This is a genomic window from Microbacterium deminutum (assembly GCF_039530205.1).
In the GTDB taxonomy this organism is placed as follows: Bacteria; Actinomycetota; Actinomycetes; order Actinomycetales; family Microbacteriaceae; genus Microbacterium; species Microbacterium deminutum.
This window is the reverse complement of sequence record NZ_BAAAOG010000004.1, coordinates 1-225429: the sequence shown is the minus strand read 5'-3', so window position 1 is coordinate 225429 and position 225429 is coordinate 1. Positions and strand designations below refer to the sequence as shown.

The following is a 225429-nucleotide window of genomic DNA, read 5'->3' as shown; positions in this document are numbered from 1 at the left end:
AGTCGCACCTCGAAGTTCCGCGACTTCTACGTGTGGGCCGACAAGCCACCGAAGACGCAGCAGAAGACGGTCTTTCCAGGCGAGGAGTCCAGCGTCTGGCAGCTCGACGAGGAGAGCGGGCAGTACTACCTGCACAGCTTCTACCGCTATCAGCCCGACTTGAACATCGCGAACCCCCATGTGCACGACGAGATCGCGAAGATGATCGGGTTCTGGCTCGAACTCGGGGTCGACGGATTCCGCGTGGATGCGGTGCCGTTCCTGATCGAAGCCCCGCCCGGGGTCGTCATCAAGGATCCGCACGAGTTCCTGCGCGACCTGCACCGGTTCCTGCAGCGACGGCGCAGCGCCGCGGTGCTGCTGGGCGAGGTGAATCTGCCTTTCGATCAGCAGCTGCAGTTCTTCGGCGGTGCCGGCGCCGAAGAACTCACGCTGCAGTTCGACTTCATCTCCATGCAGGCGCTCTATCTCTCCCTCGCGCGGTCCGACCCGGCGCCGCTCGTCCGTGCCCTCGCGGGGCGACCCGTGATCGCCTCCGAGTCGCAGTGGGCGAATTTCGTGCGCAACCACGACGAGCTCACGCTCGACAAGCTCACGGATGCCGAGCGCCAGGAGGTCTTCGACGCGTTCGCCCCCGATGAGCGCCAGCGGGTCTACGGCCGCGGCATCACGCGGCGCATCCCCCCGATGCTGAGCGGCGATCCACGCCGCATCCGCATGGTCTACAGCCTGCTGTTCACGCTGCCGGGCACGCCCGTCCTCTTCTACGGCGAGGAGATCGGGATGGGCGAGAACACCGAGATCGAGGGAAGGCGGTCGGTGCGGACGCCGATGCAGTGGACCGCCGGCAAGAACGGCGGGTTCTCGTCCGCCGCACCCTCGCGGCTGGTGGCGCCGCCGCCGGCGGACGGGTACGCGCCGCAGCATGTCAACGTGGAGGCACAGCTCGCCGACGACGGATCCCTGCACCATTTCATCCGGCGGCTCGCCGCAAGGTATCGCTCGTCGGCCGAGCTCGGCTGGGGGCGCTTCGACGTGCTCGACCAGGACCACTCCGCCGTGCTCGCCCACTCGCTGACGGCGGATGTGGGACGATCCATAGCGCTGCACAACTTCTCGGATGTGCCGGTGCAGTCGACGTTGACATTGGGCGACGAACCCGAGGCCGAGGCACTGATCGACCTGCTCGGACCCGAGCGGATCGCACTCGATGATCGCAAGCGCGCCACGATCGAGCTGCCTGCGTACGGATACCGCTGGCTGCGCGTGGTTCGACCGGGCCAAGGCCGATTGTCCTGACACGGCATGATGGAGCTGTGAGCAACGACGCCGCGGCATCCCCTCCCCCGCTCGACGACCTCCTCGCTTCCGCGCGCGTCGTGGTCCTTCCGCTCGCCACCCCATTCCGCGGCATCGACGTCCGCGAGGCCGTCCTGTTCCAGGGGCCCGAGGGGTGGACCGAGTTCTCGCCGTTCGTCGAATACGGCGACGACGAAGCGTCGACGTGGCTCGCCGCGGCGATCGACTTCGGGTGGATGCCGCAGCCCGCCCCCTTGCGGAATGAGGTCCCGGTGAACGCCACCGTGCCGGCCGTGGCTGCGGCATCCGTCCCCGAATTGCTGGCGCGCTTCGACGGCTGCCGCACCGCGAAGGTCAAGGTCGCCGAGCCCGGACAGCGGCTCACCGACGACATCGCGCGCGTTGCGGCGGTGCGGGAAGCGCTCGGCGTGGAGGGCCGGATCCGCGTCGACGCCAACGGCACCTGGAACGTCGACGAGGCCGAGCGAGCGCTTCACGCCTTCGCCGAGTACGACCTCGAGTACGCCGAGCAGCCGTGCGAGACGGTCGAGGAGCTCGCCGAGCTGCGACGGCGCGTGAAGTACATGGGCATCCCGATCGCCGCGGACGAAAGCGTGCGCAAGGCCGCCGATCCGACGGCGGTCGCGCGGGCCGGTGCCGCCGATCTGCTCGTGATCAAGGCCCAGCCGCTCGGCGGGGTGCGGCGAGCGCTCGCGATCGTGGCCGAAGCCGGCCTGCCGGCGGTCGTCTCGAGCGCACTCGACACATCGGTGGGGCTGTCGATGGGACTCGCCCTCGCCGCCGCTCTCCCCGCGCTGGACTACGACTGCGGCCTGGGGACGGCATCGCTGTTCACGGCGGATGTCGCGAGCCCGGCGCTTGCGCCGCGCGGCGGGGTCCTGCCGGTGGGGCGGGTGGCGCCCGACCCTTCCCGGCTCGACGAGCTGACTGCGTCCATGGATCGCCAGGAGTGGTGGCGCGCCCGGATCGCGCGCTGCCATGCGCTGCTCGGCGGCTGAGGCGCGGTATCGCCTCCGGGCGGCGGCTGCCGGCGACGTCAGTGCTCGGGCACGTCGATGATGAGCTGTGCGACGCGGGCGAGCTCGGCGTTGGTGTGGGCGCACATCTGCTCGTGGTCGAGACCCGCCATCACCGCGCGCACCGATGCGCCATCCCACACCGTGAGCATCAGTCGCGCCGCCTCGTCCGAGGTCATCCGGAACCGCAGCGACTTCGCCCGCGCGATGTCGTCGATGATCTGCGAGACACTCCGGCGCATCTCGTCCTCCTGTGCCAGGTACGCCGTGGCCAGCCGAGGAGTGCGCAGCGCGTGGATGCGGATCTCGTTCCTGAGCAGAACGCCCAGCCGGTCGTCCGCTGAGACGTCGAGCACCTGCTGGACGATGTCGAGGGCGAGGGTCGGCAGCTCACTGAGCGCCCCGGCGCTCTCGAGCTCGAGCACCCGGGTGCGAACGGCTCGAACCCGCTCGCGAGCGACGTTCCCCGCGAGCTCCAGGAACAGCTCGTCCTTGGTCTCGAAGTTCGAGTAGAAGGCGCCGCGCGTGAAGCCGGCACGCTCGCAGATGGCTTCGACGGAAGCGGCGTCCAGCCCCACCTCGGCGAACACCTGTGCGGCGGCGTCCAGCAGCTTCTGGCGGGTGGCTTCGCGGCGGCGCGTGGTCGCGACGACGTCGGTCATCGATCCTCCTCACGCCTCGCCTGCCGAGTTTATCGAAACACACACGGAGTACTCAGGTTCGGGCCTCCCGTTCGCTCTACGATACACTCATGTATCCGATACAGCGCCGTATCGATTCTGAAGAATACTTCTGATCCCGACCACGGAGGCGCTGTTGTCCACCCTGCTCTACGCACTCGGCCGCTGGTCCTACCGTCACCCGTGGCGCGTTCTCGTTGCGTGGCTCCTCCTGCTCGGCATCGCCGGCGGAAGCGCCGCCCTCTTCATGAAGGGCACCGACAACGCCTTCTCGATCCCAGGCACCGAGGCGCAGGCGGGCATCGAGCAGCTGAGCCGCTCCTTCCCACAGGCGAGCGGCACGAGCGCGCAGATGGTCGTCGTCGCGGCCGACGGCCACAAGGTCACCGATGAGTCCTATTCGTCCGCGATCGAGCACACGGTGTCGTCGATCGAAAACCTCGACGGAGTCCTGGCGGTCACCGATCCATTCGACAAGATGGTGACGGGCCTCGTCTCGGATGACGGTTCGGCAGCGATCGTGCGCCTGCAGTTCGACGGGCAGGCGACCGCTGTCTCCCCCGAGACGAAGACCGCGCTGAAGGATTTCGGCGCAGAGCTGCAGCAGTCGCTGCCCGAAGGATCGCAGGTCGCGGTCGGTGGCGACCTGTTCTCGCAGTCGCTCCCGAAGATCTCGATCATCGAGGCCGTAGGCGTCATGATCGCGCTGTTCGTCCTCATCGTGACCTTCCGGTCCTTCCGGATGGCATGGTTCCCCCTCGCGAGCGCCATCATCGGGGTGGCGCTGGCCGTGTCGCTCATCTTCGTCGCCACCGCATTCGCGAGCATCTCGTCAACCACGCCGCTCCTCGCGATCATGCTCGGACTCGCCGTCGGCATCGACTACGCGCTGTTCATCGCCGCGCGACATCAGGACCAGGTCCGAGCCGGGGTCGGGCCCGAGGAGTCCGCCGCCCGCGCCACCGGCACGGCCGGTTCGGCTGTCGTGTTCGCCGGAGTGACGGTGCTCATCGCGCTGATCGGCCTCTCGTTCGCCAACATCCCCTTCCTGACCACGATGGGCATCGCGGCGTCCGTCGCCGTCGCGATCGCCGTACTGGTCGCGATCACGCTCACCCCCGCGTTCCTCGGGTTCGTCAAGGGCCAGGTCGTGGGTTGGAAGCGGCGCTCGCGCAGCTCCCGGTCGTCGAGCGGACTGGCACGCCCCGAGCCCACGAATGACGCGGCGACGGAGGAGAGCGTCCCCGCCAGAAGGTCGGCCCCGGCCAAGGCGAAGCGGGGATTCGCCGACCGCTGGGTGACCGGGGTCACGCGGCATCCGGTCGTCACGACGGTCGCCGTCATCGTCGGCCTCGGCGTCCTCGCCATCCCGGCCGCCAGCCTGCGTCTCGCCCTGCCCAATGCCGGCATGCAGCCGACCTCGAGCGAGGCGCGACAGGCGTACGACCTCACGTCGGAGCATTTCGGCCCCGGATTCAACGGTCCGCTCATCATGACCGGCACGATCGTCACCTCGAACGACCCGCTCAAGCTGATGAAGGACCTCGCGACCGAGATCGAGAAGATCCCCGGCGTGAAGACCGTCGCACTGGCCACGCCTAACCAGACCGCCGACACCGGCATCATCCAGATCGTGCCCGAGACGGCGCCCGACGACCCTGCGACCGCGGATCTGGTGCGCGAGCTGCGCGCCCAGCACGACCGGCTCCTCGACAAGTACGGCGTCGACTTGAAGGTCACCGGCTTCACGGCGGTCGCGATCGACATCTCGGACCGCCTCGGCGGGGCACTGCTCCCCTTCGGCGTGTTCGTCGTCGGGCTCTCACTGATCCTCCTCACGATCGTCTTCCGCTCGATCTGGGTGCCGATCAAGGCCGCCCTGGGCTATCTGCTGTCGGTGGCCGCCGCATTCGGTGTCGTGGCCGCGGTGTTCGACTGGGGCTGGCTCGCAGGGCCGCTCAACGTCGACAAGATCGGCCCTGTGATCAGCTTCATGCCGATCATCCTGATGGGCGTGCTGTTCGGCCTGGCGATGGACTACGAGGTGTTCCTCGTGTCGCGCATGCGGGAAGACTTCGTCCACGCCCGTGCTCGCGCCGGGGGTGCCGATCGCGCGCTCGCCGTCAATGCGGTGCGCTCCGGGTTCACGGCATCCGCACGCGTGGTCACGGCGGCCGCCGTCATCATGTTCGCGGTCTTCGCGGCCTTCGTCCCCGAGGGCGACGCCTCGCTCAAGCCCATTGCGCTGGGTCTCGCCGTCGGCATCGTGATCGACGCCTTCGTGGTCCGGATGACGCTGGTCCCCGCCGTGATGGCGCTCCTCGGTGAGAAGGCCTGGTGGATGCCGCGCTGGCTCGACCGCGCACTCCCCCACTTCGACATCGAAGGCGAGGCCGTGGAGCGGGAACTCGCCCTGCACGACTGGCCCGAGCCCGACACGCGGGCGGCCGTCGTCGCCGAGGACCTCGTCCTCGCGGAGGGCGACATCGAGCTCTACAGCGCGGCGAGCGTGCGCGTGGAGCCCGGCGATTCGCTCATCGTGACGTCGGCCGATCCGCGCGCGGCGCGAGCTCTGCTGCTCACGGTCGCTGGCCGTGTCGCCCCCACCGGCGGCCGGCTGCGCGTGGCAGGTCATCTGCTGCCGGAGCGCGCCGCGTGGGTGCGCTCGCACGTCGGCGTCGCGCTGCTGGACGGCGCCGACGACCCGGTGGCGGAACTGCGCCGCGCGGTCCGCGGCGGTGCGCCCATCGTCGTCGTCGACGGCGCCGACGCGCTCACGTCGACGGCTGTGCGCGACCGCGCCGCCGCCGTGCTGCGCGACGCCGGCTCGCCGACGGTCCTCGTCTCGGCGACCGACCCCGACCTGGCCCGCGCCCTGCTCGCCGAGGCCCGTCGCTCCGGCACGGCCGTCCTCGATCTCTCCGCTTCCGCCCTGCCCTCCGAGGTGCTCTCATGACCGCGAACCGCCTGTCCCTGGCCCTCGAACGGGCGCGCACGCGTCGTCCCGTGACGTGGCTGACCCTGATCGGGGTGCTGCTGCTGCCCGTCGTGATCGGCGGCATCCTCGTCGCCGCGCTCTACAACCCCGTCGAGCGACTCGACGGGCTGAACGCCGCCATCGTGAACGATGACAAGCCGGTCACGATCAAGGGGCAGTACGTGCCGCTCGGACGGCAGCTCACCGCAGGGCTCGTCAAGGGCTCGGACTCCGAGCCCAGCAACCTCACGTGGACGCTCTCGAATGCGGATGACGCGGCGAAGGGTCTCGCCGACGGCACCTACTCCGCCGTGGTCACCATCCCCGAGAACTTCTCGGCGGCAGCGACGTCGACCCAGCCCGGCGAGACTCCGACCCAGGCGACCATCAACGTGCAGACGCCGCCCGACAGCCTGATCGTCGACGACGCCATCACCTCGCAGGTGACGACGGCGGCGGCATCCCTGATGGGCGACCAGCTCTCGAAGGTCTATCTCGAGAACGTGTTCCTCGGGTTCACGACTCTCGGCGACCAGCTCGGAAAGGCCGCCGACGGCGCCCACAAGCTCGCATCCGGCGCGCAGACGGCCGCCGACGGCGCCGCCGCGCTGCCCGGCGGGGCGACGAAGCTCGCCGACGGGGCGCGGGGGATCGCATCGGGCGCCTCGAGCCTCGGCGGCGGCCTCACCACGATCGCCGGCAAGACACGCGATGCCGCAGCAGGGACGAACCAGCTGGCCGCGGGACTGGATGGAGCCGCCGCGAACGTGAAGAGCCCCGAGCTGGTCGCCGCGGCGGCCGCGTCCGCAACGTATGCGAAGCAGGCGGCCGACCAGACCGCTGCGCTGGCCCAGACCTCGGGCGGAGTCGCGCAGTCGGCCCAGACCCATGCCCAGACGATGGGCGGCCTCGCAGCCGACTGCGTCGCTGGGGGCGGGTCTGCCGCGTTCTGCGCGCGCGTCGCCGATGCCGCCGCGGCTTCGGTCGCACTCGCCCAGTCCGCCGGGGGCGCCGCCCAGGGTGCAGTCGCGGCCGCCACGAGCGCCGGCACCGCGAACGGATACGCCGCCCCGACATCGTCCGGGATCAGCCAGCTGACGACGCAGACCAGTGCCGGGCTGACGGATGCCGCGAACCAGACCCGCGTTCTAGCGGGCGGCCTCACCCAGCTGGCGGGCGGCATCGACCAGTCCGCTTCGGGAGCGGTGGCGCTCTCGAGCGGCGCATCGCAGCTCGGAACCGGCGGCGACCAGCTCGCATCGGGAGCGCGGTCCCTCGCTGCCGGCGTCCAGTCCATCGCCGCCGGCACCGGCGACCTCGCCGGCGGACTCCACAAGGCGGCATCGTCGCTGCCGAAGTACACGGATGCCGAGGCCACGAGCCTCGCGGATGTCGTGGCCGATCCGGTCGCGGCGAAGGGTGCCGGAACCTCGCTCTTCGGCGCATCGGCCATTCCGCTGCTCGCGATGCTCGCGCTGTGGTTCGGCGGACTCGCGACCTTCGTGGCGCTCCAGGCCGTATCGCGCCGCGCCCTGACCTCCCGCGCCCCGTCCGCGGTCCTGGCGCTGCGCGGCTTCGCGCCTGCGGCCGCGCTCGGCGCGGCGCAGGGTCTGCTCGTCGCCGGAGTGGTGCAGTTCGCGGCATCCTACGACTGGGCCTCGTGGTCGGTGTTCGCCGGCATCTCGATCGCCGCGGGCATCGCGTTCGCCGCCGTCAACCAGGCACTCGTCGCGGTGTTCGGCGGGGCCGGCCGGTGGATCTCGGCTCTCGTCGGCGTCCTCGCCGTCGCGACGGGCGTCGTCTCCACGGTGCCGGGAGTGCTGTCGAGCGTCGCGGCCCTCATGCCGACCGCGCCGGCCTACAACGGCATGGTCGCGGCGCTCACCTCGGCATCCGGGGTCGGTGCGGCACTGGCCGGCCTCGCGATCTGGTCGCTGCTCGCATTCCTGGCGACCGTCATCGCGGTCGCCCGCAAGCGGACGACATCCGCGCGCGAGCTGCTCGCGGCATCCCCCGCCCCTGCCTGACCTCGCGACCTCGGGCCTCGAGAAACCACGAGCCCGCTGACAAACCGGAATCCCGCCCAGAAACCACGCAGCACGTGGATTCTCGGCGGGATTCCGGTTTCTCAGGCTCGCGGAGCCCGGTGGGCCTCGCCGAGGTCAGTGCAGGCCGGAGTAGGCGTGCAGGCCCTTGAAGAACATGTTCACGATCGTGAAGCTGAAGAGCACAGCCGCGAACCCGATGATCGAGAGCCATGCGGACCGCGATCCGCGCCAGCCCCGCGTCGCGCGAGCGTGGATGTATCCGGCGTAGAGGACCCAGATGACGAAGGTCCACACCTCTTTGGTGTCGAAGCCCCAGTAGCGTCCCCACGCGTCGTTGGCCCAGATCGAGCCGGCGATGAGGGTGAAGGTCCAGAAGATGAACCCGAGGATCGCGAACCGGTACGCGAGCGACTCCAGCGCCTCGGCGCTGGGAAGAGTCCGAAGGAATCCGGGCCCGGCCTTCACCGGGGAACCGGCTTCCGCCGCGAGCGCCTTGCGTTCTCGACGCGCCTGCATCAGCTGGACGACCGACAGCCCGAACGCGAGTGCGAACAGCGCCGTCGCAAGCGAGGCCACGAACACGTGGATGACGAGCCAGACGCTCTTGAGCGGATCCATGAGCGGCACGATCTCGACGTAGAACGCGAGCGTCGCGCCGCCGAGCAGCAGCACGACCAGCCCGGTGATGAACGAGCCGAGGAACCGCAGGTCGTACCGGAAGAGCACCCCGAGATACACGGCGACGACGAGCATCGTGCCCGTCAGGGCGAACTCGTACATGTTCGACCACGGCACGCGCCCGGCCGCGATCCCCCGCGTCACGTCGCCGCCGACATGGAAGAGGAACGCGAGCACAGTGAGGGAGGTGCCGATCCGTGCCCACAGCAGCCTGCGACGTTCGGCCGGACGGGCGTTCAGGGCCTCGTCGGCGATGCGCACCTCGTCCCGCACGCGGCTGATCGCGGTCGCGCCGACCGCTCCCGCAGCGGCGCCGACGAGTTCGCGCTCGCGCGCGTCTTTGGTGTCTACGACCTGCGCCGACCGGCGCGCCAGGTCCACGGCATACGCGATGAACGCCAGTGCATAGATCGTGATGGCGGTCCAGACCAGAAGAACCGAGACCGAATCGAGGGTGAGCGGGGCGGTTTCCGGCATAGGGATATCCTACGTCCGCGTCGGGCGCGGCTTCGAAGCCGGGTCGGTCGCATCCGCCGCCCGCGTGCGCAGCACGGACTCGAGGGCGTCGCCGTGGCGCTGCGCGAGCTGGCCGACGGCGCCGTCGAGCGGCGGATCCTCGCCGCGTGCGAGTCCTGCGTACTCGATCCGAAGGGTGCGGCCCTGCGCTACGACCTTCACCCAGACCCGGCGGCGCGGCACGAACAGCGCCACGAGCAGCCCCGCCGTGGCGAGCACGGCGAACGCGAGGATCCACGGGGCAACGACATCCCGATGTATCGAGAGGGAGACGAATCGCTTGACCGAGCCGTCATAGCCCTGAGCACCGGTTGGTGCTTCGTTCTCGAAGGTGATCGTGCCGTAGCCTTTCGGCAGCTTCTGCGTCTGGCCAGGCGCCAGCTCGATCGAGTCGACCCCGGTCTTGCCGCCGGTGAGCTGGGTCATGCCGGTCGGGTCGAGCGTGTAGACCGAGCGGGGCGTGCCGTCGTCGATGCCGAGATCGCCGGCATACACGTTGAGCGAGACGACCGGGTTGACCAGCGCGGGGTACGCGGAAGAGAACGCTCCCGAGGCCAGCGGCGCCTGCGTCGGATAGAAGAACCCGACGAGACCGAGCTGCTTCGGAAGCCCGTCCGGCACCTTGATGACCCCGAGCGAGGTCATGTTCTTGTCCTGCGGCAGGAACGGCACCGACTCCGAGTACACGATGTCGCCGGCGGCGTTGCGGATCGTGATGGTCGGCGCGTAGCCATTGCCCATCAGGTAGATCCGGTCGCCCGCCAGGGTGAGCGGATGGTTCACCCGCACCTCGCCGGTTTGCGCCGGCTGGCCTGCGATCTCGGTGGTGAGGTGCGCCGCGAAGTCCCCCGCGTTGCCGGCTCCGGTCGTGCCGGCCGGCTGGTACGTCACCGAGAAGTGGTCGAGCGTCAGCGAATACGGCGTCAGCCTGTCTTCGTCGACGAAACGGCCCGGATTGAACGACGCGTAGTCGAGCATGGTGTTGACGAAGGTGCGGCCCTCGATGATGATGCTCTGGCCGGTGTAGGTGAACCCGCCGCCGAGGCCGACTGCGACGAGCACGCCGACCAGCGCCGCGTGGAACACGAGGTTGCCGGTCTCGCGGAGATAGCCCCGTTCAGCTGAGACCGAGAGGGTCGCGCCGCTGTCGTAGCGCTCGACGCGGTAGCCGGCCTTGCGCAGCTGGTCGTGGGCGAGCTGGATCGCGCGCTCGGCGTCGGCCGCACTGGTGCTGGGCTCGGTCGAGGCATCCATCCCGGAATCCAGTTCGACGATCGACTCGCGGTGCGCGTCGAGCCGTTCGAGCCGCGCGGGCGTGCGCGGCGGCCGCGCGCGAAGGGCCTTCCAATGGTGCCGCGTGCGCGGTATCACGCAGCCGATCAGCGACACGAACAGCAGGATGTAGATCGCCGAGAACCACGGCGACGAGTAGACGTCGAACAGGCTCAGCTTGTCGAGCACCGGCGCGAGGTCCGGATTGTCGGCGAAGTACTGCGTGACCCCGTTCGGGTCGGCGCCGCGCTGGGGCACGAGAGAGCCGGGCACCGCGGCGATCGCCAGCAGCAGCAGCAGCACCAGCGCGGTGCGCATCGAAGTGAGCTGGCGCCACGCCCAGCGGAGCCAGCCGACGACGCCCAGGGGTGGCTGGGTGATACCGGATGCCTCGTCCGCGGCGTCTAGGGCGGCGTCGGCGTGATCGGCAGGGCGGAGCGTCCCCTCGACGGGAGCGCCGATCTCGGAGGCGGTCGAAGCGTCAGAGCGGGAGCGGGACACCGAGGAACACCCCCTGCAGCTGAGTCATGAACGTCGTCCACACACCCGTCACCATGAGTATGCCGAGCACGATGAGGATCGCGCCGCCGATGAGGTTCACCGCGCGGATGTGCCGGCGCAGAAACGCGACCGACCGTGTCGCCCAGCCGAACCCCAGCGTGAGCAGGATGAACGGGATGCCGAGGCCCAGCGAGTACGCGAGGCCCAGGATCGCGCCCCGCGCGGCGGACCCGCCGTCGAACGACATCCCGAGGATCACCGCGAGGGTGGGGCCGATGCAGGGCGTCCAGCCGATGCCGAGCGCGATGCCGAGCAGCGGGGCCCCGATCAGTCCGAGATTGCTGCGGACCTGCGGCCGGATGGTGCGCTGAGCCATGCCGAAGATCCCGATGAAGACCAGGCCGAGGGCGATGATGACGACCCCGAGCACGCGCGTGATGATGTCCGCATACTCGACGAGGAACCGGCCGAGGGTGCCGCCGAGCATGGCGACGCTCATGAAGACGAGCGTGAACCCCGCGATGAACAGCACGACCCCGAGCAGCAGCCGGCCGCGCGGAGGCGCGTCGACGGTGACGGCGGTCGTCGCTCGGGCCACGGCGGTGGCTGATCCATCACGCGACACGGCCGAACCGTCGGCCGAGGAAGCCGTGTCTGTCGCTGGGCGCGGTGTCACCGCCCCGCCGATGAAGCCGAGGTATCCGGGCACGAGCGGCAGCACGCACGGCGACAGGAACGAGATCAGCCCCGCGAGCACCGCGATCGGGATCGCGAGCAGCAGCGATCCGTCGGCGACGATGCCCGCCGGGTTCACAGCTCCCCCAGCGTGTCCCGCACGAGGGCTGTCAGCACGGACGCGTCAGGCAGCTGGCCGATGATCCGCGCCGCGACGCGACCCTCGCCATCCAGCACCAGCGTCGTCGGGGTCGCATTGATCGGCGTCCGCTCGGCGAACGCGAGCTTGACCGCGCCGTCATCCGCAGCCATGACGCTCGGGTAGCCGACGCCGTACTTGTCGGCGAAGGCGGTCGCCGACTGCGGGGCGTCGGCGGTGTTGATGCCGAGGAACGCGACCTTCTGCCCCTGGAGCTCGGAGTACGCCTTCTCGAGATCCTTCGCCTCGGCACGGCACGGACCGCACCCCGCGTACCAGAAGTTCACCACGAGCACCTTGCCGCTGTAGTCGGCGCTCGACACGGCAGCACCGGTCTCGGTGGTGCCGTGGAAGTCCACAGGCTCAGCCCGGTCGGCGGCCGGGATCTCGACGACGCGGAAGTCGCCCGAGATGTACCCCTTGTTGTCTCCGGAGCGGTATTGAGCGGCGAGCGGATCGTCGGCGCAGCCGGCGAGTCCGGCGGCGAGCACGACGGCGATGAGGACGGATGCCGCGGCCCGGCCGCGACGCCTGATCACACCGCCCCCACATCTATGGCGCCGGCGGTCGAGGCCGGCTCGGCGTATGCGACCTCGGTCCACTTGCTGTCGACGATCTGGAAGCTCGTGATGCTCGATAGCGCGCAGCGCCGATCACGAGGGTCGTGACGCGTAGTGATTCCGGCCACGGCGAGATGCGTCACCCAGATCGGCAGCTGGTGGGAGACGATGACGACATCCCCGCCATCGACGGCCTCCCAGGCCTCGGTCATCGCCTTGTTCATCCGGGCGATGACGTCGAGGTAGGGCTCACCCCAGCTGGGGATCGATGGGCGCCGCAGATGACGCCAGTTCCACGGGTTGAGCAGGGCCCGCGTCATATGGCGCCCCTCGAAGACGTTCGTGGGCTCGATGACCCGCTCGTCGAGGACGGGCTCGAGCCCGAAGATCTCGGTGAACGGCTCCGCCGACTCCTTTGTGCGCTGCAACGGGGAGCAGACGAGCGAGGTGACGGGGCGATCGAGGCTTTGCACGTACTCGGCGGCCTGGCGCGCCATCCGTCGTCCGTCATCGCTCAGCCCGTACCCCGGAAGACGGCCATACAGCACGCGGCGGGGGTTGTGGACCTCCCCGTGGCGCACGAGATGAAGGCGGTCGGCGGGCACTCGAACAGTCTACGTGGGGCTGTTCTGTGGGGTTGCCGAGCGGCCGGCGCGGCATTGCGTGTGGGATGCCGTCGCTCGCGATGCCGACTCCGACGCCGACGCCGATGAACCACACCGCCAGGACGATCAGGCCTCCGCAACCCGCGCTGATGATGACTCACGCGAATCCGGGTGCCCTTGCGGGTCCCCGGTCGACTCCTCCCCAGGGGGTGAGCACGGCTGGGCCCATGCCGAAGGGATCGAGCAGCCAGGGGGGCCCGACGCACAGCGACAACGGCGTGATGCTGTGTTGGCACCAACATCGTTTCATCGACACCGGGCCGCGGCGGATCCGGATCAGTCGGGAAGTCCCTGAGGTTCAGGCACCCTCCTGGGTCGACCCCTCGATGCGGTGGCGACCTGCCACGAAGTCCCGAACGCGGCTGCTCGACGTGATCGGCCGATAGACGCGGTCCCCGCTTCGTCGAGCCCCCGGTAAGCGGAAGACCCCTCGAGCCAGTCGAGATGAATCCGCTTGCGACCCGCGCAAACCACCGCACCGACTGCGTCCGCCCCCCATGCCCCCCGGGCTGAGCGCCGGCATCTCGCCAACGTAGACTGGTCGCTCGTGAGTGAACGCGTCCTCGTCCAGCAGCTGCAGTCCCGTCCCGACGGACCCGTCTCGGTGTCCGGGTGGGTCGAGACCGTCCGCGATCAGAAGCGGGTCCAGTTCGTCATCCTGCGCGATGAGACGGGCGCGATCCAGCTGGTGAACCCCGCAACTCGCCCCGAGCCGGAGGCGACGGACCAGGATGCCGCCACGCTCGCCCTGACCGACACCATCTCGGCCCTCACCACCGGAACATTCCTCACCGTCCACGGCGAACTGAAGCACGACGAGCGCGTCAAGCTCGGCGGGGTCGAGATCAAGATCGTCTCGCTCGACATCGCCGCGGCAGCGCTGCCCGAGACGCCGATCGCCGCCGACAGCGCCCAGGACAAGCGCATGGACTGGCGATTCCTCGATCTGCGCCAGCGCCGCAACAACCTCATCTTCCGTGTGCAGACGACCCTCGAGCATGCCATGCGCACCTACTGGATCGAGCGCGACTACATCGAGGTGCACTCGCCGAAGCTCATGGCCTCGGCATCCGAGTCGAACGCCGAGCTGTTCTCGCTCGACTACTTCGGCGACGACACCGCCTATCTCGCTCAGTCGCCCCAGTTCTTCAAGCAGATGGCCCAGGTCGCCGGCTTCGGGAAGATCTTCGAGATCGCCCCCGCGTTCCGCGCCGATCCCTCGTTCACGTCGCGCCACGCGACGGAATTCACCTCGATCGACGCCGAGATCAGCTGGATCGATTCGCACGAGGATGTCGCGAAGATGCAGGAGGAACTGCTGGCCACGGCGATCGCAGCCGTGAAGGAGAAGCACGGCGCCGAGATCGAGGAGCTGTTCGGCCTCGAGGTCGTTGTGCCTGCCATCCCGTTCCCGCGCATCCCGCTCGCCGAAGCGCGCGAGATCGTCAAGGCGCGCGGTTACGACATCCCCCGCACCGACGGTGACCTCGACCCCGAGGGCGAGCGCCAGATCTCCGCCCACGTGGAGGAGACGTTCGGACACCAGTACGTGTTCATCACCGACTACCACCCCGAGATCCGCGCCTTCTACCACATGCGCGACGAGCAGACCGGGCTCACCAAGAGCTACGACCTGCTCTTCAAGGGGGTCGAGATCACGACGGGCGCGCAGCGCGAGCACCGGGTCGACGTGCTCATCGAGCAGGCGAAGGAGAAGGGTCTCGGGGCCGAGCACCTCGACTTCTACTTCGACTTCTTCCGCTACGGCGCCCCGCCCCACGGCGGGTTCGGCATGGGGCTCGCGCGCGTGCTGATGCTGCTGCTCGGCGAGTCCTCGATCCGCGAGGTCACGTACCTGTTCCGCGGGCCCACGCGTCTCGCTCCCTGACCCACCCGCGCCGGGGCGAGGACCTCTTCCTCGGCGTGCCCACCACGGCTAGCGTGGGCACGAGCGCCCGGCTCATTCCGGGAACGCGGATCCGAGGGGAGTCATGATGGCTGGCACGTTCGAACTCTGGGTCGACAAGGGCGGCGACTGGCGTTTCAACCTCAAGGCGTCCAACGGTCAGGTGATCGCCACCAGCCAGGGCTACGCCTCGAAGGCGAACGCCCTGAAGGGAATCGAGTCCGTGAAGACGAACGCCCCGGATGCCGCCGTCGTCGAACTGTGACGACGGCCGTCAGCCTGCGGCCACGAGCGCTGCGCGGAGCCGCTCTGGCGAGACGCGCCAGTGCCCGTGCAGACTCCCGTCGATGAGCACGACCGGGATCTTCTCCCGCCAGAGCTCGTAGAGGGCGGGATCCTCGAGGATCGACACCTCGTCGATCGTCACCGCCTCGTCCGGAAGTTCGGCCACGACGGTCTCGACGACCTCGCGCGCGACATCGCAGAGGTGGCAGTCGGGCTTGCCGATCAGGGTGAGCGTCGTCACCGTCACATCCTAGAGTCGGTGCGTGCCGGCGTCGGCCGTGCTGTCAGGGCTCGTTTCCGTTCCACCGGTCGAGCGCTCAGCGCTCGATGCCGTTCCACCCATCGAGCGCTCAGCGCTCGACGGGAAACCCCGCGGCCACCCACTCGGAGATGCCGCCGTCGACGTTCGTCGCATCGAAGCCGCGCGCGGCGAGCGCCTCCACAACGCGCGCCGACCGGCCCCCGACCTGGCAGATGACGTCGAACGGCTCGGCCGGGAGTTCGTCCAGGTGAGCGCCGAGCGTCGACATCGGCAGATTCACGGATCCGGGAACATGACCGGCCTCGAACTCGTACACCTCGCGCACATCGATGAGCGGGGCGCCGGCCCGGTCGTGGAGCTGCTGGACGGTGATCGACTGCATCAATCGCCTCTCGTGTTCAGGATGCGCTTCGACGGGAACACGAAGCGCCCCCGTCTTCCGGCCGCTGAGCTTGTCTAAGCACAGAGACCGCATGGGGGCGCTTGGTGTCGGATGCCGCTTACTTCTTGTTGCGGCGCTGGTGGCGAGTCTTGCGAAGCAGCTTGCGGTGCTTCTTCTTCGCCATGCGCTTGCGGCGCTTCTTGATGACTGAACCCACGGAAAACCTCACTAAGTCGGGGTTTGGACGCGTGTCGTCGCGCCCGGCAAGGGCAGATTGCGGAAAATGCCTCTCGACAGTCTAGCCGACGTCCGCGATCGGCCGTTGCAGGGCCTCGGTCACGGCCGATTCCGGAACCCGGTAACTGCGCCCGAAGCGCACGGCGGGGAGCTCGCCGGAATGGACGAGGCGGTACACGGTCATCTTGGAGACCCGCATGAGTTCGGCGACTTCGGCGACGGTCAGGAAGCGGACATCGGGCAGCTCCGCCATGGTTCCTCCTACGAAATCCCCAAATGCACCTCTGGCTCGCGCCGTCGCGAGAGAAGTGCTGCGCTCACTTTAGAGCCTTCGAGCGACGCATGTAAACCGGTGTGGCTGATGTGATTCGTGGGGCGCGAGGTGCCGGGTCACGCACCCCGTGCCCGACGCGCACGTTCCCGCGCGTCACGAGCGGCGATGCGCTCCAGCTTGCGGGCCTCGCGCAGCGCCTTCTCGGCCTCTCGCACGCCACGACGCGCCTCGCGGAAACGCTTGTCGAAGGCGATGTCGGCGTCATCCACGCCGCTCGAGGGCTGCGGCAGGTCGTGGATGCCGGCGGCTGCCGCGGGCAGGTACGCCTCGATGCCGTCGAGCCCGCGCGCGAGGCCGAACGCGAACGGATCGCTCGCGGTGAGGAAGACCCCGTCATCGATCGCGGCCCGGAGGGCCGGGTAGGCCTCTGCCGTGATCAGGCGGCGGAACAGCGCATCTTCACGACGCCTGATCTCGGCGTCGTCGATGTGGTCCTCGCGGGCGATGCGCGCATACGAGGCGAGGATCGACCCGCACCACCGTGCCTGGCCCGTGATGAAGAGCATGATCGAGAGGCGCTCGCTGTGGGACAGCGGCGTCTCGGACAGGGCGGCGAGCCCGGCATCCATCCACGCGGCGCTGTTGGGCGTCGTCGGCGATCCGCTGATCTGGATGTCGAGCATCCACGGATGCGTCAGATAGAGCTGCACCGTCGCCCGGTAGAGGGCCTCGAGCCGCCCGCGCCACCCCTCGACCTCGCCGATGTTCTCGGGCGGCAGCCCGGTCGCCTCCTCCTCCATCAGCAGGATGAGGTCGTCCTTCGCCGTGACATACCTGTACAGCGACATCGGCGTGTAACCCAGCCGTGCGGCGACGGCGGCCATGGAGACGGCGCCGAGCCCCTCGGCATCCGCGAGTTCGACCGCCGCCTCGACGATCGACTCGACGCTCATCTCACGCTTGGGCCCCCGCTGCGGGCTGGCCGCCACACCCCATGCCAGCGCGATGCCGCGCGGAAGGTCGGCGTCTTCTTCGTCGGTCTCCACCATTTCTCCATCCTAGGACTGTTTAGAGCGTAAACAGTGTGTTACCGTCATAAACAGTTTCCGTAGTACACAGAGGAAAGGATGCCCACGATGCCATCACCGACCGCCGCCGCCATCCAGGTCCGGGGACTGCACAAGTCCTTCGGCCGCCAGGTCGTCCTCGACGGCCTCGATCTCGACGTCGACAGCGGAGAGGTCTTCGCTCTCCTCGGTCCGAACGGCTCGGGCAAGACCACCACGATCAATGTGCTCGCGACACTCGTGCGACCCGACGAAGGCAGCGCCCTCGTGGCCGGAATCGATGTCGTCGCCCATCCCGAGCAGGTCAAGCAGCGGATCAGCCTGACCGGGCAGTCGGCGGCCGTCGACGACGTCCTCACGGGTCTCGAGAACCTGATCATGCTCGGCCGGCTCTCTGGGCTGTCCCGCTCGGCCGCCCGCAGACGCGCGCTCGAGCTGCTCGATCGCTTCGATCTCGCGGATGCCGCCACCAAACGCGTCGCCGCATACTCCGGTGGCATGCGGCGACGTCTCGACCTGGCACTCAGTTTCGTCGTCGCACCCGAGATCCTCTTCCTCGACGAGCCGACCACGGGGCTCGACACCCGCAGCCGGCGGGAGCTGTGGGAGGTCATCCGCTCGCTGGCGGACGCGGGGACGACCGTCTTCCTCACGACGCAGTACCTCGAGGAGGCTGACCAGCTCGCCGACCGGATCGCCGTCCTCGACGGCGGCCGCATCGTCGCGACCGGGACAGCGGCCCAGCTCAAGGCACGCGTCGGCGGCGACGCAATCGAGTTGCGCGATGAGCATGGCGGGCTGCTGCGAGAGGTGGCGACCGACGGATCGGTCTCAGACCTGCGCCGCGCACTCGACGTCCTGGACCAGTCCGGCGCCGAGGGGGTCGTCACGCTGCGGCGGCCCAGCCTCGACGACGTGTTCCTCACCTTCACCTCGACCGAGGCGCGCCGCGCCGAGGCCCTCACCGTCAAGGAACTCGCATGACCGTTCTCGCTCCGGCACTGCCCGGCATCCGTCCCCGAATCTCGGGACTCACGGCCGAAGGCGTGTTCGTCGCCCGAAGCCTTCGGCACTCGCTGCGCGACGGCGAGTCGCTGCTGATGTCGATCATGCTGCCCGTGATGCTCATGCTGCTGTTCACGTTCGTGTTCGGCGGCGCGATCGATCCCTCCGGGGGCTACGTGGACTACGTCGTGCCGGGAATCATCCTGCTCTGCGCCGGATTCGGGGCGGCGACGACGGCCGTCTACGTCGCCCGCGACATGCAGGCGGGCATCATCGACAGGTTCCGCACGATGCCGCTGCGCCCGAGCGCGGTGCTGACCGGCCACGTCGTGGCGAGCCTGCTGCGAAACCTCGTCGCGACCGGCGTCGTGATCACGGTCGCGCTGCTGCTCGGCTTCCGCCCCACGGCGGGCGTCTCGGGGTGGCTCGGGGCCATCGGGCTCATTGCGCTGTACATCCTCGCGATCACCTACCTGTTCGGGGCGATCGGCCTGGCGGCGCGGAGTCCCGAGGGCGCCAGCGGCTACGGGTTCATCATCCTGTTCATCCCCTACCTGTCGAGTGCGTTCGTACCGGTCGAATCGATGCCGTCGTGGCTGCAGTGGATCGCCGACAACCAGCCCGTGACGCCGATCATCGAAGCCATACGGGCGCTGCTGATGGGCACCCCGATGGACGGAGCGGGCTGGTGGGCCATCGGATGGTGCCTCGCGATCCTCGCAATCGCCTTCGCCTGGGGCGCGTGGCTCTTCGGGAGGAAGGCGGGGCGCCGCTGAGCGCAGCGCCGGATTTCCCAGCGGATCCATAGCTGCGGCTGGTCGGACTGACAGCAGACAGGCGCTTAATGCACACATGTCGACCGACCAGCCGCAGCAGCCTGGGCCGGCACAGCCGGTGCAGCCCGCCCCCACCGCCTACATCGTTCCGCCGCCGTCCGCGGCCGCTGCCCCCGGGTATCCGGTCTACTCCGGCGCCGCGCCGAGTCCCGCACCTCCCGCCCGCGGATCGAGCAGTCACATCGGCGTGATCGTCGCTGCCATCATCGGGGGCCTGGTGCTTCTCGGCCTCGCGTTCGGCGCCGGCGGTGTGGTCGGCTGGGTGATCGGCAGCCATAACGCCGGCAGGGAGATCGCACAGGTGCACATCTGGCAGGGTCCGGACGGATTCGGACAGCAGCAGGGCGGCGGCCAGGGGCGAGGGAAGCACGACGGTCGGGAACAGCAGATCCCACCCGAGGAACCCGGCCAGGAGCAGCCGACACCCGTGCCGACCCCCGCGCCGACCACGCCCTAGCCCTCGCCGGCCCTCGCCGCTCAGCGGCCGGGAAGCTTCTTCAGCGCGCTCGCGACGGCGTACCTCGCGGATGCCGCGGCTCGGCCGACCACCTCTGCGGCATGTGCCGCCGACTCGGTCAACGGCGGCGCAGCCGCGTAGTCCCCGCTCGAGTCGTCGTCGAGGAACGGCACCAGCCAGTCGTCGACCTCGTCCAGTGGCGCCGCCAGGAGGCTGTAATAGCGGTGCTGACCATCCTCTCGGACGGAGACCAGGTGCGCGTCGCGCAGCACCTTCAGGTGCTTCGAAACCGTCGGCTGACTCGCCCCCAGTTCCTGCACGATATGCGACACGCTCGTGCCCCGTTCGCCGGCGGACGCGCGATCGAGCAGAAGCCGAAGGATGTCGCGACGCGTGCCGTCCGCGATCACGTCGAAGATGTCCGCCATGTGCTCAGATTAGCCGCGCGCCCCGCGGAGTACCATGAGGGCGTTCCCGCCGACAGGCGGCCACAGGGAGGACGTGCATGTCGGAGGGCAGACGCGTCAGCGGCACCCGAACCCGGCAGAAGGCATACGAGGGCCAGGCGAGCGGGCCGCTCGTCGCCCGAACAGGACTGCGTCGCATGTTCGACGAGTTCCGCAATCTGACCACATCGTCCCCCGCCCGATTCGCCGTGCTCGTCTTCTCGACACTGGTCCTGGTTTTCACCGCGCTGCTGTCGCTTCCCGCCGCGACGGCATCCGGAAAGTCCGCTCCGCTCGCCGACGCCGTCTTCACCGCCGTGTCGACGATCTGCGTGACAGGCCTGTCGACCGTGGACGTCGCGAGCTTCTTCTCGCCGTTCGGCAAGGTCATCATCTACATCGGCGTCAACATCGGCGGCATGGGCGTGCTCACGCTCGCATCGATCCTCGGGCTCGTGATCTCCAAGCGCCTCGGCCTGCGCGCCAAACTCATCGCGGCGAGCGACACAAATCCGCTGCGCAGCCACGCCGGACCGGTCAACGAGGGCCAGACCGTGCGCCTGGGTGAGGTCGGCCAGCTGCTGCGCACCGTCGCGATGTCGACACTGGTCATCGAAGTCGCTGTCGCCTTGGCGCTGTTCCCAGCGTTCATCCTGGCCGGCATCCAGCCGCTCGATGCCCTCTGGTATGCGCCGTTCTATGCGGCCATGGCGTTCACCAACACCGGCTTCACGCCCAATCCCGGAGGACTCGCGCCGTTCGCCGACGATTTCATCCTGCTGACGATCCTGATGACCGGGGTGTTCCTCGGCAGCATCGGCTTCCCGGTCATATACACGCTGTGGAAGCACGTGTGGCATGTGCGACGCTGGTCGCTCCACGCGAAGCTCACCCTCATCACGACGGTGGCGCTGTTCGTCGCCGGTGCAGTCGCGTTCTTCGCGCTCGAGTTCGACAACCCGAAGACGTTCGGCTCGATGCCCGCGTGGGACACGACCTTCCAGGCGTTCTTCCTGTCGGCGATGACCCGCTCGGGCGGGTTCTCGGTCATCGACATCGGCAACCTCAACGGATCCTCGCTCATCGTCGGCTGCATGCTGATGTTCGTCGGCGGCGGCTCGGCCTCGACAGCGGGCGGCATCAAGGTGACGACACTGGCGATCCTCGCCCTCGCGGTGTGGTCCGAGGCCAGAGGGCGTCGTTCGGTCGAGGTGTTCGGGCGCCGCATCCCCAGCGACGTGCAGCGCGTCGGCCTCTCGGTCGTGGCGTGGGGCGCGACCGTCGTCGCCCTCTCGACCATCGTGGTCACGCAGATCAGCAGGCAGGATGTCGGCGACGTGCTGTTCGACGTCATCTCGGCCTTCGGCACCGTGGGACTTTCGACGGGCGTCACCTCCGAGCTGCCGGATCCCGCCGTGTACGTCATGGCCCTGACGATCTTCATGGGCCGCGTTGGTACAGTGACACTCGCCGCGGCCGTGGCCGCGACATCCCGTTCGCAGCTGTATTCGCTGCCTGTGGAAAGGCCCATCGTTGGTTGAGCGCATCAGGGGCGACGCGCCCGTCCTCGTGATCGGTCTCGGACGCTTCGGCGCCGCGTGCGCAGGCGAGCTCGATCGGCTCGAACGGGAGGTCCTGGCCATCGACGACAGCCTGGACCTCGTGCAGAAGTGGTCGGAGCGCGTCACGCACGCCGTGCAGGCCGATGCCCGCGATATCTCGGCCCTGCAGCAGGTCGGTGCGCAGGACTTCCAGGTCGCGGTCGTCGCGGTGGGCTCGTCGATCGAGGCATCCGTGCTCATCACCGCGAACCTCGTCGACCTGAAGGTGCCCCAGATCTGGGCGAAGGCCGTGTCGCAGTCGCACGGCAAGATCCTGTCCCGCGTCGGCGCCAACCACGTGATCTACCCGGAGCGCGAGGCCGGCGAGCGCGTCGCGCATCTGGTGAGCGGCCGGATGCTGGACTTCATCCGCTTCGACGACGACTTCGTGCTCGCCAAGATGTACCCGCCGAAGTTCATCCGAGGCGTCGGGCTGAACGAATCGGGGGTCCGCTCCAAGTACAACGTGACCGTGGTCGGCGTGAAGAGCCCGGGCAAGCCGTTCCGGTACGCCGAAGCGGTGACGATCGTGACGAACCACGACCTCATCATCGTGTCGGGCACGAACTCCGACATCGAACGGTTCGCGGCGCTCGAGCGGTAGGACGGCGGGTACCGGCTCCTGGTTCGCGGGCCGGGCCGGATGACACCGCTGCGCGGTGGGTGTCCTCGTGGGAGACATTCCCCCGCCGCGCCTGCGGCGCGGCTCCCGCCAGACCCGATGCCAGCTCCCACGAGAACACCCACCGCTCCACTGAGCCTGCGGAGGTCGCCGCTCGGCTGAGCGCTGGTGGGTCCGAGACGCCGCTGCTACGCGCCGGCGGCGAGCTCCCGCGCGCGGGCGAGCGCGGCATCCGTCGCCTCGGCGAACACGCCGTCCAGATGCGCGGCCTGCAGCACGGCGATCGCACGCTCGGTGGTGCCCTTCGGGCTGGTGACGCGTCGACGCAGCTCGGCAGGATCCTCGCCGGATGCCTCGAGCAGCGCGGTCGCGCCGATGAAGGTCTGCTCCGCCATCAGTCTCGCCTCGGCCTCGGCGAAGCCCTTGCCGACGGCGGCCTCGGTGAGCGCCTCGATGAGGAGGAAGACGTACGCGGGCCCGGAGCCGGAGATGGTCGAGAGCGCGTCGATCTGCGATTCCGGAACCTCGATGACCCTGCCGACCGTCTCGAACAGGCGCCTGACCAGGGCGACGTCGGCCTGGGAGGCGTGATTGCCGGCCGCGAGACCCGTGACGGCCCTGCCGACGAGGGCCGGGGTGTTGGGCATCGACCGCAGCACCGCGACATCGTCACCGAGGATCGATTCGAATCGCTCGAGGGTGACGCCTGCGGCGAGGCTCACCACGATCGCCCCCGGCCTCAGATGCGGAGCGATCTCGCGGAGCAGATCCGGCACCATGGCGGGCTTGACGCCGATGAGCACGATCGTGGCGGATGCCACGGCTTCGGCGTTGCCCTCAGGTCGCTGCTCGAGCGCCACACTTTCCACGCCGTCGAGCGACGCGAGCTCGGCGGCCTTGGCTGCGGTGCGGTTCGTCGCGGTGACTCCTGCACCGGCCAGACCCGAGCGGACCAGACCGTGGAGGATCGCTCCACCCATCGAACCGGCGCCCAGGATCGCGATGGCGGGCAGGGATGTCGCGTCGGAAGCCATGCCGCCATCCTACGGAAACTTGATCAGTGCGTATTGACTTATATAAGCGAGCAGGCAAGAATATCGCCATGCATGCGCTGGACGTCCTCGGCGATCCGGTCCGCCGCCGGATCCTCGAACTGCTCGCAGACGGGGAGCTGAGCGCCGGCGCCATCGGCGCGGTCGTCGAGCGGGAGTTCGGCATCTCGCAGCCTGCCGTCTCACAGCAACTGCGGGTGCTCCGCGAGTCGGGATTCGCGACGGTGCGACCCGAGGGCGTCCGCCGTCTGTACGCCGTCGACCCCGCTCCCCTCCAGGCGGCGGACGCGTGGTTCGACCCGTTCCGGCGGTTCTGGCTGCCGCACCTCGACGCCCTCGGCACCGAATTGGCACGCGGCCGCCGCGCACGACGACTGGTCCCGCAGCCGGAGCCAGTAGCCGACGAGGAGGGGCCGGCATCCGCCTCCGCGGACAGGCCGGAGGCCGAAGCCGAACCCGAACCCACCCCCGAAGACGAGGAGAACTGACATGGTTGATGTGAATGCCCAGATCGACGCGGTGACGCGCGGCGTGCAGACGATGGATGTCGACGGCGAACCAGCCCGTGTGCAGACGGTCGCGCAGACCTTTCCGGCGCCGATCGACGACGTGTGGGATGCCATCACCTCCGCCGAGCGGATACCCCGGTGGTTCCTGCCGATCTCCGGAGAACTGCGCCTCGGCGGGCACTACCAGCTCGAGGGCAACGCAGGCGGCGAAGTGCAGGAGTGCGCACCCCCCACCGGCGGCGCCGCGCACTACCGCATCACGTGGGCGTACGGCGGGGGCGCGGACACGTGGGTCACCGTGCGGCTCGAGGCCGTCTCGGCCGAAGCGACGCTGCTGGAGCTCGAGCACATCGCAAAGGTCGCGGACGTCCCCGACGCGATGTGGGCTCAGTTCGGGCCGTCGGGCACCGGGATCGGCTGGGACTCCGGCTTCCTCGGGCTCGCCCTGCACCTGGGCGGCGCCGGCGATGGGCCCACCCCGGAAGAGGGCATGGCCTGGATGATGAGCGATGAAGGCCGTCGTTTCGCGCGAGGCGCAGCAGACGGCTGGGCGGCGGCGCACGTCGAGGACGGAGCGGATGCCGACACCGCCGCGCGGGCCGCCGAAGCCACCTATCACATGTACACCGGACAGTCTGTCGAGGGGATGCCGGATGCCTGAGCCGAGCGGGTCGCAGAGACCTGCCGGCCGGTCGTGACGCGGCGATATAGTCGTGGAACAGGGGGCCGGAGCAGTCCCCCGCGCCGACAGCGAAGGACCCGCCATGACCCTCTTCGACGGCATCGCCGCCCGTGTCATCGAGACGCCGCGACTGGCCGTGAATGTGCTCGAAAGAAAGGGCGACGACGCCTCGACACCGGTGGAGCGCACGGTCGTGCTGGTGCACGGAAACGTGTCGTCGTCGCTCTTCTGGATGGAGCTGATGCAGGATCTGCCCCACGACCTCCGAGTCCTCGCGGTCGACCTGCGCGGGTATGGCGGCACCGAGCACGCGCCGGTCGACGCCACCCGCGGCGTCCGCGACTTCAGTGACGACCTGTACGCGACGCTCGAGCAGCTCGGCATCCCGACCGCGCATCTCGTCGGCTGGTCGATGGGCGCCGGCGTGATCATGCAGTACGCCCTCGACCACCCGGTGCTGAGCCTCACGCTCGAGTCGCCGCTTTCGCCGTACGGCTTCGGCGGCACGCGACGCGACGGCTCGCGTCTCACCGACGACGATGCGGGCTGTGGCGCCGGCACGGCCAACCCCGAGTTCGTCGAGCGCCTCAACGACCGCGACACGACCGACGAGGCGCAGACATCGCCTCGCACCGTGTTCCGCGCGCACTACGTGGCATCCACCTACACCACGACCCATGAGGACCTCTGGGTGGAGTCCATGCTGACCACCTCCACCGCCACAGGCAACTACCCCGGCGATTCGGTCGCCAGCGAGCATTGGCCGGGCATGGCGCCGGGCGCGATCGGCGTGGTCAACTCGATGGCACCGCGGTATTTCGACGTCTCGGGTATCGTCCACCTCGACGTGAAGCCGCCCATCCTGTGGATCCACGGCGTCCTCGACGCGATCGTCTCGGACACCTCCTTCTACGACTTCAACTATCTCGGTCAGCTCGGGATCGTCCCCGGCTGGCCGGGAGCGGACGTCGCACCACCGCAGGAGATGGTGTCGCAGACCCGTGACGTGCTCGACGCCTACACCGCGGCGGGCGGCGAGGTGACCGAGCTCGCCCTCGATGACACCGGCCACAGTCCGCACCTCGAGCGCCCGGCCGAGTTCCGCCACGCTCTGCTCGAAGTGATCGGCTATGTCGGACACCCCCATGACCCCGCTCCCCCGACCGAGACGATCATCCTCCCATCGGCGGACTGACCCGAGCCGGTCGTTCGAACGGATGCCGCGGCACTCGTGCTGAGCGAGCGTGAGCGAGTCGAAGCATCCATAGGATCGATGTCATGAGTGCATCCGGCGGCAACAGGGCGATCATCGCGGCGTTCTTGGCGAACATGGGCATCGCCCTCGCCAAGTTCATCGCGTGGGCGCTGTCGGGTTCCGCATCGATGCTCGCCGAGGCGATCCACTCCGTCGCCGACAGCGGCAACCAGCTGCTGCTGCTGGTCGGGGGGCGCCAGGCCAAGCGGAAGGCCGACAGCCAGCATCCGTTCGGCTACGGCCGTGAGCGCTACATCTACGCGTTCCTCGTGTCGATCATCCTGTTCTCGGTCGGCGGCCTGTTCTCGATCTACGAGGGGGTCGAGAAGATCACCCACCCGCACCAGCTCGAGAACCTCTGGATCCCGCTGACCGTCCTCGGCATCGCGATCGTGCTCGAATCGTTCTCGCTGCGCACAGCCGTCAAAGAGAGCAACCACATCCGCGAGAAGGACCAGTCGTGGGTCTCCTTCGTGCGCCACGCGAAGGCGCCCGAGCTGCCCGTCGTGCTGCTCGAAGACGTCGGCGCGCTCATCGGCCTGGTCTTCGCGCTGTTCGGAGTCGGCCTCTCGGCGATCACGGGCAACCCGATCTTCGACGCGATCGGCACCCTCATGATCGGCTCGCTGCTGATCATCATCGCCATCGTGCTCGGCATCGAGACGAAGAGCCTCCTCGTCGGCGAGGGGGCGACGGATGCCGACCATCGCAGGATCGTGGATGTCATCGAATCAGCGCCGACCGTCGAGAAGCTCATCCACATCAAGACGCTCTATCTCGGACCCGACGAGCTCCTCGTCGCCGCCAAGCTCGGCTTCGCGAGCGATCGGCCACTGGCGGCGGTGGCCGCCGACATCGACACCCTCGAGAGCCGCATCCGCGAGGCGATTCCGACCGCCCGCGTGATCTACCTCGAGCCCGACGTCTATCGCGCGAGCGACTCGAATCCGCCGACCGAGGAGTTCGTGATCCGCTCGGTCGACTGACCCGGAGGGTCCGCGATGCAGTACTGCCTGTTCACCGAGCCGCAGCAGGGCGCGAGCTACGACGATCAGCTCGCCTTCGCGAAGGCCGGTGAGCGTCTGGGCTTCGACGGATTCTTCCGCTCCGACCACTATCTGCGGGGTTCGGACGGCGACGCGCTGCCGGGCCCGACGGACGCGTGGACGACCCTCGCCGGGCTGGCGCGCGAGACGTCGCGGATACGGCTCGGCACGCTGGTCTCGTCCGTGACGTTCCGGATGCCGGGAATCCTCGCGATCCAGGTGGCCCAGGTCGACGCCATGTCGGGGGGACGCGTCGAGCTCGGCCTCGGTGCCGGGTGGTTCGAGCGAGAGCATCTGGCGTACGGCATCCCGTTCCCGGCCAAGCGGTTCGATCTGCTCGAGGAGCAGCTCGAGCTCATCACCGGCCTGTGGTCCACACCCGTCGGCGAGACCTACAGTTTCGCGGGTGCGCACTACTCGCTCGCGGATGCGCCTGCCCTCCCGAAGCCCGTGCAGGCGCGGGTCCCGGTGATCGTGGGCGGGAACGGCCCGCACCGCACGCCGCAGCTCGCCGCGCGCTTCGCGACCGAGTTCAACCTGGGCTTTCCGTCGCCGGCGGAGATCCCCGAGCGCGTCGCCCGCGCGCAAGCCGCGTGCGAGCGGATCGGGCGGGATCCCGCGACCCTGTCGCTCTCGCTCGCGATGTCGACGTTCGCGGGCGCCGACGACGCCGAGGTGGCTCGCCGGGCGGTCCGCGCCGGGAGGACGCTCGATCAGGTCCGCGACGGCGTGAACATCGTCGGCGGCCCAGGCGAGATCGCAGAGCGGATGGCGCGTTACGACGCCCTGGGCATCCACCGCGTGTACCTGCAGCTGCTCGACCTGCAGGATGTCGACCACGTCGAGTACCTCGGAGCCGAGGTCCTTCCCTACCTGCCGCGCTGAAGGGCGGCACTCCGGGCAGCGGCGCCGCGGCAGGTCAGCGGCGCGACTCGAAGAAGTCCCGCAGCAGGGCGGACGCGGCATCCGCCCGCACGCCGGCGACGACCTCGGCACGGTACGGCAGCCGCCGATCCCGGACCACGTCGTACACCGACCCGGCCGCCCCCGCCTTGTCGTCCCACGCGCCGAACACGAGCCGCGAGACGCGGGCCTGAAGCAGCGCCCCCGCGCACATCAGGCACGGTTCCAGCGTGACGACGAGGCTGCACCCCTCGAGATTCCACGAGCCGATGGATGCCGCGGCCTCGCGCATCGCGACGACCTCGGCGTGCGCGAGGGGATCCTGGGTGAGCTCTCGGATGTTGCGCCCTTCGCCGAGGACGGTGCCCGCGGCATCCGTCACCACCGCGCCGACGGGCACATCGCCGGCCGCGCCGGCTTCGGCGGCGAGCGCAAGTGCGCGGTCCATCGCGGCGAGGTGGGCGGCGTCCGTCAGCACACCATGAGACTACGACCCGGCTAACCTGTGCGTATGCGCCTGCACGTCGCCGATCATCCGCTCATCACCCACAAGCTCACGGTCCTGCGCGACGAGCGCACGTCGTCGCCGGTGTTCCGCCAGCTGGCCGAGGAGCTCGTGACCCTGCTGGCGTACGAGGCGACCCGCGCGGTGCGCACCGAGACGGTCGAGATCCGCACGCCGGTCACAACCACGACCGGCCTTCGCATCAGCGAGCCGCGCCCGCTGGTGGTGCCGATCCTCCGCGCCGGGCTCGGAATGCTCGAAGGCATGGTCAAGCTGATCCCGACCGCCGAGGTCGGGTTCCTCGGCATGGTGCGCAACGAAGAGACACTCGAGCCGTCGACCTACGCCGAGCGCCTGCCCGACGACCTGAGCGACCGCCAGTGTTTCGTCCTGGACCCCATGCTCGCGACCGGCGGGTCGCTCGGTGCCGCGATCGAGTTCCTGTTCAAGCGCGGCGCGCAGGACGTCACCGCGATCTGCCTGCTCGCGGCCCCCGAGGGTGTCGCTGCCATCGAGAAGCAGGTGGCCGGCCGCGATGTGACTCTCGTGCTCGGGGCGCTGGACGAGCGGCTCAACGAGCGCGGCTACATCGTGCCCGGTCTCGGAGACGCCGGCGATCGTCTCTACGGCACGGTCTGACGCACGGCGCCCACCGGGACGGCCGCGACCTCACCCGTCGGCATGCCCTGCCCGACGACCGCGATCGGCGTGAGCGGACGTCCGTTGAATCGAGTGGCGGTCACGGTCGTGTACGCGCCCATGACCGGGCTCGCGAGCAGGTCGCCGACCGCGAGCTCCGGAAGCGTCACCTCCCGCGCGATCACATCGGATGAGTCGCACGTCGGGCCGGCGAGGGTCGCCCACCGGCGGGAGCCGGCATCCGTCCCCGCGCGGCGAAGGTCGCGCTCGGCGAAGATCAGCGGGTGCACGTCCTCGGTCATGACGTTCGAGTACGATCCGTACACTCCGTCGTCGAGGTGGTACCAGCGGCCGTCCGCGCGCTCCGCGATGCCCACGACACTCGTGACGAGGGTCATCGCCTCGGCGACCATCACGCGCCCGGGCTCGGCGAGGATGTCGAGTCGCCGCAGGTGCGGCTCGAGCACAGGCCGCAGGAGCGCGGCGATCTGCTCGACCGAGGCCACCGGCGAGTCGTAGGCGATCGGGAACCCGCCGCCGATATCGAGCGTGTCGAATCGCACGCGGAATCTCTTCTCGAGGTCGGCCATCAGCTGCAGGGTCTCGGTCGCGGCATCCGCGAATCGCTGCGGATCGTCGAGCTGACTGCCGACGTGGAAGCTGAATCCAGAGATCCGGATGCCGAGCCGCTTCGCCCGCTCCACCAGGTGCGCCGCCTCGAACGCGCCGACGCCGAACTTGGCTGACAGATCGCTCTTGGCGTGCGGGCTCCGATAGGCCAGTCGCACCAGGATCCGCACGTCGGCAGGAGCATCGGCGAACTTCTCGAGTTCGGTGTCGTTGTCGACCACGAATGTGCGCACGCCGGCAGTGATCGCGTCCGCGATCTCGGATGCCTTCTTCACCGGGTGCGTGTGGATGACGCGCCCCGCGCTGACGCCGTGGCGTCCCAGCAGGGCGAGCTCGTCACCCGTCGCCACATCGAACCCGCAGCCCGCTTCAGCGAGGGCGTCGATGACGGCGTCGTGGGCGAGCGCCTTCACGGCGTAGTGGAACCGGACGAAGGGCAGCGCGTTGCGCAGCCGCCGGTACTGGCGGCGCACCCGCTCGAGATCCAGCAGCATCACCGGCGTGCCGTGGACGGCGATGGCGGCGCGGGCGGCATCCGTCGCGAGCAGGGCGGATGTCTCGGCCCGGCGAAGATCGGTGAGGGTCCGCGTCGCTCGCGCGTCGAGCGCCCTCGGTTCGGCGCTCATCCGACCCGCTCCTCGCTGCGGTGGCCGTCACGCAGACCTGCCTTGACGGTGAGTGTGAACGCGCCGGCCGCGATGGAGTAGAAGACGATGTCGGCGGCGACCTTGCCGGCGAGCAGCCCCCACACCGGGTCGGGCAGCAGCCAGATGCCGAGCATGAGCGCGGCCGGACGGATGAGCACCGTGTCGAGCACCTCGGCGACGCCGAATTCGGCCAACAGGAGCAGTCCGGTGCGAGCGATCGCCGTTCGCCAGGCGGGCGTCACCTGAAGCTGCTCGGCGTAGATGGTCACGGCGAGCACGGTGTAGAACCCGACGATCTCGCCGAGAAGGGCTGCCAGGGCGATGACGGCCGGGCTGTCGGTCCAGATGGTGACGGCGATGCCGGCGAGGATCATCGCGGCCGTGCCGACGATCTCGGCAGGCAGGTACCGGACGATCCAGAACACGATCCCGCGCGTGCGCGACTGCACGGCATCCGCCTCGGTCACGTCACCTGCGGATGCGCCCTGCTCGATCGCGGTCATGTCGCACTTCCCTTCCCCCACTCAGAGGAAGGCGTGCGTGCGCTGATACAGCGCGGACAGGCGAGAAGGGGCGGCGCTCGCCCCTCGCCGAACGAGCACCGCCCCGCGCCTGGAAGACGCAGGGAAAGGCTACGTCGACGCGCAGACCTGTCCAAAGGGGTTGACAGGGCAGACCGCTCCGTCTAGTCGGCGATGATCAGTCGGGCAGGATGGGGTCGCCGGGCGCGCGGCGACCGGTCTCCTGTTCCCAGAACTCGAGCTGCTGGGTCAGTGCTTTGGCCAATTCGAACACCTGCTCGGGCGGGATCCGGATTCGGCCCACGACCCGGGCCGGCACGACCGTGTGCAGATCGCCGGTCTCGGCATCCACCTGCTCACGCGGTGGCTGCGCGAGGGTCAGGAAGTCCATCACGAAGACAGTGGGGGTATGCCACACGTTCGCGAAGTCGGCATAGGCCCCGCCGATCAGCTCGGGAGGCAGATCGATCTCGAATTGCCGGGGCGGCTCGTCTGGCATGGTGCGCCTCCTCCCTCGACCGTGTCGCGAGTCTACGCGGGCGGCGCGCGGCCGGGCGAGATGGCCGGTGTCACGTCCGTCAGTCCCGACCGACCAGACGGGCGAATCCGCTCAGACGGGCGACTCCCTCGGGCGTGCGGGGAAGATCATCGAGCAGACCCGGCGAGTGGATCAGGTACGCCGTGTGCATCGCACGCGAGATGGCGACGTTCAGCCGGTTGCGCAGGAGCAGGAACTCCAGTCCCCGAGGAGCGTCGCGACCCGACGACGCCGCGAGCGAGACGATCGCCACCGCGGCCTCCTGTCCCTGGAACTTGTCGACGGTGCCTACCGGCACCGCCCCGAATCCTGCGGCCGTGAGCGCCTCCTCGACAGTGACCTGCTGGGCGTTGTACGGGGTCACCACGATCACGTCGGTCTGCGTGAGCGGGCGCGGCGGAAGCCGGGTGGCCTCACCGAGTTCGCCGATCCGGATGTCGGACCACGCCCGCCCGACGAGATCGCGCACGATGTCGACGACGAGCGCGGCCTCTTCGGGCGACTGCGTCGCATTGCCGTGGTGGCGCACCTCGATCGGGTGCACGCCGGGCGCCACGCCTTCGAGTTCGCGCAGCGCCGTCGCCGGATGCGCGGCGAGCTCGCCGCTGTACGACAGCCGCGACACCGGCCCGGCGACGGCCGGATGCATGCGCCAGGTGCGAGCGAGGAAGTAGCCGTACTCCGGCGAGATGACGTCTTCGCCATCCATCACCCAGCCGAGTGCGGACGTATCGACGGGCTCGGGATGCGTGCCTTGACTCACCTGCGGCAGCTGCTGCGGGTCGCCCAGCAGCAGCAGCCGCGGCGATGCGAGCGACACCGCGATCGTCGACGCGAGCGAGAACTGGCCGGCCTCGTCGATGACGAGCAGATCGAGGCTGCCCCGAGGGATGCGGCCCTCGTGGCTGAAGTCCCACGCGGTGCCGCCGACGACGAACCCCGACGCATGCTCAGCCGTGAACCCCGCCATGCCGTTCTTGGCGATCGAGGTGAACGAGACATGGGCCGCCGGATCCTTCGGCGCCTTGGCCACCTGCTCACGAGGGATGCCGGCGTCGACGACCCGGTCGAGCATGTTCTCGACGACCGCATGCGACTGGGCGACGACCCCCACCTTGTAGCCGCGTTCGCGGACGAGCCGGGCGATCACGTGCGATCCGACGTACGTCTTGCCCGTGCCAGGAGGGCCCTGCACCGCGAGGTAGCTGTGGTCGAGGTCGGCGACCGCCCGCACGATGGCGTCGACGTCGTCGCCGGTGGATGCCGGCAGAGCGCCCGCGCGCGTGCGCGGCGGCATGCGGCGCAGGATGTCGGTCGCGGGGTCTTCGGGCAGCTGCGGGGCCGCCGCGATGACGGCATCCGCCCATGCGTCTATGGCTACCTGCTGATTGAGAGCGCGGGGCGGCGATGCGGGGGTGAGTGCGACGGGAAGCTCCTGCCAGGTCTCGCCATCGGCGGCGAGCTCCTCGACGATCGCGCCGTCGTCGAGGACTTCCACCACGGAGACCCGATGATCGGCGTGGATCCACCGAGGCGATGCCTCGAAAGGGAACGAGACCGGCAGCTCGTAGAGAGCGAACGGGTCCGCCCCCTCGCTGAGGCGGGTGCCCGGTGCGAGCTCACCGCGCAGCTCGAGCGTCCGGCGCTCGGTGCGCTGACCCTCGGCGCGGTGCCAGTCCTCGACGATCCGGCACCGCTGCGAGTCGAGCACCACCACATCCCGCGTGTCCTCCCACAGCGAGACGGGTTCGCGCAGCCGCAGGAAGTGCGCCGCCCAGAAGCTCTTGGCCTCTCGCGGGTAGTAGTCGATCGCGGCCGCTCCGAGCCGCAGCGACTGGGCCTCGTCGGAATCGTCCGGGTGCTGGTGGGAGAGCGACACGAGCGTGAGCGCGCGCACCGAGGGCTGGTACGCCGACTCGCCCGGTTCGGGGTTGGCGGCCGGCCGCAGCCCCGAATCGCGCGCGCGATCGACCAGCCAGTCACGCAGTCTGCGAGTCGAGACGCAGTCATAGCGGTTGTAGTCCGCGAGGTCGTCGAGGATCGCCCGCGCCTCGTCGTGCCGACCGTCGTCGGCGAGCGCGCGAGCCTGGACATACTGGACGATCGAGTCGTCTCCCTTCTGCACATCGCTCGTGCGAGTCTGTTCGCCCATGTACAGCGGCTCGAGCTTCTTGATCGAGTACGACCGCGAGCCCACCCGCAGGGCTCGCCGCACGATCGGGTACAGATCGACGAACACGCCGTCGCTGAGCAGCCGATCGACATCCGACTCACGCACGCCATGGCGGGCGGCCATCGCGAGAAGGTGGGAGGGCTCGTACGGGGCGTAGTGATAGATGTGCATCTCGGGATGCTGCAGCCGGCGTAGGTTCACGATGTCGAGGAAGCTCTCGAGCGCTCGCTTCTCGTGGGCGAACGAGTGCGCCCACAGTGCCGTGTACCGTTCCCGGTCGTCGACCCAGCCGAACAGGTAGTCGATGCCCCACAATGCCGGAGCGTCGAGCCCGTGGGGAGCCGGCTCGGTGTGCAGCGGATCGCCTTCGAAGTCGAAGAACAGGTCTCCCCGATCGGGGCGGGGGAGACCGATCAGCGTCTTCGGAGCGACGACTTCGTAGGTCGGGATGGGCGGAAGTCCTTCGACCGTCGCGTCGGCAGTCGTCGTCGACATACGCGGCGGATTGAGGGCGGGCGTGCCGGCCGGGCTCTCGAGCTGCAACCGGGCCTGGATCCGCAGCATCTCGAACGTGTCGGGGTTCATGCCGTGGGGCGGCGTCGGGGCCGTGGCGAGCGAGTCGATCGTGTCGATCCCTGCGGCGCGCAGGCGTTCGCGCTGCACCGGACGCATGCCCGCGACGAGCAGCAGGTCGCGCTGGGCGACGACCTCGGCGTCGCACGTCGTGCAGCGCCCGCACGCGACGACAGCGAGCGGTCCGCGCGGGTCGCCCCAGGCGATCGCCGGGCCGTCGGCCCCGAGATCGAGGCGGCGGTCGGAGATGAGCGCCCCGAGGCGCTCCCGCCGGAGCCGGAACACCGGGAGCAGATCGTCGACGGCGTGCACGCTGACGCTGCCGTCCCCGAGGAGCAGTTCCACGCGGTCGGAGCGCGGGATGCCGAGACGATCGAGCTGATCTACGTATGCCGCGAGCTGCATGAGAGCGGTCACTCGAGCATGGCGTGCGAGCTTGGTGTCCTGCACGATCCAGCGCCGCTCGGTCGCGGGGCCGGTCGACGGCTCGCGAACGAGGAAGTCGGCGAAGCCGACGAAGTCGCGGGTCGAGAACGCGGCCTGATAGATCACGTCGGCATCGGACTCGAGCGCCCTCTCCGTAAGCGCCACCGCATCGGCGAGGGCTGCGGCATCCGTCGACCTCGCCTCGGGGATCTCGACGACGCCGCCGCCGAACTCGTCGATGTAGGCGGCGAGGACGCGCCTCTCGTGCGCCATGCCGAGGCGTCCGGCGCGCTCGAGCGTGAGATCGATCGGCTCCTCGACAGGAGGCACGCGGCCTAGTCGCGCGTCGATCGCGCGCAGCCACGCGAACTCGCACTCCGCCGCAGCTTTGAGGTCGCTCGCGCTCCACACGATCCGGCCGTCTTCAGGTATGTAGCGCATGCCTCCCCTTCAGGGGCGACTCTACCGACGGCGTACGACACCAAGGTGCTCCACGGCGTGCCCGGCGACGCCATTCGCCCGGATCATCGTCCACCTGACAGACTGAGTGCGTGAGCACAGCCCTCCCGTTCGAGAGCGCCTACCGGCATGGCTTCGCACGCATCGCGGCGTGCACGATTCCGATCTCGATCGCCGATCCGGCCACCAATGCCGAGGTCGTTCTCGCGACCGTGCGCGAGTGCTCGGCGGACGCCGTCGCCGTCGCCGTCTTCCCCGAGCTGTGCCTGAGCGGCTACTCGATCGACGACCTCGTGATGCAGGATGCCGTGCTCGAGGCCGTCGAGGCCGCGATCGGACGGCTGGTCGAGGCATCCGCCGATCTCTTCTCCATGCTCGTGCTCGGCGCCCCGCTGCGCCATCGGAACCGCCTCTACAACTGCGCCGTCGTCATCCATCGCGGTGAACTGCTCGGGGTCGCCCCGAAGTCGTACCTGCCCACGTATCGCGAGTTCTACGAGCGCCGCTGGTACGCCCCCGGCGACGACCAGGCGCTCGAGGACATCCGCGTGGGCGACCTCGAGGCACCGTTCGGGCCGGATCTGCTCTTCGAATCCCTCGATGTGACCGGTCTCGTAGTCCACGCCGAGGTGTGCGAAGACGTCTGGGTGCCGATCCCCCCGTCGTCGCAGGCCGCGCTGGCCGGGGCGACCGTGCTGCTCAATCTGAGCGGCAGTCCCATCACGATCGCGCGCGCCGAGGACCGGAAGGATCTCTGCCAGTCCCAGTCGCTTCGCTGCCTGGCGGCCTACGCGTATGCCGCGGCCGGCATGGGCGAATCGACAACCGACCTGTCGTGGGACGGGCAGACCATGATCTACGAGGGAGGGGCGCTCCTCGCAGAGACGAAGCGCTTCCCGGACGGCCCGCGCCGGTCTGTGGCGGATGTCGACCTCGACCGCCTGCGCCAGGACCGGCTTCGCCAGGGGACGTTCGACGACAACCGCCGTACGATCCAATCGGTCCCCGGAGCGCAGGAGTTCCGGACGATCCACTTCGAGCTCGACCCGCCGGCGCGCGACGTCGGACTGCGTCGCACTCTCGACCGGTTCCCGTTCGTGCCCGACGACGAGGACCGCCTCGCCCAGGACTGCTACGAGGCCTTCAACATCCAGGTCTCCGGACTCGTCCAGCGCATGAACGCCATCGGCGCGCCGAAGCCCGTCATCGGCGTCAGCGGGGGCCTGGACTCCACTCACGCGCTGCTCGTCGTCGCGCGGGCCATGGACCGACTCGGCCGGCCGCGCAGCGACATCCTCGCCTATACGATGCCCGGGTTCGCGACCTCGGAGCGCACCAAGGCGAACGCGCTGGCACTCGCCGAGTCGGTGGGTGCGACGATCGAGACGATCGACATCCGTCCCGTCGCGACGCAGCTGCTCGAGGCCATCGACCATCCGTACAGCGACGGTCATCCGGTGTACGACATCACGTTCGAGAATGTGCAGGCCGGTGCCCGCACCGACCTGCTGTTCCGCCTCGCCAATCAGCACGGCGGGATGGTGATCGGCACGTCCGACCTGTCGGAACTGGCCCTCGGCTGGTCTACCTACGGGGTCGGCGACCACATGAGCCACTACGCCGTCAACACGGGAGTGCCGAAGACCCTCATCCAGCACCTCATCCGCTGGGTGATCTCGCACCGTGAGGGTGTCGACGACGCCGAGGCGACCGTGCTGCAGTCGGTGCTCGACACCGAGATAACGCCCGAGCTCGTGCCGATGGGGCAGGACGGCAGCGCAGCGGAGTCGACCGAGGACCGGGTCGGCCCGTACGCACTGCACGACTTCGCGCTCTTCCATGTGCTGCGCTGCGGGTTCCGACCGTCGAAGATCGCGTATCTCGCGTGGCACGCGTGGGCCGAGAAGGACGTCGGAGCCTGGCCTCCCGGCTTCCCCGACCACGACCGCTACGCCTACGACCTGCCGACCGTCGTGAAATGGCTGCAGGTGTTCCTGCGGCGCTACTTCGCCTTCGCGCAGTTCAAGCGCTCGGCGATCCCGAACGGTCCGAAGGTCTCGGCCGCCGGGTCGCTGTCGCCGCGGGGGGACTGGCGTGCGCCATCCGACGGCAATGCGCGCGTCTGGCTCGCCGAGCTGAAGGCCGCGCTGCCCGAGCTCGTCGACGACTGACCCCCGCGGAGGCGACCGGGCCCGGCGGCCGTACCCCGCAGGCGGTGGGCGACCCTGCGGTGGCAGGATGGGGCCATGGCGAGGCAGGCGACGGTCGTCGGCAGCGGACCCAATGGACTCTCGGCCGCTGTCGCCCTCGCCCGTGCCGGATTCGCCGTTCGGATCCTCGAGGCGTCCGACACGCTCGGCGGCGGGGCGCGGACGGCCGAGCTCACGCTTCCCGGGTTCCACCACGACGTGGGATCGGCGGTGCATCCCGCTGCGCTCTCATCGCCGTTCTTCCGCGCGTTCGGACTGCGTGAGCGCATCGAGTGGATCTCGCCCGACGTCAGCTATGCCCATCCCCTCGACGGCGGACGGGCCGCGATCGCATGGCGAGACCTCGAGCGGACCGCCGCGGGTCTGGGCCGCGACGGCAGAGCGTGGCGCGCGGTGATCCGCCCGCTCAGCGCGCACCTCGACAACGTCGTGGACTTCACCGGATCACAGCTGCTGCGCGTGCCGCGGCATCCCGTCACGACCATCCGGTTCGGATTGCGTGCGCTCCAGCTGGGGACGCGCCTGGGCGGCGGCACGTTCTCGACGGATGAGGCTTCGGCCCTGCTCACCGGCGTGTTCGCGCATGCCAACACGAGCCTCCCGTCGGTCGGTGGCGCGGCATCCGGTCTCTTCCTCGCCGCCCACGCACACGCCGGAGACGGCTGGGCCTACCCGCGCGGCGGCGCCCAGCGCATCTCCGACGCGCTCCTCGACGACCTGCGGGCGCACGGGGCAGAGGTCCGGACGGATCGCGAGGTGACGTCGCTCGCCGAGCTCGACTGGGGCGACCCGGATGCCGGTGACCTGCTGCTGCTGGACACCTCGCCTCGCCTCGTGCTCACCCACCCCGCCCTCCCGGCGGCGTACGCACGAGCCATCCGCCGGTACGCATACGGCCCGGCGGCCGCGAAGGTGGACTTCGCGCTGCATGGACCCATCCCCTGGGCGAATCCGGATGTCGCACTCTCTCCGACCGTGCACCTGGGCGGCACGCGCGCGGAGATCGAGGCGAGTGAGAACGCGGTCGCACGTGGCACGTTGACGGATCGCCCCTACGTCCTGGCCGTCCAGCCGTCCGTGCTCGACGACACCCGCGCCCCTGCGGGACATCACGTGCTGTGGGCCTACATGCACGTGCCCGCGTACTCCACGCTCGATCCGACAGACCTGGTCACGCGCCAGGTCGAACGGTTCGCCCCGGGCTTCCGCGACCGCATCCTCGCCTCGCGCGCGATGACCGCCGCAGAGCGACCCGCTTTCAACCCCGCCGACGTCGGCGGGGACATCCTGGGCGGAGCCTTCAGCTTCGCGCAGGCATTCCGCCGGCCCGTCGTCTCGCGGACCCCGTGGCGCACTCCCCTGCGCGGCGTGTACCTCGCGTCCGCGGCGACTCCGCCCGGCCCGGGCGTCACGGGCATGCCGGGGTGGTATGCCGCGCGGCAGGCGCTGCGCGATACGGCGAACGTGCGCGTCGAGCCCTCGGATCTGTTCGAGACGTGACGCCATGCACGGCTTCGCTGCGGTCGACTTCGAGTTCGCTCGGCAGGTGCTTCAGCGCGGCATCGCGGCGCTGTACATCGTCGCGTTCACCTCGTCGCTGAACCAGTTCCCGGCGCTGCTGGGCGAACGCGGGCTGCTGCCCGTGCCGGAGCTCCTGAGCTGGGCGCGGTCGTCGAAGCGCGCGCGCCGGATGCTGCATCCGACCGTGTTCCGCTTCGCGACTTACTCCGATCGGCGCCTGGTCGCTCTGTGCATCGCCGGCATCGCGATCGCGGCGGCGCTCGTGGCCGGCATCCCTCAACTCGCCCCGCCGTGGGTGCCGATGCTCTGCTTCCTGCTGCTCTGGGTCGGCTACATGTCGATCGTCAGCGTCGGGCAGACGTTCTACTCGTTCGGGTGGGAGATCCTGCTGCTCGAGGCGGGATTCCTCGCGGCGTTCCTCGGATCGGACGATCAGCCGCCGTCGACCGTCGTGATCGTGCCGTTCTGGTGGCTGGTGTTCCGCCTCGAGTTCGGCGCCGGGATGATCAAGATCCGCGGCGGACGCGAATGGCGCGATCTCACCGCGCTCACCTTCCACCACGAGACGCAGCCGATGCCGGGACCGCTGAGCCGGCAGGCGCATCTGCTGCCTCGCTGGTTCCACAAGCTCGAAGTCGTCGGCAACCATTTCGCGCAGCTGGTGGTGCCCTGGTTCCTGTTCGCGCCGCTGCTCGGACTCGGGGTGCCCGGGCCCGTGCCGGCGATCATCGGGGCGTTCGCCGCCGCGATCGTGATCGGCACCCAGCTGTGGCTCGTCGCGACCGGCAACTTCGCGTGGCTCAACTGGGCGACGATCGTGCTCGCCTTCTCGGCGATCGGGCTCCCCGGCCTGCGACTGGGCGAGAGGCCGATCGCGGAACCCGTCGATGCCCCGCCATGGCTGATCGACGGCATCCCGCTCCCGTGGCTCATCGCCACCACGGTGCTCGGCGCGCTCTACGTCGTGCTGAGCTGGCAGCCCATCCGGAATCTCTTCGCCCACCGGCAGCTCATGAACGCGAGCTTCAACCGGTGGCAGCTCGCGAACGCCTACGGCGCCTTCGGCACCGTCACCAAGGAGCGCATAGAGATCGTCGTCGAGGGAACGACGGACGAGGATCCGGATGCCGGGACCTGGCATGAGTACGGGTTCAAGGGCAAGCCCGGCGATGTGAACCGCATCCCCCGCCAGTTCGCGCCCTACCATCTGAGACTCGATTGGCTGATGTGGTTCCTGCCGCTCGGGCATTCGCTCGACGACTGGTTCACGGCCTTCCTCGTGAAGCTGCTCGAGGCGGACTCCGCGACGCTGCGGCTGCTCGCCGACGATCCGTTCGGTGGGGCACCGCCGGTGTGGATTCGTGCGGTCGCGTACCGCTATCGGTTCACGACCCGCGCGCAGCTGCGCGAGAGCGGCGCCCGATGGACGCGCGACGGGCGGCGTCCCGTCCTCGGGCCGCTCCGCCTCCGAGGCTGAGCGCGAACCCGCCCTGGGAGAATAGGACCGTGAAGCTCCTAGTCGCCGCCCTCGAGGCCGAACTCGTCGCCTTCCCGACCGACCTCGCCGGCTTCGACCGGCTGGTGACCGGACCCGGCAAGCTTCAGGCCGCCCACGCTCTCACTCGCGCCCTCGACGCCACGGAATACGACGAGATCGTCGTGGTCGGCACGGCGGGCGCGATCGATCCCCGGCTCGACGCTCTCGTGTACGAGGTCACCGCGGCGATCCAGCACGACGTCACCGACATCGACGGCATCGTGGGTCAGCACGTGTCCCTCCCGCCGCGTGTCGAGTTCGGGCGCGGCGGTGTCACGATCGCCACGGGCGATCACTTCGTCGACGACTCCGATGCGGTAGCGGTCATCCGTCCTCTCGGCGCCGGCCTCGTCGACATGGAGACCTTCGCGTACGCGTGGGTCGCCGAGCAGTTCCGGGTTCCGATCCGCGTGCTCAAGTCCGTGTCGGACCGCGCTCAGGACGACGCGCTCACCGACTGGCGCGCGACCGTCGCCGCGTGCAGCGCGCAGCTGCGCGAGCGCTTCCTTGCGGACTACGGGGTCTGACGGCGGATCACTCGTCGCCGGCGTCGCTGCGCGAGAACACGTTGCGCAGCACGACGAAGACGACGGCTGCGACGATCGCGACGACGACCAGCTTGGCGATGAACCACAGCACCGAGAACAGCACGCTCACGAGCACCCAGGCGATGGCGATCGCCGCGATGACGCCGATGACGGTCCAGACAGTGCTCTTATTCACGAGACAAGCCTAAATGCGGCAGATGCCGCGACGCGCGGTCGCGGATCCCCGCTCTCAGCGGCTCAAGAGCCCCACTGCGTCTTCGGCCAGGTCACCGCTGCGATGTTGGCCTGCCCGCTGAGGGATGGGTGGAAGTAGTCACGCGTCGAGATGTCCGACCTCGCGAAGGCGTAGTTCGCGATTGCCCCACCGTCGTAGAGGCAGTTCATCGCCGGGGTGCACACATCGGAGAGAGCCTGGTTGTACTCGTTCACGCGCTGCTGCACCGCGGCTCGACGCTGGACGTCGGCCGCGCGCGTGCTCGTGGGGTTCGCCAGCATCGACTGGCAGATACCGAGCAGACTCCACGTGAACCGGGCGCTCAGACTCGACTTGTTGACGTCGTAGAGCCGCTGCAGGCTGGGCACGCTGGCCACGAACACCTGCGGAGGGTTCTTCACGGAATTGAGCGTGGTGAGCGCGGCTTGCACGTTCGCCTTGAACGTCGCCGTGGGAGTCATCGCGGCGACCGTTCTGGTGCACGCGTCGTTGGCGCCGATCTCGATCGTCACGTACTGCGCGGCCTGCGTCGACGACACAGCATTCCGAGCCTGCCCGTCCAGCGCACTGGACTGCGAGCCGGTCACCGCATCGTTGTAGCCGACGATCGACGTCGCGCCCGCCGCCTTGAGCCGCAGCAGATGCGAGTTGACGGATGCCGTCGACCCGGTCGACCAGCTGTTGACAGGACAGCCCGAGAGGCTGCTGCAGGTCATCAGTGCCTGGGAGATCGAATCACCGAGGGCAGCCATGCGTGTGATGGATGCCGGCGCCGGCAGAGGGGCGGCGTTGGCCGCAGCGGCTCCGGAGACGCTGCCGATGGCGACGAGGGCAGCCGCGGCGAGGGCGGCAAGGGTGCGCCGCACCCTGTTGGACATGCGCATGCGAGGACTCCTGACGACGTTGTGATGGAGCGGTCGCGGCACGGGACCGCGGCAGGGTCGCCCGAGTGGGTGAGCGGGTCAGCCTCCCCGGAGCGACCTGGGGCGAACGATACACCCGTGTATCGTGCCCGGCAATGGTGCCCTCGGCGTCGCACGTACGTCGATCAGGCGGGCACCCCGGCATCCTGGCGAATGACGCTCGGACCCTGCGAAGTCGGCTCGACCACCAGCTGCGCGGGCAGCTGCTCCTTCATCGCCGCGACGTGGCTGATCAGGCCGACGGTGCGCCCGCCCTGACGCAATTCGTCGAGGGTGCGCATCGCCAGGTCGAGGCTCTGCTCGTCGAGGGAGCCGAATCCTTCGTCGATGAACAGCGTGTCCAGGCGGACGCCGCCGGCCCGGGCCGTCACCACTTCGGCCAAGCCCAGCGCCAGCGCGAGCGAGGCGAGGAAGGTCTCACCGCCCGAGAGCGACTGCGCGGGTCGCGCCTGGCCGGTGTAGGCGTCGAAGACGGCGATGCCGAGCCCCGACGCCACCTTTCGTGCCCCGACGGCGTCTGTGTGCTGCAGCAGATACCGGCCCGAGGACATCGCCTCGAGCCGCAGGTTCGCGGCCTGGACGATCTCTTCGAGCTCGGCGGCAAGGACGAAGGTCTCGAGGTCCATGCGGCTGTCGTTGCGGCCGGCCACGGCGTCGGCGAGGCCGACGATGAGTCGGCATTCGGCTTGGCGGTCCTGGGCGGCGACGTGTGCGGTCGCCGCGCGGGAGGCGGCATCCGCCAGCTGGGCCGCCACCTCCGCGTCTCGGGCGGCGGTCGCGACCGCAGCATTCCACGTTTCGCGGGCGAGGGATGCCGTCGCCGCGGCCTCGTCCAGGTCCACCAGCTCGTCGGGCGCCCCGGCGAGCTCGGTCTCGAGCGCGAGCAGCCGCTCGCGCTCTGTCGTGAGCGCGACCTCGTGCGTGCGAACGCGCTCTGCGAGCAGCTGCTGGGCGGCGGGGTCGAGCATCGCCTCCACGGCGGCCGCGGCATCCGCGAAGTCGGACCCGGTGAGCCGCTCGTCTCGATCGATCTCGGCCTCCGCGGCGGCTGCCTCGCCGCGTGCCCGATCGTCCGCGGCATCCGCAAGAGTCCGCGCCATGTCGCGGCGATGCTTCGCCGAGGCGATCCGATCCGCGACTGCGGCGAAGGATCCGCGTGCCGCGTCGACGGCCTCATGCGCGGCGTTCAGCCGCTGGATCGTCTCGGCGCGGGCTTCGCGCTCGTCCGACAGGCGTGAGGCGAGGATCTCGCGTTCTCGGCCTGCGGAGGCATCGGTCTCGCGCAGATCGCGCAGCTCGCGTTTGTGTCGCGCGATCGCGTCCGCCGCAGCTACGGCCCTCTTCAGCCGCTCCTCGGCTTCGGAGTGCGCCGCTTCGAGCCGTGGCAGTGTCTGACCACCGGCGCGCGCCGCGGCGTCCGCGTGCGCTGCTCGCGCCGTGCGCGCCTTCGCCGAGGCCACGGATGCGGCGCGATTCGCGGCGTCCAGGGCGGCTTCGGCCAGGGCGATCGCGTCATCCGTGATGGGCTCCGCGGCCGCCGCTGCCAGGTGCGGGTGCTCGACCGAACCGCACACCGGACACGGCTCGCCGTCGGTGAGTCCGTCCGCGAGTTCGCCCGCGAACCCGTCGAGGCGGCGCTCCAGAAGGTTCCGCACCGCGGCGGATGCCAGCTCGAGGTCGGCGACAGCGGAGAGGTGCGCGACCTCTGCGGTGCGGGCGACCTGCGAGAGGCGCTCGGCGTCCTGCCCCGCGGCGAGGCGCGTGACCGCACTTTCGAGAAGCTCGCGCGCCGGATCGAGCGCGGGTGCCGCGGCCTCCGCATCGGCGAGTTCGGGTTCGATCACGGCGATCCGCGCCGCTCTCGCTGCACGACCTGCGCCGAGCGCGGAGAGCGCGGTCTCGAGCGCAGCAACGCTCTCGTCGGCGCGAGCGCGGGCCGATTCGAGGGCCGGCAGCGTCCTCTCGGTGGCGGCGGCGTTCGCCCAGACGGCGAGATCGCCCGCGATCGCGTCGACGAGGGTCCGGAGGGCGGAGGAGTCGGCATCCGCCCCGCCGGCGGCGATCCATGCAGCGCGCGCCGCCCCTTCGATCTCGGCCGCGCGCGCCGCGACCGTGCGGGCGTGGGCGGCCGACTCGACGGGTGCGCGCAGCGCCTCTGCGGAGCGCGCACGATCGAGCCGCATGCGATCAGCGGCCGTATCGAGCCCCCGGGCCTCGAGGGCGGAGAGCGCGAGCCGCGACGCGAGCCGTTCCTCCTGGCGCTTGCGCAGGACGCTTCGTGCGCCGAATGCCGCGAGCGCCGCGTCGTGCTCGTCTTCGGCCTCACCCCGCCGCCGCGCGGATTCGTCGGCGCGGTATCGCGCACGGGGAACGGCCCGCTGCACCGCGCTCAGCCGATCTGCGTCGCTGTCGACGAGCGCGGGCGGGTCGCTGTCTTCGGCGGCCGCGCTATCACCGGACGCGCCGGCGAGGTTGTTGTCGGCGACGATCGACTCGGCGTTGTCGAGCTGTGAGTGCAGCAGCGCACGGTCGGCGTCGAGCACCAGCTGCGCCGTGCGGCGACGCTGTTCGAACGCCTTCTCGTACTCTTCGTATCGCCGCGTGCCGAAGAGCGTCCGCAGCAGCGCCTGCCGGTCGTCGTTGCGCGCCAGGAGGAACTCGGCGAACCGGTTCTGGGCTAGCAGGATGACCTGCTGGAACTGGTCGCGATTCAACCCCAGGATCTCGTCGAGCAGGTCGCCGGCCTCACGGTGCCTCGTGGTGCGGCCGGTCCACTCGCCACCCGCCAGCTGCTCGACGAGAACAGCCGACTTCTGGGTCGTCATGCCGTCGCCGCGCGCCTTGGGGCGGTCGTATTCGGGTGAACGGGTCACTCGCCAGCGATGTCCGCCGGCCGTGAACTCGAGCCGCACCTCGGTGGGCTCGTCGGGGTCGCAGTGGTCGCTTCGCAGGCCGCGGTCGCCGCCGTCGTAACGCGGCGCCGTGCCGTACAGCGCGTAGCAGACGCCGTCCAGGATGCTCGACTTGCCTGCGCCGGTGCGGCCCGAGATGAGGAACAGCCCGTGCGCATCGAAGAGGTCGAAGTCGATCGTCTGCCGCTCGCGGAACGGCCCGAATCCCTCGAGCTCCAGGCGGTGCAGCTTCACGCGGACGCCTCGGCTTTCTCGACGACTCCTGCTGAGCCTGCGGGCACCGCAGCGGCGTGCTCGGCGATGACCTCTCGGACGATCTCGCTCTCAGCCCGCGTGGCGCCGACCCCATTGCGCACATGGGCGAGGAAGCCGTCGACCAGGTCATGATCATCGCCTTTCGCCTGTCGCACGCGCGAGGCGTAGCTGAGCCCGTCGTGTTCGCGCACGACGCCCGGCGTGTGCGCGACCGTCGCGCAGAACGCGAAGCGCTGCTGCAGTCGGCGCATCGGATCGCGCTGCGGCGAAGCATCCGTGTACTGAGCACTCACCCAGGCGTCTTCGAATCCGGCGAAATCCGGCGAGGTCAGCAGTTCTTCCAGGGATGCGGTCAGCTTCACCAGACGGCGCGGGATCGGCAGGTCGAGCCATTGCGCCCCGGCGAAGCCGTCGGCATCCATCTCGACGAGCCACGACCCGCGGGGCTTCGCGCCCTCGCCGAACGAATAGTGCAGCGGCGCGCCGGAGTACCGGACGTTGTCGGAGAGCTTCTGCCCGCCGTGGATGTGGCCCAGCGCCACATAGTCGAGGCCGTCGAATGTCGACAGCGGGACGATGTCGAGTCCACCCTGCTGGATGTCGCGCTCTACGCCGGGCGTGGGCACGACGGCGCCGGCGAAGCAGTGCGCGACCCCGACCGCCCGGCCACCGCGCACCGCGAGGTCGGAGCGGATGAGCCCCGTCGCGTGGGAGACGCACTGCTGCTGGGTTCGCAGGTCGGCGCCCGCCCACAGCGGACGCACCATCGCCGGCTCGAGGTACGGGATGCCGTAGAAGTGCACCGGCCCGTGCTCGTCGGTGATCGTGATGGGGGTGCCGATGCTGAGCGGGTCGGTCACGACATGGATGCCGTCGCGCAGGAGCGCGGACTGGAAGCCGAGGCGCGCCGAGGAGTCGTGGTTGCCGCTCGTCACGATCACGTGCGCGCCGGTGTCGGCCAGCCCGCGAAGAGTCTCGGAGAGGAGCGTGTAGCAGCCCGCCGCCGGAACGGCCGAGTCGAAGACGTCGCCCGCGACGATCACGACGTCGACTCCGCGGTCGCGGACCTGCTGAGTCATCGCCTCGAGGACACCGCGCAGCGCATCGAGCGTGGAGTGTCCGTGGAAGGACCGGCCGATGTGCCAGTCCGAGGTATGCAGGATCCGCATGCCCCTCACGGTATGCGCGACCTCCGACATCGTCGGCGAGGCCTGCGGAGGTTCGCGCATCGGACCGCAGGCCTCGGTGGTGGGTTTGCGGATGCCGCGGCACGGCCCGCACCGTTCGATTCAACGCGCAGGGGTCGTCGCACTGATGCCCCTCGCCGAGCTGGTGCTGCGCGGCGAGCAGGACTGCGTGGCCTCGCGCGAGTGGTGTGCGTTCGTGACCGCGACGATCCCCGGAGCCCGGTCGGTGGAGATCGCGGGGCACGGTCACGAGACGATGATCCGGGATGCCGCGCCCGCCGCGCGGGAGATCGAAGCCTTCCTGCGCGAGACCTGACGCGGCGCCCGCGAGAGCGAGCGCACGCCCGCGAAGAACCGCATCGCCGGCGAATCTCGCCCCGAGCCGGCCCGTGGGGAAGTATCGTCGAATATGGCGTCATCCCACGACACCGCACCACGGTCGACGGTAGTAGCCCTCGTCGGCGAGGACAGCGACGCCCTCCTCTCGGGTCTGAGCGATGTCCCCGCCCTTGTCGCCCTCTCGCTTCGGCAGGCCGAACCGGCCGCCGCGGCCCGCAGGCTGACGGCTGTCTCGACCCCTTATGTGGTGCACGACGCCGACCCGCTGGAACATGTCGCGGCGGCGTGGGTCGAGCTTTACGAGGAGCGGGCAACCCTCGGCACCCTCGAGCTCGAGGTCGAGAACCTGCTCGGGCTCTTCGACGCTCACGCTGCGGTGATGCCGGACTACTACCTCGTCGCGGGCCCGGAGAACATCGAGGGCACGTGGCGCCACTGGTGGCTGGGGGTTCTCGCCCACCGTGCCCCGTCTCGCGTCCTTCCGGTCGAGGCGTCGGGCGCCGCGCTGCGCGCCCGGCTGCGCGCACTCCCCACGTCGCGACCATGGCCGGATCTGGCGTGGCTGCGACAGGTGCAGTTCGAGATCCCCGACCGCGTGGGGCTGCGCGATCAGCCCGGCGCTGCGTGACGCGGACCCGCACGGCGCAAGCCACCCACGATCCTGCTGAACGACGGAAAACGGTCTCGCCGGCGATGATTCCTGCCAGATCGGAGCCGGGCGGCAATGTCGGAGCCCCGGCGTACGTTCTGACCATCGGAACCTACGGAGGAATCATGCTCTCTACCGTCACGGCCGCTGAAACGCTGTTCCGTCATGACACAGAGACACGAGCGCGTGAGCTCGCGATCTCCAGGTCGATCCGGGACCGCCGAGAAGCCGTCGCCCCGTCGATGCACCAGGTTCGAACCCCTCGCCCCGTGGCCGCGTGGCCTCGTCCGATCGGAGTCAATCTCGAGCTTGCGGGCGCCGCCGCCGTCTGCACCTGACCTACGCGAGGCCGATCAAGACTCCTCAGGACTGCGCGCGTCCCCCGTCGAGACCTGCCGCGCGAGTTCCTCCACGTCGGCGTCGGGAAGGTCGATGCCCGATTGCGTCAGTCGCTGACGGAGCACGTCCGCGATGCGATCGAGCGATTCCGTCCCGACGTCAGCCCGGGTCTGAGCGACGATCCCCGCCACCTTGTCGATCGCCGATGCGTCGTTCTGCGCCATCCCGGGCAGTCGCTGCTCCTGCTCGGTGCCGAGGCCACCCGGCAACCGCTGCGCTTCGCCGACCGAGAGTGTGTCGCGACCCTCATCCTGACCGTGATGATCAGTGCCTTCGGATGAGTCCACCACCCCGAGGCCCACGGCTTCGTGACTCGGTTCCGCAGCCGCGGGTGAGGGCGTGTCGTCTCGCCTCGACTCCGCAGCCACGGATGCCGGAGGCGCTCCGTCGGCATCACCGCGGTCGGGCAGATTCCCGCCGGGGTTCTCGTATTCGTTGCTCGTGCCCGACATCAGACTCCGCCTACCTGTCGTACGTGCTCGGCGGCATCGACCGCGGGATCCGGCGCCCGGCCCTGCTCGAGATCCGCATCGGCGACCAGGTCGGGATCCGCGTCGGTCATCGAGCCTTCCACCGGCGGGACCTCGATCGGACCGGGCACACCGTATCCCGCCGCAGCGGCGCCTGACTCCTCGGTCGTCGAATCGGCCGTGCGACCGTCCTCCCACCCGCCGATCGGGTTCGCGTTGACCTCGCCCTGCGGTCGTTCTCGATCGTCCGACATGGTCGACCCCTTCCATCCTGTACAGGGTCGGACAGACGCGCGGGATCCGCAGGGGGGTTGACGAAGCCGGATGCCGCGACTACTGGCCGGCGGGCGTCTGCGGCGTGCCGGCCGCGGCGGCGCCGGCCGCGCGATCCTTTCCGATGGCCTGGCCGAGAAGCTGACCGCCGCTCGTGAGCATCGCACGCCGCCACGGCAGGACGCCCTCGATCTCGACCTGGATCGACATCGACAGGATCGTCCGGATCAGCACGATGAGCCCCAGGATCGCGGCGTCCTCGAGCGACGGCTTCGATGTGATCGTTCGGATGAGGTCGGCTGCGACGAGGACTTCCAACCCGAGCAGGATGGCGCCCCCGAGCGTCGTGCGGAGCACTGTGAACGCGGCCCGGCCGCCGTCGCCCCGCTGCAGCGACCGGAAGCCCAGCCAGAGCGCGATGAGGAAGCCGACGATCATCGCGGCCGCGCCGATCACCTCGAACCCGACAGCGACCGCTGTGAAGACGTCTTCCATCTGCATCAGGCGCTGCGCCGTTCGTGGAGGATGCCGCGACGGCCCGGGTTCGCCTCGAACCAGTCCGCCACGTACCAGCACATCGGCACGACCGTGCGCCCGCCGCGGCGTTCGAGGTGCGCGACGGCACGGTCCACGAGTTCGCCGGCGTACCCGTTGCCTCGGAAGGTGGGCACCGTGTAAGCCCGCGTCAGCACGACCGTGCGGCCGTCATCCCGGTAGTCGAGCACGCTTACGAGATCGTCGCCGCGATGCAGGGTGTACCGCGAGGCGTCGGGCTCATGGGTGAAGCGCAGGTCGGTCACCCCGAAAGGGTACGCCCGCACCGCGACCCCGGGGCCGCTGCCCCGCCGTGGCGCGTCATTCGGTCAGCACGCGGCTGCGAGCGAGGTCGCCGAACCACGGACCGCCGTCTTTCACCGTCCGAATCCGTTCGACACCGATCATCGCGCCAGCACCGCCCGGCCGCCCTCCGCAGCCGCCGATGAGGCTCCGGCTCCCCAGGCCAGTGCCCAGCCCGCATCCCGCTCGGAGCGCGCCTCGGGCCCACTCGGCACCGACGTCGACCGTGAATGCCGTCGCTCGTCCGTCAGGGGTCGTGACGACCATATCGCGCGCACCTCCGCCGCCGGGGAAGACCCGCAGCTCGAGCCCGTCGAGGTAGTCGTAGTCGGGCTGGTCGGTACGGGCGCCCCACGCAGCACCGCGCCGGGCCGGAGGTACAGCGGAAGGCTGTCGAAACCGTGGGTCTCGCGCCGCCACGCACCGCCCGCCACGGACTCCCCCGTCAGCAGGTTCGTCCACTCGCCGGCCGGAAGGTAGAACTCGACCACTCCGTCTGCCGTGAACACGGGCGCCACGAGGATGTCGGAGCCGAGCAGGTACTGCCGGTCGAGGTGCAGCATCGCCGGGTCGTCCGGGAACTCGAGCAGGAGCGGCCGGAGCACCGGCACGCCGGTGGCGGCGGCATCCGCCCCCCGGGTCTGGGGCACGATCCGTCCGTTGGGGCGGATGGTCTTCGCCCCGATGGAGGAAGCGCGCCCCAAACACAGGACAGCGCCGGGACTGAGCAATGTGACACATTTCGTCACGTTCGGGATGCCGCATCCGGGCGATTTGACTCATTGGGACGCAGTCCGTCATAATCGGGCACATGACTGACAACGCGCGTTCTCTGTCCGCCTGGGAGGCGAACGGGACTGCCGGCATGATGATGGCCGGCCGTGTTGCTCTGTGTTGTCGAATGTGCCACTAGCACGGTGACCCCGGCCGGACTCCTGCACCGCATCTGAATCGCGGTACGAGGAGTTCCCCGAAGCATCGGTCCATGCGTCGATCACGCACATCCGGATGCCTCGCACCCAGCCCGCATCGCCGGGCAGTCAGCAGCACACCCGAACCCTTTCCGGGCCGCACAGCGGCCGGGGTTCACTTCCGCAAGGACCATCATCATGTCGAACACCGCTCTCCTCGAACGACCGTCCGCTCCCAATGGGGCTACGCCCCAAACCCCCGGCTCGCTGGCGCACGCCCCCAATGGGGCTACGCCCCAAACCCCCGGCTCGCTGGCGCACGCCCCCAATGGGGCTACGCCCCAAACCCCCGGCTCGCTGGCGCACGCCCCCTCCCGTCACCTCCGCGCCGTCACGGGCCCGGTCCGCACGGTCGAAGCCGCAGAACAGCCGGCGTCGGCCCCCGCCCAGCCCGAGCGGCACCTGCCCGCCGGCACGGCACCGCGCGGCTTCGCGCTCTACGTCGGAATCGACGAGGAGAAGGCCGCGGCATCCGGTGTCAATCTCGGCGTCCTCGTCGACGCCCTCCGCCGCACCCTGGCCGAACTCGCACCCGACGCCGAGACCTACGCCACCGTCGCACTCGCGCCGGTCGGCTCGGGCGGCCGCGATGTGGATGTCGTGCGCCTCGCGCTGCACGAACCGTCGGCCATCGCCCGCACCAAGCAGGAGGAGCCCGAAGACGAGGACCGCGCCGCCGGCGGAGTCGTCGTCGACATCTCGCGCAAGCGCGTGCTCATCGACGGCGACTCGGCCGCATTCACGTTCAAGGAGTTCGAGCTGCTGCAGTACCTGGTGCTGCGCGAAGGCCGCACCATCGAGCGCACCGAGCTCGTGAACTCGCTGTGGCAGGGAGCGACCGAGGAAGAGGCACCCGGCGAGCGCACGATCGACGTGCACGTCCGGCGCCTGCGCGCCAAGCTCGGCCGCTACGAGGACATCGTGCGCACCGTGCGCGGAGTCGGCTACCGCTTCGACCGTCACGCGGATGTCGCGATCCGCTACGGCCACGGCACGCCTTCACCGGACCGCTTCTGAGACAGCCCGTCGACATCCGGACGTCGACGGCACCGGATGTCGGAGCACGGCGCGTAGGGTGAGCGCATGACGACCTCGCTCACGCGTATCGCGCCGCTCCGGGGCGCGGATGTCGCGGCGAGGCCGGCGGCACGGGACCCTCGCCCGGACCCCGGCCGTCCACGCGAGACCGAGTACCGGCCGCGGCATCCGCTCGACCTGGGCCGGACGGTGCTGTATCAGCGCCGCGGCGGCGGGGACCCCTCGATGACGGTCGCGGGGCGGGTCATCTGGCGGGCCAGCCGCACGCCCGAAGGAGTCGCGACGCTCGCTCTGCGCGAGACGCATCCCGGCGTGATCCGCGGCGCGGCCTGGGGTCCGGGCGCCGGCTGGGCGCTGGCGCAGCTTCCGGCGCTGTGCGGCGAGCACGACGACCCGCGCGAATTCGACGCGTCCCGCCATCCGCTCATCGCCGAGGCCCACCGACGCAGCCCCGGCTTGCGGCTGAGCCGCACCGACCTCGTCTTCGATGCGCTCACCAGCTCGATCTTCGAGCAGAAGGTGACCGGGATGCAGGCCTTCGGCGCGTGGCGGCGCATCGTGACGTGGTTCGGCGAGCGCGCACCGGGACCGACGCCGCGTCCGCTGTTCGCCCCACCGTCGATCGACGGCTGGCGCGGCATCCCGTCGTGGGCGTGGCATCGTGCGGGCCTGGAGCCGCCGCAGGCGCGGACCGTCGTCGAATCCGCCCGGCGGGGCGCGTCGATCGTCCGCGCGGTGGAGGCCGAGCCGAACGGAGCCGGCCGGGACCGCGTGCTCACGAGCGTCCGCGGCGTCGGCCTGTGGACGGCGGCTGAAACGCGCATCCGCGCTTTCGGCGACCCCGACGCGGTCAGCGTCGGCGACTACCATCTGGCCCACGAGGTCGGCTACGCCCTCATCGGTCGCCGGGTCGACGATGACGGAATGCTCGAGCTCCTCGCGCCCTGGGCAGGGCACCGCCAGCGCGTCATCCGCCTCCTCGGCACGAGCGGCGCACCGCGGGAGCCCCGTCGTGGACCGCGGGTGCATCCACAGGATCACCGCGATCGGTGATCGTTCGCATGCCCGACATCCGCATGTCCTTGCGGATGTCGGAGGACCGCGCGACACTTGACGCGCCACGCGGCCGGGCGTGGCATCCACCCTGAATCAATCGATCTCTGGAGTATGGAAATGCCCAGCCTCAACCCTTACCTCTCCTTCAAGAACCAGGCGCGCGAAGCGATGGAGTTCTATCGCGGCGTGTTCGGCGGCGACCTCACGGTCAGCACGTTCGCCGAGTACCCGGGCATGACCGACGACCCCGCCGAGCAGGACCTCGTCATGCACGCCCAGCTGGAGACGCCCGACGGCTTCGTGCTCATGGGCGCCGACACCCCCAGTCGCATGGAGTACGAGAAGCCGGCCGGAATCTCGGTGTCGGTCAGCGGCGATGACGAATCCTCGCTGGAGGGCTACTGGCAGAAGCTCTCCGACGGCGGCTCGGTCACGATGCCGTTCGACACCCCGCCGTGGGGCGGCAAGTTCGGCATGCTGACCGACCGCTACGGAATCGACTGGATGGTGGCCGTCAACGCCGCGCAGGAGTGACCTCGCCGCGGCGCAGGCCCTAGTCTGAACGACATGGCGTCGACGTCGAAGCGATGGACCCGAGGACACTCGGGCTGGGCCTTCGGCACGGCCGTGATGTTCGCCGCGGGCATCGTGTTCGGGATGATCTGGGGCAACGTGTGGCTCGGAGTCGTGCTCGCCGGAGCGGTGTCGATCGGCTGGCTGATGGCATACGAGTCGTGGCGCGGCCGCAACGTAGGGCTCGAGAACCGGGACGACGACGGCGCGCAACTATAGCGCACCAGGCCTGGCACGTCCTCGCACGGCGTCGTATCGTATGCCCAGGAGGTGATCGAGATGCGAGTCAGCGTAGGCGATCGCGTCACCATCCACGGTCGATCGGTCGGGATGCCGGACCACTCCGGCGAAGTCATCGAGGTCCGCGGCGAGGGGGATGACCCGCTCCTCGTGGTGCGGTACGACGACGGCCATCAGTCGATCCTGTCGCGCGGAAGCGACTGCGAGATCCATCACGTGGCCTGACCGCCGAGGTCGAGCGTGCCGTCCACTGCGAGCCCGCGGTCGCGGACGAGGGCGCGGCCGCCTGGTCGCCTAGACTGGTCGACCGTGTCCCATCGCTGGCTTCCGCTCGCCGCGATCGGCGTGTCGGTCGTCCTCTGGTCGGCGGCGTACGTCGTGTCGGGCTGGGCGCTCGAGACGACATCTCCCGCGGTGCTCTCGGTCGGCCGGTTCGCGATCGCGCTGCTCGTGCTGATCCCGCTCGCGGCACGCCGACCGGGACTCGTTCGGACGCTGCGTCAGCCGCGGACGATCCTGCTCGGGCTCACCGGAGTCACGCTGTACTACTCCTTCGCCAACATCGGACTGCTCTTCACAACGCCGGGCACCGCAGCCCTCACGGCCGCGTTCCTTCCGGTGCTGACCGCCGGCGCGGCGGTGCTTCTGATCCATGAGCGGCCCACCCGACGCACCTGGTGGGGACTCGCCCTCGCAACGCTCGGGGTCGGCCTGGTCGCGGCATCCGGATTCCGTGTCGATGTCGGCGTGCTCCTGAACATCGTCGCACTGGCGTCGTACGCCTTGTACACGGTGCTGCTGCGCAAGGACGCCGGGTCGGCGGATGCGCCGGACGCCATCGTGCTGGCCACAGCGACGGGGGTGTGGGGCACGATCATCATGCTCCCCTGGCTGGCGTGGGAGGCCTTCAGCGGCACGATCGCGGTGCCGGGCGATGTGCGCGGACTCGTGAGCATCCTGATCCTCGCGCTCGTCGTCACGGCGCCGACGCTCGTCCTGTTCAACTACGGCGCCGAGCGGCTGCCCGCCGCCGTGTCGGGCGTCGCCACCGCAGCGATCCCTGCGCTCGGGTACGGATTCGCCCTGCTGCTGGGCGAGCCGCTCGATCCGATCAAGGCGATCGGCGGTGCCATCGCGCTGACGGGCGTCGTCATCGCGACGCTCGCCGCCCCCGACATCGAGCCGAGCCCACCCGGTTCCGCGCTGCCGGAGCCCGCCGAACTCGCCACCGAAACCCTGGCGCGGGCGCGCGAGAAGACCCCGGGACCCGACCGATGACGTCTCGCACCAGAACGGGAGTGGTCGCGTGAGGATCGCGGTAGCGGGCGGCACCGGCCTCACCGGCAGGCACGTCGTCGAGATCGCACGGCGTCGCGGCCATGATGCCGTGCCGCTGTCGCGGTACGGCGGTGTCGATCTCGTGAGCGGAGCTGGGCTGCCTCAGGCCCTTGTGGGTGCTGACACGGTGATCGACGTGTCGAACATCGGCAGCATCAAGACCGATGTGGCCGTGTCGTTCTTCGCCGGCGCGACCCGCAACCTGCTGGCGACGGAGCGCAAAGTCGGTGTCACGCACCACATCGCCCTCTCGATCGTCGGAGTCGACGCGGCGCCCGAGGGCTACTACGCAGGCAAGCTCAGCCAGGAGCGGATCATCGAGGCCGGCGACATCCCCTGGACGATCCAGCGCGCGACGCAGTTCCACGAGTTCGCGGCGCTCATGTTCGACACCGCGAAGGCCGGGCCGATGCATCTCGCGCCGCGGGCGCGGACGCAGCCGATCGCGGTGCGCGAGGTCGCCGAGCATCTCGTCACCCTCGCCGAGGACGGCCCCGGGGGTCGCGTCCGCGAGCTCGCGGGGCCGCGGGAAGAGAGCCTCGCGGACATGGTGCGCTCCTATGCCCGGGCGATCGGGCATCGTGGCTGGATCCCGGAGGTCTCGCTGCCGGGTGCGCTCGGCCGGGCGCAGCGCAACGGATCGCTGCTGCCCCAGAACGACCCGATCCTCGGGCGCCAGACCTTCGCGGAATGGCTCGCCGCCCTGCCGGACGGCTGAGCCGCGGCATCCACCCTCCTGCCGTCTTCCGCCGTCGGGGTGCCAGGCCGAGACTGGACGTATGAGCATGGCGCAGATTCTCGACGCTGCCCGTTCCCTCGAGGGAATCCTGGTCCTCGTGCCCGACGAGGACAGCGGAGCGCCCGAGATCGCCTGGGGGGACTGCTTCTTCTACTACGCGCCCGACGGGCAGGTGCCGCAGAACGTGCAGCCGTTCGCGACCCTGGTCACGAAGGACTACCCCGACGACACGCGGTCGCAGCTCGACGCCGAGGGCCGCTACCGGGTCAACATCCACGTCGGGCGGGCGGCGTTCCAAGAGCTGACCGGCGAGGACCCGCGCTCCTTCACGTGGAGCGACTACGCGGCTGAGGATGTCGTGATGCCGCATCCTGTGTACGGCGCTCTCGGCTGGGTCTCGGTGGTCGTCCCTGCCGACAAGACCATGGCGACGGTGCTGAGACTGCTGCAGGACGCCTATGACGACGCCCGCGCGCGAGCGGATCGGCGGGCGTCGGGAGCGCAGGGCGGAGCGTCGTCGGGCGGCGCCGACGCTCCCGACGAATAGTCCCGGCTATCCCAGAAGCTCGGGTCGGTGCCACTCCCCGCCGTGCAGCTGCTCGTCGAGGAACGCGAACACGGTCTGGTACCAGACGACCGCGTGCTGGGGCTTGAGCACCCAGTGGTTCTCGTCCGGGTAGTAGAGGAAGCGGTGCACGGTCGAGCCGTCCGCTGCGGCATGGTGCTCGGCCAGCTCCGACCACAGCCGAAGGCTCTCGCCGATCGGCACGCGATAGTCTCGATCACCGTGGATCACCAGCAGCGGGGTGCGGATGTCGCGCACGAATCGGTGCGGCGAGTGCTCGGTCATCGCCTCCGGCGTGAAGATCCGCTGCCAGTACACCGAGCTGTCGGTCGTGCCTGCGAACTGGTCGAGGGCCCACAGGCTCGCGTGGGTGACGATCGCGCGGAACCGGTCGGTGTGCCCGGCGACCCAGTTCGCCATGTAGCCGCCGAATGATCCACCCATCGCCGCGGTGCGGGTCTCGTCGATGTCCGGCCGCGCGACGGCCGCGTCCGTGATCGCCATGAGGTCGGTGTAGGGCTTGCCGCCCCAGCTGTTCCATCCCCGCGCGATGAACTCGAGGCCGTAGCCCGTCGACAGCGCAGGATCGGGCAGCAGCACGGCGTAGCCGCGCGCCACGGCGAGGAGCGGGTTCCATCGCCAGCTCCACGCGTTCCAGCTGCTGAGCGGTCCGCCGTGGATCCACAGCAGCAGCGGCGCGGGCGCGGCATCCGACGCCCCCTCGGGAAGCAGCAGCCACGCGCGCACCGGGGCGCCGTCCTCGGCGGTGGCCTCGACCTCGCCGATCGTTGCGGGCGCGGCCGGCAGCGGCGCCGGGCTAGCGAGCGGGGCCACGGCGCCGTCACGGCCGATGCGCACCGGATGCGGCGGCGCGATCCACGACGAACGCAGGGCCACGAGGTCGCCCGTGAAGCGATCCACCGCGACGTGCGTGTAGGTGAAGTCGTCGCTCGTCAGCTGCAGCGGAGCCGACCCGTCGAGCGGGATGCGGTAGACGGGTCCGCGCCCATCCGAATCGGCCGTCGCGATGAGGGCGCCGTCGTCACGGTCGAAAGTGAGCGAGGTGGGCCACCGGTCCCATCCGGCAGCAAGGCGCCGGGGGGATGAGCCGTCGATGCCGGCCGTCCACACTTCGACGTCGGCGGGTCCTTCCGGGGTGCTCCGCGGCGAGCGCAGGTACGCGATGCGCGTTCCGTCGTGGCTCATGGCGGGCGCTTCATGGTCGACATCCCCTTCGTCGAACAGGGTCGTCCGCTCACCGCTGTCGACATCGATGGAGACGAGCGCGAACCGGCCGCCCCGCTGCTCGCTGATCTGCAGGGATGCGACGACGGTCGCGCCGTCCGGCGAGACGGCCACCTGGTCGGGATCGACCGTCCGATGGGCAGCGGGCGTGAGGTCGCGCGGTCGCGGGAGGGTGACAGGGTAGGGGGTTCCGGCATCCGCGGGCGCGTCCGTGGCGCCATCCGTTTCCGTGTCGGCCGCCGCGGCAGCGGTCGCCAAAGCGTCGGACTCGGCGACCACCGCGGCGACGGTGTCTTCGAGCGTGTCGAGGTCGATCGCGAGCAGGTGCGGCTCAGCCGGACCGAGGTCATGGTCCCAGAACCGCACGGGGTAGGCGTCGTGCAGGATCGCTGAGACCTTCTTCTCCTTGCGCAGGGCGCGCAGCTTCGCATCGGCCTCGAGCGAGTCCGCTCCGGGCAGCAGCTCCGCGCCGATCACCAGGCGATCCGCGGCCTCGGCCACGGCGGCGATCTGCGAGGCGCCTCCAGCGAGGCGGGTCACGGCGCGGGCTTCGCCGCCCCCCGCAGGGAGCAGCCACAGCTGTCCGGACTCGTCATCCGCTTCGCCGTCGGCATCGGGGCGCGCCGAGACGAACAGGATGTCGCCGCGCGCCGTGAAGGCCGCGCCGGCCTCGCCTTTCGCCGACCGGGTGAGCCGCCTCGGGGCGCCCGAGCCGTCGGACGGCACCGTCCACAGCGAGCGCTCGTACGCGGTGGCATCCTTCTTGAGCACGGCCACGGTCAGCACGGCCTGCGTGCCGTCGGGCGAGAGCGCCAGCGCCTCGATCCGGGGCAGCGAGATGTAGTCGTCGAGGGATTCGAACGGGGTCGGTGCCATCAGCGCCTACATCTCCTCGTGGGTGTCGGGATCCGCACCCCAGAGCCGACCCCGCTCGAGCGCCGAGACGGCGGCGACCTGCTCGTCGGTGAGCGAGAACCCGAACACGTCGGCGTTCTCACGCTGCCGCTCGGGGTCCGCGGACTTCGGGATCGGCGTGCTGCCGAGCTCGACGTGCCAGCGCAGCACGACCTGGGTCGGCGTCACGGCGTGGATCTCGGCGAGCTCGATCAGCACCTGCTCGGTCAGCAGCTCGCTGCGGCGGGCCAGCGGACTCCAGCTCTCGGTGCGGATGCCGTGCTCGGCGTGGAACGCGCGCAGGGCCCCCTGCGGGAAGTACGGATGCAGCTCGACCTGGTTGACCGCCGGCGTGACGCCCGTCTCGTCGATGAGCTCGGTCAGCATGGCCTCGGTGAAGTTCGAGACGCCGATGGAGCGCACGAGGCCACGCTCGCGCGCTTCGATCATGCCGCGCCAGGTGTCGACGTACTTGCCCACGCTGGGGTTAGGCCAGTGGATCAGCTGCAGATCGATCCGCTCGAGGTCGAGCGTGCGCAGCGACGCCTCGATGCTGGCGACGGCCTCTTCGCGTCCGTGGTGACGCCCCGGTATCTTCGAGGTGACCAGCAGCTCGTCGCGCGCCAAACCGCTGCGCCGCACCGCCTCGCCGATCTCGCGCTCGTTCTCATAGTTCACCGCGGTGTCGAGCAGGCGATAGCCCGTCTCGATGGCGGCCACCGTGGCGGCTATCCCCTCCTCTCCCCGCAGGTTGTAGGTGCCGAGTCCGAGCTCGGGGAACCAGGTGCCGTCGTTGAGCGTCAGGGTGGGGATCTGGGGCATGATTCCATCTTGGCCTGTCCCGCGCCGGGCCGCGGGCGCATCCATATCGACGTCTCGGTCCCGGCCGAGATCGAGCGCAAGCGGGTCGACGCGGCGCTCGCCGCGGGTGGCCGGATCGCCGACGATTCGCACGCTCCGGAGTGGTGAACGCTCGCCTCCCCCGAGAATCACGGCGTCGACATCGCGGCCTGGCCCGACGAAGAGGACTTCGAGGACTGACGCAGGCCGTCATCTGCGCCATGATCGGTGTCGGGGCCGACAGTAGACCCGGCACAGGGCGGTGCGTCGGCCGCCAGAGAGCGGATGACGATGACCTGGACGATGCCGCCCGAATGGGCACCGCAGGACCGTGTGTGGATGGCTTTCCCCCGTGTCGGCAACACCCTCGGCGATGACGCCCCCTCGGCCGACGAGGCACGCGACGCCTGGGCGGCTGTCGCGAACGCCGTCTCGGGCTTCGAGCCGGTCACGATGGTCGTCGACCCGTCGGCGCTCGGCGAGGCGCGCCGTCGGCTCACGGGCGAGATCGAGGTGGTCGAGGCGCCGCTCGACGACTTCTGGATGCGCGACATCGGGCCGACGTTCGTCATCGGCGACGACGGCGCGCTCGGCGCGATCGACTGGACGTTCAACGGCTGGGGAGCAGGCGCCTGGGCGACCTGGGAGCGCGACGACAGGATCGCCGGGTTCGTCGCCGAGCGGTCCGGCGCCGTGCATCTGCCTTCGACGCTCGTCAACGAAGGCGGTGCGATCCACGTCGACGGCGAGGGCACGGTGCTGCTCACCGAGACCGTGCAGCTCGACCCGCGCCGCAACCCCTATGCGACGAAAGAGCGCGTGGAATGGGAGATGTGGCGCACCCTCCACGCCACCAAGGTCATCTGGCTGCCGCGCGGGCTCACGCGCGATTACGAATCCGCCGGCACGCGCGGCCATGTCGACATGGTCGCCTCTTTCGCGCGGCCGGGCGTCGTGCTGCAGCACTGGCAGGACAACGCCTCGCACCCCGACTACGCGGTGGTGCGCCAGGTGCGCGACGTCCTGCAGGAGGCGACGGATGCCGCGGGCCGCAGCCTCGAGTTCATCGAGCTGCCCGCCCCCGAAACGCTTCGCGATCATGACGGCTTCGTCGACTGGAACTATGCCAACCACCTCGTCGTGAACGGCGGCGTGATCGCGTGCGGATACGGCGAGCCGGCCGGCGACGGCCGCGCGGCCGGCATCCTGGCCGATGCCTACGACCGCGAGGTCGTCACGATCGACGCGCGCCCGATCCTGGCGCGGGGCGGCGGCATCCACTGCATCACGCAGCAGCAGCCATCGACGCCTCCCCCCTTCGCCCTGCCCGTGATCGAGCGGGCGATGCGACAGGACCAGACGACCGACCGGTACGCCTGATGTCTGCGCAGTTCCCCGTGGTGGAGGCCACGATCGCGCAGCTTCGCGAAGCACTCGAAGGCGGCCGGACCACGAGCGTCGAGCTCGTCGACGCGTACCTCGCCCGCATCGACGCATACGATCGTGGCGGCATCCGCCTGAACGCCGTGATCGAGCTCGATCCGAGCGCGAAGTCCGACGCCGCGGCGTCCGATCTGCGCCGACGCGAGGGCCGGACGCTCGGGCCGCTCGACGGCATCCCGTACACCGCCAAGGACAGCTTCATGGTGCGCGGGATGACGGTCGCCGCCGGGTCGCCCGCCTTCGCCCACCTGGTCGCGACCCGTGACGCGTTCTCGATCGAGCGCCTGCGCGCGGCCGGCTGCGTGCTCATCGGGCTGACGAACATGCCGCCGATGGCCAACGGCGGCATGCAGCGTGGCCTGTACGGGCGCGCGGAGAGTCCGTACAGCGCCGATTTCCTGACATCGGCGTTCGGCTCCGGCTCGTCGAACGGGTCGGGCACCGCGACTGCGGCGAGCTTCGCGGCGTTCGGACTCGGCGAAGAGACCTGGTCCAGCGGCCGCGCGCCGGCGTCGAACAACGCGCTGTGCGCGTACACGCCGTCGCGCGGCATCATCTCGGTGCGGGGCAACTGGCCGCTCGTGCCGACCATGGACGTCGTCGTCCCGCACACCCGGACGATGGCCGACCTGCTCGAGGTGCTCGACGTGCTCGTCGCCGACGACTCCCAGTCCCGGGGCGATTTCTGGCGTGCGCAGCCGTGGATCGCGGTTCCCGCCTCGAGCGCGGCACGGCCCGAGCCCTTCGCGGCCCGGGCGGCGAAAGGGCCGAGATCGGCATCCGGAACGCTTCGAGGAAAGCGCTTCGGCGTCCCCGCGATGTATCTCGGAGAGGATCCGGATGCCGGCACCGGCCGCGGCATCGGCGGCCCGACCGGCGAGCGCATCGAGCCGCGCCCCTCGGTGCTCGACCTCTGGCGCGCGGCGCGCGCGGACCTCGAGGCCGCAGGTGCCGAGGTCGTCGTCATCGACTTCCCGGTGGTGAGCAACTACGAGGCGGACCGCGCCGGCGCGCCGTCGATCATGGACCGCGGCATCGTGCCGGCGGAGTATTTCGACGCCGAGATCTGGGACCTCTCGATGTGGTCGTGGCACGACTTCCTCGCCGCGAACGGGCAGCCCGGACTCTCCTCCCTCGCCGAGGTGGACGGCCCGCGGATCTTCCCGCACCCCGAGGGCGCACTCCCCGACCGATACGGCGACTTCGACATCGACATCGCGGAGTACGTCACCCGTGCCCGCGCTGACGGCATCATCGACCCATTCGACGGCCCGCTGTCCGGGCTCATCCGCGCCGGGCTCGAGGGGCTCGAGCAGACGCGCCGCGTTGATCTCGAGGAGTGGATGGCGGGGCTCGGTCTCGACGCCGTGATCTTCCCCGCCGTCGCCGATGTCGGACCTGCGGATGCCGACATCGACGAGGGATCCGCCGAGCTCGCCTGGCGCAACGGCGTGTGGGTCGCGAACGGCAACCTCGCGATCCGGCATCTCGGCATCCCGACCGTCACGGTCCCGATGGGAACGATGGCCGACATCGGCATGCCGGTGGGCCTGACCTTCGTAGGTGGGGCGTATCGCGACCGCGACCTGTTGGCGTGGGCCGCCGCCTTCGAGTCGCTTCGTCCGCGCCGGACGGCGCCCCCGCGGACGCCCGAACTGGAGTGAGTGCCCGGCCTCTTGCGCGCGACACGCTTCCAGCGAAGACTCGCGTCAGCGAGTGAGGGAGGAACGCCATGGCGGGCAGCGGGACCAAGGACGATCCGTGGCGGTTGAAGACGCCGCCGGGGACCAGTGAGTACACGATGTACCGCGACGAGGCCGCGGACCCTCCTGCGCTCGTGTGCCAGGTCGGCTCGACGCAGCTTCGCTATCACCTGAGCGCCATCGACGACCTGGCGACGTGGCTGCGGTCGCAGCCGGACTGGGTTCCGCTCGGAGCGGCGGACGAGCAGAAGCCCGCGGCCGACGGCACCGTCGAGGCGTGGGGCCGTGACGAGTCGAACCCGGTCGGCGGCTGGTACGGGCTGCGCAAGGGCTACCGCGGCCGTTTCGGGATGTACCTTCCGCCGCTGCTCGAAGAGCTCGGCCTGGTCGAGTTGACCCACGACGCCAGGAACAACAGCGTCCGCGCGAAGGAAGCCGCATCGGCCTGATCCGCGCCCGGGCACAGCCTCGTAGACTGCGGCCATGACCGCATCCGGAACGCGGCCCGCCGATGCGGACGACGCCGCGAAGCCGTCGCGGCTCACACGAGGCCTGTGGTGGGCGTCCGACTACCTCTACGCCGCCCGGCGACAGCTGGCGATCCTGCAGGCGCCCTGGTCGATCGGTCGTCACCGGCCCGCACCGCCTTCGTGGCGCACCGGCTCCGACACTCTTCCCGAAGTCATCCTGCTTCCCGGTGTGTACGAGCACTGGACGTTCCTTCGGCCGCTCGGGGATGCACTCAGCGCCGCCGGCCACCGGGTCAGCGTCGTTCACGGACTCGGCATCAACCGCCGCGACATCGCCGCGATCTCGCAGGCGCTCGGTCGCGCCCTGGAAACAGCCCCCACCCCCGCGGGGGGGCGGGTGCTCGTCGCCCACAGCAAGGGCGGCCTGATCGGCAAGCATCTGCTCGTCTCATCCGGCGCGGCCGCAGCGGCGGTGATCGAAGCCCGCTCCGGCGGCGATCCCGGGGACGCCGCGGCCGGCGCCGCTGCTCCGGATGCCGACTCCCCGGGCTCCCGCCCGTTGGGAGTGCGGGGACTCGTCGCCGTCTGCACGCCCTTCGCGGGATCCCGCCGCGCACGGTTCATGGTCCTCGACCCCAGCATCCGGGCATTCCTTCCCGACAACGAGACGATCGTCATGCTGGGTCGCGAGTCCTCGGTGAACGGCCGCATCGTCTCGGTCTTCGGACGGTACGACCCGCACATCCCAGACGGCAGCGCGCTCGAGGGCGCCACGAACGTGCGCGTGCCGGCATTCGGGCACTTCCACCTGCTCGGCTCGCCGCGGACGCACGCGGCGGTGCTCGACGGGATCGCGCTCCTCGGAACCACCTGAGGCCGACTGGTTCCTGGCACGTCAGGTCGCAGAGGCCCCGGTCAGCTCAGCGAGAGCGTGTTCCACTGGCCGGGGTGCTCGAACTCGCCGTAGTGCACCTCGAGTCCGCTGCTCGACAGCGACGCGACGCAGATGAGGGTCGACAGCGTCGGGTACCCCAGCGGCCGATTGTCCCGGACGATCGCGCGGTCGTCGGTCGGAGGCAGCTCCGCACTCCGGGCGAGGATCGACATCCACGGCTGCCACCACGGCGATGACGCCGAGGCGCCCAGCGGTGTGCGGCGGAACTCGTCGAGCCAGTACGCGATGCGTGGGGTCGACTGGTCGTCGACGTCGTCGTGGGCGATCATGTGCGTTCCCGGGGCGAGCGCCTCGACCCGCGGCTGGATGCCGTCCCACATCGTCACCCGGACGGAACCGGGCACGACCTCGACCAGGTTGAAGCCGTGCGTGCGCGGGGCCTCGCCGGGCGAGTCGCCCGCGACCGACGCGAGCACGATCGATCCGCGCGAGACGACCTCGCTCTCGGGCCGGTCGGCGAGGTCCTTCCGGTTGAGCAGCACCGCAAGGCGGTGGGTCGCCGGATCGGCGGCGAGCCAGGCCCCGCCTGCCCGGACGTCGCGGACGCCGATCACGCCCTCGTGCGTGTCGGGCCACCAGGGACCGAGCGGATTCCACGGCCGCGCCGGATCCTCGTCGCGGATCGCGAGCAGCCGGATCGGGTCGGACGCCGACTCTCCGACGTGGATGATGACGGTGCACATGCGGGGGTGATGCTCCTCGATCACCGGCCGCGCATGCCGTGCGCCCGGTCGTGTCAAGCCTACTGACCGCCGCTGACCCCGGCTCCGGCCTCGGCGCGCCGAAACGCCGCGACCGCGTGGAAGAATCAGGGCGTGTTCGTCGTCGTCGGTGTCACGGGCGGGATCGCCGCCTACAAGTCGGTGCACCTCGTGCGGCTGCTCGTGCTCGCTGGTCACGATGTGCACGTCGTGCCGACGGATGCCGCGCTCCGCTTCGTCGGACGGCCGACCTGGGAGGCGATAAGCCGCAACCCCGTCAGCACCTCCGTCTTCGACGATGTCGCCGAGGTCAGACATGTCGCGCTCGGGCGCGCGGCTGATCTCGTGATCGTGGCTCCGGCGACCGCCGACTTCCTCGCGAAGATGACCGCCGGACTGGCCGGCGACCTCCTCGGAACCACGCTCCTCGCGACGTCCGCGCCGGTCGTGGTCGCCCCCGCGATGCATACCGAGATGTGGCGGCATCCGGCCACGACTCACAGCATCGAGACTCTTCGACGTCGTGGTGTCCACGTGGTCGGACCGGCCGACGGTCCGCTCACCGGCGGCGACAGCGGACCGGGCCGCATGAGCGAACCCGAGGCGATCGTCGAACACGCGCTCGCGCTGGTGGGTGGCCGCGACGACCTGCGCGGCATCCGTGCCGTCGTGACCGCCGGTGGCACGCGCGAGCCGATCGATCCGGTGCGGTTCATCGGCAACCGGTCGAGCGGTCGTCAGGGCGTGGCCGTCGCGCTCGCCGCCGCCGATCGTGGGGCTCAGGTGACCCTCCTCGTCGCGCACGTCGACGACGGGGTGCTCGCCGGCGCCGCAGGACACTCGGCCATTGCGATCGAGCGAGTGGCCACTGCTGCCGAGCTCGCCGACGCGACCCGGATGGCGGCGTCCGGCGCGGACGTCGTCGTGATGGCGGCCGCCGTGGCCGACTACCGGGTGGCCGAGGTCGCCGACCTCAAGCGCAGCAAGGAAGACGCCCCCGGGCCGCATGTCTCGCTCGACCTCGTCGAGACCGAGGACATCTTGGCGGGCCTCGTCGCCGCCCGTGCCGACGGCCAGACCATCGTCGGCTTCGCCGCCGAGACGGCGACGGATGCCGGCGAGCTCCGCGACCGCGGACGCCGCAAACGCCGCCGCAAAGGCGTGGACCTGCTCGCGGTGAACGAGGTCGGCTGGGCGAAGGGCTTCGAGAGCGCCGACAACGCGGTGCTGATCATCGATGCCGGGGACCAGGTGATCGCCGAGACGACCGGATCGAAGCGCGAGGTCGCCGATGCCCTCTGGGACGCCGTCCTGGCCGTGCGGGCGCAACGATGAGAATCGGCCGATGACGGTCGACTCGAACCTGCGTCATCGCCGGATCCGCGGTCGGAGAGGGGAACCGCTAGATCGCAGGCGGGATCACGAGGGTGCTGAATGAATCCGCCGGCAGCGTCGGCGAGATCATCCGGTCGCCGATCGCGAGGTTGACGGTCAGCTCGATGTCCATGTCGTTGTGGATGACGAGAACGACCTCGCCGTCCGGGTTGACGAAGGCGAGCTGGTTGTCGTAGCCGGAGTAGCTCAGCGTGTCGACGAAGCGCGCGCCGGGCCGGACGAATGCGCTCACGTGCTTGAGCAGCTGGTACTCGTGCGTGTAGGCGAAGGAGGCGGTGTCTGGGTCGACGACGACGAGCGAGTTCTGCGTCCAGCCCCATCGACTGCGGCCGCCCTCGAGCAGCGAGAAGTTCCAGTACATGTACGCGTTCGCGCCATTGGTCAGGAACTGCTTCATGAGCCGCCATGCGTAGCGCGCGTGACGCCAGTCGTTCCGGCCATCGCCGCACTCCTGCTCGGTCTGGTAGATCCGCAGCTCTGGGTGCAGGCGATGCAGCGCCGCGATGGCGCGCTTGCCCTCCCACTGGACGCCCAACCCCGCCACGAATCCCACGACCTCGGGGTCGTCGAGCACGTCGCCCAGCAGCCGGTCATCGCCGCGTTCGAGCGTGCCGAGGAAGATCTCGACGTCGCGCTGCGCCATCTCGGGTCCGAGGTGGCGCAGGAGCCGCGCGAATCCGTCCGGGGTCCACGTGCAGCTGGGGAAGATCTGCGGCGAGTTGAACTCGTTCTGCGGCATCACCATGCCGATCGGGATGCCGAGCTCACGGTAGGCGTCGATGAAGCGTCCGAAATACCGGGCGTAGGCGCGGAGGTAGGGCTCTTCGAGGATGAACATGTCCGTGCCCTCCTCGCCGACCTGGTCGGGCCGAAGGCCGTTCTCGACGCCGCCCATGAAGGGGTTCGGCAGCGCACCCGCGTAGTGGGCGTTGCGCTTCATCCACGTCGGCGGGCTCCACGGCGAGGCCCAGAGCCGCAGGTCGGGCTGCTCGGCCTGCGCCGCGCGGATGAAGGGCACGAGCGTCCCGAGGTCGTTCGCGATGTCGAAGTGCTCGACTTCGAAGTCGCCCGGCACCTCGTCGTACGAGTACCAGTCGCGCGAGAAGTCGTTCGCGCCGACCGGCATCCGGCAGAGCGAAAGTCCTGCCCCCACGCCCGGGGCGAACAGCTCGCGAAGGATCCCGGCGCGCTGCTGTTCATCGAGGAGCGCGAGCGAGGTCCAGCCGAGCTCGTTGAAGCTCGCGCCGAATCCTTCGATGACCTGCTTCGGGTCATCCACGTTCACGAAGACGTCGGGCATCACCGCGATGCCGGTCACCTCCGGCTCATCCCCGGGCCGCCACGCGGACTCCTCCGTCGTGACGACCCAGCGGATGTTGCTCATGGTGTGACTGTAACGCGCGCCCGCACCACGTTCTGCACGCGCGCATGCGGATCCGATGCCCGGCCCTCGGTCTGGGCGGCCACCCGCAGCGCGAGGAAGCGGGTGCCAGGCTCTGTGAACGTCCGCTGCGCTTCCACGACGACGCGAGAGGCCGGCTCGAACACGAAGGGCGCTGCCAGATGTTCAGAGCCATCGGCATCCGTCTCGATCTCGAGGATCTCGACGATCACGCCGTCGCCCGCGGCTTCGGCGTCGACGCGCACGGCGACGGGTTCCCCGGCGCGAACGATCGCGCTCGACGTGCCGTTCACGGTGAGCGTCGCGACGGGCTGCACTCCGCGCCGCGCTGCGGCTCTCGCGGGCACGACCACCTGGCCCTCGACGACCTCGTACGCCGTGGTCGGCGACGGCTCGATGCCGTCCTCGACCCACGCCGCGAGCTGACGGAGCGCCGTCTCGAGCGCGCCGACGTAGGCGACGCTGCGCGCGGGGAACTCCTGCGGGTCGTCGTCGCCGTGCAGCGCATTGTCGACGTACCAGAGCCGGAAGCGCTCGTCCGCGGCGTCGCCGAGGTGAGCGCCGACCTGCGAGCGATACCAATCCGCCTGCCACGGGAAGGCCTCACGATCGAGCAGGCACGCGACCACGATCATCTTGCCCGTGATCCGGCCGGACGGCACCGTGCCGGACGCGCCCTGGGTCATGAGCGGCCCGACGAGCATAGGCCGCTGCGGCAGACCCGGGCTGCCGTCGGCGGCCCGGAACTGGTCCCACACGGTGTACTCGGCGCCGGGGACCTGGTGGCGGTGGTAGGTCTGCGCGGCGAGGAAGCTTGAGTTGTCGAGGACGACCTCGTCGCCGGTCCTGAGGCCGGCGATGATCTCGTCCTGACCGGGTTCGACGATCGCGGTGTCGCCCTCGACACCCGAGAGCCGGATGACGGCACCGGCCGCCGCGCCCGAATGCACGGCGAGCTGCGCTCCGAGGATCCATCCGTTCGGGGCCTCGGCGAGACGCACCCCCGACACCACCTGCGACGCGGATGCCGTGTGCAGGAACGACTCGTCGACGCCGCCGGCGACGAGGTCGTCGCCGCGTGTGGCGGTCTCGGCGACCAGTTCGGCGATCGTCGTGGTCAGCCGGACCCGGTCGCGGTGGACGGATGCCGAGGGGTCTGCGCCGAGGTAGCCCTCGACGTTCCAGAAGTCGTCGGCGTATGTGGGATCCATGAACATGACGCCGGGGTACAGCACGCTGAACGCGTGCATGCCCATGGTGCGCCATCCGAACCACGACCGGGGCGGGAAGCCCATGCGCGTGACCTCGTCGAGCGCCGCCGCCTGCTCTGCCGTGAGCTCGAGGGATGCCGGGTCGCCGTCGACGTCGTACGCGTCGACGATCGCGGGGAACACGTCGCGCAGGATGCGCTGCGCGTGCATCCGGACGCTGAACACGTTCGGCATCGCCATCGGGCTGCCCGGAACGTAGGGGACGAATCCGTCCCACACGCCCTCGGTGTTCTCGGACGAGCCGATCGTGCGGTAGGCGCCGCCGCTCCCGCCGTAGAGGTATCCGTAGGGCCGGGTGTCTCCATACAGCTCCGCGGCCACGACGCGCGAGAAGCGGGCGGCGGCGGCGCTCGCACGGAACGCGCCGATCGTCGGGTCGATCCCCGACATCGGGTTCGCGGCATCCGGACCCCCGCCGTTCGTCTCGACGAAGTACGCACCGCTGTCGACCGAGAAGGCGATCTTGCTGTACTCGCCGCGGTCCTGCTGCGCGAGGTTCTCGCTCTGCGGCACCGGGGTCACGTGCTGGAAGAAGCGTCCCCCGAACACCTTCGGCTCGGGGAAGTAGAACGAGAACAGCGTGTCGGCGCCGTGGAATCCGCCGTGCACGTAGCGGTGCCGCACCGGCGCATCGCGCCACTCGTCGATGTCGACGTAGGGCTCGCGGAAGAGCTCGTCCGACTCATCCCCCACCCACTCGACCTCGGTGAGGGTCGTCAGAGTTCGCTCGATGCTCATTTCACGCCTTTCAGCGGCAGGATGGCGACCGCGCCGAGGATCACGAGGATGCCGGCGGCGATCCAGATGCCGACATAGCCGCCGGTCACGGCGACAACGGTGCTGGCGAGGATCGGCCCGAGCGCCTGGCCGAAGTTCGAGCCGAGCCCGGCGACGCCCAGGTCGCGGCCCGCGGCGCGCTTGTCGGGCAGCACATCGATGAACAGCGCCTGGTCGACCGGCAGGTAGATGCCGAATGCGATGCCTCCGACGATGGCCTGGACGAACAGACCCGGCACGGTCGGCATGACGATCGGGATGAGCATCGAGAGCCCCATGAGCACCGAGGCCACGATCACGAAGATCCGGCGCTTGCCGAGCTTGTCGGAGAGCCTGCCCGCGACGAGGACGGCGAGGATCGTGACCGGCACACCGGCCAGCAGCAGCAGCGGCGCCGTCGCGGTCGCCTCGGCCTGGCTCAGTGCGGGCTTCACATAGCTCTGGAGCATGTACAGGCTGAGCGCGGTCGAGACCGTGTACCCGAAGGTCAGCAGGATGCGCGCGACCCATACCCAGCGGAAGTTGCGTGAGCGCAGTGCGATGGTGAAGCCGACGAAGAACTGCTTCCAGTTGAAGGTCGTCACCTCGAGGTCCTTCGACGAGCGGTCCCGTGCGAACAGGACGAACATCACGCCCGAGAAGGCGACGAACGCGGCGACGATGAAGTAGAAGTCGAGCCCGATCGTCGCGAAGAACGCGCCGGCGAGCAGGCCGCCGAGCAGCCCGCCGAAGAAGTTGCCGAAGCCGCCGAGTGCGGACGCGGTGCCACGCCGGTTCTCCGGCATCCGATCCGCCACTGTCGTCGCGAGCGGGCCGCTCGCCGTGTTCAGCACGGCCTGCGCGAGCATGAAGACGACGGCGAGGACTGCGATCGACGGTGCGAATCGCATGAGCACGAGCAGCAGCGAGCCGACGACCGTGCCGAACAGGATCCACGGTGCGCGCCGGCCCCAGCGGGTGCGGGTGCGGTCGGCGAACACGCCGACGATCGGCTGGATCAGCATCGTGAGGATGACGCCGATCGTGCTGATCATCGCGAGCGACTGTGCACGAGCCGCGTTGAAGCCGCTCAGCAGCTCGAGCTGGCGCGCCTGCTCGGCGGTCGCCGTGGCGGTTCCGGCATCGATGCTCTGCTGCAGGATGGTCAGCTGCTGCAGGTCGATGCCGGCATCCGCGCCGGTGAACCAGTTGCCCATCTCGAGGATCTGCACGTGGTTCGGCAGCAGGATGCCGGTGACCGCGCCCCACACCGAGGTGATCGCGATCGTCAGGATCGTGAACCATGTCAGGTAGGCGCGCGACCTGGCGCCGCGGATGTAGATCGGAGAGGTGCCGGGCTCGGCCGGTTCGAGGACGACGTCGCCCCTCGTCTTCGGCCTCGCCTCTGCGGCCAGTGTTTCGCTCATGTGGTTTCCCATCGTCGGTGATGTCCGTCCTCGAGCCACCGGTCGTGGTGCGCCTGCGTGAGTCGGTGAAACCAGCATGCCATGCGGGATTCAATGCGCGCAAGACCAAAACCGCATAACATGCTGTTTCATGGCAGCACGCGGTCCGTACGCGAAGGGCAAGGCGAAGCGCGCCGAGATCCTCGACGTGGCGCTCGACGTCATCGCACGCGACGGCTACACCAGCGCCACGGTGAAGCATCTGGCGGATGCCGTCGGCCTCAGCCAGAACGGACTGCTCCACTACTTCGGCTCGAAGGATGCGCTGTTCCTCGAGATCCTGCGGCACCGCGACGAGCTCATCGCCGTCGAGGTGGACGCCGGGAACCGGGACTTCGCGGAGGACCTCGTCGACAGCATCCTGAATGCGGTGGACGAAGAGGTCTCCTCACCGGGCATGACGCAGCTGGCCCTTCGGGTGACCGGTGAGGCGATCGAGCCCGACCATGTCGCCCACGAGTTCCTTCGAACCCGGTACGCGGCGATCCGCGCGGTGGTGCGCGACGTCCTGACCAGGCTTCAGGCCGAGGGGCGGATCGCGGCGGATGTCGATCCGCTCGCGGTGTCGTCCCTGCTGTTCGCCAGCTGGGACGGGCTGCAGCTGCAGCGGATGTACGACAGCTCGATCGACGTGCGGGCGCACATGATGTACCTCGTGCGGGCACTGGGCATCGAGCCGGCCACCTCCGGCGCCGACGCCCGGAGGGGACGGCGGCCGTGATCGGCGACGGCTCGTTGGGCCTCACGCTCAGCGGCGGCGGTGCGTACGGAGCTGCTCATGTCGGCGTCCTCCAGGAGCTCAGGGAGCGCGGCATCCGTCCCCGCGTAGTCTCCGGCACCAGCTCGGGAGCCCTGGTGGCCGCCGCCTACGCGGCCGATGTCGCGCTGGAGTCGATCGAACGGGCCGCGCGGGCGTTCCGGTGGAGTTCGATCGCCCGGATGTCGCTCGCTCCCCGGCTGGGACTGCTGGACACGGGCGCTCTGACCGACGCCATCCATCGCACCCTGGGCGAAGACCCGCTCATCGAGGACCTGCCCCTGCGGTTCGCGGCGGTGGCGACCGACCTGAGGACCCGTCGGGCGGTGGTCATCGACCGGGGTCCGCTCAATGTCGCCCTGCGGGCGACGATCGCCGTCCCGGGACTGCTCCCCCCTGTTCGCCGCGGCAGCCAGGTGCTGATGGATGGCGGCATGGTCGACAACGTGCCGGTCGGCGCCGCCCGCCATCTCGGCGCAACGAGGGTGATCGTGGTGCGCCTGCACGCGAAGTGGGAGAACGTCCGCATGATGCGCGTGGTCTCGAGCACTGCCGAGCTCGAGGACGACCCGTCGATCGTCCTCATCCAGCCCGAGATGGAGGGCCTCGCCCAGTGGTCCATGGCCGATGTGCCGCGTCTGATCGAAGAGGGACGTCGGGCGGCACGCGCGGCTCTGGACGCGACCGAGTGGCCCCGCTCGACCTTCACTCCTCCCGCGCATCCTGTGCGCGAGCGATGAAACAGCAAAGAATCACGAAAAGATAACGCGACGCCTCTTCCCTTCCGTTACCTGGTCGTTATAGAGTGCAAGCACGGTAGTTGTTTTGCTGTGGCAACCACCGCATGTGATTGCAGGACACTCTTGGTGCAAGGGACAAGGGCCGGTCGGGAGCCTCTCCGACCGGCCCTTACTCTTGCCGCGACTCCTCCCCCATTTCGAAATCCGCGCCTCTGATCGGCCGTTTTCGCAATCACGGCTCCCATGGTCCTGCCAGGCAAGCCCGGGGTTTCGTCCAGGAAGGACCTGACAGACTCGGGACTTCGTGCCCCACCCGAGGGCGCACGCCGATGCACGTCGTCGGTGCAGCAGATACGAAGGACCTCTCCTCCGCATGCGTTCCACACGCCCGCTTCGCCCTGCCCACCCCGTTCGCCGCCACACTCTTGCAACCGCCTCCGTCGCCGCCGGCGCCGTTCTCGGCATCATCACCATGACCGGGCTGACCACCGCGTCGGCCTCGGCGGATGTCGGCTCCTCGACATCCGATTCCCTCATCTCGACGACGGTCACCATCCCCTCGGCCGACGCTCCGGCGCGAGCCGAGACGCTCCGCGAGATCACCGCGCAAGCGAAGGCGACCCTCGCCGAGGCGCAGAGCGCACTCGTGGCCGCGCACTCCGTCAGCGCGGACATCGCCGCATCCCGGCTTGACATCGGCACCCCGGCCACGACCGTCGACACGACCGCGCTCCGCGCGCAGATCGACCGCCTTTCGAATCTGGATGTGCTGCCCCTGCTGTTCCTTCCGGGCGTGACGGATGGCGCGGCCACCGAGACGAAGAGCGTGGCGGCGCAGACCGCCACGCTGCGCACTCACCTCGACGCCGCGAAGGCGAAGAAGGCCGCGGCCGACGCCGCCGCGAAGGCGAAGAAGGCGGCCGCCGACGCCGCCGCGAAGGCGAAGCGCGACGCCGAGGCCGCCGCCGCTGCCGTCGCCGCCGCCAACACCCCCGCGGGCGCCCAGGCCGTCGCGCGCCAGATCGCATCCGCCGACTACGGCTGGGGAGATGGCCAGTTCTCATGCCTGCAGTCGCTCTGGAACCGCGAGTCGGGCTGGAACTACCAGGCCTACAACGGGTCCAGTGGCGCCGCCGGCATCCCGCAGGCGCTGCCCGGCAGCAAGATGGCGAGCGTCGGCTCCGACTGGCAGACGAACGCAGTGACGCAGATCCGCTGGGGTCTGAAGTACATCGCCGGCGCATACGGCTCGCCGTGCGGCGCATGGTCGCACTCGCAGGCGACCAACTGGTATTGATTCGCGGTCGGCGCCTCGGCCTCGAGGGTCGCTGAGCATGTCGAGGGCCGGCGGAACTTCGACAAGCTCGGCGCCCCGGGGCTAGCGTGGGGAGCGTGAGTGCTCCCATCGATGCCACAGCCACCTCCGCCTGGGCCCAGCTCGACGCGCACCGAGCGTCGTTCACCCCCGATCTGCGCGGCTGGTTCGCACAGGATCCCGATCGAGCCAGGCGGCTCAGCCTCGCCGTCGCCGACCTCCATGTCGATCTTTCGAAGAACCTCGTCACGGACGAGATCCTGGCCTCACTCGTGCTGCTCGCCGAGCAGACCGGAGTCGCCGAGCGCTACGCCGCCATGCTCGCCGGCGAGCACATCAACACGACCGAGGACCGCGCCGTGCTTCACACGGCGCTTCGGAGGCTTTCCGATGCGACGCCTGCCCTGACGGTCGATGGACAGGATGTCGATCATGACGTCCAGGCGGTGCTCGACGCGATGGGCGCCTTCGCCGACCGCGTCCGCTCCGGCCAGTGGGAGGGCATCACCGGAAAGACCGTGACGCACGTCGTCAACATCGGGATCGGCGGGTCGGACCTGGGCCCGGCGATGATCTTCGAAGCCCTCAAGCCGTACGCGGATGCCGGCATCCAGGCGCGCTTCGTCTCGAACATCGATCCCGCCGACATCGCGCTCAAGACCGCGGACCTCGACCCCGAGACGACACTTTTCGTCGTGGCGTCCAAGACGTTCACGACCCTCGAGACCCTGACCAACGCCCGCCTCGCCCGCGACTGGCTCTGGAGCGGGCTCGAGCACGCCGGCGCGATCGGCGAGGACGAGTCATCCCGAACGGATGCCGTCGCCCACCACTTCGTCGCGGTGTCGACCGCCCTCGACAAGGTCGCGGCGTTCGGGATCGATCCCGCGAACGCGTTCGGATTCTGGGACTGGGTGGGCGGCCGGTACTCGGTCGACTCGGCAATCGGCCTGTCGCTCGCGATCACGCTCGGGCCCGACGCCTTCCGTGAGCTGCTCGCCGGATTCCATGCCGTCGACGAGCACGTGCGGATGACCCCCCTCGCCGAGAACGTGCCCGTCATCATGGGGCTGCTGAACATCTGGTACACGAACTTCCTGGGAGCGCAGACGCACGCGGTGCTGCCGTACGCGCAGCAGCTGCACCGCTTCGCCGCGTACCTGCAGCAGCTCACCATGGAGTCCAACGGCAAGTCGGTGCGATGGGACGGCAGCCCCGTCACCACCGGGACGGGCGAGATCTTCTGGGGCGAGCCGGGCACCAACGGCCAGCACGCGTTCTACCAGCTGATCCACCAGGGCACGCGGCTGATCCCGGCCGACTTCATCGCGTTCGCGAATCCCGCCTATCCGCTCGCCACGGACGGGCGCGATGTGCACGGACTGTTCCTGGCCAACTTCCTCGCCCAGACGAAGGCCCTCGCATTCGGCAAGACCGCCGCCGAAGTCGAAGCCGAGGGCACGACCGGCCCGCTCGTCGCGGCGCGCACGTTCGCGGGCAACCGGCCGACCACGTCGATCTTCGCCCCCGCGCTCACCCCGCGCGTGCTCGGAGAGCTCGTCGCACTCTACGAGCACATCACGTTCACGCAGGGGGTGGTGTGGGGCATCAACTCGTTCGACCAGTGGGGCGTCGAGCTCGGCAAGCAGCTCGCGCTGCAGATCGCGCCCGCGCTGGAGGGTGACGAATCGGCGTTCGCAGAGCAGGATGCCTCGACCCGCGCGCTTCTCGAGTACTACCGAGAGCACCGCAGCCACTGACCGAACGCCCGCACCGGTCATACCTTCCGGGCGACCGGCGGGCGCGCTACACGCCTCCGCCGCCGCCGCCCCCGCCTCCACCGCCGGCCGAGCCGCCGCCGCCGGATCCGCCCGAGGTCGACGAGGATGCCGACGTGCTCGCGGACATCGTGGCGATGCCCGACGAGAAGGAGCTCGCGTTGAAGCCGCCGCTGCCGACATACCATGTCGGCGAGTTGTCCGGCCCATAGAGGTCGGCGAGCTCCTTCGCCCACTGCTTCTCCTGGCCGAACACGACGGCGTACGGCAGCAGCTGCTCGTAGAGCCACAGGACCTGACGCACGTCGGTCGTGTCGACATGCACTCGCTCCGCGCCCTGCGGCGACTGCAGCATGCGGATGCGGTCGGCCTCCGCCCACTCGATGAACTCCTTGAGTCCTCGCAGATGATCCCGGACTTCGGCGCCTGCGGCGGTCAGCGGCTTGCGCGCCATCATCCCGATGATCACGAACGCCGCGACGATCGCGCCGATGACGAGCGCGATCGGCAGCAACGGGTCGACCGCGTTGTCGAGCGCCGCGAATCCGAACACGATCACTCCGGCGGCGAAGAAGGCCGCGAGCAGGATCGGCAGCGCCCTCACCCCCGCCGGCACCCTGCGCCGCAGGCCGCGGGTGACGAGCTCCTGGTTCGCCCACTTCAGGATCTTCTGCGCGGCCGACGAGAAGCGGGTGTCGCTGCGGCCGAACTCGAACTCCTCACCCGGCGCCCCTGACGGGAAGAGCCCGTCGAGCAGCATCCGCCCATCGCCGTCGGCTTTGGTCGGATCCACGAGCACGGCAGAGAGGCGCAGCCCTCCGAGCAGTCTGTGCTTGCCCTCGACGATCCGGATGCTGCCTGCCACGGCCTGTTCGAGCACTTCGGCGGGAATGGCCTTGCTCGAAAGACCCAGCAGCACGGCACTCTGCAGGGCGTCCACGCCGGGCGGGGGCGTGTACTCGGCGATGATCGTCGGGCGTCCCGGCTCGTCCCTGAGCCTGCGCGCCCTGGTGATGCCCGCGAACACGAGCACCCCGGCGAGCGCCAGGCCGGCGGCGACCTGGAGCCATCCCCACGGCGAGGCGAGGTACGACGGATCGAAGGGCGTGAAGGTGCCGCTCTCGAATCCGATCGCGATCGTCATGGTCTGGTTCGGCTGGACGGCAGCCGCGGTCGCGACGATGGCGCCGGCATCCGTCCCGATCTCGCAGGTCGCCGTCGAACCCTGCGCTCCGACGTAGCAGGCCTGCGCCCCCGTGAGTGCGGCCGTGAGATCGTCGGGCACGGTGACGTGCGCCGTCACCCGGCCGAAGGGCTGCTGCCACTGGGTGCCGTTCACATCCCAGTAGAACTCGTCCGAATGGGTGTCGGCGAAGTGCCGCACCACGTTCTCGAGCGTGTAGGTGAAGACGTACGTCTGCCTGCCGTGCACGAAGTCATCGGCGCGCGAGGTGATGACGTAGGTGTCGTCGACCGACTCGACCTTGGATTCACGGGGATTGCCGTCGCCATCGGTCACCGAGACCAGGTGCGGATGAAGCGGCACGCCCAGGTAGGAGGTGTCGAGGCGCCGCGCCATCCCGTGGTTCTGGTCGGACTCGGGAAAGTCCGCGACGAAGGTCTCGACCACCCGCAGCCGGCTCGTGCCGTCCTCCGCCCGACCGAGTGTGTACTGCACGTCCATGGACTCGAAACGGAAGTCGTTGACGTCGGCGAAGACGCTGAGCCCGGCGGGGGTCGCGGACGCGGCGGTGCCGCCCGCCGCCAGAAGTCCGATCGGGATTGCCAGTGCTGCGAGAGCCAACAGCACGGCGCGCCACCATCGGGCCACGCGGATGCGGCCGGGCTCTGCCATCCCCATTAGCTCAGCCTACGACGCCCGCGTTCGCCGTACTCTTGTGCGTATGACCGACCGTCGCCTGGCCATCGATGCCTGGGAGAGTCTCTTCCGGGCGCAGCACGAGGTGTTCGACGAGATCAGCGGCGATTTCGGGGAAGGGCTCTCGCAGGCCGAGTACGACGTGCTGCTCACCGTCACCCGGGGCGCCGACATGACCGCGCGCCTGCGTGACGTCACCGCGAACATGCTCATCAGCCAGCCGAGCGTCTCGCGGCTCGTGGAGCGCATGGCTGCACGGGGGCTCATCGCGAAGTGTCCTGACCCCGAAGACGGGCGGGGTGCACTCGTGCGCGCGACCGATGAGGGCGCTGCGGCATTCCGCAAGGTGGCGTCGGTGCACGGACGTGCGATCGCGGACCGGATGTCGCTGCTCAGTGACGACGAACTGGCGCAGCTGCGCGACCTGACTGCGAAGCTGCGCACCAAGCGTCCCGAGTGCTGACTCCCTCGGAGGGATCCCCCGGCGCGCGGCGCTACGGTGTGCGCCGCCGCAGGGTCAGCGAGGCCAGGATCAGCGCCCCCACGGCGAACGCCACCACGACCAGGAGGGGACCCCAGACCTCCCAGCCGTCGTCGCCCGCCGTGACGGCGTTGATCGTGTCGATCGCGTAGCTGAGGGGCAGGAACTTCGAGATGGTGTACAGCGCCTCGGGCATCTGGTCTCGCGGCATGAAGAGGCCGCCCAGCAGGATCTGCGGGAACACGATGAGCGGCATGAACTGGACTGCCTGGAACTCGGTGCGTGCGAATGCGCTGGCGAGCAGTCCCAGGGCGGTTCCCAGAATCGCATCGACGATCGCCACCAGTCCCAGCTGCCATACCTCGCCCTTGACGTCGAGACCGCAGACCCACACCGCGAACGTGACGGTGATGGTCGCCTGCAAGGTGGCCATGAGCCCGAACGCCAGCCCGTAGCCGACGATGAAGTCGGCCTTGCCGATCGGAGTGGTCATCAGCCGCTCGAGGGTGCCCGAGCGACGCTCGCGCAGCGTCGTGATCGAGGTGATGAGGAACATGACGATGAACGGGAAGAGCCCGAGGATCGGCCCGCCGTAGATGTTGAACACGCCCTCCTGCTCGCTGAACAGCCACGCGAAGAGCCCGACGAGGAGGCTCGGCGCAACCAGCATCAGCACGATCGAGCGCGGGTCGTGGCTCAGCTGCCGGAGAACGCGGCCGGCCGTGGCGAACGTGAGGGTGGCGTTCATCGTCCGCCCTCCTCTTCGTCCGATGCGGGTGACGACTCGCCGTGCGTCTGCTGCGCCTCGCGCAGCTCGCGTCGCGTGAGCGGATGCTCGGGAGGCTCGGCGGGTTCGACCGGCGCTTCCGACTCGGACGGCTCGGGCGTTATCGCCGGGGACTCCGCGGCACCCGGGAGCGGAAGCTTCGCCGGTTCCTCTGGAGTGCGGTCCGTCACGGCGAGGCGTTCCGCGTCGTCTGCGGCGGTCGCTTCGTCGCGCTCGACGAGGGCGAGGAACGCGGCATCCGGATCACTCGTCGCCGTGTCGGCGAGGAGCCCGTCGGGTGTGGTGTCCGCGATGATGCGGCCGGCCCGCATGAGCACGAGCCGATCGCACCGCACGGCTTCGTCCATGACGTGGCTCGAGACGATGAGCGTCGCGCCGCCGTCTGCGAGGGCGCGGAACAGCGTCCACAGCTCGGCGCGCAGCACCGGGTCGAGCCCGACGGTGGGCTCGTCGAGCACCAGCAGCTCCGGCGAGCCGAGCATGGCGACCGCGAGCGAGACACGGGTCTCCTCGCCGCCGCTCAGCGAGGCGATGGTCTGGTCCGCATGGCCGACGAGGCCCACCTGTTCGATGACCCGATCCACATCGGATCGCGGTGCGCCGATCAGCCGGGCGAAGTAATGCAGATTCTGGCTCACGGTGAGGTCGCCGTAGACCGACGCCGCCTGCGTGTCGTATGCCACGCGCCGCCGCTGCGGGTGCGTGCCGGCGGGTTCGCCGAGGACCGTCACCGTGCCGCCCTCGACCTTCTGTACGCCGACGATCGAACGCATGAGGGTGGTCTTTCCGCATCCGGACGGGCCGAGAAGCCCGGTGATCTGCCCGCGCGGGATGTCGAGCTGCAAGCCCGAGAAGACCTGGGTCCTGCCGCGACGGACCCGCAGATCCCGCACTTCGACCGCCAGCGCGGATGCATTATTCATCACACGACGAATTATGGGGCCGCTCGGAACGCCGGGTCAACGCGGCGCGGCGGCGCGACTCACCCCGAACGCGCCGACGCCGCCCACGCGGCATCCGTCAGCACTCGATGACGTTCACCGCGAGGCCGCCCTCGCTCGTCTCCTTGTACTTCGTCGACATGTCGATGCCGGTCTGCCGCATCGTCTCCACGACGGTGTCGAGCGACACGTAGTGCGATCCGTCGCCGCGAAGCGCCAGACGTGCCGCGGTGACCGCTGTGGAGGCGGCGATGGCGTTGCGCTCGATGCACGGGATCTGCACCAGCCCGCCCACCGGGTCGCACGTCAGGCCCAGGTGGTGCTCCATCGCGATCTCGGCGGCGTTCTCGATCTGCCGGTTCGTCCCGCCCATCACAGCGGTGAGACCGCCCGCGGCCATCGCGCACGCCGAGCCGACTTCGGCCTGGCAGCCGCCTTCCGCGCCCGAGATCGAGGCGTTCGCCTTGAAGAGCGAGCCGAGCGCGGTCGCGGTGAGCAGAATGCGCCGGATGCCGCGCAGCCGGTTCGCCTCCGAGATGAGCTCCTCGTCGAGGGTGTCGGGGATGATCGGCCCGAGCTGCTGGCGCGCGGCGAAGCCGAGAAGCGCGCTGCCGACGAGTTCGCCGTACGGCGTGACGGCGTTGCCCGCGCCCAGTCCGGAATCAGCGAGGAAGCGCCACCAGTACATCGCCACGGCGGGGAGGATGCCGGCGGCCCCGTTGGTCGGCGCGGTCACGACGCGTCCACCCGCGGCGTTCTCCTCGTTCACCGCGAGCGCGAAAGCACCCAGCCACTCGCCCGGCAGCTCACGGTGGCCGCCGGCCTCCGCCTCTTCGAGCTGCGCGCGGATCGCGGACGCCCGGCGCTTGACCTTGAGCATCCCGGGCAGCACCCCGTCGGCGTGCAGGCCTGCCTCGACGCAGGTCGACATCGCGCGCCAGATCGCGTCGAGGCCCGACGCGATCTCCTCGTCGCTGCGCAGCGCCTGCTCGTTGATGCGGGCGGCCTCGGCGATCGTGATGCCACGCTCGTCGCAGAGTGCGAGCAGCTCGTCGGCGTTCGCGAAATCCAGCGGGTAGGCGTGCGCCTGCACGCGCGGCGGCTCCCCATCACGCCGGATGAATCCGCCTCCGACCGAGTAGTACGTCTCGCGCGAAACGGGCTCGAGGGCATCCTCGGTCCACGCCTCGAGAGTCATCGCATTGGGATGCCCGGGCAGACGGGTGCGGGGCTCGAAGCCGATGTCCGACTTCTCGAATCGGATCGGATGGATGCCGTCGACCTCGAGAGCGCGGCCCTCGGGCCGATCGCGCCACGCGGCGCGCACAGCATCCGGGTCCACCGTCTCGGGCGCGAGTCCCTGCAGCCCGGCGACCACCGCGTCGGGCGTGCCATGCCCCAGCCCCGTTGCGCCGAGCGAGCCGTAGAGCGTGCAGGTCACGCGAACGACCTGGTCGAGCCGCCCCGACTCGCGAAGCCGGGTCGCGAAATCGCGGGCCGCCCGCATGGGACCGACCGTGTGGGAGCTCGAGGGTCCTACCCCGATGGAGAACAGCTCGAACGCCGAGACGTACGCGCTCACTGTTTCAGGCTACGCGACCAGCCGCGTCGGCGGTTCGTTCTCCCTCGCTGCCCGCCCGGCATCACGGTCGCTGGAACGAGATCAATCCCACGGTGTTGCCCTCGGAGTCCTTGATGAACGCGTGCCACTCGTCGTGATCGACCGGGCCCAGCGTGTCGTCGTCGTGGTGGAAGATCACATGCGGGTGCGACACGACATCGGCGAGGGCCCCCAGCCGCTCGAGCGTCTCATGGACGTTCTCGACCTCGAGGTAGATCAGCGATGACGGCGCATTGCGGTCGAGCAGCAGCCGCACGCCCTCGAGATCGAAGAACAGGAGTCCCGGCGGGTCGAAGCGCGCCGTCGGGAGCGACTCGAGCAGCACGGTGTAGAAATCGGCCGCTCGATCCAGGTCGTCCGCGTGCTGGGCGATCTGCTGGAGTCTCATGATCCTCCTCGGAAGTCGTCGTTGCGATTGTTTCAGGTTGCGCCGACGCTGTCATCGTGCCCCGTCGCGCCGTTAGCCTGGGGTCACCGTCCGAGGTCGCCCTTGAGGCGACGGAGCAGAGGCCTGCCATGTCACGATTGAGCGCCGAGTGGACGGCCGACATCCGCGATGTCCTGGCGCATGCCGGCGCGGATGTCGTGATCGGCGACCCGGCTTTCGCCACGCGATTCCACGCCCACTTCGCGACCCTCCACGGACTCTTCCGCGCGCTGTACGGCGAGCGCGACGACTCGCTCGAGCAGCTCGCGGCCGTCATCGCTGCGGCCTCCACATCGTGGCGAGCGCGCCCCGCCAGGCTCAAGGCGCTCGACGACGAGCGCGACGCGGACCCGGACTGGTTCGAGTCGTCCCGCATGCTCGGCGGGGTCTGCTATGTGGACCGCTATGCGGGCTCGCTCGCCGGCATCCGCGAGAAGATCCCGTACTTCCAGGAGCTGGGGCTGACCTACCTGCACCTCATGCCCATCTTCGCGAGCCCCGAGGGCAATTCCGACGGCGGGTACGCGGTGTCGAGCTACCGCCGCGTGGATCCGCGCGTAGGCACGATGGATGAGCTCGCCGAGCTCGCAGCCGATCTGCGGGAGGCCGGCATCTCGCTCGTGGTGGACTTCATCTTCAACCACACCAGCAACGAGCACGAGTGGGCCCGCAAGGCCGTCGCCGGTGTACCCGGCTTCGAGGACTTCTATCTGATCTTCCCCGACCGCACGATGCCGGATGCCTACGAGCGAACGGTGCGGGAGATCTTCCCCGACGACCACCCCGGCGCGTTCGTGCAGCTCGACGACGGCCGCTGGGTCTGGGCGACGTTCTACCACTTCCAGTGGGATCTCAACTATGCGAACCCTGCCGTGTTCCGGGCGATGGCGGGCGAGATGCTCTTCCTCGCGAACCAGGGTGTCGAGGTGCTCCGGATGGATGCCGTCGCATTCATCTGGAAGCGGCTCGGCACCCCGTGCGAGTCCCTCCCCGAGGCGCACCTGCTGCTGCGCGCGTTCAATGCGGTGCTGCGGATGGCGGCGCCCTCGCTGCTCTTCAAGTCCGAGGCGATCGTCCACCCCGACGAGGTCGTGGCGTACATCTCCCCCGAGGAGTGCCAGCTCTCGTACAACCCGCTGCAGATGGCCCTCACGTGGGAGGCGCTCGCCACGCGGGATGCGCGGCTGCTGCAGCAGGCGATCGAGCGTCGTCACGCGCTCCCGCCCGGCACGGCGTGGGTGAACTACGTGCGCAGCCACGACGACATCGGATGGACCTTCGCCGACGAGGATGCCTCGGAGCTCGGCATCCACGGCTACACGCACCGTCGGTTCCTCAACGACTTCTTCGTCGGCCGGTTCCCCGGGGCGTTCGCCCGTGGCGTGCCCTTCCAGGAGAACCCGAAGACCGGCGATGCACGGGTCGCCGGCACGACGGCGTCGCTCGCGGGCATCGAGGCGGACGACGAAGGAGGCGTGGAGCGCGTGGTCCTCGCCCACGCGATCGCGCTGTCGACAGGCGGCATCCCGCTCATCTATCTCGGCGACGAAGTCGCGCAGCTTAACGACTACGGGTATCTGACGGACCCCGCCATGGCGGACGACAGCCGCTGGGTGCACCGGCCGCCCCATCCCACCGATCGCTACCGGCAGCGGGACGACCCGGCGACGGCGGCGGGCCAGGTGTATGCGCAGCTCACGGCGCTGATCCGGGCGCGGCGGGACACCCCGGAGTTCGCCGGCAACGCGCTCATCGGGTTCGACGCACGACACGCCGCCGTGCTGGCCTACCAGCGGCCGGGGACGGATGCCGCATCCCCACGGATCCTCGTCCTCGCCAATGTCGGGGACCACGCGGCGACGGTCGCCCCACCGACGCTGAGCGGCTTCGGTCCGCACGCGACGGACATCGTGTCGGGCACCGCGCTCGACCTGAGCGAGGGGATCACGCTGGCGCCGCATGCGTGCAAGTGGGTTCGCGTGACACCGGTGGCGTGACGGGATTCCCGGTCGGGGCAGCCGTTCGTGTGGTCAGCGTCCGCGTCTTCCGGGGCTCAGAGCCGGTTGTTCAGTCCGTCCCCGGGCTTCTCGACCGTCGTGGAGTTCGCGGTGATCGCCTCGTTCACCAGGTTCTCGGCGATCGAGGGGTCGACGTCTTCGCTGATCGACGAGAGAGCGTCGGCGAGCGCCTGTGGGTTGATCACGACGTCCGGCGGCGGATTGATCGCGGTGAGATAGCCGCGCACGATGCTGAGCTCAGCCAGCAGCATGGCGTCGTTGAACTCGTTCTTCTGCACTCGATTGAGCAGCATCAGGTGATGCGGATTCAGGATGTGGGCCTGCATGCCGGTGATGAGGGACACGACGAAGATCTTTTCACTGTGCGCCTGCGGCACGAGCGAGTATGACATGTGCTTCTCCTTCGGTCGCTGCGGAAGCAGCGCTTCGGCGATCCCGTCGATGGGCACGCCGAGGATGGTCTCGGTCCAGCCGAGATAGGTGCGGCGGACCTGATTCTGACGCTCGGCGATCGTGGCCGTGCCGATCCGTCCGAAAGTCGGGAAGTCGGTCGCCACCACTCTGCCGCCCCCGAGGCTGATGACGACATCTCCGGCATTCGAACCCGGACGCTCGCCCCACCACACCGGCACCCCTGCCGGTGGATCGAGGTCGCCCTCGTGCTTGCCCGACGAGCCCTTCCAGCCGTCGAGCGCAGTCGCCCACCAGCCGTCGACCGAGGCGCCGTTCTTCTTGTACGCCAGCCACACGAACTCGAGGCAGTGGCTCGGCGTGTTCGTGCCGAACCCCAGCATGGTCTGCGCCGCCGCATTCCCGTCGACCACGATGCACCTCCCACCAGGCGGATTCCATCGCTGTCGCCTAGGGTAACCGACCCGCCCGGAAAAGCGATACGGCCCGCGATCGGGCCTCGACGTGATCGCGTCAGTCTTCGGGATCGGCTCGCACCTCGTCCTCGTCGCACATGCGCGCGAGCACCTCGACCACGCCGAGCAGGATGCCGGCCACGACGACGACCCCTGCGGCGATCGTGGCGGGTCTTCAGATGGTTCCTCCGGGGCGATGGGTGTCGTCCTCGCAACGAAGGCGTCCCGGTGCGCCGCTGCGTCCGGTCATCGGGCGCCCGCGGCGATCGAGCCGTCGATCAGCGTGTCGAGCTCGCCGGCGACCTCGCGCATGTAGTCCGAGATGTCGAGCGTGCTGGCAGGCACGTCCCCGCGCAGGAACGCGAGCATGCCTTCACTCAGCGCATCGTCATCCTGGTCGACGATGTGGATTGTCGCGGCGGGCAGTGCGTCGTCCACCGAGGCGAACGACGTCGACACGATCGGCATCCCGCACAGCGCGGCCTCCAGCAGCACCATCGGCTGGCCCTCGTATTCGCTCGACAGTACGAAGCAGTCCGCCGCGGCCATGATGGCGAACGGATTGCGCCGCTCGCCTGCGAGGAAGACGGCATGTTCGAGGCCCGCTCCGCGGATCTGCGAACGCAGGTCGTCCTCCAGCGGGCCGCCGCCGACGATGATCAGCCGCACGTCGGGGTCGTGCGCATGCACCCGCGCGAAGGCGCGGATCAGCCGGGCATGGTTCTTCTCCGGTGACAGGCGGCCGACGCTGACGAACCATCTGTGGCCGGGATGCCGCCTCCCGAGCAAGACCAGCCATGGCGGAGTCGCCTCGTCGGGAGTGAGCAGATCGGCCAGCGGCTCGCGCACCCCGTCGATGACCCGGTCGACGTTCGGAAGGTTGCGGACAGTGACGAAGCGCTCTTCCGGTGCGTAACCGCCGAGCTCGTCGCGATTGAGCTCGGTGAGTCGTGGCGATACCGACACCAGGCTGCCGAACGACCCGTAAAGCGAGAACACCTGCCCGAGGGCGCGCCTGAACCGCTTCCGGCCTCCGACCGTGCGCTCTCTGTCTGCGACCATCTCGTTGTGCAGCCAGATCGCGTGCGGCACCCCCGGCGCGTGCAGCATCAGGTTCGCCCAGAACGGGCTGTAGCCGCTGAAGTCCGCGGCCCAGTCGAACTGCGCCGACCCGAATACGCGCGCCCACTCGTCCACCCAGAGCGATTCGTGCCAGCCTGCGATGCCCGGTTCCAGGGGAGACCCCACCAGGCCGTCCAGCCGACGGCGCAGGTGGAGGGCCTTCGAGCCGTTCATCCCGCCGATTCGGAACACCTGTCGCACCGCGGGATGGATGAGCGCCTGATTCGCCCGAGCAGCCTCCGACCTCAGCAGCGGCATGAGCGCAGTCACGTCGTATCGGTCGTGGTCGATCGCGCTCAGCAGATTCAGTCCGGAGGTCGTGATCCCGTTCGACCGCATCCCGCCGAGGTAGAACAGCACGCGCCTGCGCCCGTCGCGCAACGCGGCCCTGCCGCGGCGGTCGCGGTCATCTCCGCGGAAGACGATGTCGACGACCCGCGCGGTCGCACCGCCGTCGTCGAAGGGGACGAACCTGCTCGCCCATTCGTGGTACCGAGCGTGCGGCACGGCGGAATCCATCGCTGCGCGCAACTGCATTCCCGCCTCGCGGGGATCCGGTGTGACCGGCCCCGGCAGCTCGTCGAGAGGCAGGTAGGTCCCCCGGACACCCTGGTAGGCGTCGGCATCCGGGGTGAGGAACGCCACGGGACGACCGGTCGCCAGGAAGTCGAAGAAGACCGACGAATAGTCGGTCACGAGGCCGTCGGCGATTCCGAGCAGGACGTTCGTGGGAATGGTGTTCGGCACGAGGATCCGCGTGAGGGCCGGACGTGCGGCCGCTCGGGCGTGGACGACCTGGTGCGTCTTGAGCAGCACGACGAAATCCCCGCCCACACTGGACTGGAGCTCGGCGACCTGCACCGCAAGACCGTCGAGATCGTCCTCGGGGTTGCTGAACGACGAACCGCGCCAGGTCGGAGCGAACAGCACGATCCTGCGGTCGCCGATCTGCATGCCGGCATCGACCAGCTCGCGGCGCGCCTCGTCCGCTGCGTCGGCACCGAGGAACTGCCTGTCGATGCGCGGGTATCCCGCCTCGATGATGCGGCCGGGGTAGATGTTGCGCAGGCGATAGGCGCTCTCGTACATCGCCTCGCTCATGAACGGGTTGGCCGCGAGCAGATAGTCCGCGGCGAGGAAGTTGCGCAAGGTGTTCGCCGATTCGTATGCCCCGTCGGGCATGTCGAACCCCATCAGCTTCAGCGGGGTGCCGTGCCAGGTGTTGAGGTAGACCTGCCCCGGCCGCTTGCCGAACTCGGGAGCGAAGGTGGCGTTGTTGATGAGGTATCCGGCAGTCGCCAGTTCGCGCCAGTACGCGCTCGAACCGCGCCGGACGAACCGGACCCGAGGGTCACCGCCGAACTCCGAACGGAACCTGCGAATGGCCGCGGGATCCGAGATGGACCACACGTGCTCCAGGCGAGTGAAATCGGGGTGCTGCAGCAGGTATCGGAAGATCGCCTCCGGATTGCACAGAACCCCGTTGCCCGCGAAGGATTCGTACAGCACGACATCGGGACGGAGGGGGCGGGAACGGAAGAACGCGTGCCGTTCGAAATCAAGTGCCCGTTGGGCGCGATCGACGTAGCGACTGAGGGCGTGCGAGCGGTTGAGTCTCACTCGGCGATCATAGACCGGACGCTCCAGGTCATTGCTGGGACGGATGGGGCGGGGGCGGGAGCCGTCCGTTACGGGCGGGCCCGCGATCCTGAGTCGTTTCTCAGGGGACGGGCCGGATCTTATACCGGTGTCGCCCGCCAGAAAGCCCGCCCTGATCGCGCCGCTGCTGATCGCGCTCGTCGTATACGGCGCTGTGCTCGTCATCGGCCTGTGGATCGTCGCGCACCCGGCCTGGTCGGCGTGGGAGCTGACGATCGTGGATGCCGTCCACAGCGCACAATTCCCGGGACTCGACGCCGTGGCCCTGACGATCAACGCGGTCTTCGGATCGAGCGGCGCGATCCTGGTGGTGCTGATCGCGTTGGCGTGGGCGCTGCTGCTCACCAGGGCATGGCGGCCGACGGTCAGGATCGGAGTGGTGATCGCGGTCTCGTGGGCGCTCGCCGAGCTGATGAAGGTCCTGGTGCACCGACCCCGACCCGACTCGGCATCCCTCGTTCCGATGTCGGTGCCGCACCCGCTCACGTTCAGCTATCCGAGCGGCCATACCGCGTTCGCCGCAGCACTGTGCTGCGCGATCGTCCTCGTCATGCCCGCCGGGAGGGCACGACGTGTGTGCATCGCCGCCGCCGTTCTCATCGTCGTCGTGACAGGGTGGTCGCGGGTCTATCTCGGCGTGCACTATCCGACGGACGTCCTCGCGTCGATGGTCGTCGTGGCGGTCGTGGCCGTCGCCGTCGACCGGACCCTGAGCCGTCCGCAGATCCTTCGGGCGAGTCCGGATGTCGTCGCGGCACGCTGACGACGTCAGGCACTCAGCGTGACATCGGTCGATTCTTGGAGAGATCTCAGACAAATAGGCAGACTGTGAACTCGGAGAGGACGACGATGCACGAGAACCGGCCGCGTCTCATGCTGGCCGAAGACGATCCCCAGCTGGGTCCGATCATGGCCAGAGTGCTCGACGAGGTGTACGAGGTCACCCTGATCGCCGACGGCAGGGTCGCGCTGGACTCCGCGCGCGGAGGGGCCTTCGACGTGCTCATCGTCGATCGACGCCTCCCGACGCTCGACGGCGTCTCGATCGTGGAGGCGCTCCGCCGGGATGGGGTGAACACTCCGACCCTCATCCTCACGGCGCTCGGCACCGTGCAGGACAAGGTGCGGGGCCTCGACGCAGGCGCCAACGACTACCTGGTCAAACCATTCGAGTTCGAAGAGCTGTTCGCCCGGCTCCGCGCGATCCGGCGGGTGTCGGAGGGCGAGGGCCCGTTCGTCCGCATCGGGCCATGGGAGTTCTATCCCGATTCCCGGGCGGTCTACTCGCCGTACGACGGCCGCATGATCCTGACAGCGCGCGAGTCCGACCTGCTCAAACTGCTCGCCACCCACCCGCAGAAGACGTTCAGCCGCGACGAGATCCTGCACACCGTCTTCGAGGCGACCGACACTCCCGGCACCGTCGACACCTACGTCCACTATCTGCGCCGCAAGACCGATCCCGATATCGTCACGACTGTGCGAGGACGTGGCTATCGCGTGGGGATGCTGTGAGTCGAGGGCACGACCCGATCGACCCCGACGCGCGCCTCGTGCGACGGACCGCCTTCCGCGTCGGCCTGTGGATCACGATCGCGGTCTCGATCCTGGTGATCGCCGTGCTCGTCGCCGCTTTCACATTCGTCTTCAATCAGGTCCCGTTCGTCGACCTGCTCGACCGGCAGCACCACGAGGAGATGGTCGACATCGGCGGACTCGACATCCTCGTCGGCGGTGTGGTCATCGGCATCCTGGCGATCGTGCTCGCCGGAACGCTCGGACTGCTCGCCACGCAGCGCGCCATCGCTCCGCTGGTCGACGCGCTCAGTCGCCAACGACGATTCGTCGCGGATGCCTCGCACGAGCTGCGCACGCCGTTGGCGATTCTCGACGCGCGGCTGCAGGCGCTGCAGCGCTCGCTGGCGGCGGACGACCCGCACCGCGAGGTCGTCGCCGAGCTGCGGGCCGACAGCCGCAGTCTGATCGCCGTCGTGGACGATCTGCTGAGCTCGATGGATGTCGCACCCGGCAGTCCGGACACCGCGGTGTCGGTCAGAGAGGCGGTCGAGGCGGCGAGGTCGTCGATGCAGATGCTCGCTGCCGAGCACGCTGTGCACCTCGCGGCGATGTATGACGCGGACGACGCCTGGGTCGCCGTTCCCGAGACGAGTCTGCATCGGGCGCTGGTCGCTCTCATCGACAATGCGATCAAGCACTCGCCCGCGAACGATGTCGTGACGATCTCGACGACGACGACGCGGACGCATGTGAAGTTCGCGGTCGTCGATCACGGCGCCGGAATCCGTGGCATCGCGCCGGATCGCGTCTTCGACCGGTTCGCCCGATCCTCCGAGGCCTTGGACGGCGGTGGGAGCGGTCGGACCGGCTTCGGGATCGGCCTCTCGCTGGTGCAGGACACCGCAGGGCGATTCGGCGGCACCGTCGAGGTGACCGAGACGTCCGCACAGGGGACGACGCTCACGATCTCGCTCCCCCGCGCGAAAGCGTGACCGCAACCGGCTACCTGGTGTACAGGTACACGACACTGCGGTGGAGTTCGATCCGGTCCGCCCGGTGATAGCCGAGCGCCTCGAGATCGCTCAGGCCGGATGTGTCGGCCGCGACTCCGGTGGAGTATTCCACGACCCACAGTCGGCGGACGCCATCGAACCGGCCGAGCCGTGCGGCTTCGGGGATCGTGAATGCGACGCCATGCCACGTGTCGCTCGCCGCGAAGGGAGTCTCGAGGGCCACGTCGCGGACGGCGGCGAAGGCCGCAGGATTCGTGTCGAGAGCCAGGTGCGGCCTTCGAGACGGCCGCACCGCCTCGTCGAACACGATCCCATCGCCCATGACGGCACGGGAGTGGATCGTCGCAGCGATCTCGTTCCAGTCCGATTGGTTCTTCGCGTACGGCTGCCGCTGGTCGACCCAGATCGGAGCGGCCGATGCGAGCACCGCGGCGATGGCGACGGCGGCGAGCCACCGCATGCGCGCGATCCGCCGCACGCCGATGGCCATGAGCACCGCCGCGGCTGGCGCCGCGAACGTGCCGTAACGCGCCGTGTAGCCGGCCACGAAGGGACTCGCCACGAGCAGGATCGCGACCGGGATGACGAGCCATGCCAGGGCGATCACTTCGAGCCGCGCACCCATGGCGACGCCGGCTCGGCGGGAGCGCACGGCATCCATCGCGAATCCGCCCACCGCAACCGCGACCAGCGCCCAGGCGAGCACAGCGAACGGCGTATCGCCGAACCACATCTTCACAAGGACGGCGTCGGGATTGACGACATTGCGGTGGGCGAGGAACGCGATCTGGCTGCGCTCGATGAATGCGAGGACGAACACCGGGGCGGCGATCGCCCCGGCCGCCGCGGACGAGACGACCCAGCGCCGCCACTCCTGCCGCAGATGCGGGGTGCACAGCACCACGACACCCGCCGCGAGGATCATGAGGCTGACATAGAGGAAGGCATAGATGCCGATCGCAAGCGTCGCTGCGTAGGCCATCCACAGCATCCGCGTCGAGCGTGGTTCGCGTCGCAGCATGAGCTCCGCGAGGATGACGCACAGTACCGCCGTGATCGCCGCATCGAATGCGTAGGCGCGCGCCTCTTCGCCCGCGTACGTCAGTCGCGGCAGGATCGCGGCGAAGACGCCGGCCAGGATGGCGAACCGTCGGGACCCGAAACGACCGCAGAGCCAGGTGACCGCGGCAGCGCACACCCCGATGGCGATCGCCGAGGGGAGGCGCACCGAGAAGGGAGATGATCCGAAGACATCGGTCCAGGCGTGGAGCCCCAGGTAGTACGCGCCGTGGACCGCGTCCACGTGCGTCAGCATCGCGAGCAGGCTTCCGACCGGCCTGGTCGCTGACAGCACGCTCGCCGCCTCGTCGCCCCACAGCGAGGGGATCCACGATCCCGCCAGGCTGATGAGCGCCGCCAGGACTCCCACCGCGGCCGCAGCCCGGCCCAGACTCGCCGACCCGGTGAACTGCCGGGCCGAGACGGTGTCTGCGATGCGAACGGGAGCGGTGAGGGCCATCAGCACCATTAGGCGACGCCGCGTCCAAGAACCCTCTAAGGATGCGGGCCGCAGGTCGGTGTGGTCGGAGCGGATTCGATCAGTCGTTTCTTAGCGGCGGCACCCGACGCTCGCAGACATGGATATCATCGGCACGCTGGCCGGCTTCGGCCCGCTCGCCCTTCTCGTGGTCTTCGCGATCGTGTTCATCGAGAACGGCCTGCTGTTCCCCTTTCTTCCGGGCGACAGTCTGGTGTTCGCGGCGGCGATCCTGGCCGGGGCATTGAACGTGCCGTGGCCCGCCGTCGTCGTTATCACGGCCGTCGCCGCGATCGCCGGCGGCGAGTTGGGGTTCGTCCTCGGGCGCCGCTACGGGCGCCGCCTCTTCCGCCCCGGCTCGCGCGCCTTCAAGCCCGAGTACCTGGCCGAGACGGAATCGTTCTTCGAGAAGTGGGGCAAGGCCGCGCTCGTGCTGGCGCGCTTCGTACCGATCGTGCGGACCTACATCGCACCCGCGGCGGGCGCCTCGGCGATGCGGCATCCCGTCTTCAGCGTCTGGAATGCCGCGAGCGGAGTGATCTGGGCGACGGTTCTCGGAGTCGCCGGATACCTGCTCGGCTCGATCCCGTGGGTGGCGTCCAACATCGAGTGGATCATGCTCGGGATCATCGCCGTGACCGTCGCGCCGGTCGTCATCACCGCACTGGCCAAGCGCCGCCGCAGCGCCGCCGTGCGCAAGGCGGCCGCCGAACTCCCGTAGCCGCCGCCTCGATGAGAAGGGATCACATGGCACCGCCTCAGCCGACCCGCACCGAAACCCCCGCTCAGCGCGTCCCCGATCCTTCGCGCCTGTTCTGGGCGACCAAAGCCGCCTCCACCGCTCTCGGTGAAGCCGTGTCGGACTTCTCGATACATGTCCTGCCCCCCGTGGTGGCGGTGCTCCTCGGTTTCGCGCTCTTCGTCGGCGCGGTCGTGTTCCAGCTCACCCGCCGGCGGTACGTGCCGGAGGTCTACTGGCTCGCGGTCGCGATGGTGGGCGTCTTCGGCACGATGGCCGCCGACGTGGTGCATGTGGTCGTCGGCCTTCCCTATGCGGCATCCGCGACGATGTACGCGATCATCCTCGCCGGCGTCTTCATCACCTGGCGACGCGTGGAGGGGACGCTCTCGGTGCACGCGGTCACCACCACCCGTCGTGAGCTCTTCTACTGGGCCGCCGTGGTGGGGACATTCGCGCTCGGCACGGCGGCCGGCGACTTCGCCGCGGTCGGGCTCGGCCTCGGATACCTCGCCTCGATCGGGGTCTTCGCGACGCTCATCCTCATTCCCGCGCTCGGCTACCGGTACCTGGGCTGGAACGCCGTCTTCGCGTTCTGGTTCGCCTACGTGCTGACCCGCCCGCTCGGAGCCTCGGTGGCGGACTGGCTCGGAAAGCCCGTCGCAGAGGGCGGCATGGGGATCGGGTCTGGGTGGGTGTCCCTCGGCTTCGCCCTGGTCATGGTGGTGCTGGTGGTGGTCATGCGCCGCACGGGCAGCGGCGCTCCGTTCGGGATCCGAACGTCGAGTGCAGCGGATGCCGAGCGGCAGCGTCTGCCTTAATCGGTCGGCATCCGGATCGGTCAGCGCTGCCGCTTGTCGAAGTTGATCCGCGCCGCCCGGAAGACGATGTTGCCGACGAAGTCGGGCATCCGGAAGAACGGCTTGTTCCGGTCCAGCTCCGCGATCGACCCCATCTCCTCGGGTGTGAGCGTGAAGTCGAAGATCTCGATGTTGGACCTGATGTGGGCGGGATCGGTCGATCGTGGTATCGCGATGTGACCCTGCTGCATGTGCCACCGCAGGATGACCTGAACGGGCGATCTGCCGTGGGCGGCCGCAAGCCGTGCGAAGAGCGGCTCGCCGAGCAGCCCGCGATGCGCGTGCCCGAGCGGGTACCAGGCCTCGAGCACCGTGCCGAATCGAGTGAGGAATTCCTTGAGGTCACGCTGCTGAAAGTACGGATGGCACTCCACCTGCGCCACCGCCGGCATGATCTTCGCACTGTCGGTGAGGTCGGTGAACCGCTGCTGGTTGAAGTTGCTGAGGCCGATCGCGCGGACTCTGCCTGCCGCCACCGCCTCCTCCATCGCCCGCCACGCCCCCTTGTAGTCTCCGTACTGCTGGTGCAGGAGCAGGAGGTCGATGTAGTCGGCTCCGAGCCGCTCGAGGGTGCCGTCGATCGCGGCGACCGCCTTGTCGTACCGGTAATCCGGCGGCCAGAGCTTCGTCGTCAGGAAGATCTCGTCGCGCGGCAGTCCGCTGCCGCGGATCGCGGCGCCCACCGCACGTTCGTTCAAGTAGGCGTTCGCGGTATCGACCGAGCGGTAGCCGGCTTCGAACGCAGCGGCCAGCGCAGGGCCGCAATCGGCCGACGAGACCTGGTAGACGCCGATGCCCAGCTGGGGAATCCGCACGTCGCTGTTGAGGGTGATGATGTCCACAAGGGCATTCTCCTGCGCTCGCGGCGATCCGGGCCAGATCGCGCGCGGGCGGTCTCCTCGCGCACGAGAATGTTCTCGTACGGCGCATTCACCGCCACTCCATGCCGTTCGCATAGCCGGCGTCTGCAGGCTGACACCATGCCTGCATCCAGCGAGGTTTCACACGGTGACGAGCCGCGCCTGCTGTATGTCGAGGACGAGCCCGACATCGCCGAGATCGTGATGGAGATGCTCGCGGGGCATTACCGTGTGGAGCACGCGCCCAGCGGCGAGAAGGCGCTGTCGGTCGCGCTCGCGCGCCGCTTCGATGTCATGGTGGTGGACCGCCGGCTGCCGGGGATGTCTGGTGCGGACTTCGTCCGCGCGATCCGCACGGCGCATCTGGCGACCCCGCTGCTGATGCTGACCGCGCTCGGCACCGTCGAGGATCGCGTCAGCGGGCTCGACATCGGCGCCGACGACTACCTGGTCAAACCGTTCGACTTCGCGGAACTGCTCGCGCGGCTGCGCGCCCTTCGCCGGGGCACTCGTGCGGTCGGCGAGCGCAGGGAGATCGGCGACTGGCTGTTCACGCCCCGCGCGCAAGCGCTCTACTCGCCGGCCGACCGCAGGATCGCGCTGACCCTCACGGAGAACGAACTGCTGGAGCTGCTGACCTCGAGCCCGGAGCACGTGTTCTCACGCGAAGAGATCATCGCTGCTGTCTTCCCGGACGGCGGCTCGCCCGCGACCGTCGACACGTATGTGCACTACATCCGCCGCAAGTCGACCACCGAGATCATCGAGACGGTCCGGTTCCGCGGGTACCGGAGCGGGGACCCTCGATGACCTCTTCGCGCTCATCGCCGTCCGTCGTGGTCTCCGACCGGATGAGGGTCCAGCGTTCGGCGCTCCGCGTCGCGCTCTCTGTGGCCCTCGCCTCGGTCGCGATCGTCGTGCTGATCACCGTGATCGCGGTCGCGGTGATCTTCACAGGCTCACGCCCGGACGACCGCCCCGGTCACCACGGCGCCCTGTGGAGCGACCGGGTCGTCGACCTCGGTGACGTCGTGCCGCTGATCATCGTGCTCGGCACGGTCGGCCTGGTCGCACTGTCCCTGGTCGCGTGGTACGTCGCGCGCCGCAGCGCACTCCCGCTCGCTGAAGCGCTGCGCGTGCAGCGCGCCTTCGTCGCCGACGCGAGCCACGAGCTTCGAACCCCGCTGACGACGCTCACGAGCCGGATCCAGCTCGCCCGGCACAGAGCGGAGCGCGGCGGCGACGTGCTGGCCGCGCTGGGGGATCTGCGGCGGGATGCCGCCGTGATGGATGACGTGCTGACCGACCTGCTCCTCGCCGCCGACACGGCAGGGACCCGCGCCGAGGACTCCGAAGCCGTCGCCGCCGTCGCCTCGGTCGTCGCAGCGTCGGCCGACGCGCTGCAGTTCCGCGCCGCCGACGCCGGCGTCGCCATCGTCACCGACGCGCCCAGGAACGTGGATGCGGCGGCCGAGCCGACCGCGCTCGGCAGAGCCCTGGTCGCGCTCCTCGACAACGCCGTCAGACATTCGCCGCCCGGAGGTGCCGTGACGGTCTCGGGGCGAGCGACGGCCCGGATGGTCGAACTCAGAGTGACCGATGAGGGCACGGGCATCACAGGAGTCGACCCGGATCGGCTGTTCGAGCGATTCGTGCGCTCCGAGACCGAGGCTCCTCGTCGCGGCTTCGGTCTCGGGCTGGCGCTCGTGCGCGACATCGCCGCACGATTCGGCGGCCATGTGAGCGTGGAGCGGACCTCGCCGCAGGGAACGACCTTCCTTCTCGTCCTGCCCGTGGCGCGGCATCCCAACCCGACTGCCCGACCGGCATCATCCGCCGTCTTATGAGGTTGCTGAACGCGGCCGAATCTTGGACTGGCCTTTGACCCGGCGGCGGACAGTGAGGTGATGGAGAACGAGAACCAGTACGAGACAGGGCCTGACGGCCTCCGCGCAGACTCGCCGGCCCAGACTTCGCAAGGCGCGATCCCACTGGCACCCACCACGCCGACGGCCGGACCCGCTCAGGCCATCCCGGACACGCCGACGAGGAGGCCCGGCTTCTTCCGGCGGACCTGGGTGCGGGTGAGCGCCGCCGTCGCCGTCGCCGTCATCCTGCTCGGCGGCGGCATCGGGATCGGGTGGGCTGCGGCCCACCTCGGCGAGGAGTCGGACCGGTCCTCGGTCGGGCGCGAGTCCGGCTCGCGCGGCGGCGGCTCCGACCAGGCCGACGGCTCGGGCGGGCAACCGGCCCGTCACGGGGGGCGATCCGAAACCCAGCGCGGGCGCGGAGGCACAGGCGACGACAGCACTCCCACGCCCTCGCCCACCCCGACCCCCTGACCGCGGCCGGGCCGCGGCGAGTGGCACCAAGCCGCACCGGAGCATGATCCCGGTGCTGGCGGCGGAGATTCGGCGCCGCCCATCGCAACTGGAAGGGAGCAGACCAATGGCGCACGAACTGGCCGCATCGCTGCAGACGTACGATACGGCCGGCGGCGTGAGGCCCTCGCGGTCAGCCGCGAAGGGCATGTGGAAGGCCGTCTCGTCCGCGACATCCCTCTCTCTCCTCGTCGGAGCGGTGATCTACGGCGTCGCCCTCGGCAGCAGCGGGCCGCTCGTGTCGCCTGTCGCGGTGGCCGCGGCCCCGGCCGCGAACGCGGTCGCGCCGGTGACCGCGGACGCGCCGGGGGCGGGCGTCGTCGCGCGCGACGCCGGCGGCCGTATCGATGCGCGTAACGCGAGAGACGGAAGAGGACGAGGCCGTGGCGGCGACTGAGGCTCTGCCGAGTGGTCGCCGGGTTCGCTCGCGCCCGGACAGCGCCATCCTCCCGCACGTGCTCACCGCCCGCGTCGCCGTGGCGCTCTTCGGACTCGGGGCGGCGGGGGTTGTGGCTCTGGCGATCACCCTCGCACCGAGCCCCATCGTGGTGAACCTGCCTCTGGTGGCGCACACCGCAGGCCTCCTCGCCGGGTACGCCGTGACCGGGATGATCCTGATGATGGCGCGCGCCCCGCTGCTGGAGCACAACATCGGCGCGGACCGGATGTCGAGATGGCACGGCCTGCTCGGACCTTGGGTGATCGTCCTGATCGTGGTGCATGGGGTCGCCGCGGTGCTGGCGTGGGCAGAAGCGCAGCGGCTGTCCATCGGGACCTCGACCGATCAGGTGCTCATGATGCCGGGACTCGTCGCGGCCAGTGCCTCGACGGCCCTCTTCCTCGCGATCGGGGCGGCCTCCGCGCGCGCCGCCCGCAGGCGGCTGAGGTATGAGACGTGGCACGCGATCCATCTGCTGACATATCTGGCGATCGCCCTCGCGTTCGCGCACGAACTCGCCGGGCCCGACCTCGCCGGCCACCCTGTCGTGCAGATCGTCTGGAGTCTCCTTTACACGCTGAGCTTCGCCATCCTGGTTCGATACCGGCTGATCGCACCGGTTCTGCAGGCGGCACGACATCGGCTGCGTGTCGTCGCCGTCGTCGAAGAAGGACCCGGCGTCGTCAGCATCGTGGTGTCGGGGCGCGCGCTGAAAGAGCTCGCGGCGAAGCCCGGCCAGTTCTTCCGCTGGCGGTTCCTCACGGGGGGAAGCTGGTACATGGCCCACCCCTTCTCGCTCTCGGCGCCTCCCACCGACCATCACCTGCGCCTGACCGTGAAGGCTGTCGGCGACGGCACCCGACTCATCCACGAGATGACGCCCGGCACGATCGTCCTCGCCGAGGGTCCTTATGGGGCGATGACGGAGCGACGCCGCACCCGCAGTGGCGTGCTCCTCATCGCCGGAGGAGTCGGCATCACGCCGATGCGGACGCTCTTCGAGACGATGTCGCGGGGCGGCGGACCACTCACGCTGCTGTACCGGGCGTCGACCCGCGACGACATCCTGTTCCGCGACGAGCTCGAAGAGATCGCCGGCCGTCGCGGTGCGGAGCTCGTCTACTGGACGGGCCGATCATCCGATCCTCGAAGTGCCGTCACGAGCGCCAACCTGCTCTCCCGGGTGCCCGACCTCGCTCAGCGAGACGTCTACCTCTGTGCCGGCCCGGCGCTGAGCAAGGCGACCACGATCGCACTGCTCGCCGCCGGCCTGCCGAAACGACACCTGCACTCGGAGGAGTTCAGCTTCTGAGCGACAGCGCTCTCGCCGAGTCGTGCGGCTCGACGATCTCGTCGATCGTGCCGACCAGGCGTAAGCCCGGATGTGTGGGATTCTCGGATCCGCTTGTGGTTGCATTAGGTTAGGTACGCCTAGCCTAAGGAGGATACGAGTGTCGTTCGGAGCTGTGTTGCTGCTCGGAGTCGTCGCGGGTGCGACGATCCTCCTGGGGATGCCTTTCGGTCGGTTGCGCTCGCCGTCGCAGGGTCTGCGGGTGATGCTGAGTGCCGGGGCCGTCGGGGTTCTGCTGTTCCTGCTGTGGGATGTGCTCTCGGCAGCGTGGGAGCCGATCGACGCGTTGCTCGCGGATGGATCGGACCCTTCGCTGCTGCTGCTGAATGGATTCCTGTTCGCTGCCGGAATCGCGGTCGGGCTCCTGTCGATTCCGCTGTTCCAGCGACTCGCGCAGCGGTCGCAGGACGTGAGCGATCCGGCGCCGCGACGGCTTGCCCTGCTCATCGCGATCGGCATCGGGCTGCACAACATGGCGGAGGGCCTCGCGATCGGGCAGTCGGCGGCCACCGGTCAGATCGCCCTCGCGACGGTGCTGGTCGTGGGATTCGCGCTGCACAACGCGACGGAGGGATTCGGCATCGTGGCTCCGCTGGCAGGGACTGCGCCTCGTCCGTCGTGGAGCTTCCTGCTCCTTCTCGCGTTGATCGGGGGCGGACCCACGTTCGTGGGCACTCTCATCGGATGGACGTTCGTCAGCGAACAGCTGAGCATCCTTTTCCTGTCCCTGGCCGCCGGTTCGATCATCTACGTCGTGATCCAGCTCCTCGGCGTCGTGGCCCGCGCCCGCCGCGCTCAGCTCGTCGGGTACGGCGTCTTCATCGGACTCCTGGCCGGCTTCGTCACGGACGGGATCCTCGTCGCAGCCGGAGCGTGACAGCACATCAACCTGGGTGCCGTGTGAGCGGGAAGGTGGCATCGACTCGCAGTCCGACACCGGGCGCGTTGTTCAGGGTGACGGCTCCGCCGGAGACCGTGACGATCCCGGCGACGATCGCGAGCCCCAATCCCGCACCCCCGCGCGTGCGGGATTCGCTCGCTCGCGAAAAGCGGTTGAACGCGAGGGGTACGTACGCCTCATCCATTCCCCCGCCGTCATCCGTCACGGTCAGGCGGATGCACGCGGGTTCCCGGGTCAGCGCCAACTCGATCACTCCCGATTCGCCGATCGCCTCGACCGCGTTGCTGACGAGGTTGTCGCACACCCGTCCGAAGTCGGCTTCGCTGACGCGGACCTGATCCCCCTCGCCGAACGTGTCGTCCGAATAGTCGATGCGGATGTCGCGATCCGCGACGTGGAAGCGACCGCGGTCGGCGGCATCCGCAAGCTCCGTCGCAAGCTCCGCGATGGATGCGACGCCCGGTCCGGCCTGCGCATCGATGCGCGAGAGCTCGAGCATCGATGTCGCGAGCGACGACAGCCGAGCGAGCGTCTTCTGCGCGGCCGCGACATCCGCCTGCATCTCCGCAACACTGCTGGCCTCCCGCTGCGTGAGTTCGAGGCGAGTCTGGAGGATGGCGAGAGGGGTGCGGAACTCGTGGCTGGCGTCTGAGACGATCTGCCGCTCGCGGTCGGCGGAGGCGCGAAGGTGGCGGATCAATTCGTTGAGGGTCGAAGCCAGCTCCGAGATCTCGTCTTTGGCCGGTCCGACCGGAAGCAGGTCGCTGCCTGGTGCCGAAACCAGTTCTTCCGCGCTTCGCCGGAGATGGGCCACGGGACGGAGCGCGGCGGAGCCGATCAGCCACGCCGCCGCCCCGAACGCGATGTTGATGACGGCGAGGCTGACGATCAGGAGGAGCGCCATCTGGTTGAGGACTTCGTCATCCTTGCCGCTCGCGGTGATGACGTGCCACGTGCCGTCGACGGTGCTCACCGACGTGGACCGGACCAGGTAGTCCCCGACCGGTTGGACGCCGTCGGGTTGGGCGGCGATGGCAGTCGCGTCGGCTGCCAGCGTGGCGGGAAGCGTGTCGAGGACGACGGCTCCTGCCGGATCGACCACCGCGACGAACTGACCGGGGCCGGGGAGATCGAACTCCTGCGTGTCGCCGTCGTTGATCGCGGTGATGTAGGGCCCCTCGATGCCCTCGAGCAGGCGCACCTGGCCCTCGCTGACGATGCGCTGCACCTGGCTGAAGATGACGACGCCGGCGGCGATCGAGATGAGGATCGCGATCAGCAGGCTGCCGCCGGTGATGCGGGCGCGGATGGTGAGCCGCGAGAGATTCACGGATCGGCCGGGATCAGCTCATAGCCCACACCGCGGCTCGTGGCGATGCGAACCGGCGCGCCGACGGCGTCGAGCTTGCGGCGGACATAGCTGACGTACTGGTCGACGATGTTCGCATCGATGTATGACGCAGATCCCCAGATCGAGTCGAGGATGTCGGCGCGGGGCATGACCCGCCCGAGGTTGACCGCGAGCAGCCTCAGCAGATCGAACTCCGTTCTGCTGAGCCGCAGTTCCCTTCCCCCGGCGGAGATCTCATGCCGGAGCATGTCGATCTGCAGTCCGCTGATGTCGAGGCGTGATGCGCCGATCGCATCCCGGCGACGCAAGGCCCGCAGTCGCGCGGCGAGCTCGGCGAACTCGAACGGCTTCGTGAGGTAGTCGTCTGCGCCGGCGTCCAGTCCCGTGACGCGGTCATCGACCGCGTCACGGGCGGTGAGGAGAATGATCGCCAGCCCGTCGCTCTGGCGGCGCAGCCACCGGCACACTTCGATGCCCGACATCCCCGGCAGCATGACGTCGAGGATGGCGATGTCGTATCCGCCGTCCTTCGCGAGCGTCAGTGCATCGATGCCGTTCTCCGCGATGTCCACCACGTAGCCCTCGCCGCGCAGGCCGCGGGCCAGGAGGTCGGCCATCTCGGGCTCATCTTCCACAGTCAAGATGCGCAATGCCACGGGCCGACCTCCTTCCGTGCTGTGATCCTACGGCGCGCGAAGGGGCTGCGAACGACCGAGGGATACGTGCCTCAGACGGCCACCTCGACGGAATCGGCGTCCAGAACAGACGCCCGGTAGGCCGTGACGGCCTCTGCACGCTGCCGACGCACCTTGATCCCCAGGTAGGCGGCGATCGCGACGATGGCCAGGAGGAACGCCACGCTGGTCACCGTCGTGCCGAGGCCCAGTCCACCGTCCGCTGGGTTCTGCGAGAGCAGGTCGCCGATCGAGGCGCCGAGGGGACGCGTCAGTATGTAAGCGGCCCAGAAGCAGAACACGACGTTGGCCTTGAACGCGAAACGCGCGACCACGATCATCCCGATGAGCGACGAGAACAGGATGGTTCCGAAAAGATACCCGAGGCCGAACCCCTCCGAGATGAGGTCGCCCGCCGCAGTGCCGAGCGCGAACGTGAACAGGATCGCGATCCAGTAGAAGGACTCCCGACGGCGCGTGAAGATCGTGTGGATCGAGAGGGTGCGCTCGCGGTAGAACCAGATTCCGAACGTCACGGCGAGCACGACGCTGAAGATGACGGTGCTCACCCACAGCTCGATGCCGAGGACATCGGTCAGGTTGTCGGTGAGCAGTGTGCCGACGATGCTGATCAGCACGACGACCGTCCAGTAGATCCCCGAGTTGTAGCGTCTCGTCGCGAACTGGGCGACCAGAGCGATGGCGAGCAGCGCGCTCATGATCCACGTCGTGATGCTGAGGCCCATGCCCAGATCGACGTTGAGGTAGTCGGCGAACGTCTCGCCGGTGGTGGTGGAGAGGACCTTGATGAGCCAGAAGGCGAAGGTCACCTCCGGGACCCGGTTGAAGAGAATGGTGCGGACATGTTCGGGCATGGTGTTCGTCATCCCGCCACCCTCTCGACGTCGGCTTGGTGTTCCCAATGTTCCGGCGCGCGCTGGCGTGAGCGTTCTCTCAGGTGACTCAGCGAGAACCCCGACACTCGATTGCGGCGGTGCCCACCGGGCTCCTGAGCGTTCTCTCAGACAGCTCCACGCCCATCACTGCGAATCGCCGGGCCACGCCTCTAGCGTCGGAGGTCGAGATCACCACAGCGGTGACGGCACGGCGACGGAGGGTGGCATGCCCGCACGATTCGCACCGTCGTCGTCCGCGACACTTGTCGTCGGGACGGCAGGCGTTCTCGCCGTCGTCCTGCTCGGGTTGGTCATCCATGCTCTCGGAAACGGGCCGCTGGCGGTCGACACGTGGTGGCATGACGTGATGCTCGCGTGGCGGACGGATGCCGGACTCGCGGTCGCCTGGGCACTCGATCTGATCGGCGGCGTGGCCTCGATGATCGCGATCGGCATCGCCATCGTCATCGGCTTCCTGACGGCTCGGCGTCCGCGGGACGCCATCGCAGTCGTCGCAGCGATGCTGGTGTCCGAGACGATCACGGGCGTACTGAAGCTCTCGTTTGCTCGTCCGCGACCCGCCGACTCACTGGCCAACGACGCGATGACGTCCTTTCCGTCGGGTCACACTTCGTTGGCCGCGACGGTGACGGTCGTGGTCGCACTCCTGATCCGCGCGCGGGTCGCGTGGGTGTTCGCCGTGATCTGGGTTGCGGCGATGGCATGGAGTCGCACCTACCTCGAGGCGCACTGGCTCACCGACGTCATTGCAGGTGCCGTTCTCGGCGCGTCTGTGGCGGTGCTGACGTGGGCGTTCGCCGCAGGGCTGCGGCGGACGGAGGATCATCCCGTCTTCGTCGAGTGGCCGGCGAACAGGTAGTCAGCGGCAGGCATCCGGCAGGAGGGATCACCGGCATACTCGAGCTCGAGTTCGAGCTCGAGCTCAGCGATCCGCGATTGTTCCGCGCCGCAGCATCCTCCTCACGCCTGCCCCGAGCTCCGAGCACACGAGCCCACCGACTGCGGCCGCGAGCCCCAGGGCGGCGAACGCGGGCAGCACCGCGACGAGCGGGGCAGCCCCCGCGTACCCGCCGATCATGAACGCGACTCCGAGCACGAAGCCATACACTGCGCCGACTAAGGCGGCGAAGCCGAAGCTGCGCGCGAGCCATCCCAGTGCGACGCCCGCCACGGCCCACGGAATCAGCGCCAGCGGGCTGCTCACGAGAATCACCGTCGAGCACAGCCAGCCCAGCAGACCGCCCGCGACAGCAGCCGAGGCCAGGACCAGCACAGCACGCGTGCGCCGCGATGATGGCGCGGTGGATGTCGACATCCCTCACCTCATACCTTGTGGTTCCATGTAAATAGAACTACAAGGTATGCGCCGGGCGAAAGGGGATCGCAGCTGAGCGAACCCGTTCTCCGCGATTCTCGGGGCTTACGCCCCATCCGTCGGCGCCCGGGGGCGCGATGCCAGGGACTGCCGCGGGGTGCGGGGTCCCGGTCGCCGCAAAGCCCCGAATGCGACCGCCGTCAGCGCCGCGAGCACTGCGACGGCGAGCCAGTCCTGAGCCTCACCACTCGCGAGGAAGATTCGGCCATACGCCGGGTCGGCGTGCAGGACGACGACTTGCACGAGCGTGAGCGCGGAGGCGACCACGAGCATCCAGGGTCCGACGGGCGAGCCCAAGATGGCCAGAGCGCCGCCCATCAGAAGGAGTGCGGTTGCTGCGATCATGATGCCGACTACCCAGCCGGGCGTGCCCCGCAGAAGCGGCAGGAAAGTGTGCCAGTCGTCGCCCGCGGTGGCGTTGCCGAGGAAGATGAGCACCGGCATCCACTCGCTTCGGTACGCCACGATCATCAGCCAGGGCAGGACAGTCGTGAACGCGTACGCGCAGATTGCGACCGCGAGAGCGATGCGGACGACGACTCGTGGCGTGATCATGCACCTGGCCTTCCGTCGCCATTCTCCTCTCCGATGCGGAAGCGGTGAACTCTGCATGGCGCGGTGGTGAATTCCGGATGCCGCCGCGTACCGGCCGCGCGACATCCTCACTACGCTGACGACCAACCCCCACCCGCACCGGTGCAAGCCTGGCAAAGGAGTCGTCATGTACACGCGCGTCCTGGGCGGTCTGGTCGCCGCCATCGCATTCCTCTCGCCCGCGGTGCTCCCGGCGGTGCATTCGGCCGATTCGACACGCCCCGGCGATGCCGGCCACAGCAAGCACGCTCCGTTCACCTATGCCGTCTATGGCGACGCGCCATATGGCACATCTCCGACCGACACCAGCGAGACCGACGCGACACCGGCGTTCATCGCGGCGGTGAACGCCGACCCCCTGGTGTCGGGCGTGTTGCATGTAGGCGACATCCACTCCGGCTCCCAGTACTGCACGCAGTCCTACGACCAGCAGATCTACGACCTGTGGACCGCCTTCGCGGATCCGATGGTCTACACCCCCGGTGACAACGAATGGGCGGACTGCCACAAGAAGAAGGAGGGCGGCGGCGCGTACAACGCGACGACCGGCGCCATCGACTATGTGCTCGGCGCCGACGGCCAGCCGGTCGACTATGCCAAGGGCGACCCCGCCGCGAACCTCGGCCTGGTGCGATCGATCTTCTTCGCTCAGCCCGGACACACCCTCGGCTCGGACTCCCTCCGGGTCACGTCGCAGGCGACGGCCTACGACCGCAGGCATCCCGAAGACAGGGCGTTCATCGAGAACGTCCGCTGGACCAGGAACGACGTCGTGTTCGTCACGATCAATGTGCCCGGCGGCTCGAACCTCATCGGCGATCCCTGGTATGGCGTGCCCGCGGAGACAGCTCAGCAGGCGCAGCTGCGCGCGGCGCTGACGGGCGCGGCGACGCGTTGGATCACGGCGGCATTCGAAGAGGCGCGCCATTCCCGTGCGGCGGGCGTGGTGATCGTCGATCAGGCAGACATGTGGGATGTCGACGGCAACCCCGCAGGCACGGCGCACCTGTCGAACTTCGAGCCGATCATCAAGACGATCGCAGATCAGACGAAGGCGTTCCGGCGCCCCGTGCTGATGCTCAACGGCGACTCTCACGTGTACCGCTCCGACAACCCGCTGCTGCAGGGGGCGCCGTGCACGGGGGATGACGAGAACGGCGGGAGCATCTGCACCTCGGACGTTCACAACGCGATCCTCGGCTCGACGCGAGAGGCCTGGAACAGCCACCCCTCCTACCATGTACCGAACTTCCACCGCATCGTCGTCCACGGCAGCACCACTCCGCTGGAGTATCTGCGGCTGACGGTCGACCCGAAAGCGCACAACGCGTCCACCGACACGACCTTCGGCATTTTCAGCTGGGCACGCGTCACCGACTGACGATCGATCCTGACTCAGGGCCCTGTGCGCCAACAGCCGCACCACTCGCCATCCCGTGCTCCGTCCGGATTTGTTTCCTTCGCGGACAATACCGGAATCGGATGAACGCGGGCGATGATCCCCACGTGGCGCGATCACCGCAGCGGTGTCGAACCGGCCGCCTGTTGCGGTGGCGGAGCGCGGCTCGTAGTTTCGGGGGTGATCGGCCAGCGATGCGCCGAGCGACGGGTGGTGTGTAATGCTGTTCGGTCGGGATGCCGAGCTCGCTCTGATCACGGAGTTCATGCAGGGTGGATCCGCGTCGTCGTCCCCGGTTCTGCTGTTCAGCGGCGAGCCCGGCGTGGGGAAGACGGCCCTTCTCGACGCAGCATCGGAGATCGCCGAGCAGGCCGGGCGCACTGCGGTGCGGACCACTGCGCTCGAATATGAAGCCGACCTGACGTTTGGGGCGCTCAACCAGCTGATCCATCCGCTGCTCGGCGCACTCCCCGCGCTGGACGAGATCCATCGGCATGCGATCGCGGTGATCAGCGGCCTCGAGCTGGGGCCCCCGCCCACTCAGCTGATCGCCGGCGCAGCATTGCTCGCGCTCACCACCGAAGTCGCTCGGACGATGCCGCTGCTCATCGTGATCGACGATGTGCCGTGGCTCGATCTCGCGAGTGGAATGGCGCTGGCGTACCTCGCGCGAAGGCTTCGGGGCACGACCGTGCTGCTCCTCGTCGCCGCGCGGTCAGAACTCGAGAATCTGTTCGTTCGGAGCGGGTTCGACGCGCACATCCTCTCGCCCATCGACGATGCGAGCGCCGATTCACTGCTTGTGAGTCGATTCCCGGCACTTTCGGCCAATGTCCGAAGGCGGATCCGCGACGAAGCCCTGGGGAACCCTCTCGCGCTGCTGGACCTGCCCGCCGCGCTCGAAGGTGAACCAGGACCGCTCCATGAGACGCTCCCGCTCACCGAGCGGCTCACTGAACTGTATGCCCGACGCCTCGGTGACTTGCCCGCAGGTACCCGCGAACTGCTGCTGTTCGTCGTCCTCGCCGGGGCCGAGACCAGCATGGCGATCGACGACTGCATCCCGACGCCCGAAGGGCGTGCCGACCTGCCGCCCGCCGAACGCGCGGGCATCCTCCGCCTGAACCCGCGCACGGGTCGCAGAGAGTTCCGCCATCCGCTGATCCGCTCCGCCGTGTTCGAACTGTCGACCAGCGAAGAGCGCCGACACGCGCACGCGCTTCTCGCGCGCGCATTCGCGGACGACCCGCAACGACGCGCATGGCATCTCGGGCAGTCCGCGTCGATCCCGGACGAAGAGATCGCCGGACTGCTCGAGGCGGTGTCGGGCGATTTGCTCCATGCCGGAAACAGCACCCGTGCCACGGCCGCGATGCTTCGAGCCGCGGAGCTGAGCCCGGCGCCGGAGGATCGCGCCCGACGGGTTGCCCGTGCCGCCTACCTCGGGTCGCTCGTCACCGGTGAACTCCAATCCAGCCCGGAGCTGCTCGTCGGAACACAGCAGAACCGGACCGGTGCAGCGTCGATCGCGGCCGCGACGGCCGCCGCGTACCACCTGCTCAATGGAGAGGGCGACGCCGCCAGCGCCCAGCGGCTGCTGATCGCGGCGCTCACCGCGCATCCAGGTCCGCTCGACCCAGCAGACGAGGCCACAATGGAGGCCTTGCAGACGCTGGTTTTCGTGTGCTTCTACGCCGGCCGAGCTGAGTTCTGGGTTGACGCTCGACGACAGTTCGCTCGGGTCTCCACAGTCGTTCCCGAGACTCTCGCACTGCTCGACGACGCCTTCGGCGATCCCGCGCGGGCAGACGCGTCGGTGATCAGCCGACTCGAGGCCGCGCTCGACAGCCTGCAGTTCACGTCGGACCCGGTGCGGATCACAAGGATCGCAACCGCCGGCGCGTATCTCGATCGCGTCGGCCGGGCGCGCGACGCGCTGTGGCGGGTCGTCGACGATGGTCGCCGCGGCGGCGCGGTGACCAAGGAGATCGAAGCGCTGCTCCTCCTCGCGAACGACGATTACTTCTCGGGCGACTGGGACGAGCTGGAACGTGCCACAACCGATGGGCTGCGGCTCTGCGACGAACTCGGCTACGTGCTGACGTCGGCGCCCGGACGATTCATGCGCGGTCTCGTGGATGCGGCGCGGGGGCGGGATGCCGCGGCCGACAGTGCCGCCGAGCAGCTGCTCATCTGGGCGGCCCCGCGGCGCCTGTACACGCTGGCGGCGTACGCCTCGCACATCCGCTGCATGCTCCAGCTCCCCCACGGACGGTTCGAATCCGCGTACCGGCATGCCGCATCCATCAGCCCGGCGGGCACTCTCGAGCCGTTCCTGGGTCACGCAGTCTGGGTGGTGTTCGAACTCGTCGAGGCCGCCACGCGCTCGGGTCGACGTGCGGAAGCCGCCGCTCACGTCGAAGCGGCGATGGATGCCGGGCTCGGCGAACTTTCGTCGCGGCTCCACCTCCTTGTCGGCGCTGCTTCAGCCCTGACCGATTCAAGGCACTGGCGCGAGCGCTTCGAGGATGCCCTCGCCACGCCGGGAAGTGAGCGATGGATGTTCGACCGCGCCCGCGTCGAACTCGTCTACGGGGAACAGCTGCGGCGGTCCCACTCGCCTGCAGACGCACGTGTCCACCTCTCATCCGCCCTCGACACGTTCCGGGACCTGCGGGCGGCGCCATGGACCGACAGGGCGCTGCGAGAACTCAGAGCAGCCGGTGGCACCGAGACCGACGCCGACGCGCTCACCCCGCAAGAGGCCGCCGTCGCACGCCTCGCCGCCACCGGGCTCACGAACAAGCAGATCGCCGGCCGGCTGTACCTCTCTCCGCGCACGGTTTCCACGCATCTCTCCCGCATCTTCCCCAAGCTCGGCATCATGTCGCGCGCCGCCCTGCGCGACGCCCTCGAGCGAGACGCGGACTTGCGTCACTGACGTACGTCATCTGACGGATTCCTCGGCAGCGCACTGGCCGTAGATTCGCTCGTGTCCACCACGAGAAAGGAACATGCAATGAGTGCCACCATCGTCCTCGTCCACGGAGGATTCGTCGACGGATCCGGATGGCGCGGCGTCTACGACGAACTGCGCGGCGACGGCTTCGACGTCCGCGTCGTGCAGAACGCCACCAAATCCCTCGCCGACGACGCCGCCACAACCCGCGACGTGCTCGACGCGATCGACGGCCCGGTCGTGCTCGTCGGCCACTCGTACGGCGGCGCGGTGATCACCGAGGCAGGCACGCACGACTCGGTCGCGGCACTCGTCTACATCACAGCCTTCGCGCCCGACCAGGGCGAGTCGGTGAACGCGCTGCTCGCCACGTTCCCCTCCGACGGACCCCAGCCGCCGATCCTGCCGCCCGTCAACGGCTATCTGTTCCTCGACCGGGCGAAGTTCCACGACTCGTTCGCCGGCGACCTCTCGGCCGAAGAGGCGGCGTTCATGGCCGACTCGCAGGTCCCGTGGGGGCTGGACGCCCTCGGCGGAACGATCACTGCGGCGGCCTGGCGGGTGAAGCCGAGCTGGTATCTGCACGTCACAGACGACCGCATGATCCCGCCCGCCGCGCAGGCGTCGATGGCAGAACGCACCGGAGCGACCGTCGCAGACACGCCCGGCAGCCACTCCATCTACGTCTCGCAGCCGAAGGTCGTGGCGGATCTGATCCGCACCGCAGCGGCGAAGGTCGCCTCGGCTGTCGCCGTCTGAGTCGGATGCCGTGACCAGGGCTTTCACACCGTATGCGGGAGGTGTAGACCAGAGCGCGGAGAGAGGAGGGGGATCATGTCCATACCGGCGGCCCCCGCGGCTCCGAACACGATCGTATTGATCCACGGTTTCTGGGTCACGCCTCGGAGTTGGGAGCACTGGAAGAGCCACTATGAGGCCAAGGGCTTCACCGTGTTGACGCCCGCGTACCCGGGTCTGGAGGTCGAGGTCGAGGCGCTCCGCGCAGATCCGACCCCGATCGAGAAGCTGCAGGTCCCCGAGATCATCTCGATGCTCGAAGGACTGATCGGGAACCTCGAGCGCCCGCCGATCATCATGGGTCATTCGGCGGGTGGAGCGTTCACTCAGATCGTGCTGGACCACGGGTACGGCGCAGCGGGGGTGGCGATCAACTCGGCGCCGACCGAGGGCGTGAAAGTGATCCCGCTCTCGCAGATCAAGTCCTCGTTCCCCGTCCTGAAGAACCCGGCGAACCGGCATCGAGCGGTCGGCTTGACCCCGGAGCAGTGGTATTACGTGTTCGCGAACACGTTCAGCGAGGAGGAGTCGCTCGCCCTCTACGAGCGGTACCACATCCCTGCTTCCGGCAGCATCTTCTGGGGCAGCGCACTCGCGAACATCCACCCCGGGAAGGACGACACCTACGTCGACTACGACAACGACGCCCGCGCGCCGCTCCTGTTCATCTCCGGGAAACAGGACCCGCTCTTCCCGCCGAAGGTCGGCCACTCGAACGTCAAGCACTACAAGTCGGACACCGTGACCGAGATCGTGGAGTACGACGGACCACATCTTCTGCCTGCGGTTCCGGAGTGGGAGGCCATCGCCGATTTCGCCCTCGACTGGGCTCTCAAGCACGTTACATCCCGCTAGATGGCGCGCCGACGCTCGCAGCCGGCGCGTCACTCGTCGGCGGTCTCCTGCTTGCCGCGCATCACCAGCAGGGGGTCGACCGCGTCGACGACCTGATCGTTGCGATCGGCGTACTCGAACTGCCTGAGGAAGAACCGCATCGCGTTGATCCGGGCGCGCTTCTTGTCGTTCGAGCGGACGATCGTCCACATCGCATGCTTCTTGTCGGTGCGGCGGAACATCTCCTCTTTGGCCGTCGTGTAGTCCTCCCATCGATCCAGCGAGGCGAGATCGTTCGGTGAGAGCTTCCACCGCCTGACCGGGTCTAGCTGGCGGATCGCGAACCGCGTCCGCTGCTCGGTTCGCGACACGGAGAACCAGAACTTGGTCACGTGGATGCCGGAATCGACGAGCATCTTCTCGAACTGCGGCGCCTGGACCATGAAGTCGTCGTATTCCCGGTCGGTGCAGTAGCCCATCACCCGCTCGACGCCGGCGCGGTTGTACCAGGACCGGTCGAACATGACGATCTCGCCCGCGGTGGGAAGGTGCTCCACGTACCGCTGGAAGTACCACTGGCCCTGCTCGCGCTCGGTGGGCTTCGTGAGGGCGACGGTGCGCGACGTCCGCGGGTTCAGATGCTCCGCGAACCGTTTGATCGTGCCGCCCTTGCCTGCGGCATCCCTCCCCTCGAACAGGATGATCGCACGCTTGCCGTTGTCCTCCAGCCAGTACTGGAACTTCAGCAGCTCGATCTGCAGCCGGTACTTCTCGAACTCGTACTCGTCGCGATCCATGCGCTCCGGGTACGGGTACCCCTCCTGCCACGTGAACACCGGATTGCCCTGCGGGTCGATCAGGTCGGGGTCGGGAGTGTGCCCATCGCGCACGGAGTATCCCTGCTGGCGGAGGTGCTCGATGTAATCACGGAGCCCCTCGACGCGAACCTCTTCCATCTGGCACCTCTCCCCCGACCGACCACCGGCCTCGACGCATTATCGCCCACCGAACCGGCGCCGCGATGTCCGATTCCCGAAATGGCGCCGCGCGGGAATCGACACGAGCTGTTTACACACAACGCTGTCCTGAGACCGGAACCCGCCTCAGACTTGAGGGACCAGAGTTGCACCCGACGCATCATCATCACCTCGTTGCCCCGGTGGAAACCACCGTTGTGCGCGCCGAATGAGTGGAGCTCACATGACTCAGAATGTACGAGCAGCCGGCGCTCTCAACCCGGCTGACACCTGCGCACGCTGCAGCCACGAAGACTCCGAGCACTTCGGCGAATGCCGAACGGATGTCTTCGTCGAGCGAAAGTGGGCGAAGTGCCGGTGCCCCAGCTTCACCCCCACCGGGCAATGAGCAGAGGGCGTCAGGCGAATCGCAGGGCGCCGCGTACGATCGAGTCGCCGGAGTGGGCGGGGTTGCCGTCGACGGGCTCGGCGGAGATGTCGACGAGCCTGTACTCCTGGAGGTTCACTCCCGCAGGGATCGGGAAGGAGCCGCGATCACCGGCCAGGACGCCCAGGCTGATCAGGGCACCCGCGTCGTTGCGGATCAGCCACACCTCTTGGTAGGTGTGGGCCACGTGGGCGCCGTCGAGTGTCACGACGAGGGTGCGCGAGCCGTCGCGGGCCTCCTCGACGTCCGCGGTGCCCACCGCGTGGGGGTGTGACGGGAAGTGGTCGAGGGATGCCTCGGCAATGGATGTCGGCCCGAGCCGCGCAGCGATCGCCCAGGCACCGAGTCCGGCGCCGGCGAGTATGACGAGGGAGGCGACGAGAGCCCAGACTGCGCGGCGGCCGCGCCGGACGGACCGCTTTCGCGGACGATCGGCGCCGGAGGCGGCATCCGGAGTCGCGGTCAGACCGAGCTCGGCTGCAACTGCCGTCCACACGTGGTCGGGCGGCGACTCGAGGGCCTCATCGCCGAGCGTGGACCGCGCGATCCGGACGGTGCGCCTCATCTCAGCGAGTTCGTTCGCGCAGGCGACACAGGATGCGAGGTGTTCCAGCTCGTCGGGTGATGCGACCGGCTCACCGATCGCGAGGAGGGCCAGCTGATCGGGGTCAAGGTGCGACACGAGTCACCTCCAATCTGTCGCGCATGCGGACGAGACTGCGTCGAATATGGCTCTTGACCGTCCCCAGCGGCATGTCCAGTCTGCGGGCTATCTGTTCGTGTGTGAGGTCGTCGAAGAAGGCGAGCCGCACGACGTGGCGGGCGTCCGGCTCCAGTCGCTCGATCTCGTCAGCGACGAGGATGCTCTCCGCGAGATCCGGCGACTCGCGGACGAGGTCGTCGGGCCGGGTGGTCCGCTCCAACTGCTCCCGCAGCGCCCGCACCTTCGCCCGCGACTCGTGCATGTCGGCGATGCGGTGGCGGGTGATCGCGATGAGCCACGTCGAGAGCTTCGCCTTCGCCGGATCATACGAAGCCCGTGACGTCCAGGCGGAGACGAAGACCCGCTGGGTGACGTCCTCCGCATCGCTGCGATCTCCGAGCGACCGGAGCGCCAGCGTGAACACCACCGGAGACCACCGCCGGTACACCTCTTCGAGCGCACGCTCGTCCCCGGTCCGGAACCGTTCGTCGAGCTCACGCTCGGGAGAGTCGTCCATCGGGTCCTAGCTTCTTGTGCCTCCGGCGCTCCGCGCCTGCCGCGTCCGCCGTCCCCAGTGTGTTCCCCCAACGCCCCGCATCCGGATGCACCCGCCCGCGATCTCGCAGAAACTTCTCGGCACCTGCATCCGAAACGGTCCGTCGCGCGGAACAACACTCTAACGCCCGGCCGTCATGTTCGGACGCCGTCACCCAACGAAGGAGCTGAACGATGAAGAACAGATTCCGCCTCGCCATCGCCGCCACCGCAGCGGCAGCCCTCATATTCGCCGCCACCCCGGCGAATGCCACCGGCGGCAGGGCGCCGACAGGCACCATCGTCGACGTCGCCGTCGCCGCATCCGGCGGCGGAACCCCCGACAGCAACCCAGGGGACTACGACATCCTCGTGCAGGCGCTGCTGGCGACCGGCCTCGACGGCGCGCTCTCCGACACCAGCACGAAATACACTGTCTTCGCACCGAACGATCGTGCGTTCCTCCGGTTGGTGACGGACCTCACCGGCAGCGTGCCGGCTTCCGAGTCCGCCGCTCTCGCGACGATCACGAGCACGTTCACCACCGACCAGCTGTCGAACATCCTGCTCTACCACGTCGTCGCGGGCAAGAAACTCGGGCCGATCGCGGTGCTGCTGTCGAAGTCGCTCACGATGGCGAACGGCGGAATCGTCCGCCCGCGCGGCATCACCCTCCGGGATGAGACGCCAACCCTCGCCGACCCGCACCTCGTGCTGTGGAAGATCAACATCCAAGCCTCCAACGGCGTCATCCACACCATCGATCGCGTCCTCGTGCCGGCATCCTGACCGGCCGAGGCGCCAAGGCCCACCACCGCCGCCGGATCCCCCAGGCCGGCGCGGTGGTCGGGCCGGCGTCATCCAGCGGGGGGAAGCGGGTGACGCAGCATGTGGCCCACAATCGCGTCGATGGCGCGGGGATCATCGAGGTGCAGCGCGTGCCTTCCACCGGGGATTTCGAGATACTGCGCACCGGGGATCGCCTGAGCGAGAGCCCGCCCATTCTCGACGGGCGTGATGGAGTCATCGGTTCCGTGCACGACGAGCGTGGGGCTGCGAACGCTCGACAGCTGATCCCAGGCGTCATGTGCGGCGCTGGCGTCAAAGGCGCGGCGACGGGCTCGCGGCGAGCCCTCCATTCTCACGAACAGATCCATGGCCGACGGGTGGGCCGCCAGATAGGCATCGGTGAAGAACCGAGGGGCAAGTCGCGCCGCATCCCAATCCGCAAGGTCCCGTGTCGCCTCCGGAGAGCGCGGAGCGCCGCGCTCGTTCCCGCCGGTCGCGGCTATCAGCACGAGTGATCCGACCACATCCGGCTCGTCGATCGCGAGCCACTGCGCGACACGACCACCCATCGAGTGGCCGATCACGTGCGCCTTCGCGACCCCCGCCGACCCGAGGACGGCAAGAACATCACCCGCGAACTCCCGTGTCGTACGAGGCGGCTCATCCCCTTCAGTGCTCTCGCCGATGCCGCGCTGATCGAAGGTGATCACCCTGAAGAGCGCGGCCAGTCGCGGCACCAGATCGTCCCACGAGCGACGGGTCACCGCCTGGCCGGCGATCAGCACCACCGGTTCTCCCGAACCGGCCGACGCCCACTCGAGGAGCGCCCCGTCTTCCGTCGAAGCCCGACCGAGTGACTCCGCGTGTCGCACACTAGCCGCCTCGACCGGGCGTATCGGCTACGGTGCGATGTTCTGGTTGATGTGGAACACGTTGGCAGGGTCGTAGGCACGTTTGACCGTGCGCAGGCGGTCATAGTTCGCGCCGTAGTTGCTCGACGCCTGAGGCTGGTCGTCTTGGGAGAGGAAGTTGACGTAGCCACCGCCCTGCGAGAGCGGCTCGATCGCCGCATGGTAATCCTTCACCCATGCCGTGTTCGCCGTGTTCTCGGTCGGATCCGGCCACATTCCCGCGATCACGACCGCGAAATTGGCATCTCGGTGACCGAACGCCGTCGCATCCGAAGCCACGTCGTGGCACGCTCCGTTTATCGGATAGAAGTGAACCGTGGAGTTCACGGTCGGAACCAGCGGTCCGTGCTGCATGTGGGCGGCGATCGACTCCGGGGTGAGTTCATCGAAGAAGGCGGCCTTCCAATAGTGCTGAAGACCGGGAGGTACGAGTGCGTCGAAGGCGCCATTCAACGCCGGATACGGCAAAGGCCCCACCGCCTCCGCCACGGGCTTCGCGACGTCACGGAAGCCCTGGACTATCTTCTCGCCCTCCGACGCGGGTCCGTTGTAGCAGAAGATGACGGCCATGAACGGCTCGCCGGCTCGATCCTCGGGAACGAACGGCAGTGGCGGCGCGATCTGGAACGCGGGGAACCCGCCGAACTCCCGGGGAGCGGTTCGGACGTACGCGTCGAAGTACTCCAGGATGGCCGGGGCGTCGGAGAGCTCGAAGAACGTCGGGCCACCGTAGATCTCGGCGACGGGGTGCAGCTGGAAGACGAACTTGGTCACGACGCCGAAGTTGCCTCCCCCGCCGCGGAGGGCCCAGAACAGGTCGGGCTCTTCTTCCGCGCTGGCGGTGACCACCCGCCCATCCGCGAGCACCACCTCGGCCGAGAGCAGGTTGTCGCACGAGAGGCCGTGGCCGCGAGCGAGATAGCCGATTCCACCTGCGAGCGTCAATCCGCCGACGCCTGTTGTCGAGATGATCCCACCCGTCGTCGCCAGACCGTACGCTGCGGCGGCGTCGTTGAACATGCCCCAGGTCGCGCCTCCACCGACCTCTGCGGTGGAGGACCCGGGATCGACATCCACTGAGGTGAGGGCCCCGAGATCGGCCACGAGAGCGCCGTCGGCCGTGCCGAATCCGGGCACGCTGTGGCCTCCCCCCCGGATCGCGAGGCCGGTTCCCGACTCCGCGGCGGCACGTACCACGGCTGCGACGTCTTCGGTGCCCTGACATCGCACGATCGCCGCGGGCCGTCGATCGATCATCGCGTTGTATACGACACGTGCCTCGTCATAACCCGCGTCGCCCTCGGCGACGAGGGCACCAGCCAGATTGCTTCGCAGCGACTCAATGACGCTCGTGGACATGCTTCTTTTCCTTTCAGCGACGCCTGGGACCGCGAGTCCCCCGTGACGGTTTACCTCTCCGCAGGTTGCGGCGCAAGGGCATCTCGGTGAGGTGTCGTCGCATGTGGCTTTCGTTCCGCACCTCTCATGCACCGTGAGGACCCGAACAGTGGGCTTGTCCGTCGGGACGTGCCGACGTAGATTCGAACAAGGTTGCCCCAGACCCCGGTGGACTCCACTCGAATTCGCGGATGCGCAAGGCTGGAGCAGCGGTGGCAAAGTTGAGATTCGGCTCTCCGGAGCACTGTTGTGAACTCGACGATCGCACCCTCGCGCATCTGGCGGTCGTCATCGTGGACGAGTTGCGCCGGAACGACGGATTCCCGTTCACGTTCCAGGACGAGGTCGGCGCCACCACGGTGTGGCTTTCTCTGAACGTCCCACTGGAGTTCGATTTCGATGACCCCGCGGCGATGGGTGTCTCGATCAACCGGGACTGGGTGCTCGCGCTGCAGCGTGCCGCGCGCACCGCCCACGGTCTTCGCCTCGTGGCCGAGCCCGTCAGCTCCCCCGTCACCACCGGATCCCCCGGAGGCATGCGATGAGCGCCGTCATCGTCGTGATCGGCGCAGGTTCGATCGGCCAGGCGATCGCACGGCGGATCAGCGCAGGCAAGCACGTCCTGCTGGCCGATGTGAGGCAGGAGAACGCGGATGCCGCGGCCAAGGTGCTCGCGGACGCGGGATTCGAGGTCAGTACAGCCGTGGTGGATGTCTCATCCCGCGAATCGGTTCACGCGCTCGTGACCGCTGCGACGGCCCTCGGCGACGTCACTGGAGTGATCCACGCTGCAGGGGTGTCCGCCAGTCAGGCATCCATCGCTCAGATCCTCGACGTCGATCTGTACGGCACGGCCCTCGTCCTGGAGGAGTTCGGCGCGGTGATCGCAGCCGGCGGTTCCGGGCTGGTCATCGCCTCGCAATCCGGACATCGCCTCCCCGCCCTCACCGCGGAGGATGACGCCGCGCTCGCGACCACTCCGGTGGATGAGCTGCTCGCCCTCGAACTGCTGCAACCGGGACGACTCCGCGACGGACTGCACGCCTACCAGGTCTCCAAGCGCGCGAACGTGCTCCGCGTCCGAGCTGAGGCCGTGCGGTGGGGTGAGCGGGGCGCGCGCATCAACGCGATCAGTCCCGGGATCATCATCACCCCGCTGGCGCGCGACGAGCTGAACGGCGCGAACGGCGCCGGATATCGCCGCATGATCGAGCTCAGTCCCGCCGCTCGGGCAGGTACCCCCGACGAGGTCGGCACCGTCGCCGAACTGCTGATGACCGAACGGGGGGCGTTCATCACCGGCAGCGACATCCTCATGGACGGCGGCGGCACCGCCGCGTTCTTCTACGGCACTCTGGCCGGACAGGCGCCTGCCCCGAAAGCCGACGACGCGGGCGACCCATCCGTGGCCATCCCGCACCCGGCCGTCGAGGAACCGAAGGAGGAGAGCGCATGAACATCGAACCGACTCCACCCACTGTGAAGAATCCGCCCGACAGGTTCGCCGGGGATGTCTGGCTGGACACGATCGCGACCCCGCACGAGCCCGACCAGCGGATGACGGTCGCGACCGTCCGGTTCGCGCCGGGCGCCCGCACCGCCTGGCACTCCCACGCTCGTGGGCAGTACCTGCGCGTCACCCAAGGGGTGGCCCGGTTCGGGCATCGTGACGGCACCATCATCGACGTCCCCGCGGGCCAGACCCTCTATACGCCACCCGACGAAGACCACTGGCATGCCGCTGCACCAGGATGCTTCATGGAGCACATCGCGATGCTCGAAGCCGGAGACGACCCCGTGACAACCACGATCTGGAAAGAGCACATCACTGATGAGGAATACCTCGGCCGGGGTGTCCGAGACGAAAGGTGAGACCGAATTCATGACCTGGACAGGCCAGGAACTCGCCGAGCTCGATCGCGCGTCCGAGGTGAGGGTGGCGGGCCGTCGCGCCGACGGGTCCTCACGGACCCTCACGATCGTCTGGCACGTCGTCGTCGACGGAGATCTCTACCTCCGGTCTGTGAACGGGCCGGACGGACAGTGGTACAAGGGTGTCGCCCGACACCTCGAGGGTTTCGTCCACTGGGGGAACATCATCCGTGAGGTCTCCTTCACCCTCGACGCATCGCACGACGACGAGATCGACGCCGCATACTTCGTCAAGTACGGGAACGGCTCACCCAGCCGATCCATCACCAGCCCCCTCGCGAAGCAGACGACGCTGCGAGTCGACCCGCGCCGCTTGGGTCTGGAACGTCGGAACGCGGGTGAACAGTTCGGCGAGCACGAGCGCCGCCTGGGTTTCGGCTGAGCGTTCGGCGATCCCGTGTCCGAGAGCGCTCTGAATGCGTTCGAGTCGGTTGATGAGCGTGTTGCGGTGCACGAAGAGGCGTTCCGCTGCCGGCGCGATGCGCATGCGGGTGTCGAAGAAGGTCCGGAGCGTGCTGCGCATGTCCGCCATTTCGGGGCTGTCCGACGCGAGAGCTCGAAGCTCATGCTCGACGAACCAGCGGGCGCGTTCCTCGTCCTGGCTGAGCACGATTGCGAGGGCAGCGTCCCCGTAGGAGATCGCGCCATTCTGGCCGAGCCTGGCGGCCAGCCGCAGCGCATCCGAAGCCTCCAGGAAGGTTCTCCGGAATCCATCGATACCGGGGTGGGGCGCACCGAGGCCCAACAGCAAAGGGGCCGGCGCACGTAGATCCGCTGTTCGGGGTGTCGGCGGCGGGCGGTCAGTGGTCACCCAGAGATGAACGGTCCCCGTGCTCGTCTCGTATCGAAGCATTCGTTCGCTGCCGATGAACCGAGTGAACGAGTGCACGATGCCATCAAGGACTCGCCGTTCGACCGCACCGCCCGGCGGTGTTCCGATGGCGCAGCTCACGTGCCACCCGGTGAGCGGTACCCGCAGCAGCTGAGTCGCCGCTTCAAGATCCACCCGCTCTGCCGTCACCAGCGTTTCGATGGCGGTGCGAATGCGTACCTGCTCAGCGAGGTAGACACGGCGACGCTCCTCGACGATCGCCTCTGTCGCTGCGCCGATCCACGCATCCATCGTTCGCGTCACCGAGCTCGCCAACGCGGGGACGACGCTGACGCCGTCGGGACGTACGCCTACGGCTGCCTCTATGAGGAGGGACAGCCATTCACCCTGCATGGTCCGCAATGCCTGGGTGATGTCCGAAAGAGGAACGTCCCGCGCGACGATGTCTTCGGCGAGATCGCGATCGATCGCCTTCGTGTCGACCGGCAGACTGTGTTCGCCGGCGAGACGGAGGAGCGCCGCTGTGAGCACCCGCTGGGCGAACGTCCGGATGATCGGCCACGGCGCGAGCGAGTCGTGAATCTGAGTCCGGAGTACGGCGAGGGACTGTTCCACCGCCCCCGCCACCCACCGAGCTGCGCCGTCCCCCAGTCGGGCCCGCAGCTGCTCAGCGTCGCTGATCGCGAGCGGGCTCGAGGTGAGGTCATCGCTCCAATCGAGCGCGGAGATGACCTTCGCCATCGAGTCTGCGGTCGGCACGCGGTCAGCCTAGCCCTGGGAGTGCAGAGTGCACATGCTCGCGCCGAAGCCGGCGACACAGCGCACGATGACCCGGATGCCGATCCACGGGAGCGTTGATGTGTCGCGGAACGCCGCGGCAACTCGATCAACACCATCGTGATCTGGAGGTCACACACTATGTCCGAACACAATGTCATCGCCGTCTCCTTTGCGGACCGAAGCGACGCGTATCAGGCGCTCAGCGAGCTCAAGGGCGCGGGGCTCGAGGACCGAGTCGAGGTGCTCGCCGCCAGCGTCGTCACCCGTGACGAGCAGGGCCGACTCGACACCCCCGAGGGAGTCGACGCCGTGGGCGGGGTCCCCACTTTGGGAGGCGGCCTGATCGGCCTCATGCTCGGCGCCATCGGCGGCCCCATCGGGCTGCTGTTCGGGTGGACCGGAGGCATGCTGGTCGGCGGAGCCTTCGACATCCGCCGTGCCGACGCCTCCGACAGCGTGCTCGCAGAGATCAGCCGCTACATCCCGGTGGGCGGCACCGCCGTCGTCGCCGAGCTCAACGAATACGCCATCGAGGTCGTCGACAAGCTGATGGCCGATCAGGGCGGGACCGTGTATCGGCGTCCCGCCGAGGTGGTGCTCGCCGAGCTCGAGTCGGCAGAGGACGCCTACCGGGAGGCGCAGAAGGAAGCCGACCGGGCGGCGCGCGAACTGCGGAAGGCTGAGCGCCACCAGAACGCCGAGGAGCACAAGGCTGCCCTCAAGGAGAAGCTCGGCGTCTCGTAGTCACCGGCCGGTGGGGGTACCACGAGGCGCATCGGCGCTCAGGGTGCCCCCATCGCCGAACTCCTCCTGGCATCGGCAAGCAGCGGGCTTGCGCGGACCACGACCATGAAGGCGCAGAGTGCGGGCTGCCTGACAGCCACCTAGCGAACAGGATGACCATGCAATCCCGAAGGTATCTGAACCCACCCACGACGGAGGAGGCCCGAAGACGACGGCAGGAGAATCCGAATCCGGATCCGGAGCCGTTCGGGTCGGTGCCGGCCATTGCACACCGGGCCTCCGTTTCGCGGCTGTGGAGCGACGGACTTGGGCGCGCGGGAACCCGTGGGGCACAGGTGCTCCTCGTCGGTACGGTCACCGTGGCGCTGGTCTGGCTGCTCAGCCGCCTTTCGATCGTGACCATCCCGCTTGCGCTCGCGGCCATTTTCGCCGCGGCGTTCGCGCCGTGGATGGAGTGGATCCGACGACACCATTACTCGCCGGGGCTTGGCGCCGCGCTCGCGCTCATCGCCCTGCTCGCGGTGATCGCCGGCGCCCTCTTCTTCGTCGCGGGATCGGTCACCCAGGAATGGGGACAGCTCGCCATCAAGACCCAGGACGGCGTCCAGCACGTCCGCGCGTGGCTGCAGACTCTTCCGTTCTCACCGGACCAGCGGCAGCTGGATGACATCACGGAGCACATCCGCGGCTTTCTGACGAGCCCCGAGTTCGGTTCCGGCGCGATAGGCGGAATCAGCGCGCTCTCGGAAGTCAGCGCGAGCGTCGGGATGATGGCGATCATCCTCTTCTTCCTGCTCAAGGACGGCCCGCAGATGTGGGAGTTCCTCGCCCGCCCCTTGGAAGGAATCGCCTACGACCGCGCAGAGCGCATCAGGCGCAAGACCGTCGACGTCTTCGGGGGCTACATGCGCAGCACCGCCGCCGCTGCACTCTTCGACGCTGTGGGGATCTTCATCGGCCTGCTCATCCTGCAGGTCCCTCTCGCAGCACCGCTCGCCGTGCTCACGCTCCTGCTCGCCTTCGTCCCCATCATCGGCGCCGTGACTGGCGGCGCGATCGCTGCATTGGTGGCCCTGGTCAGCAACGGACCGCTTAATGCGGCGCTGGTCGTGGTGGTGGTGGTCATCGTCAACCAGCTGGAGGGGAACGTTCTGAAGCCGATCCTGATGGGGAAGACCGTCAGCCTTCATGCACTCGTCGTGCTCGTCGCCATCGCCGTCGGCACCGCCGTCGGCGGCATCGTCGGAGCCCTGATCGCAGTCCCCCTGACCGCCGCAGCCTGGGGGGTCGTGCAGGTGTGGGACGGCGACAATCTCCCCGCACGCTGGGCACGCCCGAAGTCGCGGGCTCGGCCGGTACCCCGTTCGGATGGAACGCCATGACCGATTCCAGCCGCCGAAAGGCCTCGGGTGGCGCCACGTGCCGCCCCGTCCGTGCGCAGAACCACGAAGACCCCGCATGATTCCGCGGATTCCGTCGCCTAGTGCACACATTGGTGCACACATCCGCAGGTACCGCTGAGGAGATCACCGATCCCAAGATCGTGCTCGATGTGGCGGCGGGGATCGCCAGCCCGAGCTCTCTTGCGGGGCTGCCTCCCGCTCTTGCGACCCACCTGGGGTGCGCGTAGACCGGAGGCATGGCGTCCGCGAATGTTCCTGAGGTTCGGCTTGTTCCTTTGCTCGGCAGCGAGCGGCCGCCGATACCCGGCGTTGAGCCGGTCGTCGGCATGTTGCGCTCGGATGAGCCGGTTGAGGCGACGCTGGTGCTGCGACGACGCGCTCCCCTGGACCCCGAGACGATCGGCCGCGTCGAGCCGGGGGAGCTCGATCGGCGTTTCGGAGCCGAACCGACGGCGCTTGAGAACGTGGTGTCGGTGATGCGGGGGCTCGGGTTCACGGTGCTCGAAGCTGATGGGGCATCTCGTCGGGTGCGGATTCGTGGCACGGTGGCGGATGCCGAGCGGGCGTTCGGTGTCGAGCTGACCCGGGTGCGCAGCGCCTCGCCGGCCGGACCCGTTGTGGAGCACTGGTATCGGACGGGAGGTCTCAGCATTCCCGCCGAGCTCGACGGCGTGGTCACCGCTGTCCTCGGTCTGGACAACCGGCCGCAGGCGCGTCCGCAGTTCCGTACCGTGCCCGCGCAGGCGGTGTCGGTCAGCTACACCCCGTTGCAGCTCGGCGAGATCTACGACTTCCCGATGGGAACGGACGGAACAGGTCAGACGATCGGCATCGTCGAACTCGGCGGCGGCTTCGCGCAGAGCGATTTGACCGCCTACTTCTCCTCGCTTGGGCTCGATGCATCACCTCGCGTGACGGCTGTGTCCGTCGACAATGCAAAGAACGTCCCGTACGGTGATCCGAACGGCGCCGATGGTGAGGTGCTGCTGGACATCGAGGTGATCGGTACGCTCGCGCCGAAGGCGGACATCCTCGTGTACTTCGCCCCCAACACGGATGCCGGATTCCTCGACGCGGTCGCCCATGCCGCGCACGCCACCCCGACACCCACCGCGATCAGCGTCAGCTGGGGGCAGAGCGAAGACCAATGGACAGCACAGGCGAGATCGGCGCTGGACGAGGCGTTGACCGACGCCGCCGCCCTCGGGGTGACGGTGACGGTCGCCGCAGGCGACGACGGCAGCACCGACCGGGAAAAGAGCGGCACCCATGTCGACTTCCCAGCCTCGAGCCCATCGGCACTCGCGTGCGGAGGCACCACCCTCGAAGCCGTCGGCACGACCGTGTCGTCCGAGACGGTGTGGAACAACGGCTCGCAGGGCGGGGCCACCGGTGGCGGTGTCAGCGACGCGTTCCCGCTGCCCACCTGGCAGAAGACCGCGGGCGTTCCAGTCGCACCCTCCGGTGGCGGCCGCGGGGTACCGGATGTCGCAGGAGACGCGGACCCGCAGACCGGGTACCTGGTGCGCATCGACGGGAAGACCTCGGTGATCGGAGGCACCAGCGCCGTCGCTCCGCTCTGGGCAGCGCTGATCGCGCGCCTCGCCCAAGCGCTGGGTGCACCGCTCGGACTCGCGCAACCCAGGCTCTACGCGGCTGCGACCGGCTTCCGCGACATCACCGTCGGCAACAACGGCGCCTACCAAGCGGGCCGAGGCTGGGACCCCTGCACCGGCCTAGGCGTCCCACGAGGCCAGGCACTCCTCTCAGCCCTGAGCAGCACCACGGCCTCCGAGGCAGCCGACAACCAGGCAGGTTGAGAAGCTGCCGAAAGGAGAACCATGCGCGCGCTCGTATTCAGCTCGGAAGCGACCCTGTCACTTGAGGAGCGACCCGCTCCCGTGCCCGGATACAAGGAGATCCTCATCGAGACCGCCGCGGTCGGGATCTGCGGGACAGACGTGCACGTGCTCGACGGTGAATTCGAGGGCACGGTGTTCCCACTCGTGCCCGGCCATGAAGCCACGGGCACGATTCGTGCCGTCGGCGAGGGCGTCAATGAGGGTGTCTTCGACTTTCACGTGGGTGACCGCGTCGCGATCAATCCCAGCAAGACGTGCGGTGAGTGCGAATTCTGCGTGAACGGGCACCAAAATCTGTGCCGTTTCTGGGACGGCCTCGGGGTTGTGTCGTCCGACGGCGCGGCCCAGCAGCTCTTCATCGCCCCGGCAGGCAACGTGTACAAGCTGAAGCCGCAGACCGACCTCTTCGAAGCGGCCCTGATCGAACCGCTCGCATGCGCCATCCGCGGCTGGGACATCCTGCCTCGTCGGCTCGGCGACCACGTGCTCGTCTACGGATCGGGAACCATGGGTCTCCTGATGGCCCAGCTCGGGCGGCGTGCCGGCGCCGCCACCGTCACCATCGTCGACCTCAACGAGGATCGCCTTCAGACCGCGGCCGAATGCGGAATCGATCTTCGCCACACGTCACCTGACGAGGCAGACCGCGACAAGTGGGATGTCGTCATCGACTGCACAGGCAGCATCCGCGCGATCGAGGATGCGCTCACGCGGGTGAAGCCGGCGGGCTGCTTTCAGGACTTCGGAGTGGCCCCCGCGGATCGCAAAGCCCAGTTCTCGCCCTTCCGGGTGTACCGCGACGAACTGACGATCGTCGGGAGCATGGCGGTGCACAACTCCTTCGGCCGCGCGGTCGAGCTCTTCGAGACCGGCGCCATCAATGCGCGCGCCATGATCAGCCACTCGTTCACGCTCGACGACTACGCCGACGCGCTGGCGATGTTCCGTGCTGGCCAGGGACGCAAGCTTCAGATCCGGCCGAACGACACGGAGTCCCGGGTTCTCATCGGGTAGTCCCGCCGGGAGCTGTCAGCTCAGTCGTCGAGTCCGGCGATCGGGTAGCTGACGTATGCGAACCGCCGGCTGTCGGGAGCCCAGCTGTTGACGTTCACTGTTCCCTGACCACCGTGCAGTCGCTCCACCGTTCGAGGGTGCAGCCACCGGTCCTCGGTGACGAGCTTGACCTCGACCCACATATTCTCGGGATGGCCCTCGGTACCCGGCGGGAACGCGATGTAGACCGCACTCTTCCCGTCGGGTGCGATGTGCGGAAACCAGTTGACCTGATCATCGAACGTCAGCTGCTCCACGTCGGAGCCATCGGGCTTCATGCGCGCGATCTGCGCGTGACCGGGCGTCATCTCGAATGCCTCGGTGTTGAAGTAGATGAACTCGCCATCGGGCGAGTACTCCGATCCGTCGGCGTGTCGTGAGCCGAAGGTCAGCTGGACGTCCTCACCGCCCGTTGCCGCAACGGTGTAGACATTTCCGCTCGCCCAGACGTCTTCGCCGCCCGCGTTCAACCCGATGTAGGCGAGCTTTTCACCGTCAGGGCTGACTCCGTGCAAGAAGTGGAGGCGTTCCGGTTCATTGACGCTCGTGATCCGGCGGACCGGTCCGCCCTCCAGACTCGCCTCGTAAATGTGCCAGTCATCGGCCGACACGAAAATGCGTTCACCGTCGGGGGCCAGCACATGATCGTTGTTCAAAGGCGGCGCGCCATCGAGCGGAATCAGCTCGAGCTCCCCCCCGGGCTCAGCGGCGATCGACCACAGCAGTCCGTTCCCGTTGACGATCAATCGCGTGCCATCGAGGGTCCAATTGGGTGCTTCGATGAGAATCTGGTCCGTCTCGAAGACCACCGCGGACTCCCGGCCATCCGTGTAGCCGATGTGGATGCGGCTGAGCTGCCCGGGCAGCAGCTTGCGTGTGTAGTCCACGTCTCTCCTCTATACGGTGTGCATCGTCATGCACTTCCAGCGCGATGTGCCCGCGAGTGCCCAAGAGGTCCGGAGCCGCGTCGGCGTCATAGTTCGGAAACCCGAGGGTCGCGGCATCCAGCGTGGCCACCGGAACTCCGTCCACCCAGGTCGAGACGCGGGGCTTGGCTCCCGTGATGTGCACACGGAACTCGTTCCAATCATCCCACTTCCATGCCGCCGGAAACTCGGCGGCGGAACCCGCCTGCGCAGCGACGATGAATCTGAATCACGCGAGGGCGTCGCCCGCCTCGAGTCGCTCCTGAGGAGATGAAGTTGACGATCGCGGTGTCGATCTCCGACCAGAACGTCGACGAGGTTTCCCCAACTGGTCCCCAGAGTCGCAGTCCACGCGACTGACACCTGGACGCGGCGAGGCGCCTCGTAGACATTCGTGCGAAAGCGAGGAGCACTGATTGCCGCGCATGGGTTCGGCGGCTCGGGTTCGTTGCGCGGACGACTGCGCCCAGTCACGGAGCCAGCCCGACCTCGATTCGGTGCACACACAGGTGCACACAGGGGTGTGGCGCGCTGTGGCGCCGCGTGTCTCACGACCGTTCGGCGGAAACACGAAAACCCGCGGAAATCCGCGGGTTTTCGTGGGTTTACTGTCTCAACACAGTGTGCGCCCGAAGAGACTCGAACTCCCAACCTTCTGATCCGTAGTCAGATGCTCTATCCATTGAGCTACGGGCGCATGGCTCATGCTCGCGCGCAAACCAGCGTCCAGAATACCCCACGGCCGCGCTCTTCACTAATCGAGGGGGATGCCGCGGCTCCGCGGTCGTCGAGCGCCCGAAGCTGTCGCCGCATAGCCACCCTGCGGTACGACGTGTCGATGAGCTCGGCCAGACGATCCCAATGCTCGGGGGCGAAGTTCATCGGACGAGCCTCACTCCACGGCGTCGGACACGTCGACAGGCTGCCCGGCAGGGCCGGGGCCCGTGACGAAGTCGGGCTCATCGTTCGAAGAGGGATCCGGCTCCCCGTCCTCGCCATCACCCAGGTGGCGGCGATGGGCGGCGAGCCGTGACAGGTCGATCAGCCGCAGCGACTGCATCCTCGCCGCGCGCAGCATGTCGTAATCGGGATCCACACCGGCCCGCATCCCCTCGACCGCCAGCCGGCGCAGCAGGTTGGCCTCGACATCGCCCCACGCGGCATCCCTCGACTCCTTCACCAGCAGCTGGACCTCTTCCGAGTCTTCGGCTCTGCGCCGCAGCTCCTTCGCGACACCGCGGTACTGCCGCTGGCGCTTGCGGAGGTTTCGGGTGTCGCGGTCGCGATAGTCGTGGGTGCTGTCAGGATCGGTGAACTTGCCCCATGCGTTCTTCCGCTGCCGACGCGCGAGGTCTGCGGCGGCATCCTGCTCATCCGCCAGGCCTATCAGCGTCTCGTGCGCGAGTCCGGCGAAGCGATCGACGGTGTACGGCTCGTCATGGGCGATGGTCTCGACCAGGATGTGGTTGCGCACGGCGAGTCGCGCGGCGGCGGACGCGATGGAGACGCCCTCTACGATCGCGTCGGCGGTCTTGCCCATCGTCGTCGTCCTCCCCAGAAGAGCGTAACGGTCGGCGCCGGTCATCCGAGTCGGCGAGAATCGACGGGGCGACAGCGCAGGAGGAAGAACGATATGACCAGGATGCCGCACCTCGACGTGCGCGGGCGGACCACCGTGATCACCGGCTCGGCGAGCGGAATGGGCGCCGAGATCGCGCGGGAGCTCGACCGCCGAGGCGCACGCCTCGCGCTCGTGGATCGCAACGCGGATGGCCTCGCCGCACTCCTCCACGACCTATCCGGCACGGGGCACACGACCCACGTGGTCGACCTCGCCGATGACGACGCCGTGTTCGCGCTGGCGGCCGAGATCGCGGCATCCCATCCCCACGTGCAATCCCTCATCACCTGCGCCGGATCCTCCATGCTGGGCGACATCGACCAGCTCACGATGGCCGAGATGCGCTGGCTCATGGACGTGAACCTGTGGGGCACCGTCAACATCACGAAAGCCCTGCTGCCCGCGATGCGGCGCGAGCCCGCGGCCCACATCACGCACCTCGTCAGCATCTACGGCCTCGCCGCCCCCGCGGGACGCATCCCCTACGCGATGAGCAAGTTCGCGGTGCGAGGGTTCACCGAATCGCTCCGCCACGAGCTCGAGCGCTCGAACGTGACGGTCGGTGCGATCTACCCGGCAGGCGTGAAGACCGGCATCATCCTGCACGGCCGGTATGCCGCGACGATCGATCCCGCCATCGCTCAGCGCGCGGCGGCGGCGCAGGCGGCGATGTATCACACCGAACCCGCGGACGCCGCGCACCGCATCGTCGAAGCGACCGTGCGGCGGCGCCCGCGGACGATGATCGGCCGCGAGTCGCGCCTCGTCGACGTCCTCTCACGCGTCGCGCCGACCCGGTACTGGAGCGCGATGCGCCGGCCGCTGCGCGACGCGATCGACACCACGACCCCGATGGCCTAGACCGGCTGGGGCGTCACCGTCGAGGAGTGGGAGCGATTCCCGGGCGATCCCGCGACCGGCGACGAGATCCACGTCGCAGCTGTGCCAGCGGCTCCCCCGTTCACTCCTGCAGTTTGGTGATCACGGCCGCGACACGGCGGGCGCGGGTCTCTTCGGCCTTCGCGCTCTCGACGCTCGTGACGTGCGCCTTCTGGTGACTCGGCGGCAGCGCGTCGAATGCCGCACGCAGGCCTGCTCCGGCGAGCGCGTCCGCGAGATCCGCCGGCACCTCGACCGTTCGGGGTGCGGTGTCGACCGTCAGTTCGACGCTGATCGGGTCTCCGCCCTTCAGTCCGGTCTCTGCCCGCTTGTCGGAGCTGAACGGAATGAGGAACCTGCCGCGCATCGCCGCCACCGTGCTGCGGTACGCGTAGCCGTTGACCGTCACGTTCACGGCCGGACGCCTGCCTGCGCCGAGCTCTTCGAGCAGGTCGGGGGGCACCTCGATGCCGGTGTTGTTGCCGGTCTGGAGCAGGGTCGTCTCGAATCGCATGGGCCGAGTGTGCCATGGATGCCGGCTGCTCGTGCGACCGCGGCATCCGTTCTGAGGATTAGCAAAGCGGGATGCCGCATGCAAGCCCCTGGCCGGATCGCCCGCGCCCCATAGCCTCGAAGGCAGAGTGCTTCAACGAGAGGAGTTGCCCATGGGATTCGCGGATGACGCCAAGGAGACGGCCGAGGCCGTCGGCCGGAAGGTCGAACGAGCCTGGGAAGACACGACCGATCGGATCGGCGACAAGGCCGACGAGGTCAAGGCCGACGCCGACGTCAAGAAGGCCGAAGCCGAGCGCGACTCGGTCCAAAAGCGCAACGAGGTCAAGGAGGATCTGCGCGACAGCTGATCCTCGCCCCGCCACACGCGGACGAGATCCGGAGGGCCTTCGAGATCACTCGGGGGCCTTCTGGCCTGTCCCGCTCGGGGCGGCTTCGGTGCACGTCGGCAAACCGATCCGTGCGGTGCTCCGAACAGTTCTCAGACGCGGCGCCTGGCCGCGCACGAACAGGAGGACCCACATGCGTACGTCACCGAACCGCCTCGTCGCCACGATCTTCGGCGCGGTCTACCTCGTCGTCGGAGCGCTCGGCTTCGCCGTCACGGGCGGCGTCAGCTTCTTCGCCACCGACGGCGGACTGCTGCTCGGCATCTTCGCGGTCAACCCCGCTCACAACATCGCCCACCTGCTGATCGGCGCCGCGCTGCTGATCGCCGGCCTGGTCTCGGTGGTCGCGGCGAAGACCGTCAACATCATCATCGGCGCGGCCTATCTGCTGCTCGGGATCGTGGGATTCTTCCTGGTGGGGACCGCGCTCAACGTCCTGGCTCTGAACACGTTCGACCACTTCCTGCACCTGGCGAGCGCCATCGTGCTGCTCGGGGTCGGACTGGCCGCTGAGCGCGGGGCGCGCGCGACGCTCTCGAGCCGCACCGCCTGACGCCGATGTCGATGGATGCCGCCCCCTCCCGCTCCTCCGCCCCTTCCTGGGCGGCGGTCAGCGCGTGGGGTGCCGGGCTGCTCGAGATCGCGCTCGGCGCGGGGATGATGACCGAAGCGGGGGGTGCCGCCCGGGGGGCCGGCGCCGTGCTCATCATCATCGGCGCCGGCGCGATCGGGTGGGGGGCTGCCATGCTCGCCCGCGGGCGCGTGATCGCGCCGCGGGCGAGCATGGCGGGAGCGCTCGCCGGGCTCATCGCGGCCGTGGTCGCACTGGGGATCGATCCGGTCCGAACCAGTGTGGCGGCGGTGGGCGCAGCATCCGCTCTGCTCGTGGCCGTCGCGCTCGCGTGCGGCTGGGTGGTCCGCCGACAGCGGCGCGGCACGGTCCGGACGGCGCAGCCCCGGCTGTCGGCGCTTCTTGTCGCGGCGGTGATCGTGGCGGCCGTCGTCACTCCGGCGCTCGGCGCCACCGAGGCGGGGCGGCTCGCGCCCGACCACAGCGGGCACGGTCTGGTCGTGCCGGGCCACCAGCACTGAACCGTGCGCCCACGCGGCCCCGGTCAGGAGATGGCGGAGATCCGCCAGGACGCCTCCGTCGTGGCGCCGGGTTCGAGCACGATGAGACCGGCGTCGAACGCGTACGTGTCGGCATTGAACGCGTCGGGGGCGCACGTCATCGGCTCGACCGCGAGCCCGATCCGGTTGATCGGCAGTCCGGGGCGGTCGGCGGTGTGGATCTGCACCCACGGGCACGCGGCATCCCACGACATCGCGACGCCGTTGCCGCCGGAGGACGTCACCCGCACGGTCGCTCGACCGGCATCGTCACGCGAGAGCCCGGTGTAGGCATGGTCGATCGCGGCAGACGCGATCGGACGGGCGACCCGGAAGTCGAAGCGCTCGGGCTCGTCGGCATCCACCGCGACGAGGTCGGTCGGGATCAGGCGATCAGGGGTCACGGCGAGCACCTGCGCCGCGGGAAGCTCGAGCGTCCAGTCGTCGACGTGTCCGGCGCCCGCGACGAGGTACGGATGGGGGCCGGTGCCCCACGGCGCCGGCCCGTCGGATTCGTTGCGGGCCGATACGGACTGGGTCAGACCGTCGGAAGCGAGCGTGAAGGTGGTCTTCACGACGATCCGCCACGGATACGCCGTCTGCGGTTCGATCCGCTGCGCCAGGGTCACATGGTCCGGGCCCTTGTCGATGGCCTCGAAGTCGAGCCAGGTGATGAGCCCGTGCAGTGCGTGACCGCGGGCGGGCTCGGTCAGTGCGAGCTGCCGTTGGACCCCCTCGAACGTGTAGCGACCGTCTACGACGCGGTTCGGCCACGGGCCGAGGGTCGCCCCACGATGCGAGGGCCGCACCTCATCGGCGTCGAACGGCACGATGAGGTCGCGGCCATCGTACGTGAGCGACCGCAGCGTCGCGCCGACGCTCGCGATCACGGCTTCGTAGTCCCCGGCGCGCAGCGCATGCTGCACGCCCGAGGCCGGGACTTGTGGCATGTCAGATCCCCTGAGCGAGTCGGTAGTACGCCTGGTTCCATCTCAGTTCGCGCTGGAAGCCCCGAACCGTGGTGTCCTCGTCGATGACGACGAGTTCGGTCTTCGCGATCTCCGCGAAATCGCGGAACACCTCGATGCCGACGGCTGTCGTCATCACAGTATGGTGTGCCGCGCCCGCCGCGAGCCAGCAGGCGGCGGATGTCGCGAAGTCCGGCGCCGGCTCCCAGACCGCCCGGCCGACGGGCAGCTTCGGCAGATCCGGCGCGTCGACGTTCTCCACGACATTCGCGACGAGCCGGAACCGGTCGCGCATGTCCGAGAGCGCGACCACGAGCGCAGGACCCGTATCCGCCGTGAACACCAGTCGAACCGGGTCCTCCTTGCCGCCGATCCCGAGCGCATGCACCTCGAGGCGGGGCTTCGCGGTCGTCAGCGAAGGCGACACCTCGAGCATGTGCGCGCCGAGGATCCGCTCGGCGCCCGGCACGAGGTCGTACGTGTAGTCCTCCATGAGGCTCGCGCCACCCGGAAGGCCCGCGCCCATGACGTTCGCGACCCGCACGAGGATGGCGGTCTTCCAGTCGCCCTCGGCGCCGAAGCCGTAGCCCTCGGCCATGAGCCGCTGCACCGCGAGTCCGGGCAGCTGCTTCAGCGCCCCGAGATCCTCGAACGACGTGGTGAACGCGCCGAAGCCGCCCTCCTCGAGGAATGACCGCAGGCCCAGCTCGATGGCGGCGCCGTCGCGCAGCGACTGGTGGCGCTCGGCGCCCGGAAGCAGCTCCGCTGCGACGTCGTACAGCTCGACGTACTCGGCGACGAGGGCGTCGACATCCGCTTCGGCGACGGCCTCGACCGCCGCCGCGAGCTCGTTGACGCCCCAGGTGTTGACCTGCACGCCGAACCGCAGCTCAGCCTCGGTCTTGTCGCCCTCGGTGACGGCGACAAAGCGCATGTTGTCGCCGAATCGCGCGAGCTTCAGCGATCGGGATGCCGCCCACCCGGCCGCGGCGCGCTGCCAGTCCTCGACCTGCCGCACCACGGCGGGGTTCGAGACATGGCCGACGACCGTCTTGCGCGCGACGCCGAGCCGGGTCTGGATGTAGCCGAACTCGCGGTCGCCGTGCGCGGCCTGATTGAGGTTCATGAAGTCGAAGTCGATGTCGGCCCACGGGAGCTCTACGTTCGCCTGGGTGTGCAGGTGCAGCAGCGGCTTGTGCAGGGCGTCGAGGCCCGCGATCCACATCTTGGCCGGACTGAACGTGTGCATCCATGCGATCACGCCGATCACGTCATCCCGTGTGTTCACCTCGAGGGCGAGGCGACGGATGCTGTCGGAATCCTTCAGCACCGGCTTCCAGACGACCTTCACGGGCATCCCTGCCAGGCCGTCGGCGACCGCCTGCGACTGCTCTGCGACCTGGCGCAGGGTCTCGTCACCGTAGAGCGTCTGGCTGCCGGTGACGAACCAGACTTCGTACCCGTCGAGCGAGCTGGACAGGGGTGTGCGGGTCATCGGTGTCTCCTTGTTGATCGAGCCCGGCCGTCGGGGAGGAGCGGAGCGGGTCAGCGAGCGGGGGGAAGGTGTTGGACGGCGGCGGCCTCGACGGCGAGCCCTGCACGATAGCGGTCGAGGTAGGCGGCGAAGCCGGCGACGTCGTCGGGGTGCGGTGCGACAGTGTCGAACCCGGCATCGGCGAAGACGCGCTCGCGGAGGTACGCGCCGAGATCGAGCTGCGACGCGCTCGACAAGTATGCCGCGAGCACGGCGATCCCCCAGGCCCCGCCTTCCGACGCCGTCTCGCCGACCGCGACCGGAGCGCCGAGGGCCCCCGCCAGGAACCGCTGGGCGACGCCCGCGGTGCGGAAGATGCCGCCGTGCGCGAACATCTGGTCGAGCGCGACGCCTTCGTCGGCGAGCACCTGCATGCCGAGAGCCAGCGTTCCGAACACCCCGTAGAGCTGGGCGCGCACGAAGTTGGCGAGCGTGAACCGGCTGTCGGGCATCCGCACGAACAGCGGCCGGCCTTCGGCGAGCCCGGCGATCGGCTCGCCGGCGAGGTGGTTGTAGGCCACGAGTCCTCCGGCATCCGCTTCACCGTCGAGCGCTTCGCCGAAGAGGGTCTCGAAGACGGCGTCGGAGTCGACGATGGTCCCCGCCGCCGCGGCGAATCGGCCGAACACTCCCGCCCAGGCGGCCAGTTCACTGGCACCGTTGTTGCAGTGCACCATCGCGACCGGGTCGCCGGCCGGTGTCGTGACGAGATCGATCTCGTGGTGGACCCGGGCGAGCGGATGCTCCAGAACGACCATGGCGAAGATGCTCGTCCCGGCGCTGACATTGCCCGTGCGAGGCGCGACGGAGCACGTCGCGACCATCCCGGTGCCGGCGTCGCCCTCGGGCGGGCAGAGTGGGATGCCGGGCTGCAGCCTGCCGGCCGGGTCGAGCAGGGCGGCGCCTTCGGCCGTGAGCTCCCCCGCTGCGCGCCCGGCCACCAGCACCTCGGGCAGCAGGGATGCGACGTCGAGCCCGGGTGCCCGGCCGTGGACCAGCCTGTCATACCGGCCGAGCAGATCGGCGTCGTAGTCCATCGTCGCGGCATCGATCGGGAACATCCCGGACGCGTCGCCGACCCCGATCACCTTGCGTCCGGTGAGCCGCCAGTGGACGTAGCCGGCGAGGGTCGTGACGAATCGCACCTCCGGCACGTGCGGCTCTTCATCGAGCACGGCCTGATGGAGGTGGGCGATCGACCAGCGGAGCGGGATGTTGACCCCGAAGGCCTCGGTCAGCTCCGCTGATGCGGGACCGGTCGTCGTGTTGCGCCATGTGCGGAAGGGCACGAGCAGCTCGCCGTCGGCGTCGAACGCGAGGTAGCCGTGCATCATCGCGGACACCCCGATGGCGCCGAGCGTCGACACCTCGACGCCACGGCGCGCCTGCGCATCGGCCACGAGATCGGCGTACGCATGCTGCAGGCCCGACCACACGGCATCGAGCGAATAGGTCCAGACCCGATCCACGAACTGGTTCTCCCAGTCGTGGCTGCCCACGGCGAGCACCGTGCTCGGGTCATCGTCACCGATCAGGCACGCCTTGATGCGGGTCGAGCCCAGTTCGATGCCGAGTGACGTGCGGCCGGCGAGGATGGCGTCGCGGGCATCGGTGCCGCCGACATCGTTCATCGCCGTTCCTCCCCGCTCTGTCCGTAGACGTTCTGGTAGCGGTCGAACAGGCTGTCGATCGCCTCCTGCGGAATCGGGATGAGCGGACCAGCCTCACGTGCGAAATGCACCGTGCGGGCGACATCCTCGACCATCACGGCTGCCTTCACGGCGTCCTTCGCGGTGACCCCGATCGTGAACGGGCCGTGGTTCTGCATCAGCACGGCGCGCGAGCGGTGCCCGGTGAGCGTCTCGACGATGCCCCGGCCGATCGAATCGTCGCCGATGATCGCGAAAGGCCCGATGGGGATCGGGCCGCCGAACTCGTCCGCCATCGCTGTGATGACGCACGGGATCCCCTCGCCGCGCGCGGCCCACGCGACGGCGAACGTTGAATGGGTGTGCACGACGCCTCCGACATCGGGCATATGCCGGTAGACGTATGCGTGGGCGGCGGTGTCGCTCGAGGGGCTTCGCTCGCTGCCGGGTGCGCCGGGCACCGCGACTCCGTCGAGATCGCAGAGGATCATGTTCTCCGGCGCGAGGTCGTCGTACGAGACGCCTGACGGCTTGATGACGAAGAGGTCCGCGCCGGGTACGCGACCCGAGACGTTGCCGCCCGTCCAGACGATCAGCCCGTAGCGGACGAGCTCGCTGTGCAGTTTCGCGACGTCAGTCCGCACGGCGTCGATCGCGGCTTGCACATCGGCGGAGTAGATCGGTCGGGTGGGCGGCGTCGCGGCCGGTTCGGTACTCACGGGGTCCTCCATCGGTCTCGTGTGCGAACAATGTTACCGGTAACACTCGTTTTGGCAAGCCGAGCGCGCGATCAGGGTGGGGCAGCCGTGGATTCCCGGACGACGAGCTCCGGCGGGGCGGGAAGAGCGGATGCCGGGTGCCCGAGCACCTCTGCGACGCAGCGCCGAGCCTCTCCGGCGAGGTCGAGACGCACCGTCGTGAGCGGAGGGCTGTAGAACGCGGCATCCGGATTGTCGTCGAACCCGGTCACGCTCACGTCGCCCGGCACGGCGACGTCGGTGGCTCGGAGACCGGCGATCAGCCCCAGCGCCATCTGGTCATTGGCGACCGCCACCGCGGTCGGCCCGTCGACGGTGCGCACGGCCACGGCGACCGCAGCGGCGATGGCGGCGCCGGCGCGTGCGCTCCAATCCCCCACCCAGCCCGCCGACGCGGCCAGGCCGCGATCCGCCAGGGCGCGGCTCGCGCCCGCGTCGCGTGCGAGCGCCTCGAGCCAGTCCTCGGGCCCGGCGAGCCGGGCGATCCGGCGGTGACCGAGCGCCACGAGGTGCTCGACCGCGAGGGCGGCGGCATCGGCCTGCCGCTCCGCGCCGAGGCCGCCGTGCAGGGTCGCGAGGGGGACTCCCGGCGTCAGCTCCGCCAGGGTCGGAAGCGTCCGCGCGTGCGGCGCCACCACGATGATGCCGTCCACCCCCTGCCCGAGGAGGTGCCGTGCGGCACCCTCCACCGAGCCCGCGTCCGCGGCATCCGCGTATGCCGTTGCGACCCACCGACCGACCTCTCGGGCGGCTGCCTCGAGCGCCCCGATGCCCGCGGACGGCCCGTACAGCGTGGCGTCGGACGCGATGATGCCGAGGGTGCGCGTGGTACGCGTTCCGAGGGCGCGCGCCGCGTTGTTCACGCGGTAGTCGAGCGCTGCCATGGCTTCGAGCACCCGCGAGCGGGTCTCGGGCCGGATGTTCGGGTGGTCGTTGATCACCCGCGAAACCGTCTGCGACGAGACGCCCGCGAGCCGCGCGACCTCGCGCACTCCGGCGCGTGCCGCGCCGCGTGACGGCTCGTCAGTGGTCATCGGTCCTCCGCGCCCCAGGCTAGACCCAGCTCCTCGACGCACACCGGCCGCCCTGATCGTGGCACGCTGGGGGGATGCGCATCGCTGTCACCGGTTCGACCGGCAAGCTCGGGTCCGTCGTCGCTCGCCATCTTCGATCGGCGGGTCACATCGTCATCGGATTGGATGTCGTCGGCCCTCGCGAACCGGACTTCGTCCAGGTGGACCTCACCGACTACGGCCAGGTGGTGGACGCCCTCGCCGGCGTGGACCGCTCCGAGCCGTTCGACGCCGTCGTCCATCTCGCGGCGATCCCGGCGCCCGGCCTCCGCAGCGACGTCGCCACCTTCCACAACAACATGACGAGCACGTTCAACGTGTTCTGGGCGGCCGCGCGTGTCGGCATCCGTCGCATCGTGTACGCGTCCAGCGAGACGGTGCTGGGTCTGCCGTTCGACGTGCCGCCGCCGTACATCCCCGTGGACGAGGAATACCCGGCACGGCCCGAGAGCGTCTACTCGATCGTGAAGGTGCTCGAAGAGCAGCTCGCGACCGAGCTCGTCCGGTGGCACCCCGACCTCTCGATCACGGCACTGCGATTCTCGAATGTGATGTGGCCCGAGGACTATGCGGAGTTCCCGTCGTTCGATTCCGACACGCGTCTGCGCAAGTGGAACCTCTGGGGCTACATCGACGCCCGCGACGGCGCTCACGCCATCGAGCGTGCCCTCGAGGTCGCCCCGCCGGGCTTCGACCGCTTCATCATCGCGGCGGCCGACACCGTCATGTCACGGCCCAACGCCGAGCTCATCGCCGAGGTCTTCCCCGGCGTGCCGATCACCGGCGAGATCGGCGAGCACGACACGCTGCTGTCGATCGCCAAAGCGCGGCGGCTGCTCGGGTACGCGCCGCAGTTCTCGTGGCGGGACCATCAGTCCTGAGGCAGGCTCGGGGTCTCTCGCACCTTCGCGGACGCCCGTTTAGGCTGGAATCAGCCTCGGCGTGAGGAGGTGAGGCATGACTGAGGACCCTCGTGTCGCCGCCGCGCGCTATCGCGTGGAGCAGTTGGCGCGGGATGCCGCGGACCCGGCCGATGCGCAGGGGCCTGAGGCCGCGGAGCCGTCGCCGCCGAAAGAGCAGCCGCGATCGAGCACGGCCGCGCAGCGCGCCGCGTTCGTCGAGGTCTCCATCCAGCAGGCGATCCGCCGTGGTGAGTTCGACAATCTGCCCGGTGCGGGCAAGCCCCTCCCGGGACTCGGCACCCACCACGACCCGGACTGGTGGATCAAGCGCAAGATCGAGACCGAGAAGCTGACGGGACTCGGCCCTCCAGCGTTGACGCTCCGGGTCGAGAGCGCCGAACTGCCCGCGCGACTCGATCAGCTGGGCCACGAGGAGGACGTGCGCGCGGCGCTGGAGGACTTCAACCGGCGCGTCATCGAGGCCCGCCGACAGCTGCTCGGCGGCCCGCCGGTGGTGACGCCGACGCGCGACGTCGAGGCCGAAGTGCGGTCGTGGCGCGAACGGCGCGCGGAGCGGATGTCGCAGACGGCGGCGCCGCCGGATGACCGCGTGCGCCGCCGGTGGTCTATCTGGCCTCGGCGGGCGGGAGCCTGAACCGACTGCAGGCGTGCGGCCACCGGCATCGCGTGCACAACGGCGGGTCTCGCGTGCACAACGGCAGGGATCCCCGTCGATCGCGTCGAACACACGCTCCGCGTTCCGGCGGCCCCGTTGTCGTGACCGATCACGGCGGGATGTGTCCGTTCGGACGTGTCAGGCGTAGTAGCCGGCGCGGAGGTTGACGGAATGCTCCAGCCACGCCTTCATCGCGCAGAGCATGCCGGTCCAGCCTTCGCAGTTTCCATACGAGGCCGTGCGTCCCCCGTCGGTGTCGTGCCAGCCTTCTTCCGCGATCGTGACGAGCGTGCGGCCGTCTTCGAGTGCCGCGAACGTCATCGTCACCGTCGTGCGAAGCGCGCCGTCGCCGGTGTCGGGGGCGTCCCACCGCAGCACGATGCGCTCGTCGGGCACCGCGTCGATCACCTCGACGGGAAACGCCCCGGGGAAGTCGGCGAAGTCCCACGTGACGACGGCACCCGGCTCGATCCGGCCGCGCGCACCGCCCGTGGTGAAGTATTCCGACAGCACGGCGGGGTCGGCGACCGCCTCGTACACCTCGTGCACAGGCTTCGAGATCCGGCCCGAAATGGAGAATCGCAGGATCGTCTCATCATCCGTGTTCATGCAGACATGTTATAGGATCACAACATGTCTGGGAAGACCGCGATCGACGAGAATGCCGCCGACCGCGTGTTCAAGGCCCTCTCATCGCAGACCCGCCGCCGCATCCTCGACCTCCTGCGCGATCACCCGCGAACGACGGGCGACCTGTGCGGACAGGTCGCCGAGCTCGACCGCTGCACGGTCATGCAGCACCTCCGCGTGCTGGAGGACGCCGGTCTCGTCGTCGCCGAGCGCCGAGGGCGCGAGCGCTGGAACCACCTCGACGTGCTGCCGATCGTCGCGATCGAGCAGCGGTGGCTCGGCGACTACGCGCGGCCGTCCGGGGCACTCCTCGCAACGCTCGACGCGCGGATGACGTGACTCCGGTCAGAGTGCGGCGATGCGCGTCTGCAGCTGCTCGACGACGTCGGCCGGGATCTGGCCTCCGGCCATCTTGAGCACGGCGGCGGCCGGCATCCCCTTCGCGAACCCGATCATCGGGTGGTCGGGAAGCTCCGGGACCAGCTCCACGATGATGCTCCGCGCATCGGGATCATCGAGAAGCGTCCCGAGGGTCGTCGTCTCGAGGTCGAACCTGCCTGCCATGGGTCACCCTTCGCCGTCGGCGATCGCACCACGCGCCGCCCACGCCCCAGGATGGCAGACTTTCCATGGACCGAGAGCGAGGCCCGGATGTCCGACAGCACCCCCACCGTCCTGTTCGTCTGCGTCCACAACGCCGGACGCTCGCAGATGGCCGCCGGATTCCTGCGCGCCCTGGCGGGCGATCTGGTCGAAGTGCTCCCGGCCGGCTCCGAACCCGCCGACGGGATCAATCCCATCGCCGTTGAGGCCATGGCCGAAGTGGGAATCGACATCGGCGGCGGCATCCCGCAGCTGCTCACCGTGGATGCCGTCCGCGAGTCGGATGTCGTCATCACGATGGGCTGCGGCGACGCCTGCCCGATCTTCCCCGGAAAGCGTTACGAGGACTGGGTGCTCGACGATCCCGCCGGGCAGGGCATCGAGGCCGTCCGCCCGATCCGCGACGAGATCCGCGGGCGCGTGGAGAGGCTGATCGCTGGACTCGGATGACGCCTACGCGAGCGTGTCGAGGATCGCGGTGAGCGTCTCGAAGGTCGTGAGCGGGCTGATGATCGCGAATCGCAGGACGGTCTCGCCGTGATGCGAGCTCGGGACGACGAACGCCACCTGGTCTTCGAGCAGCCGGTCCGACCACGCCTGGTAATCGGCGGGTGACCAGCCGTCGCGGCGGAAGACCACGACCGACAGCTGCGGATCGCGGACGAGCGACAGCCCCTCGCGCGCGGTGATCTCGTCGGCGATCCGTCCCGCGAGAGTGATGCCGTGGTCGACGGCCTCGCGATACAGGTCGGTGCCGTGGGTCGCGAGCGAGAACCACAGCGGCAGGCCGCGCGCGCGTCGCGTGAGCTGGATGCCGAGATCCGACGGGTTCCAGTCGGCCGTCTCGGTGAGGGTGTCGAGGTATTCCGCCTTCTGCGTGTGTGCGAGCTTGGCACCTGAAGGGTCGCGGTAGATGAGCGCACACGCGTCGAACGGTGCGAAGAGCCATTTGTGAGGATCGACGATGAGCGAGTCGGCGAGTTCCACCCCTGCGAAGGCGGGGCGCATCCGCTCCACCAGCATGGCCGCGAGACCGTAGGCGCCGTCGATGTGCAGCCAGACGTCCCGCGCCTTCGTCTCGGCGGCGATCGAGGCGATGTCGTCGACGATCCCGAAGTTCGTGGTGCCGCCGGTGGCCACTACGGCGAACACGGCACCCTGGTTCTCGTCGAGGGCACGGGCGACGGTGTCGCCGTGCAGGCGTCCGTCGGCGCCCGGCGCGGCGCCGACCACATCGACATCCATCACCTCAGCCGCGGAGGCGATCGACGAATGCGCCTCGGCGCTGCACACGACCACCCACCGGCCGGGATCCGGGCGGCCGGCCCCGCGATTGCGCCGCCGCGCGGCATCCCGTGCCGTCACGAGCGCCGAGAGGTTGCCGATCGTGCCGCCCTGCATGAAGACCCCGCCCGCGCCCTTGGGCAGTCCGAACTCCGCAGCGAGCCAATGCAGCACCTCGTTCTCGGCGAAGACGGCACCCGAGCCCTCCATCCACGAGCCGCCGTAGATCGAGGATGCCGACACCACGAGGTCGAACGCGATCGCCGCCTTGGTCGGCGCTGAGGGGATGAACGACAGGTACGCGGGGTGATCGGTCGTCACGCAGGCCGGAGCGAGCACGTTCTCGAACAGCGCCGTCGCGCGCCGCGCCCCGATGCCCGACGCGGTGATCGAGCCCGACGCGAGCCGGGACAGATCGCGCGGGGTGAGGGGCTTGTCGAGCGGGATGTCCTCGTACACCGCCCGCCGGCGCGCGTAGTCGAGCACTTCGTCGACGGTGGCCCTGGTCTCGTTCGAGATGGCATGCATCCGGTCAGAGGCGTGCGCCGGCGAGCCGGGGGTTCGGGGCGGAGCCCCATCAGGCACAGGTGCGGTCACGGCCCCTCCTTGAGTCACTCCACGGTAGCGGGCGAGTGACTGGATCGACCACCGGCCGCCCTGAGCACGGCGGGGCGCCCGGCCTGCCGAAGCAGTCCGGGCGCCGCGCCGGGGACGACTCAGAAGTGGAAGTCGCCGATGTTCTTCTTGTCGAACACGTAGGGGTCGCCGAGAAGCACTACGCCGTCGGGGCCGACCGTGAACGAGCCGAGCTTTCCGCCGTCGAACTTGTCGCCTTCCTTGCCCGTGATGCCACCCTCGATGAGCGCCTTCGCCGCATACGACGCCAGGTATCCGACATCCGCCGGGTTCCACAGCGCGAACGAGGTGACGGTGCCGTCGGTGATGTAGTCGCGCATCTGGTTCGGCGTGCCGAGGCCCGTCAGTGCCACCTTGCCCTTGAAGTCCGAGGTCTGCAGGTAGCGCGCCGCGGCGGCGATGCCGACCGTGGTGGGCGAGATGATGCCCTTCAGGTCGGGGTAAGTCTGCAGCAGCGCCGCGGTCTTGTCGAACGAGGTCTGGTCGTCATCGTCGCCGTAGACCACATCGACCAGGTCGATGTTGGGGTGATTGGCGGTGATGTCCTTCTTCATCAGGTCGATCCACGCGTTCTGGTTCGTCGCGTTGGCCGTCGCCGACAGGATGGCGACCTTGCCCGCGTCGCCGATCTGATCGGCGATCAGATCCACCTGGATCTTCGCGATGCCGGCGGCGTCGGCGGGCTGGATGAACATGTCGCGGCAGCCGGCGCTGGTGTCGGCGTCATACGTGACGACCTTGACTCCGGCATTCCGTGCGTCCTTGATCGCGTCGCACAGCGCCGTCGGGTCGTTCGCCGAGATGGCGATCGCGCCGACGCCCTGCTGCGTGAGGGTGTTGATGTAGCTCACCTGACCGTCGGGCGACCCCGTCGCGGGACCGACCTCGGCGTAGGTGCCCTTGAACTCCGCGATCGCGTCCGCACCGCCCTTGTCGGACGTGTCGAAGTACGGGTTGCCGAGGTTCTTGGGCAGGAAGGTGATGCTCAGGTTGCTCGCGTCGCCGGTGCTGCCTCCGCCGCCGCTGTCTGGGGCGGTCGTGGTGCATCCTGCCAGCACTGCGACGCTCGCGGCCAGCACGGCGATCGCGCCGAGCCTGACCGTGCGTGATTTCAGAAACATCATCGTTCTCCTTGTTGTTGTGGTTCCAGCCGACGTGACCGCATCGACGCCGTTCGGGGTGTCCTAGTCCTTGGCGATCGCCAGGGCACCCGTCTTTCTTCCGCCTGGTCGGCCGCGCCGCTCGCGCAGCCATGCCAGGAAGCTTGTACCGACAACCGACGCGATGAGCAGGGTGCCGGTGACGATGTTGATCACGTCGGACGTGACCCCCGCGAGCCGCAACGCGCTCGCGATGGTGCCGATCAGCAGGACACCCGCGAGAACACCGTGCAGCGCGCCCTTGCCTCCGAAGATCGAGACGCCGCCGAGCAGGACCGCGGCGATCACGGAGAGTTCGAGACCCGTCGCGTTGTCGCCGCGCGCGCTGCTGAACCGGAGCGTGAAGTAGATTCCGGCGAGCGCGGAGACGACTCCGGCGAGCACGAAGAGAATGAACTTCGTCCGCTCGACGTGCACGCCCGAGAAGCGGGCGGTCTCGGTGCTCAGTCCGATCGCGTAGATGCCGCGCCCGAAGGGGGTGAAGTGGAGCACCACGGCGAAGGCGACCGCGAGGATGACGACCAGCAGCGTGACGGCGGGGATCGGCGTGCCCACGAAACGTGACTTGACCAGGTCCTTCCAGAACTCGGGGAAGTCGGTCACCGCCTTCGTGCCCAGCAGCCCGACCGCGAGGCCGCGATACAGCGCAAGCGTGCCGATCGTCACGGCGAGGGAGGGCAGGCCGACGACGGTGACGAGGAACCCGTTGACGGCCCCCGCGAGGGCGCCGACGACCAGTGCGATCAGACCGGCGATCTCGAGCGGCATCCCGCCCTGGTGAAGCACGCCCACGATGACGCTCGACAGACCCACGATGCTCGCGACCGACAGGTCGATCTCTCCCGTGATGATGATCAGCGTCATCGGCAGCGCGATCAGCAGGATCGGGGCCATGTCGAGCAGCAGGTAGGTCAGGGTGATCGGCTTGGAGAAGGGCGGAACCAGGAGGCTCGCGACGATCACCACGACGATCAGGGCCGCGATGACCGCCATCTCGCGCGTGAACAGCACGCGGCGCCAGTACGGATGCGCGTAGTCCTTGTACGTCCGCGTGGCCGCGGATGCGAGAGCGGTCATCAGATGTCCCTCGCTTCCACGAGCTGCCGGGCTTGTCGAATCGCGAGCAGGCGATCGAGCACGATCGCGCTGATGATGAGCACGCCCACGACGGCGCGCTGCCAGAAGTCGGGCACGCCGAGGATCGGGAGCGCGCGGTTGATCGTCAGCAGGAGGTAGGCGCCGATCGCCGCTCCCCACACCGAGCCGCTGCCGCCGAAGATCGCGACGCCGCCGATCACCGCGGCGCCGACCGCGAGCAGCTCGAACCCGCTGCCGGCCTGCGAGTTGACCGTGCCGTAACGCGCGGCGTAGAGCACTCCGGCGAGGCCCGCGAGCGCGCCGCAGACGACGAAGGCGACGAGCACTCGCTGGGTGACCTTGAGCCCGTACAGGTTGGCCGCAGCCGGATCCGAGCCGATCGCGTACAGCTCCCGCCCGCCGCGCTTGTTCTTCATGTACCAGCCGGCGATCACGAGGACCACGACCGCGATGGTCGTCAGGATCGGGATGAACAGCACCGACCCGGTGCCGAGGGCCAGGAATTCGGCCGGCATGTCGCTCGAGTTGATGCGATCGCTGCCGGTCCACACCACGTTGATGCCGCGATAGACGTACAGCGTGCCGAGCGTGATCACAAGCGCCGGCACCTTGGCGAAGGCGATCAGGGCCCCGTTGATGAGGCCGAGTAGGGCGCCGAACGCCATGCCGATCAGGAACACCACGATGATCGGGATGTCGGGCAGGTCGATGAACAGTCGCCCCGTCGCATAGGCCGACAGCCCCAGCACCGAGCCGACCGAGAGGTCGACGTTCCGCGTGATGATCACGATCGCCTGACCGACCGCCACGAGCATGAGGATCGCGGGGGTGAGCAGGAGGTCGCGGAAGCCGTCGTCGCTGAACAGGAAGTTCGGGTTCTTGATGGTGGCTGCGAGGATCACCAGCAGCAGGGCCAGCAGGATGCCGGTCTCACGCGCACGCACGAGCGACGAGGCGGCAGTCGCCAGGCGGCTCTTCGGCTGGGCGGGGGCGTGCGACAGCGAGCCGGGGGTTCGGGGCGGAGCCCCATCAGGAACTGCGGCGCTCATCGGGCGCTCTCTTCCGCTTTGTGGGTGGCGGCGAACATCACTGTCTCGGCCGTCGCGTCGGCGCGTTCGATCTCGGCGGTGACGTGACCCTCACGGACCACGATCACACGGTCGGCCATGCCCAGGACCTCCGGCAGCTCCGAGGAGATCATGAGGATCGCCATCCCCTCGCCGGCGAGCTGTGACAGCAGGCGGTGCACCTCGGCCTTCGTGCCGACGTCGATGCCGCGGGTCGGCTCATCGACGATGAGCACGCTCGGCTTCGTCGCGAGCCACTTGGCGAGAACGACCTTCTGCTGGTTGCCGCCGCTGAGCGTTCCGGCCTCCGCATCGAGCGCCGCCGTCTTCACCTGCAGCCGGCTGTCCCACACGCGCGCGGCCGCGTTCTCGGCCGCTGAGGTCAGGATGCCGAGCTTCGCCAGTGCGGTGCGGATCGCCATCGTCGTGTTCCGGGCGACGGAGGTGCCCAGCACCAGACCCTGCCGGCGCCGATCCTCCGGAACGAGCGCGAGTCCGAGCTTCATGGCGGCCACGGGACTGCGCGGGGGGACGGTCGCCCCGCCGATCTTCACCGTGCCCGAGGCGTAGGGATCGACCCCGAAGATGGCGCGGGCGATCTCGCTTCGGCCCGCACCGACGAGTCCGGCGAGGGCGACGATCTCACCCGAGCGCACCGTGAATGAAACGTCGTGGAAGACGCCCGGCTCGGTGAGCCCCTCGACCACGAGTACCGGGTCGCCGATCTCGGCGGGCTCTTTGGGGAACAGTGTCGCGATGTCGCGGCCGACCATCTGGCGCACGATCTCGGCGACGGTCGTGTCGGCGATGGGGCTGGTGGCGATATAGGAGCCGTCGCGCATGATGGTGACCGTGTCGCAGAGGTCGAAGACCTCGTCGAACCGGTGCGAGATGAACAGCAGTGCGCGACCCTCGTCGCGAAGGCTGCGCGCCACGGCGAACAGCCGCTCGACCTCGACGCCGCTCAAAGCCGCGGTCGGCTCGTCCATGACGAGCACCCTGGCATCGAGCGAGATCGCTTTGGCGATCTCGATGATCTGCTGGTCGGCGATCGACAGCCCGAGCGTGGGCCGGTCGGGATCGAGCCGAACGCCCAGACGCGTGAAGAGCTCCAGCGCCTGTTCGCGCATGAGCTTGCGGTCGATGCGTCCGAGCGAGCGGGTCGGCTGGCGGCCCATGAAGATGTTCTCGGTGACGGACAGATCGGGGAAGAGCGTCGGCTCCTGATAGATCACCGCGATGCCGGCGGCCTTCGACTGTGCGGTGCTCGAGAAGTCCACCGAGTCGCCGTCCAGGAGGAAGTCGCCGGCGTCACGGCGATAGAGCCCCGCGATGATCTTCACGAGCGTCGACTTCCCCGCGCCGTTCTCGCCGATCAGGGCGTGGATCGATCCGCGGTGCAGCGCCAGGCTCCCGGAGCGGAGCGCGATGACCGGCCCGAACGCCTTGACCACCCGACGCAGTTCGAGCGCCGGCTGGGGTCCGGCGTCGGCGGCTTCGTCTGGCACGGCATCCTCCTCATTGAGGTGAAAATAGATGAATCGATTCAGGTCCGTTTCAGGCTACTCTAGGTACAACCGACGAACGCGGTCAAGTCGCCCGGCGACAGTGATCGAATCGTGATCCGACGAGGAAGTGGGGGCGAGGTTGCCGGTCAGCATCCGTGATGTCGCCCTGCGCGCGGGCGTCTCGGTCGGCACGGTGTCGAACGTGCTCAACCGCCCCGACGAGGTGTCGGCGGATTCCGTCGTGCGGGTGAGTCGCGCGATAGAAGAACTGGGGTACGTCCGGAACGACGCCGCGCGCAAGCTCCGGGCGGGAGTCAGCACGACCGTGGGGTTCGTCGTCCTGGACGGCCAGAACCCGTTCTACAACGACGTCGTGCGAGGCGCGGAGGATGAAGCCTCCCGGCACGGCATCGCCGTCCTCTACGGCAACACCGACGAGGACCCCGCCCGCGAACGGCTCTATCTCGACCTCTTCGAGGAGCAGCAGGTGCGCGGCGTGCTGATCGCCCCGTACGGCGACATCACAGCGCGGCTGCAGAAGCTGCGGGCTCGCGGCATCGCGACGGTGCTGGTCGATCGATTCAGCGGGGATGGCCGCTTCTCGTCGGTGTCGGTCGACAGCGTGGTCGGCGGACGGATGGCCGTGGAGCATCTCATCGAAGCGGGCCGGCGGCGCATCGCATTCGTCGGCGGACCTTTCGACATCCGCCAGGTCAATGATCGGCTCGCCGGGGCGCGCGTGGCAGCCGAGGATTCCGGCGCCCACATCGACCTCGAAGTGGTCGCGACGTCGGCGATGACGGTCGAGGACGGCGTCGCCGCGGGCGCGCGCATCCTCGCCCGCCCGCGGCGCGAGTGGCCCGATGCGCTGTTCGCCGCGAACGATCTGCTCGCCCTCGGGCTGCTGCAGTCCCTCGTGGTCGAGGGCCGGATGCTGGTGCCCGACGACATCGCGATCATCGGCTTCGACGACATCTCGTTCGCGGCCGCGGCGGCCGTGCCGCTGTCGTCGATCCGCCAGCCGAGCCGCATGATCGGGCGCACCGCGCTGCGGATCGTGCTCGAGGAGGCGGCGGATCCGGACAGCATCCCTCGCCAGACGGTGTTCCAGCCCGAGCTCGTCGTGCGGGCGTCCACACGCCCGCGCTGAGCGGGCATGACCGCCGCGGCAGGCTAGCCTTGCGGGCGTGACTGAGGATTCCCGCTACGTCGTGGCGACCGACGGCGCCTGCCAGGGCAACCCGGGACCGGCCGGCTGGGCATGGGTCGCCGAGGACGGGCACTGGGCGGCGGGTTCGATCCCCGAGGGGACGAACAACGTCGGCGAGCTGCTGGGACTCCTCCGGGCGATCACGGATCACCCGGATGTCGATCGCCTGACCGTGCAGGCCGACTCCATGTACGCGATCAACACGTATCGCTCGTGGATGGACGCGCAGCGTCGACGCGGCTGGAAGACCTCCGCCGGCCAGCCCACGAAGAACCGCGGACTGCTCGAGGAGCTCATCGCCGCGCGCGACGCCCGCCGCGCAGCGGGGCTGCCGGATGTCGTGCTCGAGCATGTCCGCGGCCACTCCGGCCACCGGTTGAATTCGTGGGCGGACGAGCGCGCGGTACGCGCGGCGACGCACGCGGCGACCGGCCTCGCAAGCGCGTGGTCATCGCATTTCGGCCAGGATCGGCTCGACGTCTCACTCCCGCCGTCCAGCGGTGAGGATGCCGCCGGCCGCGCGGGTCGCGGGCGCTGACCGGCAGTTCTCAGATCACCCGCGTGGGGTGATACCCCCGTCGACCCGGCAGGGCCAGAATCGGCTTGCCTGCGGTGGGCATCCTGCCGCCCCCACAAGAGGAAGGTTCGCCATGACCGACACCAACGTGACCGGCTGGACAGGCTGGGGCGTGTTCGCCTCGGTGTTGCTGCTCATCGCCGGCATCTTCGACCTGATCTTCGGCCTCGCCGCTGTCATCGGGCCGAATTCCACTCTCGTCGTCACCGAACACGGACTGTTCGCCGTGGACGTGGCCGCATGGGGATGGTGGCACATCCTCTCGGGGGTCCTGCTGATCATCGTGTCGTTCTCGCTGTACCGCGGCATGACCTGGGCGCGTGTCGTCGCGATCATCCTCGTGATCCTGAACGCGATCGGCCAGCTGACGCTGTTCTCACAGCAGCCGTGGCTGTCGCTGATCATCCTCGCCGTCGACATCCTGATCATCTACGCGCTGACCGTCCACGGACACGAGCTCAAGGCCAAGCACGGCAACTGACGCACGGACGACGGGGGCTGGGGATCGCGCATCCCCAGCCCCCGTCGTCTACCAGGTGGAGACGTGCGGCGAGACGCGCTGACGCGCGGCCTGCTCGACCAGCGGAAGCCCGCGCGTCACCGCCTGATCGATCCGCTGATGGATCGATCCGCCATCGCGCAGGCGATGCCCGTCGAAGTCGGTGGTGCTCGCGTAGACGCCGAGCGGCAGCGTGAGCGACTGGAAGAAGCCGAACAGCGGTCGCAGCTGGTGCTCGATGATGAGCGCGTGGCGCTCGCCGCCGCTCGTGGCCGCCACGAGCACCGGCTGCCCGACGAGGGCGTACTGGCCGACGAAATCGAAGAGGTGCTTGAACAGCCCCGTGAACGAGGCACGGTACACCGGCGACGCGGCGACGAGGAGGTCGGCGGTCTCGATGTCCACCAGTGCCTCCTCGACGTGCGGCGGGAGGTCTTCCCGATGGAGGACACCGGCCAGCGACGGCCCGAGCTCGGTCAGTTCGATCAGCCGCGAGTCCACCACCGCTCGTCCTTGGAGAGGAAGTCGCCCTGACGCGCCTGCTCGGCGTCGCTGCCACCCGAGGTGATGTGGACGACCGCGCGCCCGTCCGAGAGCTGGTCGAGCGTGGCGAGCTGCTGCGCCGCGACCGTCGGGAAGACGGTGTTGGGCCGCACGGCGACGATCGGCTTCATGCGCTCGGTCGCCGCCGCCACAGCGGTCGCGACGACGAACGAGTCGGCGGACGCGCTGCCATAGGGGACGAGGGTGTAGTCGAACCCGGCATCCTCGAGGGTGCGGGCGTAGCGACTCAGATAGGCAGGGTCGAGCCGTCGCCCCTCGCGCTGCGGGTTGAGTTCGTCGCCCTCCCGGACGTTGATCGCGCTGATGAACTCAGGTCGTCGTAGACGACGACGGCGTCGCCGTCGTCGAGACCCCATCGGCGTGCCGCGGTCTGAAGCCGCTCGAGCGACGGGAGCGGATGGCGGCCGTCGGCCGGCGCGCCGTGCTCGGCGAGCTCGTTGTCGAGGTCGACGTACACGGCGCCCGGGATGTGGCCGTCGAGGTATTCGGGTCTGCCGTCGGGGCGGTCGAGGCGCCAGCGCACGTCGAGGATCCGCACCGGGTCGCCGCCGCCGATGCGCCGGGCGAGTTCGTCGGGCGAGATGAGGACGTCGGACATGGTTCTCCTGCGTTCGGAGGATTCGGAAGCGAGGCCGCATGCTGCGGCGGAGGATTGCGAGGAGCGGCGGCGCTCAGGCCGCGGAGCTCATTCGGCGCAGCCCCGACATTCGGCCGACGCGACACGCGTCACGCAGCGATGCAGCCGCGACACCTTCGAGGGGTGCGGGGTTCGCTGCGGGGGTCATGGCGTTCATCCTGTCGGTCGGGGTTGGTCCAGCCAGACTATGGACAATCACGCAGGCGGTTCGAGGGGCGACCGGCGTTCGTGTCATCAGGTTTCGCTGTGCGACGAAGCATGTCGGACACCGCTGGTGTCGCGCGGAACGAGCATTGGCACCGGCACCGCATTCCCGAGACTGACCTGGGATTTTACGGCACCCGCTCGACGACTCCCCGGTAGTGCCGTCAGCCGAGTTCCGGCGTCACGGACGACGGAACATTACGTCAGAAGCCGCTGCTCGCCGAGCCGGAGCGCCAGGCCGGGGCGGGCGTGAGCGGAACCGCCTCTGGGCGATCGACCGTGGTCGTCAGCTCGATGCGACGACCTGTCTGCGCTGATTCGAGCAGCGCGGTCATGATGTCGAGGCAGTGAAGGGCGAGGGCCCCGCTCGCGCGCGGGGGTCGCTGGTCGCGCCCCGCGGCGATGAAGTCGAGCAGTCCCGCACCGCGGGATGCGTCGATGAGACCCGCCGCGACGTCCACCGATCGCCATTGACGCGATCCGCGTGCAATGACCCGGACCTCTCCGGCGAACAGGTTGGGGTCGGGTACGGCGAGCGTGCCCTCCTCGCCATGGATCTCGATCGGGGCCGCGGTCGTGGCCACGCCGTCGAAGCTCGTGGTGAGGGTCGAGAGTGCGCCGTCGGCGTGCTCGAGGACGCCGCTGACGTGGGTCTGCACCTCGACGGGGATGCGCTCCCCGGTGCGGGCGCCTGACGTGATCGTGCGCTCCGACCGGAGGCGGCTCGCAGCGCCCACCACCGAGCGGACCGGGCCCAGGAGCTGGATGAGCGCCGAGATGTAGTACGGACCCATGTCCAGGAGCGGTCCGCCCCCGGGGAGGTAGTAGAAGTCGGGGTTCGGATGCCACGATTCGTGCCCCGGCGTGACCATCATGGCGGTGGCCGCGATCGGGCGGCCGATCGTTCCTCCGTCTATCGCCGCCCGGGCCGTCTGCGTTCCGGTGCCGAGGACGGTGTCGGGCGCGGAACCCACCCGCACGTGCGCGCGGGATGCGGCAGCCATGATCCCGCGTGCGTCGTCCATCGTCACGGCGAGCGGCTTCTCGCCGTACACGTCCTTGCCGTGCGAGATCGCGCCGTGCGCGATCTCGGCATGCGCCGCGGGAATCGTGAGGTTCAGCACGGTGTCGACCTCGTCGCTCGCGAGAAGGTCGGCGACGCTCGACGCGCGTGCTGCCGGCAGCTCCGACGCCACCGTGGACGCTCGTGCCGCATCCAGGTCCGCCACCGCGGTGATCACCACAGCGGGGCTTTCGACCAGCGTCTTCAGGTACGCGGCCGAGATCGAACCGAGTCCTACGATGCCGATGCGGTGCGGGTCGCCCACAGCATGCCCCTCTCGATGATGGTCCGAACGCTCGGGTGCTCGAGCACCTCAGGCGTGTGCCCTGGTGTCGTCACGACGATGCGGCCCTTGCCCCACAGCCTCGTCCACACCGCCGGCGAGACGATCGGCCGATGCCAGGGATGCCACGGCTGGGTCGGATGCGTCGTGGTCGCCAGCACGTCGTTGAGATCGTCGTGCAGCACCCAGTACTGCTCCGTCGTGAGCGTGAAGTCGTCGACGCCCTCGGTGATCGGATGCCGCTTGCCGAGGTCGGTGATCTGCACCGTGTAGTCGAGGTAGTTGTTCTCGTGCGCGCCCTCGACGAGCAGATCAGGCCGCCTGCTCGGGTGGGTGACGAACTGCCCGCCGACCAGCTGCAGATAGTCGGAGGACGCCCGATACGAGTCTGCGATCCCGCCGTGCCATCCCGTCAGCCCGGTGCCGGCCTCGACCGCAGCCCTCAGCCCCATCACCTCGTCGTGGCCGGCCTCCGACATCGTGACGGACTGAACGATCAGATCGATCGCGGCCATCTCATCGGCATCCGCATAGACCGCGGGCGATTCTTCGATCCGGATGTCGAAGCCATTGGTCTCGAGGAACGGAACGAAGACCTCGGTGGCTTCGACGGGCTGGTGTCCGTCCCAACCCCCGCGGACGATCAGGGCGGTGCGTGCGGTCATGGAGATCCTCAGGATGAGCGAGTTGTCGTTCCCAACTTATTCGCTCGGGGACGCTGCCGGCCGCCGGTGAGCGCGAGCGGGGCGTCGCGCGGGCCGGGAATCGCTCATCAGATGACTTCGTCCGCGCTCGCCCGGCGTCGCGCGCAGCTGCGGGGGCTGAACCTCGCACCGACGCTCGATCCTGACAAGGCTGCGCGGCGAGCGCACGTCCACGCGCAGCCGAAGCCTTCCGCGGCGCGCGAGCACGCATCCGCCGGTGAGCCCGGCGATGGCCGGCACCCCTCCCGCCAGCAGGAATGCCGCAGTCACTCCGAAGGTCTGCGCGACCATCCCATGAGAGGGCCGCCGATCGCCTGACCGGCCGAGAAGACGACGAGCCAAAGAGAGACGACCCGGCCACGGATCGACGCTCGTGCCGACAGCTGCACCATCGCATCGGCCGAGACCATGAACGTGACGCGGGTGGCGCCCGCGCCGACGATCGCCGCGAGGAACAGAGCGGATGCCGGAGCCACCCCGATGAATGCGGTGACCAGCCCGTAGAAGACGACCGCCGCGACGAGCGAGCGAAGTCGCACGAAGGACCTGCCCGCCGAGAAGAAGGCGCCGACGAATGCGCCGATCGCGGCAACCGAACTGTACAGGCCGTACCCTGCGGACCCGGTTCCGTAGCCCGCCGGAGACGCCGCCGCCGTGAGCAGCACCGGCAGCTGCATGCCGAAGACGGCGACGAACAGCAGGAGGATCAGCGGCCACACGATCGTCGGCTTCGCAGCCGCATAGCCGATCGCTTCGCGGATCTGTCCGGTCGCGCGCTCCTGCCGCTCGACGGGACGGAGCTCGCTGCGCCGCATGCAGCAGAGCATCGCGAGCGAGACCGCCGAGGTCACCGCATTGACTGCGATCGACCAGCCGGACCCGACGAGGGCGATCAGTATCCCGCTCACCGCGGGGCCGATGAGCCCGCCGAAGTGGAAGGTCATCGCATTCAGGCTGATCGCGTTGCGCAGGCGATCGGTGCCGACCACCTCCGAGATGAACGCGGAGCGGGACGGCGCGTCGATGGATGCCGTGACCCCGGTGAACGCCGCGATGACGTACACCTGCCACACCTCGACGTGGCCGGCGAGGACCAGCACGGCGAGCAGGGCGATCGCCGCCGTGGTCAGGCTCGTCGTGACGATGAGCGTTCGCCGCCGGGAGGATCGGTCCGAGATGACGCCCGCCCAGGGTGCCAGGAGGAGCATCGGCGCGAACTGCAGGGCGACGGTCAGGCCCACGGCGGTCACGTTCGAGGTGAGCTCGAAGACGAGCCAGTCGATGGCGATGCGCGCCATCCATCCGCCGATGCTGTTGAAGAGCGCTCCGACGAAGGACAGCCGGAAGTTGAACACCCGGAACGACGCGAACATGTCCCGCCAGGCGGGAGGGCGGCTCATCGTCGAAATGGGTGCGGTGAAGGGCGAGGGATCCCCACCGATTTCCGTCACGTCGTCACCACCCGGAGCGTCCCCTCCAACCTAGGAAACGCACGGTGATTGGCTCATAGAATGAGACTTATATCTTGCATCGGAAATGTGAATGGGGTGGCATGTTCGACCTGACCCTCCTGCGGACGTTCGTGGCGGTCGCCGAGACGCAGAGCTTCACTCGGGCGGCAGAACTCGTCGACCGCAGCCAGCCGACCGTGAGCCAGCAGATCCAGCGCCTCGAGGAGTCCGCGGGGCGGATCCTGGTCCAGCGCGATACCCGCGCCGTCACCCTCACCCACAACGGCGAGGCGATGCTCGGATTCGCCCGCAAGATCCTGAGCGCGCACGACGAGGCCGTCGCCTACTTCACGGGTTCGGCGATGTGGGGTCGGCTGCGCTTCGGGTCGGCGGATGATCTCGCCTCGTCGCACCTAGCGCAGATCCTGCGCGACTTCCGGCAGTCGAATCCGCGGCTGAACCTCGAATTGACGGTCAACCAGAGCGGCGTGCTCGCGCGCAGGCTCAACGCCGGGCAGCTCGACCTCGTCTACATCAAGCAGGAGCCGGGCCTGCCTGACGGCCGCGTGGTCCGACGGGATCACCTCGTCTGGGTGGGGCAGCGAGATCTCGACCTCGATCCCACGCGACCCGTGCCGCTGATCGCCTACCAGGCGCCGAGTCTGTCTCGCGCGGCGGCGATCAAGGCGCTCGAGGACTCAGGGCGGACATGGCGCATCACCTGCCACGTGCGCGAGATCAACGGCGTGCTGGCCGCCGCACGTGCCGGGATCGGCGTGGCTGTGGTCCCCCGCTCGCTCGTACCCGGTGACCTCGCCCCCGTTCCCGCAGCGGCAGGCCTGCCGCTGCTCGGCGAGATCGACTTCGCGCTGCTCACCAATCCCCGTGCTCCGCGCGAGCCGGTCGAGGCGCTCATCGCCGCACTGCTGCGCCGCGAGCAGCCCAGGTCGGTGGACCGCCAGTGATCCTCGCAGGGCGCGGGAAAGCTCTCGCCGCGACCCGAAGGCGCCCCGTCGTCAGATGCGGCGAGATCTCAAGGACTGACGTCTCGTACTCAGCGCGGGCCTTGTCATCGGAGAGCCGCGCGCCTTCGTCGGCGATCACCTGCGTGTGCGGACGCGTCATCCGCCCGTCTGCAGCGTTTCGTGCGTCAGCGCAAGCAGGGCGTTCGCACCGGAGGAAGGGCTCGACGTGCGGCGAGAGTCTTGTCCATCGCGACGATCGGGGCGGAGCGCCGGATCCTCGGTGCCGGTTCTACCGCTCCAACACCACCGCAAGGCCCTGACCGACGCCGATGCAGATCGCGGCGACCGCGACGCCGCCGCCGCGACGGACGAGTTCGTGCGCAGCGTGCCCGATGATCCGACCCCCGGAGGCTCCGAGCGGGTGGCCGATCGCGAGGGCGCCGCCGTGGATGTTGACGACGTCGGGGTCGAGTCCGTCCCACAGCTTCACGCAGGCGAGCGATTGCGACGCGAACGCCTCGTTGAGCTCCACGAAGTCGACATCCGCCCAGGTCCGGCCCGCGCGTGCGAGAGCACGATCAGCCGCTTCGACGGGGGCGACGCCGAAGACGTCGGGGTCGTTGCCGAAGACACCGCGGCCCGTGATGCGAGCGAGGGGCTCGGCATCCATCACCCCCTCCGCGCCCAGGAGCACCGCCGACGCACCGTCGTTGATCGGCGAGGAGTTGCCCGCCGTCACGGTGCCGTCCTTGGCGAAGAGGGCCCTGAGGCCCCCGAGCACCTCGAGCGTGGTGTCGTCGCGGATGCTTTCATCCCGCGCGAGCGGGTGGCCCTCGACCTGCACGATCTCGCCGTCGTACAAGCCCGCCGCCCACGCGGCAGCCGCGAGGCTGTGGCTGCGCAGCGCGAATGCGTCCTGCTCGTCACGCGAGATGCCGTAGATCTGAGCGAGCTTCTCGGCGGACTCGCCGTTCGAGATCGTCCAGTCCTTCCGCAGCGCCGGGTTCGTCATCCGCCACCCGATCGAGGTGTTCCACATCGTCTGGTTGCCGACGGCGGGGAACGGCTTCGACGACTTCTCCACCACGAACGGGGCACGGCTCATCGACTCCACCCCGCCGGCGAGGATGAGGTGGGCGTCGCCGGCCTCGATCGCCCGACTGCCCTGGATGACCGCCTCGACCGATGACCCGCAGAGCCGGTTCACCGTGACGCCGGGCACGCTCGACGGAAACCCCGCGAGCAGGGCTCCCATCCGGGCCACGTTGCGGTTGTCTTCGCCGGCCTGGTTCGCGTCGCCGAAGATCACGTCGTCGATCCGGGCCGGGTCGATGCCGGTGCGCTCGGCGACGGTCTTCATGACGACTGCGGCCAGGTCGTCCGGCCGCACGCTCGAGAGCGCGCCGCCGGCACGACCGAACGGGGTCCGGACGGCGTCGTAGATGTGGGTGGCCGGCATGTCAGGTCCCTTCCGGAGCATTCACGAAAGCCAAACCGGTCAGCTCGGCCAGGGATTCCGGGGTGTTGTCGCCGAATGTCTCGCGCACGGCGAACCCGGTGGGCGTGACGTCGAACACGGCGTGATCGGTGTAGACGCGGGTGACGCAGCCGACACCCGTCAACGGGTACGTGCACGCCTCGACCAGCTTCGATTCGCCCGTCTTCGTGAGCAGATCCGTCATCACGTAGACGTTCTTCGCGCCGATCGCCAGGTCCATCGCCCCGCCGACGGCGGGGATCGCGCCCGGCGCGCCAGTCGACCAGTTCGCGAGGTCGCCGGTCTGCGCCACCTGGAAGGCGCCGAGCACGCAGACGTCGAGGTGGCCCCCGCGCATCATGCCGAAGGAGTCCGCGTGGTGGAAGAACGCCGCGCCGGGCAGCTCGGTGACGGCCTGCTTGCCGGCGTTGATGAGGTCGGGGTCGATGTGCGCGGCATCCGGAGCCGGGCCCATGCCGAGCATGCCGTTCTCGGTGTGCAGGATGATCTCGAGGTCCGAGGGCAGGAAGTTCGCCACCAGGGTGGGGGCGCCGATGCCGAGGTTCACGACCGAGCCTTCGGGGATGTCGGCGGCTATCCGGGCCGCGAGGTCCTCCCGGCTGATGCGCGTCGTCATCGGTCCCCTCCCGTCGTCGCCGTCGGAACGCCCTCCAGATCGACGCCGCCGATGAACTCGCCGTGTTCGAGCCACGTCCGCTCCGCCACCGCGACCACCCGGTCCACGAAGATCCCCGGGGTCACGATGGTCTCGGGGTCGAGCGACCCGAGCGGCACGATCTCGTCGACCTGGGCTACGGTCACCGCCGCGGCGGTCGCCATGATCGGGCCGAAGTTGCGGGCGGTCTTGCGATAGACGAGGTTTCCCCAGCGATCGGCCTTCAGGGCGCTGATCAGCGCGAAGTCGGCACGGATCGGATACTCGAGCACGTAGTCGCGGCCGTGGATCGTGCGGGCCTCCTTGCCTTCGGCCAGCTCGGTGCCGACCCCGGTCGGCGAGAAGAACGCGCCGATCCCCGCCCCGGCGGCGCGGATCCGCTCGGCGAGGTTGCCCTGCGGCACGATCTCCAGCTCGATCTCGCCCGCCCGGTAGAGCCCGTCGAACACCCATGAGTCGTGCTGCCGCGGGAACGAGCACACGATCCGCCGCACCTGCCCGGCCGCCAGCAGCGCCGCGAGCCCGGTGTCGCCGTTGCCGGCGTTGTTGTTCACGATCGTGAGCTCTCGCGCGCCGTGCGCGATGAGCGCACCGATCAGCTCCACCGGCTGACCGGCGCGACCGAACCCGCCGATCATCACGGTCGCGCCGTCGGGGATGCCGGCGACCGCGGTCGCGGCATCCGCCACCGTCTTGTCGATCATCGCGACTCCTCCGTCAGCGCCTCGCCGAACACCTCACCGGCGATGCGGAACGCGGTGTTCGCAGCCGGCACGCCCGCGTACAGGCCGCCCTGCAGGATGACCTCGCGGATCTCGTCGATCGTGAGACCGTTGCGCACCGCCGCACGCAGATGCATCGCGAGCTCCTCGTGGTGGCCGAGCGCGATGAGTGTGCTCAGCACAGCGATCGACCGCGAGCGCCGGTCGAGTCCTGGCCGCGACCAGATGTCACCCCACGCGACGCGCGTGATGTAGTCCTGGAAGTCCGCGGTCAGCTCGGTCGTGCCGGCGATCGCGCGATCCACGTGGGCGTCCGAGAGCACTTCGCGGCGGACGGTCATCCCGCGCTCGTAGCGCTCGCCGTCGGTGAGTCCGGCATCCGGTGTCATCGGTGCTCCATTCGGGTCAGTCCGTCGAAGAAGTCGAGGATCGCGCGCGTCGTCGCCTCGGGGCATTCAGCCGGAGGCAGGTGCCCGGCCGCGTCGATGCGCACCGCTGTGCCGTAGCGGACGCCGAACGCGATCTCGAGGGACTTCGCCTCGGGAGCCACGGCGTCGTGCTCGCCCCACGCGGCGAGCACGGGCGCGCCGATCTCGCCAAGCCGTTCCCGCACGTCGAATTCGGCCAGCGCCTCGCAGCAAAGCGCGTAGCTCTCGTCGTCGGCATCCTGCAGGGCGTGCAGCAGTCGTCCCGACAGTTGGGGCTCGCGCTCGATCGACCCCGGAGCGAACCATCGCTCTGCGGACGCGACGATCACCGACGAGGTCGACTGCGCACGCACCTGGGCAGCACGTTCTCGCCATGCTGTGGCTTCGCCCATCTGCGCACCAGACGCGACGATCGCGGCGCCGTCGACGAGGGCCGGATGCCGCAGCAGCAGCTCGAGTCCGACGGCACCCCCGAGCGAGACCCCGGCATAGAACGACCGATCTGGGCCGGACCCCATGGCGTCGGCCACGGCGTCGGCGATCTCCCCCACCGTGAACGGGTCGCGGGCCGGGGCGGACGCGCCGTGTCCCGGGAGATCCCATGCGATGACGCGGTATGAGCGGGCGAGCGCCGGGATGACGTTCTCCCAGAGGATCGTCGAGGTGCCGAGCGACGGACCGAGGACGAGGAGCGGAGCGGTGTCCGGCCCTACCGGTTCGGTGAACGCAAGTGATGGCACGGTCATCCGGGCTGCTCCGTCTCGGGCCCGCGTTCCGTCACAGCCTCGTCGGTGAGGACGCCGGCGAGGCCCGTGTACTGCGCAGGGTCGAGCAGTGCAGCCACGTCGAGATCCGCTGCTTCGGGCAGCGCGCGCACGAGCGCCGCGAGGTCGCCTCCGGCCGACGCCTCGGCGATGAGTGCGGAGACCCGCTCGCGCCCGACGATCGGCGTGAGCACGATCGACAGCCGCTCGCTGACGATGAGGCCCCGGGTGAGTGCCAGATTGCGCGCGACCGCATCGCCGTCGACCTTCAGCCCCTCGACGAGGGCCGTCGCGTGTGCAGTCGCACCGAGCGCGAGCCGCAGCAGTTCGCGCAGCGTGGGCCACTCCGCGTGCCATGCGCCGTCCGGTCGCTCGTCGCCCGCGAGCGCGGCTGCGAGATGCAGGGTGGCCCCGAGCTGAGGTGCGCGGAGCGCGGCGGAGCGGATGAGAACGGATGCCACGGGGTTGCTCTTCTGCGGCATCGCCGAGGAACCCCCGCCCGAGCCTTCGGCGAGCTCGCCGATCTCGGTGCGGCTGAGAGTCGCGACATCCGCGGCGATCTTGCCCACCGCGTCGAGCGCCCGCACCAGAGCGTCGCCGAGCTCGGTGACGGGCCAGCGGTCCGTATGCCAGGGCGCGGCGGGGACCGACAGTTCGAGTGAAGCCGCGAACGGCGCCGCGAGTCGCCTCGCCGCGTCGGGCGATCCGGTGAGCTCCACGAACGATGCCAGGGTGCCCCCCGCTCCGCCGAGCTGCGCCGGCAGGGCGGCGGAGGCCGCCTCGACGCGATCGGCCGCACGACGAATGCCGTGCAGCCAGTTCGCCGCGCGCAGGCCGACGGTCGTCGGCACCGCGTGCTGGGTGAGGGTACGTGCCGCCGCGACGGTGTCACGGGCGTCCTTCGCGAAGCCGCGGAGCGCCGACTCCAGCTCGCGGAGGTTCCCGTCCACGCGCGCGGCCGCCCGTCTCGCCACGGTCATCAGTGCGGAATCCAGGATGTCCTGACTCGTCGCCCCGCGGTGGATCCACTCGCGCACGTCGGCGGGCACGCGCTGTTTGAGCAGTCCGACGAGCGGGATGACGGGATTGCCACCGTCGACACCCGCCGCGGCCAGTGCCGACGGCGACACGCCGTGGCCGCGGCATCCCTCCAGGGGGTTGATCCAGCCCAGCGATTCCTCGATGGCGTCCACCGCCCCAGCCGGTGCGATTCCCAGGGACCCGTACGCACGTGCGAGCGCGACTTCGGCTGTGACGAGGGCGTCGAGGATGGCGGCATCCGAGACGACCTCATCGCGGCCGACCGTCACCGGGGACAGCAGCCCCACGTCGAACGCGTCGCCGGGCGGAGTCTCAGAAGGCAAGGAACACGGTCTCCTTCTCGCCCTGCAGCCGGATGTCGTGGCGGAGATGGCCCTCCGGCGTGCGGGTCGCGATGAGCGTAGCGCGCTCATTCCCGTCGAGCGACGAGAGCAGCGGGTCATCGACGAGCAGCGCCTCGTCGTCGGGCAGGTAGATCCTGGTGTGCAGCTTGTCGGGCAGTCCGCGCGCGAACACCACGACCGCGAAGAACGGGGCTTCGCCGTCGACCGACCCGGGGTTGCGCGTCCAGAACTCGTAGCGCCCCTCGTCCGACGTGAACGACCGGCCGAAGCCGGTGAACGTGTGATCATCGCGACGCCGTGCACCACGGTCTCGGGGCACTGATCCGTCGGAGTCGGCCTGCCAGATCTCGACGACTGCGTCGGGGATGGGGGCCCCCGCGCCGTCGTACACCGTGCCTCCCAGCACGATGGCACTGGGCGAATGGGGGAAGACCACCTCGTGCATCTTGGGGTAGCTCAGCCCGAACGCGAAGAACGGTCCGACGGTCTGGCCGGCGGTCGCCTCGTGGCTCCTCGGCTCGCGCGCGGCGATGGCAGCAGCGGTGTCGTGGGTCATGTCAGTGCTCCCCCCCGGGTTCGAACCAGGTCGCGTCCGGGCCGTCGACGACGATGTCCCAGCGGTAGCCCATCGAGAACTCGGGAACGGTCAGGTCGTGGTCGTAGGTCGAGATGAGCCGCTCGCGATCCTGCTGGCTGCGGATCGTGTTGTAGATCGGATCGAGAGCGAACAGCGGATCGCCTGGAAAGTACATCTGCGTCACGATGCGCTGCGTGAACCCGGTCCCGAACAGAGAGAAGTGGATGTGCGCGGGCCGCCACGCGTTGATGTGGTTCTTCCACGGGTAGGGCCCGGGCTTGATCGTCGTGAAGAAGTACTCACCGTGGTCGTTGGTCACGGTGCGGCCGGCGCCAGTGAAGTGGGGGTCGAGCGGCGCCGGATGCTGGTCGCGCTGGTGGATGTATCTCCCGGCGGCATTCGCCTGCCAGATCTCGACGAGCTGGTTCGCGAGCGGGCGACCCCAGCTGTCGAGCAGCCTGCCCGTCACCGTGATGCGCTCGCCCTGCGGCTCGCCGCGGTGCTGCAGTGTGAGGTCGGACTCGAGGGCCGCGACATCCCGCTGCCCGTACGCGGGCGAGAAGAGCTCGATGGTCTCAGGATCGACGAGCCGAGGGTTCTTCGTGGGATGCCGCAGGATGCTCGAGCGATACGGCGGGAAGTCGTACAGCGTGGCGGGAACAGTCTCGCCCGCTGCCTCGCGTTCCCCCGCCTCTCGGTGGAACTGCGCGATCTCGTCGTTGATCTGAGATTGCGGCGGCATGTCCGCCGAGGCGAGCAGCGTCTCGGGGGCGGCGGCGCTCTGTTCCAGCACCACGGAAGACGAGAAGGCCTCGTCGGCGGAGCGGGCGGCTGAGTCTTCGGTCACGGTGTCTCCCTCGACATCCATCTCACAACGGGGGTGTGGCTATCGTGCGCCACCAGCGGGTGTGAAAGGCGCTGATTCCCATTGGGTGGGAATCGGATGCCGCGAATGTGCGATGCTCGACGTATGGCCAACTCGGACTCGGGCGAATCGGTGACCGAACGCATCGTCCGCGTGCTCGAGACCTTCACGCCGACCCGGACGGTCCAGACCGCCGCCGAGATCGGACGCCGAACCGGTCTGCCGCCGTCCACCGCGCACCGGATCGTGGGCGACCTCATCGAGGCCGGTCTGCTCGAACGCGACGACGACCGGCGCGTCCGGATCGGCCTGCGGCTCTGGGAGCTCGCCACGCGCTCCTCCCACGCCCTGCGACTGCGCCAGCTCGCGATGCCCGCCATGGAGCGGGTGCAGGCGCGGATCCGTGAGCACACCCAGCTCGCGATCCTGGAGCAGGACGAGGCGCTGTTCCTCGAACGGCTGAGCGGCCCCGACTCGGGCTCGAACGTGACGCGGATCGCCGGGCGCCTGCCGGTGCATGCCTCCTCGTCGGGGCTCGTTCTGCTCGCCTTCGCCGACCGCGACCTGCAGGAGCGGATCCTTGCGGGCAAGCTCGCCCGCGTCGCGCCCGAGACGATCACGGATGCCGGAGTGCTGCGGCGCAAGCTGGCCGAAGTGCGGCGGCTCGGGCATGCCGTCGCGCCCGGCTACATCGAGAGCGTCGCGACGGGCGTGGCCGTGCCGGTGCGGGACGAGACCGGCACGGTGACTGCGGCGCTGTCGGTCGTGCTCCCCCGCGAGGCTGCGGTCGATCCGGCTCTCGTCGAGCTGCACCGCGCGGCCCGAGAGATCGAGCGGGCTCTCGGCTTCCGCGGCTGAAGACGCCGCATCCCGTTGAATGAGAGCGGGGCAGTGAGGTCGCGCGGATCGCCGCGACAATGGGGAAACCCTGTCGAAGGAGACGTGAACATGACCGCCACCGTCCGAACCCGCGTCGCGATCGTCGGCGCCGGCCCCGCCGGGCTGCTGCTGTCGCACCTGCTCTCAAAGGCCGGCATCGAGTCGGTCGTGATCGACCAGCGCACCCGCGAAGAGATCGAGACGACCATTCGGGCGGGCATCCTCGAGCAGGGCACCGTCGAGATCCTGGACGCGACGGGCGCGTCATCCCGGGTCCGCACGGTCGGCCACCGCCACGACGGCATCGAGCTGCGCTTCGCCGGCGAGGGGCACCGCATCGACTTCGCCGCGCTGGTCGGTCGCGGGGTGTGGCTGTATCCGCAGCACGAGGTGCTGAAGGACCTGATCGCGGCACGGCTGGCCGCCGGGCAGGACCTGCGGTTCGGGGTGACCGCCGAGCGGGTCGAGGATGCCGAGACGGCGCGACCGCGCGTGGTCGCCGTCGATGCGCAAGGCGCTTCGCTGGTCATCGAGGCCGACTTCGTCGTGGGCGCCGACGGATCGCGGAGCGTCGTACGGTCCGCTGTCACCGGCTCATCGACGGGCGGATACTTCCGCGAGTACCCGTTCGCCTGGTTCGGCATCCTGTGCGAAGCACCTCCGAGCGCACCGGAGCTGATCTACAGCAACTCGCCCGACGGGTTCGCCCTCATCAGCCAGCGCAGCGACACCGTGCAGCGGATGTACTTCCAGTGCGACCCCGACGTCGATCCGACGGCGCTGAGCGAGGCCGAGCTCTGGGAGGCGCTGCAGGCGCGGGTGCCGGGCGTCGACCTCAAGGAGGGTCCGATCTTCCAGCGGGATGTGCTGCGGTTCCGCAGCTTCGTCGCCCACGAGCTGCGTCACGGGCGCGCGGCGCTGGTCGGGGACGCCGCCCACACGGTGCCGCCCACCGGCGCCAAGGGGATGAACCTGGCCGTCGCCGACGTGGTCATCCTCGAGCGCGCGCTGCGCGCTCTGCTGCTCGAAGACGACGAGCGACTCATCGACGCCTACGCCGAGACGGCCCTGCGGCGAATCTGGAAGGCGCAGCACTTCTCCTGGTGGATGACGAGCATGCTGCACGTCGCCCCGGACGCGAGCGACTTCGATCGGCTCCGCCAGCTCGGCGAGCTGTCGACCGTGGTCGGTTCGGACGGCTCGGTCTTGGGCAGCAGGCTCGGGCCGCCGACCGCGGGCGTCGGGTCGTCGGGGTCGTACGTGTAGGTCGTCACGCCGCCGGTCGCCGCATCCGTCGACAGACCGCCGCCGGCGGCGAGCACCCAGTCCTCAGCCGCCGAACCCGGGGGCGGCCACGTCTCGAGGTCGTGCCACGTGTCTGCGCCGGTCTCGAAGGCCCGCACCGGCGTCGGCCTCGACGCAGGGGCTTCGGCGAAGGTCTCTTTGAGGAACGCGATGCTCTCGACGTGGGTCGGCTCGCCCATCCCCGGAGAGATGTGGCCCCAGGGTCCGATGATGAGGCGGGGTGAGCGGCCGGCCTCGACGAGCTGAGCGAAGTCGCGCAGCTGCCAGGGCAGGAAGATGTCGTACCACCCGGTGATCATCGAGACCGGGGCTGCGACATCCGGCACCGAGGCGGTGTGGGACTGCTGAGTCCAGTATTCGTGCTCGAGGCTCTCGTAGCGGGTCCAGTCCTGATACCAGTGGATCTGCTCTCCCGTCGCCGCCGAGTCGCCCTTGCTCAGCGGCAGGACGCCGAACGCCCTGTCGAGCTTGCGGTCCGGCAGCGCCATACCGATCAGAGCGATTCCGCCGCGGCGCATCCGGTGCATCATGCGGCTCCATCCGAGGGCGTTGCGCAGCGCGAACGCGCCGTTGTCCCACGTGATGGGTCCGAAGTCGGGCATCGTCGTGACGAGCACGAGCGCCTCGGGCGCGTTCTCGGGATCCTCTCGCTGCATTCGGCCGGCGACGGCCCACTGCGTGTAGCCCATGTAGCTCTGTCCGTAGGTCGCCAGCCGGCCGGTGAACCACGGCTGCGCGCGCACCCAGCGGATCGTGGCCATGCCGTCGCGCTGCTCATCGATCTGCGGGGTGAAGAGCCCCTGCGAACCCGACGTGCCGCGGCAGCTCTGGAAGAGCACCGTGAAGCCCTCGTACGCGAGCGCTCGCGCCGAGCCGGCCAGGATGCCTCGGCGGCCATACGGCCCGCGGATGAGCACGGTGGGCAGCGTCGGCACGCTCGCGCCGACGGGCCGGATGAGGTCGGCGAGCAGCTCGACCCCGTCGTCCATGGGCACGCGCAGATCGCGTTGAATCGTGATGTCGAACGGGCCGAGCTCGACGCCCTTCCGGGTTCGTGCGTCGATCGAACGCGTGAGACGCTGGCGCAGCGTGGTCATTCCGCCTCCTTGCGGGTCTGGGGGGATTTCGGGTCGGGTCGTCGACGACCCGTGGATGCCGCAGCCCCGCGCTGTGCGGCGAGGGCATCACGCAGGTGCTCCAAGGCCGGAAGCGCGACGGCGAGTGCGTCCCGATCCGCTGTCGGCAGGGATGCCGCGGCCTGGCCGACGAGCGCCGCGCTGGCACGGTCGAATCGCTCGAAGAGCGTCAGGGCAAGCGCCGAGGCCAGCACCTCCACGCGCCGACGATCGTCGGCGGACGGGCGCCGGGCGACGAGCCCGCGCTCCTCCATCGCGGTCAGCAGGTTGCTCACGGTGGAGCGGCTCACGCCCAGTCGGTCGGCGAGGTCGCCGGGCGACGAGACCACGCCTCGCGGCAGCGCTCGGATGACCTCGATCTGCGCGTCGGGGATCTCGGGCAGGTGCTCGGCGGCGCGCGCTCCGGCCAGGAGCGCCCGGCGCAGGGGCGAGATGACCGCCGCCAGCCGGGCAGGATCCAGGTCGGCGCTCATCGCGGCGGCGTCGGGGACGGCGGGATGGGTGACGGTGCGGTCAGGGAGGGGCGTTCATTCAGCAGATCCGGATGGAACCCGGCAGCGCGCTTGTAGCCCGCGGAGATCTCGGCGAGCTCGTCAGCCGAGATGACGTCGTGGATGTCGGCGAAGCCCTCCGGCGCCCGCTCGTGTGCGAGCAGCATCACGCGCTCGGGCCCCTGCTGCCGATTGCTCAGCACGAGCTCCGAGGTGACCGGACGTCGATCCGCCTCGTACGCGGCGAGCGCATCGGCGGGCGACTCGGCGGTGGCCACGTGGAATGCGAGCGTGCGGGCGTCGATGATCGCCTGGGATGCGCCGTTGGATCCGTTCGGGTACATCGGGTGCGCGGCATCCCCCAGCAGCGTCGTCCGCCCGAACGTCCACTGTGGGATCGGATCGCGATCCACCATCGGATACTCGAGCAGCTCGTCGGCCGCGGCGATGAGTGCGGGCACATCGAGCCAGGCGAAGCTCCAGTCGCGGAAGAGCTCGACGATCGGACCCGCGTCGACCGCGAGGTTCCAGTCCACCGTCTCGGCGCCGACGCCGCGCCGCTCGGCGATGAAGTTCACGCGGGCGAGTCCGTCGGCATCCGGGGCGCCGAGGGGATACGCGACGAACTTCTGCTCGCCGTCACCGGCCATGATCATGGTGCGGCCGTCGAGATAGGCGGGCACGCGCGCAGTGCCGCGCCACAGCGTGAGGCCGTTCCAGATCGGAGCACCTTCGCCGGGGTAGCGCGAAGCACGCACCGCGGAATGGATGCCGTCGGCCGCGACCACGAGATCGGCGGCGACGGATGCCTCGCCCTCGGCCCTCGCGAAGACCGCAGCTGCGGCATCCGCCCCCTCTTCGACGCGGACGAGGCGGTGTCCGAGCTGGAGTGCATCGTCGCCCAGCCGCCGGCGTACCGCGTCGGCGAGCACCAGCTGGAGCTCACCGCGATGGACCGAGACCTGCGGCCAGCGGTAGCCGGCCTCGCGTCCGCGGGGCTCGCTCCAGATCGGCTGGCCGAAGCGGTTGAAGTACGCGAGCGTCGAGGGCGCCACGCCTTTCTGCTCGACGCGGTCCGCCAGTCCGAGTTCGGTCAGTTCGCGCATCGCGTGCGGCAGAAGGTTTATGCCCACGCCGAGGGCACGAAGTTCGCTGACGCGGTCGTAGACCCGGATGTCGGTCTCGCCGATGGCGTGCAGGCTCAGCGCGGCGGCGAGTCCGCCGATCCCGGCGCCGATGATGGCGATCCTCATGCGCGACTCCACTGTCGACGATGTTGTCCACATAGTTTTGTATGCAACACATCTCCGTGTCAATGACCGTGACCGGAGGTCCGGCGCGTTTCGTCTCGCCTTCGGCTCGCTCAACGACCCGAAGGGGTCAGGCGGTGACCCGGGCCGCGAAGGCGATCGCGCGGTCGAACAGCGCGGCGACGCGCTCGGGCGCGGCATCCCGCCAGAAGTGACCCGCGCCCGGCTCGACGATGAGCTCCGCCTCCACGCCGGCCGCGCGGAGCGCGGCCTCCAGCGCCTCGCTCTGAGCGAGCGGCACGGCATCATCGGCATCGCCGTGCGCGAGGTGGAACGGCGCAGACCCGGCATGCACATGGTTCACCGGACTCGCGGCGCGCGCGGCATCCGGCACGTCGCTCACCCAGCCGCCGAGCCAGCGATCCTCGCGCGACTCGCCCGGCGCGTCGACGCCGAGTGCACGGGTGTGCGTTTCCATCGCCAGGAGATCCGCGGGGCCGTACCAGTCGATGATCCCGCGCACCCGCGAGGCCGGCTCCAGCCCCACCAGCGCCGCCAGTGTGCCACCCGCCGATCCGCCCCAGAGCACGATGCGGCCGGCATCCAACCCGAATTCGGCACCCGGCCCGTGCACCCAATCGATCGCACGGCGGACATCGTCGAGCTGAGCGGGGAAGCGCGCCTCACCGCTCAGCCGATAGTCTGCCGCGACGACCGCGAAGCCGGCTGCCGTGATGCGGCCGAACGAATCCGCGTCCGACAGCAGCGGCGTGAACTCGCGCCGACTGCCCCGCAGCCACCCTCCGCCGTGCAGCTCGATGATCGTGGGGATCGGCTCGCCACCCCCTGCCGGCAGGTGCAGGTCGAGGGAGAGCGGTCGGAATCCCGCGTCGGAGGCGAACGGGATGTCGCGGATGACGCGCGTCATGTGCTCAGGCGTCCGGCCACTCAGTCCCGGAACTGGAATTCGGGCATGAACTGCGTCCAGTACTTCTCGCCCGCGGCGCGCATGACCGGGAAGTCCGGGATGTAGACGCCCTGCGGCTCGGTGAGGTCCGTCGGCTGGCCGATGGCGTGGAAGAACCGCTCGAATCCGGCCGTTCCCGCGCCGAACACGGTCGTGGTGTTCTCGATCTTGAACGCGTGCACGATGTTCGCCGGCACGAACGCGAAGTCGCCCGTCACGAGCGTGGTCCTGCTGTGGTAGTCGGACTCGTCGTCCATCCACACCGTGATCTCGCCGTCGACGACGTAGAAGAACTCGTGCGTCTTGAAGTGGCGATGCGCCGGGATGCGATCGCCGAGGCGCGCCTTCATCGTCCAGCAGCCGTACTGGTCGTCGGTCTCGTCGCCCGAGGCGAGGATCGTGAACAGCTGGTCGAAGACGAGCGACTTCTCGCCTTCGCCGTTGCCGAGGACGTACGGCTTCGGAGCGGCAGGCAGGATGCCCGTGAATGCGGCCTTGTCGGGGTCGTCGGCGGGGAAAGTGGTCATTGCTGTACCTCCTTGTAGAGCGGGTGTGGTCAGGCGAATCGGGTCTCGAGCTCGCCGATTCCTTCGATGCGGCTCACGAGCACGTCATCCGCGCCGATGAAGCGCGGCGGAGTCCGGCGGTTGCCGATGCCGGACGGCGTGCCCGAGAAGATGATGTCACCCGGCAGCAGCCGGCAGACGGCCGACAGCCGGACGAGCAGCTCGGGCACGTCGTAGAGCATCATCGACGTGCGCGACGACTGCATCTGCGCGCCCGAGAGGGCGCACGAGATCGCGAGATCGTCGGGGTCGGCGAACTCGTCGGGCGTCACGAGCCACGGCCCGGTCGGCCCGAAACCCGGGAACGACTTGCCCAGGCTGAACTGCGGGGCCGAGCCCTGCATCTGGGTGATGCGCTCGGAGAGGTCCTGCCCGATCGTCAGCCCGGCGACGTGATCCCACGCGCCCTCGCGGGCGACCTTGTGCGCCTCGCGGCCGATCGCCACCACGAGCTCGACCTCCCAGTCGACGTTGCCCTCAGGCAGTTCGACCACGGTGTCGGGTCCGACGATCGACGAGGGGAACTTCGTGAACGTCACGGGCATCGAGTCCGGTGGGTACCCCGCCTCGGCGGCGTGCTCGGCGTAGTTCAGACCGATCGCGAAGACCTGGCGCGGCCGCGGCACCGGAGCGCCGAGCGCGGACACCTCGAAGGGGACGGATGCCGCAGCCCCGGCATCCGGACCAGCCGCCCACTCCGCGAACGCGGGCCAGTCGTCGAACAGCGCCTGCGGGTCGGGGCCGAAGCGGCCATCCGAAGCCCCGGCGACGTCGACCGCTCCGTCATCCGTCACGATGACCGCACGCCCGGCCAGGTTGGCCAGTCTCACCAGTCGACCCGCTGCGGGGCCGGCTCGCCGTAGCGCTCCTCCCAGCTGATGACCTTGTTCCGAAGGGTGCCGATGCCCGTGATCTCGGCCTCGATCTCATCGCCGGGCTGCAGGTAGAAGTCGAACGGATTCGGCTGCACCGCCGCCACACCCGAGATCGTGCCCGTCGTGATGATGTCGCCCGCGCTGTAGATCTGCGGCGAGTGATAGGCGACCAGGTGCGGGAATTTGATGCGCGTCTGGTTCGTGTTGCCCTGCTGGCGCACCTCGCCGTTCACGCGCAGCTGCATCGGCAGCTCGTGCATGTCGGGCACCTCGTCCTTGGTGACGATCCACGGCCCGATCGGGCAGAAGGTGTCGATCCCCTTCGAGAACGAGAAGACGCCCGACTCCATCTCCTTGCGCTGGATGTCGCGCGCGGTGATGTCATTGAACACCGTGAAGCCGGCGATGTAGTCCTCGGCCTCGTCGGGCCCGAAGAACTTGCCCGACTTGCCGATGACGATCGCGAGCTCGAGCTCGTAGTCGAGCTCCTTCGTCAGGCCCTCAGGGTAGACGATGTCGGCATCCGGGCCGATGATCGCGTCGACGTTCTGGAAGAACACGATGCCCTTGTGCACGGGGTGCGACCAGTCCACGGCGGCGAGCTCGTTGTGGTGGTCGGCGAAGTTGCCCGCGGTGTGGAAGAACTTCTTCGGGCGGATCGGCGCCTCGAGCTTCACGTCGGCGTACGCGAGGCGCTGACCGGTCTCGCGGACGTCGCCGCCGCGCTCGAAGTACTCGCGGGTCGAGGGCACGTCGAGCTCGATGACGGTGCCTTCTTCGAGCTCGAGACGGCCGACTCGGCCGCCGTCGAAGGTGATGAGCTTCATGCGTTTCTCCTTGATTGAATGCGTTTCGTCTCTGCGTTTCGACTCGCTTCGCTCGCTCAACGACCGGACACAGGTGCGGGGCGGAGCGAGCGGCGGTCAGGCTCCGACCATGTTGAAGCCGCCGTCGGCGAGCATGTAGCCGCCGGTCAGGTGCGCGGCCTCGTCGGTCGCAAGCCACAGGCACGTGCCGGCGACGAACTCCGGAGGCGGGATGACGCCCATCGGCGTCTGCGAGAGCAGCACCTCGCGGCGTCCGCTCTTCCAGTCCTCGCGGTTCAGCAGACGCTCGGTCTCCATGAATCCCGGAGCGAACGTGTTGACGCGCACTGCGGGGGCGAACGCCTTGGCGTAGGACTTCGTGATGCCGAGGATGGCGTACTTGGCAGCCGCGTACTGCGGCGCCCGGGCGGAACCGCGCACGATGACGGTCGAGCCGACCTGGACGATGCTGCCGTGGCCCTGCTCCAGCATCCGGGCGCCGAACTCGTGGGTCATCAGCAGCGTGCCCTTGACGTCGATGTCGATGACGGCGTCGAGGGCCTCCTGGGTCAGCTCGTCCCAGTTCATCTGCTCGCTCGAGACGTCGCCGACGTTGTTGACGAGCACGTCCAGTGTGCCCAATGCCGCCCAGACCTCGTCGGCCATGCGCTTGATGGCGTCCCACGTCGAGATGTTCGCCTGCACCAGGATGCCGTCGCTGCCGGCCTCGCGAACCCGCTCGAGCGTGCGCTCGGCGCCGGCGCGAGAGGAGTTGTAGTGGATCGCGACCTTGGCGCCCTCCTGCGCGGCGCGCACGGCGATCTCGGCGCCGAAGCCGGTGCCGGCGCCCGTGACGAGCACGGTCTTGCCCGCGAAGCGGGGGAAGATCTGGGGGGCGGATGCTGCATCCGTCATGTTCTGCTCCGTTCTGTCGGGCCGTGGCCCGGACTCAGACGAGGGTACGGCCACCGTCGATGTAGAGCACGTGCCCAGTGATGAACCCGGCGTGCCGTGAGGACAGGAAGAGCGCGGGTCCGGTGAGCTCATCGGGCGTGCCGAGCCGCCCGGCGGGGACGAGGCCCTCGAGCTCTTCGCGCTTGCCCGGCTTGGAGAGATGATGCGCCGTGAGCGGCGTCTCGACGTAGCCGGGAGCGAGCGCGTTGACCGTCACGCCGGACGAGGCCCACTCGCGCGCCATGACCCGCAGCAGCTGGTTGATGCCGCCCTTGGACGCCGCGTAGGGACCGTGCGAGTGGTGGGCGAGCAGCCCGGACACGCTCGACAATGCGAGCACACGGCCGTGACCCTGCTCGACCATGTGGCGCCCGGCCGCCTGCGCCAGCCCGAACAGGGACGAGAGGTTCACCCGGAGGATGTGGTCCCATTCGTCCTCGCTGAAGTCGAGGATCGGGCGACGGTCGTTGATGCCGACGGCGTGGAGCATGATGTCCAGGCCGCCGAGCGCCTCGATGGCCGCTGCGACCACCTTTTCGCCGGCGCCATGCTCGGTGAGGTCGGCGCGCAGGAACGAGGCGTCGCCTTCCGCCGCTTCAGGCTCCCCCGCGAGTGCGTCGAGAGCCTCCTGGTCGAGATCGACGACGAGCACTCGAGCCCCCTCGGCGAGGTAGGCCAGGGCGCACGCGCCGCCGATCCCGCCCGCACCGGCGATCAGCACCCGGGCTCCTTCGAGCCCCAGCCAGGAACTGGTCTCGACGTTGATCGCCTGTGTCGTCATCGGCGTCGTCCTCAACTTCACTGTCACTAGACTTTCATTGTTTGAAAGTGAGTTTCTACTAATGAGAAGCGTAGCCGCCACGCCGGATCGTGTCAATCGGACGGCTCGCGCGCACTCCGGCGCGTTTGACACCGTCGCCGCACGGCCCTACCGTCGGTTGTGCCAGGTGAAAGCGTGCTTCAGCGAAGCGTCGTGCGGGGGCTCTCCGCCGCGGCAGAGAGGTGTCCCCGTGACGGATGACGCGGCCAGTGCCTCCGGGCGCAGCCAGTACCGCATCGAGGCACTGGCCAAGGGCCTCCAGGTGCTGCGGCTCTTCGACGAGACCTCGAACGCGCTGCGCCTGCGCGAGATCTCGGAGCGGACCGGCATCCCGATGCCCACCGCGTTCCGCATCGTCGCGACGCTCGAAGAAGAGGGGTTCCTCGACCGCACGGAGGACGGACTGCTGCACCCCGGTGTCGCGGTGCTGACCCTCGGCTCGGCGGCCCTGCGCGGTTCGGGGGTCGTCGAGGCGAGCGAACGCCCGCTGCGCTCGCTCGGCCAGGCCACCGGCGAGACGGTAAACCTCGGCGTCCTCCAGGGAGACCGGGTGCTCTACCTGGCGCGCTACCGGAACGCCGACATCGTCACCGCCAACATCCAGGTCGGGTCGACGCTGCCCGCCGTCTACACCTCGATGGGCAAGCTGCTCCTCGCCTACCTGCCGGCCTCGGAGGTCACTCGCCGGATCGGCAAAGACCCCTTCGCCTCGGGCTTCGGACCCAACGCCGTCACGAGTCGCGCCGACTTCGACGCACAGCTCGCCGAGATCCGCGCGCAGGGGTACGCCATTCAGGACCAGGAGCTCGCGGGCGGCCTGCGATCGGTGTCGGTACCGGTATACGGGCGGGGACCCGACCCGATCGCCGCCATCAACGTGGCCGTATCGGTGAGCCGTCACGACCTCGCATCGCTGAAGGGCACGATCCTCGAGCAGGCGCGAGCGGCGGCATCCGAGATCTCCACCCGGATGCGGGCGGAGTAGGCCCGCTCGACTCACACGCGCGGTGGACGGATGACAGGGTCCCACTCCGCATAGCGAGCTGCGAGTTCCGCGATGCGCGCCCGTTCCGGCGCGTGGCGGGCGGCGGTCTGCTGCACTTCGTGGAAATGGTCGAGCTTTTCGTCCCATGCCAGGATCGACTGCCGTCGCCCGTCGTCGGTCAGCTCGAACTCCACGCCGCCACCGGTGTCGCGGAGGCGCCCGACGGCTCCGCATGTGGCGCACTCGGCGCGGTCGGCGCGGAGCGCGAACACCGACAGGTGGCACAGCGGGCACGCGCCGGGATCGCCCCGGTAGACGGCATCGTCGTAGGCTGCTCCGAGCTGCGAGCCGACATGGCCGCCGAGCGCTCGGGCCCGCTGCAGCGCCGCCGGATCGAGGACGATGGATGCCGGGCTCCCGGCTCCCGCGAACTCGACCTGGTCGACCACGGCGATCTGCGCCGATGCCGTGAGCGTGTGCATGAGGGGCAGCGCGAGCGTCTTCCAGCGAGGCGGGATCGACCCGCCGACCGCGATGAACCCGGCGACCCGAGGGCGCAGCACCCGCTCGTCGATGGCGAAGTCGACGGCGATCGGCACGCCCTCGTCCCGCATCCGCAGCAGCTCGGAGGTGAAGGCGACATCCGCCTGCGGGCCGGAGATCTTGTCGCCGAGCAGTCGCAGCAGCCCGGGAATCGTGCGCGAGTAGATCGGCGACGAGACGACGAGCCCGTCGCTGCGCATGAGGCGATCCCAGAACCAGTCGGCATCGTCGGATGCCGCGCTCGGGCCCGCGCTGAGGTCGAGATCGCCGATCCGCACGAGGTCCACCTCGCCGCCGGCATCGGACGCACCGCGAAGCGCCTCCTTGAGGAGGATCTCAGCGCTCCCGCCCGCATTGCCGGCGGACAGCCCCAGCACTCGCATGGGGAATGTCAGACGTCGGCGCGGACGAGGTCGGGCTGCGGCGGCTTGGCGCCGGTGATCCAGCCGACGACCGCGTCGTTGTCGGTCTCGGTGATCGGGACGTCCGCCACCTTGCGTCCGCGGTTGAGCACCACGATGCGGTTCGCGACCTCGAAGCAGAGCGGCAGGTTGTGGGTGACGACGACCACGGCGATGCCGCGCTCGGCCATCCGCTTGATGAGGTCCTCGACCTGCCTGGTCTGCGCGTAGCCCAGGGCCGCTGTCGGCTCGTCGAGCAGCAGTGCGCCGGTACCGCTCGAGCTGACCCTCACGGCCGAACGTGCGAGCGCGACGACCTGCCGCTGTCCGCCGGAGAGCATCTCGACCGGCCGGGTGACCGGCGCCGTGGTCACCCGCAGGGCCTCGAGTTCGCGTCGCGCCTCGCGGCGCATGGCCTTCTTGTCGAGGATGCCGAGCCAGCCGAGCGGACCCTTGCGCACCGGTTCGCGCCCGAGCGTGAGGTTCGTCGCGATGTCGGCGGCGTCGATGAGCGCGAGGTCCTGATAGACCATCTGCACCCCGGCGTCGGCCGCATCCCGTGGCGAGCGGAAGTCCTTCGGCGTGCCACCGACTTCGATCTGTCCTGCCGAGGGGCGGTGAGCCCCCGACATGACCTTCAGGAGCGTCGACTTGCCCGCGCCGTTGTCGCCGAGGACGGCGACGACTTCACCAGGGTGCACCTCGAAGTCGACGCCGTCGAGCGCCTTGACGAAGCCGTAGTTGAGGTCGATGCCGGTGAGCCGCAGCCCTGGCGTGGTCGAAATGACGGCCATGTCATGCCTCCTGAGGGGTGACGACGGATGCCGGCTTGGGGTCCGCGAGAGTGGCGCTCGGCGGCGGCGCGAGCCGCTTCGCGACAGCGGCCGACATCACCCGCTCGAACGAGAGCGCGAGGATCAGCAGCACGCCGGTGACGATCGTCGCCCAGTAGGGCGGGATGCCGCGGATGATGAGCGCGCTCGCGATCGTCGCGATGATGATCGCGCCGACGAGGACCCGCGGCAGGCTGCCGCGGCCGCCGGTGAGTGGCATGCCCGACAGAGCCACCGCCGTGATGGCGCTGAACAGCAGGTCGACGCTCGGGTTCGGAGATGCCTGCGTCGTCGTCGCCATCACCAGCACGCCGCCGATCGCGGCACAGATGCCGGAGAGGATGAAGCCGAGGATGCGGTAGCGATCCGCCCGGATGCCGACGCGGCGGACGGCCTCGATGTTGCCGCCGACCGCCATCACGCGCACGCCCGAGCGGGTCTGCGTCAGATAGAACCAGCCGACGAGGTAGACCACGCCGACGACGATCACGGGCGCGGGAATCCCCCAGTAGCGGGTGTTGCCCATCCAGGTGAGCTGGTCGATCCCGGTGACCGGCACGCCGCCGGATGCGACCTGTGCGAGGCCCGTCAGCACCGTCAGCGACGCGATCGTCACCACGAGCGGGTTGAGGCCGCGCTGCACGAGGGTGCCGTTCACCGCCCCGACGGCGACACCGACCGCGATCGCGGCGGCGAGGCCGAGCCAGACCGGCGCACCCGACTTGATGATGAGCGCGGCGACGACGGCCGCCATGGTCGCGGAGCCGGGGATCGACAGGTCGAGCGCGCCGCTCAGGATGCCGAAGCCGACCGCCGCCGCGAAGATGGCCGTCAGCGCCGCCGCGTTCGCCACGAGCGCCGCATTGGCGATGGTGAAGAAATAGGGGCTCGCCCAGAAGGCGAAGATGACGACCAGCAGCAGCCAGAGCACGAGGATGCCCCAGTTGCGCAAGAAGATGAGCACCTTCACTCCGGTGCCACCGCTCGTGTCGATGGCGGGGAACGCGCGCGTCTCGCTGGCCACCCCTCCGCGGGGCGTGGCCCCCGCGGAGGTGGCGTCGTTCTGCTGGTCGGTCATCGTCATCCTGTCTCTTCCCTTGGACCGTCTACTTCTGGATGACGGTGATCGGAATGGTCAGCTGCTGTCCGGGTGCCGACGGGTCTGCGGCGAGGGTGTGCAGTTCGGCGAGGTTCTGTGCGATGTCCTTCTGGAAGTCGAACGCGACCTCGGCGTAGAACTCGCCGTTGGCGACGGCGGCCTTGGCCTCATCGTTGCCGCCGGCTCCGACGATGCACAGCTTCGACGGGTCTTTGCCCGCGGCCTTGAACGCATCCAGTCCGCCGAGGCTCGACTCGTCGTCGGTCGCGATCATCGAGTTGGCGTCGGGCGAGGCCTGCAGGGCGCTCGAGACGATCTGCTGCGAGCCGAGGCGGTCCTTGGCATCCTGCTCGTTGACGAATGTCGCGTCGGGCGAGCCCGCCGCCACCGCGGCCTTGATGGCGTCGTTGATCGCGGCCGTGCTCTGCGCGCCGCTGGGGCTCTTCAGGAAGATGATCTGGCCCTTGCCGTCGAGCCGCTTGTTGATGCAGTCCGAGGTGAGGGTGCCGATCTGCGTGCCGTACGCCTTGTTGTCGGTGTTGCTGAAGGTGATGCCGGCGGCGCCGTCCTGCATGCCGTAGTCAGCCGGGACGCCCGCTGCGAGGACGACGATCCCCTTGTCGAGCGCCGACTTCAGCGCCGACGCCACGGCGGGAGCGGATTGCGGAATGACCCAGATCGCGTCGACCTGGCCGAGATCCACCCACTGCTGGATCTGCTGCTGCTGTGTCGAGGGGTCGCCCTTGGCGTCGGCGGTGATCACCGTGTCGCCCTGCGCCTGCGCCATGGCGGTCATGCCCTGAGACATGCCGATGAAGGCCGGGATCTGCATCGAGAACGGCGAGAAGCCGATGCGCAGCGGCTTGGCGGCGGTGGATCCGGACGAACTCGCGGACGGGGCGGCGGTGCCTCCACCGCTGCTGCAGGCCGCCAGCGACAGGCCGACGGCGATGGTGAGGGCCACGGCCAGTGGCCGCAGGACGGAACGGACGGGACTCTTGCTGCGGGACATGGCGTGCACCTTTGCGTCGCGATCGGCCGGGCGCCGAGCTGTTGCAGTCGTTTCTACCAGACTTTTCATTGTTTGAATAGCACTTTCACCAGGTGAAGCGATGCGTTATGCTTTCGATATGGTGGACATCTCCGGGCGACTCCCCTTGCTGACACCCGGCATGATGACCCCCGAACAGCACGAACTCTACGGTGCGATCGTCGGCGGTCCGCGCGCCGCGGGGCCGCAGCATTTCGCGCTGACCAACCCGGACGGGTCGCTGACGGGCCCCTTCAACGCCCTCCTCCTCGTTCCTCCGCTCGGGAGGGCCGTGCAGGCGCTCGGCGCCGCCGTCAGGTACGAGACGTCGCTGACCGATCGCGAGCGCGAACTCGCGATCCTCGTCGTTGCCGCGCGGTGGGACAGCGAGTTCGAGCGCATGGCACACGAGGCCGTGGGCCGGGCGGCCGGGCTCGACGATGACGAGCTCAGCGCCGTCCGCAACGGCGGCATCCCCTCCCTCGAGGATCCGCGTGAGGACGCCTGCACCCGCTTGGCCCACGCGATGGCTCGTGGTGATGTCGACGATGCGCTGTGGGCGGATGTCGCCCCGACCGTCTCGCACGAGACGGTGTTCGAACTCGCGACGCTCGTCGGGTACTACGCGCTCCTCGCGCTGCAGCTGCGCGTATTCCGGATCTGATCACACCTCGCACCATCAACAAGAACAACCACCGTCGCGAAGGAGCGAAATGACAGACACGGATGCTGCACGCTACGCCGTCAACGAGGACGATCCGGGCTTCCAGCCGCCCGCGTTCTTCGCCCCGGGCGAGGCCGAGCTCCAGCATCCGTCGCGAGCCGACATCCATCGCGCACTCACGTACTCGATGCCTGACGGGTACCGTCCCCTGCAGCTCGACCTGTACGTGCCGGCCGATCGCTCGGGACCCGTGCCCTGCGTCGTCTGGATCCACGGTGGAGCATGGCTCTTCGGCACCCGCCTGGCGCCGCCGGACTACTGGCCTGCGGGCGCGCTCTTCCAGGCAGCCGTGGATGCCGGGCTCGCCGTCGCGTCCATCGACTACCGGCACTCGCGCGAAGCGCCGTTCCCGGCGCAGCTGCACGACGCGAAGGCCGCGATCCGGTATCTCCGGCACTTCGCCGGCCAGGTCGGCATCGACCCCACCCGGCTCGGAGTCTGGGGCGAGTCCGCCGGCGGCCACCTCGCGGCGCTCGTCGCCCTGATCGACGACCCCGAGCTGGAGGGGGCCGACGGAGTCGTAGGCCCGGCCAGCTCTGTGAGCGTCGTTGTCGACTTCTACGGGGTCGCGGATGTCGACATCCTGCCGTCGTTCTTCGATGCGATGCCGCAGGAGTGGATCGAGGAGCTGAGGGCGAAAGGCGATCCCGGGGCGGCTGAGCCCATCGACGTGCTGCTCGCGGCTTCCCCACTCCCCCGAGACGAGGCGCGTCGGCTCGTCTCGCCGGTAACGCACGTCACGGCGGACGCACCCCCGTTCCTGCTCATCCACGGGGAGGACGATGCCCTCGTGCCGATCGGCCAGAGCGAGCAGCTTCTCACCGCGCTCGAGGCTGCAGGCGCCGAGGTCGAGCTCGTGCGGGTGCCGGGCGCGGATCACGTGTTCCTCGGCACCGACCCGATGCCCCAGATCGAGCGGGCGGTCGCGTATCTGAGAGACAAGCTGGGCTTGTGAGCGTCGACACCATCGCGTCGGCCACCTGGATCCGCCCGCACGAAGAGGACGCGCCCGCCGCCGGGCTCCGTCCTGCGTACGAGCTGAGCCGGGACTTCGAACTCGCCATGGTCCCCGAATCGGCGACCATGGCCGTCACGGCGCACGGACTCGTCGAGGTGTTCCTCAACGGGGTGCGGGTGGGTGACGACGAACTCGTCCCGGGCTTCACGTCGTACCGCAAGCGCCTGCAGGTGTTCTCGTACGACATCGCGGCACTGCTGCGGCCGGGCTCGAACCGCGTCGAGGCGCTGCTCAGCGACGGCTGGTTCCGCGGCCGGCACGGCTTCGAGCGGCGCCCGGACGGCTTCGGCGATGAGACCGCCCTGCTGCTCGCGATCGAGGCGGGGAATGTCCGCGTCGCGACGGATGCCGCATGGCAGTCCCGCGCGAGCGCCATCACCCGGGCCGACCTCATGGACGGGCAGGCGACCGACTTCCGGCTCGTGGAGGGCGACCGCCCGTGGTCTCCGGTCTCCGTCGCCGCCGGAGGACTTTACGACGACCGCGACCGGCTGGTCGAGGCATCCGATGTCCGCGTCCGCCGTATCGAGACGCTCGCCCCCACTGCGGCCACCCGCCCGCGACCGGGAACAGTCGTGATCGACGTCGGGCGCGACATCAACGGCTGGCTCCGCATCGCCGACCTCGGCCCGCGCAACACCCATCTCAGGCTCACGCACGGCGAGGTGCTCGACGCGGACGGGCTCGTGTCGATGGAGAACCTGCGAGCCTTCGTGTTCGCGACGGGCGAGCGGCTGCCGGCCGGCCAGGTCGACGACGTCGTCTCGGCGGGCCGCGAGGGCGAAGTCTTCGAGCCGCGGCACACGACCCACGGCTTCCGTTATGTGCAGATCGACGGGGTTCCGGGCGGCTGGGATGCCGAGGCCGTGCGCGCCGTCGTCGTGCACAGCGATCTTCGGCCCGCCGGCGAATTCGCCTGCAGCGACGAGCGACTCGACGCGCTGCACGACCTCGCGGTGTGGAGCCTGCGAGGCAACGCGTGCGACATCCCGACCGACTGCCCTCAGCGCGAACGCTCGGGGTTCACCGGCGACTGGCAGGTGTTCGTCGACACGGCCGCGATGCTCTACGACGTCGAGGCCTTCTCGGCGAAGTGGCTCGACGACCTCGCCGCCGATCAGTGGCCCGACGGCCGGGTGCCGACCGTGATCCCGAACCCTGCCGGCGACGGCCCCTCCGGCGTCGTGTTCGAAGACCTGTCGGCAGGCTCCGCCGGGTGGGGGGATGCCGCGGTGCTGGTGCCGTGGGAGCTCTGGCGTCACTACGGCGACCTCGAAGCCCTGCGCCGCCGCCTGCCGTCGATGCGCCGCTGGGTCGAGTACGCCGCCGGCGCGGCGGCCGGGGGCCGGCATCCGGAACGCTCATCTTCCCGCCCCCAGGCGGCCCCTCACGAGCCGTACCTCTGGGACACGGGGTTCCACTTCGGCGAGTGGCTCGAGCCCGGCGTGCCGCCACGGCCGGATCCGACCGCCGACCACAGCATCGTCGCCACGGCGTTCCTGCACCGGTCGGCGGCGCTGCTGGCGGCGAGCGCCACCGTCGTCGGCGACGGCGAGGTCGCGACCTGGGCGCAGGGTATCGCCGCCGGTGCCCTCGCGGCGTGGCGCGCCGAGTTCGTCACCACGCCTGGCCGCCTCGCCATCGAGTCCCAGGCGAACTACACCCGGGGTCTCGCATTCGAGCTGTTCGCCTCCGAGGACCGTCCGCTCGCCGCCGAGCGGCTGGCCGAGCTCATCGCCGAGGCCGGCGGTCACCTCGGCACCGGATTCCTCAGCACCGGGCAGCTGCTGCCGGCCCTCGCCGACAACGGCCAGGTCGAGACGGCGTATGCGACGCTGCTCTCGACCGGCATCCCGTCGTGGCTCGGCATGCTCGATCGGGGCGCGACGACGGCGTGGGAGTGGTGGGATGCCGTCGGCGACGACGGCGCCGTGCGCGGCTCGCTCAATCACTACAGCAAGGCCGCCGTGGTCTCATTCCTGTACACGCACGTGGCCGGCATCCGCCTCGACGCGAACCCGGATGCCGCATCCGCTGCGTTCCGTCGCGTGCGGATCGCGCCCGTCCCCGGCGGGGGGCTGGCGTGGGCGCGCGCCGCGATCGACACGCCCCGCGGCCCCCTCCGCTCGGAGTGGCGCGTCGACGACGGCACGTTCACTCTCGAGGTCGAGATCCCGGACAGCACGATGGCGACCGTTGCATTGCCTGATGGAGCACGCCGCACGGTGGCGGAGGGGCGGCACGCGTTCACGGCATCCCTCCTCAATCCGGCCGCCCGATCGGAGGAGGCCACATGACCGGCTACCGCAACCCGGTGATCCGTGGCCATGCCCCCGATCCGAGCGCCGTCCGCGTCGGCGACGACTACTTCCTCGCCAACTCGAGCTTCGGATTCCTGCCGGGCATACCGATCTCGCATTCAACCGACCTCGTGAACTGGCGCACGATCGGATTCGCCGCGACGCGGCCTGCTCAGTATCGCCGCGACGGCGAATCCGGCCCTGTCAACCTGTTCGCGCCGACGCTCCGGCACCACGACGGTGTGTTCCACCTCGTGTGCACGAACCAGGCGGACGAACAGGGGAACTTCCTGCTGCGCGCCGACGACCCGGCGGGCGAGTGGTCCGATGCGGTGTGGCTGGACCGCGAAGCCTTCGACCCGTCCCTCTTCCGCGACGAGGACGGGCAGTGGTACTACACGCGGCGCACACTCGAGTTCCGCCCGGATGGCGATCTCGGCCCCATCGTGCAGACCACGATCGACCTCGACAGCGGCGCCCTGGGCGAGTTCCACGCGATCACGGCGAACAACCGCGGATTCGAGAGCAACGACATCGAAGGACCGCACCTGTACCGTCGCGGTGATTGGTACTACCTCACGGCCGCCGAAGGCAGCAGCTGGAAAGGCCACATGCAGACGATCGGCCGTGGCCGCACGCCGTGGGGCCCATTCGAGCCCGCGCCGGACGGACCGATCCTCACGCACCGCCACCGCGTCGCGCATCCGATCCAGACGGTCGGCCACGCAGAGCTCATCGACGACGGGGCAGGCAATTGGTGGGCGTTGTCGCTCGGCACCCGGCAATCGCCGTTCGCGAGCCACCATCTGCTGGGTCGCGAGACCTTTCTCACCCCGATCGAGTGGCCCGACGGCGGCTGGCCCTCGGCCGTCAACCGCGGCACCGAACCGGCCTACGAAGGGGTGACACTGCCGGGCGGCGGTCGGCCCGACACGGACCACAAGGTCCGAGACTCCCTGTGGCTGCGCGGTTGGCGCACGCTGGGCGGACCCGATCCGCGTCTCGATCCACGAGCCGACGACCGCGCCATCCGTCTGCCGGCCGGGGCCGATCTCACGGCCCGCCCCCTGCTCGGCGCGCTGCTGCGCGCGCAATCCGAGTACGACCAGACCTTCGAGTCGACGATCGAGTCCGATGCCGGGGTGATCGCGGGCGTGGCCGTCTACGCGAACTCCACGCATCACTACTCCGCGCTCGTGACGGGCCACGGAGACGAGCGCCGCATCCGGTTCCGTCGCGTCGTCGACGATCTCTCGACCGAGACCTGGGCGGCGTTACCGGGCGATCACGCGATCCGGCTGCGGATCACAGCATCCGCGCTCGAGTACATCTTCGAAATGCAGCTCGACGACAGCTGGCTGCCCGTGGGCACGGGCGGCGCCCGCCTGCTGTCGGCCGAAGCGATCGAGTGGTTCACGAACGTGAACTTCGCCCTCGCCGCAATCGGCGATGCCGGCAGCGCCCTGTTCACCTCGACACGCGTGGGCATCCCCGACACCATCCGCACGCCGTCGTTCCAACTCCCATACTGACCCTTCGAAAGGCACCACTATGACCGTTCCCACCTTCCCCGCTGACTTCCTCTGGGGTGTGGCGACCGCCGGCCACCAGAACGAGGGCGACAACGTCGACAGCGACACGTGGTTCCTCGAGAACGTGACCCCTTCGGTGTTCCAGGACCGTTCCGGCAAGGCCGCGAACGGATGGGAGCTGTGGGAATCCGATCTCGACCTGGTCGCCGGCATGGGCCTGAACGCCTACCGCTTCTCGGTGGAGTGGGCGCGCATCGAGCCCGTCGAAGGCGAATTCTCCGAGGACGCCCTCGCACACTACGAGGCCGTCGTCGATGGATGCCGCGCCCGCGGCCTCGCTCCGATCGTCACGTTCAACCACTTCACGTCGCCGCATTGGTTCGCGGGGCGCGGCGCGTGGCTCGACCCCGAGGCGCCCGCCCTGTTCGCACGGTATGCCGGTGTCGTGATGGACCGCTTCGGCGACCGGATCGCACTGGCGATCACGTTCAACGAGCCCGACCTGCCCGAGATGCTCACGTGGGCCCGCCTGCCCGAGTTCGTCGTCGAGCTCGAGCGCAAGACGCTGGAAGCCGCCACTCGCGAGGCCGGCGTCGAGAAGTACCGCGCTGCGAACGTGATGCTGCGCGAAGACTTCGCCGGCATGCGCGCAGGAATGACAGCCGGACACCGAGCGGCCAAAGCCGCGATCAAGGCGCGTCGCGACGACCTCCCGGTCGGACTCTCGATAGCCATGGTGGACGATGTGGCGATTCCCGGAGGCGAGGCGACCCGCGACCGCAAGCGCGCCGAGGTGTACGAGCACTGGCTCGAGCTGGCACGCGACGACGACTTCGTCGGCGTGCAGAACTACGAGCGCTACTACTACGGACCCGACGGTGCAGTGCCCGCGCCGGACGGGGCCACAGGACTCGTGGGCCTGTACGGCGGCGTCGAACCCGATTCACTGCGAGGAGCCGTCGAGTACACCTATGAGGTCACGGGCCGGCCGGTGCTGGTCAGTGAACACGGCATGAGCACGGAGGATGACAGCCGCCGCGCCGGCTTCATCGAGCCTTCACTGGTGGGGCTCAAGCAGGCGATGGATGCCGGCGTCCCCGTGCTCGGCTACTGCCACTGGACGCTCATCGACAACTTCGAGTGGATCTTCGGGTACGGACCGAAGCTCGGGCTGCACAGCGTGGACCGCGAAACCTTCGAGCGCACGCCGAAGCCGAGCGCCGGGGTGTACGCCGAGCTGGTGCGCGAGGCGCGGGGGGAGTAGCCCGGCATCGATCCCCTGAGCCTCCCGATGGCGATCCCCGAGCCTGCCGAAGCGTCTGGGGCCCGAGGCTGCCCGCCCGCGCGTGCCTTCATCACGTCCGTCTCACCAGAAGCTCCGTCAGGCGTATCGCGGATTTCGTCACCGGGCGCCACCTGCCCGACGAGTCATTCCACGGCGGTGCCTGCACCTCGGGCACGCCGCGATTCATGCGGATCTTCCACTGGTGCCACTCGAGGAATCGGTGATGGAACCAGCAGAGCATCACGCCGTTGTCGGTGTGCGTGGGGCCGCCGTGCGCGGACTCGACGACATGGTGGATTTCACACCATGCAGCCGGAACTGCGCACCCTGGAATGATGCAGCCACCGTCGCGCAAAGCGATCGCGCGCCGCTGATGGCGGTTGAACACCCGCTCCTATGTGCCGATCTGGACAATGCGCCCGTCTTCGCTGATCACGATTCGCTGCATCGCGCCGGCGCAGGCGACTCGATGGGCGGCACCTATCGGCATCGGCTCGATGCAGCTGTCGGAATGCGCCAGCCCACGCCCGTCCAGGAGATCGGATTCGCGAACCGCGACGACGAGCGTCGGTGCCGAGCCGCCAATGGTGGGCAACGTGCCGCTCGCGGCCGCTGCGAACAGGGCAGTGGCCAACGCATCGTGACGGCGCTGTGCCGGGCGTCGCTCATCGGGCGGGACGAAGTCGGACCCGTCAGCGGCGCCATCCGCCTCGGGGTGGAAGCGCACGCCGCCTGTGTCGTCATCCCCGCGAGGGTGGGAGAGTGCGTCGCAGATGCGCTGAAACTGCGCGGCGACCTCCGGCAGGAGGGCGCCGTGGATGGGGACGACCCCACTGCGAGGCCGGCCCAGCGAAATCGTGCGCGCATGGAGAGCCTCGCGCTCGCGGGGTTCGCTGCCGTCTGGGTCGAGCGCGCTCGCCCACGCTGTCGCGTGCAAGCGGAGGATGTCGGCACTCGCCGCGGGCGCGGCATCCGGACCGTCACCCCGAGCCGTCGCCGCAAGCGCCTGATCGGCGGCCAGCACGGCATCTCGTTCGACACGTCGCTCGAGATCGGCGAGCGCGCCTGCGACCGCGAGAACTCCGTCGACGCCGACCACACCGTCGAGGAGCGCCTCGCGGATCGAAGGCAGTCGAGCAGGCAGCTTCCCACCCGTGATTGTCGATGTCTCGCGATCAACTGCTCGGGCCGCCCGCTGCAGCCGCGACGCGGACTGGGCACTGAGGAGAGTGGTGCGCTGCACCAGTTCAATCACGTCGTGGCACCCGAACCGCGATGTCAGCCGAGCCTCTCGGTCGCCGGTCTCGGAGCGACTTGCCACCCGGCCGACGCCCTCGATGAGCAGAGCTTCGGTGTTGCGCAGAAGTCGACCGGCCAAGGTGAGCAGGAGCACAGCGTCAGCGTCGGCGAGCGACTCCAATCCGACTCGCGCGAACCGGCCCACGACCTCTCCGACCTGGCCGGCGAGCCTCGCCAGATCGGCGACTTCGAGGTTGTCCACGCACCCATCCTGGCGAGGGCCTCCGACATTCCGGGCCGCCAAGGGCCCAGTTCAGGCCGGATTTACTCCCTGTTCATAGTCCGGATAAAGCCACACTTGGGGAGGAGTCAACGCCTGTCACTGACCCGTCGAAGGGCCCGATGCGGGCACCTCACCACGTACAGCCACCGGGTCAGGGTGCATGCTGGAACCGTGACAACGCGCGGGCTGGTCTCCATCGGGGTCGCGGCGGCCGTCGGGCCGGAACTCGTCGAGTGGCTGGCGCCGGCGATCGAAGAGGCGGGCTTCCACGCGCTATGGGTGAACGACATCCCCGGGGCCGACGCTCTCGGGGTGCTCCAGGCGGCGGCGAAGGCCACGACGCGCCTCGGGCTCGCGACCGGCGTGCTTCCGGTGGATCGCCGCTCCCCCGCGCGGATCATCGCCGACGTGGCCGAGCGCGGCCTTCCGCAGGAGCGCCTGACGATCGGGGTCGGCGCGGGCCTCGCGACGACCGGCGCGCTCGACCTCGTGGGCGACGCGGTCGCCGAGCTTCGCGACTCTCTTTCGGCGAGGGTCGTCGTCGGAGCACTGGGTCCACGGATGCGCCGGCTCGCCGTCACCGCGGCCGACGGCGTGCTGCTCAGCTGGCTGACGCCCGAGGTCGCACGCGAGCAGGGAGCCGAAGCGCGGGGCGCGGCATCCGGTGCCCATGTCGCGCTCTATGCCCGCACCGCTCTCGATCCCGCCGCGCGTGAGCGGCTGGATGCCGAGGCGCAGCGCTACGCCGCCATCCCCTCGTACACCGCGAACCTCGCCCGCCACAGCATGCCGGTCGGCGACACGGTGCTCGACGCGAGCCGGCAGCTGGTCTCGCAGCGCCTCGAGGCATACCGGGATGCCGTGGACGAGGTCGTGCTGCGCGCCATCACACCCGCCGACAGCACCGAGGACTACATCGACTTCATCGACGGGGCGCGCGCGCTGCTCTGAGTTCAGTCGCTCTCGATCGACGATCGCGGGTTGAGCGGAATGCGCGGCGGCATCACTCCGAGCGCGACGCCGCTATCGTCGATGCGCGCGACGCACTCCCACGGGATGATGCGCGAGTCGCGGTGCAGCCACTCGACGATCCGCGCGATGACGGCGGGCGCGTTGACGGCACCACGTTCGTAGCCGTAGTACGACAGCCTGCTGTGCGGGCTGACGATGAGGGCGATCAGTTCGAGGTCGCCCTCGCGGCGTCCGCGGCGGGCGCCGCGGCGGAAGCGCACGTCGACCACCCGACCGAGCGACTCGCCGTGCGGCGCGCGCACGGGCTGATCGAACAGCTCACTCAGGAGCATGGCGACCTCCCGGGATGCGGGCGATGATCACGTCGCGGAACCAGCGCTCAAGCCAGGTGGCGTCGAGGTCGTCGGCGTGCACGGCGAGCTCGATCACGGTGTCGAGACGCGTGACGTCGTCCCAGGGGATCGGATCCAGGCGCGAGCGCGGCATCCGTCCCCCGAAGATGCGCGGCAGGACCGCGGCCCCGACGAGCAGGGCCGAGACCGTGGGCGGCGTGGAGTGGTCGACCGCCTCGCCCAGCTCGATACCCGACAGCTCGACGTCGTCGACGGTGCTGACCGGCACCCCGTCGGGGTCGAGCATCTGGCGGTCGAGCACCTGCAGCTGTGCGTCGACGCCGCGGCCGTCGGGATCGCGGTACCACTCGAGGGGATGCTGGGGTTTGGTCGCGCGGGTCATGCTGATCCCATTCCGGACACGATGAGAAGAGGGATGGCCGCGACGGCGGCCACGAGGATGATGACGAGGAACACGATCCCGGCGCCGTTCCTGAATCTTCCGTTGACTTCGTCGCCCATGTAGCCGGGATCGTTGGCGACGACGAGGATCGGAAAGTAGGTGAGCGGCAGCGCCACCGCTGAGAACACGACCGAGAGCTCGGTCACGGTGATGGGGTCGACCCCGGTCGCGAGCACACCGCCGCCGATCAGCAGGCAGATGATCATCGCCACGTGGAAGCGCGCGGCCTGCGCCGGCCGGCGGAACTTGCCCCAGCTCCAGCCGAAGAACTGCGCGAGCGTGTAGCCGCTGGACAGGGTCGTCTCGAGCGCCGCCCCGAACGTCGCAGCCAGGATCCCCACGATCACGAAGGCGAGTGCGAGCTGCCCGCCTGCCTGTGCCACGGGGAGCACTACCTGCGACAGCGTCGTCACCTCGATCGCCTGCGGCAGAAGGACGACGGCGGCGCACGCGGCGATCGCGAGCGAGAGGATGCCACCCAGCGGGAACCCCACGAAGACGTTCGCGCGCTCGGTCGCCAGATCCTTGCTCGTCCACTTCTCTTCGACGGCTCCCGACGAGAAGAAGAACACCTCGTACGGCGTCATCGCCGCCCCGAACAGCGCGACGGCGAAGTACCAGTACGACACGGGGCTGTCGGATGCCGGCCCCCAGGGCTGGGTGGCCTGGGTGCCGAGCTGCCCCCAGTCCGGTTTCAGCAGGAACAGCGCCACCACGAACACGATCAGCGTGAGCCCGAGAAGCCCCGCGACGTTCTCCATCGTGCTGAACTTCGTCCGCCAGATGACGATCCAGACCCCGAACAGCGCGACGGGGATCCACAGGCCCGGGCCCACACCGGCGGCCAGCTGCAACGCAAGCGCGATGCCGCCGATCTCGGCCGTCAGGGTGAGCAGGTTGATGAGGAACGAGGCGCCGAGATTCGCGAGCCCCACGCGTGGCCCCAGCCGTTCGCGGATGATCTCGAAGGTCGCGCGCCCGCTCACCGCGGCCACCCGCCCCGCCATGTCGGCGTAGAGGCAGATCCCGGAAACGCCGATGAGCACCACCCACGCGAGGCCCAGGCCGAACTTGGCGCCGACCACGGCGTTGGTGACGAGATCTCCGATGTCGACGAACCCGCCGATGGCGGTGAGGATGCCGAGAGCGACGGCGAAGAGACCCTTCATCCGGTCTTCTCCAGCGCACGCAGGTCTTCGACGGAGGCGGTGAGCGCGTCGAGCCCGGCGGACGGGTCGCCGCCTTGCGCGACGTGCACCGCTTCGAGAGATGCCCGGACGCCCGACAGCGCCTGGGCGCGGTACTCCGCGTCAGCGGCATCCGCCGCCTGGTGCATCTCGAGTTCCTTCTCGGTGCCCGACAGGTTGTCGGCCATGTCGCCGAGGAGTGCCGTGAGCGTGCCGGGCAGGATGCCGCCCTTATCGTCGAGTTCGAGCCCCAGCTGGGCGGAGGCGCCGGAGCTGATCGCAGCCGCCACAGCCGAAGTCAACGCGGGGTCGATCGGCGCCGACGAGCACCCGGCGAGCGCGAGGACCGCCGTCAGGAGGAGGGCTGCTGCACCTGGGCGGCGACTCATCGTCGACCCCTCACTTGCGCTTCGTCCATTGCTGCGGGCCCCTCCCGGAACGGACGCTAGCGGCCCGATCGACGCGCGTCGCGGGGCTTGACAACCACCCGCCGCAGGGTAAGCCGGGGCCAGCCTTTCGGTGGCGTGCCGGGGATCTGCGGGGGTGAGACGAGGGCGTCCAGCAGGGTGAGGGCCGCGTCCTGTGGCGCGTCGGGATCGAGCATCCACTGCGCCTGCAGACCGTCCGAAGCGGCGATGACGAGAGCGGCGATCGCCTCGGGATCGAGGTCAGCGCGGATGCGACCGGCGGACTGGTTCTGTCTCACCCGGGCTGCCAGATCGTGTCGCAGTCGAGCGAACCGCGTCGTCGCGAACTCGTGCGCAGCCGGGTGCCCCTCTTCGAGCGCCGCGGCCACGAGGGTGGAGTAAAGCTGCACGAGCCCGACGACCTCGCGGTTGGCTGCGGCGGATCGTCTCATCATCTCGACGGGGGTGGCCTCGGCATCCACCGGCTTGCGTGCGCCGCCTTGGCGCTCGGACTCGCGGTACACCTCGACGAGCAGCTCCTCGAGCGAGCCGAAGTAATGCGCGAGAGCGGCATGCGTCACGCCCACCTCGCGTGCGATCGCACGCATGCTCGTCCGGTCGGAGCCGCGCTGGGCGAAGACCTCGATCGCGCGGTCGAGGATCTCCTGCCTGCGCGCGACACCCTTCGCGTACGACCCGCGGGACTGCGGTGGGCGAGAGGGTTGGTCGGGCATATCTCCATCCTAGTGGATAAAACCTCCACCTGGAGGTTTTTGTGGTACGGTGAATTCGCGGCCCTGCCGCAGCAAGGTCACCGACGACACTCAAGGAGCACTCACCGATGCCGGTCCTCACCTCCGTCCAGCTGTTCACCGTCAACACGGCACTCGAAGCCGACCTCGACGGCACGCTCGCCGAAATCGCCGCCCGCGGATTCACCGCGGTCGAGCCGTATGACTTCGTCCGCCGGGCCGAGCCCCTCGCCGAATCCCTCAAGGCGCACGGCCTCACGGCCCCGACGGGACACGCCTTCCTCGCGTCCGAGTCGCTCGTCCGTCCCGACGGCAGCGGCACGACGGTCCCCGTCCCCTCCCACGACGAGACGTTCACCGCCGCGAAGACGCTCGGCATGTCGACCGTCATCGACCCGTACGTTGCTCCCGACCGGTGGACCACCACCGAGCAGGTCGAAGAGACCGCGCAGCTGCTGAACGCCGCCGCCGAAGCCGCAGCGGGATACGGAATCCGCGTGGGGTATCACAACCACGCGCATGAGCTCGAGGCGCAGTTCGACGGCGTCACCGGGCTCGAGCTGCTCGCGAGCCTGCTCGACCCCCGCGTGGTGCTCGAAGTCGACCTGTACTGGGCGGCCCGCGCCGGTGTCTACTCCCCGACTCTCCTGCAGAAGCTCGGCGACCGCGTCGTCGCGGTCCACGTCAAGGACGGCACGCTGGACCCCCAGGCGATCGCCGCATACCCGCCGGCCGACCAGGTGCCCGCCGGCCAGGGTGCGGTGCCACTGGCGGAAGCGCTGGATGCGGCATCAGCTCTGGAATTCGCCGTCGTGGAGTTCGACCACTACACCGGCGACATCTTCGACGGCATCGAAGCCAGCCGGGTGTTCCTCGACGAGCGGGCGGCCCGCTGATGGCGGCCGGAACCGTCGGCGTCGGCATCATCGGCGCCGGGAACATCAGCGATCAGTACTTGACGCACCTCACGAAATTCCCCGATGTGCGCTTGCTCGCGATCGGCGACCTGTTCGAGGACCGCGCGCAGGCTCAGGCCGACGCCTATGGCGTCCCGACAGGCGGCGGCATCCCGTCCGTGCTGGAGCACCCGGACATCGAGATCGTCGTCAACCTCACCATCCCCGCCGCCCACGTCGAGGTCTCCGAGGCCATCATCGCCGCCGGCAAGCACGTGTGGAGCGAGAAGCCCATCGGCGTGGACCGCGAATCCTCGCTGGGTCTGCTCGAGAAGGCGGATGCCGCCGGTCTGCGTGTCGGCATCGCCCCCGACACGGTGCTCGGCCCCGGCGTCCAGACCGCCAAGCGCGCGATCGCGCGCGGCGACATCGGGCGGCCGCTGTTCGCGCACACCTCGTTCCAGTGGCAGGGACCGGAGCTCTTCCACCCCAGCCCCGCGTTCCTGTACGCCCGCGGCGGCGGACCGCTGCTGGACATGGGCCCGTACTACGTGTCGGCCCTCATCCACTTCTTCGGCCCGGTTGCCGCTGTCGCGGCGCTCGGGCTGAAGGCCTCCGAGTCGCGGCTGGTGCAGGCCGGGCCCCAGACGGGCGACGACTTCCCCGTCGAGGTCCCATCGACGGTGTCGGTGCTCATGGAGTTCGAGGAGGGCGGGCAGGCGCAGAGCCTGTACAGCTTCGACTCGCCGCTGTTCCGTCACGGCGTGGTCGAGATCACCGGCACCGAGGGCACGATGGTGATCCCCGACCCGAACACGTTCGGCGGTGCCATCCGCATCACGCGTCCGCTCGCCGAGGTGTTCGTGCCGCCCGCACCGGTGATCCAGCAGGTCGACGACGTCCCCCAGGAGGGCGTGCTGGTCGGTCGCGGACTCGGTGTGCTCGACATGGCCCGGTCCATCCGCGAGAACCGTCCGCACGTGGCGACCGGCCGCTTCGGCTACCACGTGCTCGACACGCTGCTCTCGATCGAGGAGTCCGCCGAGGCCCGCCAGTTCGTTCGGGTGGCCAGCACCGTCGACGAGGTCGGGTCCCTTCCCGCGGACTTCGACCCGTTCGCGGCGACTCTCTGACGTCCACCGACTCCGGTCCCATCGGCCTCGTCCGGTGGGACGGGGGTCGGGTCGGCCGACCCGATGACGGGATGCCGCTCCCCCGCCATAATGAACGCCATGACCCTTCGGGACCTCGGCCTCACCGGCATCCGTGTCACCGACCTCTGCTTCGGGACGAGCCCGCTCGCGAACATTCCCGGACTCTACGGGTACGAGGTCGACGAGCAGCGGGCGATCGCGACGGTGCGCGCGGCGCTGCAGAGCCCGGTGCGGTTTCTCGACACCTCCAACGGCTACGGCCGGGACGGCGAGTCCGAGCTGCGGATCGGGGCGGCATTGCGCGAAGCCGGAGGTCTGCCCGTCGATTACGTCGTGGCGACGAAGGTCGATCCGCGTTCGGGATTCTCGGACTTCTCGGGCGCGCGCGTCTACGATTCGTTCCACGAGAGCCTCGACCGGCTGGGCCTCGACCGCGTCGCGCTCCTGCACCTGCATGATCCGGAACGGATCGGGTTCGCGGCATCCGTCGCCGCAGGCGGTCCTGTCGAGGCGCTGCGTGCGCTGAAGGACTCCGGCCGAGTGGATGCCATCGGCGTGGCGGGCGGGACGTTGAGCGTCATGCGGCAGCTCGTCGACACCGGGATCTTCGATGTCGTGCTCACCCACAACCGGTACACGCTGCTGGATCGCTCGGCCGACGCTCTCATCGCCCGTGCGCAGACGCTGGGCATGGGCGTGCTGAACGCCGCTCCGTACGGCGGGGGCATGCTCGCCAAAGGTCCCGCGACCACGAACCGGTACGCGTACGGCGAGCGCGGCGACGCGCAGAGCGCCGCCATGAGGATGCAGGAGGCGTGCGAGCGCTACGAGGTTCCGCTCGCCGCGGCGGCGCTGCAGTTCTCGCTGCGGGATGCGCGCATCACCTCGACCGTCGTCGGCGTCTCATCCCCCGAGCGGATCGCGCAGACGATCGCGCTGGCGGGCCACTCGATCCCCGATGAGCTGTGGGCGGAGCTGGAGTCCCTCACTCCGCCCCGCTCGGAGTGGATCGACGACTGAGCATCGACAGATACGCCGTGACACCGGCCTCGGCAGCGCTCGAGACATACTTCGCGGCCTCGGCGAGCGAGTCGCCGCCGTCGGCGCGAGCCGCAGCCGCCGCCGTCGAGATCACGACGATGCCGTCGCCCGCGAGGTCATCGCCGGTGAACGGCGAGATGCCCGGCACCGCGATGACCGGCACATCGTGGGCGCGGGCCTTCCGGGCGATCCCGACCGGGGTCTTTCCGAACCGGGACTGCTCATCCATCGACCCTTCGCCCACGACCACGACATCCGCCGCGCCGAGCTGCTGCTCCAGCCCGAGGATCTCGGCGAGCGAGTCCACGCCGCTGCGCACGTGAGCGCCCAGCACTGCCATGGCTCCGCCCGAGAAGCCACCGGCCGCGCCGCCGGTGGCCAGGATGTCCGCGTCCGAGACGGTCGCGTAGAGCCCGGCGAGCAGCTCCAGGCGTTCGTCGAGCACCTCGACCGTGGCGGCATCCGCTCCCTTCTGCGGACCGAAGATCCGTGCCGCACCCCGGTCGCCGGTCATCGGGCTCAGCACATCGGCGCACAGCTCGAACTGCGTGTCGCGCAGCCGGGGATCCGCCCGCGACGAGTCGACGGCGATCGCCGAGTCCGACTCGACCGGGTTCACGTCCGCGCCGTCGCCGTCCACGAATCGGAAGCCGAGTGCCCGGAGGGCCCCGGATGCTCCGTCGGTCGTCGCAGATCCGCCGACGCCGATCACGATCTTCGCGACCCCGGCATCCAGCGCCGCGCGGATGAGCTCACCGACGCCCCAGGTGTCCGCGGCGAGGGCTGTCGCGCCGTCCGGCTGCGACACGAGCCGCAGCCCGCTCGCCTCAGCCAGCTCGACGAATGCGGTGTCGTGCCGGATCGCCCAGGCCGCGGCCACCGGGTCGCCCAAGGGTCCGCGAACGGTCGTCACGCGGCGCTCGCCGCCACCGGCGACGACCGCGTCGACGGTGCCCTCGCCCCCGTCCGCGAACGGCAGCTCGACGATGACCGCGCCCGGGTCGGCCCGCCGGATGCCGTCGGCCAGAGCCTTCGCCGCCTCGATCGCGGTGAGCGTGCCCTTGTACTTGTCGGGCGCCACGAGGTACCGCCGGTCGCCGTGCATCACAAGCCGGCGAACGTCGACGCGAGCAGACGAGTGCGGGCTGCGAGCCCGCTGATGCGCGACTGGTCGAATCCGAACACCGCCGACCGGGTGCGGTCGTGGAGCGGGTCGCTGAACTGCGCAGGCAATGCTGACGCGCCGAGCATTCCGCCGAGGACGGACCCGACGGTGGCGCCGTTGGAGTCGGTGTCCCATCCGCCCTGCACCGTGTTGCCGACTCCGACCGCGAAATCTCCTTCGGACCAGAGCAGCCCCGCGGCGATCAGAGCCGCGTTGTTCACGGTGTGCACCCAGTCGTACTGCGCGTTGTCGCGCTGGATCGCGGCGAGAGCCTCGTCCCAGGAGGCACCCGTGCGGTGCAGTTCACGCACCCGGCCGATCGCCTCCGCCAGCCTCGACCCGGGCGGGATCACCGCCATCGATCGTTCGATGACGACATCCACACTGCTCTCGACCAGCGCGCAGGCGGTCAGCGCCGCGCTCCACATCTCTCCGTAGACGCCGTTCGCTCGATGGGAGAGGCGGGCGTCGCGGTACGCCAGCCGCGCCGCGGCGAGGGGACGCCCGGGATGCGTCCACCCGAACGCGTCGCCGCGGATGAGCGCCCCGATCCACTCCCGATACGGATTGCGCCGCTCGGCCGCGAGGTCGACCGGCACGCCGTGGAGGAGGTTCAGGTAGGTCGCGCGTTCGGCTGTGTAGACCCGTGCGTACGGAAGGTACGCGAGCCAGCCCTGCGCCACGTCTGCTGTCGTCATCCCCGGACCGTGCTGCTCGAGGAGCAGGATGCCGAGGATGGCATAGTCGATGTCGTCATCGCGATCCGAGCCGTCGATGTTGCCGCGTGTGGTGTGAGGCCAGTTCTCCTTGAACTCGAAACCTGCGGGCATCGGGGACAGGGCAGGGATGTAGTCGCGCAGCGGATAGCTGCCGGCGAGCTCCAGATACTCGCGGATGCGCGCGCTCGGCCAGGCGGTGCCCTCCTCGACGGGCTTTCCGAGGTTGCATCCGGCAATCCGGCCGAGCCAGGCTCCCAGGTAGCGATCCGCGTCGGGAAGGGGGGCGGGCTGCTCGGGCATCGAGGGCGGAAGGATGTCCTCGAGCGCGTCCGGCTCGTCGTAACGCCAGGATGCCAGTCTCGGCGCGTCCTCGACCTCGCGAAGGATGAGCTCGGCGGCGGCGATGTCGCCGGGATCCAATCCGGCCGCCAGCTCGGCCACCGTCGAAACGTCGTACCCGGACTCACGCCGCTGCCGGACCTCGGCAAGTGCCAGGTCGACAGGGACCAAGGGGTCATGCATGCGTCAACTCGCCGGCCGCAATCTGTCGTCGACCGCTTTGGCCGAGAACGTCTGGTCTATCACCATGTGCCTGGCTCCCTGGATGGCCGCGTCGGCCCCGAGTGAGCTCGCGGCGACGAACAGCTCGCGGGTGGCGAGCGGGATGGTGCGTTCGTAGATCCGATCCCGGACACTCTCGACGAGCACGTCTCCCGGATCGGCCATGATGCCGCCGATCACGACGACCGACGGGTTCAGCAGTGCGACGGAGGTCGCGAGCACATCGCCGATCAGCCGGCCGGCACGCTGGGTCAGCTCGACGGCGCGCGGGTCGCCGAGGTTGACGAGCCGATTGACGTCGCCGGCAGAACGGACGTCCTGGCCCTCCTCTCGCAGCATCCTGACGATCGCCCCGCCGCTCGCCTCGGTGGCGAGGCACCCGACGGCTCCGCACGTGCAGCGGTGGCCGACATCCGCCTCCATGATCCGGATGTGGCCGATGTCGCCTGCACCGCCGGCGATGCCCCGCTCCGGCTGGCCCCGCAGGATGATCCCGGCACCGATGCCGGTGCCGACCTTCACGAAGATCAGGCTCGGCGCGTCCGGATAGCGCTCCCGCGCCTCGCCCATCGCCATGAGGTTCGCGTCGTTGTCGACGAACACCGGCACGCCCAAGTGCTCCCGCAGCGTCTCAGCGATGGGGAAGTCGTGCCAGGCCCGCATCAACGGCGGATGGTTGGGTCGCTGGGTGGAGAACCGCACCGGGGCCGGGATGCCGACGCCGACGCCGACCACGGAGGCGATCGAGCGACCCGACCGCGCGAGCAGCTCGGTCAGGCGCTTCGACAGCGCACGGAGTGTGACCTCGGGCGGCGCCGCGATGTCGATCTCGGCGTGCGCCTGCATGATGATCTGGCTCCCGGCATCGAGGAGCGCCAGGTTGGCGTGCGTCGCACCGATGTCGACCGACAGCACCAGCTGCCGTGCCTCGTCGAAGCTCAGGATGCGCGCGGGCCGGCCGGTCGCCGCGGCCGCCTGGCCGGACTCACGGACATAGCCGGCGGCGATGAGCTGCGACATCCGCAGCGACAGCGTCGATCGCGAGAGTCCGGTGAGCTCCTGCACTTCACGCCGCGTGCGCGCCCGCCCGGATCGCACGAGTTCGAGGATCTCCCCCGCGCTGGCACTGGTGGATGCGGCCGCCATGTCGCATCAGCCTTTCTCTGCGCCCGCGGTCAATCCGCCGGTCAGCAGTCGCTCCGTCAGGAAGAACAGCACGATGATCGGGAGCGTCAGCACCACGGACCCTGCCATCAGCACTGTAGTCGGCACTTCGATGCTCCCCGACAGCTGCGCGAGCCCCAGCGAGACGGTCCACAGCGGGCGTCGATCGACGAGGAAGAGCAGTGCGAAGAGGAACTCGTTCCACGCGATCATGAAGACGAACAGCCCCGTCGCCATGATCGACGGCGTCGCCAGGCGGATGGTGATCCGCCGCAGCACCCCGATGCGGGAGAGCCCGTCCATGAGCCCCGCCTCCTCGATCGACTCGGGCACCGTCTCGAAGTAGTTGCGCATCATGTAGATCGCGACCGGCACCGTCTGCGCGGTGTAGACGAGGACGAGCCCGAGCAGCGACCCGCGCAGTCCCAGTCGCGTGAAGATCACGAACAGCGGGATGGCGATGACGATCGCCGGGAACAGGTAGGTCGCGAGGAAGAGCCCGCTGACCTGCCGCCGCCCGAAGAAGGGCAGCCGCGCGATCGCGTAGGAACCGGGGATTGCGATCAGAAGGGCCAGGATGACGGACGAGATCGCCACGATCGCGCTGTTGCCGAGGAAGGTGAGAAAGCCTTGGCCGCCCTCTGAGACCGGGGCGAGCACCGTCCGATAGGTGTCGAAAGTGAGTTCGTTCCATGCCGGGAAGAACTGGTCCGGGTTGCGGAGCAGGCTCTCGATCGGACGCACCGACAGCATCGCCATGTACGCGAACGGCACGAGGACTGCGATCAGAAACAGCGAGATCGTGACCCAGCGCAGAATACCGAGGAGGGTCCGCTGTCGCCCGGATCCCGGCGCACGGCCCCGCTTGCGGCTGTGAATGATGACTTCTTCGGCCGCGACGATGGAGGCTGTGGTGGTCATATCTTCTCCCCCCTCCGACGCATCATCAAGGTATAGAACGCCAGCATCAAGATGAGCAGGACCGCCAGGACGACCGACATCGCCGAGGCCGCGCCGACGTTACGCTGCACGGTCAGCAGGTCGAAGATCCGCACGCTCGCGACCTGGGTTCCGGCGGCTCCGCCAGTGAGCAGGAATATGTCGTCGAACTCGTTGAAGGTCCAGATCGTCCGGAGTACGGCGAGCACGCCGATCACAGGGATGAGCTGCGGCCAGATGATGTACCGGAACGTCTGCCAGGGGCCAGCGCCATCCACGAGGGCCGCCTCTTCCGGCTCGGTTGAGAGCGCCTCGAGCCGGGCCATGATGAACAGGAAGGCGAATGGGAAGTAGCGCCAGCCCTCGAATGCGATCACCGTCAGCAGCGCCGTCGGAACCGGGATCTGCATTCCGAGCAGATCCCACGTGCCTGTTGCCTGCGACAGGAACGGAATCGGCTTGTCCCAGCCGAGGACGTTCTGGCCGAACTGGTTGACGATGCCGAACTCGGGGTTCAGCATGACCTTCCAGACGAAGGTCACGGCCACCACGGGGGCGACATACGGCAACAGGAACGCGGCGCGCACGAGCGTACGACCCCGGAACGGGCGACGTACGACGATCGCCGCGATGAGTCCGAAGATGATGACCAGGGTGACCGAGCCGATGGTGTACTCGATCGTCGTCAACAGGCTGGTCCAGAGGGCTCCGTTTGCGAAGACGACGCGGAAGTTGTCCAGGGTGAAGTTGCCGAACGGGTTCACGGTGCCGATCTGGATCAGCTTGACGTGCTGGAAGGCGAGGAGCACCGACCAGATCAGCGGCACCACCACCACCATGACGACGATGACCAGCGTTGGGCTCATGAGCCAGAGGCCCGTGCGCGCGTCGTGCTGACGCAGGGTCACCCGCCGCTTGGTCCTGGTCGGCTTCGTGCCGGCCGGCGGGGACGGTACCGTGCCGGTCGCGGCGGGCTCGAGGTTCGTGTCTGCAGCCATCATGTTCTCTCCCGTGTGGCGCCCGAACCTGAGGGATTCGGGCGCCACACGCCTCGGTCAGAGGCCGAGGTCTCCCTTGATGGAGTTGGCCTGGTCCGCGGCCTTCTTCGCGGCGTCTTCCGCGCTCAGGCCGGAGTTGATGGTCTCAGACAGCACGCCCGGAAGCACGAACTGTCCGCCGACGGCGCCCGCGAGGGCTCCTTGACCTTGGGGCAGGCCCCACCGGTTGAACGAGTTCGGTGCTTCGACCAGCGACTTCAGGACATCTTCACCGTAGATGGAGGACAGCAGCTCCTTCGAGTCGACGCCGACCTTCATGCCCTTCCACGCGTCGGTGAATTTGGAAGGATCGTCGGCGGTGCCCAGGCGCGTGGGGATCTTGCCCTCAGGAGCGATCGCCAGCCAGTCGGGGTAGGCGTCATTCATCATGTACTTGATGAGATCCTGCGTGCCCTTGGAGGCGCCCGTCATGACCGACCAGGACACGATCTCTCCGAACGAGGCCGGCTCGCTGCCGTCCGGTCCCTGAACTGCGCTGACGATCCCTGTGTTCTTGGCGAGGAATGACGGATCCGTGCACTCGGGGCAAGTCGGCAGCGCGTCCTTGCGCAGGCCCGCCAGTTCATCGAGCAGGAATGACGACCAGACGACCATGGCCGCCCCGCCGCTGAAGTACGTGGCGCGCGTGGTGTCGGCATCCTGATTGCCTGCGACCGAACCGTCCTTGATGAGCTTCGTATAGAAGTCGATCGCGTCGACGCATTCCTTGCTCTGGAGCGTGACGTCGCCCGAGTCATTGACGAGCTGGCAGTTGTTGGCGAGGGCGAAATGCTCGAACGTCTGGGCCGTGAACGAATCGGCGGGCGCGGTGGCGGCCACGATGCCAGCGACCTTGGACGTCTGCAGGGCGGTCGCAGCCTTGGTGATGGTGTCGTACGTCGTCGGAGCGGCGAGGCCGGCCTTGGCGAACATGTCCTTCCGGTAGAAGAGCAGCTGCGCCCATCCGTCACTGGGCACGCCGATCTGCTTGCCGTCGGCGTTCTGCGTCAGCTTGAGTGCGCGCTGCGAGAAGGTGTCGGCGCCGAGGTCATCCACGATGGCCTTTGCGGCATCCGAGTCGACGACCCCGTCGGTGTCGAGCTGGTTGAGCGCGTTGAGCGAGACCGCGCCGATGGCGTCGGGGAGCTGGTTGGATGCCGCAGCCGAGGCGAGCACGGTAGCGAGCTGGTCTTCGGCGATCGCGACGAGCTCGACCTTGGTGCCGGTCTTCTTCGTGTACGCATCGAGGATCGCCTGCTGCGCCTGGACGCGTTCGGCGGTGTCTTCGACGGTCCAGATCAGCAGCTTGTCGTCGGCCTTCTGCCCTCCGCCGGCGGAACAGCCGGAGAGCAGCAAGGCACTGGCAGTGAAGGCGGCGATGACGCCTGCGCGAGCTTTGCGCATGGTCTCTCTTTTCAGTGTGTGGGGGTCAAGGTCCGCTGGAGGGCGGAGCACTGCCTGGTCGTCATCGACTCGGATCCACAACCGGGAGCGCTATGGTCATTGAAGCATCTATTTATGTCTTTCCACAAGACCTAATTTGATTCGGGTGACTTCGATTGCCTCATCTTGATGGACTTATTTATGTCTGATTGTGGGAATAACACTTGTCACTTCCGCCGATTGCGCCTATGGTTGCGACCGACACGATCAGAGAGGGTGGGCCGATGGGCTTGCGCGTCACGTTTCCCCGAGCACGGACGGTGTCCGTCGTCGATGATCCCGAACCGGCACTGCAGCCAGGGGAGGTGCGGGTACGCACCCTCTATTCCGGAATCTCCGCCGGCACGGAGCTGACCGCGTATCGCGGCACGAGTCCGCACGTGACCAAGCACTGGGACGCGCAGTCGCGGCTGTTCGCCGACGGGGCGGCCGAGGCGGCGTTCCCTGTCACCACACTCGGCTACGAAGAGGTGGGCGAGGTCGTCGAGGTCGCGGACGCCGACGCGCCGGTCGCGATCGGCGACCGCGTGTGGGGCACCTGGGGGCATCGCACGTCGGCGGTGCTGCGGTCGCAGGATGCCGCGGCCCGGACGCTCCCGGCAGACGCCGACCCGCGCGTCGGGATCTTCTCCCACATCGGCGCGGTGGCCCTGAACGCGGTGATCGACGCCGACATCCACGTCGGGGAGTGGGTGGCGGTGTTCGGCCTGGGCGTGCCCGGGCAGCTGGTCGCACAGCTGGCGCGCCTCAACGGCGCTCGGGTCATCGTCGTCGACGGCATCGCCTCGCGGCGAGAGCTCGCGCTGCGCCTCGGTGCCGAGAAGGCGCTCGACCCCTCTAGTCCCGTCGCCGAGACCATCCGCGAGCTCACCGGTGGGCGCGGCGCCGACGTCGCGATCGAGATCAGCGGCAACGCCCGCGCACTGCACGAGGCGATCCGCTCGGTCGCCTACAACTCGCGGGTGGTAGCGGCGGGCTTCCTGCAGGGGGATGCCGTAGGCCTTCGCATGGGCGAGGAGTTCCACCACAACCGCGTCCAGCTGGTGTGCTCGCAGATCTCGGGCTCGGGACCTTCCGTGAGCCACCGCTGGGATCGCTATCGCCTGAACAGCACGGTCATCGGGCTCGCGGCATCCGGTCGGGTCGACGCGCTCTCGCTCATCAGCAGCACTGTCGCGCTGGACGACGTCGCCGACGTGTACCGGATGCTGGACGACAACCCCCGCGACGCACTCCAGGTCGTCATCGACATGCGAGGCGCCCGATGAACGCCGTGTGCGTGCAGGAGCAGGTGCTGTGGGGCGACACGCTCGAGGCCAAATGGGAGCTCGCCCAGTCATGGGGCTTCGACGGCATCGAACTTCGCGCACAGGGTGACGGCGCGTTCGTCGCGCGCCTGCCCGAGCTGCGGCGCGCCGTGGCCAATGGCGTGAACACGCCCACGGTGTGCGTCGAGATGAGCCATTTCATCGGCGCATTCGATCCCGACCTGCGGCGGGATGCGGTCGTGCAGATGTCCGATCAGCTGCGTGTCATCGCGGCGCTCGGGGGTCGCGGCGCGATGACGCCCGCGTCGTGGGGGATGTTCTCCCGACGACTGCCCCCGTTCGAGCCGCCCCGCTCCCCCGAAGAGGACACCGCCGTGATGGCGGAGTCCTTGCTGACACTCGGCGAAATCGCCGCCGCCGAGGGCGTCGCCCTCTTCCTCGAGCCGCTCAACCGCTACGAGGACCACATGGTGAACTCGCTGGCGGACGCCGTGCGGCTGATCCGGCTCGTCGGTCTGGACAGCGTGCGCGTGGCTGCCGACACGTACCACATGAACATCGAGGAGGCGGATCCGGCGGCCTCGCTGATCGCCGCCGGCCCCTACATCGGCCACATCCAGGCGAGCGACTCCAACCGGCTCGAGCCGGGCGCGGGACACATCGACTGGGCGCTGTTCGGAGCGACCGTGCAGGCCATCGGCTACGACGGCGCGATCGCGGTCGAGAGCCGTCTGTCGGGCCCGGCCGAGGACGTCCTCCCCTCGGTTCCGCCGCTGCTCCGGCGGTACCTGTGAGCGACCGCGCCCTCCGGGCGGCGACGCAGGTGCTCGCCGAGAACTGGAGGGGGACCTACACCGTGCCCGCCGCCGGACTGTACCCGCACCAGTGGAGCTGGGACTCGGCCTTCATCGCGATCGGACTGCGGCACATCTCGCCGAGACGGGCCCAGCAGGAGCTCGATGCGATCTTCAGCGCCCAGTGGGATGACGGGCGTCTGCCGCAGATCGTTTTCAACCCCAGGCTCGATGTGCAGTACTCGCCGGGAGCGTCGTTCTGGCACAGCGAGCGCATCCCCGGCAGCCCGGCGGTTCCGACATCCGGTCTCATCCAGCCGCCCAACCATGCGCTCGCGACACTGCTCGTCCACCAGTCCGATCCCGAGACCTCGGAGCGCCGCCGGTTCCTCTCCCGGTCGTACGAGTCGCTGCTCGGCTGGCACGACTACCTCGAGCAGCGGCGGACCGGCGCCTCGGGGCTGGTCCACATCGTGCACCCCTGGGAGAGCGGCATGGACAACTCGCCGTTCTGGGACGCGCCGCTCGCGGCGATCGGAGCGTCGTTCGGCAGCGACATCCCGCGACCCGATCTGAACCATGCCGACGCCAGTCACCGGCCGTCGAACGCGGAGTACGGCAAGTACCTGTATCTCGCGGCGAGGTATCGCGACCACGACTGCGATGACCGGGATGACGCCTACCCCTTCATCCTCGAGGATCCCGCGGTCCACGCGCTGCTGATCCGGTCGGAATGGGCGATGGCGCAGCTCGCCGATCTGCTGGGCGCCGACTCCGCCGGCCATCGCCGCAAGGCACGTGAGCTCACCGACGCCCTCGAGTCGCTGTGGGACGACGAACTCGGCTGCTACGTGGCGAACGACGTCGTCGCCGGAGCGAAGCAGCGATTCCGCACCGTCTCGGGGCTGATCCCGCTGCTCGTGCCGGATCTGCCGCGCACCGATGAGCTGCTGCGCACCCTGTCGTCCGAGCACTTCCGCCTCGGCGGCACGGCGCTCGTCCCCAGCCACGACCTCACCGCAGCGACATTCGACTCGGCGCGGTACTGGCGGGGACCGTCGTGGTTCAACACCGCGTGGCTCATCGCCGAGGCCCTCCACGAGCGCGGATTCTCGGATGCCGCACGCGCGCTCGCGACGCAGATGGCCGATCTCGGCCTCGACCACGACTTCCCCGAGTACGTTGATCCTCACAGCGGCGAGCCCCGCGGCACCCAGCGATTCAGCTGGACGGCGGCGCTCAGCCTCGATCTGTACGAACGCCTGCACGCCGAGGGGGAGGTGCTGTGACGGACGCACCGCGCATCACGGTCTGGAACGAGAACGTCCACGAGCGCCATGAGGCGCCGATCGCCGCGATCTATCCCGACGGCATCCACGGTGCGATCGCCGAGGGCCTGCGCGCGTCTCTGCCCGACGCCACAGTGGTCACCGCCACGCTGGAGCAGCCCGAGCACGGCCTGACCGACGCCCGGCTGGCCGAGACCGACGTGCTGTTCTGGTGGGGGCACGGAGCGCACGACGAGGTCGACGAGGCTATCGTCGAGCGCGTCGCCGAGCATGTCCTGTCGGGCATGGGCCTGGTCGTCCTGCACTCGGGGCACTTCTCGCGCATCTTCATCCGCCTGATGGGCACGACCTGCTCGCTGCGCTGGCGTGACGACGGCGACCGCGAGGTGCTCTGGAACGTCGCCCCGGGGCACCCCATCACCGCGGGCGTGCCCGATCCGCTCGTGCTGGGCGAGCACGAGACGTACGGGGAGTTCTTCGACGTCCCCCCGCCCGACGATCTCGTGTTCGTCAGCAACTTCAGCGGCGGCGAGGTCTTCCGATCCGGGCTCACCTACCGGCGCGGCCGCGGCCGCATCTTCTACTTCAGCCCGGGCGACCAGAAGTATCCGATCTACCACCGGGCCGACATCCGCCGTGTGCTCGCCAATGCAGCCGTCTGGGCGCAGCCGCAGAGCCCGCGCGAGCTGCCGACCGTGTCGCACCGTCCGCGCGAGTGGTTCACAGGCTGACCTGACCGGGGACGGGTCGATTCGGTTACGCTGTTGCCGCGCCGATGGCGGCGAACAGCGACGTGCCGACAGCAGAGGGCTGCCCACCCATGATCACCAAGGTCACCCCCGACCACCTGCAGGTCCCCGTCACGGGCGGCGAGCTGCACGCCCTCACCTGGGGCTCCGGCGACGAGGTCATCGTCGCCATCCACGGGATCAGCGCCTCGGCGGTGTCGGTCCAGCCGCTGGCCGACCGCCTCGCCTCGCGCTACCGCCTCGTCGCGCCGGACCTGCGCGGCCGCGGGGGCAGTGCGCGGCTTCCGGGTCCCTTCGGGATGGCTGCGCACGCCGCCGACATGGTGGCGCTGCTCGATCACCTGGGGATCGAACGTGCCACGGTCATCGGAGAGTCGATGGGCGGATACGTCGCGGTGCAGCTGACGGTCTCGCATCCGGGGCGCGTCGAGCGGCTGGTGCTCGTCGACGGCGGACTCCCCCTGCCGATCCCCGAGGCGCTGCTCGCCGATCCCGATGCCGCCATCGCGGCGATCCTCGGCCCCGCGCTCGCGCGGCTGCGGATGACGTTCGAATCCCGCGACGCCTATCGCACGTTCTGGCAGGACCACCCGGCCCTTCGTGACGTGTGGAATCCGTACCTCGACGATTACGTCGACGCCGATCTCACCGGTGAAGCACCGCGATTCCGATCGGTCGTGTCCGAAACGGCCGTCGTGCAGGACGGCAGGGACCAGCTCGTCAACAAGGACCTGCAGCGCCTGTCCGAGCTGACCTGCCCGGTGACACTCGTCCGCGCCGGCCACAACCTGCTGAACGAGCCGACGCCGCTGTTCGGCGATGAGACCGTCGCGGCCTGCATCGAGCTGCTCCCGCAGCTCGTCGTCATCAGCGCGCCCGAGCTGAATCACTACAGCCTCATGCTGACGGATGTCGGTGCCGACCTCGTCGCCGGCGCGGTGCTGTCCCAGCTGAGCGCGCATTCGTCAGCGAGCGACTGACTCGCCCCAGCACTCGGAGAGAGTCACGTGTCTGCGTTGTCTCGTCCATGGATATTCGTCCAGATCCCTGCCTACTGCGACTCCGAGCTCGCGCCGACGGTTCGCAGCCTTTACGCTCGCGCCGACGACCCCGGCCGGCTGCGGACGGTGATCGCCTGGCAGCGGGCGCCCGGCGAGGAGGACCTTCCCGAAGACCTGCTGCAGAGGCGAGGCCTCGAGATCCTGGAGTCCCCGGCTGCCGAGAGCAGAGGACCGAACTGGGCGCGCCACGAGATCCAGCACCGGTACTCGGGCGAGGAGCTGACGCTGATGCTCGACTCGCACATGCGCTTCGAGCAGGGATGGGACGCCGCCGCCACCGGAATGCTGGCCACGGCATCGGCGCGCAGCGGCGACCGCACGCTGCTCACCGGCTATCTGCCGGGATTCATTCCGCGGGCAGGTGCTCGGGGTCGGCGCACCCAGCCCACACGCATCTATCCGCTGCATCGGCAGGACGGCGTCCTGACCCGCCTGACCAGCTATGTCCTGCCCTTCTGGCGGCAGCTGGATGCGCCCGTCGAAGCCGAGTACCTGTCGCTGCACTTCGTCCTCGCGCCGGGAGAGTTCAACGAAGCCGTCCCACACGACCCGGAGATCTACTTCTTCGGCGATGAGGTGGCGCTCGGATGCCGCGCCTACACGCACGGCTGGACGCTGTGGCATCCGCATCGGGTCATCGGCTGGCACGCCTACGACCGCTCCACGCGGGTGCCGCACTGGGAGACGCATCGGGACTGGCACGCGGCGCATCTCAGCACCCTGGACCGGCTGCGCGGGCTCTTCGCGGAAGATCCCGCCTACCGCCGGCTGCTCGGTCGCGAGCGCTCGGTGGCCGACTACGAACGACACATCATGACGAGGCTGGTGGTGCGATGAGTCTTGCCGCGCATCTCACACGAACCGGGATCGCCTGGGCCGACGACTGGCTCGACGAGCGTGACGCGCGGCGGATCCGCGAGGAGCTCGACTTCACGTTCTGGAAGCGCAGCCAGGTCCTGGATCGCGGTCCTGAAGGTCTCCACTCGCGGGAGAGCACCGAGCGCACCAGCGAATCGACGAATGAGCGCTGGTTCACTCCGAAGCTCCGGGAGCGCGTCGCCCGCATCGAGCAGCGCATCTGCCTCGAACTGGACGTCGAGGCAGAGAGGCTCGAGCCGTGGCAGGCCGTTCGCTACGAGCCGGGCGGGCGCTTCGGCATCCATCACGACGGCGGATCGTTCGCGGACGACCCGGCGGGCGAGCGCGTGCTCACCTTCCTGCTCTGCCTGCAGGCGCCGGATGCCGGTGGCGCGACGTACTTCCCCGAACTCGACCTGGTCGTTCCGCCCGTCGTGGGAAGGCTCATCGTCTGGCAGAACCTGACGCCGTCGGGCGAGATCGACGAGCGGATGCGGCACGCCGCGACGCCCGTGCATCAGGGCCGGAAGGTGATGCTGACGACGTGGTCGCGTCAGCACGCCGTCCCCCGCCCGGTGACGGCCGAGCAGGTTCCGGCGGACGAGCCCCGCACGGGGTGATGCCGATGCGCGACAGCGGTTGCTCTGACAGCGCGCCGGGGCGGGTGTAGCCTGCCCCCGGGGAGCCCGAGGTGGCGGAAGGGACGCAACATGGCCGACGAGGATGTCGTCAAGCGTGTGATCGCGAAGTTCGGTCCGACGCTCGATCTGCAGAACCGCCCGCAGGACCTCATCGATATCCTTCGGACGGTGCGGCTGGACGATCCCGACGGCGGACTCCCGCCAGGCGGGGTGCCCGAGCCGCCGCCCGGACCGACCAGCTTCGACAGGTCGGAGGTGCGGCTGGATGACGTGATGGCCGAGGTGCTGCGGCTGTCTCGGACGGTCTCCAAGACCGCGAAAGACGTGAAGAAGCTCCGCACTCAGATCGAGGCCTCCGGCCAGACGGGATAGCGCCTGTTCTCACGCGCTTTCGTCGTGCGGGCTCAGGGCGCGAACCCCCTGTGTCTTTTCGCGTCCGAGACCGAGCGGGGCGCGGCATCCGCGCAATACACTCGCGGAGTGACCCACAGCCCGCCGTACCGTGCCGACATCGTCGGAAGCTTCCTCCGCCCCGACGTCCTGCATGAGGCTCGCGCCGCCCATGCCGAGGGCCGCCTCGACGATGGATCACTGGCCGAGATCGAAGATCAGGCGATCGGCGAGCTGCTGATCAGGGAAGTGGATGCCGGCCTGAAACTCGCGACCGATGGCGAGTTCCGCCGTTCGTGGTGGCACTTCGACTTCTTCGGCGGTCTCGGCGGCGTGGACATCGTCGAGCTCGATCACGGCATCCAGTTCCAGGGCGTGCAGACCAAGCCCAGGGGCGTCGAGATCTCGGGTCCGATCCGCTTCGACGACTCGCATCCGTTCCTCGCGCATTTCCGCTACCTCAAGGATGCGCTCGCCCGCACCACCGGAGCCACGCCGAAGTTCACCATCCCGTCTCCGACGGTGCTCGACTTCCGGCTCGAACCGGGCCACATCGACCCGGCGTTCTACGCGGGCCGCGAAGACATCGTCGACGACCTCGTCGCCGCCTATCGCGATGCCGTGCACGCCTTCTACGACGCAGGCGCCCGCTACCTGCAGTTCGACGACACCGCGTGGGCGTATCTCTGCTCGGACGTCGAGCTCGAGAAGGCCCGCGAGCGCGGCATCGACACCGATGGGATCGCCGAGCGCTACGCGGCGCTGCTCAATCGCGTGCTCGACGGCAAGCCCGACGATCTCGTCGTGACCACGCATGTGTGCCGCGGCAACTTCCGGTCGACGTGGATCTCGTCGGGCGGCTACGAGCCGGTCGCCGAGCAGCTGCTGGGCGTCGTCGACTACGACGGCTACTTCCTCGAGTACGACTCCGACCGTGCCGGAGGTTTCGAGCCGCTGCGCTTCCTGCCCGAGGGTGACAAGACAGTCGTGCTCGGGCTCATCACGACCAAGAGCGGGGAACTCGAGAACATCGACGCCACCAAGAAGCGGATCGACGAGGCGACGGCCTTCGCCCCGCTCGACCAGCTCGCCCTCAGCCCGCAATGCGGCTTCGCCTCGACGGAGGAGGGCAACCTCCTCACCGAGGACGAGCAGTGGGCGAAGATCCGCGAGGTCGTCGCGATCGCCGACGACGTCTGGCGCTGAGCCGCGGACGTTCGGCGCGTTTCACCTCGCTTCGCTCGCTCAACGACCGGGGACTCGATGCCCCGGTGGCGCGCCACGCGACGGCGTCCTCCTCAGGTCGTTGAGCGAGGAGCGGAGCGACGAGACGAAACGCGTCGGCGTCAGTCGTGCGCCGAGGCATCCACCACGGGCGTGCCGTGTGTGTGGAACGACTCGATCGTCTTCATGCCCCACGCCTGACCCTTCTTGCGCTCCTCCTCGCTCCACTCGACCACCGGCTGATCGGGGTCGAGCAGCAGCCGCGCTCCGGCGTTGGCGAACTCGATGCGGTTGCCGCCGGGCTCCCAGACGTAGAGGAAGAAGGTCTGGTTGATCGCGTGCTTGTGCGGACCCGACTCGATGTGGATGCCGTTCTGGAGGAAGATGTCGGCCGCCTTGAGGATGTCCTCCCGGGTATCGGGGGCGAAGGCGATGTGGTGCAGCCGGTTGCCGTGCTTGGTCCAGTCGTCGGAGTAGACGATGTCGTACGACTTCAGCGAGAAGTGGAACCACCACGCCGCGAACCTGCCGTTGTCGAGGCGGATGCGCTCGGACTCGCGCATCCCGAGCGCATCGGCGAGGAACCGGCCGTTCGCCTCGACATCCTTCGCGAGGAAGTTGATGTGATCGAGCCGGCGCGCGTTCACGCCGCGACCGGGAAACGCGGATGCCTGGTTCTTCAACGCGGGGCGATCCTCGTCGGTGGCCTCGTACCGCTGCGTCTCGTAGTAGACCGCGAAGGAGTGTCCGTCGGGATCCCGGAACAGGTAGGTCGGGCCGGTCCCGACCTCGCCGTCGACCCAGCCCTCACCGAGTCCCAGTGCGTCGATAGCGGCGACCCGGCGTTCGAGTGCCTGCTGCGAGGCAGCCCGCACCGAAGTCCGGCCGACGCCCGCGGCATCCGACCGCGTCAGCTTGATCGTGTACAGCTCGTACTCGTCCCAGGTGCGCAGGAAGACCGAGTCGCCCCGATCCGCGACCACCCGCATCGCGAGCAGATCGCGGAAGAACCACAGGCTCTTGTCGAACTCGGGGGTGAGCAGTTCCACGTTGCCCAGGTGGGCGACGTCGAACGACGTGTGGTCGGTCATGACAGTCCTCTCTGACGTGCGACGGCGTCACCGAGCGGGGCGCGGGAACACGGTGCCGTCGAACAGCTTTCGGGCGGTGCGGATGGAGGTCGAGGTTCCGCGCCAGACTCCCTGGGCATCCTTACCGACCGACACGCGGGCTGGGAACGAGCCGGTTGGGTGCTCGATGTCGATCGACCCTTCGCCGGGAAGCCGCGCGAGATCGGAGCCGACAGCGCCCGGGATGCTGATGCCCGCGGCTACCGACGCGGCCATGAGCACCCCGATCGAGGTGTGAACGCGTCGGGGGATGAACGCACGCGTCGAGATCGCGCCGCCCCCACGCGGAGCCGACACCAGGATCATCTTCGGCACCGTCTGGCCGGACACGTCGCCCAGCCCCATCAGGGGTCCCGCGGCACGGCGCAGGTCCTCGACGGTGTCGGCAACGTCGATGTCCGCCTCGAGTTCGGCCGGGGTCTCGGTGCCGTCGACGCCGAACTCTTCCGCGCGCAGCAGCACCACCGGCATCCCGTTGTCGACGAGGGTGACGCGGTGCCCGGCGAGCTCGTCGGCGACGTTCCCGGTCGGCAGCAGCGGCCTGTCCGACGCCAGCTCGAGCGAGATCCGCGCGGCGGTCCCCGGCACGCCGTCGATCGCGGTGTCTCCCGCGTAGTCCGGCCGGCCGCCCGGAGTCGCGAAGACGGCGGTCGCGGCATCCCCCGTGTTGATCAGCCGGATGCGCACCATGGTGGACTCGGCGCCGGCGGCGACCAGCCCCCGCTCGACGGCGAACGGGCCGATGCCCGCGAGCAGGTTTCCGCACGTCTGCGCGTCGCTGACGACGGGCTCGTCGACCACGACCTGCAAGAAGAGGTAGTCGACGTCGAAATCCGGATCGGTCGACGCCGACACGATCGCGACCTTGCTGGTCAGCGGGTGAGCCCCTCCGATGCCGTCGATCTGGCGCGGATCGGGACTCCCCATGATCCGCAGCATCAGATCGTTGCGCACGGCGGCGTCGGCCGGCACATCCTCTGCCAGGAAGTACGCGCCTTTGGACGTTCCGCCGCGCATGAGCATGCACCGGATGCCGTCGCGCTCCGGGTCAGCGGCCGCCATCGTGGTACTCCGACTGCGTCACGTACGTGACCCCGAGATCGTCGAGGATGCCGCGCAGGCCGCTGACGTCCATCGAGATCTCGCCCGCCTCGTACCTCGCACGGTTTGCGGCCTCTTTCGCGGCCCGCGTTCGGGAGGCCTCCAAGGCCTCGGCGGCGCGCTCGCGCGGCACGACGGTCACTCCGTCGTCGTCGGCGACGATGACGTCACCGGCGTTGACGACGACGCCGCCGAGGATCACCGGCACATTCACCGAGCCGGGCGTGTCCTTGACCGTGCCCTCGGAGCTCACGTGGACGGTCCACACCGGGAAGCCCATCGTCCGCAGCTCGCCGGTGTCGCGCACCCCCCCGCTGGTGACGTATGCCCGCACTCCACGGGCCTGCATCTGGGTGGCCATCAGCTCGCCGATGTACCCGTATGCCGAGTCCGCCACGGGTACGACCACGATGATGTCGCCCGCCTGCGCCTGTTCGATCGCGGCGTGCACCATGAGGTTGTCGCCGGGCGCCGTGAGGACGGTCACGGCGCTGCCCGCCACCGCGGTCCCCTGCTGAATGGGGCGGATCCGCGCACCCGCATAGCCGATGCGCCCGAGGGCTTCATGCACCGTCGCCGAGCCGAACTCGGCGAGGGCGTCCACGACCGCGGGGTCGGCGCGCACGATCTCCGTGACGATCACATGGCTCATCGGCGGGTTCCGCTCACGTGAGGACGTCCGTCACCTGGGGGAAGTACCGCATGTAGGCCTCGCCCATCGTCTCGTGCGCCAGCCCGAGGTTCGGGCCCGCGTTGCGCTTTACCTGGACGCCGCGGCGCACCGCGAGGTCGGTGTAGTACGACCACATGTGCTGCTGGGCGGGCAGGCACTCCATGGCGGCGCGCTTGCGCGGGAACGCCGCGGTGATGTCGAGCAGCACGTTCGGCTTGAAGTCGCTCTGCTCGGGCTGGTGAGGCTCGAAGAAGAACACCGGCGGCGCGCCGATGATCTCGCTCTGGCTGGGGAACGCGCCGTCCGAATTCGCGACGCCGATCGCCTGCGCGAGGATCCGGGCCTGCAGAGCCATACGCGCCGCCGCCGGGTGGTCGCCGTTGTACGGGTCGGACAGCGGGTGCGTCAGCACGACCGTGGGCTGCACTCGCCGATACACGTCGACAAGTCTCGCGACCGCCTCAGCGGACTCGGTCAGCGGGTAGTCCCCAAGGTCGAGGAACTCGATCTCGGCGCCGAGAGCGGATGCCGCGGCCTCGGCCTCCCCGCGGCGGATGGCCTTGATCTCGTCGAGACTCTTGCCCTGCAGCCACTGGCTGGCTGACTCCCCGCGCTCCCCGTAGGAGAGGCACGCCACGACAGCACGCTCGCCGCGCATGGTCGCCGCCGCGATCGCGCCGCCCGCCCGCCAGACGAAGTCTCCGGCGTGGGCGCTGACCACCAGGACGCAGGGCGCGCTCTCAGCCATGGAACTCCTCTTCGCGTCGGGCTCCCGCCCCCGCGGCAGCCGGCCGCGCATCGACCTCGATCAGCGCCACGGGGTCATCGAATCACACTACTCGCGTTTTGGTCAAGATTCTGTCTACAATATTGGCGACGGGTATCCCTCTGGACGTAGGTAAATGACCCCCGTATCATTCTCGTCAGACCGAACCACAGACAAGGAAGTCGAGGTGCCTCATGGCACGCAATCTCCAGGAACTGATCGACGAGCGGGGAAGCGTGGTCCAGATGCTGCGCAATTCGCAGCTCGGCACCTACATCTACCCTGTGGTTCCCGCGGAATTCAGCAACTGGCGCCGCGAGCAGAAGGCCTGGCGCGAGACGGCGGTGCTCTACGACCAGACGCACCACATGGTGAACTTCTTCGTCTCGGGTCCGGATGCGCTGCGGCTCCTGCGCGAGACGGGCATCAACAGCTTCGCGAACTTCCCGGTGAACACGGCCAAGCAGTTCGTGCCGACGGCCTCGAACGGCGGCGTCATCGGCGACGGCATCCTGTTCCACCTGGCGCAGGACGAGTTCGTGTACGTCGGCCGTGCTCCTGCCGCGAACTGGCTGCAGTTCCACGCGGAGACCGGCGGATACGACGTCGAGGTCCGCTACGACGACCGCTCGCCGTCGCGCCCCTACGGCGAGGCCGTGCATCGCGAGTACTACCGGTTCCAGATCCAGGGGCCGAGCGCGTGGCCCATCATCGAACGGCTCAACGGCGGCACGCTCGACCCGGTGAAGTTCTTCCACATGGGCGAGCTGACGATCGACGGCGAGCACGTGCGCACCCTCCGCCACGGCATGGCCGGCGCGCCCGGCCTCGAGCTGTGGGGTCCGTACGAGCAGCACGGCAGGATCAGGGACGCGATCCTCACGACAGGGGCCGAGTTCGGCATCGAGCCGTGCGGCTCGCGCGCGTACTCCTCGAACACCCTCGAATCGGGATGGATCCCCTCGCCGCTGCCGGCGATCTACTCGAGCGAGGGCGAGCGCGCCTACCGCGAGTGGCTGCCGGCGACGAGCTACGAGGCGACCAACGCGCTCGCGGGCTCGTTCGTCTCGGACGACATCGCGGACTACTACCTCACCCCCTGGGAGCTCGGATACGGGTCGTTCATGAAGTTCGACCACGACTTCATCGGTCGCGAGGCGCTCGAGCAGGTCGACCCGGAGCAGCAGCGCAAGAAGGTCACGCTCGCGTGGGATGACGAGGACCTCGCCAGGATCCTCACGAGTGTGATCGACCGCGAAGGCCCGGGCTATCAGTTCTTCGACCTGCCGAACGCGAACTACGGCTCGTCGAACTACGACGCGGTCATCGACGCGGACGGCACCGACGTGGGGCTGTCGCTGTTCACCGGCATCACGGCCAATGAGAAGCGCGGACTGTCGCTCGCGACGGTCGATCGCGACATCCCGATCGGCACCGAAGTGCGCGTCGTCTGGGGCGAACCCGACGGCGGGTCCGACAAGAAGACGGTGGAGCCGCACGAGCAGATCGCCGTCCGGGCGGTCGTCAGTCCGGTGCCGTACGCCGAGACGGCACGGCTCGAGTACCACGGCGGATGGCGCTCCGGCGGCTCGCTCTGACCTCCCACCCACCGCTCCCGAAGGGCACATCCATGCCGGAATCCGTATCCGATGCCGTCGCGCGCGTCGGCAGCCCAGTCGACCTGCTGCGCAACGCCCAGGCGAGGCCGACGATCTTCCCCGTCACGCCGGAGTTCACGAACTGGCGATCGGAGCAGCTGTCGTGGCGCACGTCCGTGGCGCTGCTGGACCAGTCGCACCACATGACCGATCTGTTCATCTCGGGTCCGGATGCGCTGAAGCTGCTGAGCGACACCGGGGTCAACAGCTTCGCGAACTTCGAGGTGGACCGGGCGAAGCAGTTCGTCGCGGTCAACCACGAGGGCTACCTGATCGGCGACGCGATCCTGTTCCACCTCGCCGAGGACTCCTTCGACCTCGTGGGCTGGTTCATGGTGCTCGACTGGGTGCAGTACCTCGGCGAGACGGGCGACTACGACGTCACCTTCGAGCGCGATGCGAACTCCCTCATGCGCGAACCGGGTGTTCCGCCGAAGCTGTTCCGGTACGAGCTGCAGGGGCCGCACGCCCTGGCGGTCATGGAGAAGCTGACCGGGGCGCCGGTGCCGCAGACGAGGTTCTTCCACATGGCGACCTTCACGATCGACGGACTCGAAGTGCGGTCGTTGCGTCATGGCATGGCGGGCCAGCCCGGGTTCGAGCTTTTCGGGCCGTGGGATGAGGGTGAGCGGGTCCGCAGTGCGATCGTGTCAGCCGGCGAGGAGTTCGGGCTGGTGCTCGTCGGGGCGAAGGCCTACTCGTCGGCGAATCTGGAGTCCGCGTGGGTGCCATCCCCGCTTCCTGCGATCTTCACCGGCGAGGGGATGGCCGACTACCTGGCCTGGCTCCCGGCGGCGCGGGCGGGCTCGCTCGCCGGAAGCTTCGTATCGGACGACATCGAGGACTACTACCTCACGCCGTACGATCTCGGCTACGGCCGGAGCGTCGCGTTCGATCACGACTTCATCGGCCGCGCCGCGCTGGAGAAGCACGCCGAGGCGCCCCGCCGGGCGAAGGTGACCCTCGTCTGGAATCCCGACGACGTCGCCACCGCGCAGCGCTCGCTGTACGAGCCGGGCACTCCGGCGAAGTACATCGACTTCCCCAAGGCGCGCTACGGGGTGTATCAGGTCGACCGCGTGCTCGCGGACGGGAGGGATGTCGGCATCTCGCACGATGCCGGCTACATCACCGGCGAGCAGGTCTTCGTCTCGCTCGCGAGCGTCGACGCCGAGCACGCCGAGCCGGGCACCGAGGTGGTCGTCGTGTGGGGCGAGGACCCCAACTCCCGCAAGCCCGCCGTCGAGCCCCATCGTCAGGTCGAGGTCCGCGCCACCGTCTACCCGGCGCCGTACTCGTCCTTCGCGCGGGAGAACTACCGCAAGAACTGATCCGCCGCGGTCCGCGCCGCCCATCGGCATCCGAGCCCGCCGAATTGCGGTGGGCGGCGCCTGCGCCTGGATCCTCCGCCCGGCGGAGGACCAGCGGCGGGCGGAGGTGCATCGTGAAACGGCCGGCCCTCCGCTCGGCCGTGACCCTCCGCCCAGCGGAGGCACGGCGGTCCAGCGGTCGGCTCCGCGTCAGCGCTGCTGATCGGCGACGATCCGCGCGAACCACGCCAATGTCGCGCGGGTCATGTCGGCGGGTTCGCCCGATGCCTCGACCACCGCGAGAGCGTCCCGCACCTCGTGCTCGCGGCGGACCGCGTGCCGGTAGGTCCCGTCGACGAGCCGGTCGACCAGCCCCGGCCCGTCCGGGCCGAGTTCCCGCGCCATCTGATCGCGCAGCCACTCCTCGGCACCGAGTACGCGCGCCGCGCCCGCGCCCTCGATGATGAGCGCCGCGAGGCCCTTCATGAACACCGACCGCAGCAGCCGCAGGCGGGCGGCCTCGCCTGCCGCGCCATCGAACACGGCGATCGGCACCGCGAAGGCGGCGAGGCGCTCGGCGACTGTGCCCGCGCCCGTCCCGCTGGCGAGGAGCTCGGTGCGATGCCCGCCGCGCACGACGGGCGCGAGCACCGCCACATCGGCCATCAACACGCCCTGCGATGCGGCGAGCGAGGCGATCTCCTGCTTGACCTCGGGCGATGCCGTGTTGAGATCGGCGTAGACCGCGGTGGCCGGCATGAGCGGCAGCGCGTCACGGGCGACGGATGCCGCGGCGCCGCCGCCCACGAGGCTCATGACGACCTCGACGCCCGCCAATGCGTCTGCCAGCACCGGGAACTGCCGCACGTCGGGGTCGCCGAGCTCGTGATGCGGGTCGTAGCCGCGCACCTCGGCGCCCGCCTTTCGCAGTCCGCGGGCGTAGAGGCGACCGGCCTCGCCGAGTCCCAGGATGGCGATCCCCGTCATCGCCCGTTCACCGCCGACCACTCGTGAACCAGGCCGCTCTTTCCCTCGAGCGACGCGAAGTAGTCGAGCGAGCGCTGAGACGAGCCGACCAGCGCTCGGATGCCGCGGGCTGCGTCGGGCGCGGCGGTGCCGTCGGGCAGATATGCCTCCTCCAGAGCGCGGGTGATGCCTGCGGCCGCCATGGTCAGCAGCTCGATCGCGGGCTGCGGGGAGGCGCCGTCGTTGGCGACGACGACGCCGATCGCGGCGTAGACGATGCCGTGCGGACCCATGACCGGGACCGCGATCCCCCGGGACTCTTCGTGGATGTACCCGTCGGCGACCGCGAACCCGTCGGCACGGATGTGCCGGAGCTTCGCGCGCAGCGTGTCACCGCCGCGGATCGTGGTGGCCGTGTACGCGGGCCAGTCGGCGGCTATCACCTCGTCGACGAGCTCGGGCGCAGCGTGCGCGAGCAGCACGAGTCCGCTGGAACTCACCGGCAGCGGCGTGCGTCCGCCGATGAGCGTCGCGTTGAGCACGGCGTCCCGCGTGGAAAGGCGCTCGATGAAGAGCACGTCGTGCCCGTTCAGCACCCCCAGCTGCGTATGCTGACGAACCCGTGCGTGCACGGCGGCGAGCCATGGGCGCGCGAGCTCGCGCAGTCCGAGCGCGCCGGGCGTGCGGGACGCGAACTCCCACAGCCGCACCCCGAGCCGGTAGCTGCGGTCCGGCATCCGCTCGAGCAGCCCTTCGCGTTCCAGCTCGGCCACGAGCCGGTGCGTCGTCGAGAGGGGCATGCTCGAGGCATCCGCGATCTCGGTGAGGGTCAGGAACGGCCGCAGCGCGTCGAACGCCTGCAGCACCCGCAAGTGCTTGTGCAGCACCGACTCACCGGCTGATCCGCGCGCCATCCTGCCCCTTCCGGCAACCCGGCAATGGTAAGCCGGCGTTTCCGTTGAGCGGAAGGCCTGAGAGGCCTGCTGCCGCGGCTCAGTCGTTCGCGCGATACACCGTGCGGGCGTAGTCGTGGTACGGCGCCGGAGCCACCGTCGCGCGGATGCGCACCTGGCGATGCGCGGCGTCGGCTTGCGGCTTGGCGCTGATGGGGTCCTCGCCCCACACCACCTCGACTTCGGCACCCTCGGGAACCTCGACGTCGATCGTGGCGAGCGACATGTACAGCTGATCGTAGGCGACGTAGCCGGCATCGGTCGAGACGCCGACGAGTCGATCGCCCTGGCGCACTTCGTCCATCTGGAACAGCCCGTAGCGCGCCTTCGGGAAGTCGAGGAACTTCGCCGGGATGCCGGGCTCGAGCTGCGAGCGGACGACCGCCGCGACATCCTCCGCGTTCCACAGCAGCGTGACCTTATGCCGACGCTGCAGCGCGGCGTGGCGCTCGAGGGCCTCGCGGCCGTGGAAGTCGTGGTCGAAGCGCACCGACTTGCCGAGGCCGAGATCGTACGGCGTCATGTAGAAGTCGTGGATGTCGTCGGAGTACAGCGACCCGCCGATCGATCCCGCGCGCGCCGCGGGGAGCCAGTCGCGGTACTCCGCGAAGTCCTCGTCGAAGATCGCGGGGAAGGGCGTGGGCACCCAGCCCGACTCCAGCGGGGTCGCCGAGTACGCCTTGGCGCCGACGCGACGGATGCCGAACTCCTCGCCTGCGTCCAGCAGCGCCTGCAGCACAGCCTCGCCGTCTTCCCACGGTCCGAAGAACTCGAATCCGGGCTGGCCGGCCATTCCGTGGCGCAGTGCTTTCACATCCCTGCCGGCGATGCGGAAGTCGCCGATATGGAAGAACTTCACCTCGGGGACCGGCCCCTCGAAGAGCTTGGACATGACCTCGTTGGCGTGCGGCCCCTGAAGTTCGTAACGGTAGAACGTCGGCGGCCCCTGACGCATGTGCGAGTTGCCCTCGAGCCGGTGATGGACGTCGGCGCCGGCTGCTTCGGCCTTCTCGGCGTTGAAGCGCACCCAGTCGATGAGCAGGTGATGGCCGATGAGGACGAGCCCTTCACGATCCTCGGAGTTGTAGAACAGGATGCCGTCGCCGATCAGGTAGCCGTCCCTGTTGACCGAGATCAGCTGCTTCGCGACTCCCGGCCGGAACGTCGCGAACGTGTTCGGCGAGATCCGCTCGAGCATGGGGATGAGGTCCTCGCCGCCGAGGAAGAGCTGCGTCATGTGGTGCGACTGATCCATCAGCGCGACGCTCGTGTTCCAGGCGCGCTGCTCGTCGCGCCAGTTCGTGAACTCCGCAGCGACCGGAAACGTGAATGCCGGCCAGTCCTGATTGCGGAGCAGCTCCACGGGGCTTCCGACTCGGGCGATCGCCTGAGCGAGGGATTCGGATGTCATCATCGACCTTCCTGATTCGGGTGCGTCCTCAGGCTACGAAGCCCAGAGAGCCGACGCATGGCGACTTCCGTTGAACAGAAAGTCACCAGCAGACCGCTCCCGGGGTGGATCACGATGGCCCGGTCACGATTCAGACACACCATCCGTAAATCGCGCCAAAATCGTTGACAATCTGCGCGTGAATCCGTACCGTCCCAATCACGGGACACGCGGGCCCGCCTCGCCTGACCTGTGCCCGAGCCGGACGACGCGACGAAGCGAAGGGTGAGCATGGCCGCTCAGCTGACACTGCAGGATGTGAGTCTGCGGTTCGGCGGCATCAAGGTGCTGCAGGACGTGTCATTCACGGTCGAGCCCGGCCAGATATTCGGTCTCGTCGGCCCCAACGGAGCGGGCAAGACGTCGCTCTTCAACTGCATCAGCGGCCACTACCGGCCGAGCGCCGGCTCGATCAGGATCGACGACGCCGAGGTGCGGGGCGCCCGTCCGGCCACTCTCGCGAGCCACGGGCTCGCGCGCACCTTCCAGCACCCGGCGCTGCGACTGCATGAGACGGTGCTCGAGAACGTGCTGCTGGGCGCCCACACGCGCCTTCCGGGCGGTCCCGTCGAATGGGCCCTGCGGCTGCCGCGCACATCGCGTGCCGAGCGCGCATTGCGCGACGAGGCGCTCGCGCTGCTCGAACGGCACGGTCTGGGCTGGGCCGCGAAGCTTCCGGCCGACGAGCTCTCGCACGGACTTCACAAGGGCATCGAACTGTGCCGCGCGCTGCTCATGAAGCCCCGCCTGCTGCTCCTCGACGAACCCGCCGCAGGCCTCCCCCACACCGAGGTCGAGCAGCTCATCGCCACGGTCAGGCGCGTGCGCGCCGACGACGACATCACCGTCGTGGTCGTCGAGCACCACATGGGCCTCATCGCGGCGCTCACCGACCGTGTCGTGGTGCTGGACCACGGCCGCAAGCTCATGGAGGGCAGTGCCGCCGAGGCGCAGTCCGACCCTCGCGTCATCGAGGCGTACATCGGGAGGGATGCCGCGGATGACGCTGCTTGAACTCTCCGATGTCACCGCGTTCTACGGGCCGGTGCAGGTGCTCGAGGGCGTCTCGCTGACCGTGCCCGACGGCGGAGCGGTCGGCATCCTGGGCGCCAACGGAGCCGGCAAGACCACGACGCTCCGCGCGATCAGCGGGACCGTCCGCGCGGAGGGCTCGATCGTCTTCGACGGCATCGACATCCGGGGCCTCCGCCCCGACCAGGTGGCGGCCCTCGGGATCGCCCATGTACCCGAAGGACGGGGCACCCTCGGAGACCTCACCGTCCGCGAGAACCTGCGCGTCGGCGCCTACCGGCGCCGGGACCGCAAGGCCATCCAGTCCGACATCGACTACTGCCTCGACCTCTTTCCGCAGCTCAAGGAGCGCATCACCTCGAATGCATCGGCCCTGTCCGGCGGTGAGCAGCAGATGCTCGCCGTCGCCCGCGCGTACATGGCCCGCCCGCGGCTCCTGCTGCTGGACGAGGCATCCCTCGGCCTCGCCCCGAGCACCGCGAAGGATGTGTACCAGGCCATCAAGCGCCTGCGCGCCGAGTCGGCGATCGCCATGGTCGTCGTGGAGCAGAACGCCAACCTGGCCTTCACCCTCGTCGATTCGGCGACCGTGCTCGAGACGGGGCGCAACGTCATCACGGGCTCGTCGGCCGAGCTCAAGGGCATGGACGAGATCCGCCGCGCCTACCTGGGGGGCTGACGCGTGGGAACCTTCATCCAGCTCGTCATCGACGGCCTCTCGACCGGGTCGATCTACGCGGCGCTGGCGCTGGCGATCGTCCTCGTGAACCAGGCCACCGGTCTCATCAACTTCGCGCAGGGCGGGATGGCGGTGCTTTCGGCATACGTCGCGTGGCAGTTCACGCAGTTCGGCGTTCCGCTGCTGCTCGCGATCCTGCTGTCGATCGTGGTGTCGTCCGGGATCGGTGCCATCGTCGAGCGCTTCCTGATCCGCAAGTTCGAGGGCGGCGACCCCGACACCGCTGTCGTCGTGACCATCGGCCTGCTGACGCTCATCACCGGCGTGTGCGCGTGGATCTGGACGTACAACAACAAGCTGTTCCCCTCGCTCTTCCCCCTCGAGACCTTCACGATCGGCGGCGCCGTCATCAGCGTCCGGTCGCTCGGCACCTTCCTCGTGATCGTCGGGATCATGGTCGTGCTGCAGCTGCTGTTCGTCGGCACCAAGCTGGGGCTGGCGCTGCGGGCCGTCGCGATCAACCCGCAGTCCGCGGCGTTCTCGGGGATGCCCGTCGGGCGGCTGCTCATGATCGGCTGGGGACTTGCGGCAGGACTCGGCGCCGTCGCCGGCGCACTCGTCGCCCCCGAGCTGACCCTCACGCCCGGGATGATGGACTCCGCCCTGGTCTATGCGCTCGCCGCCGTCATCATCGGCGGCCTGACCAGCCCGATCGGGGTCGTCATCGCGGCCTGGATGATCGGCGTGCTCGAGAACCTCGCCGCGGTCTACGTCCCCTTCATCGGCCACGACCTCAAGATCGCGGTGCCGTTCATCCTGATCTTCGTCGTCCTCGTCATCCGGCCGCAGGGCCTGTTCGGGCGCAAGGCCGTGGTGCGCGTCTGATGTCCGCGACCGTCGCCTTCTTCGACAAGCCCTGGGTCCGCTGGACCGGGGCCGCGCTGATCGTGGTGCTGGCGATCGTGCTGCCGCTGATCCTGCCCGAGCTCGCCAACACCACGATCGCGCGGGTCGGCGTCTTCGCCGTCGCCGTGCTCGGTCTGAACGTGATCATGGGCTACGCCGGCCAGGTCTCGCTGGGCCAGATCTTCTTCGTCGGCCTCGGTGCGTACGTGACCGCCTACGGCGTCGAGCAGGGCTGGAACATCCTGCTCGTCTTCGTACTCGCCTGCCTCATCCCCGCCGTCGTGGGACTGCTCGTCGCCCTGGCGGCGGCGCGGCTCGGCGGACTCGCGATCGCGATGGTGACGATCGCCCTCCCGATCGTGGGCGTGCCGCTCGCGAAGCGGCTGTCGGACTTCACCGGCGGGTCCGAGGGGGTGTCGGCGCGCTTCTCGGCCGCCCCGTCCTGGACGGGCCTCTACGACGACCAGTGGCAGCTGTACATCGTGCTGCTCGTCGGCGGAATCTCGTTCCTGCTCACGCGCAACCTCGTGCGGGGGAAGTACGGCCGCGCATTCGCGATCGTCAAGGCCAACGAATCGGTCGCCGGGTCGATGGGGATCTCGCCGTACCGCTACAAGGTGCTCGCGTTCACGGTGGCCTCGCTGCTGGGCGGCGTGAGCGGATTCCTGTACATGGTCGTCATCCAGTACACCTCGCCCGAGACCCTGAGCTTCGGCCACTCCATCACCCTGGTGGCGTCGATGGTCATCGGGGGTGCCGGCAGCATCATCGGCTCGCTCCTCGGCGGTGCGTACTACGTGCTCATCCCGCAGCTCACGAACCTGATCGACCCCGGACTGACGGCGGTCCTGCAGGGCGCCATTCTGCTGCTCGTGCTGTTCATCCTGCCGGGCGGACTCGTGTCGCTGCCGCGACTGTGGCGCCGCGCGGGCCGACGGCGCGGCGGCAAGGGCCCGACGGCCGCGGCATCCGCACCCGCCGTCGTCGCGGCATCCGGTCCCGCAGACCACACCCAACCACCCACAGAGTCAAGAGAAGGAAGGCAAGACACATGAGCACACACCGCTCCAGGATGCGGGCCGTGTCGGTGATCGCCGGCATCGGCATCGTCGCCCTGCTGGCCGCCGGCTGCGCCCGCGGCGGAGGCGGCGGCAGCACCGAGACCGCCGCCGCGAGCCCCGGCATCACCGACGACTCCATCACGCTGGGCATCACCACTCCGCTGTCGGGTCCGACCGCCGGGCCGGGAACCTGCACGGTCGCCGGCATCACCGCCTACTTCGGCGCCAAGAACGCCGACGGAGGCGTGAAATTCGGCGACGGCAAGACCCGCAAGGTCGAGATCAAGGCGCTCGACGATGCGTACGACCCCCAGAAGGCCGCCGCCAACTACGACCAGCTGAAGGACAGCGTATTCGCGATGACGGCGGGCCTGGGCACGCCGACCAACCGGGCGTGGCGTGAGGCCGCGATCGCCGACAAGGTGCCACAGGTGCTCATCGAGACCGGCGACCCCATCTTCTCGGACTCGTCGCAGAGCCCGTGGCAGCTGGGCTTCGTTCCGATCTACCAGAACGAGGGTGCCGCGTTCGGCGACCTGCTCGCGTCATCCAGCGAGAACCACAAGGTCGCCATCCTGTCGCAGAACGACGACTACGGCAAGGGATACGTCGAGGGCTTCAAGAGCGCCATCCAAGGACACGACAACATCCAGATCGTCAAGGAGCTGACGTACGAGGCGACCGACAGCTCGGTCGACGCCCAGCTCACCGAGCTGGCGGGCACCGGCGCCGATGTCTTCTTCAACGCGATGTCGATCACGCCGCTGGTGATCTCGTCGCTGCAGAAGGCCCAGGAGCTCAAGTGGCTGCCCAGCTGGTTCCTGCCCTCGAACACCTCCAGCCCGACGGCGATCCTCCAGCCGGGTGGCGCAGAGGCGTTCCCGGGCGTCTACACGGTCTCGTTCGCGAAGGCGGCCGCAAGCCCCGCATTCGCGGCCGACCCCGACGTGGTGAAGTTCCTCGCCGACCTCAAGCAGTACGCGAACTACCCGGACACCCCGGCGTTCCCGCACTGCGCGTGGAGCTACATGATCGGTGCGACCCTCGAGCAGGTCTTCGCCAAGATGACCGCGCCGACGCGCGACGACTTCATGAGCAAGCTGCGCACGATCTCGGGCTTCCAGGCGCCGCTCATGCTCGAAGGCACGTCGGTCGACACGACGAAGGACGGCCAGCCCGCCGTCTCGTCGGTCATCGTGCAGAAGTACAACGGCAAGGGCTACGCGAACGCGGACGCCTTCGGGTGATCTCCCCCATCCGCTGAGGCGATGGATGCCGCGGCCCGGCCGGACTCGTTCCGGCCGGGCCGCGGTGCGTCCGTAGTTCGTCGCCCGCGCGAGGGAGGTCAGTCGAGGCCGCGCAGCACGCCCACGATCCCCTGCAGGTGGGCGCGGGTCGCTGCTTCTGCGGCATCCGGATCCCGTGCCAGGACCGCGTCGATGATCGCGATGTGCTCTGGTGCGGACTGGCTCGCCCGGCCGGGGTGGAAGGCCAGCCGGAACTGGTGGCGCGCGGACTGCGCCCGCAGCCGCTCGAGCAGCTGCGTCGCGGTGGCATGGTGGCTCAGCTCGCGGATGCGCCGATCCAGGTCCTGGTTCAGGCGGGCGTACTCGACGAGATTTCCTGATGCCACGGCATCCTCGATCTCGAAGCGCAGCCGACGCAGCCCCTCGGCATCCGCATCCGTGAGGTTCTCGGCCGCCTTGCGGGCGCACAGCGTCTCGAGGCCGATGCGCACCTCGACGATCTCGACGGCTTCGTCCACGCTGATCGCGCGGACGCGGGCACCCCGGTTCGGGACGCGCTCGACGAGGCCTTCGCTCGTGAGGTTGAGCAGCGCCGTGCGCACCGCCGCCCGTGACGCGTGGTAGCGCTCGCTGAGGTCGGCTTCGATGAGCCGCTGGTGCGGGGCGAACTCGCCGTCGAGGATCGCATCCCTGAGCTGCTGGGTCAGATCGAGGCGCACCCCGGCCTCTTCGACATCGACGAAGGCGGTGTCCGTCATGCGCCGTCCCCTCCACTGTTGCTGCCTTCAGACTAGTCGCCGGCACGATATTGCCTACGAGATTCGCGTGGATATTGTCGGCAATCTTGCCCTTGCGAGCCTGGCGATGCACGCTTGAGGGAAGCGACCCGAGATCGAAGCGCAATGCTCGACGCGCGCGCCGCAGCAGACACAGAGAGGTGGTCGAGTTGTCGAACACAGTGACAGATGCCCCGGTCAGGACGGGGCTGTACATCGGGGGCGAGGTGCGCGAGACGGCCGAGACGCTCGCGATCGCCGACCCTGGAAAGCCCGGCGTGATCGTTGGGCATGCCGCGTCCGCATCGAAGGAGGATGTCGCGGACGCGGTGGCCGCGGCCAAGGCGGCATTCCCGGCGTGGGCGGCGCTCACCCCGCAGGAGCGGGCGGCGCAGATGGCCGAGGCGATCGCCGGCATCGCGGACGATCGCGATGAGGATGCCGCGATCCTCTCGCAGGAGAACGGCAAGGTGCGCTTCGAGGGCTGGGTCGACTGCCTGGTGTTCGAGATCCGCTGGCAGCTCGCGCTGATGCTCGCGGACGAGGTGGGCACGGGCAAGACGCTGCCGGTGGCTCCCGGCATCCCGGTCACCACCGAGGTGGCGTACCAGCCGCTCGGAGTGGTCACGGTGATCGTGCCCTTCAACTGGCCGATCGCGATCCTCGGGGCTTCGCTGCCGCACGCCCTGCTGGCGGGCAACACCGCCATCGTGAAGCCGCCGCCCACCGCCCCGCTCGCGACCACACGGCTCGTCCAGCGGGTGGCCGAGAAGCTTCCGGCCGGAGTGCTGAACGTCGTCACCGGCAAGGACGAGAACATGACAGGGCTGATCCAGAACTACGACATCGCGAAGGTCTGCTTCACCGGATCGGTAGGCGGCGGCAAGCGGATCATGGAGCTCGCCTCGAAGACCCTCACACGCGTCACCCTCGAGCTCGGTGGCAACGATGCAGCGGTGTTCCTCGAGGACGCGATCCTCGACGACACGCACCTCGACCGGCTCTATGCCGCGATCTACGACACCAGCGGACAGATCTGCATGAACGCCAAGCGGGTGATCGTGCACCGCTCACGGCTCGACGAAGTGGTCGCCGGGCTGTCGCAGCGGCTCGAGCAGGCGAAGCTCGGCTACGGCCTGGACGAGGGCACGACGATGGGTCCGCTGCACTCCCCGGTTCAGAAGGCGTTCGTCGAGGACATCATCCAGGAGGCGAAGGATGCCGGAGCCGACGTCCGCGAGTTCGGCGACCTCCCGGCGGGCGACCTCGCCGGAGGGAACTTCGTACGTCCCGCGATCGTCGTCGACCCGGACCCGGGCCTGCGGGTCGTGACACAGGAGCAGTTCGGTCCCGTCATCCCGATCCTCCCCGTTGACAGCGAGGAGGAGGCCATCCGGCTCGCCAACGACACGTGGGGCGGCCTGTGCGGATCGGTGTGGACCGGCGACCCCGGCGCGGCCCAGCGCGTGGGCTCGCAGCTCGTCTGCGGCTATGTCTGGGTCAACGACCATGGCGCGACACGCCTCGACCTGCGCGCGCCGTTCGGCGGCATGAAGCAGTCGGGCTTCGGTCGCGAGCAGGGCATCGAGGGCGTCCGGGCGTTCCAGGACACCCACGCCATCGCGACCATCGACCCCGAGGCCCTCGCGGCGATGGCGCACTGACGTCGTCGTAGGAGAGGGGCCCGGCCGCCGCATCCGCGGTGGCCGGGCCCCTTGGTGTCACCCGCGGCTCACGAAGAGCGCCGGCAAGTCAGACTGCTGCCTCGATCGTTTCGTCCCGCTCGAGTTCCTCGACGAGGTCGAGGCCGCGGCGAGCCCACGCGATCTCGGACAGCGCGCGCTCGACGAGCCCCTCGTAGGCGATGCGCTTGTAGGCGATCGTGCGGACCTTGTCCGCCTCGGCCGTGACCTGAAGGCGGCGCACCAGCATCGGGTTGGTGAGCAGCTCGATGTGCCGCAGCTCGCCGCGCCACTGGACCAGCTCGCCATCCCATTCCGCGATGTGCGCGGTGAAGAACGCGCGTGCCGCTTCGTGCGACACGGCCTCCAGGTACGCTGCACGCAGGTGGGCGGGGTCGCGGACGCGCTGGTATTCCATCGGGCTGTTCATCCACTCGAGGAATGACCGCTCGCCGGCGTCGGTCACGTGGTAGACGCGCCGACGGCCGCGCTCGCCGCGCAGCTGATCCTCGCCCTCGACGAGACCGCTCTCCTCCATCTTCCGAAGCTCCGGGTAGATCTGGGAGTCCGGCGCGTGCCAGACGTGGCCTACCGACTGCGAGAACTGCTTCTGAAGGTCATATCCCGAGAGGGGCCCGACGCGGAGGATCGCCAGGAGTGCGTAGCGCAGGCTCACAGGTCTCCTCTCCGACTCACGCGGGCTGATAGCTCGTGCGCCAGCCGCCCTGATAGCTGGAACGGGCGACCGTCGAGTAGGGCACGGGGCTGACGACGACGCGAACCTCGGTCTGCTCGTGGGGCTCGACGCTCGCCTTCGTGGTGCCGCCGTCGGGCTCGCCCCAGACGACCTTCAGCTCAGTCCCTTCGGGGACGTTGGGGTCGACCGTCGCGAGCGACAGCCCGCGACGCTCGTTCGCGCTGTAGCCGGTGAACATGGAGTAGCCGACCACGGTGCCGTCGCCGTCCACGACGGCGTCGTAGTTCGCCGATCCGTAGTTCGCCAGCGGCAGGTCGAAGAACTTGTAGTTCGGCCCGTCGACATCCAGCAGCGATGTCCAGACCTTGCCGAGGTCGTCGGCATCCCAGGCGAGAGTGACCTTCTTGCGCTGCGATGCGGGATCGATCTGCTCCAGGGCGTCGCGCCCGATGAAGTCGTGATCGAACTTCACGAAGTTGCCGTATCCCAGCTCCCACGGCGTCAGGTAGTAGTCCTCGATGTTCTCCGACACGAACGACCCTGCAAGCGTGCCCGTCGCCTCGTAGCCGTCGGCCGGCAGCCACTCGCGATACGCCCGCTCCGCCTCGCCGGTGTAGATGGCGGGCAGCGGTGAGGGGATCCAGCCGGACTCCAGCGTGTTCGACGGATAGGCGCGCGACCCCACCGGAACGAGCCCGAATTCCGCGCCGGCCTCGACGATCGCGGCCCAGATCCGGTCGTGATCGGCGTACGGACCCCAGATCTCGAGCCCGGGGGCGCCGGCCATGCCGTGGCGCAGGGTGCGCACCGTGGTGCCGTCGATGGTCATCGTCGCCATGTTGAAGAACTTCAGCTGCTCGACAGGGCCGCCGTTGAGCTTCTCGATGACCGACCAGGCGTTGGGTCCCTGGATCTGGAAGCGGTAGTACTGCCGGGTCACCTCGTGACCGTACGGCCGCGACGGCGACCGGCGGTCGACGGTGATGTCGAGGTTCCGGTAGCCGCCGGTCTCACCGTGGAACAGCAGCCAGTTCGCCGCCGGGGCGCGGCCGACGTACACGTACTCGTCCTCGCCCTCGCGGAACAGGATGCCGTCGCCGATCACGTGACCCGACGCGGTCGTCGGCACATACTGCTTCGCCTTGTCGACCGGGAACACCGAGGTGGAATTGATCGCCGTGTCGGAGATCAGCCGGATCGCGTCGGAGCCCCTCAGGAACAGGTTGTCCATATGGTGCGACTGGTCGTACAGCACGGCGGTGTCACGCCACGCCTTCTGCTCCTTGATCCAGTTCTGGAAGTCGGAGGGCACGACCGGGTAGATGTAAGAGCCGATCTGCGAATTGCGCAGCAGCTCGACGGGGTTGCCGGATGCGTCGATGACGTCCTGCAGATTCTTCGATGCCATTTGGGGGTGAACCTCTCTGTTCGCTGGGAGCCTCAGGTCGAGGCGTCCGTGATGGTCACGGTCGGTCCGTGAAGACGATGGTCTGGTTGCCGTGGCGGATGACGCGGTCCTGTGCGTGCCATTGCACGGCCCGGGACAGCACGGCGCGCTCCACGTAGGCGCCGCGGGACTGCAGGTCGCCAGCGGACATCGCGTGGTTCACGCGGGCGACGTCCTGCTCGATGATCGGGCCCTCGTCGAGGTCTTTGGTCACGTAGTGACTGGTCGCGCCGATCAGCTTGACACCGCGCTCCTTCGCCTTGCGGTACGGGGCGGCGCCGATGAACGCCGGCAGGAACGAGTGGTGGATGTTGATCACCGGCACGCCGACATCGTCGAGGAACGACTCCGACAGGATCTGCATGTACCGGGCCAGCACGATGAAGTCGACGTTCCCGGCGAGCAGCTTCACGATCT

Annotated in this window: 225 protein-coding genes, 1 tRNA gene and 3 pseudogenes (1 of these 229 only partly in view); 109 read left to right on the top strand and 120 right to left on the bottom strand. The window is 69.1% G+C overall.

Going from position 1 to position 225429, the window contains the following annotated elements:
* A protein-coding gene (locus ABD212_RS12690) for an alpha-amylase family protein (RefSeq protein WP_344095165.1) crosses the window boundary here: on the top strand, positions 1-1299 show its 3' portion. It extends 363 nt beyond the left edge of the window; 1299 of the gene's 1662 nt are visible here — the last part of the coding sequence; its start codon lies off the left edge, out of view; its stop codon occupies positions 1297-1299.
* Positions 1300-1316: 17 nt separating this feature from the next.
* A complete protein-coding gene (locus tag ABD212_RS12685; protein WP_344095163.1) occupies positions 1317-2318 on the top strand; it encodes an o-succinylbenzoate synthase in 1002 nt (333 codons plus the stop codon).
* Between the two features lie 38 nt (positions 2319-2356).
* Here ABD212_RS12685 and ABD212_RS12680 read toward each other — a convergent pair whose 3' ends face one another.
* Positions 2357-2998: a TetR/AcrR family transcriptional regulator gene (locus ABD212_RS12680; RefSeq protein ID WP_344095161.1), complete on the bottom strand. Its 642-nt coding sequence runs from the start codon at positions 2996-2998 to the stop codon at positions 2357-2359.
* A gap of 154 nt (positions 2999-3152) precedes the next feature.
* On the opposite strand from ABD212_RS12680, the gene ABD212_RS12675 reads away from it, so the two are divergent.
* Together ABD212_RS12675 and ABD212_RS12670 are read left to right on the top strand one after the other, a co-directional pair.
* Positions 3153-5972, top strand: coding sequence for an MMPL family transporter (locus tag ABD212_RS12675; RefSeq protein WP_344095159.1), 2820 nt, complete (start codon positions 3153-3155; stop codon positions 5970-5972).
* Positions 5969-8020 carry a YhgE/Pip domain-containing protein gene (locus ABD212_RS12670; protein WP_344095157.1) on the top strand — a complete coding sequence of 684 codons (2052 nt, stop codon included), beginning with the start codon at positions 5969-5971 and terminating at the stop codon, positions 8018-8020. Before ABD212_RS12675 ends, ABD212_RS12670 begins: the two co-directional genes overlap by 4 nt.
* 135 nt (positions 8021-8155) lie before the next feature.
* Here the strand turns inward: ABD212_RS12670 and ccsB are convergent, their stop codons facing one another.
* From ccsB to ABD212_RS12645, 5 genes are read right to left on the bottom strand one after another with little or no spacing between them, the layout of a single operon-like run.
* The gene (gene ccsB / locus ABD212_RS12665) at positions 8156-9196 is read right to left on the bottom strand and encodes a c-type cytochrome biogenesis protein CcsB (protein WP_344095155.1); all 1041 of its coding nucleotides are present in this window, start codon (positions 9194-9196) and stop codon (positions 8156-8158) included.
* Positions 9197-9205: 9 nt separating this feature from the next.
* Entirely contained in the window at positions 9206-11008 is a 1803-nt protein-coding gene (resB, locus tag ABD212_RS12660; RefSeq protein WP_425561269.1) for a cytochrome c biogenesis protein ResB, read from the bottom strand.
* Positions 10989-11822 (bottom strand): cytochrome c biogenesis CcdA family protein, encoded by an 834-nt coding sequence (locus tag ABD212_RS12655; protein WP_344095153.1) that lies wholly within the window; start codon positions 11820-11822, stop codon positions 10989-10991. Before ABD212_RS12655 ends, resB begins: the two co-directional genes overlap by 20 nt.
* Positions 11819-12418, bottom strand: a complete 600-nt coding sequence (locus tag ABD212_RS12650) for a TlpA family protein disulfide reductase (RefSeq protein WP_425561271.1) — start codon at positions 12416-12418, stop codon at positions 11819-11821. The genes ABD212_RS12655 and ABD212_RS12650 overlap by 4 nt, the downstream gene beginning before the upstream one ends.
* On the bottom strand, positions 12418-13047 hold the full coding sequence (locus tag ABD212_RS12645; protein ID WP_344095149.1) for a histidine phosphatase family protein: 630 nt from the start codon (positions 13045-13047) through the stop codon (positions 12418-12420). The genes ABD212_RS12650 and ABD212_RS12645 overlap by 1 nt, the downstream gene beginning before the upstream one ends.
* A 607-nt stretch (positions 13048-13654) precedes the next feature.
* Here ABD212_RS12645 and aspS point away from each other — a divergent pair.
* Together aspS and ABD212_RS12635 are read left to right on the top strand one after the other, a co-directional pair.
* Complete coding sequence (gene aspS / locus ABD212_RS12640; protein WP_344095147.1) at positions 13655-14995, top strand: aspartate--tRNA(Asn) ligase; 1341 nt, start codon at positions 13655-13657, stop codon at positions 14993-14995.
* A gap of 106 nt (positions 14996-15101) precedes the next feature.
* Positions 15102-15278 (top strand): YegP family protein, encoded by a 177-nt coding sequence (locus tag ABD212_RS12635; RefSeq protein ID WP_344095145.1) that lies wholly within the window; start codon positions 15102-15104, stop codon positions 15276-15278.
* 9 nt (positions 15279-15287) lie between these two features.
* Here ABD212_RS12635 and ABD212_RS12630 read toward each other — a convergent pair whose 3' ends face one another.
* The 5 genes from ABD212_RS12630 to ABD212_RS12610 form a co-directional block, all read right to left on the bottom strand.
* Complete coding sequence (locus ABD212_RS12630) at positions 15288-15539, bottom strand: glutaredoxin family protein (RefSeq protein ID WP_344095143.1); 252 nt, start codon at positions 15537-15539, stop codon at positions 15288-15290.
* 109 nt (positions 15540-15648) lie between these two features.
* Positions 15649-15942, bottom strand: a complete 294-nt coding sequence (locus ABD212_RS12625; protein ID WP_344095141.1) for a rhodanese-like domain-containing protein — start codon at positions 15940-15942, stop codon at positions 15649-15651.
* 118 nt (positions 15943-16060) lie between these two features.
* On the bottom strand, positions 16061-16159 hold the full coding sequence (locus tag ABD212_RS12620; RefSeq protein ID WP_003792170.1) for a 30S ribosomal protein bS22: 99 nt from the start codon (positions 16157-16159) through the stop codon (positions 16061-16063).
* 81 nt (positions 16160-16240) lie between these two features.
* Positions 16241-16432, bottom strand: coding sequence for a helix-turn-helix domain-containing protein (locus ABD212_RS12615; RefSeq protein WP_019182077.1), 192 nt, complete (start codon positions 16430-16432; stop codon positions 16241-16243).
* Between the two features lie 137 nt (positions 16433-16569).
* A complete protein-coding gene (locus ABD212_RS12610) occupies positions 16570-17502 on the bottom strand; it encodes a TetR/AcrR family transcriptional regulator (RefSeq protein WP_344095138.1) in 933 nt (310 codons plus the stop codon).
* Between the two features lie 87 nt (positions 17503-17589).
* Between ABD212_RS12610 and ABD212_RS12605 the strand changes: the two genes are divergently transcribed.
* The 3 genes from ABD212_RS12605 (at position 17590) to ABD212_RS12595 (ending at position 19818) form a co-directional block, all read left to right on the top strand.
* Complete coding sequence (locus ABD212_RS12605) at positions 17590-18504, top strand: ATP-binding cassette domain-containing protein (RefSeq protein ID WP_344095136.1); 915 nt, start codon at positions 17590-17592, stop codon at positions 18502-18504.
* On the top strand, positions 18501-19301 hold the full coding sequence (locus ABD212_RS12600) for an ABC transporter permease (RefSeq protein WP_344095135.1): 801 nt from the start codon (positions 18501-18503) through the stop codon (positions 19299-19301). Before ABD212_RS12605 ends, ABD212_RS12600 begins: the two co-directional genes overlap by 4 nt.
* 76 nt (positions 19302-19377) lie before the next feature.
* On the top strand, positions 19378-19818 hold the full coding sequence (locus tag ABD212_RS12595) for a hypothetical protein (RefSeq protein WP_344095133.1): 441 nt from the start codon (positions 19378-19380) through the stop codon (positions 19816-19818).
* A 20-nt stretch (positions 19819-19838) separates the two neighbouring features.
* Here ABD212_RS12595 and ABD212_RS12590 read toward each other — a convergent pair whose 3' ends face one another.
* Complete coding sequence (locus tag ABD212_RS12590) at positions 19839-20246, bottom strand: ArsR/SmtB family transcription factor (protein WP_344095131.1); 408 nt, start codon at positions 20244-20246, stop codon at positions 19839-19841.
* Between the two features lie 176 nt (positions 20247-20422).
* Here ABD212_RS12590 and ABD212_RS12585 point away from each other — a divergent pair, with 176 nt between their 5' ends.
* Together ABD212_RS12585 and ABD212_RS12580 are read left to right on the top strand one after the other, a co-directional pair.
* Positions 20423-21805 (top strand): TrkH family potassium uptake protein, encoded by a 1383-nt coding sequence (locus ABD212_RS12585; RefSeq protein ID WP_344095263.1) that lies wholly within the window; start codon positions 20423-20425, stop codon positions 21803-21805.
* Complete coding sequence (locus ABD212_RS12580; protein WP_344095129.1) at positions 21798-22469, top strand: potassium channel family protein; 672 nt, start codon at positions 21798-21800, stop codon at positions 22467-22469. The genes ABD212_RS12585 and ABD212_RS12580 overlap by 8 nt, the downstream gene beginning before the upstream one ends.
* Positions 22470-22675: 206 nt before the next feature.
* Here ABD212_RS12580 and proC read toward each other — a convergent pair whose 3' ends face one another.
* Positions 22676-23521: a pyrroline-5-carboxylate reductase gene (gene proC, locus ABD212_RS12575; RefSeq protein WP_344095127.1), complete on the bottom strand. Its 846-nt coding sequence runs from the start codon at positions 23519-23521 to the stop codon at positions 22676-22678.
* A 68-nt stretch (positions 23522-23589) separates the two neighbouring features.
* Between proC and ABD212_RS12570 the strand changes: the two genes are divergently transcribed.
* The 5 genes from ABD212_RS12570 (at position 23590) to ABD212_RS12550 (ending at position 27916) form a co-directional block, all read left to right on the top strand.
* Positions 23590-24027 carry an ArsR/SmtB family transcription factor gene (locus ABD212_RS12570; protein WP_344095125.1) on the top strand — a complete coding sequence of 146 codons (438 nt, stop codon included), beginning with the start codon at positions 23590-23592 and terminating at the stop codon, positions 24025-24027.
* A 1-nt stretch (position 24028) separates the two neighbouring features.
* The gene (locus ABD212_RS12565; protein ID WP_344095123.1) at positions 24029-24709 is read left to right on the top strand and encodes an SRPBCC domain-containing protein; all 681 of its coding nucleotides are present in this window, start codon (positions 24029-24031) and stop codon (positions 24707-24709) included.
* A 103-nt stretch (positions 24710-24812) separates the two neighbouring features.
* Positions 24813-25925, top strand: coding sequence for an alpha/beta fold hydrolase (locus ABD212_RS12560; protein ID WP_344095121.1), 1113 nt, complete (start codon positions 24813-24815; stop codon positions 25923-25925).
* Positions 25926-26008: 83 nt separating this feature from the next.
* Positions 26009-26971 (top strand): cation diffusion facilitator family transporter, encoded by a 963-nt coding sequence (locus ABD212_RS12555; protein WP_344095119.1) that lies wholly within the window; start codon positions 26009-26011, stop codon positions 26969-26971.
* A 15-nt stretch (positions 26972-26986) separates the two neighbouring features.
* On the top strand, positions 26987-27916 hold the full coding sequence (locus tag ABD212_RS12550; RefSeq protein ID WP_344095117.1) for an LLM class F420-dependent oxidoreductase: 930 nt from the start codon (positions 26987-26989) through the stop codon (positions 27914-27916).
* Between the two features lie 34 nt (positions 27917-27950).
* On the opposite strand, the gene ABD212_RS12545 is transcribed toward ABD212_RS12550, so the two are convergent.
* The gene (locus ABD212_RS12545; protein ID WP_344095261.1) at positions 27951-28382 is read right to left on the bottom strand and encodes a nucleoside deaminase; all 432 of its coding nucleotides are present in this window, start codon (positions 28380-28382) and stop codon (positions 27951-27953) included.
* Between the two features lie 63 nt (positions 28383-28445).
* Here ABD212_RS12545 and upp point away from each other — a divergent pair, with 63 nt between their 5' ends.
* Positions 28446-29078 (top strand): uracil phosphoribosyltransferase, encoded by a 633-nt coding sequence (upp, locus tag ABD212_RS12540; RefSeq protein WP_344095115.1) that lies wholly within the window; start codon positions 28446-28448, stop codon positions 29076-29078.
* Here the strand turns inward: upp and ABD212_RS12535 are convergent.
* From ABD212_RS12535 to ABD212_RS12520, 4 genes are all read right to left on the bottom strand, one after another.
* Positions 29063-30334, bottom strand: coding sequence for a type III PLP-dependent enzyme (locus ABD212_RS12535; RefSeq protein ID WP_344095113.1), 1272 nt, complete (start codon positions 30332-30334; stop codon positions 29063-29065). The genes upp and ABD212_RS12535 overlap by 16 nt on opposite strands.
* Positions 30331-30858: a hypothetical protein gene (locus tag ABD212_RS12530; protein WP_344095111.1), complete on the bottom strand. Its 528-nt coding sequence runs from the start codon at positions 30856-30858 to the stop codon at positions 30331-30333. The genes ABD212_RS12535 and ABD212_RS12530 overlap by 4 nt, the downstream gene beginning before the upstream one ends.
* A gap of 196 nt (positions 30859-31054) precedes the next feature.
* Entirely contained in the window at positions 31055-31375 is a 321-nt protein-coding gene (locus ABD212_RS12525) for a DUF3467 domain-containing protein (protein WP_344095109.1), read from the bottom strand.
* Between the two features lie 79 nt (positions 31376-31454).
* Positions 31455-35027, bottom strand: coding sequence for a TM0106 family RecB-like putative nuclease (locus ABD212_RS12520; protein ID WP_344095107.1), 3573 nt, complete (start codon positions 35025-35027; stop codon positions 31455-31457).
* A 110-nt stretch (positions 35028-35137) separates the two neighbouring features.
* Between ABD212_RS12520 and ABD212_RS12515 the strand changes: the two genes are divergently transcribed.
* The 4 genes from ABD212_RS12515 to ABD212_RS12500 all read left to right on the top strand — a co-directional run bounded on the left by ABD212_RS12515 (position 35138) and on the right by ABD212_RS12500 (position 40840).
* Positions 35138-37216: an NAD(+) synthase gene (locus tag ABD212_RS12515; protein WP_344095105.1), complete on the top strand. Its 2079-nt coding sequence runs from the start codon at positions 35138-35140 to the stop codon at positions 37214-37216.
* A 75-nt stretch (positions 37217-37291) separates the two neighbouring features.
* A complete protein-coding gene (locus ABD212_RS12510) occupies positions 37292-38755 on the top strand; it encodes a phytoene desaturase family protein (protein WP_344095103.1) in 1464 nt (487 codons plus the stop codon).
* Positions 38756-38759: 4 nt separating this feature from the next.
* Positions 38760-40253 carry a lipase maturation factor family protein gene (locus tag ABD212_RS12505; protein WP_344095101.1) on the top strand — a complete coding sequence of 498 codons (1494 nt, stop codon included), beginning with the start codon at positions 38760-38762 and terminating at the stop codon, positions 40251-40253.
* Positions 40254-40282: 29 nt separating this feature from the next.
* Complete coding sequence (locus ABD212_RS12500; protein WP_344095099.1) at positions 40283-40840, top strand: phosphorylase family protein; 558 nt, start codon at positions 40283-40285, stop codon at positions 40838-40840.
* Positions 40841-40847: 7 nt separating this feature from the next.
* Here the strand turns inward: ABD212_RS12500 and ABD212_RS12495 are convergent, their stop codons facing one another.
* The 4 genes from ABD212_RS12495 to ABD212_RS12480 all read right to left on the bottom strand — a co-directional run bounded on the left by ABD212_RS12495 (position 40848) and on the right by ABD212_RS12480 (position 46334).
* The gene (locus tag ABD212_RS12495; RefSeq protein ID WP_344095097.1) at positions 40848-41036 is read right to left on the bottom strand and encodes a hypothetical protein; all 189 of its coding nucleotides are present in this window, start codon (positions 41034-41036) and stop codon (positions 40848-40850) included.
* A gap of 62 nt (positions 41037-41098) precedes the next feature.
* Complete coding sequence (locus tag ABD212_RS12490; protein ID WP_344095095.1) at positions 41099-41959, bottom strand: GDSL-type esterase/lipase family protein; 861 nt, start codon at positions 41957-41959, stop codon at positions 41099-41101.
* 164 nt (positions 41960-42123) lie between these two features.
* Entirely contained in the window at positions 42124-45144 is a 3021-nt protein-coding gene (locus ABD212_RS12485) for an AAA family ATPase (protein WP_344095093.1), read from the bottom strand.
* The gene (locus ABD212_RS12480; RefSeq protein ID WP_344095091.1) at positions 45141-46334 is read right to left on the bottom strand and encodes an exonuclease SbcCD subunit D; all 1194 of its coding nucleotides are present in this window, start codon (positions 46332-46334) and stop codon (positions 45141-45143) included. The genes ABD212_RS12485 and ABD212_RS12480 overlap by 4 nt, the downstream gene beginning before the upstream one ends.
* Here ABD212_RS12480 and ABD212_RS12475 point away from each other — a divergent pair.
* Both ABD212_RS12475 and ABD212_RS12470 read left to right on the top strand, forming a co-directional pair.
* Positions 46333-46668, top strand: coding sequence for an alpha/beta fold hydrolase (locus tag ABD212_RS12475; RefSeq protein ID WP_344095089.1), 336 nt, complete (start codon positions 46333-46335; stop codon positions 46666-46668). The genes ABD212_RS12480 and ABD212_RS12475 overlap by 2 nt on opposite strands.
* 93 nt (positions 46669-46761) lie before the next feature.
* Positions 46762-47319: a hypothetical protein gene (locus ABD212_RS12470; RefSeq protein ID WP_344095087.1), complete on the top strand. Its 558-nt coding sequence runs from the start codon at positions 46762-46764 to the stop codon at positions 47317-47319.
* 374 nt (positions 47320-47693) lie between these two features.
* Here the strand turns inward: ABD212_RS12470 and ABD212_RS12465 are convergent, their stop codons facing one another.
* The 5 genes from ABD212_RS12465 to ABD212_RS12445 all read right to left on the bottom strand — a co-directional run bounded on the left by ABD212_RS12465 (position 47694) and on the right by ABD212_RS12445 (position 49969).
* Positions 47694-48191, bottom strand: coding sequence for a hypothetical protein (locus tag ABD212_RS12465; RefSeq protein ID WP_344095085.1), 498 nt, complete (start codon positions 48189-48191; stop codon positions 47694-47696).
* Positions 48191-48463 (bottom strand): hypothetical protein, encoded by a 273-nt coding sequence (locus tag ABD212_RS12460; protein ID WP_344095083.1) that lies wholly within the window; start codon positions 48461-48463, stop codon positions 48191-48193. Before ABD212_RS12460 ends, ABD212_RS12465 begins: the two co-directional genes overlap by 1 nt.
* Positions 48464-48542: 79 nt before the next feature.
* Positions 48543-48983, bottom strand: a complete 441-nt coding sequence (locus ABD212_RS12455) for a DUF1622 domain-containing protein (protein ID WP_344095081.1) — start codon at positions 48981-48983, stop codon at positions 48543-48545.
* Positions 48983-49282: a GNAT family N-acetyltransferase gene (locus tag ABD212_RS12450; protein WP_344095080.1), complete on the bottom strand. Its 300-nt coding sequence runs from the start codon at positions 49280-49282 to the stop codon at positions 48983-48985. Before ABD212_RS12450 ends, ABD212_RS12455 begins: the two co-directional genes overlap by 1 nt.
* Positions 49283-49420: 138 nt before the next feature.
* Positions 49421-49969, bottom strand: coding sequence for a hypothetical protein (locus tag ABD212_RS12445; RefSeq protein WP_344095078.1), 549 nt, complete (start codon positions 49967-49969; stop codon positions 49421-49423).
* A 459-nt stretch (positions 49970-50428) separates the two neighbouring features.
* On the opposite strand from ABD212_RS12445, the gene ABD212_RS12440 reads away from it, so the two are divergent.
* From ABD212_RS12440 to ABD212_RS12405, 8 genes are all read left to right on the top strand, one after another.
* On the top strand, positions 50429-51307 hold the full coding sequence (locus ABD212_RS12440; RefSeq protein WP_344095076.1) for a winged helix-turn-helix domain-containing protein: 879 nt from the start codon (positions 50429-50431) through the stop codon (positions 51305-51307).
* Positions 51308-51373: 66 nt separating this feature from the next.
* Positions 51374-52381 carry a DNA-3-methyladenine glycosylase family protein gene (locus ABD212_RS12435; protein WP_344095074.1) on the top strand — a complete coding sequence of 336 codons (1008 nt, stop codon included), beginning with the start codon at positions 51374-51376 and terminating at the stop codon, positions 52379-52381.
* A 120-nt stretch (positions 52382-52501) separates the two neighbouring features.
* Positions 52502-52918, top strand: coding sequence for a VOC family protein (locus ABD212_RS12430; protein WP_344095072.1), 417 nt, complete (start codon positions 52502-52504; stop codon positions 52916-52918).
* Between the two features lie 33 nt (positions 52919-52951).
* Positions 52952-53176: a hypothetical protein gene (locus tag ABD212_RS12425; RefSeq protein WP_344095070.1), complete on the top strand. Its 225-nt coding sequence runs from the start codon at positions 52952-52954 to the stop codon at positions 53174-53176.
* Positions 53177-53236: 60 nt separating this feature from the next.
* Positions 53237-53422 (top strand): DUF1918 domain-containing protein, encoded by a 186-nt coding sequence (locus ABD212_RS12420; protein WP_344095068.1) that lies wholly within the window; start codon positions 53237-53239, stop codon positions 53420-53422.
* 84 nt (positions 53423-53506) lie between these two features.
* Positions 53507-54475, top strand: coding sequence for a DMT family transporter (locus tag ABD212_RS12415; protein WP_344095066.1), 969 nt, complete (start codon positions 53507-53509; stop codon positions 54473-54475).
* Between the two features lie 28 nt (positions 54476-54503).
* Positions 54504-55253: an SDR family oxidoreductase gene (locus tag ABD212_RS12410; protein WP_344095064.1), complete on the top strand. Its 750-nt coding sequence runs from the start codon at positions 54504-54506 to the stop codon at positions 55251-55253.
* Between the two features lie 61 nt (positions 55254-55314).
* Positions 55315-55821, top strand: coding sequence for a DUF6194 family protein (locus tag ABD212_RS12405; RefSeq protein ID WP_344095062.1), 507 nt, complete (start codon positions 55315-55317; stop codon positions 55819-55821).
* A gap of 6 nt (positions 55822-55827) precedes the next feature.
* Here the strand turns inward: ABD212_RS12405 and ABD212_RS12400 are convergent, their stop codons facing one another.
* Positions 55828-57960 carry a S9 family peptidase gene (locus ABD212_RS12400; protein WP_344095060.1) on the bottom strand — a complete coding sequence of 711 codons (2133 nt, stop codon included), beginning with the start codon at positions 57958-57960 and terminating at the stop codon, positions 55828-55830.
* A 6-nt stretch (positions 57961-57966) separates the two neighbouring features.
* Positions 57967-58800, bottom strand: a complete 834-nt coding sequence (locus ABD212_RS12395; protein WP_344095058.1) for an aldo/keto reductase — start codon at positions 58798-58800, stop codon at positions 57967-57969.
* A 9-nt stretch (positions 58801-58809) separates the two neighbouring features.
* On the opposite strand from ABD212_RS12395, the gene ABD212_RS12390 reads away from it, so the two are divergent.
* The 5 genes from ABD212_RS12390 to ABD212_RS12370 all read left to right on the top strand — a co-directional run bounded on the left by ABD212_RS12390 (position 58810) and on the right by ABD212_RS12370 (position 63308).
* A complete protein-coding gene (locus ABD212_RS12390; protein WP_344095056.1) occupies positions 58810-58947 on the top strand; it encodes a hypothetical protein in 138 nt (45 codons plus the stop codon).
* A 162-nt stretch (positions 58948-59109) separates the two neighbouring features.
* On the top strand, positions 59110-60198 hold the full coding sequence (locus tag ABD212_RS12385) for an agmatine deiminase family protein (RefSeq protein WP_344095054.1): 1089 nt from the start codon (positions 59110-59112) through the stop codon (positions 60196-60198).
* Positions 60198-61925, top strand: a complete 1728-nt coding sequence (locus tag ABD212_RS12380; protein ID WP_344095052.1) for an amidase — start codon at positions 60198-60200, stop codon at positions 61923-61925. Before ABD212_RS12385 ends, ABD212_RS12380 begins: the two co-directional genes overlap by 1 nt.
* A 68-nt stretch (positions 61926-61993) precedes the next feature.
* Positions 61994-62413 (top strand): DUF6855 family protein, encoded by a 420-nt coding sequence (locus ABD212_RS12375; RefSeq protein WP_344095050.1) that lies wholly within the window; start codon positions 61994-61996, stop codon positions 62411-62413.
* A gap of 34 nt (positions 62414-62447) precedes the next feature.
* The gene (locus tag ABD212_RS12370) at positions 62448-63308 is read left to right on the top strand and encodes an esterase/lipase family protein (protein WP_344095048.1); all 861 of its coding nucleotides are present in this window, start codon (positions 62448-62450) and stop codon (positions 63306-63308) included.
* A gap of 41 nt (positions 63309-63349) precedes the next feature.
* Here ABD212_RS12370 and ABD212_RS12365 read toward each other — a convergent pair whose 3' ends face one another.
* A complete protein-coding gene (locus tag ABD212_RS12365) occupies positions 63350-64072 on the bottom strand; it encodes an NRDE family protein (protein WP_344095047.1) in 723 nt (240 codons plus the stop codon).
* A gap of 132 nt (positions 64073-64204) precedes the next feature.
* Between ABD212_RS12365 and coaBC the strand changes: the two genes are divergently transcribed.
* Positions 64205-65425: a bifunctional phosphopantothenoylcysteine decarboxylase/phosphopantothenate--cysteine ligase CoaBC gene (gene coaBC / locus ABD212_RS12360; protein ID WP_344095045.1), complete on the top strand. Its 1221-nt coding sequence runs from the start codon at positions 64205-64207 to the stop codon at positions 65423-65425.
* 67 nt (positions 65426-65492) lie between these two features.
* On the opposite strand, the gene ABD212_RS12355 is transcribed toward coaBC, so the two are convergent.
* From ABD212_RS12355 to ABD212_RS12345, 3 genes are read right to left on the bottom strand one after another with little or no spacing between them, the layout of a single operon-like run.
* A complete protein-coding gene (locus ABD212_RS12355; protein WP_344095043.1) occupies positions 65493-66869 on the bottom strand; it encodes a glycoside hydrolase family 30 protein in 1377 nt (458 codons plus the stop codon).
* Positions 66866-68896, bottom strand: coding sequence for a hypothetical protein (locus ABD212_RS12350; RefSeq protein WP_344095041.1), 2031 nt, complete (start codon positions 68894-68896; stop codon positions 66866-66868). Before ABD212_RS12350 ends, ABD212_RS12355 begins: the two co-directional genes overlap by 4 nt.
* Entirely contained in the window at positions 68893-70341 is a 1449-nt protein-coding gene (locus tag ABD212_RS12345) for an MFS transporter (RefSeq protein ID WP_344095039.1), read from the bottom strand. The genes ABD212_RS12350 and ABD212_RS12345 overlap by 4 nt, the downstream gene beginning before the upstream one ends.
* A 130-nt stretch (positions 70342-70471) precedes the next feature.
* Here ABD212_RS12345 and ABD212_RS12340 point away from each other — a divergent pair, with 130 nt between their 5' ends.
* The 4 genes from ABD212_RS12340 (at position 70472) to pgi (ending at position 74952) form a co-directional block, all read left to right on the top strand.
* Complete coding sequence (locus tag ABD212_RS12340) at positions 70472-71101, top strand: TetR/AcrR family transcriptional regulator (RefSeq protein ID WP_344095037.1); 630 nt, start codon at positions 70472-70474, stop codon at positions 71099-71101.
* The gene (locus ABD212_RS12335) at positions 71098-71877 is read left to right on the top strand and encodes a patatin-like phospholipase family protein (RefSeq protein ID WP_344095035.1); all 780 of its coding nucleotides are present in this window, start codon (positions 71098-71100) and stop codon (positions 71875-71877) included. Before ABD212_RS12340 ends, ABD212_RS12335 begins: the two co-directional genes overlap by 4 nt.
* Positions 71878-72250: 373 nt before the next feature.
* Positions 72251-73174: an aggregation-promoting factor C-terminal-like domain-containing protein gene (locus ABD212_RS12330; RefSeq protein ID WP_344095033.1), complete on the top strand. Its 924-nt coding sequence runs from the start codon at positions 72251-72253 to the stop codon at positions 73172-73174.
* 95 nt (positions 73175-73269) lie between these two features.
* Positions 73270-74952 (top strand): glucose-6-phosphate isomerase, encoded by a 1683-nt coding sequence (pgi, locus tag ABD212_RS12325; RefSeq protein ID WP_344095031.1) that lies wholly within the window; start codon positions 73270-73272, stop codon positions 74950-74952.
* Between the two features lie 46 nt (positions 74953-74998).
* Here the strand turns inward: pgi and ABD212_RS12320 are convergent, their stop codons facing one another.
* Positions 74999-76831 (bottom strand): DUF2207 domain-containing protein, encoded by a 1833-nt coding sequence (locus ABD212_RS12320; protein ID WP_344095029.1) that lies wholly within the window; start codon positions 76829-76831, stop codon positions 74999-75001.
* Positions 76832-76874: 43 nt separating this feature from the next.
* Between ABD212_RS12320 and ABD212_RS12315 the strand changes: the two genes are divergently transcribed.
* The gene (locus ABD212_RS12315) at positions 76875-77312 is read left to right on the top strand and encodes a MarR family winged helix-turn-helix transcriptional regulator (protein WP_344095028.1); all 438 of its coding nucleotides are present in this window, start codon (positions 76875-76877) and stop codon (positions 77310-77312) included.
* A 31-nt stretch (positions 77313-77343) separates the two neighbouring features.
* Here ABD212_RS12315 and ABD212_RS12310 read toward each other — a convergent pair whose 3' ends face one another.
* From ABD212_RS12310 to ABD212_RS12295, 4 genes are all read right to left on the bottom strand, one after another.
* A complete protein-coding gene (locus ABD212_RS12310; protein WP_344095026.1) occupies positions 77344-78078 on the bottom strand; it encodes an ABC transporter permease in 735 nt (244 codons plus the stop codon).
* Complete coding sequence (locus ABD212_RS12305) at positions 78075-79040, bottom strand: ABC transporter ATP-binding protein (protein WP_344095024.1); 966 nt, start codon at positions 79038-79040, stop codon at positions 78075-78077. Before ABD212_RS12305 ends, ABD212_RS12310 begins: the two co-directional genes overlap by 4 nt.
* A gap of 97 nt (positions 79041-79137) precedes the next feature.
* Complete coding sequence (locus ABD212_RS12300; protein ID WP_344095023.1) at positions 79138-80640, bottom strand: L-serine ammonia-lyase, iron-sulfur-dependent, subunit alpha; 1503 nt, start codon at positions 80638-80640, stop codon at positions 79138-79140.
* Between the two features lie 61 nt (positions 80641-80701).
* Positions 80702-81067, bottom strand: coding sequence for a VOC family protein (locus tag ABD212_RS12295; protein ID WP_344095021.1), 366 nt, complete (start codon positions 81065-81067; stop codon positions 80702-80704).
* Positions 81068-81195: 128 nt separating this feature from the next.
* Between ABD212_RS12295 and ABD212_RS12290 the strand changes: the two genes are divergently transcribed.
* Positions 81196-83103: an alpha-amylase family protein gene (locus ABD212_RS12290; protein ID WP_344095019.1), complete on the top strand. Its 1908-nt coding sequence runs from the start codon at positions 81196-81198 to the stop codon at positions 83101-83103.
* Between the two features lie 56 nt (positions 83104-83159).
* Here the strand turns inward: ABD212_RS12290 and ABD212_RS12285 are convergent, their stop codons facing one another.
* Together ABD212_RS12285 and ABD212_RS12280 are read right to left on the bottom strand one after the other, a co-directional pair.
* Entirely contained in the window at positions 83160-83948 is a 789-nt protein-coding gene (locus ABD212_RS12285) for a hypothetical protein (RefSeq protein ID WP_344095017.1), read from the bottom strand.
* 288 nt (positions 83949-84236) lie between these two features.
* A complete protein-coding gene (locus ABD212_RS12280; protein ID WP_344095015.1) occupies positions 84237-86732 on the bottom strand; it encodes a CDP-glycerol glycerophosphotransferase family protein in 2496 nt (831 codons plus the stop codon).
* Positions 86733-86859: 127 nt separating this feature from the next.
* On the opposite strand from ABD212_RS12280, the gene ABD212_RS12275 reads away from it, so the two are divergent.
* The 3 genes from ABD212_RS12275 (at position 86860) to ABD212_RS12265 (ending at position 89281) form a co-directional block, all read left to right on the top strand.
* Positions 86860-87534, top strand: coding sequence for a phosphatase PAP2 family protein (locus ABD212_RS12275; protein ID WP_344095013.1), 675 nt, complete (start codon positions 86860-86862; stop codon positions 87532-87534).
* 86 nt (positions 87535-87620) lie between these two features.
* On the top strand, positions 87621-88286 hold the full coding sequence (locus ABD212_RS12270; protein ID WP_344095011.1) for a response regulator transcription factor: 666 nt from the start codon (positions 87621-87623) through the stop codon (positions 88284-88286).
* Positions 88287-88324: 38 nt separating this feature from the next.
* The gene (locus tag ABD212_RS12265; protein WP_344095009.1) at positions 88325-89281 is read left to right on the top strand and encodes a sensor histidine kinase; all 957 of its coding nucleotides are present in this window, start codon (positions 88325-88327) and stop codon (positions 89279-89281) included.
* Positions 89282-89291: 10 nt separating this feature from the next.
* On the opposite strand, the gene ABD212_RS12260 is transcribed toward ABD212_RS12265, so the two are convergent.
* Positions 89292-90821, bottom strand: a complete 1530-nt coding sequence (locus ABD212_RS12260; protein ID WP_344095007.1) for a glycosyltransferase family 39 protein — start codon at positions 90819-90821, stop codon at positions 89292-89294.
* A 118-nt stretch (positions 90822-90939) separates the two neighbouring features.
* On the opposite strand from ABD212_RS12260, the gene ABD212_RS12255 reads away from it, so the two are divergent.
* Positions 90940-91560 (top strand): DedA family protein, encoded by a 621-nt coding sequence (locus ABD212_RS12255; RefSeq protein ID WP_344095005.1) that lies wholly within the window; start codon positions 90940-90942, stop codon positions 91558-91560.
* 26 nt (positions 91561-91586) lie between these two features.
* On the top strand, positions 91587-92399 hold the full coding sequence (locus tag ABD212_RS12250) for a COG4705 family protein (RefSeq protein WP_344095003.1): 813 nt from the start codon (positions 91587-91589) through the stop codon (positions 92397-92399).
* Between the two features lie 20 nt (positions 92400-92419).
* Here ABD212_RS12250 and ABD212_RS12245 read toward each other — a convergent pair whose 3' ends face one another.
* A complete protein-coding gene (locus ABD212_RS12245; protein ID WP_344095001.1) occupies positions 92420-93280 on the bottom strand; it encodes an aldo/keto reductase in 861 nt (286 codons plus the stop codon).
* Between the two features lie 138 nt (positions 93281-93418).
* On the opposite strand from ABD212_RS12245, the gene ABD212_RS12240 reads away from it, so the two are divergent.
* From ABD212_RS12240 to ABD212_RS12215, 6 genes are all read left to right on the top strand, one after another.
* A complete protein-coding gene (locus ABD212_RS12240; protein ID WP_344094999.1) occupies positions 93419-94108 on the top strand; it encodes a response regulator transcription factor in 690 nt (229 codons plus the stop codon).
* The gene (locus tag ABD212_RS12235) at positions 94105-95145 is read left to right on the top strand and encodes a sensor histidine kinase (RefSeq protein WP_344094997.1); all 1041 of its coding nucleotides are present in this window, start codon (positions 94105-94107) and stop codon (positions 95143-95145) included. Before ABD212_RS12240 ends, ABD212_RS12235 begins: the two co-directional genes overlap by 4 nt.
* 60 nt (positions 95146-95205) lie before the next feature.
* Positions 95206-95640 (top strand): hypothetical protein, encoded by a 435-nt coding sequence (locus ABD212_RS12230; RefSeq protein WP_344094995.1) that lies wholly within the window; start codon positions 95206-95208, stop codon positions 95638-95640.
* A 106-nt stretch (positions 95641-95746) separates the two neighbouring features.
* The gene (locus tag ABD212_RS12225) at positions 95747-96076 is read left to right on the top strand and encodes a hypothetical protein (protein ID WP_344094993.1); all 330 of its coding nucleotides are present in this window, start codon (positions 95747-95749) and stop codon (positions 96074-96076) included.
* A complete protein-coding gene (locus tag ABD212_RS12220) occupies positions 96063-97430 on the top strand; it encodes a ferredoxin reductase family protein (protein WP_344094991.1) in 1368 nt (455 codons plus the stop codon). The genes ABD212_RS12225 and ABD212_RS12220 overlap by 14 nt, the downstream gene beginning before the upstream one ends.
* Before the next feature lie 139 nt (positions 97431-97569).
* The gene (locus ABD212_RS12215; RefSeq protein ID WP_344094989.1) at positions 97570-98346 is read left to right on the top strand and encodes a ZIP family metal transporter; all 777 of its coding nucleotides are present in this window, start codon (positions 97570-97572) and stop codon (positions 98344-98346) included.
* Between the two features lie 7 nt (positions 98347-98353).
* Here the strand turns inward: ABD212_RS12215 and ABD212_RS12210 are convergent, their stop codons facing one another.
* The 3 genes from ABD212_RS12210 to ABD212_RS12200 form a co-directional block, all read right to left on the bottom strand.
* Positions 98354-99700: a sensor histidine kinase gene (locus ABD212_RS12210; protein ID WP_344094987.1), complete on the bottom strand. Its 1347-nt coding sequence runs from the start codon at positions 99698-99700 to the stop codon at positions 98354-98356.
* Entirely contained in the window at positions 99697-100377 is a 681-nt protein-coding gene (locus tag ABD212_RS12205) for a response regulator transcription factor (RefSeq protein ID WP_344094985.1), read from the bottom strand. The genes ABD212_RS12210 and ABD212_RS12205 overlap by 4 nt, the downstream gene beginning before the upstream one ends.
* A 71-nt stretch (positions 100378-100448) precedes the next feature.
* The gene (locus ABD212_RS12200) at positions 100449-101282 is read right to left on the bottom strand and encodes a COG4705 family protein (protein ID WP_344094984.1); all 834 of its coding nucleotides are present in this window, start codon (positions 101280-101282) and stop codon (positions 100449-100451) included.
* Positions 101283-101517: 235 nt separating this feature from the next.
* Between ABD212_RS12200 and ABD212_RS12195 the strand changes: the two genes are divergently transcribed.
* Positions 101518-102171 carry a phosphatase PAP2 family protein gene (locus ABD212_RS12195; RefSeq protein WP_344094982.1) on the top strand — a complete coding sequence of 218 codons (654 nt, stop codon included), beginning with the start codon at positions 101518-101520 and terminating at the stop codon, positions 102169-102171.
* A 63-nt stretch (positions 102172-102234) separates the two neighbouring features.
* Here the strand turns inward: ABD212_RS12195 and ABD212_RS12190 are convergent, their stop codons facing one another.
* Both ABD212_RS12190 and ABD212_RS12185 read right to left on the bottom strand, forming a co-directional pair.
* Entirely contained in the window at positions 102235-102627 is a 393-nt protein-coding gene (locus tag ABD212_RS12190) for a hypothetical protein (protein WP_344094980.1), read from the bottom strand.
* A 105-nt stretch (positions 102628-102732) separates the two neighbouring features.
* Positions 102733-103242, bottom strand: coding sequence for a hypothetical protein (locus tag ABD212_RS12185; RefSeq protein ID WP_344094978.1), 510 nt, complete (start codon positions 103240-103242; stop codon positions 102733-102735).
* Between the two features lie 166 nt (positions 103243-103408).
* On the opposite strand from ABD212_RS12185, the gene ABD212_RS12180 reads away from it, so the two are divergent.
* From ABD212_RS12180 to ABD212_RS12165, 4 genes are all read left to right on the top strand, one after another.
* Positions 103409-104662, top strand: a complete 1254-nt coding sequence (locus tag ABD212_RS12180) for a hypothetical protein (protein WP_344094976.1) — start codon at positions 103409-103411, stop codon at positions 104660-104662.
* A 238-nt stretch (positions 104663-104900) separates the two neighbouring features.
* Positions 104901-107621 (top strand): AAA family ATPase, encoded by a 2721-nt coding sequence (locus ABD212_RS12175; RefSeq protein ID WP_344094974.1) that lies wholly within the window; start codon positions 104901-104903, stop codon positions 107619-107621.
* A gap of 78 nt (positions 107622-107699) precedes the next feature.
* Positions 107700-108398: an alpha/beta fold hydrolase gene (locus ABD212_RS12170; RefSeq protein ID WP_344094972.1), complete on the top strand. Its 699-nt coding sequence runs from the start codon at positions 107700-107702 to the stop codon at positions 108396-108398.
* Between the two features lie 75 nt (positions 108399-108473).
* Positions 108474-109292 carry an alpha/beta hydrolase gene (locus ABD212_RS12165; RefSeq protein ID WP_344094970.1) on the top strand — a complete coding sequence of 273 codons (819 nt, stop codon included), beginning with the start codon at positions 108474-108476 and terminating at the stop codon, positions 109290-109292.
* A 29-nt stretch (positions 109293-109321) separates the two neighbouring features.
* Here ABD212_RS12165 and ppk2 read toward each other — a convergent pair whose 3' ends face one another.
* The 3 genes from ppk2 to ABD212_RS12150 all read right to left on the bottom strand — a co-directional run bounded on the left by ppk2 (position 109322) and on the right by ABD212_RS12150 (position 111895).
* Positions 109322-110227: a polyphosphate kinase 2 gene (gene ppk2, locus ABD212_RS12160; protein WP_344094968.1), complete on the bottom strand. Its 906-nt coding sequence runs from the start codon at positions 110225-110227 to the stop codon at positions 109322-109324.
* Positions 110228-110646: 419 nt separating this feature from the next.
* A complete protein-coding gene (locus tag ABD212_RS12155; protein ID WP_344094966.1) occupies positions 110647-111357 on the bottom strand; it encodes an anti-sigma factor in 711 nt (236 codons plus the stop codon).
* On the bottom strand, positions 111344-111895 hold the full coding sequence (locus ABD212_RS12150; protein WP_344094964.1) for an RNA polymerase sigma factor: 552 nt from the start codon (positions 111893-111895) through the stop codon (positions 111344-111346). Before ABD212_RS12150 ends, ABD212_RS12155 begins: the two co-directional genes overlap by 14 nt.
* A 212-nt stretch (positions 111896-112107) precedes the next feature.
* Here ABD212_RS12150 and ABD212_RS12145 point away from each other — a divergent pair, with 212 nt between their 5' ends.
* On the top strand, positions 112108-112701 hold the full coding sequence (locus ABD212_RS12145; RefSeq protein ID WP_344094962.1) for a fasciclin domain-containing protein: 594 nt from the start codon (positions 112108-112110) through the stop codon (positions 112699-112701).
* Between the two features lie 68 nt (positions 112702-112769).
* Here ABD212_RS12145 and ABD212_RS12140 read toward each other — a convergent pair whose 3' ends face one another.
* Complete coding sequence (locus tag ABD212_RS12140; RefSeq protein ID WP_344094960.1) at positions 112770-113573, bottom strand: alpha/beta fold hydrolase; 804 nt, start codon at positions 113571-113573, stop codon at positions 112770-112772.
* Between the two features lie 27 nt (positions 113574-113600).
* The gene (locus ABD212_RS12135; RefSeq protein WP_344094959.1) at positions 113601-114971 is read right to left on the bottom strand and encodes an FAD-binding oxidoreductase; all 1371 of its coding nucleotides are present in this window, start codon (positions 114969-114971) and stop codon (positions 113601-113603) included.
* A gap of 251 nt (positions 114972-115222) precedes the next feature.
* Between ABD212_RS12135 and ABD212_RS12130 the strand changes: the two genes are divergently transcribed.
* From ABD212_RS12130 to ABD212_RS12115, 4 genes are read left to right on the top strand one after another with little or no spacing between them, the layout of a single operon-like run.
* Complete coding sequence (locus ABD212_RS12130) at positions 115223-115555, top strand: DUF7882 family protein (protein ID WP_344094957.1); 333 nt, start codon at positions 115223-115225, stop codon at positions 115553-115555.
* Positions 115552-116466: an SDR family oxidoreductase gene (locus tag ABD212_RS12125; RefSeq protein ID WP_344094955.1), complete on the top strand. Its 915-nt coding sequence runs from the start codon at positions 115552-115554 to the stop codon at positions 116464-116466. The genes ABD212_RS12130 and ABD212_RS12125 overlap by 4 nt, the downstream gene beginning before the upstream one ends.
* Positions 116463-116882 (top strand): (R)-mandelonitrile lyase, encoded by a 420-nt coding sequence (locus tag ABD212_RS12120; RefSeq protein WP_344094953.1) that lies wholly within the window; start codon positions 116463-116465, stop codon positions 116880-116882. Before ABD212_RS12125 ends, ABD212_RS12120 begins: the two co-directional genes overlap by 4 nt.
* A 10-nt stretch (positions 116883-116892) precedes the next feature.
* On the top strand, positions 116893-117324 hold the full coding sequence (locus ABD212_RS12115) for a DUF2255 family protein (protein WP_344094950.1): 432 nt from the start codon (positions 116893-116895) through the stop codon (positions 117322-117324).
* 9 nt (positions 117325-117333) lie between these two features.
* Here the strand turns inward: ABD212_RS12115 and ABD212_RS12110 are convergent.
* Positions 117334-118065: pseudogene (locus tag ABD212_RS12110) on the bottom strand (PucR family transcriptional regulator); the annotation flags it as partial.
* 627 nt (positions 118066-118692) lie between these two features.
* On the opposite strand from ABD212_RS12110, the gene ABD212_RS12105 reads away from it, so the two are divergent.
* From ABD212_RS12105 to ABD212_RS12090, 4 genes are all read left to right on the top strand, one after another.
* Complete coding sequence (locus ABD212_RS12105; RefSeq protein ID WP_344094948.1) at positions 118693-119298, top strand: hypothetical protein; 606 nt, start codon at positions 118693-118695, stop codon at positions 119296-119298.
* A gap of 335 nt (positions 119299-119633) precedes the next feature.
* Positions 119634-120680, top strand: a complete 1047-nt coding sequence (locus tag ABD212_RS12100) for an AI-2E family transporter (protein ID WP_344094946.1) — start codon at positions 119634-119636, stop codon at positions 120678-120680.
* 383 nt (positions 120681-121063) lie between these two features.
* Positions 121064-122521, top strand: a complete 1458-nt coding sequence (locus ABD212_RS12095; protein ID WP_344094944.1) for a S53 family peptidase — start codon at positions 121064-121066, stop codon at positions 122519-122521.
* Positions 122522-122542: 21 nt separating this feature from the next.
* A complete protein-coding gene (locus tag ABD212_RS12090; RefSeq protein ID WP_344094942.1) occupies positions 122543-123577 on the top strand; it encodes a zinc-dependent alcohol dehydrogenase family protein in 1035 nt (344 codons plus the stop codon).
* 20 nt (positions 123578-123597) lie between these two features.
* Here the strand turns inward: ABD212_RS12090 and ABD212_RS12085 are convergent, their stop codons facing one another.
* The 4 genes and pseudogenes from ABD212_RS12085 to ABD212_RS12075 all read right to left on the bottom strand — a co-directional run bounded on the left by ABD212_RS12085 (position 123598) and on the right by ABD212_RS12075 (position 126082).
* The gene (locus ABD212_RS12085) at positions 123598-124503 is read right to left on the bottom strand and encodes a TolB family protein (protein WP_344094940.1); all 906 of its coding nucleotides are present in this window, start codon (positions 124501-124503) and stop codon (positions 123598-123600) included.
* 82 nt (positions 124504-124585) lie between these two features.
* Positions 124586-124687 (bottom strand): annotated as a pseudogene (locus ABD212_RS19005) (hypothetical protein); the annotation flags it as partial.
* Between the two features lie 479 nt (positions 124688-125166).
* Positions 125167-125239: transfer RNA gene (locus tag ABD212_RS12080), tRNA-Arg, on the bottom strand.
* A gap of 195 nt (positions 125240-125434) precedes the next feature.
* Positions 125435-126082 carry an asparagine synthase gene (locus ABD212_RS12075; RefSeq protein WP_344094938.1) on the bottom strand — a complete coding sequence of 216 codons (648 nt, stop codon included), beginning with the start codon at positions 126080-126082 and terminating at the stop codon, positions 125435-125437.
* Positions 126083-126175: 93 nt separating this feature from the next.
* On the opposite strand from ABD212_RS12075, the gene ABD212_RS12070 reads away from it, so the two are divergent.
* Positions 126176-127024, top strand: coding sequence for an SDR family NAD(P)-dependent oxidoreductase (locus tag ABD212_RS12070; RefSeq protein WP_344094936.1), 849 nt, complete (start codon positions 126176-126178; stop codon positions 127022-127024).
* Positions 127025-127124: 100 nt separating this feature from the next.
* Here the strand turns inward: ABD212_RS12070 and ABD212_RS12065 are convergent, their stop codons facing one another.
* Entirely contained in the window at positions 127125-127556 is a 432-nt protein-coding gene (locus tag ABD212_RS12065; protein WP_344094934.1) for a YdeI/OmpD-associated family protein, read from the bottom strand.
* A 151-nt stretch (positions 127557-127707) separates the two neighbouring features.
* Between ABD212_RS12065 and ABD212_RS12060 the strand changes: the two genes are divergently transcribed.
* The 3 genes from ABD212_RS12060 to ABD212_RS12050 all read left to right on the top strand — a co-directional run bounded on the left by ABD212_RS12060 (position 127708) and on the right by ABD212_RS12050 (position 129036).
* The gene (locus ABD212_RS12060; protein ID WP_344094932.1) at positions 127708-127905 is read left to right on the top strand and encodes a hypothetical protein; all 198 of its coding nucleotides are present in this window, start codon (positions 127708-127710) and stop codon (positions 127903-127905) included.
* 172 nt (positions 127906-128077) lie between these two features.
* Entirely contained in the window at positions 128078-128497 is a 420-nt protein-coding gene (locus ABD212_RS12055; RefSeq protein ID WP_344094930.1) for a DUF4383 domain-containing protein, read from the top strand.
* A gap of 5 nt (positions 128498-128502) precedes the next feature.
* Positions 128503-129036, top strand: a complete 534-nt coding sequence (locus tag ABD212_RS12050) for a hypothetical protein (protein ID WP_344094928.1) — start codon at positions 128503-128505, stop codon at positions 129034-129036.
* Positions 129037-129059: 23 nt separating this feature from the next.
* Here ABD212_RS12050 and ABD212_RS12045 read toward each other — a convergent pair whose 3' ends face one another.
* The 5 genes from ABD212_RS12045 to ABD212_RS12025 are packed head-to-tail and all read right to left on the bottom strand — an operon-like array spanning position 129060 to position 134997.
* Positions 129060-130004 (bottom strand): aldose 1-epimerase family protein, encoded by a 945-nt coding sequence (locus ABD212_RS12045; protein WP_344094926.1) that lies wholly within the window; start codon positions 130002-130004, stop codon positions 129060-129062.
* A gap of 1 nt (position 130005) precedes the next feature.
* Positions 130006-131517, bottom strand: a complete 1512-nt coding sequence (gene araA / locus ABD212_RS12040; protein ID WP_344094924.1) for an L-arabinose isomerase — start codon at positions 131515-131517, stop codon at positions 130006-130008.
* A gap of 50 nt (positions 131518-131567) precedes the next feature.
* Complete coding sequence (locus tag ABD212_RS12035) at positions 131568-133187, bottom strand: xylulokinase (RefSeq protein WP_344094922.1); 1620 nt, start codon at positions 133185-133187, stop codon at positions 131568-131570.
* Complete coding sequence (locus ABD212_RS12030) at positions 133184-133936, bottom strand: L-ribulose-5-phosphate 4-epimerase (protein ID WP_344094920.1); 753 nt, start codon at positions 133934-133936, stop codon at positions 133184-133186. Before ABD212_RS12030 ends, ABD212_RS12035 begins: the two co-directional genes overlap by 4 nt.
* A gap of 59 nt (positions 133937-133995) precedes the next feature.
* A complete protein-coding gene (locus ABD212_RS12025) occupies positions 133996-134997 on the bottom strand; it encodes a LacI family DNA-binding transcriptional regulator (protein ID WP_344094918.1) in 1002 nt (333 codons plus the stop codon).
* Positions 134998-135071: 74 nt separating this feature from the next.
* Between ABD212_RS12025 and ABD212_RS12020 the strand changes: the two genes are divergently transcribed.
* Both ABD212_RS12020 and ABD212_RS12015 read left to right on the top strand, forming a co-directional pair.
* Positions 135072-135917 carry an NAD-dependent epimerase/dehydratase family protein gene (locus tag ABD212_RS12020; RefSeq protein WP_344094916.1) on the top strand — a complete coding sequence of 282 codons (846 nt, stop codon included), beginning with the start codon at positions 135072-135074 and terminating at the stop codon, positions 135915-135917.
* A gap of 76 nt (positions 135918-135993) precedes the next feature.
* A complete protein-coding gene (locus ABD212_RS12015) occupies positions 135994-136593 on the top strand; it encodes a DnaJ family domain-containing protein (protein WP_344094914.1) in 600 nt (199 codons plus the stop codon).
* Between the two features lie 159 nt (positions 136594-136752).
* Here ABD212_RS12015 and ABD212_RS12010 read toward each other — a convergent pair whose 3' ends face one another.
* Positions 136753-137223 (bottom strand): SRPBCC family protein, encoded by a 471-nt coding sequence (locus ABD212_RS12010; protein WP_344094912.1) that lies wholly within the window; start codon positions 137221-137223, stop codon positions 136753-136755.
* A gap of 24 nt (positions 137224-137247) precedes the next feature.
* Here ABD212_RS12010 and ABD212_RS12005 point away from each other — a divergent pair, with 24 nt between their 5' ends.
* Complete coding sequence (locus tag ABD212_RS12005; RefSeq protein ID WP_344094910.1) at positions 137248-137583, top strand: ArsR/SmtB family transcription factor; 336 nt, start codon at positions 137248-137250, stop codon at positions 137581-137583.
* 6 nt (positions 137584-137589) lie between these two features.
* On the opposite strand, the gene ABD212_RS12000 is transcribed toward ABD212_RS12005, so the two are convergent.
* Positions 137590-137808, bottom strand: a complete 219-nt coding sequence (locus ABD212_RS12000; protein ID WP_344094908.1) for a hypothetical protein — start codon at positions 137806-137808, stop codon at positions 137590-137592.
* Between the two features lie 87 nt (positions 137809-137895).
* Here ABD212_RS12000 and ABD212_RS11995 point away from each other — a divergent pair, with 87 nt between their 5' ends.
* Entirely contained in the window at positions 137896-138297 is a 402-nt protein-coding gene (locus ABD212_RS11995) for an arsenate reductase ArsC (RefSeq protein ID WP_344094906.1), read from the top strand.
* Between the two features lie 3 nt (positions 138298-138300).
* Here ABD212_RS11995 and ABD212_RS11990 read toward each other — a convergent pair whose 3' ends face one another.
* The 5 genes from ABD212_RS11990 to ABD212_RS11970 form a co-directional block, all read right to left on the bottom strand.
* Positions 138301-139659, bottom strand: a complete 1359-nt coding sequence (locus ABD212_RS11990) for a pyridoxal phosphate-dependent decarboxylase family protein (protein WP_344095259.1) — start codon at positions 139657-139659, stop codon at positions 138301-138303.
* Between the two features lie 188 nt (positions 139660-139847).
* The gene (rhaS, locus tag ABD212_RS11985; RefSeq protein ID WP_425561267.1) at positions 139848-140891 is read right to left on the bottom strand and encodes a rhamnose ABC transporter substrate-binding protein; all 1044 of its coding nucleotides are present in this window, start codon (positions 140889-140891) and stop codon (positions 139848-139850) included.
* Between the two features lie 60 nt (positions 140892-140951).
* Positions 140952-142004 (bottom strand): ABC transporter permease, encoded by a 1053-nt coding sequence (locus ABD212_RS11980; RefSeq protein ID WP_344094904.1) that lies wholly within the window; start codon positions 142002-142004, stop codon positions 140952-140954.
* On the bottom strand, positions 142004-143074 hold the full coding sequence (locus ABD212_RS11975; RefSeq protein ID WP_344094902.1) for an ABC transporter permease: 1071 nt from the start codon (positions 143072-143074) through the stop codon (positions 142004-142006). Before ABD212_RS11975 ends, ABD212_RS11980 begins: the two co-directional genes overlap by 1 nt.
* A complete protein-coding gene (locus ABD212_RS11970; RefSeq protein ID WP_344094900.1) occupies positions 143071-144600 on the bottom strand; it encodes a sugar ABC transporter ATP-binding protein in 1530 nt (509 codons plus the stop codon). Before ABD212_RS11970 ends, ABD212_RS11975 begins: the two co-directional genes overlap by 4 nt.
* Positions 144601-144739: 139 nt before the next feature.
* Here ABD212_RS11970 and ABD212_RS11965 point away from each other — a divergent pair, with 139 nt between their 5' ends.
* The 3 genes from ABD212_RS11965 (at position 144740) to ABD212_RS11955 (ending at position 146868) form a co-directional block, all read left to right on the top strand.
* Entirely contained in the window at positions 144740-145750 is a 1011-nt protein-coding gene (locus tag ABD212_RS11965; RefSeq protein WP_344094898.1) for a LacI family DNA-binding transcriptional regulator, read from the top strand.
* Positions 145751-145787: 37 nt separating this feature from the next.
* Complete coding sequence (locus tag ABD212_RS11960; RefSeq protein WP_344094896.1) at positions 145788-146348, top strand: ribonuclease H family protein; 561 nt, start codon at positions 145788-145790, stop codon at positions 146346-146348.
* A 112-nt stretch (positions 146349-146460) separates the two neighbouring features.
* Positions 146461-146868 (top strand): DUF7144 family membrane protein, encoded by a 408-nt coding sequence (locus ABD212_RS11955; protein ID WP_344094894.1) that lies wholly within the window; start codon positions 146461-146463, stop codon positions 146866-146868.
* 48 nt (positions 146869-146916) lie between these two features.
* Here ABD212_RS11955 and ABD212_RS11950 read toward each other — a convergent pair whose 3' ends face one another.
* From ABD212_RS11950 to ABD212_RS11925, 6 genes are all read right to left on the bottom strand, one after another.
* On the bottom strand, positions 146917-147387 hold the full coding sequence (locus ABD212_RS11950; RefSeq protein WP_344094892.1) for an NAD(P)H-dependent oxidoreductase: 471 nt from the start codon (positions 147385-147387) through the stop codon (positions 146917-146919).
* Entirely contained in the window at positions 147372-147680 is a 309-nt protein-coding gene (locus ABD212_RS11945; protein WP_425561270.1) for an LLM class flavin-dependent oxidoreductase, read from the bottom strand. The genes ABD212_RS11950 and ABD212_RS11945 overlap by 16 nt, the downstream gene beginning before the upstream one ends.
* Positions 147677-148048: a rhodanese-like domain-containing protein gene (locus tag ABD212_RS11940; RefSeq protein WP_425561266.1), complete on the bottom strand. Its 372-nt coding sequence runs from the start codon at positions 148046-148048 to the stop codon at positions 147677-147679. The genes ABD212_RS11945 and ABD212_RS11940 overlap by 4 nt, the downstream gene beginning before the upstream one ends.
* 446 nt (positions 148049-148494) lie before the next feature.
* Positions 148495-149619 (bottom strand): Gfo/Idh/MocA family protein, encoded by a 1125-nt coding sequence (locus tag ABD212_RS11935; RefSeq protein WP_344094890.1) that lies wholly within the window; start codon positions 149617-149619, stop codon positions 148495-148497.
* On the bottom strand, positions 149589-150302 hold the full coding sequence (locus ABD212_RS11930; protein ID WP_344094889.1) for a ThuA domain-containing protein: 714 nt from the start codon (positions 150300-150302) through the stop codon (positions 149589-149591). The genes ABD212_RS11935 and ABD212_RS11930 overlap by 31 nt, the downstream gene beginning before the upstream one ends.
* 305 nt (positions 150303-150607) lie before the next feature.
* The gene (locus ABD212_RS11925) at positions 150608-151741 is read right to left on the bottom strand and encodes an MFS transporter (protein WP_344094888.1); all 1134 of its coding nucleotides are present in this window, start codon (positions 151739-151741) and stop codon (positions 150608-150610) included.
* 152 nt (positions 151742-151893) lie between these two features.
* On the opposite strand from ABD212_RS11925, the gene ABD212_RS11920 reads away from it, so the two are divergent.
* Positions 151894-152757, top strand: coding sequence for a LysR substrate-binding domain-containing protein (locus ABD212_RS11920; protein ID WP_344094886.1), 864 nt, complete (start codon positions 151894-151896; stop codon positions 152755-152757).
* A gap of 289 nt (positions 152758-153046) precedes the next feature.
* On the opposite strand, the gene ABD212_RS11915 is transcribed toward ABD212_RS11920, so the two are convergent.
* The 8 genes from ABD212_RS11915 to pcaH are packed head-to-tail and all read right to left on the bottom strand — an operon-like array spanning position 153047 to position 159654.
* Positions 153047-154216 (bottom strand): thiolase family protein, encoded by a 1170-nt coding sequence (locus tag ABD212_RS11915; protein ID WP_344094885.1) that lies wholly within the window; start codon positions 154214-154216, stop codon positions 153047-153049.
* Position 154217: 1 nt separating this feature from the next.
* Positions 154218-154871: a 3-oxoacid CoA-transferase subunit B gene (locus tag ABD212_RS11910; RefSeq protein ID WP_344094884.1), complete on the bottom strand. Its 654-nt coding sequence runs from the start codon at positions 154869-154871 to the stop codon at positions 154218-154220.
* Complete coding sequence (locus ABD212_RS11905) at positions 154868-155614, bottom strand: 3-oxoacid CoA-transferase subunit A (protein WP_344094882.1); 747 nt, start codon at positions 155612-155614, stop codon at positions 154868-154870. Before ABD212_RS11905 ends, ABD212_RS11910 begins: the two co-directional genes overlap by 4 nt.
* A complete protein-coding gene (gene pcaC, locus ABD212_RS11900; RefSeq protein WP_344094880.1) occupies positions 155611-156021 on the bottom strand; it encodes a 4-carboxymuconolactone decarboxylase in 411 nt (136 codons plus the stop codon). Before pcaC ends, ABD212_RS11905 begins: the two co-directional genes overlap by 4 nt.
* Positions 156018-156806, bottom strand: a complete 789-nt coding sequence (locus ABD212_RS11895) for an alpha/beta fold hydrolase (protein ID WP_344094878.1) — start codon at positions 156804-156806, stop codon at positions 156018-156020. Before ABD212_RS11895 ends, pcaC begins: the two co-directional genes overlap by 4 nt.
* Positions 156803-158188 carry a lyase family protein gene (locus tag ABD212_RS11890; RefSeq protein WP_344094876.1) on the bottom strand — a complete coding sequence of 462 codons (1386 nt, stop codon included), beginning with the start codon at positions 158186-158188 and terminating at the stop codon, positions 156803-156805. The genes ABD212_RS11895 and ABD212_RS11890 overlap by 4 nt, the downstream gene beginning before the upstream one ends.
* Positions 158178-158765, bottom strand: a complete 588-nt coding sequence (gene pcaG / locus ABD212_RS11885) for a protocatechuate 3,4-dioxygenase subunit alpha (protein ID WP_344094874.1) — start codon at positions 158763-158765, stop codon at positions 158178-158180. The genes ABD212_RS11890 and pcaG overlap by 11 nt, the downstream gene beginning before the upstream one ends.
* A gap of 1 nt (position 158766) precedes the next feature.
* Positions 158767-159654: a protocatechuate 3,4-dioxygenase subunit beta gene (gene pcaH / locus ABD212_RS11880; protein WP_344094872.1), complete on the bottom strand. Its 888-nt coding sequence runs from the start codon at positions 159652-159654 to the stop codon at positions 158767-158769.
* Positions 159655-159756: 102 nt separating this feature from the next.
* Here pcaH and ABD212_RS11875 point away from each other — a divergent pair, with 102 nt between their 5' ends.
* On the top strand, positions 159757-160509 hold the full coding sequence (locus ABD212_RS11875) for an IclR family transcriptional regulator (RefSeq protein ID WP_344094870.1): 753 nt from the start codon (positions 159757-159759) through the stop codon (positions 160507-160509).
* Between the two features lie 90 nt (positions 160510-160599).
* A complete protein-coding gene (locus ABD212_RS11870; RefSeq protein WP_344094868.1) occupies positions 160600-161796 on the top strand; it encodes a 4-hydroxybenzoate 3-monooxygenase in 1197 nt (398 codons plus the stop codon).
* Here the strand turns inward: ABD212_RS11870 and ABD212_RS11865 are convergent.
* The 9 genes and pseudogenes from ABD212_RS11865 to ABD212_RS11825 all read right to left on the bottom strand — a co-directional run.
* Positions 161778-162824, bottom strand: a pseudogene (locus ABD212_RS11865) (CocE/NonD family hydrolase); the annotation flags it as partial. The gene ABD212_RS11870 and the pseudogene ABD212_RS11865 overlap by 19 nt on opposite strands.
* A gap of 104 nt (positions 162825-162928) precedes the next feature.
* A complete protein-coding gene (locus ABD212_RS11860; RefSeq protein WP_344094866.1) occupies positions 162929-163444 on the bottom strand; it encodes a MarR family winged helix-turn-helix transcriptional regulator in 516 nt (171 codons plus the stop codon).
* Complete coding sequence (locus tag ABD212_RS11855; RefSeq protein ID WP_344094864.1) at positions 163441-164715, bottom strand: flavin-dependent oxidoreductase; 1275 nt, start codon at positions 164713-164715, stop codon at positions 163441-163443. The genes ABD212_RS11860 and ABD212_RS11855 overlap by 4 nt, the downstream gene beginning before the upstream one ends.
* A gap of 127 nt (positions 164716-164842) precedes the next feature.
* Positions 164843-165640, bottom strand: coding sequence for an alpha/beta hydrolase fold domain-containing protein (locus ABD212_RS11850; protein ID WP_344094862.1), 798 nt, complete (start codon positions 165638-165640; stop codon positions 164843-164845).
* A gap of 20 nt (positions 165641-165660) precedes the next feature.
* On the bottom strand, positions 165661-166206 hold the full coding sequence (locus tag ABD212_RS11845; protein WP_344094860.1) for a quercetin 2,3-dioxygenase: 546 nt from the start codon (positions 166204-166206) through the stop codon (positions 165661-165663).
* Positions 166207-166235: 29 nt separating this feature from the next.
* Positions 166236-167075, bottom strand: a complete 840-nt coding sequence (locus tag ABD212_RS11840; protein WP_344094858.1) for a fumarylacetoacetate hydrolase family protein — start codon at positions 167073-167075, stop codon at positions 166236-166238.
* A complete protein-coding gene (locus ABD212_RS11835; RefSeq protein WP_344094856.1) occupies positions 167072-167947 on the bottom strand; it encodes a fumarylacetoacetate hydrolase family protein in 876 nt (291 codons plus the stop codon). Before ABD212_RS11835 ends, ABD212_RS11840 begins: the two co-directional genes overlap by 4 nt.
* 96 nt (positions 167948-168043) lie before the next feature.
* Positions 168044-168841 (bottom strand): SDR family NAD(P)-dependent oxidoreductase, encoded by a 798-nt coding sequence (locus tag ABD212_RS11830; protein ID WP_344094854.1) that lies wholly within the window; start codon positions 168839-168841, stop codon positions 168044-168046.
* 34 nt (positions 168842-168875) lie between these two features.
* Entirely contained in the window at positions 168876-169661 is a 786-nt protein-coding gene (locus ABD212_RS11825; protein ID WP_344094852.1) for an SDR family NAD(P)-dependent oxidoreductase, read from the bottom strand.
* A gap of 229 nt (positions 169662-169890) precedes the next feature.
* Between ABD212_RS11825 and ABD212_RS11820 the strand changes: the two genes are divergently transcribed.
* Entirely contained in the window at positions 169891-170685 is a 795-nt protein-coding gene (locus ABD212_RS11820; protein ID WP_344094850.1) for an IclR family transcriptional regulator, read from the top strand.
* An 11-nt stretch (positions 170686-170696) separates the two neighbouring features.
* Here the strand turns inward: ABD212_RS11820 and ABD212_RS11815 are convergent, their stop codons facing one another.
* From ABD212_RS11815 to ABD212_RS11800, 4 genes are read right to left on the bottom strand one after another with little or no spacing between them, the layout of a single operon-like run.
* A complete protein-coding gene (locus tag ABD212_RS11815) occupies positions 170697-171611 on the bottom strand; it encodes a flavodoxin family protein (protein ID WP_344094848.1) in 915 nt (304 codons plus the stop codon).
* An 8-nt stretch (positions 171612-171619) separates the two neighbouring features.
* Positions 171620-172423 carry an ATP-binding cassette domain-containing protein gene (locus tag ABD212_RS11810; protein ID WP_344094846.1) on the bottom strand — a complete coding sequence of 268 codons (804 nt, stop codon included), beginning with the start codon at positions 172421-172423 and terminating at the stop codon, positions 171620-171622.
* 1 nt (position 172424) lies between these two features.
* Complete coding sequence (locus ABD212_RS11805; protein ID WP_344094844.1) at positions 172425-173540, bottom strand: ABC transporter permease; 1116 nt, start codon at positions 173538-173540, stop codon at positions 172425-172427.
* Positions 173541-173568: 28 nt separating this feature from the next.
* On the bottom strand, positions 173569-174573 hold the full coding sequence (locus ABD212_RS11800) for a sugar ABC transporter substrate-binding protein (protein ID WP_344094842.1): 1005 nt from the start codon (positions 174571-174573) through the stop codon (positions 173569-173571).
* Between the two features lie 118 nt (positions 174574-174691).
* Between ABD212_RS11800 and ABD212_RS11795 the strand changes: the two genes are divergently transcribed.
* The 5 genes from ABD212_RS11795 to ABD212_RS11775 are packed head-to-tail and all read left to right on the top strand — an operon-like array spanning position 174692 to position 181429.
* The gene (locus ABD212_RS11795) at positions 174692-175255 is read left to right on the top strand and encodes a carboxymuconolactone decarboxylase family protein (protein ID WP_344094840.1); all 564 of its coding nucleotides are present in this window, start codon (positions 174692-174694) and stop codon (positions 175253-175255) included.
* A 49-nt stretch (positions 175256-175304) separates the two neighbouring features.
* Entirely contained in the window at positions 175305-176270 is a 966-nt protein-coding gene (locus ABD212_RS11790; RefSeq protein WP_344094838.1) for an alpha/beta hydrolase fold domain-containing protein, read from the top strand.
* Positions 176267-178630 carry a family 78 glycoside hydrolase catalytic domain gene (locus tag ABD212_RS11785; protein ID WP_344094836.1) on the top strand — a complete coding sequence of 788 codons (2364 nt, stop codon included), beginning with the start codon at positions 176267-176269 and terminating at the stop codon, positions 178628-178630. The genes ABD212_RS11790 and ABD212_RS11785 overlap by 4 nt, the downstream gene beginning before the upstream one ends.
* Positions 178627-180165: a glycoside hydrolase family 43 protein gene (locus tag ABD212_RS11780; protein WP_344094834.1), complete on the top strand. Its 1539-nt coding sequence runs from the start codon at positions 178627-178629 to the stop codon at positions 180163-180165. The genes ABD212_RS11785 and ABD212_RS11780 overlap by 4 nt, the downstream gene beginning before the upstream one ends.
* Before the next feature lie 19 nt (positions 180166-180184).
* Positions 180185-181429, top strand: coding sequence for a glycoside hydrolase family 1 protein (locus tag ABD212_RS11775; RefSeq protein WP_344094832.1), 1245 nt, complete (start codon positions 180185-180187; stop codon positions 181427-181429).
* A gap of 415 nt (positions 181430-181844) precedes the next feature.
* Here the strand turns inward: ABD212_RS11775 and ABD212_RS11770 are convergent, their stop codons facing one another.
* The gene (locus ABD212_RS11770; protein ID WP_344094830.1) at positions 181845-182951 is read right to left on the bottom strand and encodes a DUF222 domain-containing protein; all 1107 of its coding nucleotides are present in this window, start codon (positions 182949-182951) and stop codon (positions 181845-181847) included.
* Positions 182952-183143: 192 nt separating this feature from the next.
* Between ABD212_RS11770 and ABD212_RS11765 the strand changes: the two genes are divergently transcribed.
* Entirely contained in the window at positions 183144-183923 is a 780-nt protein-coding gene (locus tag ABD212_RS11765; RefSeq protein WP_344094828.1) for an LLM class flavin-dependent oxidoreductase, read from the top strand.
* 2 nt (positions 183924-183925) lie between these two features.
* Here ABD212_RS11765 and ABD212_RS11760 read toward each other — a convergent pair whose 3' ends face one another.
* Genes ABD212_RS11760 through ABD212_RS11740 form a run of 5 tightly spaced genes read right to left on the bottom strand, consistent with a single transcriptional unit; the run spans position 183926 to position 187067 of the window.
* Entirely contained in the window at positions 183926-184276 is a 351-nt protein-coding gene (locus ABD212_RS11760; RefSeq protein ID WP_344094826.1) for a PRC-barrel domain containing protein, read from the bottom strand.
* Positions 184263-184679 (bottom strand): hypothetical protein, encoded by a 417-nt coding sequence (locus tag ABD212_RS11755; RefSeq protein WP_344094824.1) that lies wholly within the window; start codon positions 184677-184679, stop codon positions 184263-184265. Before ABD212_RS11755 ends, ABD212_RS11760 begins: the two co-directional genes overlap by 14 nt.
* Positions 184676-185908, bottom strand: a complete 1233-nt coding sequence (locus tag ABD212_RS11750; protein ID WP_344094822.1) for an NRAMP family divalent metal transporter — start codon at positions 185906-185908, stop codon at positions 184676-184678. The genes ABD212_RS11755 and ABD212_RS11750 overlap by 4 nt, the downstream gene beginning before the upstream one ends.
* Positions 185905-186315: a hypothetical protein gene (locus ABD212_RS11745; RefSeq protein ID WP_344094820.1), complete on the bottom strand. Its 411-nt coding sequence runs from the start codon at positions 186313-186315 to the stop codon at positions 185905-185907. The genes ABD212_RS11750 and ABD212_RS11745 overlap by 4 nt, the downstream gene beginning before the upstream one ends.
* Positions 186316-186371: 56 nt before the next feature.
* Entirely contained in the window at positions 186372-187067 is a 696-nt protein-coding gene (locus tag ABD212_RS11740; RefSeq protein ID WP_344094819.1) for a TetR/AcrR family transcriptional regulator, read from the bottom strand.
* A gap of 107 nt (positions 187068-187174) precedes the next feature.
* Here ABD212_RS11740 and ABD212_RS11735 point away from each other — a divergent pair, with 107 nt between their 5' ends.
* From ABD212_RS11735 to ABD212_RS11725, 3 genes are all read left to right on the top strand, one after another.
* A complete protein-coding gene (locus ABD212_RS11735; RefSeq protein ID WP_344094818.1) occupies positions 187175-187981 on the top strand; it encodes a sugar phosphate isomerase/epimerase family protein in 807 nt (268 codons plus the stop codon).
* Positions 187981-189114, top strand: a complete 1134-nt coding sequence (locus ABD212_RS11730; protein ID WP_344094817.1) for a Gfo/Idh/MocA family protein — start codon at positions 187981-187983, stop codon at positions 189112-189114. Before ABD212_RS11735 ends, ABD212_RS11730 begins: the two co-directional genes overlap by 1 nt.
* 99 nt (positions 189115-189213) lie before the next feature.
* Positions 189214-190155 carry an aldo/keto reductase gene (locus ABD212_RS11725; protein WP_344094816.1) on the top strand — a complete coding sequence of 314 codons (942 nt, stop codon included), beginning with the start codon at positions 189214-189216 and terminating at the stop codon, positions 190153-190155.
* On the opposite strand, the gene ABD212_RS11720 is transcribed toward ABD212_RS11725, so the two are convergent.
* Genes ABD212_RS11720 through ABD212_RS11695 form a run of 6 tightly spaced genes read right to left on the bottom strand, consistent with a single transcriptional unit; the run spans position 190121 to position 197165 of the window.
* Positions 190121-191281 carry a glycerate kinase gene (locus tag ABD212_RS11720; protein ID WP_344094815.1) on the bottom strand — a complete coding sequence of 387 codons (1161 nt, stop codon included), beginning with the start codon at positions 191279-191281 and terminating at the stop codon, positions 190121-190123. The genes ABD212_RS11725 and ABD212_RS11720 overlap by 35 nt on opposite strands.
* Positions 191281-192582, bottom strand: a complete 1302-nt coding sequence (locus ABD212_RS11715) for an ADP-ribosylglycohydrolase family protein (protein WP_344094813.1) — start codon at positions 192580-192582, stop codon at positions 191281-191283. Before ABD212_RS11715 ends, ABD212_RS11720 begins: the two co-directional genes overlap by 1 nt.
* Positions 192583-192585: 3 nt before the next feature.
* Positions 192586-193767: an ROK family transcriptional regulator gene (locus ABD212_RS11710; protein WP_344094811.1), complete on the bottom strand. Its 1182-nt coding sequence runs from the start codon at positions 193765-193767 to the stop codon at positions 192586-192588.
* A gap of 6 nt (positions 193768-193773) precedes the next feature.
* Positions 193774-194706 (bottom strand): carbohydrate ABC transporter permease, encoded by a 933-nt coding sequence (locus ABD212_RS11705; protein WP_344094809.1) that lies wholly within the window; start codon positions 194704-194706, stop codon positions 193774-193776.
* Positions 194703-195725, bottom strand: a complete 1023-nt coding sequence (locus ABD212_RS11700) for a carbohydrate ABC transporter permease (protein ID WP_344094807.1) — start codon at positions 195723-195725, stop codon at positions 194703-194705. Before ABD212_RS11700 ends, ABD212_RS11705 begins: the two co-directional genes overlap by 4 nt.
* 54 nt (positions 195726-195779) lie before the next feature.
* A complete protein-coding gene (locus tag ABD212_RS11695) occupies positions 195780-197165 on the bottom strand; it encodes an ABC transporter substrate-binding protein (RefSeq protein ID WP_344094805.1) in 1386 nt (461 codons plus the stop codon).
* A gap of 263 nt (positions 197166-197428) precedes the next feature.
* On the opposite strand from ABD212_RS11695, the gene ABD212_RS11690 reads away from it, so the two are divergent.
* The 9 genes from ABD212_RS11690 to ABD212_RS11650 all read left to right on the top strand — a co-directional run bounded on the left by ABD212_RS11690 (position 197429) and on the right by ABD212_RS11650 (position 205460).
* Complete coding sequence (locus ABD212_RS11690; RefSeq protein ID WP_344094803.1) at positions 197429-198472, top strand: zinc-dependent alcohol dehydrogenase; 1044 nt, start codon at positions 197429-197431, stop codon at positions 198470-198472.
* A complete protein-coding gene (locus tag ABD212_RS11685) occupies positions 198469-199266 on the top strand; it encodes a sugar phosphate isomerase/epimerase family protein (protein ID WP_344094801.1) in 798 nt (265 codons plus the stop codon). Before ABD212_RS11690 ends, ABD212_RS11685 begins: the two co-directional genes overlap by 4 nt.
* A complete protein-coding gene (locus tag ABD212_RS11680) occupies positions 199263-200555 on the top strand; it encodes an MGH1-like glycoside hydrolase domain-containing protein (RefSeq protein ID WP_344094799.1) in 1293 nt (430 codons plus the stop codon). Before ABD212_RS11685 ends, ABD212_RS11680 begins: the two co-directional genes overlap by 4 nt.
* Complete coding sequence (locus ABD212_RS11675) at positions 200552-201286, top strand: ThuA domain-containing protein (protein WP_344094797.1); 735 nt, start codon at positions 200552-200554, stop codon at positions 201284-201286. The genes ABD212_RS11680 and ABD212_RS11675 overlap by 4 nt, the downstream gene beginning before the upstream one ends.
* Positions 201287-201375: 89 nt before the next feature.
* Positions 201376-202284 carry an alpha/beta fold hydrolase gene (locus ABD212_RS11670; protein WP_344094795.1) on the top strand — a complete coding sequence of 303 codons (909 nt, stop codon included), beginning with the start codon at positions 201376-201378 and terminating at the stop codon, positions 202282-202284.
* 27 nt (positions 202285-202311) lie between these two features.
* Positions 202312-203202, top strand: coding sequence for a GlcNAc-transferase family protein (locus ABD212_RS11665; RefSeq protein WP_344094793.1), 891 nt, complete (start codon positions 202312-202314; stop codon positions 203200-203202).
* Complete coding sequence (locus ABD212_RS11660; protein ID WP_344094791.1) at positions 203199-203843, top strand: prolyl hydroxylase family protein; 645 nt, start codon at positions 203199-203201, stop codon at positions 203841-203843. Before ABD212_RS11665 ends, ABD212_RS11660 begins: the two co-directional genes overlap by 4 nt.
* A 90-nt stretch (positions 203844-203933) precedes the next feature.
* Complete coding sequence (locus ABD212_RS11655; protein ID WP_344094789.1) at positions 203934-204236, top strand: hypothetical protein; 303 nt, start codon at positions 203934-203936, stop codon at positions 204234-204236.
* Positions 204237-204344: 108 nt separating this feature from the next.
* Positions 204345-205460, top strand: coding sequence for a 5-methyltetrahydropteroyltriglutamate--homocysteine S-methyltransferase (locus ABD212_RS11650; protein WP_344094787.1), 1116 nt, complete (start codon positions 204345-204347; stop codon positions 205458-205460).
* Positions 205461-205600: 140 nt separating this feature from the next.
* Here ABD212_RS11650 and ABD212_RS11645 read toward each other — a convergent pair whose 3' ends face one another.
* The 4 genes from ABD212_RS11645 to ABD212_RS11630 are packed head-to-tail and all read right to left on the bottom strand — an operon-like array spanning position 205601 to position 209130.
* Entirely contained in the window at positions 205601-206569 is a 969-nt protein-coding gene (locus ABD212_RS11645) for a VOC family protein (protein ID WP_344094785.1), read from the bottom strand.
* A 27-nt stretch (positions 206570-206596) separates the two neighbouring features.
* Entirely contained in the window at positions 206597-207670 is a 1074-nt protein-coding gene (locus ABD212_RS11640) for a 4-oxalomesaconate tautomerase (protein ID WP_344094783.1), read from the bottom strand.
* Positions 207657-208361 carry a 4-carboxy-4-hydroxy-2-oxoadipate aldolase/oxaloacetate decarboxylase gene (locus ABD212_RS11635; protein WP_344094781.1) on the bottom strand — a complete coding sequence of 235 codons (705 nt, stop codon included), beginning with the start codon at positions 208359-208361 and terminating at the stop codon, positions 207657-207659. Before ABD212_RS11635 ends, ABD212_RS11640 begins: the two co-directional genes overlap by 14 nt.
* 13 nt (positions 208362-208374) lie before the next feature.
* A complete protein-coding gene (locus ABD212_RS11630; protein WP_344094779.1) occupies positions 208375-209130 on the bottom strand; it encodes a PIG-L deacetylase family protein in 756 nt (251 codons plus the stop codon).
* Between the two features lie 212 nt (positions 209131-209342).
* On the opposite strand from ABD212_RS11630, the gene ligM (ABD212_RS11625) reads away from it, so the two are divergent.
* Positions 209343-210746: a vanillate/3-O-methylgallate O-demethylase gene (gene ligM, locus ABD212_RS11625; RefSeq protein WP_344094777.1), complete on the top strand. Its 1404-nt coding sequence runs from the start codon at positions 209343-209345 to the stop codon at positions 210744-210746.
* 32 nt (positions 210747-210778) lie between these two features.
* The gene (locus ABD212_RS11620) at positions 210779-212137 is read left to right on the top strand and encodes an aminomethyl transferase family protein (RefSeq protein WP_344094775.1); all 1359 of its coding nucleotides are present in this window, start codon (positions 210779-210781) and stop codon (positions 212135-212137) included.
* Positions 212138-212326: 189 nt separating this feature from the next.
* Here ABD212_RS11620 and ABD212_RS11615 read toward each other — a convergent pair whose 3' ends face one another.
* From ABD212_RS11615 to ABD212_RS11605, 3 genes are all read right to left on the bottom strand, one after another.
* Positions 212327-213103 (bottom strand): DUF1932 domain-containing protein, encoded by a 777-nt coding sequence (locus ABD212_RS11615; protein WP_344094773.1) that lies wholly within the window; start codon positions 213101-213103, stop codon positions 212327-212329.
* The gene (locus tag ABD212_RS11610) at positions 213100-213996 is read right to left on the bottom strand and encodes an IclR family transcriptional regulator (protein WP_344094772.1); all 897 of its coding nucleotides are present in this window, start codon (positions 213994-213996) and stop codon (positions 213100-213102) included. Before ABD212_RS11610 ends, ABD212_RS11615 begins: the two co-directional genes overlap by 4 nt.
* 79 nt (positions 213997-214075) lie before the next feature.
* Positions 214076-215449, bottom strand: a complete 1374-nt coding sequence (locus ABD212_RS11605) for an aminomethyl transferase family protein (RefSeq protein WP_344094770.1) — start codon at positions 215447-215449, stop codon at positions 214076-214078.
* Positions 215450-215716: 267 nt separating this feature from the next.
* Here ABD212_RS11605 and ABD212_RS11600 point away from each other — a divergent pair, with 267 nt between their 5' ends.
* Genes ABD212_RS11600 through ABD212_RS11580 form a run of 5 tightly spaced genes read left to right on the top strand, consistent with a single transcriptional unit; the run spans position 215717 to position 220410 of the window.
* Positions 215717-216499 carry an ABC transporter ATP-binding protein gene (locus tag ABD212_RS11600; protein ID WP_344094768.1) on the top strand — a complete coding sequence of 261 codons (783 nt, stop codon included), beginning with the start codon at positions 215717-215719 and terminating at the stop codon, positions 216497-216499.
* Positions 216486-217196 (top strand): ABC transporter ATP-binding protein, encoded by a 711-nt coding sequence (locus ABD212_RS11595; protein WP_344094766.1) that lies wholly within the window; start codon positions 216486-216488, stop codon positions 217194-217196. The genes ABD212_RS11600 and ABD212_RS11595 overlap by 14 nt, the downstream gene beginning before the upstream one ends.
* A 3-nt stretch (positions 217197-217199) precedes the next feature.
* Positions 217200-218081: a branched-chain amino acid ABC transporter permease gene (locus ABD212_RS11590; RefSeq protein ID WP_344094764.1), complete on the top strand. Its 882-nt coding sequence runs from the start codon at positions 217200-217202 to the stop codon at positions 218079-218081.
* Positions 218081-219157, top strand: a complete 1077-nt coding sequence (locus ABD212_RS11585) for a branched-chain amino acid ABC transporter permease (RefSeq protein ID WP_344094762.1) — start codon at positions 218081-218083, stop codon at positions 219155-219157. The genes ABD212_RS11590 and ABD212_RS11585 overlap by 1 nt, the downstream gene beginning before the upstream one ends.
* On the top strand, positions 219154-220410 hold the full coding sequence (locus ABD212_RS11580; protein WP_344094760.1) for an ABC transporter substrate-binding protein: 1257 nt from the start codon (positions 219154-219156) through the stop codon (positions 220408-220410). Before ABD212_RS11585 ends, ABD212_RS11580 begins: the two co-directional genes overlap by 4 nt.
* Before the next feature lie 98 nt (positions 220411-220508).
* On the opposite strand, the gene ABD212_RS11575 is transcribed toward ABD212_RS11580, so the two are convergent.
* Complete coding sequence (locus ABD212_RS11575; RefSeq protein WP_344094758.1) at positions 220509-221168, bottom strand: GntR family transcriptional regulator; 660 nt, start codon at positions 221166-221168, stop codon at positions 220509-220511.
* Positions 221169-221356: 188 nt separating this feature from the next.
* Between ABD212_RS11575 and ABD212_RS11570 the strand changes: the two genes are divergently transcribed.
* On the top strand, positions 221357-222850 hold the full coding sequence (locus ABD212_RS11570) for an aldehyde dehydrogenase family protein (RefSeq protein ID WP_344094756.1): 1494 nt from the start codon (positions 221357-221359) through the stop codon (positions 222848-222850).
* Positions 222851-222938: 88 nt separating this feature from the next.
* On the opposite strand, the gene ABD212_RS11565 is transcribed toward ABD212_RS11570, so the two are convergent.
* The 3 genes from ABD212_RS11565 to ABD212_RS11555 form a co-directional block, all read right to left on the bottom strand.
* Positions 222939-223544, bottom strand: coding sequence for a PadR family transcriptional regulator (locus tag ABD212_RS11565; protein ID WP_344094754.1), 606 nt, complete (start codon positions 223542-223544; stop codon positions 222939-222941).
* A 16-nt stretch (positions 223545-223560) separates the two neighbouring features.
* A complete protein-coding gene (gene ligM, locus ABD212_RS11560) occupies positions 223561-224973 on the bottom strand; it encodes a vanillate/3-O-methylgallate O-demethylase (protein ID WP_344094752.1) in 1413 nt (470 codons plus the stop codon).
* 55 nt (positions 224974-225028) lie between these two features.
* On the bottom strand, positions 225029-225429 hold a 401-nt coding region (locus tag ABD212_RS11555; RefSeq protein WP_344094750.1), incomplete at its 5' end, for a formyltransferase family protein.

Coding starts and splice junctions, on each gene's coding strand:
- ccsB (WP_344095155.1), bottom strand. CDS start 9,196: ATGCCGGAAACCGCCCCGCTCACCCTCGATTCGGTCTCGGTTCTTCTG.
- ABD212_RS11690 (WP_344094803.1), top strand. CDS start 197,429: ATGGGCTTGCGCGTCACGTTTCCCCGAGCACGGACGGTGTCCGTCGTC.
- ABD212_RS12035 (WP_344094922.1), bottom strand. CDS start 133,187: ATGAACGATGTCGGCGGCACCGATGCCCGCGACGCCATCCTCGCCGGC.
- ABD212_RS11705 (WP_344094809.1), bottom strand. CDS start 194,706: ATGACCACCACAGCCTCCATCGTCGCGGCCGAAGAAGTCATCATTCAC.
- ABD212_RS12605 (WP_344095136.1), top strand. CDS start 17,590: ATGCCATCACCGACCGCCGCCGCCATCCAGGTCCGGGGACTGCACAAG.
- ABD212_RS12565 (WP_344095123.1), top strand. CDS start 24,029: ATGGTTGATGTGAATGCCCAGATCGACGCGGTGACGCGCGGCGTGCAG.
- ABD212_RS12115 (WP_344094950.1), top strand. CDS start 116,893: ATGACCTGGACAGGCCAGGAACTCGCCGAGCTCGATCGCGCGTCCGAG.
- ABD212_RS12490 (WP_344095095.1), bottom strand. CDS start 41,959: ATGCGCATGTCCAACAGGGTGCGGCGCACCCTTGCCGCCCTCGCCGCG.
- ABD212_RS11925 (WP_344094888.1), bottom strand. CDS start 151,741: ATGAGCCGCCCTCCCGCCTGGCGGGACATGTTCGCGTCGTTCCGGGTG.
- ABD212_RS11870 (WP_344094868.1), top strand. CDS start 160,600: ATGACCGCCACCGTCCGAACCCGCGTCGCGATCGTCGGCGCCGGCCCC.
- ABD212_RS12065 (WP_344094934.1), bottom strand. CDS start 127,556: ATGCGATTCGAGACGACCCTGCTCCAGACCGGCAACAACACCGGCATC.
- pcaG (WP_344094874.1), bottom strand. CDS start 158,765: ATGACCCACGACACCGCTGCTGCCATCGCCGCGCGCGAGCCGAGGAGC.
- ABD212_RS11915 (WP_344094885.1), bottom strand. CDS start 154,216: ATGCCGGCCACCCACATCTACGACGCCGTCCGGACCCCGTTCGGTCGT.
- ABD212_RS12350 (WP_344095041.1), bottom strand. CDS start 68,896: ATGAGCATCGAGCGAACTCTGACGACCCTCACCGAGGTCGAGTGGGTG.
- ABD212_RS12405 (WP_344095062.1), top strand. CDS start 55,315: ATGAGCATGGCGCAGATTCTCGACGCTGCCCGTTCCCTCGAGGGAATC.
- ABD212_RS11795 (WP_344094840.1), top strand. CDS start 174,692: ATGGTGGACATCTCCGGGCGACTCCCCTTGCTGACACCCGGCATGATG.
- ABD212_RS12135 (WP_344094959.1), bottom strand. CDS start 114,971: ATGTCCACGAGCGTCATTGAGTCGCTGCGAAGCAATCTGGCTGGTGCC.
- ABD212_RS11830 (WP_344094854.1), bottom strand. CDS start 168,841: ATGACGGATGCAGCATCCGCCCCCCAGATCTTCCCCCGCTTCGCGGGC.
- ABD212_RS11815 (WP_344094848.1), bottom strand. CDS start 171,611: ATGCGAGTGCTGGGGCTGTCCGCCGGCAATGCGGGCGGGAGCGCTGAG.
- ABD212_RS12320 (WP_344095029.1), bottom strand. CDS start 76,831: ATGGGGATGGCAGAGCCCGGCCGCATCCGCGTGGCCCGATGGTGGCGC.
- ABD212_RS12370 (WP_344095048.1), top strand. CDS start 62,448: ATGACCGCATCCGGAACGCGGCCCGCCGATGCGGACGACGCCGCGAAG.
- ABD212_RS12315 (WP_344095028.1), top strand. CDS start 76,875: ATGACCGACCGTCGCCTGGCCATCGATGCCTGGGAGAGTCTCTTCCGG.
- ABD212_RS12290 (WP_344095019.1), top strand. CDS start 81,196: ATGTCACGATTGAGCGCCGAGTGGACGGCCGACATCCGCGATGTCCTG.
- ABD212_RS12310 (WP_344095026.1), bottom strand. CDS start 78,078: ATGAACGCCACCCTCACGTTCGCCACGGCCGGCCGCGTTCTCCGGCAG.
- ABD212_RS12195 (WP_344094982.1), top strand. CDS start 101,518: ATGCCCGCACGATTCGCACCGTCGTCGTCCGCGACACTTGTCGTCGGG.
- ABD212_RS12235 (WP_344094997.1), top strand. CDS start 94,105: ATGACCTCTTCGCGCTCATCGCCGTCCGTCGTGGTCTCCGACCGGATG.
- rhaS (WP_425561267.1), bottom strand. CDS start 140,891: ATGATGTTTCTGAAATCACGCACGGTCAGGCTCGGCGCGATCGCCGTG.
- ABD212_RS11615 (WP_344094773.1), bottom strand. CDS start 213,103: ATGACGGGGATCGCCATCCTGGGACTCGGCGAGGCCGGTCGCCTCTAC.
- ABD212_RS11845 (WP_344094860.1), bottom strand. CDS start 166,206: ATGACCACTTTCCCCGCCGACGACCCCGACAAGGCCGCATTCACGGGC.
- ABD212_RS12050 (WP_344094928.1), top strand. CDS start 128,503: ATGTCGATGGATGCCGCCCCCTCCCGCTCCTCCGCCCCTTCCTGGGCG.
- ABD212_RS11930 (WP_344094889.1), bottom strand. CDS start 150,302: ATGACCGCACGCACCGCCCTGATCGTCCGCGGGGGTTGGGACGGACAC.
- ABD212_RS11990 (WP_344095259.1), bottom strand. CDS start 139,659: ATGCATGCCATCTCGAACGAGACCAGGGCCACCGTCGACGAAGTGCTC.
- ABD212_RS11980 (WP_344094904.1), bottom strand. CDS start 142,004: ATGACCGCTCTCGCATCCGCGGCCACGCGGACGTACAAGGACTACGCG.
- ABD212_RS12240 (WP_344094999.1), top strand. CDS start 93,419: ATGCCTGCATCCAGCGAGGTTTCACACGGTGACGAGCCGCGCCTGCTG.
- ABD212_RS11905 (WP_344094882.1), bottom strand. CDS start 155,614: ATGATCGACAAGACGGTGGCGGATGCCGCGACCGCGGTCGCCGGCATC.
- ABD212_RS12505 (WP_344095101.1), top strand. CDS start 38,760: ATGCACGGCTTCGCTGCGGTCGACTTCGAGTTCGCTCGGCAGGTGCTT.
- ABD212_RS12420 (WP_344095068.1), top strand. CDS start 53,237: ATGCGAGTCAGCGTAGGCGATCGCGTCACCATCCACGGTCGATCGGTC.
- ABD212_RS11595 (WP_344094766.1), top strand. CDS start 216,486: ATGACGCTGCTTGAACTCTCCGATGTCACCGCGTTCTACGGGCCGGTG.
- ABD212_RS12250 (WP_344095003.1), top strand. CDS start 91,587: ATGGCACCGCCTCAGCCGACCCGCACCGAAACCCCCGCTCAGCGCGTC.
- ABD212_RS11700 (WP_344094807.1), bottom strand. CDS start 195,725: ATGATGGCTGCAGACACGAACCTCGAGCCCGCCGCGACCGGCACGGTA.
- ABD212_RS11740 (WP_344094819.1), bottom strand. CDS start 187,067: ATGCCCGACCAACCCTCTCGCCCACCGCAGTCCCGCGGGTCGTACGCG.
- ABD212_RS11630 (WP_344094779.1), bottom strand. CDS start 209,130: ATGGCTGAGAGCGCGCCCTGCGTCCTGGTGGTCAGCGCCCACGCCGGA.
- ABD212_RS12610 (WP_344095138.1), bottom strand. CDS start 17,502: ATGGTGGAGACCGACGAAGAAGACGCCGACCTTCCGCGCGGCATCGCG.
- ABD212_RS12255 (WP_344095005.1), top strand. CDS start 90,940: ATGGATATCATCGGCACGCTGGCCGGCTTCGGCCCGCTCGCCCTTCTC.
- ABD212_RS12475 (WP_344095089.1), top strand. CDS start 46,333: ATGCCCCTCACGGTATGCGCGACCTCCGACATCGTCGGCGAGGCCTGC.
- ABD212_RS12510 (WP_344095103.1), top strand. CDS start 37,292: ATGGCGAGGCAGGCGACGGTCGTCGGCAGCGGACCCAATGGACTCTCG.
- ABD212_RS12520 (WP_344095107.1), bottom strand. CDS start 35,027: ATGCGCTACATACCTGAAGACGGCCGGATCGTGTGGAGCGCGAGCGAC.
- ABD212_RS12225 (WP_344094993.1), top strand. CDS start 95,747: ATGGCGCACGAACTGGCCGCATCGCTGCAGACGTACGATACGGCCGGC.
- ABD212_RS12535 (WP_344095113.1), bottom strand. CDS start 30,334: ATGAGCGCCGAACCGAGGGCGCTCGACGCGCGAGCGACGCGGACCCTC.
- ABD212_RS11835 (WP_344094856.1), bottom strand. CDS start 167,947: ATGAAGCTCATCACCTTCGACGGCGGCCGAGTCGGCCGTCTCGAGCTC.
- ABD212_RS12180 (WP_344094976.1), top strand. CDS start 103,409: ATGTACACGCGCGTCCTGGGCGGTCTGGTCGCCGCCATCGCATTCCTC.
- ABD212_RS11895 (WP_344094878.1), bottom strand. CDS start 156,806: ATGACCGTGCCATCACTTGCGTTCACCGAACCGGTAGGGCCGGACACC.
- ABD212_RS11720 (WP_344094815.1), bottom strand. CDS start 191,281: ATGCACGGCGACCGGCGGTACCTCGTGGCGCCCGACAAGTACAAGGGC.
- ABD212_RS11955 (WP_344094894.1), top strand. CDS start 146,461: ATGACCGACACCAACGTGACCGGCTGGACAGGCTGGGGCGTGTTCGCC.
- ABD212_RS11760 (WP_344094826.1), bottom strand. CDS start 184,276: ATGCTCCTGAGTGAGCTGTTCGATCAGCCCGTGCGCGCGCCGCACGGC.
- ABD212_RS12570 (WP_344095125.1), top strand. CDS start 23,590: ATGCATGCGCTGGACGTCCTCGGCGATCCGGTCCGCCGCCGGATCCTC.
- ABD212_RS12590 (WP_344095131.1), bottom strand. CDS start 20,246: ATGGCGGACATCTTCGACGTGATCGCGGACGGCACGCGTCGCGACATC.
- ABD212_RS12005 (WP_344094910.1), top strand. CDS start 137,248: ATGTCTGGGAAGACCGCGATCGACGAGAATGCCGCCGACCGCGTGTTC.
- ABD212_RS11805 (WP_344094844.1), bottom strand. CDS start 173,540: ATGACCGACCAGCAGAACGACGCCACCTCCGCGGGGGCCACGCCCCGC.
- pcaC (WP_344094880.1), bottom strand. CDS start 156,021: ATGACACCGGATGCCGGACTCACCGACGGCGAGCGCTACGAGCGCGGG.
- ABD212_RS12270 (WP_344095011.1), top strand. CDS start 87,621: ATGCACGAGAACCGGCCGCGTCTCATGCTGGCCGAAGACGATCCCCAG.
- ABD212_RS12260 (WP_344095007.1), bottom strand. CDS start 90,821: ATGGCCCTCACCGCTCCCGTTCGCATCGCAGACACCGTCTCGGCCCGG.
- ABD212_RS12045 (WP_344094926.1), bottom strand. CDS start 130,004: ATGCCACAAGTCCCGGCCTCGGGCGTGCAGCATGCGCTGCGCGCCGGG.
- ABD212_RS12145 (WP_344094962.1), top strand. CDS start 112,108: ATGAAGAACAGATTCCGCCTCGCCATCGCCGCCACCGCAGCGGCAGCC.
- ABD212_RS11710 (WP_344094811.1), bottom strand. CDS start 193,767: ATGGCGGCCGCATCCACCAGTGCCAGCGCGGGGGAGATCCTCGAACTC.
- ABD212_RS12355 (WP_344095043.1), bottom strand. CDS start 66,869: ATGAGCAACATCCGCTGGGTCGTCACGACGGAGGAGTCCGCGTGGCGG.
- ABD212_RS11725 (WP_344094816.1), top strand. CDS start 189,214: ATGACCCTTCGGGACCTCGGCCTCACCGGCATCCGTGTCACCGACCTC.
- ABD212_RS11580 (WP_344094760.1), top strand. CDS start 219,154: ATGAGCACACACCGCTCCAGGATGCGGGCCGTGTCGGTGATCGCCGGC.
- ligM (WP_344094777.1), top strand. CDS start 209,343: ATGGCACGCAATCTCCAGGAACTGATCGACGAGCGGGGAAGCGTGGTC.
- araA (WP_344094924.1), bottom strand. CDS start 131,517: ATGACCCGCACACCCCTGTCCAGCTCGCTCGACGGGTACGAAGTCTGG.
- ABD212_RS11995 (WP_344094906.1), top strand. CDS start 137,896: ATGTCCGACAGCACCCCCACCGTCCTGTTCGTCTGCGTCCACAACGCC.
- ABD212_RS11850 (WP_344094862.1), bottom strand. CDS start 165,640: ATGACGCGCGTCATCCGCGACATCCCGTTCGCCTCCGACGCGGGATTC.
- ABD212_RS11600 (WP_344094768.1), top strand. CDS start 215,717: ATGGCCGCTCAGCTGACACTGCAGGATGTGAGTCTGCGGTTCGGCGGC.
- ABD212_RS12190 (WP_344094980.1), bottom strand. CDS start 102,627: ATGTCGACATCCACCGCGCCATCATCGCGGCGCACGCGTGCTGTGCTG.
- ABD212_RS11775 (WP_344094832.1), top strand. CDS start 180,185: ATGACCGTTCCCACCTTCCCCGCTGACTTCCTCTGGGGTGTGGCGACC.
- ABD212_RS11920 (WP_344094886.1), top strand. CDS start 151,894: ATGTTCGACCTGACCCTCCTGCGGACGTTCGTGGCGGTCGCCGAGACG.
- ABD212_RS11645 (WP_344094785.1), bottom strand. CDS start 206,569: ATGACCGACCACACGTCGTTCGACGTCGCCCACCTGGGCAACGTGGAA.
- ABD212_RS12560 (WP_344095121.1), top strand. CDS start 24,813: ATGACCCTCTTCGACGGCATCGCCGCCCGTGTCATCGAGACGCCGCGA.
- ABD212_RS12055 (WP_344094930.1), top strand. CDS start 128,078: ATGCGTACGTCACCGAACCGCCTCGTCGCCACGATCTTCGGCGCGGTC.
- ABD212_RS12525 (WP_344095109.1), bottom strand. CDS start 31,375: ATGCCAGACGAGCCGCCCCGGCAATTCGAGATCGATCTGCCTCCCGAG.
- ABD212_RS12670 (WP_344095157.1), top strand. CDS start 5,969: ATGACCGCGAACCGCCTGTCCCTGGCCCTCGAACGGGCGCGCACGCGT.
- ABD212_RS12455 (WP_344095081.1), bottom strand. CDS start 48,983: ATGCAGATGGAAGACGTCTTCACAGCGGTCGCTGTCGGGTTCGAGGTG.
- ABD212_RS12430 (WP_344095072.1), top strand. CDS start 52,502: ATGCCCAGCCTCAACCCTTACCTCTCCTTCAAGAACCAGGCGCGCGAA.
- ABD212_RS12125 (WP_344094955.1), top strand. CDS start 115,552: ATGAGCGCCGTCATCGTCGTGATCGGCGCAGGTTCGATCGGCCAGGCG.
- ligM (WP_344094752.1), bottom strand. CDS start 224,973: ATGGCATCGAAGAATCTGCAGGACGTCATCGACGCATCCGGCAACCCC.
- ABD212_RS11695 (WP_344094805.1), bottom strand. CDS start 197,165: ATGCGCAAAGCTCGCGCAGGCGTCATCGCCGCCTTCACTGCCAGTGCC.
- ABD212_RS11780 (WP_344094834.1), top strand. CDS start 178,627: ATGACCGGCTACCGCAACCCGGTGATCCGTGGCCATGCCCCCGATCCG.
- ABD212_RS12030 (WP_344094920.1), bottom strand. CDS start 133,936: ATGGAGGACCCCGTGAGTACCGAACCGGCCGCGACGCCGCCCACCCGA.
- ABD212_RS11670 (WP_344094795.1), top strand. CDS start 201,376: ATGATCACCAAGGTCACCCCCGACCACCTGCAGGTCCCCGTCACGGGC.
- ABD212_RS11610 (WP_344094772.1), bottom strand. CDS start 213,996: ATGGCGCGCGGATCAGCCGGTGAGTCGGTGCTGCACAAGCACTTGCGG.
- ABD212_RS12400 (WP_344095060.1), bottom strand. CDS start 57,960: ATGGCACCGACCCCGTTCGAATCCCTCGACGACTACATCTCGCTGCCC.
- ABD212_RS12075 (WP_344094938.1), bottom strand. CDS start 126,082: ATGGGCAAGACCGCCGACGCGATCGTAGAGGGCGTCTCCATCGCGTCC.
- ABD212_RS12680 (WP_344095161.1), bottom strand. CDS start 2,998: ATGACCGACGTCGTCGCGACCACGCGCCGCCGCGAAGCCACCCGCCAG.
- ABD212_RS11620 (WP_344094775.1), top strand. CDS start 210,779: ATGCCGGAATCCGTATCCGATGCCGTCGCGCGCGTCGGCAGCCCAGTC.
- ABD212_RS12465 (WP_344095085.1), bottom strand. CDS start 48,191: ATGTCGGGCACGAGCAACGAATACGAGAACCCCGGCGGGAATCTGCCC.
- ABD212_RS11655 (WP_344094789.1), top strand. CDS start 203,934: ATGGCCGACGAGGATGTCGTCAAGCGTGTGATCGCGAAGTTCGGTCCG.
- ABD212_RS12615 (WP_019182077.1), bottom strand. CDS start 16,432: ATGGCGGAGCTGCCCGATGTCCGCTTCCTGACCGTCGCCGAAGTCGCC.
- ABD212_RS12380 (WP_344095052.1), top strand. CDS start 60,198: ATGTCTGCGCAGTTCCCCGTGGTGGAGGCCACGATCGCGCAGCTTCGC.
- ABD212_RS12025 (WP_344094918.1), bottom strand. CDS start 134,997: ATGACCACTGACGAGCCGTCACGCGGCGCGGCACGCGCCGGAGTGCGC.
- ABD212_RS12375 (WP_344095050.1), top strand. CDS start 61,994: ATGGCGGGCAGCGGGACCAAGGACGATCCGTGGCGGTTGAAGACGCCG.
- ppk2 (WP_344094968.1), bottom strand. CDS start 110,227: ATGGAAGAGGTTCGCGTCGAGGGGCTCCGTGATTACATCGAGCACCTC.
- ABD212_RS12020 (WP_344094916.1), top strand. CDS start 135,072: ATGCGCATCGCTGTCACCGGTTCGACCGGCAAGCTCGGGTCCGTCGTC.
- ABD212_RS12150 (WP_344094964.1), bottom strand. CDS start 111,895: ATGGACGACTCTCCCGAGCGTGAGCTCGACGAACGGTTCCGGACCGGG.
- ABD212_RS11755 (WP_344094824.1), bottom strand. CDS start 184,679: ATGACCCGCGCGACCAAACCCCAGCATCCCCTCGAGTGGTACCGCGAT.
- ABD212_RS12365 (WP_344095047.1), bottom strand. CDS start 64,072: ATGTGCACCGTCATCATCCACGTCGGAGAGTCGGCGTCCGACCCGATC.
- ABD212_RS12530 (WP_344095111.1), bottom strand. CDS start 30,858: ATGACCGCGATCGAGCAGGGCGCATCCGCAGGTGACGTGACCGAGGCG.
- ABD212_RS12170 (WP_344094972.1), top strand. CDS start 107,700: ATGAGTGCCACCATCGTCCTCGTCCACGGAGGATTCGTCGACGGATCC.
- ABD212_RS11715 (WP_344094813.1), bottom strand. CDS start 192,582: ATGCATGACCCCTTGGTCCCTGTCGACCTGGCACTTGCCGAGGTCCGG.
- ABD212_RS11975 (WP_344094902.1), bottom strand. CDS start 143,074: ATGAGCGCCGCAGTTCCTGATGGGGCTCCGCCCCGAACCCCCGGCTCG.
- ABD212_RS12230 (WP_344094995.1), top strand. CDS start 95,206: ATGGAGAACGAGAACCAGTACGAGACAGGGCCTGACGGCCTCCGCGCA.
- ABD212_RS12010 (WP_344094912.1), bottom strand. CDS start 137,223: ATGAACACGGATGATGAGACGATCCTGCGATTCTCCATTTCGGGCCGG.
- ABD212_RS12295 (WP_344095021.1), bottom strand. CDS start 81,067: ATGAGACTCCAGCAGATCGCCCAGCACGCGGACGACCTGGATCGAGCG.
- ABD212_RS11940 (WP_425561266.1), bottom strand. CDS start 148,048: ATGTCCGACGTCCTCATCTCGCCCGACGAACTCGCCCGGCGCATCGGC.
- pcaH (WP_344094872.1), bottom strand. CDS start 159,654: ATGGATGTCGAGGGAGACACCGTGACCGAAGACTCAGCCGCCCGCTCC.
- ABD212_RS12340 (WP_344095037.1), top strand. CDS start 70,472: ATGGCAGCACGCGGTCCGTACGCGAAGGGCAAGGCGAAGCGCGCCGAG.
- ABD212_RS11585 (WP_344094762.1), top strand. CDS start 218,081: ATGTCCGCGACCGTCGCCTTCTTCGACAAGCCCTGGGTCCGCTGGACC.
- ABD212_RS12185 (WP_344094978.1), bottom strand. CDS start 103,242: ATGATCACGCCACGAGTCGTCGTCCGCATCGCTCTCGCGGTCGCAATC.
- ABD212_RS12070 (WP_344094936.1), top strand. CDS start 126,176: ATGACCAGGATGCCGCACCTCGACGTGCGCGGGCGGACCACCGTGATC.
- ABD212_RS12305 (WP_344095024.1), bottom strand. CDS start 79,040: ATGAATAATGCATCCGCGCTGGCGGTCGAAGTGCGGGATCTGCGGGTC.
- ABD212_RS12435 (WP_344095074.1), top strand. CDS start 51,374: ATGACGACCTCGCTCACGCGTATCGCGCCGCTCCGGGGCGCGGATGTC.
- ABD212_RS11735 (WP_344094818.1), top strand. CDS start 187,175: ATGCCGGTCCTCACCTCCGTCCAGCTGTTCACCGTCAACACGGCACTC.
- ABD212_RS12105 (WP_344094948.1), top strand. CDS start 118,693: ATGTCCGAACACAATGTCATCGCCGTCTCCTTTGCGGACCGAAGCGAC.
- ABD212_RS12635 (WP_344095145.1), top strand. CDS start 15,102: ATGGCTGGCACGTTCGAACTCTGGGTCGACAAGGGCGGCGACTGGCGT.
- ABD212_RS11875 (WP_344094870.1), top strand. CDS start 159,757: ATGGCCAACTCGGACTCGGGCGAATCGGTGACCGAACGCATCGTCCGC.
- ABD212_RS12480 (WP_344095091.1), bottom strand. CDS start 46,334: ATGCGGATCCTGCATACCTCGGACTGGCACATCGGCCGGTCCTTCCAC.
- ABD212_RS11860 (WP_344094866.1), bottom strand. CDS start 163,444: ATGAGCGCCGACCTGGATCCTGCCCGGCTGGCGGCGGTCATCTCGCCC.
- ABD212_RS12200 (WP_344094984.1), bottom strand. CDS start 101,282: ATGACGAACACCATGCCCGAACATGTCCGCACCATTCTCTTCAACCGG.
- ABD212_RS12460 (WP_344095083.1), bottom strand. CDS start 48,463: ATGTCGGACGATCGAGAACGACCGCAGGGCGAGGTCAACGCGAACCCG.
- ABD212_RS11575 (WP_344094758.1), bottom strand. CDS start 221,168: ATGACGGACACCGCCTTCGTCGATGTCGAAGAGGCCGGGGTGCGCCTC.
- ABD212_RS11635 (WP_344094781.1), bottom strand. CDS start 208,361: ATGAGCCATGTGATCGTCACGGAGATCGTGCGCGCCGACCCCGCGGTC.
- ABD212_RS12600 (WP_344095135.1), top strand. CDS start 18,501: ATGACCGTTCTCGCTCCGGCACTGCCCGGCATCCGTCCCCGAATCTCG.
- ABD212_RS11855 (WP_344094864.1), bottom strand. CDS start 164,715: ATGAGGATCGCCATCATCGGCGCCGGGATCGGCGGACTCGCCGCCGCG.
- upp (WP_344095115.1), top strand. CDS start 28,446: ATGCGCCTGCACGTCGCCGATCATCCGCTCATCACCCACAAGCTCACG.
- ABD212_RS11750 (WP_344094822.1), bottom strand. CDS start 185,908: ATGAAGGGTCTCTTCGCCGTCGCTCTCGGCATCCTCACCGCCATCGGC.
- ABD212_RS12595 (WP_344095133.1), top strand. CDS start 19,378: ATGTCGACCGACCAGCCGCAGCAGCCTGGGCCGGCACAGCCGGTGCAG.
- ABD212_RS11790 (WP_344094838.1), top strand. CDS start 175,305: ATGACAGACACGGATGCTGCACGCTACGCCGTCAACGAGGACGATCCG.
- ABD212_RS11745 (WP_344094820.1), bottom strand. CDS start 186,315: ATGAGTCGCCGCCCAGGTGCAGCAGCCCTCCTCCTGACGGCGGTCCTC.
- ABD212_RS12585 (WP_344095263.1), top strand. CDS start 20,423: ATGTTCGACGAGTTCCGCAATCTGACCACATCGTCCCCCGCCCGATTC.
- ABD212_RS12385 (WP_344095054.1), top strand. CDS start 59,110: ATGACCTGGACGATGCCGCCCGAATGGGCACCGCAGGACCGTGTGTGG.
- ABD212_RS12330 (WP_344095033.1), top strand. CDS start 72,251: ATGCGTTCCACACGCCCGCTTCGCCCTGCCCACCCCGTTCGCCGCCAC.
- ABD212_RS11800 (WP_344094842.1), bottom strand. CDS start 174,573: ATGTCCCGCAGCAAGAGTCCCGTCCGTTCCGTCCTGCGGCCACTGGCC.
- ABD212_RS11640 (WP_344094783.1), bottom strand. CDS start 207,670: ATGGCGGCCGCTGACCCGGAGCGCGACGGCATCCGGTGCATGCTCATG.
- ABD212_RS11910 (WP_344094884.1), bottom strand. CDS start 154,871: ATGACGACGCGCATCAGCCGGGAGGACCTCGCGGCCCGGATAGCCGCC.
- ABD212_RS12545 (WP_344095261.1), bottom strand. CDS start 28,382: ATGGACCGCGCACTTGCGCTCGCCGCCGAAGCCGGCGCGGCCGGCGAT.
- ABD212_RS12165 (WP_344094970.1), top strand. CDS start 108,474: ATGTCCATACCGGCGGCCCCCGCGGCTCCGAACACGATCGTATTGATC.
- ABD212_RS11685 (WP_344094801.1), top strand. CDS start 198,469: ATGAACGCCGTGTGCGTGCAGGAGCAGGTGCTGTGGGGCGACACGCTC.
- ABD212_RS12550 (WP_344095117.1), top strand. CDS start 26,987: ATGCAGTACTGCCTGTTCACCGAGCCGCAGCAGGGCGCGAGCTACGAC.
- ABD212_RS12440 (WP_344095076.1), top strand. CDS start 50,429: ATGTCGAACACCGCTCTCCTCGAACGACCGTCCGCTCCCAATGGGGCT.
- ABD212_RS11605 (WP_344094770.1), bottom strand. CDS start 215,449: ATGATGACATCCGAATCCCTCGCTCAGGCGATCGCCCGAGTCGGAAGC.
- ABD212_RS12000 (WP_344094908.1), bottom strand. CDS start 137,808: ATGGCAGGCAGGTTCGACCTCGAGACGACGACCCTCGGGACGCTTCTC.
- ABD212_RS12120 (WP_344094953.1), top strand. CDS start 116,463: ATGAACATCGAACCGACTCCACCCACTGTGAAGAATCCGCCCGACAGG.
- ABD212_RS11730 (WP_344094817.1), top strand. CDS start 187,981: ATGGCGGCCGGAACCGTCGGCGTCGGCATCATCGGCGCCGGGAACATC.
- ABD212_RS11660 (WP_344094791.1), top strand. CDS start 203,199: ATGAGTCTTGCCGCGCATCTCACACGAACCGGGATCGCCTGGGCCGAC.
- ABD212_RS12015 (WP_344094914.1), top strand. CDS start 135,994: ATGACTGAGGACCCTCGTGTCGCCGCCGCGCGCTATCGCGTGGAGCAG.
- ABD212_RS12395 (WP_344095058.1), bottom strand. CDS start 58,800: ATGCCCCAGATCCCCACCCTGACGCTCAACGACGGCACCTGGTTCCCC.
- ABD212_RS11825 (WP_344094852.1), bottom strand. CDS start 169,661: ATGACGACACAGGCGATCAACGTCGAGACCAGTTCCTGGCTGGGGCTC.
- ABD212_RS12470 (WP_344095087.1), top strand. CDS start 46,762: ATGGCGTCATCCCACGACACCGCACCACGGTCGACGGTAGTAGCCCTC.
- ABD212_RS12425 (WP_344095070.1), top strand. CDS start 52,952: ATGGCGTCGACGTCGAAGCGATGGACCCGAGGACACTCGGGCTGGGCC.
- ABD212_RS12060 (WP_344094932.1), top strand. CDS start 127,708: ATGGGATTCGCGGATGACGCCAAGGAGACGGCCGAGGCCGTCGGCCGG.
- ABD212_RS12175 (WP_344094974.1), top strand. CDS start 104,901: ATGCTGTTCGGTCGGGATGCCGAGCTCGCTCTGATCACGGAGTTCATG.
- ABD212_RS11810 (WP_344094846.1), bottom strand. CDS start 172,423: ATGGCCGTCATTTCGACCACGCCAGGGCTGCGGCTCACCGGCATCGAC.
- ABD212_RS12345 (WP_344095039.1), bottom strand. CDS start 70,341: ATGAGCGAAACACTGGCCGCAGAGGCGAGGCCGAAGACGAGGGGCGAC.
- proC (WP_344095127.1), bottom strand. CDS start 23,521: ATGGCTTCCGACGCGACATCCCTGCCCGCCATCGCGATCCTGGGCGCC.
- ABD212_RS12625 (WP_344095141.1), bottom strand. CDS start 15,942: ATGCAGTCGATCACCGTCCAGCAGCTCCACGACCGGGCCGGCGCCCCG.
- ABD212_RS12090 (WP_344094942.1), top strand. CDS start 122,543: ATGCGCGCGCTCGTATTCAGCTCGGAAGCGACCCTGTCACTTGAGGAG.
- ABD212_RS12555 (WP_344095119.1), top strand. CDS start 26,009: ATGAGTGCATCCGGCGGCAACAGGGCGATCATCGCGGCGTTCTTGGCG.